A 230,686-nucleotide genomic window follows, 5' to 3' on the forward strand; every position below is an offset into this window, starting at 1 on the left:
CCTCAAACTAATGAGGCGTCTGTATTAACCATTTTATATGGTTCACAAACGGGCAATGCAAAAAGCGTAGCGAACCAACTTAAAGCACAAGCAGAAGCAAAAGGCTTAGCGGTTAAGTTAGTTAGTATGTCGGACTATAAAACCAACCAACTTAAGAAAGAAAAGTTCATAGCCGTTGCCGTATCAACTTACGGGGAAGGTGAGCCACCTGAAGATGCAGAAAATTTACATGCGTTTTTAGCATCTAAAAAAGCACCAAAATTAGACGGTGTAAAAATAGCCGTTATTGGTTTAGGCGATACTAGCTACGAATTTTTCTGCCAAACGGCGATTGATTTTGAAGACAGATTTAAAGCACTTGGTGCAGAAACCATTATTGACCGTGCAGAACTTGACGTTGATTATGACGACGAGGCAGCCGTGTGGATTTCTCATGCTGTTACTGCATTTGAACCAGAGTTAAATACGAATGAACAAGCTGGTGCACAACCAAGCGCAATGAATGGTTTTTCTGCTCCTGCAACGCAAGCAAGCCAGTACAATAAGCAAAATCCATTTAATGCTGAGTTATCACTGGTACAAAAAATTACGGGTCGTGACTCAACTAAAGACGTACGCCATGTGGAAATCTCATTAGAAGACTCAGGTATTACTTACCAAGCTGGCGACGCTTTAGGTGTTTACTTCTTAAATGACGAAAGCCTTGTTGATGCAGCATTAAACCAAGTTGGTTTAAAAGGTGATGAATCAGTCACCCTTGGACAAGAGTCGTTGACGGTTCGCCAAGCGTTAATTGAGAAATTAGAACTTACTCAGTCTTACCCAGGTTTTGTTGAAAAGTATGCGCAAGCAACCAACAACGCTGACTTATTAAAAATAACGGAAGATAAAGCAGCATTACGTGAGTACATAGAAGCCCGCCAAATCTTTGATGTGATTGCTCAAAACCCAGCAAAACTTGAAGCTCAAGCTTTCGTAGATTGTGCTCGTAAACTGCAAGCTCGTTTATATTCAATTGCCTCAAGCCAAACAGAAGTGGAAGAAGAAGTTCACTTAACCGTTGGTTTAGTTGAGTTTAATGCTTTTGACAGCGAGCACTTAGGTGGTTGTTCAGGTTATTTAGCACGTCGTGCTGAAGATGGCGCATCGGTTAAAGTGTTTGTTGAACACAACGATAATTTCCGTTTACCAAATGACGATAATGCCCCAGTGATCATGGTTGGCCCAGGCACTGGTATTGCACCGTTTAGAGCATTTTTACAAGAACGTGATGCACGTGGCGCAGAAGGTAAAAACTGGCTATTTTTTGGTAATCCAAACTTTACTCAAGACTTTTTATATCAGGTTGAAGTTCAAGGTTATGTGAAGTCAGGTTTGTTAACAAATGTCGACTTAGCCTTTAGCCGTGACCAGGCTGAGAAAATTTACGTTCAAGACCGTCTACGTGAACAAGGTGCTGAAGTATTTGCATGGTTGGAACAAGGCGCTCACTTTTATATTTGTGGCGATGCCAATCGTATGGCAAAAGACGTACATCAAGTGCTGTTAGACATTGTTAAAACCCACGGCGGTAAAAACGATGAACAAGCAGAGCAATACTTAAAAGAATTGCGCAGCACCCATCGTTATCAAAAAGATGTTTATTAAATCGTTTTGCCTGTAGCTAAAACGCCAAAGACAACAGAATTTAGGAAAGAACGTGAGTAATAAAATAGACAACACCGAATTTAAGAAAAACAGCAAACACGATCCAGATGCAAAATTTGCTGATAACGAACGCTTAAAAGGTCAAAGTAACTTTTTGCGCGGGACTATTGAACCTGATCTTGGCGATCAATTAACGGGGGGCTTTACTGCTGATAACTTCCAGTTAATTCGTTTTCATGGCATGTATCAACAAGATGACCGTGATATTCGACCAGAACGTGCTAAGCAAAAATTAGAACCTTTGCATAACGTTATGTTACGCGCACGTATGCCTGGTGGCATCATCAAACCAGAACAATGGTTAGCGATAGACAAATTTGCTGATGATAAAACCTCATACGGCAGTATTCGTTTAACCACGCGTCAAACATTCCAGTTCCACGGTGTATTAAAGCCACATATTAAAGGCATGCACCAAATGCTAGATGGCGTTGGTATTGACTCAATTGCAACGGCTGGAGATGTTAACCGTAATGTACTTTGTACTGCTAACCCAGTGCAATCTGAGTTACATCAAGAAGCGTACGAGTGGGCTAAGAAAATATCTGAACATTTGTTACCAAAAACCAAAGCGTATGCTGAAATTTGGTTAGACGGTGAAAAGTCTGAAACAACAGAAGAACCAATTTTAGGTTCTACTTATTTACCTCGTAAGTTTAAAACCACAGTCACTATCCCACCGGATAACGAAGTGGACATTCATGCGAATGACTTAAACTTTGTGGCAATTGCGCAAGACGGTAAGTTAGTTGGCTTTAACGTATTAGTCGGTGGCGGTTTGGCCATGACTCATGGCGACGTAAACACTTACCCACGTAGAGCTGATGACTTTGGTTTCATCCCTGCTGAGCATACATTAGCGATTGCTGAACATGTTGTATCTGTACAGCGTGATTGGGGTAACCGTTCTAATCGTAAAAATGCGAAAACCAAATATACATTAGATAACTACGGCGTTGCGGCATTTAAAGCTGAAGTTGAAAAACGCTCTGGTGTTAAATTTGAAGACAGTCGTCCATTTGAATTCACTCATCGCGGCGATCGTATTGGTTGGGTTGACGGCATTGACGGCAAACATCATTTAACTTTGTTTATTCAAAGTGGTCGTATTTTAGATTACCCAGAAAAAACACTGAAAACCGGTTGTCGTAAAATTGCTGAAATTCACCAAGGTGATTTCCGCATGACAGCAAACCAAAATTTAATTATTGCTGGTGTACCTGCAGATCAAAAAGACATCATAGAAAAAATTGCTCGTGAACATGGCTTAATTGATGATAGCCACACTGAGCAACGTAAAAATTCTATGGCTTGTGTATCTTTTCCAACTTGCCCATTAGCAATGGCAGAAGCCGAACGTTACTTGCCAACTTTAGTTGAGCAAACAGAAAGCTTGCTTGCTAAACATGACATTGCTAACGACAACATAATTTTACGTGTTGTTGGTTGTCCAAATGGTTGTGGCCGTGCAATGTTGGCTGAAATTGGTTTAGTTGGTAAAGGTCCAGGTAAATACAATGTGTATCTAGGCGGTAACCGTCAAGGTACTCGTGTACCAAAACTGTACTTAGAAAACGTATCTGAAGATGTATATCTAGCTGCATTCGACGAGCTTATTGGTACTTGGGCAAAAGAACGTTTAACGCTTGAGAACAACGAGCATGAATGTTTTGGTGACTTTGTGATCCGTACTGGAATTGTTGCCGAAGTGAAAGTCTCAAAAACTGACTTCCACGCCTAACAAATTAGGGCTGTTAACAGCCCTTTTAGGAAATAAATTATGACTACAGCCATTGATAAGAATACTGATGCTTCGACACAAAAGGCTAAGTTGCTAAAAAAACTTGAGGAAATTAATGCAGTATTAACTCCGCTTACTGCCGAGCAACGTGTTGCTTGGTGTGTAGATAATTTACCCGAGCAGATTACATTATCATCCAGCTTTGGTATTCAAGCTGCGGTTATGTTGCACATGGTCACGCAAATTAAACCTGATATCCCTGTAATTTTAACCGACACGGGTTATTTGTTTGACGAGACGTACCAGTTTATTGATCAATTAACTGAACGTTTAAACCTTAATTTAAAGGTATACCGCAGTCCACTAACACCTGCGTGGCAAGAAGCACGTTTTGGCAAGCTTTGGGAAAAGGATGAAGCTGGTTTAAAACAGTACAACCAAATGAACAAAGTTGAGCCTATGAATCGTGCACTTGAAGAGCTAGATGTTGGTGTTTGGTTTAGTGGTATTCGTGCTGGACAATCAAGCAGCCGCGCTAATAAAAATCTAGCTGAATACAGCTTTATTCGTGGTAACGATAAGCCAGTACTTAAAGTACACCCAATTTTGGAATGGACTAATAAAGACATTTACCAATACTTACAAAAGCATGATTTACCTTATCATCCGTTATGGGAAGAAGGTTATGTGTCTGTTGGCGACAAACAAACAACACGTAAACTTGAGCCTGGCATGACCGAAGAAGAAACGCGCTTTTTTGGTTTAACTCGTGAATGTGGTTTACATGAAAATGTAGAGGGTGATGGAATTTAATATGCAGAACCAACCAAGGTCTATTCAGTTTAAAAGTAAAAATCTTACTCAGCCAGGTAGCATATCAAGCATAGCTAAAGGTCAGGTGTTTTTAGTAGGAGGTGGCCCAGGCGATCCTGATCTACTAACAATTAAAGCATTAAAAATAATGCAAGCCGCTGACGTTATTGTGTATGACTACTTAATTACTGATGAGATTTTATCTTTATGTCGAGAAGACGCTGAATACGTATCGGTTGGTAAAAAAGCAGGTAACCACACATTACCGCAAGAGCAAATCAATCAACTCCTTGTTGATTTAGCCCACAAAGGCAAAATGGTTTGTCGTTTAAAAGGCGGCGACCCTTATATTTATGGCCGTGGTGGTGAAGAAGCTCAATTGCTAGCAAAACATAATATTCCATATCAAGTGATACCCGGTATTACCGCAGCCGCAGCGTGTTCTGCCGCAGTTGGTATTCCATTAACGCATAGAGATTATGCTCAATCATTGCAGTTTGTAACGGGCCATCTTAAGAAAGCGACGGACACAAGCTCGGATACAAATTGGCAATCTCTGGCAAGTGCAAATCAAACCTTAGTTATCTATATGGGTATTATTCAAAGCCCTGAAATTAAGAGCCAGTTAATCAAACATGGCCGCGCAGCTGATACACCAGTAGCCATTATTGAAAAAGGCACAAGACCGGATCAAAGAGTGGTGATTGGCACATTAAATACCTTGGATGAATTAGTGCAAACTCATCAAATAGGCTCGCCAGCGCTGATCATTGTGGGTGAAGTTGTGAATTTATATGGACAATTGAATAATGGACTGGCGGATCAGCAAGCCGAACAAGAGCTCGCGCGATTAGCTATTGAAGCTCAAATAAACGCAACCCAAATTACAACAGCCCAAAAAAAAGCTAAGCAAGAGCAGGCTGCATAAACTAATAGAGTAATATTAGGCTGTTAAAAGTACTTTTTCACCTGACTATTTAGTTACTCTAGCTCGGTATATTGCAAACGGCTATAGAGTGCATACGCTAAGGCTAACAATAAACAAATTGCTGCAGGCACAGACAAAGCGTAAAATTGCATAGCACCAAATAAATAAGCGCCACAAACCCCACCTAAGATAAAACCTAAAATAATTAACAAGAACAGCAATGCTTTGCGGCTATCAAAGTCTTCGCCCTTTAACTTTAAGCCAAGCATAATGCCTAAGTCAGTGAAGATTCCGGTGACATGTGTCGTGCGCACAACAGCGCCACTGTAACGAGTTGCTAATGCGTTTTGTAAACCACAAGCTGCCGATGCTAAATAATGACCAAGTAAGGAATCATTGGTTAAAAAGTAAATAGTGCCCAATAACAGCGCTGCTTCTAACAATAATAAACTAGAATAATTCCGCCCTAGCTTTAATGCCCCGCCATGTAAAAAATAGCCAGACACAGCAGAGCCAATTAAGAAACTAAGCAAGACAATAACTAAGTGGAGAACATCAAATATGGATGAATTAACAATTCCAGTACCAACAAGCGTGGTGATACCAGACAGGTGAGAAATTGCCTGATGTTTAAAACCTAACAAACCAATAGAGTTCACTAATCCAGCGACTAAAGCCAGTAAAAATGAACCGTATTCTACCCAACGGGGTAACTTTGATATCACAATTTTCCTCGAACGCTAAATCATAAAATAAACATGCAGCGATTAATTACTAAAACTCACTTATGAAGTAGAACTACAACAAACTAATTTTGCAATAAAGGCTTTATATACATCAACCGCCAGTTGCTTTGTCATTGTTTGACCGTGCTCAGTTTCAGGTAGTATCTTCATTATCTTAATTTTACTAGTCGATGCTTTATATAAATCATGAGAGAACTCGACAGGTGTTGTAGTGTCTTCATTACCAACTAAAAGTAGTAGTGGGTTTGTATATTGAGCGACTAATTCGACATTATTTATTTCAGTTAATTCAGGTGATATTGTTACGGTAGATAATGCCTTTGACCAAGCCGGCACTAAATTATCAACAAGTTGAGGTACGCTAGTAATTCCACCATCTAACACTAAACCATCAATTGGTCGTTCAGAACTAATATAACCCGCTATTAATGAGCCCATTGATAAACCGTGGATAACAATGGGTAATTGTTCGGGAAATGTTTCTTGGGCAAAGTCGAAGACATTTAACGCATCGGACTTTAGGCCGTCAATTGATAACGTTTCGTTTTTTTCACTAACGCCTGTTCCTTGATAATCAAACCAAATGACATTGGCGGGGATCAATGAAAACTGCTTTAGAATACCTGGTGAACGGCTTATCTTCATGCCGTTGCCAGCAAACAAAATTACATTGGCAGTGGCATCTTGGTTGATCAACTTAACGCCATTAAGTGTTAAGCCATGCTCTGTCACTAAGCTAATGTTAGAAACAACTGCCGTTTCGCTGCTAGTTGCTAACTTAGTTTCAATTTCTTGTAAATTCAGCAGAATTTCAACTTCTTCATCCTGATAAATGAACGAGTCTGGTGTGATATTCACTGCACAGCCACTTAGGCTCATACTTAAGAGTAATGTGACAATAATTAGTACTTTTTTCATTTAATATTCCATCATACAATTGCATAAATTCTAATTTAAAACAGCTACCTATATTTTAATCTCGGCTCCAATATCTCTGCATTTCTAGATATAAGAATGAAGCCGTCCATGTAATTAAAATAAGCCCAGTTAACGACTCAATACCAGTTAAGTATCGTAAAGGCCCATGAGGTTCAATATCGCCAAAACCAACCGTTGTATAAACAGTGAATGAAAAATAAACACAGTCCATAAGTCGGCCTGAGACATTCCCGACCAAACTTCCCCAACCTTCGGCAAGATCCATATAATAAAATGCGATGCCAAAAATCCAAATTTCTATTATATGCGCTATTAATGCACCAAAAACGCCGAATACAATTCTGAGATTGTGTTTCACTTTCATCTTTGGCATATATAAGACAATACGGTATAGAAACTGGTAATGAACCAGTACAACAAGCGCTACCACTAGACAGTTTATTACCAGTACTGAAAACATTATTGCCTACTTAAGTAAGATGAAGCTAATTGACATAAGCTAAGTGAAATTAAGTACAAGCAATGACGTTTACATCACCAATAATACGCTTGTGTATACTTCTCGTTTTTGCTAAAAAACAAAGATAACCTTGGTATTAATCTTTAGTTGGACGTTTCCAACCATCGATATTACGTTGTTTACCACGGGCAATAGCCAAACCGTTTTCAGCTACACCTTTGGTCACTGTTGAACCAGCGGCGACAAAACCATTTTCTTCAATACATATTGGTGCCACTAATGTTGAGTTAGTTCCAATAAACGCATTGTCTTTAATTTCTGTTTTAAACTTGTTCACGCCATCGTAATTAGCGGTGATAACGCCAGCACCAATATTAACGCCACGGCCGATAGTTGCATCGCCTAAATAAGAGAAATGATTCGCTTTAGAGCCTTCACCTAATGTTGATTTTTTCATTTCAACAAAGTTACCAACTTTGGCTTTATTGCCAACAATAGCCGCTGGACGTAAACGAGCAAATGGACCAATTTGAGCATACTCACCAACTTGTGCTTGGTCGATTAAGCAATTGGCTTCAATCACAGTGCCATCACCAACAGTACAATCTTTAAGTACATTGTTAGGGCCGATTTTTACATTGTTACCAATAACAACAGTGCCTTCAAATACAACGTTAACGTCTATTTCAACGTCTTGACCTACAGTTACGTCACCACGAACATCTACTCGTTGTGGATCGCGCATTGATGCACCAGCTAACATAAGTTTTTCAACTTCACGGCGTTGGTATTCACGTTCTAATGTGGCTAATTGAACACGGTTATTTGCGCCTTCAACTTCAATACCTGTATCAGGATGAGCCGTTTCGATGGCGTAACCTGCGTTATGCGCCATCGCGATAACGTCTGTTAAGTAATATTCACCTTGAGCATTGTCGCTGGATAAATTAGCTAACCAGTCTTTTAATAACTTTCCGTTAACTGCCATAATACCAGTGTTAACTTCATCAATTTCAAGCTGTTCTGGACTTGCGTCTTTTTGTTCAATAATACCAACCACTTTGCCATTTTCACGAACAATGCGGCCATAACCAGATGGGTTATCTAATTTAACCGTTAATAAAGCAATGCCTTGTTCTGGCTTAACGGCCAATAAGCGTTCTAATGTGGATGTTTGAATAAGTGGTACGTCACCGTACAAAATAAGGATAGTGTCTGAGTCCGGCATAAATTTGTCTGCAACTTTCACTGCATGACCTGTACCTAATTGCTCAGACTGTAATGCCCAATGCACATCATTATGATTTAATGCTTGTTGTAATTGCTCACCACCGTGACCGTATACAATACTGACATTTTCTGACTGTAGGGCGTTGGCCGCATCTATTACGTGCTGTACCATTGGTTTATGGGCAACTGGGTGTAATACTTTAGGTAAGCTAGATTTCATACGTGTGCCTTTGCCGGCAGCTAAAACTACAACAGATAAACTCATTTATTTTTCTCATATCCTTTTAAAATCAAAGGTATTATAAAGACTGTTGACTAAATGTTCAGTCCTTTTTCAATAAAAAGCGTAAAGAGTAAGTAATGTCAGAAAAAATATTGGTATCAGCGTGTTTATTGGGCCACCCAGTAAGGTACGACGGCAAGAGTGTGCCATTAAAAGAAATAGACTGGCTACAACAATTACAACAACAAAACCGTTTAGTCATTGTTTGCCCTGAACAGGCCGGTGGACTGCCAACACCAAGAGATCCTGCTGAGCGCCAACAAGATAAAATCATCACAGTGAATGGCCAAGACGTCACTCAAGAGTTTGACCAAGGCGCTCAACTTGCTCTTAAATTATGCCTACAGCATGATATTAAAATAGCTTTGTTAAAAGCTAAAAGTCCAAGCTGTGGTAATCAACAAATTTATAATGGACAGTTCAACAACACCTTAATAGCAGGACAAGGCATGACTGCGGAACTACTGACTAAACACGATATTAAAGTGTATTCAGAACTTGAAATAGAGCTGCTAAAGCAACCTATAAATAGAACTTAAATCAAACCCAATTTTCCGTAACATAAAGTAGCCAAGGCCAAAAATGTCATATCAATCAAAACTAGAAAAAGCCCAAGCAGAATTAGCACAAACTGACATGCGCGAGGCTAACTATAATCCGCCAATATTTGTTCTATTAAGAAAGTTAGGGCTTAAAATTAGACCGGTACATTACAATACATTTATTAAAAACTTTGCTTTTTTAGCAACTTTTTTTGGTTTAATCTGGGGCTTATTAATGTGGTTTACAACCTGGAGCACAGAACGCTTACCAATATTTAATGTAGTAGGCACTAGTATTTTTAGTGGCCTATTATTTGGTTTGATAATGTCTCTGTATTACAGAAAAAGTGCAGCTAAGCATAAGTTGAGTAAGTGGGAAGATTTGTAATATGTAAACGTATTTAACTGATATTTATAGTAAAAACTAATTTTATTGCACGGTATAAATGTAATAGCATCGTATAATAAAAATCTATAAACAGAATAAAATAAGGAGCTTAAATGCCATCCGATACCAAAACCTGCGTGTTTTGCATTGCCTCCCCAGAGTTGGCAACCGACATTCTGCAACAAACTGAGTATGAACATCCGAGTGTGAAAGAAGAAGGGTTTATGCATTTGTGTCAGCCTCACCAAGTCAGCGAAGTTGTAAATACCTTTTATCCAGGTGCTACTGATTTAAAATTATTGGTGATTGATGTCAGTTTGCTTAATGCTCAACTTATCTATGAAGGTGCCGCAGGTGACTTTAGTGATGATGATTTGGTTCGCGCCTTTTTCAGCACAGAATCATTTCCGCATTTATATGGCGCTTTAAATGTAGATGCCATTATCGATGTGGTAAATGTGAACAGATTTAACCAAAAGCCAATCCACCAAGATACTGTGGCTATGCTGCGTCATTACCGTTTTGAACGACTACCTGTTGAAGGCACTTTGTTTAAAAGTACCTGGCGTTCTAATCAAGAGAATACAAATGGTGATCCTGCTGGCACAGCTATGATTGGCCTTTATGCCAACGAACCGGATAGCTTATCCTGCTTCCATAAACTGGATTTTGATGAAGTATGGCATGCCTATAACGGCGACCCATTTACGCTGTATTTGTTATATCCAGACGGACGAACAGAAGAGATATTAATGGGCACCAATCCAACAGCAGGGCAACATGTACAATATGTTATTCCGGCTGGTGTATGGCAAGCTGGCTGCCTGAATGATGGTGGCAGATATGCCTTATTTGGTTGCACTATGGCACCAGGATTTACTGGAGCTTGTTTTGAAGCTGGATTAGCCGATGAGTTAATTAAGCAATATCCAGATAAAGCTCAGATAATCAAAAAGCTATCAGTAAATGGTCATGAAACTAACATGCCGCACGGCTTTGCAACTTAAGCTTTGTAAATTAGTAGTTAGCCATCCCTATATAATATCGGGCATCTAATGTCTGGCTCTTTTGAGTCAGACATTACGATGACAAGTACAAACAGCTACCCCAGTCTTAACTACTACAACTTATCGACAGCTCTTTGCCCCAATCTGGTGGTGTTGCTGCGTAGTTTTCAAACTCTGGCTGTTCGTCAAAAGGGTGTTTTAAAATTTCAAATAAGGTTTCCAACTCTGAATTATCACCCGCTTCTGCAGACTTAATTGCTTGTTGAGCTAAGTAATTTCTTAATATGAATTTTGGGTTTACTGCTTTCATTTTTTGCAGTCGAACTTGCGTGTCATCTTTTTCTAATAACAAACGATGTTTGTATTTTTCCAGCCACTTACTTGCAGCGTTTCTGTCGATGAAATGATCAATTATACTGTCATCATTACTACCGTCGTAATTTGACAGTAAACGCCAAGAGTTGGTGTAGTCGCGTTTATCTTTTTGTAATAACCCAAGCCACTGACCTAATAAAATCTGATCGCCTTTATCGCTTTTTGATAAGCCTAACTTCTGGCGCATTAGGCCTGAGTATTCGTTGACTAAAATAGGTTCATATTGCGCTAAACACTCCATCAGCTGATCTTTACTTAGTAATCCAGAGAATGCTTGGCCTAGTGCTTTTAAGTTCCACAAGCCAACGCCTGGTTGCTCATCAAAAGCATAACGTCCGGCATAGTCCGAGTGATTGCACACATGTTTAGAATCAAAATCATCTAAAAAACCATAAGGACCAAAATCAAACGTAATACCCAAAATAGACATATTGTCTGTATTCATAACCCCATGACAAAAACCAAACGCTTGCCACTTGGCAATTAACAAGGCGGTAGATTTAACCACTGCAGTGTAAACCGCTAGTGCTTTGTCCTGTATGGATAGCGCTTCTGCTGGAGCTAATTGCAAAACCTCTGTGAAGGTATAATCCACCAGCGATTCTGATAGCTCAGTATTGTTTTGATAGAACGCATATTCAAAGTGGCCAAAGCGAATATGGCTTTGGCAAATACGAATAAGAACCGCACCTTGTTCGAGCGTTTCTCTTTGAATGCCTTCTGATGTTTTAAACACGCCTAACGCTCGGCTAGTTGGAATACCCAAATAAAATAACGCTTCCGATGCCAAAAACTCACGAATACTACTGCGCAATACAGCTCGACCATCACCTGAACGTGAATAAGGCGTTTGCCCTGCACCTTTTAGGTGGATGTCCCAACGATTAGAGCTCGTTTGTAATTCAGCTAAAAGCAAACCGCGACCATCACCCAAATCTGGATTATAATGACCAAATTGATGTCCTGTGTATTTCTGCGCTAATGGCTTGGTGTTAGTTAAATTTGTATTACCACTAAACCAATTTAAGTATTCACTATTGGAGAATACGGAATCAGGCAACTCCAGTAGTTGAGCAACATGGTTACTTGTGATCACCCATTCAGGATTCGGTAACTTTGTTGGAGTAATAAAAGAAGCAAATTCGCTAAGTTGGTCGGCGTAAGTATGCTTAAGATTTAGCTGTATTTTGTTGTTGTCTGACATACTTTTTATCCAAGACCTTAACTTAATTAAATAAAAGATTGATCTAACTTAACGAATAGAACGTTTATTACTAAAGATGGTAATTCTCTATTCGACATTATCTTAATAGATGCTAGTTTATAGTGAATAACATCTTATAAATTTAAAACTTACATTTGGAGTTTTTATGAAAAACGTATTACTTATCACTTCAGCGTTAATCGCCTCTTTTGCATTCAATGCAAATGCCGCAGATATTGCAGCAGGAAAAGCGGCTTCTGCCGTTTGTGGAGCTTGTCATGGCGCAGCGGGTATCAGCGTGATCCCTATGTATCCAAATCTTGCTGGGCAAAAAGAAGCGTATTTAGTTAAACAGTTAAAGGCATTTAAATCTGGTACTCGAACTGACCCAGTTATGTCTGCGATGGCAATGCCGTTATCGGATGCTGATATCGCTAATGTTTCTGCTTATTTTGCTTCATTAAAATAACAAAGTTGTTATAACAAGCGACTGATTTTATAAATGCCAGTCGCTTATTTTCATCCCATTAATTCTTCTTTAGCTCTTATTTAGTTCTTTGTTTAGTTCTTCATTTAACCCGGTAAATACATCAATATCAGCTCAAAAGATAATAACAGCCAAAACTTAATTATCGCCTGCCAAATGCTGTTCTATCACTTGTAAAAATGCTGGACCATAACGTTGTAGCTTAGTTTCACCCACACCAGACACCGCCAAAAATGCTCTTGGATTAGTTGGTAGCTTGTTCGCCATGTCAACCAAGGCGGCATCCGAGAACACCACGAATGGTGGTACATCGTGTTCCTGGGCGATAGATTTTCTAAGACCTTTTAAGCGAGCAAACAAGTGTTTGTCGTAATTCACTTTAGCTGGTTTTTCATATAGATGCGTACGGCCAATTCTTGGCACCGCTAAATCTAATATTTTTTCACTTTTTAAATACGGTCGAGATTTTTCTGTTAATAATAAACGACTGCCCTGACTAATATCCTGCTCGACCAAACCTTGATGAATTAGCTGACGCATTATACTTAGCCAATATTCTTGGCTTTGGTCTTTTCCTATTCCATAAGTGCTTAATTTGTCGTGACCGTGATCTTTAATTCGGACATTTTGGCTACCACGTAAAATATCAATTACATGACCAACACCAAATTGTTGTCCACTCCGGTAAACACAAGACAAGGCTTGCTGTGCTAATAACGTTCCGTCAAATGACTTTGGCGGGTCCAAGCAAATATCGCAGTTACCACAAGTATGGTTGTTATATTCGTTAAAGTAATTCAGTAAGACTTGGCGACGACAGGTTTGTGCATCAGCTAATGCCACCATAGCGTTAAAACGCTGTAATTCTACTTTGGCACGATCTTCATTTGGATTATCGCTGATCATGCGTTTAACTCTTGGTACGTCGGCAGAATCAAAAAACAATAAACATTCGGCAGGTAAACCATCTCGACCAGCACGGCCAGTTTCTTGGTAATAATTTTCTATAGTTTTGGCTAAATCATAATGCACCACAAAACGAATATTAGGTTTGTTAATTCCCATACCAAAGGCGATAGTGGCTACTACAATTTCAATGTCATCACGTTGGAACTTATCTTGTACCGCTATTCTATGGGCGGTATCCCAACCTGCATGATACGCTTCGGCTTTAAAGCCTTTTGCTTGTAATTTTGCGGTAATATCGTCAACCCGTGCGCGGCTTGAACAATAAACAATTCCGCAATTGTCCGACTGAGTGCCCAAAAAAGTTAACAACTGATTTAACGGCTTAAACTTTTCTTCAATTGTGTATCTCAGATTTGGTCTATCAAAGCTGCCAACATGAATAAAAGGGTCTTGTAGCTGTAACTGATAACTTATGTCGTGACGAGTTGCTTTATCTGCGGTTGCCGTTAACGCCATAATTGGCGTGTTTGGAAAATTAGGCTTTATACAATGCAAACGTAAATAGTCTTGCCTAAAGTCATGGCCCCAATGGGATAAACAATGCGCTTCATCTATAGCAAATAAACTCACACCACAAAATTTAAGATGATCCATAAAGCTAGGCTGTAACAAACGCTCTGGCGATACGTAGATTATTTTGACTTCGCCATGCTGAACTTGGTTCAACACTTGAATTTGTTCTTGTCTGTCTTGCTGACTATTAATAAAAGCCGCTGCAATACCAAGCTCTAATAATTGGTCTACTTGATCTTTCATTAGCGACAGTAGAGGCGTAACCACCACAGTAATATGGCTTTGTAACAGAGCAGGGATTTGATAACACAGACTTTTACCGCCACCAGTAGGCATGAGCACCAAGGAATCTTGCCCAGCTAAGCAAGCATCAATAACTTCTTGTTGGCCGTCACGAAATGACTCATAACCAAAAGTTTTATTTAACAATGACAAAGGTGTGTTTGCAGGTAATGACAAAAGAATTTAACTATTAATGTGACACAAATGTGCAGGCATTGTACCATCCATCAGCTGTCTTCTGTGAAGGAAAATTCACGTTATCTACAAGTTTGATTAGTCTGTAATTCTCTCGGCCTCATTTCAAGCAAGCCATCAGATTTAACATCGCTGCTTTAGATAAAATAACAGATCAAATAAAGAGCTAATAAGACAGTCACTTTTCCATTAAATTTGCTCTCAGATTGAAAAACATCTCTCTATCAGTCGATGTAAGCAGTGCAAAATATGACAAATAAATAACCCCTAACTTAAAAGAAGAATGTTAATGAATACAAATGCTAAACAAGGTGTACTTTTAGCTATTGCTGCCTATTTAATGTGGGGAATTATTCCAGCTTACTTTAAGTTGTTAAATTCAATGGTGCCAACTGAAATATTAATGCATAGGATAATTTGGTCTTCGTTGTTGTTAATGATCATTATTTCGGTAAAAAAGAATTGGTCACAAATTTCAAGTATCCTTAAAAAACCTAAAACCCTGCTCATATTAATTGCCAGTGCCTCAATATTGGCCTTTAACTGGTGGTTGTTTATTTGGGCAATTAACAACAATCATTTACTCGACGCTAGCTTAGGATATTACATAAACCCTTTATTAAACGTAGCCTTAGGTATGTTCTTTTTGGGTGAACGGTTATCAAAATTACAGTACGCCGCTGTGGGTTTAGCCTTTGTTGGCGTTACTATTCAAGTGGTGACGTTTGGCTCATTTCCTGTGGTTGCCTTTGCCCTTGCCATCTCATTCTCAGTTTATGGCCTTATCCGTAAAACAGTATCTGTCGACTCTGTATCTGGCTTATTAATGGAGTCATTATTACTAACAATTCCCGCCGTTTTATATTGGTGGTTTATGGTGCCAACCGACGCTAGCAATATGGCCAATAACACCATAGGTTTTAACTTATTAATAATGGCCGCAGGTCTCATTACCACAGCACCACTTTTATGTTTTGTTGCCGCAGCTCGACGCCTAAATTATTCAACCATGGGGTTTTTCCAGTACATAGGCCCAAGCATCATGTTTATGTTTGCTGTGTTTATTTATGGTGAAAAAGTTGGGGAAGATCGTTGGGTTACATTCGGCTTTATTTGGACAGCGTTAATTATCTATTCCGTTGCAAGTATTTTGAAAATGAAAAAAGATAGAAAGAGTAACAAGGCGATTAGCTAACCTAGAATTAAGCCTTAAACGCCATTGCGCAGGACTGGCAAATACAGGTTTTGTTTTTTAGCTCGTCTGGCACTTGTTGTAAAAGCTCTGGAGGAAATTGAATGTTTGGGTCTTGGCACCAGCAGGTGAGTTTCTTTTCTGCATCGCAAGCAGGGCGACTGTTTTCAAGGTAATTACTTTTAAGCTTACTGTCTGTAAGGTGATTGCTTAAAAGATTGCCACAGGCATTATCTTTAGTGCATAAAGGGCATAGTTGTGGGTTAACTTTCTGTACTGAGTTAGTCGTCATTTCGGATTTACTCACTATGCCTCTTTATGCTCTAGCTGGCTTAAACGATTAAAGCGCCGCTAAAATTGTTTCCGCGTCGCTTACTTCAAACTCTTTAGGTTCTTCGACGTTTAACACTTGCACCATACCGTCTTCAACAACCATAGCGTAACGACGAGAACGAGTGCCACCGAAAATTCCGGTTTCAGCTTCTAATCCAATTTCTTTAGTAAAATCAGCGCCGCCGTCTGCAAGCATAATAATGTTTTCAGCGTTTTGGCTTTTACCCCAGGCATCCATAACAAATGCATCGTTTACTGATAAACAAATTATTGTGTCGACGCCTTTTTCAGCAAATTTTTCATAGTTAACAACATAACCTGGAAGGTGGCTGTTTGAACATGTAGGAGTAAATGCTCCTGGCACTGCAAACATAACCACTTTTTTACCAGCAAATAATTCTTCCGTAGTAGCGGTGATCATTTCACCATCAACAAAATATTGAAACTGCACACTCGGTAGCTTAGTGTTTACTTCTATCATCATAATTCCTGTATTTTTCTTATTTTCGCGGATTATTCTTAAGCGAATTTGGCTTCCTAAACCTACATAATAACCACAATATAAATTGCATTTATTTTATCGGTAAAGCCAAATATTTGCGGATTATAACCTATTTTGGTGTTAGATAGGATCTGATAAAGATAAATAACATTAACAACCCGTCTATGCCATGGCAGCATTGACGTACACATCAAATCGATTTTTCTTAGTCTTAATTTGTGTACTCGGTTGTTGGTTATTTAAAAACGGAGCGTAATCTGGGCGTTTAACCACTACACGTTTTTGAGCTAACTGAATTGCATTTGGTAACAGCTCGTCTGCATCATCGTCTGTTCCAACAAAAGTTTGGAACAGAGCCATATCTTTCTTAACCGCTGCCGATTTTTCACGATGTGGAAACATTGGATCTAAATACACAACATCAACCAACTGTTTTTCAGCAAGCGCATCCGTTAAGGCTTGTTGTGCTGGCGCATTAATTACCGTCATGCGTTCGTCAAACCAGGGTAAGTGAGACGAGGTTTTTGCTCGGCGAAAGCCGTCGATCAACAAGGCGTAAATCGGCTGCTGTCGCTCCACTAAAGTAACGTTACATCCTAAAGACGCTAATACAAAGGCGTCTTTCCCCATGCCAGCGGTTGCATCGAATACGTGTAATGATTTTTTGGCTAAATCTATTTTATTTAACCCAACAGCTTTAGCGATAGCTTGGTTTTTACCGCCACCAAACTTTTGCCTATGAGCGCTTGCGCCCTCAGCAAAATCAACAAAGATTTTGGTTTTACTGTCGCGAGTTAAAAACAATTTACCGTCATCAAAGGCGGCAAAAAGCTGATTATCTGTTGGCGCTTTGTTTGTCATGTTCCAACCGAACGACTCAGCTAATTCTATGATCTCAAGTGGAGCTGCACGCCAATTTACAAATTGTATGATGTCGGATTGTTCTGGGTTATTTAGCTCAGATGATTTATCTGCCATTGCGGATTTACCTACCATTGGTATCAACGCCAACAAAGTTATCGCCCACGGAATACGACAAAACTCGACTTAATGCTTGATACGAATAGCCTGTCTTCTGCTGCCAAACATCAAAGCAATCTTGTATGCTTTTTTGGCTTTTCTTACTGCTAACACCACCGTCGATATGTTTATACGCTCTAAAATACGCTTCATTGTCCTGACTAATTAAAAAGGTATCGACACCTAAACGACGCAAAGCATAAGGTCCGGTGTTTCCGCCTAACCGTGAACCATGTTTTTTAAGGTACGCCCATAATCCAATAACATCTTGAGCTGGCCAATTCGCGATAAACTGACCAAACGAGCCATGCTCTGCAGCAATTTCAAAGATCATTTGTGCGTTATCTTTAATGGTCATGACTTTTTTACCGTTGCGAATAATGCGTTCGTCTTTGCATTTAGCTTCCCACATTTCGTCCGGCATCATTAACATTTTTTCAATGTCGAAATTAAAAAACACCTCTTCAAAACCAGCCCATTTATTTTCAACCACGCGCCAAACAAAGCCACTTTGGAATATCTGTTTGGTAAAGGCAGCCAACCACATAGAGTCTGGTATTTGGGCAATTTCATCTTTGTTAAAAGTATGTCCTGCCATATCCAATACAAAATCTTCACTGCCTTTACGTTCAGAGGCGCGTTTGAGAATGTCGGTAAAAGGTTCTAGGTTTTTAATTTCAGTCATATTTTTTGATCAATTTAGTCGCGTGTGAAATGCAAAACTCCCACCTTGAGTGTGGGAGCTAATACACTACATAATTATATGAATAACTATCAAAGTCACTCTATAAATATTAAAGCGTTATTTTACAGGGCTATATTTAAGCAGCAATACCACAGTGACGTAACAATGCATCTATTTGCGGTTCACGGCCACGGAAGTTTTTAAACAATTCCATCGGCTCAGCGCTACCGCCTTTTTCCAAAATGCAATTTAAGAACTGTTTGCCGGTTTCTGGATTAAATATGCCATCTTCTTCAAACTTAGCAAATGCATCGGCAGATAATACTTCTGCCCATTTGTAGCTGTAATATCCCGCCGCGTACCCGCCACCAAATATATGGCCAAAACCATGTTGGAAACGATTAAACGCAGGTGGTTTAATCACAGCAACTTTGTCTCGTACATCATCCAATATTTGTTGAACGTTAGCGCCCGTTTCAGGATTAAACTCTGCATGGATGCGAAAATCAAATAAGCTAAATTCTATTTGGCGAACCATCATCATGGCCGACTGGAAGTTTTTAGCGGCAAGCATTTTATCTAGCATGTCTTTTGGTAATGGTTCATTTGTTTCAAAATGACCAGAAATAAACTGCAATGCTTCCTCTTCCCAACACCAGTTTTCTAAGAACTGACTTGGCAGCTCTACTGCATCCCAAGCAACACCATTGATACCTGAAACCGCAGCTTCATCAACTTGTGTCAGCATGTGATGAATACCGTGACCAAACTCATGGAATAAAGTAATTACTTCGTCGTGAGTAAATAGCGCCGCTTTGTCGCCAATTGGCTGACTAAAGTTACAGGTTAAGTAGGCAACTGGCGTTTGTAATGCACCGTCCGCTAAAATAGCGCGACCTTTACAGTCGTCCATCCAAGCGCCGCCACGTTTTTTATCACGAGCGTATAAATCTAAATAAAAGCTACCGCGGTAGTTGTCATCGGCATCTTTAATATCAAAAAATCGGACATCTTTATGCCATACATCTACTTTGTCTTTTTGTTCTGTAACGGTAATACCAAATAGTTTATTTACGGTAGTGAATAAACCTGACAACACTCTGTCTTCTGGAAAGTACGGGCGAAGTTCTTCATCTGATATTGCGTATTTTTGTTGTTTTAATTTCTCACTGTAAAACGCGTTATCCCAAGGATTTAAGCTAGTAACGTTATATTCAGTTTTGGCAAATTCCGTTAATTCAGCCAGGTCTTGTTTTGCTTGGGCGTGAGATTTTTCAGCTAGTTGGTCTAAAAACCCAATCACTTGCTGGGTGTTTTCCGCCATTTTGGTTGCTAATGATTTATCCGCATAAGTCTCAAAACCAAGTAAATTAGAGACTTCATGACGCAGTGCTAGCAACTGATCAATAATTTCTGAGTTATCAAACTCGCCAGCATTAGGGCCTTGATCAGACGCTCTAGTAGCAAATGCGGTGTACATTTCTTGGCGCAAGGCTGCGTTGTCAGAATATGTCATCACAGGTAAATAACTTGGCGCGTCCAACGTAAATAGCCAGCCGTCTAACTCTTTCATTTGTGCCATTTGTTTTGCTGCAGCAATGGCTGAATTTGGCAAGCCTTTTAATTCTGACTCGTCTGTGATCAGTTTTTGCCAAGCACTGGTTGCATCTAAAACATTGTTACTAAACGTTGAACTTAGCTCAGATAATTGCGCTTGGATTTCACCGTAACGTTTTTGTTTCTCTGCATCTAAGTCTATGCCCGATAATTTAAAGTCACGTAATGCGTTGTTGATCACTTTTTGTTGCGTGGTGTTAAAGGACTTAAATTCAGCAGACTCAGCTAAGGTTTTATATGCTTGATATAAGCCTTTGTGCTGGCCAACCCAAGTTGAATACTCAGTTAACAAAGGTAAACATGACTCATAAGCTTCACGATGTTCATCACTGCTAAGAACTGAATTTATATGGGAAACCGGTGACCATGCTTTACTCAGTTTGTCGTCAACTTCATCAATCGCTAACACTAAGTTTTCCCATGTTGGCGTAGTTTGCTCAACGGCAGTTTTAATCGCTGTCTTACACTCAGTTATTAACTGCTCTATTGCTGGCTTGATATGTTCTGGTTTAATTTTAGAAAATGCAGGTAAGTTCAGATTAGCTAATAACGGATTATTTTGTTCAGACATGAGTTCTCAATAATTTTTATGATTATTCGAATAATAGTAGATAAGTAGTATCTAGATCATAGTTTTACAAGGGGTAGGTGACTTATATGTAATAAAAGGGGTCAGTCATAACAACGAAAGTAGAAGTAGGACAGAAGTTAAATCCGCTCGTTGATTCTTTAATTAGCTGAATACAATAACTATTGGATTAAAGGAGATGATTTAATTTAACCCTGACCCCTTTTATTTATGACTCCTAATGAAATTACTAAATGTATCCGAGCGGTATCAGTAAATTTGGATAGATAGCACTTTTAAATACCTTCAATATTGGCCGCTTTGATGAAGCAGTTAGAGGCATGTAAAAAAACATGCCTCTATAAAAAATTAGTTAGGTGTTGAACGATAGTGCTCTCTAACTTTAGTTCCATCTTTTTTAGTATGCGACGGAACGTGTACTTTCTTTTTTCCTGATTTAGTCTTCATTATTATCCCCTTAACCTGTGTGGCAATCATTAGCACAATAAAAACAACCATCGAATTTACTGCTCGGGTATAAAACTTTTGCATATGCAATAGCTAGATAACAATTAATGTGAAAACCCAAATCTACTTGGTTTGAAGTATTTGGATAATTATGGCTCACACATGAATTTAAAGCATGAACTTCATGTAACCCTTTATTATCGGGATTTTTATTAACTATATATTGAGGCATTTAGCACTCCTTATGTAAATTTTAAATGAAAGAGAGCCAAGCTATAATTAATAAATCTTTAAACTATGCTAAATATCTATTAGTATTTGCTTTCCAATATTCGGGTTAGCTCTCTTGTTAATTTGAATAAGCCATAAAGAAGAAAGGTCAGATATTCTTCTTTATGGCACTCCTTTTCAAAACACTACATACTAGTAATTATTTTTTTCAATAACACTATATGATGTGCATAAATCAATTTATAGCTGAAATAATAAACAGTTGTTTTTCTTTATGCAAATGAAATATTGTTGTAAAAACGAGCGTTTATTAGGCTTGTCAGTGCAAACTTACCCTACATAACTTACTGTTTATATAAACAGGCTAAAGCCACTTGTTTTAAAAAAATTAAAAAAGTTTAAAAATATATAGTCGAGCCATGAATGTGCTGACTTAATTTGTATAGTGAACTGAAAACCAGCGAACAAGTGAAATGTTTTTTTGATTTAAAACTTATCCAAAAACCAACACTACAATAATATTTGCTTGAATTTCACTCGACAACAACTTCTAATGAAGAAGTCATATTTTTTATATAGGAAGTAAATATGAAATTAAAAGTCGTTATTTTGGGGCTACTTATACTAGTGAGTTATCTTAGTGTCGCTCCAGTTCAAGCCGATGAAACCGAGCAATTTATACTTGGTGAGCATTATATTGAAATAGATGGGACACAAACTAGCACACCTCAAGTTACAGAATTTTTCTCTTTTTATTGCCCACACTGCTACAAAGCAGAGTCTTTTATGGATAACGTTAAGACCTTGTTAGATCAGCCAAGTCAATTTGTTAAAACGCATGTGGATGGTATGCCTGGTAGAAGTATTGAAGTTGAGCATCTACTGACCAAAGCCTTAGCTACCGCAAGATTATTAAATATTGAAGATAAGATGGTAGCCGTTATTTTCTCTTACATCCACAAAGGCAAAGCTGACTTTTCCACCGCAAAAGAGGTTAAAAACCTGTTTTTGTTAAATGGAGTGGACAGTGTAAAACTTGATAAAATCTTTGGTAGCTTTAAAGTCAACATGGCGGCCAATACAATGCGTATAAAAACTAGCGCATTGCGCAAGCAAGGAATTGGCAGTGTGCCAACATTAATAATCAACGGTAAGTTCAAACCGAATCATAAAGCGTTAAAAACCCAAAGAGAGTACTTAGAGTTAATTACGTTTTTATTAACAAAAACTGCTTAGTTTGAATGTTTTTAATCAAATATAAGGTCTAATATTCACACTTGGTTAAATTAAACCGATTAACGTTATCGACTTTTTTGATTTGGTTTTCTATGGTTAACACCATATTCTTACTTCATTGTCCTTATTACTATAATTCAATATTGGAATTCTCACATGACACAACATTTTGATTACATCTCCATCGGTGGCGGAAGCGGCGGTATTGCCTCAGCAAACAGAGCGTCTATGCGCGGTGCAAAAGTCGCACTTATTGAAGCTAAACACATGGGCGGCACTTGCGTAAATGTGGGTTGTGTTCCTAAAAAAGCAATGTGGTTTGGTGCGCAAGTAGCAGAAGCTATTCATAAATACAGCGCTGATTATGGTTTTGATGTCACCGTTAATAAATTTGATTGGGGCAAATTAGTAGAAAGCCGCGAAGCTTATATTAAACGTATTCATGGTTCTTACGACCGCGTTTTAGCCAACAACAAAATTACGGTTATCAACGGTTTTGCTAAGTTTGTTAATGCTAATACCGTTGAAGTTGACGGCGTACAATACACAGCCGATCACATTACAATCGCAACGGGCGGCAGCCCAACTTGGCCAACAATTGAAGGTGCTGAACTTGGTATCGACTCAAATGGCTTTTTTGATTTAACAGAACAACCTAAACGCACAGTTGTTGTTGGTGCGGGTTATATAGCTGTTGAGCTTGCTGGTGTATTGCATAGCTTAGGCACAGAAACTAAATTAGCCGTACGTAAACACATGGCATTACGTAATTTTGATCCTATCTTGTCAGAAACCTTAGCGGAAATGATGACAGAGGAAGGCATTGAGATATTAACTCAAAGCACGCCATCTAAAGTTGTTAAACAAGCAGACGGTAGCTTGGTACTGCATTTTGAGAATGGCACGTCTGTGGAAACTGACTGTGTTATTTGGGCTATTGGTAGAACACCAGCTACGGATAATATTAATATTGAGTCTACTGGCGTTACACCTGATGCACGCGGTTATATTCCAGTAAATGAACATCATGAAACCAACGTGAAAGGCATTTATGCCCTTGGCGATATTATTGGCAAGATAGAGTTAACACCTGTTGCCGTTAAATCTGGTCGTATATTGGCAGAACGTTTATTTGGTGGCATTACTAATGTTGTTATGGATTACACTAACGTACCAACCGTGGTATTTAGCCATCCTGCTATTGGTACTATGGGCTTGTCTGAACCAGAAGCAATTGCTGAATATGGTGCAGAGAACGTAAAAGTATATACATCAAGCTTTGCGGCTATGTACACAGCGGTTACTTCACATCGTCAAATGACTAAAATGAAATTAGTTTGTGCTGGCGACAATGAAAAAGTAGTAGGTATTCACGGTATTGGTCTTGGTATGGATGAAATCCTACAAGGGTTTGGCGTTGCTATGAAAATGGGCGCAACCAAAGCAGACTTTGATTCTTGTGTGGCTATCCACCCAACATCTTCAGAAGAGTTTGTAACTTTAACCTAACCCGTTGAAGTAAATAGCTTTGAACATAAAGTAATATTTAACAGCCTAATAATGCGCAAACATTATTAGGCTTTTTTAATATTTGTAATGGTCACTCGTTGTTAACTGCTTGTGAATTTACACTAATAATTACATTAAATAATCTGACGACACCGGCTTACTTTATCAATCACACATTTCCGCGTTGTTGTCATAGCTCTGGGTATTTGAGTTTATTATCTGGTGAAGTCGGCCACTATTATCCGCCAGTAACGTTACCGGTGATCCTATTTCAAGCGTACTTATTTTCTCGTTTTGGTCTAATTGCTTTATCACATCTTGTGATAACTGCACCAACCCCAAATCACACACTTTGATCACCATCACATCGTCGTTAACGGTTATAAATCCATGTAACGATTTTCTATCGTTTAACTCAGATAATGCAGTTAAATATTGACGATATTGTGCGTCACCTGCTGACTTTTCATTATGGTTTACATCATTGTTTTGAAGGTGAACATCATGATAATAAACTACCTCTAAATCGCTACTGAAGCCTTGGCTAACGGTATAAGTGGATACCGGATCAGATATGTCACTGTTCTGTTGAATTCCAAATACGATCACTAACAAAAAAGCGGCTGAAATAGCGGGTCCATTTAACCAGCGCCATATCGGTGATTTGGTTTGTCGGGCATAGCTCAACACTTGATCATTAAGCTGCTTTGGCGCTTTTTTGTGGGCTTTTCTTTTAAGATAAAGCTCCTGTAAAACTTGTTCTGAATGTTTCTCGCTCATTTTACAGTCTCTCTATCTTCTAATGACAGTTTATCTTCTAACAACAGCTTTTGTTTTAAGGTTGATTTTGCGTATCTAAGTCGGCTTTTTACCGTTTCCATTTCAGTTTGGGTGATGTTGGAAATCTCACGTAAGCGCAACCCTTCTTGCTGTAATATGAACACTTCTCTTTGTAAAAATGGCAGCGAGTTTAATGCCTCGTCGAAGGATTGTTTGTCTTGTTCCATCATCAACACGTCAACAAGACTTGATTGTTGATCGGCTAATTCATCAAACTCTATACAATGCCAACGGCCGACTCGGCGATATTCGTCAACTAAGCTAAATCTGGCAATTTTAAATACCCAAGCTTTAAAACTGCCAGTATCACTGTACGACTTACGGCGTTTAATCACCTTTTCCCACGTTATCTGATAGATATCGTGGGCTAAGTCTGCAGCGGTTTGTGATAAAAGATAATGGAATAAGTCGTCCCCTATGCGTTTAATCAACTCATTCAGATATTTAACATCACTTGTATCAGCGTATTTGAGCATCAAATTCTCACTACTTTCTGCGATGTTTAACCAGTTTCTAACGGTTATTCCAAATCCCATTTTCATCCTTAATATTCCCTACTGGGTACTATTAATACTGCGACAAACGTTGCCAAGAATAGTCTTTAATGCAACTAAAGCGTGTTGCTATAAACAATAGGCTAGCCTTGCGTCATACCAAATTCAAGTAATATTGACTGGCCACTTTGTACCATAGCCTCGCCATTAACTAACTTAGGTTGGTATTTCCATTTTTTAAGCGCTTTGCGTGCCGCACGTTCAAAATAACGTTTTGGCTCAGCATCCATAACCTTTACATCGATTACACGTCCCAATTTATCTATAGAGAAGGATAAGCTAACCCAACCTTCAATCCCTTCAGTAGCAGCTTTAATTGGGTATTGAGGTTCCACTCGAAATATTGGTGTCGCACTTTTATTTTTTTGACCACCTAAACCAATTTTTGTTAATCCTATACTTGGTATTTCCACATCAATTCCTGGAGGCCCAAGTTCCAAATGATCGTTTTGAACTAGATCTTGTGGAACCTGTGGCGGCATAGGTTTCGGTTTTGGAGGCTCAGGTAATGGCTTTACTTTCTCCTTAGTGGCTTCCTCATTCTTTACACCATTGACATCAACCGTGATAACCGGAGCAGGATCAATAAATGACACTTCTGTTTCTGCCAATTTACTCATAATAACAAAGAGAACGAGTGCCATTACGGTGCCAGCAATGGTAAAACCTGAGACTTTTAGCACCATTTTTACTAAAGAAGGTGCAGCTAAGTATGTTGTTGAAGGCTGTATTATTGTGTTCATATTAATTCCTCAATTTATTGTTGGATAAGTTAAGGAAGTTAAGTGCGCGTAATTAACTTCAGTAGTAAAACGCTTGAGGTTTGAAAAAGGGGTTAAATTAAAATGTTTTTTTCAATTCTGAGATATTGTTACTTTAAATGAGGTTATTAATATGAGAAATGAGTGAAGCCGTTAAATGTCTTGTTGGTGTTGCTAGCGATATTAAAACGTCTTTGTTTCTTAATTTATCCTGAGCTAACCTATTCAATACATAATATTGGCGGCATTCTTTATATAATCGCTGGAGTATGTAGGCTGAAACGCTTAAAGCGTATCTAGGTTATTTAATAGATAATTTGCGTGCTCAGTTATTTCAATTTTTTGCGCTTCTGCCATTTTTCTCCAATTACCAACGGGGAAACTCATACGATGATTTGAAGATAACTTGTCATAATTCTCACCAATAAAGTTCCAGTACAGACTGTTTAATGGACATGCGTTCTCGCCTATTTTTTCTTTTACCTTGTACTTGCAACCTTTACAGTAATCACTCATTTTATTTACATAATTACCACTGGCAGCGTATGGTTTAGTCGCTATCCAACCCCCGTCAGCAAATAATGCCATGCTTCGTGTATTGGGTAATTCAACCCACTCAATCGCGTCGATATAAATTCCTAAATACCATTCATCCACTTGTTTTGGTGATATCCCAGCTAATAAAGCAAAGTTACCTGTGATCATAAGCCGTTGTATGTGATGTGCGTAAGCATGATCTAACGATTGTGTAATCGCACTGTTCAAACATTGCATATTGCTTTTACCGTGCCAAAAAAAGTCAGGTAAATCACGCTGCGCAGACAAAAAGTTTTGGTCTGCATACTCAGGCATGTTTATCCAATACATGCCGCGTACATACTCTCGCCAGCCTAGTATTTGCCTAATAAATCCCTCAATTTGAGGTAAGGTAATTTTGCCCTCAGATTCTTCATAAGCCAGCAACGCTGTTTGAATAACTTCCTGAGGGTTTAATATTTTACAGTTAATAGCAAAGCTTAATCGTGAGTGATACAAGCTCCATGCATAAGGTGAAGCCATGGTCATCGCATCTTGAAAATTACCAAAGTTTGGCAATTGGTGTTGGCAAAAATACCTTAGTAGCGTTAATGATTGCTCTTTATTAATTGGATAAGCGACCTCAGTTGACTCTTTCCCCATGGTTTTAATGCCGTGTTGTTTAATGCGTGCTAAATATTCACTGGCATCATTGTTAAACACTAACGGTTTGGGGATAACTTTAATGTCAGATTTGTTAAACGATTGCCTATTATTACTGTCAAAGTTCCAAGCGCCACCAGTGGGTTTATCACCTTCCATTAAAATATTAAAACGCTTACGCATAGACCGATAAAAGTTTTCCATTCTTACATGAGTGGCTTTAGTAAAATGGTTTGGTAATTCATCAAATGGTAATAAAAAGTGATCGGTGTCCGCTTCATACACAGGTATATTAATATGTGAAGTGATGTTCTTTAGCTGCTCTCGCAGGCGATATTCATCGGGCCTTTGATAGCTAAAGCTTTCGCTATCATATTTTTTTACTAAGCCAACGATCAGTGCAGTTAAGTCCTCAAATGCCTGAGTATCATCAAGTGTTAAGTAACATACACGGTGACCTTGCAACTCAAGTGTTTTGGCAAATTCGTGCATTGCAGAAAAAAACGCGGTGATTTTTTGAATGTGATGTTTGGTGTAATTAGCCTCCTGGTGAAGTTCTGCAATAACAAAAACAACATCGTCATCAACTACTCTAAACCAAGTGTGCTGCGCGTTTAATTGATCGCCCAAAATGAGTTTAAGGTGCTTAGCTTGCATTGTTATCTCTCATTGTTACTTTGGCCTTTTAATTATCGCTTGTGAAGTCTGTACCGACACAGGTTATTACTAACTCCTTCATACGCACTTGATAACAAGAGGGATCAATTTCGATAAAAATGATGTCTAACTTTTGGGACAGCTGCTGTGATGTTTAATGGACTTTGAAGCAATTTTGTTAATAACCTTTGTGCTAACTATTTTATTGATCATTAATCTATTAGTAATAACCACATTTAGTTACGGGAAATACCGAGTAGTGTAATTGGCATTTTTATTTCATACTGAGGAATAAAAATTACTGCTTTAAAATCAATGAGCTTGTTTACAGTTTTTATGACAATATTAATACACGGTTAGGATCATAAGTTCTCTAATATTCATTATCCGACATCTGAATCAAGACTCAGGTGTAAATTTATCGCAAATCAGCAGGTTTAATTAACCATGTTTCATCAAAAAAAAGTATGGCAATCTAAATATTTACACTCCGTTTTATTTTGCATCATTGGCACTCTTACCTTCTTTGCTGATGCCAATGAAGCGCTAACCTATGAGCAAGCTTTACTAAAGCTTCGTCAGCAGTCTGATGCCATTCAAGCGGCAAATTATAATGTAGGTAGTGAACGGGATCGTCGTGCATCACTTGATGATTTAAATTTACCCACACTGAACATTACCGCTGGAGTTCAAGCTTATAGCTTAGAACGTGACCTGAATATTGAGTCGTTCCAGCAAGCTGCGGGTCAAGTTATTCCTGGGGCTGATCAGTTATTACCAAGCTCTATAGCGCTTGATTTTAATTCCACTAACCCCAATGCGGCGATCAGCTCTAGTTGGTTGTTATATTCAGGTGGCACTACAAGCGCAGCGCAACGATTAGCCGATGCAAGTATCGCAGTAGCTGAAGCTGAACGTACTGGTACAATTGATCACCAAGAAAAAATACTCGCAACCGTTTATTTTGGTCATCTGTTAGCTGAAAATGTATTAGCAATTCGTGAAGATGTTTTAAAAGGTGTTGAGCATCACTTACATCAAGCAGTTCGCTTTGAAAGTGAGGGGATATTATCTAAAGTAGAGCGGCTGCATGCCCAGGTGGCCTACGATGAAGCGCGTCGAAATTTAGAACAAGCTCGTGCTGACTTTGGTATTGCCGATGTCACATTACGTCGGCTATTACGTAGTGAGCAATCGGTCAAGCCTGTTAACCAATTATTTGTCATAACCAAGCCACTTGCTCCATTAGATGATTTCCTTAAATCAGGGTCTTCCAATCACAGCCAATTAGCCAAAGTTCGTGCAAAGCGCCAACAAGCAATACAAAGTAAGAAAATTGAAGAAGCCCGTTGGAAACCAACTGTCGTGGCTTATGGTAGTTATAATTTAGTCCAAGAGGACACTGACTTGTCTAATCCATTGCCTTTATTAGAGCCTGATTGGGTGGTTGGTATTAAAGTAAGTTATCCCTTGTTTGACCGATACGACCGAAGCCGACGTGTGAGTTCCGCTAAAGCGCAAGTCAACAGAGTGAATGCACTTGAACGAGAACTTGAGTCCAATATAAATACTTACATAGAAAGGAGTTACCGTAGCGTTAACCGGTCACGCGAACAATTTATGCTATTGGAATCAAATATCGAACTTGCCCAAGAAACACTAAAGCTGAGAGAACGTTTATTTTCAGAAGGCATGGGAACATCACTTGATGTGGTTGATGCTCGACTGGCTGCAGCCAGAGCTGAAACCGAACGAGCTAAAGCGGCGTATGGGTTTGTTGTATCACTGGTTGATTTGTTAGATGCAAGCGGCCAACTAAAAAACTTTACCGATTACGTGAGTCAGGCTGATGTCAGACTGTCAATTAAGGAAACTAAATAATGAAAAACAAAGCCTTTTTAATCGCAGTGGTTCTGGCCATTCTTGCCATAATAGGGTTTGCGTTATTCACAATATCATCGCCTACACCTTTGGCGTTTCAAGGACAAGTTGAAGCCCGAGAAGTTGATGTAGCTGCAAAAATAGCAGGTAGAATTAATAAAGTATTGGTTCGTGAAGGCGACAATGTATTAGCTGGTGATCTTCTTTTTGAATTAGATAGCCCTGAAATAAATGCAAAAATGTCACAAGCTAGTGCAGGACGCGATGCCGCACAGGCAATGAGTAATAAAGCAGATACTGGAGTCAGAGAAGAAGAAGTAAGAATGGCTCAATTTGCATGGGCTAGAGCGCAATCAGCCGCGGATCTTGCACAAAAAACCTTTGAACGATTTGATGCCTTGTATAAAGAGGGTCTGATCTCTGAGCAAAAGCATGACGAAGCACAAACAAATTACCAAGCGGCAAGTGATGCAGAAAAAGCAGCTAGAGCACAATATGACATGACACTTAACGGTGCCAGAAAAGAAGATAAAGCGGCTGCGACTGCCATGGTAAATCAAGCTGAAGGTGTCATTGCTGAAGTCTCGGCGTATTCTGCCGAAACGCACCTTAGCGCACCTATTTCAGGTCAAATAACTCAAGTGCTCGTTGATGCTGGAGAACTTGCTCCAACTGGGTTTCCGGTCATAACCATTGTTGATCTGTCTGACTCCTGGGTAGTGCTTAATGTACGTGAAGATCATTTAAATAATTTTCGGATGAATACAAATGTTATCGGCACAGTGCCAGCGTTAGGGAACCAAAAAATATCATTGTCGGTGTATTACATTGCTCCTCAAGCTGAGTTTGCAACTTGGCGAGCGACACGTTACTCATCTGGCTATGACATCAAAACTTTTGAAGTACGTATGCGACCTGACAAACCGGTAGATGGATTACGACCTGGTATGAGTGTGTTAATTAAATAACAGCAAAGGATCCGTTACGTGCAAAGCCAATTTCAACATAAAGTGAGTTTCATCACAGCACTTAAACGTGAGCTGAAATACTATCGATATAATGGCCGAGAGTGTCTTATTGCGGTTGCCATTTTACTGGCAAGTATGACTTCAGTGGCATGGATTTTTTCCTCGGGTACTTTAACTGACTTACCAATAGCAGTAATTGACAACGACAAGTCTGCACTTTCTCGTAGTTATATAAGAATGCTAGAAGCCGCGCCTGAAATGCATATTGTTAAGCAGCTTAATTCAACCGAGCAAGCACGTGAACTTTTAGAGCAAGCCTCTATTTATGCTTTTGTCCTAATCCCTAACGATTTCGCAAAAGACATCAAAACCGGTCGGCAAACAAGTATCGTCAGTTGGAGTAGCGGTCAATATTTGACAATTTCATCCACTATTTCAAAGAGTTTACGCCAAGTAACAGGAACTATCTCTGCGGGTATTGAAATAACCTCATTAACAAAACGCGCTGAGAGTCGTTTGGCCGCTCATGTGAATTATTCGCCGATACAATCTGAACTTAGAACGTTATTTAATCCTTATCAAAATTATCAATTTTTTATTGTCTCAAGTCTGTTGCCAGCTATGTTACAAATGTTTGTGATGATTTGGACGGCTTTTGTTGTTGGCCGAGAGCTTCAAGCTAATACTTGGGCAAAAAACCTTAACGCTGGAACTAGTATTTACGCCCTTATAACGGCCAAAGTATTGCCCGTATTTATTATCGCTTCGGTCATTGCATTTGCCTGTTTAATCTGGCTTTTTGCTATATCAGCCTGGCCGGTAAACGGCAGTTTAAGCTTGCTTATCTTAGGTTGGGAATTAATGATTTTGGCTTATATTGTATTGGGGATTCTGTTCACAAGTATTGCATCCAACTTAGCCACGGGACTGTCGTTTACCGTTTTTTTTACCGCTCCAGCTTTTGCTTATGTCGGGATCACATTCCCACAACATGCAATGCCTTTAATAGCACAAGTATGGACTTATATGTTACCGGTTCGATCTTTACTGCGTCTACAAATAGAGCAAGTTGAATTGGGTGCACCTGTAGTTAATTCGATACCCGAATTATTAATATTACTCGGTTTTATTTTGTTACCGCTTCCTTTTGTTATTGCTCAAATACGACGTCGTTGTAGAACAGAGAATGTAGGTTGCCAGTTATGAGAGAATTTTGGTTAGCTTATTGGCGCTCATTATTAGCTATTGTGAAAGATATTAATATTTTACTGTTAGTTATTATTGGACCAATAATATATTCAATTTATTACCCTTTTCCTTATAGCACCGAAGTTGTTCGACAAATCCCGGTAGCTATAGCAGATTTAGACCGTAGTAGTTTGAGTCGCCAATTAATCCGTTTAGCTGATGCAAGTCCTGATATTGAAGTGATTAATGTTGTCACTCATCCCGATGAAATAAAGCAGGCGTTATGGGATGGTGACATTGAAGGTGGATTAATTATTCCTAAAGGTTTTCGCAAGCATGTTATGCGCGGTGAAACCGCGAAAGCCATCGTTCTCGGTAATGGCGCTTATTTTATGTTTAACCGTGGAGAACTGCTAGGTTTTAGCGGAGCAGTGCAAGCTTTGTCGAGTCAATTTAAAATTGAGCATGAACTTAAGAAATCAGTATCTACTGCGCAAGCTCAAGAACGAAGTGAACCTGTACGATTAGAGTTTAGAGCTGCATCAAACCCAACGGGAGGTTACTCCACTTATGTTGTGCCAGCCGTCGCCGTAGTCGTACTACAGCAAACACTGTTATTGGGGATTTGTATGTTACTTGGCACTTGGCGAGAGTCTCGTTCTGCTCCTTTTAATATGCAGCATTCGAGAAATCGATTAGCCTTGGTTTTTGCCGCTGCTACTATTTGCATTATCAACACCTTATATTACCTAGGTATTGTTTATTGGCGTGAAGATTATCCTCACCTAGGGCTGTTACGAAATTTATTACCCCTTATCGTTATTTTTTCTTTAACGGCTGCGGCTTGGGCCGTCGTGATTGGTTCCTACATTCGTCATCGTGTACAGGCTGTAATTTACTTAGTACCTACATCAATCCCAATAATATTTCTTGCTGGTTTTGCATGGCCTGTAGAATCGATTCCATCACCTTTAGTTGCATTGAGTTTACTGATACCGAGTACTGCAAGTGTTCAGGCATTTTTAAATGTTGATCAAATGGGAGCTTCATTTGTACAAGTTTTATCTGAAGTTTTAAATCTAGGCTTATTGTTTCTTGGATTGTTACTTATGATTATTTTAAGAAAAAACTGGCCATCATCAGACAATGCTAACTAGCTAAACTATTCTGCAGTACAAAAACTAAATAAACCAAGCCTAATATTGAGCGATCATTATTAGGCTTTTTTTATATTTATTGCTAAGTTAGCGCTTTATATTAAACGCATTAAACCAAATTCTAGGAACAAACCATGTCCACTTTATCTATTATTCTTGTGTCATTAGTCGCTGTTGAGCATATTTATATACTCATCATGGAAATGTTTATGTGGACCAAACCACGTACATTAAAAGTATTTGGCTTAGAGAAATCATTCGCAGAACAAACCAAAGCAATGGCAGCCAATCAAGGTTTGTATAATGGATTTTTAGCAGCTGGGCTTATATTTGGCTTATTGCACAGTAATCCAGTGTTTGGATTTCAACTGCAGGTATTCTTTTTATCTTGTGTGATCATTGCGGCTGCTTTTGGATCAGCTACGGTTAAGAAGTCGATAATTTTTATTCAGGGGATTCCTGCTATTTTGGCTCTGTTAAGTGTATTGTTTTTATAACAAGCATTACATTGATAGCTAAATTAGCTTAAATAAAAAGGCTACCAAATATATTCATAATAGTTGGTAGCCCAATTCTTTATTGACGTCCGATCACATTAGATTCTGCTTTCTTGTCTTTCTTAGCTGCTTTCTTTTCTTTTGCAGTTAATAATGGTTTCTTTTTATTGTCTTTTTTACTGTCTTGCCCTTTGCTCATAATATTTACCTTAGTAATAAGTGCCTAAAACCTAAAGTCGACAATCGCCAACTCAAGGGCGGGGTACTAGAATAATCAAGGGCAGCATCAAAGCATATTGATGTGCCTCAAGCTCAGTATGACCCTAATCGGACACAACTGATAGATAATGTTTCCGTCGACTAATTGAAGATAAGTAGACAGTCTGCCAATATGTCTAAATAACAAACTATATTGAACCGTATTAACCTTATAAGAAGTAATTATGAGAAGTACATTTAGAAAAATATTCAGTCCAATCCTAAATTTTTTTGAGTCTGGTGAAGGTGAATTTAATCACGAAAAATCCCACAGAAAAATTACCATTGTGGTTGGTATTTTGTTCTTTGTTCTATCAGGTGTTTCAGCCATGTCAGCAATTACCTCAGAACAACTAGCTGGGTTTATTCCTTTCATTGTATTTTTCTTACTTGGCTTTGTATGCGAAATCGTTGGCCTGTTAGGTAATGATCGTGCGGTTTCAAAAATTTGGGGCAACAAATAGCAATAACACTCTGTTCATATTTTCACACAACAAATACTCAATATTGGAAATTTATATGAAAGCGATTACTCAATTAATGTTTATATTTACTGGCAGTTTAGCAGTTGCTGCTTGCTCGCCTCATAGTGATAACGAACATCATGCAACTGAACATGAAAAGGAACACCAAGTTCAACTTGCTAACATTGCCGAATTATTTAACAAGAGTTCAACAAAAGTAGCGCCGGAGCTTGTATCTTGTACATTATCTGGCGGCACAAAAACTGAGTGTTTTAGCGTTACTGTGACATCTTTACAAACGGAACATAAAACAGGGCCTTGGTGCCCACGTAACATTAGTGACGGTCCTGAAAAGTCCGGTATTTGGCTAGATAAAGGTAAAGTCTACGATGCTGATGGCCAGTTTATTGAAAACTTAGCTGAATTTTATAAAGACAATGAATGGGAGTTATTCAATCCTGAAACTGGTGAAATAAAAGTAACTGATAGTAAAGAAGCTTGTATGGCTGCAGCTCGTCCAGATGTAGCTGAAGAATATCAAAATTACTGTGTTGAATGTCAGCCGTCGTACGCAGATGAAAACCAACAAATCACTTATTTAATTCCGGCTCATCCAGTTCCGCTAGATAAAGCACAACGAATGAACCCTCACTCTGGAATTGGTATCGCATTCAATGGTGTTAAATTTGATGCACCAGCGCCTGTTGAAGCCATTCTTGGTGCCCATACATTAGCACCGTTTGATGATTGCGGCGGTCATGTAAATACTCATGTTGGTTATCATTATCATGCAGTCACTGGCTGTACAAAAGAAGTTGAAACCTTAGTTGATCATGCCCCTGCCATTGGTTATGCAATGGATGGCTTTATGATCTACAGCCGACTAAACGCCAAGCTAATAGAGCCTAGTGATCTTGATTCTTGTCGAGGTCATATTACCGATGGGATTGGCTATCATTACCATGCTAATGATGCTGGTAAAAATCAAATAATTGGCTGTTTCCAAGCTGAGCAAGGTTGTGCTGTTGAAAGTGCAATTGAAGGGGATAATCAATCATGCGAAGCCAGTGGTCGACGTCCGCCACCGCCAAGAAGACAAGATTAATCCTTTTAGCGACACGTCGTTTATTGGCGTTATAGCTAAGTAGAGTTTATACAGGGTAATGTTTGTTGAGGTTATTAAGATTACGGAGTATGTAATTACCCCTCAACAAACGTTTCAATATCAATTACTTGTGGCAGGTAATATTTCTTATCTAACAATGTCCCTCGCCAATCATTTTTCCCATGTACGCTGGCTGTAACCTCGCGAATTAATTCAAATATAGCATCGACCGCACTATTACTTTCAATTTGTTCAGCCTTGATCAGATGCACTTTCTGTTGCAAACGCGGAGCTACAATTTTGATACCTCTTATGTGCTTGCTTTGTTCTAAATGAAAGGTTGATGATGATGGACACACAACTAAACCTAAACCCTGAGTGACAAAATGTAGGGTGGTCATCATTTGGCCAAATGCATCTTTAGTTTTCAGCTTTATTCCGGAATCGTCTGCTGTTTGCACTAATAACTTTGATAGGGCATCTTGTTTATCAGGCATAAATATTTCGTAGTTTTGTAAATCAACAAAAGGGATAGCTGAATATAATTTAAGTTCACTGTATGCTGGATTTTGAGGCTTTTCTGAAATATATAAAAACAGATCTTCACGGATTAATTCTATGACGTTCGCCTTAGAATCAAGGAACTCTGAGTCGTCGTAACATAAGGCTATATCAATCTTGTTTTCTGATAGCCAATTATCGACGATATAAGAGGGGCCAACCCGAAACGTTAGTTCAATATTCTCATAACGATGTTCAATTTCATTGAGCAATTCCATTGATAAAACATTACATACTGACTGACTAAGGCCGACAACCACTTTACCTAAACATTCGTTTTCACTTTGGGTTACATCAGATTTGGCTATCTGTATTTGCATTAATATTTTTTTTGCGTGTTTTTCAAACTTAATGCCAGTTTCCGTTAATGTCATTCCACGGAAGTCGCGCTCAAATAACTTAACTTTTAATTCATGCTCTAAATTGGCCAGCTGTAAGCTAATGGCGGGTTGGGCAATATCGAGTTTTTTGGCCGCGGCGGTTATGCTTCTTTGTTCGGCTGTTGCTAAAAAATATTGTAACTGCTTAGTATTCATATGATACCTAACCTAGTATCAAATTTTACTAATACTCTGACTTTTAACCACTGTACTAACATCACATCACAACCTTATTAGTAGTATTCAATTTTATAATATCTTTATAAGAACCTTATAATTTTCATAGACTTTTTTGTCATTTTCTTTTTAGACAATGCAACCTCAGTGCCAAAAGCTCCTGCCCCCTTCCTGTAACAAAATTTACATTAGATAATCGTTTTAAAGCCCTTTGTTTTCAGGGGGTATATAAATAATGTTGACCCCCTGCATATTATTTTACGTTCAAGGCTGCATAAGCTTTATATAGGATAAATCCATGATTTCTTGAGTTTTAATCATTGATTTTTAAGGTTCCCCTATAATATGAAAAATATCAGCAGAAGACAGTTTCTTACTTACGTTGGTGCTGTTGGCGGCTCTTCAGCATTACTCAAAACCAGTCTGGCCATGGGTTTAGTCAATGAAGACCCTTATTCTGGCCCCGTTAAAGTTACACCTGCAACAGGAAAGAAAAAACCAACTGTGCTCATTTTAGGCTCCGGTATCGCTGGGCTATCAACGGCTTTTGAGTTGGAAAAAGCAGGTTACGAATGTACAATTTTAGAAGCATCATTTCGTGCTGGAGGCCGTAATTTAACGGTACGTAATGGCGATAAGATTGATGAGATGGGTAATCCTCAAATCTGTCAGTTTGATAAACAAGAAAATTTATTCTTCAATTGCGGTCCCGCACGAATTCCTGGTCATCACCGTCGCTTGTTGCACTATTGTAAGGCACTAAATGTACCATTACAGGTCAAAGCTAACAGTAGCAAAATGGCTTACTTCCAGGATGATCAGTTTTTAGGTGGTAAACCTAAACGTATTATTGAATACCACACAGATGCTCGTGGCTTAATGTCTGAGTTGTTATGGAAATCTGCAGACTCAAGTACTTTTGATCAAATGCTCGGCAAAGAAGATGTTGAAAAGCTCATGTCTTTTTCCAAAGCATTTGGTGATTTAACCGAAAACGGAAAATACATAGGCAGCGAAAGAGCTGGTTCAACAACCGATAGAATGTTGGAGTTTCCAACCCCTCACGCTCCATTAGAATTAAAAGCGATGTTAGATAGCCGATTTTGGTATGGCGGTCTACTAGGTGCTGAATTATACGACTGGTGTGAACCTTTAATGGAACCACTTGGTGGTATGGATGCGGTAGTTAAAGGCTTCCTTAGAAATCTTAAAAAGCAGCCTACTTTAAATGCCCAGGTTAAGAAAATATATAACCGCGATAATGGTGTAGAAGTTACTTACGAAAAAGGCGGTAAGTTTCATACCGTACAAGCCGATTATTGTTTCAATAATATTCCAGCGTATTTTATGGCCGGAATTGAAAACAACTTCACAACTAAATATCAAACCGCACTAAACAGTATTAAACGCGGACATTTATTCAAAATTGCTTACCAGATGAAAGAAAGATTTTGGGAGAAAGATGGAATTTATGGCGGCATTAGTTACTCAGCAGATCCAATCAGCCAAATCTGGTATCCATCACACGACATTAATGCACAAAAAGGTGTGTTGCTAGGTGCTTATACATGGGATCCCAAAATAAGCGCAATGTTTGAAGCGCTATCCCCTGCAGAACGTCTTAAAGTTGGTGCCATTTCTGGCGAAAAAATTCACCCAGGTTACAGCAAGAATATTGAAAACGGCATCAGTATTCCTTGGGGGCGCATGAATCATCAAATGGGCTGTGGCATGCGGATGAGTGAAGAAGACTTTGAAAAGTACTTCCACTTTTTACAAAAACCAGAAGGCCGTCACTTTATGATTGGCGACCAAATAAGTCATCACAGTGGCTGGCAAGAAGGTGCTTTAGCATCAAGCGAACAAGCTCTACAACAACTCAACAAATTACTGAGTGCCAGTGTTGATCAAGGGAGTAAAATTCATGTTAGTTAAATCTGTTTTATTATTTGGCTTATTACTTACTATTTCAAAACCATTATCCGCACAAGAGACTGCAACACCACAAGGTCTTGAATATTGTACGGTTTGTCATGGTAGCCAATTAAAAGGCAATAGTAATATTGGCGCACCTAGACTCACTCAATTATCTCCTTGGTATGTTAACCGTCAATTGAAAAACTTTAGAGACGGCATTCGCGGTAACCACCCAGAAGATAAAACGGGTGGTGAAATGATGGTTATGGTTTCACAGTTATCTGAACAAGAAATTGAAAATATTGTTGAATGGATAGCAAGTACAGAATCGTCAAAACCAACTCCTAGCATTACAGCAAATCCTCATGATGGTGAAAAACTATTTCAAACTTGCGCTGCATGTCATGGCGCTGATGCTCATGGTAACAAAGCATTAGGTGCACCTAATTTAAATGGATTAAATGACTGGTACATATTGACGCAACTTAATCATTTCCGTTCAGGTATTCGAGGCTCTGAAGAAGACGATACCTACGGACAACAAATGAAAGCAGCAAGTGCTGTTATCACTTCAGATCAAGATGCAGCAGACCTTGCAGCTTATATAACTCAACTTAAATAAACTTTTAGGAATATTTCTTATGAAAAAGCACATTTTACTTACCGCTATGACACTACTTTCAGCGAGCGCAATGGCGGATGTAACTCGTCACGCTCTACCAAATAACAGTACATTTCCAATTTCTAGAGCGGTAGAAGTGACAGCAGACACCGCATTAATTTTTCACAGCGGTATGGTGCCAGGTCCGGTAAACGCTGAAGCGAAAAAAGGTAGCCGTGAATACTACGGTGATACAGAAACTCAAGCACTAAACATATTTAAACGTTATGAAGTGTCTTTAAAAGAACTTGGTGTTGATTTTTCTGACGTGATCAAAATGCAAGTATTCATCGTTGGCGACCCAGCTATGGATGGAAAAATGGACTTTTCAGGCTTTATGAAAGCTTATACAAAATACTTTGGTACTAAAGAACAACCTAATAAACCTGCACGCTCAGCATTTCAAATTGCTGGTTTAGCTGGCGGTCCAAATATGCTTATCGAGATAGAAATGGTTCTCGCTAAGCCTTAAAAACGATTAACACGGTAGTTACCTAAATGCCGTGCGCTTAACATTCTAATAATAATAAAAAATATATAACTTTAATAAAAATAATAACTTTTATCCTGCTAAGGGGAACATTATGCTAACGCAAACTAAGTTAAGCAAAGCTATAAGAACGGCCTTAATAACATGCTCAATAGGCTCCGTTGCTGTCTCAACCGCCTACGCTGCAGAGGCAGAAGATGCCGTAGCTACCGACAATGCAGTTGAAAAGATTGTTATTACCGGCTCCCGTGGCGCGCCAAGATCGGTTGCCGATTCACCAGTACCTGTTGACGTATTTAGTGAAGATGACCTAGCCGCGGTTCCTTTTTCAGACACCAATGATATTTTAAAAACATTAGTCCCATCTTACTCTTTAGAAAGACAACCTATTTCTGATGGTGCTTCATTTATTCGTCCTGCCTCATTACGTGGTATGCCAACAGATAAAACCTTAGTGTTAGTTAATGGTAAACGTCGTCACCGTTCTGCTTTAGTTCAAATTGGTGGTTCTGGTACTCAAGGTCCAGATATTGCGACCATTCCATCGTCAGCGCTTAAAGGTGTTGAGGTGTTACGTGATGGTGCTGCAGCACAATATGGTAGTGATGCTATCGCTGGTGTTATTAACTTTGCGTTAAAAGATAATAGTGAAGGTGGTTCGGTTTCAGTAACTACTGGTCAATATTATGAAGGCGACGGTGGACAAGTTAGCATTACTGGTAATTTAGGTTTTGCTCTTGGTGAGAAAGGGTTTATTAGTGTTTCTGGTGAATATTCAGATTCAGCAGCGACTTCGCGTTCAGAGCAATATTGTGAAGACTGGGCATGTGTTGATGTTGATGATCCTAACTTTCTAACTGGCCTTAATACTGGCGTATCAGGTTTTACCGAGGAAGGCTTTATTGCTGGTTTAGACTCTGCCAATATTAATGGAGATGACGTTGTACAACCATGGGGACAACCAAATACTTCAGCTGCTCGTTTGTTCTTTAATTCAGGTTATGAAATTTCAGATACGATGAACTTCTATGCTTTTGGTAATTATTCTAAAAGTGAGGGCGATGGTGGCTTTTATTATCGTTACCCAGGTAATGGCACAATTGAAGACATACGCCAAGAAGATGGTTCTCTTTACTCGCCATTAGAAAAATTCCCAGGTGGTTTCACGCCTAGATTTTTTGGTGATATTACTGACCTGTCATTTGTCGGTGGTTTAGAAGGTGAATTTGCCAACGAAATGACTTACGACGTAAGTGGTCGCTTTGGTTCAAACAAAATTGAATATACATTAAAAAATACAGTTAACCCGTCAATGGGCGCAGCTTCTCCAACAGAGTTCACGCCAGGCGCTTTGATTAATGAAGAGTTACAATTCTCTGCAGACTTCACTAAATATCTAGAGCTAGGTTTATATTCAGATGTATTAGTTGCCTTTGGTCTTACCTACATGGAAGAAAGCTATGAACTAGAAGCTGGCGATGAAGCGTCTTATTCTGCAGGTGCTTATGCACTACCAGATCCTCATAATTTCTGTAATGATGACGGTACCACAACAGCTAATGGCTTAGCGGTTATTGCAAACGGCTCTACACTTGATTGCTCTGATAGCTCTGATGCCGTTTTCCAAGTTGTAGGTGTAGGTTCAAATGGTTTCCCTGGCTATTCACCTGATTACTCAGGTCTTTATGAAAGAGACATGGTTGGTGCGTACATTGATCTAAGTACCGACCTTACTGATGAGTTATTTGTGCAAACTGCATTCCGCTACGAAGACTATTCCGACTTTGGTGATGAGTTAGTAGGTAAAGTTGCCTTTAAGTACAACTTAACAGAAGACTTTAATTTACGTGGTTCTGTCGGCACTGGTTTCCGTGCGCCAACACCTGGCCAACAAGGTACAACAAATGTTTCAACTCGTTTACCTGATGGTTTGCCAGTAGCAACGGGGTTATTTCCAGCCTCAAGTCCTGTAGGCCAAGCACTTGGTGCTGACCCTTTAACACCTGAAAAATCAGTGAACTACTCATTAGGCTTTACCGGTAATATTGATAAATTGAATCTTACTTTCGACTTATACAGTATTGCGTTAGAAGATCGTTTTTACGCGGTTTCAACTAAAGATGTATCAACAGATACTACAAGTGGAGAAGCGTATGATAATTATATAGCGCTTGAAGCTGCTGGTGTTGACGGTGCAAATACAATTGGTGGAGTAAATTACTTCCAAAATGCATTTGATACTACTACTTCAGGTTTTGATTTTGTTGCTACTTACCAGTTAGATAATACGTTACTAACGGGTTCTGTAAACTATAACTCAACCGTAATAGATACAGACGTTAATGAAGTTTCAGCCTATTTAAATGCTGAAAATCAATATGACTTAGAAAACTCTATTCCAAAATGGCGTACAGTTTTATCAGCTAAACATAACTTTGATGCGTTAACAGTTTTAGTACGCGGAAACTTTTATGGTTCGTATGATAATGCAATCGATTCTGATGCAACGGTAATTCAAACCTATGACCCAAGTGTGCTGTTCGATCTTGAGTTGTCTTACACTATCAGTGATAGTTTAAGTGTTTCTGGCGGAGCTCGTAATATTCTAGATACTTATCCGGATGAAGATGAAGGCGATGACTGTTGTGGTAATGTTTACTGGTCAAGCAATATTGTTGATTGGCAAGGTGGTTACTACTACGCTCGTTTGAACTATACATTCTAACAGCTAAAAATAGCGCTTACCTTATACGTCACGGTCAGAAATAATAAGTGACTAAATTGATAAAGCCGAGTGATAAATCACTCGGCTTTTTTGTTATCTAAAAGTACTTATAAGTTACAAAAGCGATTCTAAAAACCACAATACAAGAACGGAACGCTAAATCATTTTCTAAACTAATCGCTAGTCTAAATAACCTTGATAAGGTTTTTCCATTCATCTCTGAATTTTTGCACCAGTTGCTTTTCACCAGTTAACTTATATTTTTCAATTAATTTTTTATCACTATATCCATCAATTACTTTATCTAAAATCATCTGTGGGTAAGTTAATTCTGGCCGTGCTTTTATAAAAAATGACATAGCTAACAAGCAAGTATCTAACGATCGATAAAAATGGCTAAAACACACTAAGTCACTTTTATCATGCTCAGCATCGGTTGTGTCTAATGAAATATCATCTGTTAATAGCCTCAAGATTGTTTTAGTGCGCATATTCAATTGTTGTTCAAGTTTTAAGGTTTGTTGAAATCTAGATGTTAGTTGTTGCTGAAAAACAATCGCCGGCGGATTCAAAGCTTGAGCCATTAATAAAGAATATTCGCCAGTGGATGCTTGTGCTTTTAAACCTAAGCGTACCGATGTTAAATTGTTTTTTTGCCAAAACTTAACCAGGTTTTCAGCCATACCAAAACTGGTGGCTAAGAAATCAAAATCTTGTTTTATAAGAGCATCTTTCACTTTGCCTAATAATAAACTGCCTAATCCTTGCCCTTGTAATTCTGGGTGAATAGCGATCCGAATGATACGGCCGTATTTATATTTTCCAGCCTGTTTAAAACCAGAATGAGCCAATAAAGACTGAGGGAGTAAATGGCCTTTTGGTCGTCGAGTGCCTTGCCAAATCTTTTCAGCGAGTTCGGGATCAAGATTTCCTTCTTCTGCTAATAATACCGCGCCTAATATTTTACTGTCGTGTTCCAAACAAAATATTTTAATGTTTGGACCATCTAATAAATTACGTAAATCGTTCGGTGTGGTTTTATAGTGAGCATTTACTAACAAAGTGAATAATTGTTCTAACTGACTACCTTGATTAGATGCATCTTTTATTAGTTGTTCAGGTGTTACTGTTTTAAATAATATATTTTCAGATTTTGATAAAATATTTTGCTTCAATAGTTTTGGTAATTGCCCATTGATCATTAACAAACGATTTATGTCTGACTCTAAAAAGTCATCTTCATTCCAACGAATCGGTTGGTTCATTGTTAACTGTTTTACGTCATCAAATGTTCTATTTAACAGTGGCTTAAATTTATATTCAAAACCACGCCCGGTTCCTTCATAACCATGAATGGTTGTAGCAAAAACCACAGCGTTACACTTTTCAATTAGCGGTAATAACATTTGAGTGGGGATAGCAGCCGCTTCATCCACTAATACTAAGTCGGCATCCGCTAGTTTTTTTTCTAATTCATCTGGTGCAACAAATGTAAGTGAACCATAGTCAGTTACTATTTTATTGCTGTCAAAACTGTATTTAACACCGTATTTCTCAAGACTTATCTTGCACAACTCAAACACCCCAACAATTGATTCTACGTGGGGTGCAGTTAATAAAACATGAAATTCACTTGATGTTTTTTCGGCGTTAATTAACAAACATCCCGCAAACAAACCTAGTGCGGATGATTTTCCTCGGCCACGGTCGGATTGTAAAACAACGGCCGTAGAATTAACAAATTCACCACTAAGGCACTGATTATTAATAATTTTATCATCAAATGACCATCCGTCAATTAGTGATTCACATAACGTATTTACAACATCTTTTTGATCTTGGGTCTTACACAAATCATCACAAAACCCTTTAATATCAATAACATTAGGCATAACCATGTGTTTTTTGTCATTCATTATCGGGTACTTAACAATCCAATTATTTAGTTTTTCCAACTGGCATGTGCTTTGTTCATCATCAAAATCTCTTTTATTTAACCTTGTTGATTTACCATTTAAAGGTAAAAAACCATCACTTTGACTAATGGTCAATATTGATTTTGACTGATTTAATTGATTGATGAAATATTCAATATAGTGATGACTAATCTGCTCTGGAGTAAAAGGTTCTACGCATAATCGATTATATTCAGGGTCTGTATAATCTATCCAGTCTGGTTGTTCCGGTGAAATAATAATACATACGCCACCGAGTTTAATTGTGCCGACAAGTGCCCCTAATGCATCTGGATTTAACCCTGCGTAACTGTCGTAAATCAGCACGTCAGATTCTTGTCCCAACATTTTTTTGTATTGTTTTATCCGTATGTCGGTAATTTTATTGTGTATTTGTTTTTCAGTCTCGTTGAGAGGCTGTGTTGAATTTTCTGTCGGAGTAAGTGTTGGAGTAATTGTAGTTTGCTGATCGCCAAACCAAATTGTTTGTACTGGTTTATCCATTTGAGATAACCAAGTTTGAACTTGGTTACGCGCCCAACTTTGTTCACCTTTAACCCATAACAAACATCTCTGTTCTATTTGGGTTAAATGATGAATAAGTTGGTTCAACATAAAGTTAGATGCCGGTTAATTTTGCGTAAGTCGTTACCAACCATTTAGCGCCAAAATCATCAAAATTAACTTGAATGCGAGAGTTGTCACCGTCGCCTTCACAGTTTAATACCGTACCTTCACCAAACTTAGCGTGGCTGACTCTTTGACCTAAAGAAAACAGACTTTCGCTAAACTTTAAATGACTTGAAGCTTGGTCAAATCCACCGCCAAAGTTTTTCGATGATTTGGCTTTATTTCTGTCACCTTGATATCCACCATGTCCGGTAGAACTACCGTGGTTTGAACTTGAGCTATAACCAGAATTTTGGCTGTAAGTAGATGCTTCACCATAACCGCTGCTATAACCTGATTGCGGTCTCGACATTTGCGTCGACAATTTAACTTCATAAATACAGTCTTGTGGAATTTCTGCAATAAAGCGAGACGGACGATGATACAACTCTTGGCCGTACATGCGTCTTGTTTCTGCATGAGTAATAAACAGTCTTTGTTTTGCTCGTGTCATACCAACATAAGCAAGACGACGCTCTTCTTCTAAGCGTTCTGGTGAGTCGCCACTTTGTTGGCTTGGGAACATGCCTTCTTCTACACCAGCCATAAATACCATAGGGAATTCTAATCCCTTAGCGCTGTGTAATGTCATTAACTGCACGGCGTCTTCATAAGCATCGGCTTGAGATTCGCCAGACTCCAATGACGCGTGCGATAAAAATGCCGCTAACAATGGCATTTCTTGCATATTTTCGTCAGGTTCATAATCTTTACAAGCAGAAACCAATTCCTCTAAGTTTTCTACTCGTGTTTGACCTTTCTCGCCTTTTTCTGCCTGATACATCGCTTTCAAACCAGAGCTTTGTATAACGTGATCCGCTTGCTCATGCAGAGGCAAAGGTTGCACTGTACTTTCAAGTTGAACAATTAAATCCATAAAGCTTTGAACGGCGTTACTAGCTCGGCCTGATAAATGTTTTTCATCCAGTAAACGTCCTGCCGCTTGCCACATGGTCATGTTTTGACTACGAGCAGCATCACGTAACATTTGTAATGTTTTTTCACCTATACCACGCGCTGGTGTATTAATAACACGTTCAAACGCGGCATCATCGTCACGGTTGGAAACCATGCGTAAATACGCCAATGCGTCTTTAATTTCTTGGCGGTCAAAGAATCGTAAACCACCGTAAATACGATAGCTCAATCCTGCTTCATTTAATGCCGACTCTAAAACACGAGACTGGGCATTGTTACGATACAAGATGGCAGACTCAGATAACGATCCGCCTTCTTCCTGCCACTTCTTAATATTACCAACAATAAAGCGCGCTTCGTCTATTTCATTAAACGCAGCGTATAATGCTATTGGGTCGCCTTCGGCACCTTCAGTCCAAAGCTCTTTACCTAATCTGTCGGTATTATTAGCAATAACGGCATTAGAGGCTTTTAAGATAGTGGCGGTAGAACGATAATTTTGTTCTAAACGAATGACTTCTACGTTAGTAAAATCTTTTTGGAAACTGTGAATATTTTCAACTTGTGCACCACGCCAACCGTATATTGATTGGTCGTCATCGCCTACTATCATCACATGTGATGGTGGGATTTTCTCAGCAACATTACCGCCATGGGCTCCTGCTAATAATCTAATCCAGGCATATTGGATTTTATTAGTATCTTGAAACTCGTCCACTAAGATATGACGAAAACGTTTACGGTAATGGCTTAATACTTCTGCATTCGTGGCTAATACTTCGTGGCTACGTAATAATATTTCAGCAAAGTCGACTAAACCTGCGCGGTCACACGCTTCTTGATACGCGGTATAAACTTGTAAAAATACTTGTTCCGTTGGATCAAAGCTTTCTATATGTTTTGGTCTTAATCCGTCGTCTTTTTTACCATTGATGTACCACATGGCTTGTTTTGCTGGATAACGCTTGTCATCCAAATTAAGACTTTTCATGATACGGCGAATAAGACGATGTTGATCGTCCGAGTCTAATACTTGGAAGCTCTCTGGTAATTTTGCTTCACGAAAATGAGTGCGTAAAAAACGGTGGGCTAAACCATGGAAAGTGCCAATCCACATACCGCTTGCGCCATATTGTGAACCAACCGTACCTTGGCCTAATAACGACTCTAAACGATGACGCATTTCTGCAGCCGCTTTATTAGTAAAGGTGACCGCTAATATTGAAAATGCTGATGTTTGGTGTGCTTGAATTAAATAACCGATACGGCTAATTAGCACTTTAGTTTTGCCAGAACCTGCGCCTGCTAATACCAACATATTTTGTGGTGGTGCAGTAACTGCTTCATATTGACGTTCATTTAGCTCATTCAGCTTTAACATAGCTGTGGATGAGCCTGGAATATCTTGCGAGGGAATATAAACGTCCATAGAGACAAAACCTATAAAATTAATGAAGCGAGTAACTTCAGCGCTATTATATTGCTACTAAATTAAGGCAAATAATAACGCTGTATATATAAACAGGAAATGATTATAACAGGGTTAACAAATCATCCAAGTGCGAATATTCACCATTTGCCAAAGTAAAACCACTTGGGTAGTGATTATTGTTCGGATTAAACCATAAAGACGGACAATTTGCGTTTAACGCTGCTTGAATATCTGACATGGCGCTGTCGCCAATATGTAAAATATTCTGACAAGGAATATTTAAATCTTTAGAAGCGTCATTTAGCATATCTGGGTACGGCTTCATTCTTGTTCCGTTTTCGCCTGCTCGGTAATAACCAACAAAATAAGGCGCTAAACCGATACGTTCATAATCGGCGTTACCATTGGTTACCGCCACCAGCGGATACTTGTCACTTAATTGCTCAAGTACATCAAAGGTTTGTTGTGGCACGGTAAAGTCAGAACGAGCTTCACAAAACGCATCATAAATTTGTTTATTCATAACTGATTTTTGCGGCTCTTTGATACCAAACGAGGTTAAACCTAAATCTAATACGTGATGGCGCCATACATTAACATCATGGCAATACTCAGGATTCTTTTTGGCCACTTGCCATTTTAATGTGTCCCAATAAGCTATGCCTTTTTGTTTTGCACTTGGAACTAGTTCACAGACTTTATCAAACTGAACTTGAATGGCGTTACGGATCACCTCTTCATTAAAATAAAGGGTATCGTCTAAATCAAAACTGATTGCTTTGATAGGGTTAGCAAAAGGGCGGTTAAATCTAATAGACACAGGGCTTCCTACAAAATGGCGAGAGCATTAATTTAAGAGACGTAAGCTTAACATAGACTAAAAAGGATATTGCTTAAAACTATAAAGAATCAAGCTGTTCGATTTCTGCAAACACATCTTCAATTTTAGCAGTGAGTAAACTCTGAGCATCGTATAATGCTTGATTATATATAGAGGAGCCTACTTCTTTCATAATAAACTCCAATAAAAACTCAGCTTCAAACTGGCCTAAATCTCGGTCTAACTCTTGTTGAAAATATTCCTGTAACTTGACGATTGCAGCATCTTGCTGTTGTTTTGATAATTTCACTTCTGACATTGTTTAACTCCGTAAAACATTTGCACACATTGTATAAAGGTTTGCACTAATCTGCGATAAATACTTCCTCTGGCACATTAGTTGTTATCTATACTCTACATATATAAAAAAATTGATGAAAAATCAGCTAATAAATATGACTACAGACCAGCTAATACAAGCCTTTAAAGCACAGCATAAGCTAACAAGTTCAATTGAAAGTTACGCACCAAATTGGTTCATACCTATTGCTGAATTAATAAACACTCACCAAAAACGGGAGTCTAAATGCATCTTTGTAGGTCTTAATGGTAGCCAAGGTTCTGGAAAATCTACTTTAGCTGACTTTATAAAAATGTATCTTGAAAGCCAACATCAATTGTCTGTGGCAGTTATCTCGTTAGATGATTTTTATTTAAGCCAACAAAAACGTAATCACTTAGCCGACACAGTTCATCCTCTTTTAAAATCTCGTGGCGTACCAGGTACACACAACACTCAATTAATGTCATCGACCCTACACGCATTAAAATCAGACAAACCCAATTGTCGTTTACCAAGATTTAATAAGGCGATAGACGACCCAGAACCAGAAGAAAATTGGCCTTTAGTCACAGAAAAAGTTGACGTGGTGGTTATGGAAGGTTGGTGTTGGGGCACGCCAGAACAAACCGAACAAGAATTAGTTAAACCAATAAATACGTTAGAAAGTGAAGAAGACAAAAACGGAACGTGGCGTAAATATGTTAACGACGCACTTAAGTCTGACTATTTAGCTTTATATCAACAAATGGACTTTTGGTTAATGCTTAAAGCGCCGTCGTTTGACTGCATCTCTAATTGGCGTAAAGAACAAGAGCACAAGTTACGACAAGCTCATGCATTATCAGCGGATAAAAATGCACCTTCAGCGATTATGTCAGATGAGCAAGTTGAACGTTTTATTCAACACTTCCAACGGTTAACTGAACATGGTTTAAAACAAGTACCAGAGGTCTGTAATTTAGTACTGCAATTAGATGCACAACGACAACCTATGTTAGTCAGCGGTAGCTCAGTTGCTGAATTTGATAGCATCAAAGCGACTATAAAAAATAAAGCCATTTAACAATATTATAATAAGAGGCAATTATTAAGATGGAAAATCAGTATTTAATCTTTACCGACTTAGATGGCACCTTGTTAGATCATCACACCTATAGTTTTCAACCTGCAGTGGAAATGCTAGGCAAGTTAAAAGATGCCAACATTCCTGTTATCCCCAATACCAGTAAGACTTTCGCCGAGCTTATTTTCTTTAGACAACAAACGAAGTTAGATACCCCTTTTATTGTCGAAAACGGTGCGGCTGTTTTTATCCCTATTGGCTTTGTTAAAGAACAACCAGCTGGAACGGAACGGTTTGAGCGTTATTGGGTTAAAAGCTTTTCAAAATCGAGAGAGCACTGGTTGAGTTTATTAAACACTTTACCGATTGAATTACAAAACTGTTATATCGGCTTTTCTGCCATGAATAACGAACAACTATGTAATGAAACTGGCCTTAATGCCCCAGCAGCGTTAAATGCTAACAGTCGTTTATACAGCGAACCGTTAAAATGGAATGGAACCGATGAACAAAAACAACAAATTAAAACCCTGTTAACTGATGCCGGAGCCAATGTATTACAAGGTGGTCGCTTTTTACACGTAAGTGGCCACAGTGATAAAGGTAAAGCCATGCTTTGGTTAACCGAATTTTTATCTAGCCTAGTTTCTGCAACAACTAAAAATACCACTTACACCACTGTCGCATTAGGTGACAGTTATAACGATAACGAAATGTTAGAAGTCGCTGACATTGCAGTTCAAATCAAATCACACAAGCATGACTTTCCTACACTAACTCGCACTGCCAACGTGGTTCAAAGTACACAATTTGGACCAACAGGTTGGACTGAATGTTTAGCAAAAATTATTAAATTTCCTAAGGAGCTACATCATGGCTGATTTTTATCAAAATGGCGTTGTAACAACGTTACATAATTTAACTAATCGCAGCACAGAAGATCTTGAAGCTGAATTATTATCTTTTTCCAAAACTCGTCCACTGGGCTTAATTTTGCCTTCGTTATATTCAGAACTAGAAGGCAAAGCGCTACCGGATATCATAGATAAAATAGCTAAAGTGCCTTATTTATCAGAGATTGTTATTGGTTTAGACCGCGCAGACTTAGATCAATATAAACACGCCCTCGACTTCTTTAGCACCTTACCTCAACATCACAGAATCTTATGGAATGACGGCCCACGTTTACAAGCTTTGGACGCTAAGTTACAAGCACTAGGTTTAGCACCAACAGAGTTAGGTAAAGGTCGTAACGTTTGGTATTGCATGGGTTACATTTTAGCGTCTGGTAAAGCGGAGTCTGTTGCTTTACACGACTGCGATATTTTAACTTACGATAGAAACTTATTAGCTCGTTTAATCTATCCTGTAGCCAACCCGCAATTTAACTACGAGTTTGGTAAAGGTTATTACGCACGTGTGGCAAACGGTAAGTTAAATGGCCGGGTTGCACGTTTATTAGTAACGCCATTATTAAAAGCACTTAAGCGGGTTCTAGGTACCAATGAATATTTGGAATACATGGACAGCTTCCGCTATTCATTATCTGGTGAATTCTCTTTTCGCCGTGACGTATTAACCGACTTAAGAATTCCAAGTGACTGGGGTTTAGAGATAGGTGTATTGTCAGAAATGCACAGAAACTTTGCCTCAAACCGAATTTGTCAGGTAGATATCGCCAACAACTACGATCATAAACACCAAGATTTATCACTAGAGTCAACCGACGGTGGTTTATCTAAAATGTCGATTGATATTACCAAAGCCTTATTCCGTAAATTGGCGACTCAAGGTTATATTATTAACGCTGAAAACATGCGTACGATTAAAGCCACCTATTTCAGAATCGCATTAGACTACGTAGAAACGTACCGTAATGACGCCATGATCAATGGTTTAGAATTGGATATTCATACTGAAGAGAAATCGGTAGAAATGTTTGCCAAAAATATCATTGAAGCCGGTGAAAACTTTTTATCGAACCCGATGGAAACGCCATTTATACCATCTTGGCACCGAGTCACTAGCGCCATGCCTAATGTACTAGAAGAATTGAAACAGGCTGTGGAATTAGATTATGAAGAATTTGCCAGCAAAGCTAAAGCTGATGCCACCAAATAGGAGTATGCATCTATGCCTGCCACTTTAGATGAACTAACACACAAGGTTGAACAACAACTGAATGTGATTTATGAAAATATTGATTTGCCTATGCCAATCACTGAGCTGTCTCGGTTATTGATAGATGAAATGAATATCCCGAACAATTTTGTTGAGCCTGTCCCTTACACCAACCATTGGTCGGAAAAGGATATGATGTTAATCACTTACGGTGACAGCATTGTGGAGCCAGAACAAAAACCATTAAAGACCTTAGAGTCTTTTATGGATACCTACTTAAATGACAAAATAAACTCAGTGCATATATTGCCTTTTTTTCCTTATAGCTCTGACGATGGCTTTTCAGTCATAGATTATTCTAGTGTTAACGAGTCTTTAGGTGACTGGCAAGATATTGAAGATATCGCTGGTAAATATAAGCTAATGTCAGACTTAGTGATTAATCACTGTTCAAGTCGTAGTGCCTGGTTTCAAAACTTTATTAAAGGTTCAGGCGTAGGGAAAGATTACTTTTTCACTGCAGATCCGTCCGACGATTTATCACAGGTCGTTCGCCCAAGAACCAGTCCTTTGTTACGTGAAACTGAAACCGCTGAGGGCACAAAATACGTTTGGTGTACCTTTAGTCATGATCAGGTAGATTTAGATTTTAGAAATCCACATGTGCTGCTGTCATTCGTTTCTATTATTCGTCAGTATCTTGATTCTGGTGTGAAGGTATTTAGATTAGATGCCGTTGCATTTTTATGGAAAATTGTCGGTGGTCCTTCGATTAACTTACCTTATACCCATGAAGTGATCCGTCTATTACGCACGTTAATAGAACACACTGAACCTGAAACTGTGATCATCACAGAAACCAATATACCTAACACACAAAACCTTACGTATTTTGGTAACGCGAACGAAGCACATTGTATTTATAACTTCTCATTACCACCTTTACTGGTCAACTCGTTAATAACTGGCGATTGTACTTATTTAAAACGTTGGTTAATGAGCATGCCTCCTGCACAAAACGGCACATGTTATTTTAACTTTATTGCCTCGCATGATGGTATTGGTCTTAGACCTGCTGAGGGTTTATTGTCAGATCTTGAGTTAAATACTTTAGTCAATACCATGCAAAACTTTGGTGGTCGAGTCTCTTGGAGAACGGCGGATACAGGCGAACAAAAAGCGTATGAAATCAACATTGCCTTGTTTGATGCACTAAAAGGAACCATTGGCGGTGAAGATAAATGGGGCTTAGAACGCTTTATTTGTGCTCACGCCATTATGTTTGGTTTAGAAGGTATTCCGGGTATTTATATTCACAGTATATTGGGTACGCCAAACGATTACGAAAAATTAAAGAATACTCACCACAACCGTTCAATCAATCGCCATCGCTGGGATTATAAATTATTAAAAGAACAACTAGACTCGGATTATTCGAGTCACAGTAAAGTACTTACACGTATGTTGGCGTTAATTGACATTAGGACTAAACAGCCGGCATTTCATCCAAATGCCACACAATATGTGTTACATCTAGGTTTACAATTATTTGGTTTTTGGCGTCAAAGCTTAGATAGAAAACAAAGTATATTTTGTATTAGCAATGTCAGCGATGAAAAAGTAGAGTTAAGGCTGAATGAATTGAACCTAATCGTTACAGATGACTGGGTTGAACTAATATCTAATAAAAACATCGAAGATACCGCCACAGAACTTGAATTAATGCCGTATCAAACGGTGTGGCTGACAAACCTTAAAAACGAGTAGAAAAGGAAATATACATGACCCAGAAAGTAACCAAAGCTGTTATCCCGGTAGCGGGCCTTGGAACTCGTATGTTGCCAGCAACAAAGGCAATACCGAAAGAAATGCTGACTTTAGTCGACCGACCATTAATCCAATATGTTGTGGAAGAAGCTGCTGCCGCGGGTATTCGCGAAATTATTTTAGTTACACATGCGAGTAAAAACTCGATAGAAGATCACTTTGATTCAAGTTTTGAATTAGAAGCGCAATTAGAGTCTCGTGTTAAGCGCTCTTTATTAGAAGAAGTACGCTCTATTAATCCAAAAGACGTAACTATGATCTCGGTACGCCAAGCTGAGGCAAAAGGCTTAGGCCACGCAATTAACTGCGCAAGATCGGCAATTGGAGATAGTCCATTTGTCGTTATGTTGCCTGATGTGATCATAGATAAATATCATTCAGACCTTGGTGTTGAAAACTTGGCTGGGATGCTAAAACAATACGAATTAACCGGTGACAACCAAATAATGGTAAATCCAGTCCCTGAAAAGGACGTTGGTAGTTATGGGGTAGTAGACATTAACGGAGATACACTAACCCCAGGTGGCTCAGCACCAATAAAAACTATGGTAGAAAAACCAGAAGATGGAACCGCGCCATCAAACCTAGCAATCACTGGTCGTTATGTTGTCTCACCTAAAATATGGGATTTATTAGACAAAACTGCACCGGGTGCCGGTGGTGAAATTCAATTGACGGATGCATTGCATCAGTTAAATGAAATTGAAAATATGTCGGCTTACCATATTGTTGGTAAAACTCACGATTGCGGTAACAAGCTTGGTTTTATTAAAGCGAACTTGGAATATTCATTACAACGTACTGAGTTTAGGGAAGATTTAAAACAGGCTATCAACGAGCTTGTCGCTGACCCAACGCTTGAGTTCTAAACTCTAAAGAGCCCGATATCTAATCATGGGTTTTATAAGTACGCCCCAACTGTAAAGAAATGTAAAACTGCTTTTACATTTCTTTACTTGCCTATCTAACATTTTTGTTCAACTATTACTTTATTAACAATGACTATCCAAAACGCTTACAGTTTATCGCTTAAGTGTATGGATAAAATTCGCCTTAAAATGTTTACAACAAGGAATTTGTTCATGAAAAAGTTTCTACTTTTTTTACTTTCAGTTTCATTAATATCTGGATGTACATCGCCAACGCCCGAAATATTAAATGCACCAATAAATACAGCGAATCAACAGATATCTGAAATTGATACTGAACAATTTAAAGGATTAAAACGCCTTGTTGCTATTGGTCGTTTTTCTGATGAAACAAAACGAGGCAATAGCTTCCTAGTTGACAATAACAACAACCGACTGGGAAAACAGGCAACTGATATTTTAAGCTCAAGGTTAACTGCTAGTGGTAAATTCATCATGCTAGAGAGGCCTGATGTCCAATTACTTAGCTCTGAGGCAAAAAACTTTGAGACATCTAAAATAGGCGCTGACTATTTAATCGTTGGTTCAATATCTGAATTTGGCCGACGCGCAGAAAGCGACGTTGCTATTTTTTCACGTAATAAAATTCAAATTGCTAACGCGACTGTAAATGTTCGCTTAATTGACGTTAAAACAAGTCGTATTGTCTACTCTGAAGAAGCATCTGGTGAAGCGCGAACTGAAGCTAACCAAGTATTTGGGGTTGGTAAAACAGCCGCTTACGATACATCTTTAGATGACAAAGCTGTGTCTGCAGCTATCTCTAAAGTTGTATCTAACATAATGAATAACCTTTTAGATTCCCCGTGGCAAGCATACTTAATTGATAGTGGTGAAGTGGAATCACTATTTATGACAGGCGGTGAATCACAAGGTATCAAGTTAGGTCATAACTTCGCTGTAATTGAAGCTGGTAAAAAGGTGAAAAATCCACAAACCGGTATTCTAATATCGTTACCAGGTAAAGAAGTAGCAACATTGGAAGTTATTGGTTTTGTTGGTGAGGGTGATAACGAGTTGAGCCTAGTAACAACGAAATCAGGCAAGTTAGATAAAACAAAAATTTCGCAATATGTAGTACAAGAAATGAAGGGAAATAACCATGAATAAGTTTATCTTAGCAATCATACTTTCTGTCTTTATCATCCCGTTATCTGGATGTACAACTAACTATTCAAGCGTTACTCAAGTAGAAGACTCTGGCTTTATACTACTGAAAGGCAATTTCAATAACACAACGTTATATGTAGATGATAATGAAATCACAATAGATTTAAGTGTCTCACAATATATGTTAGATGAACAAATGGTCTCAAAGTTTCCAATAAGCGTTGGAGTTCATTCGATTAAAGTTATGAGGGACGAGACTACGTTAGTCCGTAAGAAAATTTTACTATCTAACGGCCAAACAGTTGAGATATTTGTTCCATGAATACCTTTACTGTAGATACCGGTTCTGTGAATTCTTTTTTTGTGAATAGCTTAGTAATTATTAAAAAACTAACTATTGTTTTAACATTAATTTTTGTCACTGCGTGTGTACAAAACAAGAACATTTACTACTGGGGTGATTACTCAGATACGCTTTATGCTACGAAAAAAGAACCGTCAGCTGAGAGTAAGGAGCGTCATTATCGTGAGTTACTTAACATAATTAATAATGCCCAGTCCTATGAAAAGAAAATACCACCTGGCATTTATTTTGAGCTCAGTATGTATGAAAGTGAAAAAGGCAATCACGACAAAGCAAACATATTATTAAACCAAGAATATTCACTTTATCCTGAAGCAAAAACATATATAGAAAATTTAAGAGTAGGAGATAAAAATGAATAAATTTTTAATACTACTCACTTTTTTTATATTGTTATCTGGCTGTGTAACAACAGAGCCTGTAGGTAAAATGGAAGCATTTCCAAAAATGTATAATGAAAGGCCGTTAAGTATTGCTGTCGTACCTGCAATTAATAATACAACCGCTGCTGACGCTACTGATTTATTATCTACAACCATTGCTCAACCACTGTCTGAAGCTGGTTTTTACGTAGTACCTGTGCCTTATATAAACCATGTTTTAACGTTAGAAGGAATAACCGACGGAGCACAATTAAAATCTGTGCCTTTGGAAAAGTTTAACCAGATATTTGGTGCCGATGCCGTATTGTTTGTGACTATTGATCAGTGGGATACCTCTTACCTTGTTACTTCAGCTAATGTCACTGTAGGTCTAAAATTTGAGCTTATTTCAACTAAAACTAACGAATATTTATGGCAACATGAAAGTGTTATCGTTAAAGATACAACAGGTAAAAATTCGAACGGCCTCCTATTACAAATAATAGCTACAGCAATATCAACGGTAATGACTGACTATGTACCTATTGCTAGGGAAGTTAACCAACGCATACTTTACACAATACCATTAGGTAAATATCACCCTCGTCATGGAATGGATGGCAATGATAAATCTGGTAGGTTTAAAGAAGTAGAACGCTAAAGTGACTAGGTTTTATGCCTAAATGGTTAGTAGCTTCTACTTACCTTGCGTAAAATAAAAAGAAACTAGCTCTCGTGTGTTGTGCGTGTCATCGCACAACACAGCATATATAAATTAAAAAAGTACGTTTATAATACGGTGAGTTCTTACACGAATGGCAATCACATGCTAATAATAAAAAACAAAGCTAAGTTCTCTTTCGATGAACTACCGCAACTGCAACCTCAACTAATCAAAACTAAAAACTTAACTTGGTGGCAGCACATACTTAACGCCAGAACACCTAGAAAGTACCATTTAGTTCAAGATTGGAGCATTAGTGTTTCTGGTATTTCGGCTAAATTAGATGGCACCATAGTGGTCCCAAAGAATACTGAAATAGATGGGGCATCTATTCCCTTTCCTTGGTTTGTTGCTTTTATTACCTTTGGTATTTTACGACCTATGGGCATTTTACTTACCGCCTCAATTCCCCATGACTATGCATTTATACATGGAAAGTTAAACTATAAGCAAGAAGGCTCAGAGCAGTTACAACAACGTGTGGTACAAAGGCATGAAGTTGACTATTTGTTTTACCAGATAGTTAAGGATGTAAACCAGGCCCCTGTATCTGCCGCTATTTCTTGGTTAGCGGTAAGGCTAGGTTGGTATTGGATTAAGTATAATGGCAAATACAGAAATGGACGTTTTCCACTGTTAATAACGTCATTACTGGTACTTGCCTTAACGGGTTTACTTTGTTTTTAAGCTAACCCGTTAAACACGTTTGTTATTTTATTCTGCTGATTTATTGCAATGACTTACTGCACAGGTTTATTACATTGACTTACGGCATTGAGAGAACTGATTCATCACCAAGCTCAGCAGCCAGTTGAGCTAAAAAACCTTGCATAAATTCAACACGCTTTTGTGCTTCTTGTAAGCCTGCTTTGGTTGTCATAGTTTTTGCTGTTTTAAATAGCTTCTCATAAAAATGATCAACCGCTGCAACTTTGCTGTTCGGTGTTCTTACCTGACAAAACGGATCTTCAGGATTATATAACTTACTGCCTAATTTACCTGCCACTAACATACAACGACTCACACCAATTGCGCCTAGTCCGTCTAATCTGTCGGCGTCTTGAACGATTTTAGCTTCAAGTGTTTCTGGCGTTATATTCGCACTATAACTGTGCGTTTTAATTGCATGAGCAATCGCGTCTAAATACTCAGACGGATAACCAATAGAGGTTAGAAACTCAACCGATTTTTCACCGGCTAATGTTGATGCGCGTTTATTATCAGGATGATTTTTAGGAAAGGAAACACAGTCATGTAACCAGGCAGCGGGCAGTACAATATGAATGTCTGCATTTTCCTGCTTGCATAATTTTTTTGCGGTAGCGACAACACGCTTAATATGATTTATATCATGAGCAGCATCGTGAATTTGTTGTTGCAGAATAAAGTCCGCACAGTGGTTTTCTAATTTTTCTAGGTTCATGTATTCGTCTTATTTGGCTATGTATATTACTTTGGACAAACAGTTGACCAATTCTATCAATATAATAAAAAGGCGCCCATATTAGGCGCCTATTAGTTTAATCAAAACTTAAATTACTTATTAATACCAACCAAATCCATAAAGAATGCATATTCTAGTGCAAGTTCTTTATAGCGACGGAAACGGCCAGATGCACCGCCGTGTCCTGCATCCATATTAGTTTGGAAGTACAGCTTGTTTGAGTCAGTCTTCATATCACGTAATTTAGCGACCCACTTCATTGGTTCAAAGTATTGAACTTGTGAGTCATGTAAACCAGTAGTAACTAAGACATTTGGGTAATCTTGCGCCTTAACTTGATCATAAGGTGAATACGACAACATGTATTCGTATGAGTCTTTATTGGCTGGATTGCCCCATTCGTCATATTCGTTAGTGGTTAAAGGAATACTTGGATCAGACATAGTGGTAACCACATCAACAAATGGTACATGTGCGCCAATACCAAGATATAACTCAGGTGCCATATTCATAATACCACCCATTAACAAACCACCAGCACTGCCACCAATGGCAAACACTTTGTCTTTGGCTGCGTATTTTTGTTCCGTTAATGACTTAGTCACATCAATAAAATCAGTAAAGGTATTCATTTTGTTAAACATTTTGCCGTCTTCATACCAAGTACGACCTAACATTTGTCCGCCACGAATATGCGCTAATGCATAAACAAAACCACGGTCTAATAAAGATAATCTAGACGCTGAAAAATACGGGTCAATCGTTGCCCCATAAGAACCATACGCATATTGATAAAGAGGATTAGTACCGTCTTTTTTAAATTTATCTTTACGGTATACCAAAGAAACAGGGACTTTTTTACCATCACGAGCAGTAACAAATATACGTTCGCTTTGATACCAGTTGGGATCAAAGTCACCTAGTACTTCATCTTGTTTTAATGTTGTGCTTTCAAAGGTATTTAAATCGACTTCTATAACTGAACCAGGTGTAGTTAACGAACTGTAGTAATAACGTAACTTATCGCTATCTGCCGTTGGGTTAGTATCGAACGTGGCAACATAAGCTGCATCATTAAATGGTAATGACGTTTCTTTATTAGTTTTTAAATTAATAACACGAATGTTGGTATTACCGTTTTCACTCTCTTCCACCACTAAGTGATTGTTGAAAACAATAAAGTCTTCAAAATACACATTTGCTCTGTGTGGGATCACGTCTTGCCATTTACTGGTGTCTGAACTTTCAGAACGGCTTACTTTGACTAACTTAAAGTTTTTAGCGTCTAAGTTTGTACGTATGTAATACCAGTCGTTATGTTGGTCAAAATCATATTCATGACCAGACGTTATCGGAGCTAAAGGAGTAAAGTCAGCATTTGGCGTTTCTGCCGATATAACAGATGCACCGGCGGCTAACGTAGAGTCGTGGTAAATATAAATAGTTTGGCTATCGCGGGTTTTACCAATACCAGTATAAAACGTCGTATCATCTTCTTGGTAAACTAACTTGTCGTTGTCTTGGCTGGACCCTAAAGTATGACGATATACTTGATAACCTAGTAACGTTTGTACATCTTTTTTAATGTAGAACACAGTTTTGTTATCGTTTGCCCACACTATGCTGCCAGATGTATTAACTAACTTGTCGTCATACATTTTGCCTGTGGCTAAATCTTTAAACTCAATAACATATAAACGACGGCTTTCTGTATCCGTTGAATACGCTAATATATTATTGTTGGTGCTTACTGACACGCCACCTAAACTAAAGTATTCATGTTCTTTAGCTAATACATTGGCATCTAAAAATACATCTTCTTTGTTGTCTAATGTGGTTTTTTTACGTGCATATATAGCGTATTCATTGTCGCCTTCATAGCGTGTATACCACCAATAACCGCGTCTTTGGTATGGCACGCTGGCATCATCTTTTTTAAGACGACCTGTCATTTCTTCAAATAACGTATCTTGTAATGCTTGAGTATGCGCCATTTGCGCATCAACAAATTTATTCTCGGCGGCTAAGTGCGCCAAGATCTCTTTATCTTCACGGCTATCGTCACGCATCCAGTAATAGTCATCAATACGTTTATGCCCATGTTGCTCCATTTCAAATGGAACTTTTTTTGCTACTGGTGCTAGTGCTGCTTTTACTGTTTCTGATGTCATATTATCTGCCGTTTGATTAGATGGGGAACAGCCTGAAATAAATAATGAGACGATTGAAGCAATCATCCCAACTTTTAATGAATGTTTAGTGCTAGCCATTACACGAGGCATAGTTTATTTCCTTTTACTTACAAATATTATTCGCTGTTATATTCAATTACTAAATACGTATATTACGATAAAGCTTACGCATGTAGAGCTTATCGGTATAAATTACTCTATTTTTGCAGTTTTGAATAACAAATAACGAAAAGAATAGCTAATTTAATAATTAGAGCTTGCACTCCATTTGCTAGAGTGATAAAAATTACAACAATCAATTTAGAATAATTATTTAAAAAAATGACAAATTTATTCACCACTACAATTATCTTACTGCTAAACCTGCTGCTTTTATCTGCACGCGGGCTTGTTTTGGTTGATTAAATTTAAATAGTATCAATAAAAACCCCGCTCAATTAGCGGGGTTTTTTTTACCCTGTTAGTTAGTGATTGGGCTACAGGAGAAAGGAATATGCACAACATGAATCAAGACAAAGTCATTATTTTTGACACCACATTACGCGATGGCGAACAGGCGTTACGAGCCAGTTTAAGTAAACGTGAAAAACTGCAAATTGCCCACGCTATTGCCAAATTGGGTGTAGATGTAATGGAAGTTGGTTTTCCAGTTTCGTCCCCTGGTGACTTTGACGCAGTAAATAGCATAGCCGAACAAGTAAAAGGGCCAATTATATGTGGCTTAGCTCGAGCAATGGAAAAAGACATTATTGCTTGCGGTGAAGCGTTAGCGCCTGCTGAAAAGCGTCGTATCCATACCTTTATTGCTACCTCGCCAATTCATTTGGAACACAAGCTACAAAAAACCTTAGAGCAAGCCACTGAAATGGCCGTTAACGCGATTAAATTAGCCAAAACGTATACCGATGATGTTGAGTTCTCTTGTGAAGATGCTGGTCGTACTCCAGTTGCAGACTTAGCGTATGTAATAGAACGTGCAATTGACGCTGGTGCAACCACCATTAATATCCCAGACACAGTAGGTTATACAGAGCCAACTGAATTTGCTGAGATCATCTCTGGTATTAAAAATACAGTGCCAAATATCGATAAAGCGATTATTTCGGTGCATTGCCATAACGACTTAGGTTTAGCCGTCGCCAACAGTATTGCTGCAGTGCAAGCTGGCGCACGCCAAATAGAATGTACAGTAAATGGTATTGGCGAACGCGCTGGTAACTGTGCATTGGAAGAAGTGGCAATGATATTACAAACCCGCAAAGAACGTTTTGGCGTGGATACTAATATTAAGTCTGAAGAAATTTTCCGAACATCAAAATTAGTTAGCCAGCTTTGTAATATGCCAGTACAACAAAACAAAGCTATTGTGGGAGCTAACGCATTTGCTCACTCTTCTGGTATTCATCAGGACGGTATTTTAAAAGCACAAAATACTTACGAGATCATGAAACCTGAACACATAGGCATGCAAAGTAATGAATTAAACTTAACGTCTCGTTCTGGCCGCCATGTTATTCAGCATCGTATGACTGAAATGGGTTATTCCGATAACGACTACAATTTGGATGATATTTACAGTGACTTCCTATTACTTGCCGATAAAAAAGGCCAAGTTCACGACTATGATTTAGAAGCTATTTTGTTTGATCAGCAATTAAAAGATGACTCTGATTATTACAAATTAACCTCGTTACAAGGTTTGTCTAGCAACTCAGCAGTGAATACCACAACGGTTGGAGTTTCTATTGGTGGAGAAGATGCCATTTATAAAGCAGAAACAGGTAATGGTCCAATTGAAGCGGCTTACAATGCTTTAAAACAAATGACCCACATTGACTTAAACATCATTGATTTTAAATTAAATTCAAAAGGTGAAGGTGGTGATGCAATTGGTCAAGTCGACATTATTGCGCAGTCTATGGGACGCAACTTCCATGGTACAGGCCTAGCTACCGACATTATTCACGCAGGCGTGAAAGCATATATTCACGTATTAAACTTAGTCCACCGCGCACAGCAAGTGGAAGAAATTAAAGAAAAACACCAAAGCATCTAAAAAGATGCGGTAAAAAACATTGGGAAATGAATAACAATGAGTAACGAATACAAAATTGCCGTTTTATCCGGTGACGGAATTGGCCCAGAAGTAATGGCCGCCGCAATAGCTGTGTTAGACGTGGTACAGAAAAAATACAATTTCAAATTAAATTACACCCATGCTGATGCAGGCGGTATTGCGATAGATAATCACGGTTGTCCACTGCCAAACAGCACATTAAAAGTATGTGAGCAGTCAGATGCTATTTTGTTTGGTTCTGTAGGCGGCCCTAAATGGGAAAACCTAGCGCCAAACGATCAACCAGAACGCGGTGCATTATTACCGTTACGTAAACACTTTTCTCTGTTTTGTAATATGCGACCTGCGGCTTTGGTTCCAGCACTTTCTGCTATGTGTCCGTTACGTGCAGATATTAGCGCAAAAGGTTTTGACGTATTAGTGATGCGCGAGTTAACTGGCGGAATTTACTTTGGTGAAAAAGGTCGCGAAGGCGACTCAGCATTTGATACCCAACGTTATTCTAAAAGTGAAATTACTCGTATTGCCAAACTTGGTTTTGAAGCTGCGCAAAAGCGCCGTCACAAAGTTACCTCAGTAGATAAGGCCAATGTATTACAAACCTCTATTTTATGGCGTGAAACCGTTATAGAAGTGGCTAAAGACTACCCTGATGTAGAGCTTGAACATATCTATATTGATAACGCGACCATGCAGCTAATTAAAGACCCAAGTCAGTTTGATGTGTTGTTATGCGATAACTTGTTTGGCGATATATTGTCAGATGAATGCGCCATGATCACAGGTTCTATGGGCTTGTTACCTTCAGCCAGTTTGAATGCACAAGGTTTTGGTATGTACGAACCCGCTGGCGGTTCAGCGCCAGATATCGCAGGTCAAGGTATCGCTAACCCAATAGCACAAATATTGAGTGCAGCATTAATGCTACGTTATAGCTTAAATCAGCTAGATGCCGCCAATGCCATTGATGCAGCGATTGCCGATGTCATTGCTCAAGGCAAAGTAACGGGCGATATAGCGCAAGGTGCAACAAGTTATAGCACTGAGCAAGTAGCAGAAGCCATTGCGCAAGCAATTAAATAAATGAGTGTGGGAAAGAAAATGGCACAAACATTATACGAAAAAATCTGGGACGCACATTTTGTCGCAGAATTATCCGGCGATACTAATTTAATTTATATCGACCGACATTTAGTTCATGAAGTAACCTCACCGCAAGCGTTTGCGGGTTTGCGTGAAAAAAATCGCCCAGTGCATCGTTTAGATAAAACCTTTGCCACTATGGATCACAACGTGTCTACCCAAGTGCGTTCATTTGAAGCGGCGGGTGAAACATCACGTAAACAGTTAGAAGCATTGGCTAAAAACTGTAAAGAATTTGGCGTTACCTTATTTGACTTAAACCATGAAAACCAAGGTATTGTTCACGTTATTGGTCCAGAGTTAGGCATTACGTTACCGGGTCATACTATTGTTTGTGGTGACTCACATACTGCAACACATGGTGCTTTTGGTGCGTTAGCCTTTGGTATTGGAACATCTGAAGTGGAACATGTATTAGCCACTCAAACCCTACAACAGAAAAAAGCCAAGTCATTAAAGATTGAAGTTAACGGTCCATTACGTGCCGACATTACTGCTAAAGATGTAATTTTAGCGGTTATAGAAATTTTAGGTACGGCAGGCGGTACAGGTTATGTTGCAGAGTTTTGTGGACAAGCCATTGAAGAATTATCAATGGAAGGCCGCATGACCTTATGCAACATGGCGATTGAAATGGGCGCTAAAGCCGGATTAGTGGCACCAGATCAAGTCACCTTTGATTATGTTGAAGGTAAAGTCTATTCACCTAAAAACACTGCAGAACGTAATGATTTTGATGATGCCGTAGCGTATTGGAAAACATTAAAAACCGACGACGGTGCAGTGTTCGACCACACAATTACCTTACACACAGACAACATCATTCCAAAAGTAACTTGGGGCACAAGCCCAGAACAAGTAGTGAGTGTTGATGCTAAAGTGCCAAACCCAGATAAAGAACCAGACTTAGTAAAAGCAGATGCGATTCGTCGTGCCATTGCTTACATGGGCTTAGAAGCTGATCAGGCGATTACTGACATTAAAATAAACACTGTGTTTATCGGTTCTTGTACTAACTCTCGTATTGAAGATATACGTGCAGCGGCTGAAATTACTAAAGGTAAAAATGTAGCAGCAGGTGTCAGAGCGTTAGTAGTACCGGGTTCTATGCGAGTAAAAGCGCAAGCGGAACAAGAAGGGTTAGATCAAGTATTTAAACAGGCTGGTTTTGAATGGCGCGAGCCAGGTTGTTCAATGTGTTTAGCCATGAACGACGATAGGTTAGAACCGGGTGAGAGATGTGCATCAACATCCAACCGTAACTTTGAAGGTCGTCAAGGTAAAGGCAGTCGTACACATTTAGTCAGCCCTGCAATGGCCGCCGCGGCTGCGATTGCTGGTCACTTTGTTGATATTAGAAAAGGGTAAGGGGAACATAATGTCAGATGCTATTTTAAATCAGGACGTGTTTCATAAGGGTTTAGTCTGCCCATTAGATAAAAACAACGTAGATACCGATCAGATCATTCCAAAGCAGTTTTTAACCTCGGTTGAACGCAGCGGTTTTGATAAAGCATTATTTTATGATTGGCGCTATTTAAGTGACGACACACCAAACCCAGAGTTTGTTTTAAACTTCCCACAATACAAAGGCGCGAGCATTTTATTAACTCGTGAGAACTTTGGCTGTGGTTCAAGCCGCGAACATGCGCCTTGGGCATTAAAACAATATGGTTTCCAAATTGTGATTGCTCCTAGCTTTGCTGATATTTTTTATAACAACTGTATCAACAACCAAATTTTACCCGCCAAGTTACCTGAAGCCTCTATAGATAAGCTATTCAGCTTGTGCCAGACACAAGAGCAAGTGGATATGGTTGTCGACCTAAAAGGCCAACAACTACTTATAGAGGGTGAATCGCCTATAGCATTTGAAATTGCAGCCGATGTAAAAGATAGACTGCTAAAAAACTTAGACTTTATAGGTGTAACTGAAGAATTCTCTGAACAGATAAAAACGTTTGAAGACAAACTATCAGCCTCCCGCCCTTGGCAGTAACCGCTTAATTATTATTAGGTTTTGATAAACCTGAAAATAACACCCAGTTTGTTTCCTTGGTATTCGCCGCTACAATTTGTAGCGGCTTTTTTTTGCCTACAGGATGTAGGCATGCCCGATGCACATGGATGTGCAAAGAGGGTATCGGGACAGTAAGTACAACTCGAGCAGTCCATAATCCCCTGATGTATCAGCTTCGTGTGCAAGTTTTGACTGATCTCAAATGAACTCAAGATGGACGTAGAATAGCGGTATAATGTTTACTGTACATATTCGACAATGCTGTTTAAAAAAGGCGATCTTATTTTCATTTACCTTACCTATAAAGCTGTGATTATATCCAGAACTTGTCGATTTCCTACCAAGTCAAGAAAACAGGAATAATGCCTAACTTTGGGGAAACACAAAAACACGAATTGTTACGCAACAAAGGTGTAGTAAATGATGTAGAGATTTGTTACTAATAATAAATAAGAGGAAACGCGTTGTCAGAAACTTAGGCAATCGTCCTCTGATTAAATTGTTATGCTGACTTAGCTCGGAGTATAAATGAACCTATTGAGTCATTTCATTTTGATGGCAGATTATAATCACAGAATGAACATTCAGTTTTCTAATGTTATAGATAATTTGAGTGAAGAAATTACTAACGAAGATTTAGGAGCATATTTCACCTCTATAATGGGAACTCTTAATCATATATTAGTTGGTGATATCATTTGGCTATCAAGATTTTCTACACATTCAAAAAATTATCTAGCTCTAAAAAGTATACTTGAACTACCTAAACCAAATGGACTAAACGATATGATTTTTCCAGAGTTTAGCTCATTCAAAATAGCACGTGAAAAAGTAGATTTATCATTATCTAATTGGCTTATGAGTGAAGCTGATGCAAATGACTTCACTAAAAACTTAGAATATTCCAATACAAAAGGTATTATCAGTATTCGTAATTTTGGTGAGTTACTTAGTCATTTATTTAATCACCAAACACATCATCGAGGTCAATTATCTACTTTGTTAAATCAACAAGGACTTGATGTGGGAGTTACTGATTTCTTAATAGAGATCCCCGAAATGTCAGCATAAAAAACTATAACAAGGCCACCCACCTTAATTTGTTATATCATTACACTAGCGGAGTTCTATTTTCTTCGAAAGAAGACATGGAAGCACTACTTTATAGAGGAAGCTGAAGGCTCTAAGTAGTGTAGTTATAAAAAGCTGTTCAAGAGAGATAAACAACAGTTGTCTATTTCGCTCACATTATAGCCAACTACAATTTGCCCGTTTACAGGGCGTTAGGCATCAACCAAGAGTCAACATCGGATATTCAAATTATTATGTCAGCCATAGAAAGATATAAGGTTGAGAAATTGAATGATCAATTTACTCAAACCACACGAACTGTTAGACGAAATTTGTTAATTGCATCATCAATTGCTATAGCACTATCTGTAGAAGGAATGAAATTTAAGAGTTTTTTCGGGATTGACTTTACTGACCAGGCAACAGCGGTACTTGCAATAGGCGCCATATCATTAATTGCATTCTATGAGTTTTTTTCGTTCTTAACATACGGTGTAATTGATCATCGCTCTTGGGTTTTAAAAGCGAATTCTATCTTCTATAGTCACTCTGATTATAATCATATTGATATCAGAAAGAAGTTACAGTCTATAGATGATCAACTTGGGTACATCAGAGGAAAAATGTCTTCCGATGATGACTCTGTTGTCAACGCAATTAAGAGTCAAGCTGGAGTAATTGATCGTGTAGTTATCGATGTTGAATCCAATATAACAACGTTCCTAAAAGATCTAGCTAAATTTAGAAGTCAAATGAATGCTTTAAACTACATGCAACTTGGGCGTATTTATCTTCTCGACTGGGGTGTTCCTTTATTCATGGGTTTTTTTAGTTTTTATGTAAACTTAGAATCAATGAAAATATTCACCCGCACTGTATTTGGGGCTGCTGCCTAATAATAGCGACTTAAAAGGCCATATATAATTCTTTTAAACACTTAACATGGCCACCCACCTTAATTTGACAGTTATTTACACTTATTGACACTTAACATGGCCACCCACTTTAATTTCGCTATATTTAGCTTCTTTAAAATAGAGTATAGACTTAAAAGGCCACCCACCTTAATTTGACAGTTATTTAAACTGCACTAAACTCAAATGTACCTATATTGGCACATTGAGTTTACTTATGCCCAGACCAAGAAAGGGAAATTTAAAAGGCCACCCACCTTAATTTGACAGTTATGTAATCTGCACTAAACTCATTTGTACCTATATTGATACATTTGAATTTACTTATGCCCAGACCAAGAAAGAGTCAAATCAGTTTAACTGATACACCTTACTACCACTGCATCTCACGTTGTGTCCGTAGAGCCTTTTTGTGCGGAAAAGACAAACAAACGCACCAATCTTATGAGCATAGAAGACAATGGGTAGAAGATAAGCTGTTATTTCTCCCCCAAGTATTTGCCATTGAAGTCTGTGCTTATGCAGTAATGAGTAACCATACTCACCTTGTATTGCATGTAAATGAACAACAAACACTAAGCTGGGATACAACTCAAGTGTTAACGCGTTGGCATAAAGTATTTAAAGGAACGCTACTTACAAAAAAGTACCTATCTTTACCAGAAAATGAACTTGATACACTAAGCCAATCAGAGTTATTAACCATAGAGCAAACAGCCCAAGTGTATAAACAACGCTTAATGGACATAAGTTGGTTTATGCGTGTATTAAATGAAAGTATCGCTAGGGAGGCTAATAAAGAAGATAACTGCACTGGCCGATTCTGGGAGGGGCGTTTTAAATGCCAAGCTCTACTAGATGAAGCGGCATTAATATCTTGCATGGCTTATGTGGATTTAAACCCAGTAAGAGCCAAAATGGCAAGCACACCAGAAACATCAGACTATACAAGCATAAAACAACGTATTCATCACACTCTTAGCCAAACACAATCAACTCAAAATAATACACAAACCCAACAACCAAGTACATTACAGTCATTTGTAGGCAACCCAAGAAAAGACATGCCTAATGGTATTCCATTTGACCTAAAAGAATACATTGAATTAGTAGATATAACTGGCAAATGTATAAGAGAAGACAAAGCAGGTCATATAAGCGTACTTAACATGGCCACCCACCTTAATTTGACAGTTATTTAAACTGCACTAAACTCATTTGTACCTATATTGATACATTTGAATTTACTTATGCCCAGACCAAGAAAGAGTCAAATCAGTTTAACTGATACACCTTACTACCACTGCATCTCACGCTGTGTCCGTAGAGCCTTTTTGTGCGGGGAAGATAAACAAACTCACCAATCTTATGAGCACAGAAGAAAATGGGTAGAAGATAAACTGTTATTTCTCCCCCAAGTCTTTGCCATTGAAGTATGTGCGTATTCGGTAATGAGCAACCACACTCACGTTGTTCTACACATCAATGAACAACAAGCGCTTAACTGGGATACAACAGAAGTGTTAATACGCTGGCATAAAGTATTTAAAGGCACATTACTCACACAAAAATATTTATCATTACCAGAAAATGAACTTGATACATTAAGTCAGTCAGAATTACTAACCATAGAGCAAACAGCCCAAGTGTATAAGCAACGCTTAATGAACATAAGTTGGTTTATGCGTGTATTAAATGAAAGTATCGCTAGGGAGGCTAATAAAGAAGATAACTGCACTGGCCGATTCTGGGAAGGGCGTTTTAAATGCCAAGCTCTACTAGATGAAGCGGCATTAATATCTTGCATGGCTTATGTGGATTTAAACCCAGTAAGAGCCAAAATGGCAAGCACACCAGAAACATCAGACTATACAAGCATAAAACAACGTATTCATCACACTCTTAGCCAAACACAATCAACTCAAAATAATACACAAACCCAACAACCAAGTACATTACAGTCATTTGTAGGCAACCCAAGAAAAGACATGCCTAATGGTATTCCATTTGACCTAAAAGAATACATTGAATTAGTAGATATAACTGGCAAATGTATAAGAGAAGACAAAGCAGGTCATATAAGCGAAAACTTACCCAATATACTCACGCGCTTAAATATCAGCGAAGATAATTGGCTTACTATTACAAAACAATTCAGCAAAGTATTTCACGGTGCTGTAGGACACGAACATGTGTTACAAAACTTCAGTAATAACCAACAACTAAAACGACGGCCAAATCTATCAAGTTGCAAAAGGTTATTCGCTTAGCATTAGCTTAAATTCCAACGATATCAAAGTAAAAAGCACAAATCAGAACCTCTGAGATAACCGCATATCTAACTTTTATTCAAAACGCTAAAAAAACAAAAATCGTCTGTATAAACATAACCTCAAGTATAAAACCCAACTCTAAATCATAAAAAAAGATAATAACTAACACACCATTTACAAAGTTAAATAGTTTCATTTAAAGTGGGTGGCTTAGTTAAAAAACCTGCAGTAACCCACCTTCCTGCTTTTTTGTTTTTACCCACCTCATTCTCATTTAAAGTGGGTGGCATAATTAAAAAAATCTGTTGAGTTAATGCGCTCGAATTTCCTAGCTTACAAATTCCGTCGGTTTAATTTAAAGTAGATGGTGAGTTTGATTTGATTAAATCCCCCTAAAAGGACACTTGGTTCAAATCATATAATGTACAACGAAATGCATAGGCCGTACTAAGGTCAATAATAAGGGCAATAATGAAAACATTTTTACACGGCGTAGTTTTGGGAGCATTTACATTCTTCTCTTCCGCATCTTTTTCCTTAGCTGAACAAGTTACATCAAAGTCTAAAGAAGATGTTAAGTTTGAAGTGTTAGCTGATGATATTTGGCAGTTTTCATTAGAACGTAATCCGCTAAGAGCAGCATCTTATTCAGAAACCAGCCCAAGTAAACTGGCGGATATTTCACCTGAGGCATTGGAGTTTAATAACAAGAAACAGCAACAACAGCTTTCTTTATTGCAAGATATTCAAGTTGCTAAACTTAGCGAACAAAATCAAATTAATTTATCCATACTGCGACATAAGTTAAATAACTCAATAGATAATTACCGTTTTAAGGCCTTTCAAATTCCAATTACAGCGGAAGGTGGATTTCATACTAGTTTGGCTTTCTTACCAAGATCTATAAGTTTTAAAACAGAAACCGATGTTGAAAATTACTTATCTTTACTGAGTCAAATTCCTGATTATTTTGATCAACAAATTGCTTATATGTCAGACGGGCTTAAGTCAGGTAACAGCCAGCCTAAAGTGGTTTTGCAAGGGTTTGAACATAGTATTGATGGCTTTATCGTTGAAGATGCCAGTGAGAGTTTGTTCTACCAACCATTTAAGTCAGGTTTTGCTTTTTTAACCCCAGAGAAAAATATCCAACTCCAAGCTAGAGCTAAAAAGGTAATTGAGCAGCAAGTTATTAACTCATATCAAACCTTTAAAGACTTTATAACCGACACTTATACCCCAAATGCACGAACGTCTATTGGCGTGCAATACACACCTGACGGCAAAGATTATTATCAAAACAGAGCTGTACACTATACAACAACGGACTTATCAGCTGAGGAGATACATAGGCTAGGGTTAAGCGAGGTAAAACGGATTAAGTCGGAAATGGAAGAGATTATTGCCCAACTGAATTTTAAAGGTTCATTTGCTGAGTTTTTACATTTTCTACGTACTGATCCTCAATTTTATGCCACTACTGCAGAGCAATTATTGAAAGAAGCGTCGTTTATTGCAAAAAAAATGGATGCTCAATTACCTAAGTTTTTTAAACTATTACCTAGAACACCATATGGCGTAGCGCCTGTACCTGCTCATATAGCACCTAAATACACAACCGGTCGATATGTTGGTTCCTCTAAACCTACAGATCCGGGTTATTACTGGGTAAACACTTATGCCCTTGATCGCCGTCCGTTGTATGAATTAGAAGCGCTAACTTTACATGAGTCAGTTCCTGGTCATCACCTACAAATATCCCTTACTAAAGAAATGGAAAATACACCGGTTTACCGTTCATCTTACTATATGTCTGCGTTTGGTGAAGGCTGGGGTTTATATTCAGAATGGCTAGGTTTGGAAGCGGGCTTTTATCAAGATCCATACTCTAATTTTGGCCGTTTAACTTATGAAATGTGGCGTGCGACTCGACTGGTTGTAGATACTGGAATGCATACAATGAATTGGACTCGACAGCAGTCAATTGACTATATGAAACAAAACTCAGCCTTGTCTGAACATAATATTACTACTGAAGTTGATCGTTATATCTCTTGGCCTGCACAGGCTTTATCGTACAAAATCGGAGAATTAACTATTAAAAATTTACGTCAGAAGGCTGAGCAGTCTTTAGGCAATAAATTTGATATCAGAGAGTTTCATTATCATGTATTAAAAAATGGCTCCGTGCCTTTATCTTTATTGGAGCAACAAATAGATGCCTATATTCAAGCTGAACTAGGCAAAGTTAAATTAACCAGTTAGGGCTAAGTTTACATTTTAAAACAAACGACTAGTAAATCCTGTAGAGGTTTGCTATCAATGGATTAATTATAAAAGGTCACAGAGATACTATTTCAGACTTTGTTGTTACGTTTAGATTAAATACTAACAACCTACTCAACCTTATCTTTGCAATTCACAGGAATGAATATGAACAAAAAAATATTATTAAGCTTGGCTTTATCTTTAGTGATTTCTGGCTGTGTAACCACAACGTCAACTCTTGTTGATTCAAATATTACGTCATATAACTATAATGGCAGAATGAAGTTAACTAATTCATATAATGTAAGCGCCTTGAAATCGATAACTTCTGATAGTGAAACAAATATAGAGACTGTAGGACTTAAATTAACGTACACAGACTCAGATAAAGTAAAACAAGAATTACAAATACCCGCTGATAAAATTGGCGCTTTCAAATTCATTTTACTGCAAAAGTCACAAGTTGCTGAAGGTGCTAGAGATGGTATTGCTCAACTAGAGATTGGCCTATACAAACAACTTAATGTATCGGCAGATTTTGTAGATGGTGAACGAATTGTTTCTATTGCTTCACTTGATGGCGTTTTTGCCCTTAAACACGAAGGTGTTAAGGATCTATTTCGTCTGTTAGATGAAATTCAAAAAGGCGTCATTAAATAAAGCATAAACGTATAACATTAAGAAACTAAGATACAAACCAGCAGTAACCCACCTTACTGCTTTTTTGTTTTTACCTAACCCGTTCTAATTATATTGAAATAAGTTATCCCAATGCTCGTCCAGTATGACTTTGGCTTGATCTAAACTTACTACGGTATACACCTGATTTTCACTGGTAACTAAGCGCATGCGGATGAGCTTTTCAAGGGCGTCGTTAATTTCAAAGTCTAGGGTGCATTGGTATTTGGTTTTAAACCAAAGCTCGATTTCGTCATCAAGCTGTTGTGCGGTTAAGCCGTTTTTTGCTTTAAGTAAAAACGTATAAGCCAATAATGCTTCTTTGATGTCTTCTTCTTCAGCGGCGTCTATTAACGTATGGAAAACACCGGCGTTGTTGTCGAGGTTTTTAAAATACAGGTTGTCGCTTAGTGCTTTCATAAATTTAATTTTACGGTTTTTAAATTTACTCCACTCTTTAAAAATGAAACCGCCAAACACGCCCATGCCAATAGCGAAAGTGATCCAATGTTGTTGGCTCATTTCTACCGCTTCACTTCTAAAGCCGCCCCAATAAGCAAAGAGAGCAAACAATAAGACCAATGACGCTCCTAACTTAGTAATAAGCACAACCGCGCCACCAGCTATAGCAGAAGTCCCAATTATGGCTTTGTCGATAGAACGCATACGTACTTCACTGTTTGGAAATAACATTTCAAGATCGGCTTTAGGTACGTTTTGAAATAACTTCACTATGGTGGAGTTTGGTTCAAAGCCCATTGGCACTTTGTTTTTAGACTCAAAATACGCACGGTCTTTAAAGCGGATAAATACGGCAACACGATCGTAATTAGTAAAGTGCAGTAGCTTTTTACGTAATCCCCAAAAGCTAGTAATAGTCTCGGTCAGTTGTGACTCGCCACGCCGATAAAAGACAACTTCTTCAAAGTCATCAAACTCAACTTCTAAGCGCACTTTAAAAAGTGATTCTTCGTTTAGTGCATCTTGCAAATCTTGGTGCGTGATCACTTCAAAGTTTGCTGCGTTAAGGACTTTAGCAAAGTCTTTGGCAAAGTCACTCTGGCATTGTGCTTTTTGTTCGGTAGTGACGGTATTAAGCACTCGGGTATCACTGTTGGGATCAAACGGGGCGTAATTATTTTTAAGAGACTCAAGTTCAAAGTGGTATTCAAAATGAATAAGGCTAGCGAGTAAGTCACAAAACTGATTAAACGAGGTTTTGGATTGGTCGCTAGAGAGCTCTTGGCTACACATGGTAACAATGTCTTGTTTTCTAAAGGGTATATAACGGGCACTTTGCATAAATTTATAACTGCTATGTTGGTGAGTAGCTTAGTTGGGAAGCTAATTGCGTTGCTAAAGAATAGCAATTGTTCTTGGTATTGCTATTTTGTTAACGTAAAAATTCATAACCACCTCTGACTAAGTTTATGAATTAGTTGATAGTAAATAGTTGGGTGTGTAACTTATGCCAACTAGATGCGTAAAAGGAAAATCCAATGCCAAAGCAAGATCAGACTATTAGTGCCAAAATGGCAGCACCATTTTGCATATTATTAATAGTAATATTACTAACACAAGTGATTGGCGTGTACGTTAGTAACAGTTTTTTGGCTTCAGGAGGTTTTAAAGGTTATTGGATTTTAAGCCGACTGGTGTTGCCTTTCCTGGTCGTATTTTTATTGGCGATTCCATTAAAGCACCTGTATTTTTCTAAACCTGTTATTACACGGGAAAATCTCATAATGATGGCGGTTTTTACCGGTCTTCTGCTTTGTTTATTTATTTATCTACAATTTTTTGCTGCCGACTATTTATCTCACTATCGCCACGGCCGTTCTGTGGAAGCATTAAGAGAAGCCGGTAAGTTTGATCGCTTTTTAATTTTTACCGCATCCACTATTATTGGTTGGGAAATCCTACATAGAGGTTTCTTATTAGGTGGTGGTCAATACTGTTTGACCAAACATTACAAACTTAATCCAACAGCCGCAGCTATTATAATGACCGTTATCGTCTGTATATTTGAAGTGTTATTCCACATCAAAAAACCTATTTATGAAGCGATAGGTATGATCGTCGCCTCACCTTTATTGTCTTATTTAACCATAAAAACTCGCAGCTTATGGCCTGCGTTAACCTTCCATTTGTTGATTGAATTGGCCTTTGGCTTTTCTGCCTTTTATTATTCTTTTTATTAAGGGGTTTTATTAAAGACGTTTTATCAGTCCTTAATTTAATTGTTGAGGCTCTCTTCCAGCAGAGACGATATAGAGTTTAGGCACCCAATTTATCTCTGCGTAATCAATATTTAATGCGTTAATTTGATTGGTTTATCATGACAGGAGATTTTATTTTAAGTGGGTCTGGCAGCAATTTCTGCTATTCTCAAAAAGCACTTTAATTCAAATCCATGGCGTCTTTTTACATGCAGTATAAATTTATTTTAATTATCAGCTCCATTTTGTTATTGAGCGCTTGCACCAATCCTGACCAGAATAATGAACCTATGGATGAACTTGCCGCTGCACGCTTGTTACATCAGGCGACTATGGGACCAACCTTGAGTGAAATTAGAGATGCTCAAGAGTTAAGTCCAAAACAATGGTTAGATGAACAAATAGCACTAGAGCCTAATTACCATATTAGTTATTTAGTCAAAAGCCCAGATGCTGAGAACTTTTCGTATATCAATCGTATTGACGCTTGGTGGAAAGCTACTCTACGCAGTGATGATCAACTGCGTCAGCGAGTGGCATTTGCTCTGAGTCAAATATTGGTAGTGTCTGACTCAAATAGCAGTTTAAGTTCTAAACCAGAGGGTATGATCACTTATTACGACTTACTGTTAAAGCACGCATTTGGTAATTATAGGGACTTGTTAGAAGACGTTACTCTCTCACCTATAATGGGAACTTACTTAAGTCATTTAGGTAATGAAAAAGCCGATGAAGACTTAAATATACGACCTGACGAAAACTACGCCCGCGAAGTAATGCAGTTATTTACTATTGGTCTGGAAGAACTCAACCTAGATGGTTCGTCTAAGCTTGATGAACAGGGCAACACCATTGCCACTTATGATCAAACACAAATTGAAGGTTTTGCTAAAGTGTTCACCGGTTGGACATTTGCCGGTAGTGAAACCTTTAAACGCAAAAGCTACGACTATATACAACCGATGGAAGCGTTTGAAGACTATCACTCAGAAGAAGAGAAAATCTTACTTAACGATGAAGTGATACCTACCCGTTATGGACCAGAAGAGTCATTAGAAATAGCATTAGATAACTTATTTAATCACGCAAACGTTGCCCCTTTTATTAGTAAACAGCTTATTCAGCGTTTAATCACCTCAAATCCAACCAATTCTTATGTGGAACGTGTTGCTAGCGTATTTAATGATAATGGCCAAGGTATACGTGGTGATTTAGCTGCTGTGGTTAAAGCCATTTATTTAGATGATGAAGCACGTAATACCAGCAGTGTTTTAGTTTATCAGGGTAAAATTAAAGAACCCTTATTAAAGAAGGTTCATTTTTGGCGCAGCTTAAGTGCTAGGTCGATTGACGATTATTATAAAACTTGGAGTGTCTATAATAACTATGGGCAAGGTCCAATGTTGTCTAGCTCAGTATTTAACTTCTATAGACCTGATTATCAACCGTCTCAATTACGCGACGACGACTTAGTTGCCCCTGAACTACAAATCGCCAACGATGCAACGCTAATATCGACAATTAACGATCTCTTTTATTATTTAGTGTGGAGTACCGCTGAGGGTAATAACTCAATAAGCTCAAGTAGAATATATGTGCACATCCAAACTGACATTGATTACTTAAATAGTAATGGCATTGATGCCTTAATAGATTTGTACAACGTCTTGTATTTTGCCGGTAATTTAAGTGAAGAGACTCGTGAGGCATTACTGGACTTAGATGATTATTTTGATAGCGATCAGGACAGACTTAGAGTCTCGTATTTGTTATATATGATTGCGATTTCACCTGAATTTAATTTGCAGTATTAGGAGAAAGATAATGAGCATTAATAGAAGAGATTTTTTGTCATTATGTTTAAAAGGCGGTGTATCAGCTGCCGCATTAACCAATTTACAACTTCAAGCGCTTACCGGTTCAGCTACGGCGATTGAGCTTGGCGATTACAAAGCATTAGTCTGTATATACTTATTTGGCGGTAACGACTCTCTTAATATGTTGATGCCAATTGAAGGCGACCCACGTACTTTATATGAAGAAAGTAGACAAAATCTAGCGGTAGCATCACCCATTAAACTTGTCACCAAAAGCTCGTTTGATGGCCTTGCCGGAATGCACCCGTCACTTTCGCCAATCCAAAGCGTGTTTGACTCTGCAAACTTAGCATTTGTTGGTGGTGTAGGGACGTTACTTGCTCCAACCACTTTAGATGATTATAAAAGCAAAGCCGTGTCTTTACCTCAGCATTTGTTTTCTCATAATGATCAGCAATCCTCATGGATGTACGGAAGCGAAAAACAAACCTTGAATACAGGTTGGGGGGCTCGACTATTAGAGCGTCTGGAACAGCAAGATAAGTTTGCCGCTAACATATCATTAAGTGGAACAAACTTATGGCAAACCGGCACCAATAGCCAAGCATTTGCACTAAACAAAAGTGGTATAAGTAAAATCAATGCATTGTCAGATTATGAACCTAGAGCTGAACATGTCACTAATATCATGAATCGATTACTAAGCAGTGCCAGTCATCCGCTTAGCAGTGCTTATGCCAGCAGTTTAACAAGTGCGATTAATAACACTGAATTAATGAATAACGCGCTAGAAAACGCACCAGAATTGGCAACAGAATTTAGTGAAACAAATTTGTCTGAACAATTAGCAACGGTAGCAAAAACCATTAGCATACAATCAGCGCTAAGCTCTGAGCGTCAGGTCTTTTTTGTTTCACTTGGCGGCTTTGATACCCACGATGATCAATTGGAGAAACATCCAATACTTCTTGAAACATTAGCCCAAGGATTAAGTGAATTTAATAGCGCAATGGAAGAGCTAGGAATGTCCGAGAAAGTAACCACATTCACTATGTCTGAATTTGGCCGAACGCTTACATCTAATGGCGATGGAACCGACCATGGTTGGGCTGGTAATCAAATTATTATGGGCGGCGCGGTAAGTGGAGGCGATATTTATGGCGAGTTTTTATCGCAAGAGCTTAATGGGCCACTAGACCTTGGTGGCGGACGCTTAATTCCACAAGTAGCTAATGAACAATACTTTGCGACATTAGCTCAGTGGTTTGGTGTACCAAACTCTGAACTTGGCGATATTTTCCCCAACTTACAATATTTTGATAACTCAACATTAGATTTCTTTGTATAAACAATCAGTTTAATTGTATATTTATTCAATATTAATAGTAACTTAGGTGGGATTTAGTTTATTATCATTGGTGCGATGTCATCATATTTTTTGACCACAGATCGACACATGTAAAGGTAGCTACAATGAAACAATGGGTTTTAAAGGTATTGTCTGCTTGCCTTTTATTAAGTGCAGCTAATGCATTTGCAGCTAAAGAACAAACCGTAGTACTTATCTCCATCGACGGCCTACGTTGGGATTATGTCGACAAACATGGAGCGCCTAATTTAAAAAAAATGGCAACAAACGGGGTAACAGCAAAAAAGCTGATCCCCGTTTATCCTACCAAAACCTTCCCTAATCATATCTCTATTATTACAGGCTTACTGCCCGTTAATCACGGCATAGTGGATAATAACTTTTGTGACAAAGCGCGTAAAAATGCATGTTATAGCATGGGTAAAGCTCAGTCAGACAGTACCTGGGTAAAAGGTATTCCGTTATGGAATTTAGCAAAAATGCAGGGGGTTAAGTCAGCCACTTATTTTTGGCCTGAGTCTGACGCACTGTTTAACGGCATGCTACCTGACTATTATTTTCATTATTCTAAATACAGTGATTACCAAGACCGTGTTGACCAAATAATTCAATGGTTAAGCTTACCTGAAGCACAACGTCCTCGTTTTGTGGCTGGTTACTTCTCTTTGGTTGATAGCATGGGACACGAATTTGGCCCAGACGCGATACAAACTCGTGATGCAGTAAAACAAATAGATACCTTAATAGGTCAGTTACAACAACGTCTAAGCCAATTAGAGCAAGATATAAACCTGGTAATAGTGTCAGATCATGGAATGGCAGATGTCGACCCACAACAAAGTATTTTGATAAGTGAATTGCCTAAAGATGAAAATTTCTTAGTCAAAAACAGTGGCTCTCGTTTACTTATTTACACTAAACCTGATGCAAAAAATCCGAATATTGCAGAGTATAAAAACCGTTTACAAAAAGCCGCTAAAGGCCGTTATACCGTATTAACTGATACCCAGCTTGCCGATTATCATTACGATAAAGGCACTAGGATAGGCGATATAGTGGTGCAAACGACAGCACCTGCGGTATTTACCAAAAATAAACCCGCCATGTATTTAGGTACTCATGGTTATGCTTATACCGATGATATGGCCGCTACATTTATTGCATCGGGCCCGGCTTTTAAACAAGGTATGACCCTTGATAATGTAAATAATTTAGATATTTACCCAGTGCTAGCCAAAGTACTGGGGCTTAAGCTTTTAAATAAAGTGGATGGCGATGGAAAAACGCTAATGCCAGCTATTAAGTAACTCAGTTGTGCATTAAAACTATTCTGCATAACCGGTTAAAGGTTATGCAGATGAATTATAAAAAATAGGACGGAAGTACTTTGAATATTTTTCTAAAAGCCAGCGTGATCTTGGTTGTAGGCTTTGTCACTACTGTTAATGCGGCTAAACCAGCGACTAACCTGTCAGCTGAATTATCCAGTAAAATTATTGAAACGGTTAGTGTGCAAAAAACAGATAAGTTCGATGATTTTCTAGCTAGCCTGCTTTCCTGCAAATTAAGTGCAGATGAAAAACCATTAATAGCTACCATCAAAAAATTCCGCAAAAAACAAACGTTAGAAGGCGCTGAGTTACATCAACTACAACGTTTATTAGGTTTATATACCAGAATAAAATATGGCCAAGAGGCTATGGATACGTTAGCCAAATTAGTGGCTATACAAACCTTTAGAGCCAAAGACATTGAGCAACACGATAACCCTGAATTCCACAAAATGGCAGATGCCATTGAACATTTAGCAAAAGACTTCAACTTAGCATTTCGTAATATTGATAACCGAGTATTTGAAGTCTCTTTAAAAGGTAGCTCAGATGAAGTAGTTGGTATTCATGCTCATGCTGACGTCGTTCAAGTTAATCCGTCTTTATGGGTATTGGAAGATGGTACTAAACTTAATCCTTTTAAACTGACGCTCATTGGCGATCGCATGTATGGCCGTGGTACAGAAGATGATAAAAATGGCATTGTTGTGTCTATGTACGCCATGAAAGTTATCCAAGAAGAAAACCTGCCTTTATTACGTAACTTCAATTTATTAATTGATACCACTGAAGAAACAAGCTCAACGGCAATACCTTATTATTTTGAACGTAACCCAACACCAAATTATAACTTAGCGTTAGACGGCGGTTATCCTGTGGTTATTGCTGAAAAAGGTTTCGGCATTATCATGGCTGATTTTCCTGTGCGTGAAAGCGCAACCACACAAACGACTGACGCTGAAATTGTAGACGTTTCCGGTGGTTTAGCGATTAATCAAATTCCAGCAGCCAGTGTTGCAACCATTAAAACCGCAAACCCTAGCGACTTAGCAAACAAGTTAAATACGTTAGGTGCGGCGTTTGTAGCAAAAAACAAAGCTAACTTCTCAATTAACGCCCTTGTTAATGCACAAGATGTAATGCTTACCGTTAAAGGTGTTTCTGCTCATTCATCAGAGCCTGAGTCTGGTGTAAATCCAGTATCTAGAATGTTTAGCTTTATTAATTATGTTCAACAACAAAAAGTAGCTAGCTTCAAACAAAATCATATTACCGATGCCGCTAGTTACATTGCTGCTAATTGGGGTTTAGGTTACCTTGGCGAAATATTAGATATTGGTTTTACTCACGACTTTATGGGGCCGTTAACTAATGCCGTTACGTCAGTAACGCTTGATGATAAAAGCTTACAGGTTGGCGTTAATTTACGTATCCCAGTGGGGCGTGAGCTAGATAAATACCAACAAGAAATATTAGCTAAGCTAACTAAATGGCAACAAGCTAATAAAGTTGATGTTGGTTATAAAGTCTATATGAAAGAACCTATGTACCGTAATCCAAAAGGCCAATGGGTAAATGCCTTATTAGATGTAGCAAGCGAGAACCTATCGATGCCACGTGAATTTGGTTCATCTAGTGGCGGTACATCTGTGCATAACTTACCTAATGGTGTGCAATTTGGACTGGCGATGCCGAATCAAAAATACACAGGCCATAACGCCAATGAGTTTAAGCGTGTAGATCAGTTTTTGCTCGACCTGCAAATCATTACTGAAATGATCGCACGTATTGGTCAAATGCCTTCTTTAAAATAGTATCGATTGTATGGTTTGAGCCTTTTACTATTGCTAACAATAGTTTGGGCTCATTATTTACTAATATATGTATAACCAAAAAATCAGCGGAGTTAGCTAGTAACTAATATTTTTGTCTATTTGATGGGACAAGACCCTGTAACAATCTAACTCTTCGCTTATAACGCTTCAATCTTAGTTTGAAGCTCATCTATTTGAATCTCACCTTTCGTTAAAAAATCTTTAACAAAATTAAACGACGATGCTCTGGCTTTATCTTCCGGAAGATCCGATGATGAATACATCATAATCACACATGATTTTAATTCTAATGTTTTACGCAGTTCCGCGAATTTTTCCAAAAACTCAAAACCGCCTATATTTGGCATATTAATATCTAAAAATATAACGATTGGTGGAAATTTGTCTTTATAAATTTTGAGATTTTCTTCATAGTTTTTTAAAAATTGCAGAGCTGATAAACCATCATCCTTTTCAAATACATTCATCACACCTATTTTATTGAGATGACGTTTAAGAATATAACGGTCAACCTCACAGTCATCTATAATCAATACATTTATTTGCTTCACTTAACACTCTCCTTTACAAATACTATTGTAAAAATAGTACCGGTTCCTGATGATTTCATTTCAATCGTACCTCCCATGTAATCAACGTGCTTTTTAACAATAGCCATCCCCAATCCTGAGCCAAAACTCACGTTCGGGTGGAAACGTTTAAACATTTGAAATACTTCGCCCTGCCTTGACTTTGGTATACCTAAACCATTATCTCCAACCTGGATAACATAACTATTCGATTCCTCTACCACGCTTATTTTTACGAACGATTGCTCATGGTTTTGATAACTATATTTAATGGCATTGGACACTAAATTTTCTAAAATTTGGACAATCCTTACCTTTTCATTTTTCATCGGCTTCTGTACATTTATATCAACTATAAATATACAGTCATTGTCTTTTTGAAGTTCACTTGTGGTAGATTTCAGCTCCAATAGTATGGATTCAAAATCAATTTCAACTAGCTCTTTCTCACTAGAGTCAGCCTCTGTTAATGCCAAAATTCCCATAACAAGTTGTTCTAGTTTGATCATCTGAGCGATGATTTTGTCCGTATCATTTAATGCTGTGTTTAACTCACCGTCCTTGATATCTTCCTTAATAAATTGCGCCAGTCGTTTTGTGGATGTTAAAGGTGCCTTTAAATCGTGTGACGCACGGTAAGCAAATTGCGCTAATTCTTCATTTGCTCGAGTTAAATTCAATGTCCTTTTCTCTACCAAAGATTCTAATTTTTGATTAATTTCTTTGACCATTAATTCCTTTATCACGCGCTTTTTAGCCACATCTAATAACGTTTTTAATTCACCTGTGACATTTTTATCTATCTCTGTATCTAAACTTTCTTTACTATTTGGATTACTGAGCAAGTTTATTACACTGTTGATTGAACTCTTTATATTGCGCGACATGTAAGTAATAAATAGTATGTTAAAAAAAGAAACAATAATAACGAGGGGGATCATAGTCCGCATAATAAATGCGACTGTTTCTACTATAGGTTTTTCAAATAAAATTGAGTTTTCATTGAATGCATCGGAAGCTACTTTTAGCTCTTGAACTAAACTATCCCTATCACCAGTCCCTTCAGAGAATTTATCTAAATAAGCCAATACCCGATCTGCAGACTGAATATCCTTCTCACATATATCTAAAGCATCGTCGGTTCCAATCTGTTCCATCATAAATCTATCAAGTGCATTAACTTGATCTAAACAGTCAATCGGTTGCTGTCTAATATTATTAATATCAAATTTCAGCTGGGCTATAGAAAAAGAAGAAGAACCATTTTCTATCTTGGTTATTTCATTAGAGAAGATAGAACTATATTTTAAATGGAGAAAATTGAGTTGGTGAAATGTTGCGCCTTTTGCTACTTCAAAAACAGACCATAACGTTAAGTTGATTTCAAAGAATGTCAAAGCAACGATGACCATCAACTTGCTAGATATTTTCATTTATAGCCTATATTAAGAATCTTGATAGCTAAGCGGAAATCGCTTATTTGTATAGTATAAAAGATAGTCGAACACTCGTTTTCTGTCTAATTTATACTCTACTGAGTCACAGTAATAATAGTGATATTCTATGTTTTTTTACTCTGTTTGGACTACTAAACATAATTATGGATTTATAATTAATAAAGCAGATCTATGTACTTCGTCAGCCATAGTTAAAAAATGTTATTTTCTGCAAAACAGAAATCGACAAAGATTAAAAATGCGATATCATTTAACGCATTAATCTCTCAGGAAAAAACCTCATGTCTGAATTTAAACGTATTAGTGTTGCAGAAGCTCATAAATTAATAGAAGCGGGGCATGTTGTCATTGCTGATATTCGCGACGATCAATCATTTGCTACTGGTCATGTAGAAAATGCATTCCATTTAAGTAACGCTAGCATGTCTTCGTTTTCACAAAAATACGATTACGAAACGCCAGTTTTAGTATTTTGTTACCACGGTAATAGTAGCCAAGGCGCTGCGCAATACCTTGCTCAAGAAGGCTTTGATGAAGTTTACAGTGTAGATGGCGGGTTTGAGATGTGGAAACTTAACTACCCGTTTGTCACTTTGCCACAATGAGCACCCTATGATGATAGTAATTGGTGAGCTTGGTAATAAACGCGCTTGCCAAGCTTTTGTAGACTACCTAAGTGTTAATAACATTGAGCACAAGGTAGAAAAGCTAGATAACCGTTATGTTATCTCCGTTGCCTCTGAGCAACATCAAGTAAGCGAGCAGATGTTTACTGATTTTTTACATAATCCAAGCCAAGCTAAATTTTTAGATGCATCCTGGCAAGTAAACCAACCACAAAATGACTCTGCTTTTGTTGACAGTAATTCAAAAACAGATTTAGGTTTGGCCCGAATTTGGAATAGTACGGGCTGGTTCACAAAACTTATTACCTTAATTTGTATCGTTATTTATATCGCCTTTTACTCTGGCTATTCTCAAGTGATTTTCAATGCGCTTAGTTTTAAGTTGGACTTAACACAGCCGTATCGTTTATTTACCCCTATATTAATGCACCTGGATACATTGCACTTAGTATTTAATATAACTTGGTGGTGGTACTTAGGTGGTAAAATAGAGAAGTCGTTATCCGCTTTTTGGTTAATCAATTTAACCTTATTAAGTGCGTTATTATCCAATACAGCACAAGCGGTTTTAGTCAGTGCCAACTTTGCAGGCATATCTGGCGTTGTTTATGCGTTAACTGGATTTACCTGGTTATATGGACGAAATCGGCCAAATAGCGATATTCAATTACCTAATAATATTTTTGTATTTTTATTAATTTGGATGGGACTTGGATTTATTGATTTATTACCAATAAACATGGCTAATTGGGCACATTTATTTGGTTTAATCGCGGGATTGATCAGCGCACAAATACTGACGACAAATAAACGTTAGTTTTGCTTTTTAATCTAAGTTAATAACAATTAGGTTATACGCATAAAAAAACACGATATTTATATCGTGTTTTTTTATGCTCAATACTAAGTACGTACTGGTTTATTAATGGTACAGATATTTAGTAAACAAGATGTCTTGTATTAAAGCGTTACCTGTCTCTTCTTCCATTACTACTTTTAGTCTATCTAAGATCAATACTCGAATTTCTTCTCGGCCCGTCATAGATTTAACTTTTTGCTCTGGCTGACGCATTAACACATCAATAATCGCATCTCTTAGTAACGGACTATGATGTTCAATTGTGGCAACGTAGCTAACATCTTCAAGCATTAATTCTACGGTAATGCGGACAAATCCAACTTTTTTGGCATTAGAACTTACATAATTGGTAATAATATCTGGCTCAAAGCCATAATAACCAACGTTATACTTTTTAACCGCAACATTTGCGTGAGCTTGAGTACTTGCTAAAAAACCTATTAATACCAATGCGTTAAAAAAACGTTTTATCATTTCCTAATCCTATAAAAGTCTAATCCAATATATTGTTAATTCTAGAGGTTTATTGATTAACTACCACTGTTAATTTAAAACTAACAAGATCTTTTTTATTGAGCTTGTTAACATACGCGCTGTTTAATAATGTGGTAATTAAATTGTTTCCAATTAACCTTCCAAACCTTTGGTACTCTAGCGACCAAAAAGAGCAGAACATTAATGATATCAACGTAGAAAGTTGGATTTGTTCTGATACTTCATTAACCGTTAAAATCAAAGAATTGGGTACCGCTTTTTCTGTTGAGTTGTTGAGCCAAGTTAATCAGGTTATTTCAACCGATATAAAAACCTTGTTGTCTATTAATGATGATAATGGGCTATTCCGTGAAGTATTGTTAAAGCAAGGAACTAAGCCGTTAGTTTATGCTCAAACTATCATGCCCAACTCTACCATTACAGGCACTGAATCTATGTTAAGTGCATTGGGTGATCAGTCGTTAGGACAAGTTTTATTTCAGTCACCACAAGCTATTCGCAGTAACATTGAGTTCTCTCTAGTCGAGCCCAATAGCCAACTTGGCCAGTATATAGAACAACAATTACAGCAACCTATACAAGATACTTGTTATATACGTCGCTCTGTTTTCCATTTAAATGGTAAACCATTATTAGTCTGTGAATGTTTTTTACCTGAGCTTTTTAAATAAAGCTGTTTTATTAATAATCTTTTCAAATAAGAGAACTTAAATCCATGCGCTTCTTGCTAAAACCATCTAATTACGCTGCTTACATTCAACTTATGCGTATAGATAAACCTATCGGCATTTATTTACTTATGTGGCCAACATTATGGGCACTATGGATAGCATCTGATGGATTTCCACAGTGGTATTATTTAGCTGTATTTTTAGCGGGTACCGTAATAATGCGATCGGCAGGTTGTGTTATTAATGACTATGCCGATAGAAACATAGATGGTGACATAGCAAGAACCAAACACAGACCTATTCCCTCAGGTAAAGTCTCGCCGAATGAAGCATTACAATTATTTGTATTATTAATACTCATCGCTTTTTTATTAGTATTAACGTTAGATTTACAAACCATAATCTTATCCGTCATTGGTTTAATACTGGCTTTTAGTTATCCCTTTATGAAACGTTATACCCATTATCCACAAGTGATATTGGGCGCAGCATTTAGTTGGTCTATGCCTATGGTGTTTATGGCGATAAATGCCGACTTACCTGATGAGTTATGGTTATTATATTTTGCCAACCTTGCATGGACGGTTTCTTATGACACGTTATATGCCATGGTCGACAGAGAAGATGACTTAAAAATTGGCGTGAAGTCCACCGCCATTGCCTTTGGTAAAAATGATTTGTTTAATGTGGGTATGTTACAGCTGATCACTTTACTACTTATCGGGAAAATGGCTATTGTATTAAATTGGCATTGGCCTGTACTTGCCAGCTTAGTCATTTGCGCTTTATTGTTTATGAAACAGTTATGGCAATGCAGACATAGAGAAAGAATGGCATGTTTTAAAGCATTTCTAGAAAACCATTTCATTGGTATGGTGATCTTCATTGGTCTTGTTGTTGAGTACTGGTTGTATTGAAAACCTGTGGGGCATTAATGACGAAAGGCTTCGTTAAATGAATACATTAACCATCATATTACCGTTAGCTATCATCTGTTTTTTAGGATATTTAACGGTAAGGGTTAAATTGTTCAATAAAGTACAAATGGATAGCTTGTCGGCCATTAGCTTTAACTTTTTGGTGCCTATTTTCTTATTTAAGTCGACCTATCAAACTGACTTAAACATTGCGCTTTCTCCCCAATGGTTTCTGTCTCTTTATATTCCTCTGGTTGTTAGCTTTATTGTTATTTTTGCGATTAATCGATATGGGTTTAAACAAAAGAACAATCACAGCGCATTAAGTGCACTTGCTGCAACTTATTCCAATACCGTTTTAGTCGCTATTCCGATTATAGCCAGCATACTGTCAACCGCGGCAGCAGGTAGTGCATTTGTATTAATCGCATTTCACAGCGCGGTATTATTCACATTAACGGAAGTGTTTGTTAACAATTCTGGATTTAAAACATTAATAAAAGCAGGTAAGAACCCAATCGTTTTGAGTATTTTAGGTGGTTTTAGTTTTAATTTATTGGGGATTAATATTCCTGACTTACTATTAACCCCATTAGCTACTTTGTCAGCCTCCGCTATCCCACTGGCATTATTTGGCTTAGGTGCATCAATGTATTATTTGCCGTTTAAAGGCAATAGACGTATTGCTTTTATTAACTCATTTCACAAATTAATGATTTTACCGGCGTTAGTTTATGTAACTGGCCACTTTGTTTTTGACTTAACTGCAGAGCAATTATTTGTAGCTGTAATTCTCACGGCCAGTCCAACAGGAGTGGGCGCTTACATTATGGCAACCAAACATCAAGCCGCTAGCGAGATATCCGCATCGACTGTGGTGTTATCCACAATATTCTGCACCTTAGGTTATCTATTTTGGATAGAGTTTCTTCAGTAAATATTACATAAATGTTAGAACTCAAATCCTTGCTGTTCCTTCGTATTTTCAAACCTCAGCAACCATTGTTTTTTGTCTAAGCCGCCCGCGTAGCCAGTTAATGTTCCGTTAGCGCCGATCACTCGATGACAAGGCACCACAATGGCTAATGGATTTTTACCATTAGCCGCGCCAACTGCACGTACTGCTTTTGGGTTATTAATCTTTGTCGCCAAGTCTAAATAAGAGCAAGTTTCACCATAAGCTATATTGGTTAAGCCTTGCCAAACTTGCCTTTGAAAGTCTGTTCCGTAACTACTTTGATGTTTAAGTAATTCACTAAACTCATTGCGCGTACCGTTAAAGTATTCTTGTAACTGCTTTTCAGCCAAATCTAGTAGTAGATGTTTATCTTGGTTTTGCTGACAGGTTATCTCTGCTTCCAGTTTGAACTCTATATACCAATACTTAGCGCCATTTTTACTAGCTAAGTTAACGGCTATTTCCAAGGGCCCTAATGGTGATTGCATCCATCTAGTGACTAAGCTTTGTTCTTGATTTGTTTTTTTCTTAGCTTTTATCGTAGTTTTTATCATAGCTTTTCAATGTAATTACAACATTCCCCACATATTAAATGTTAAATATGAACGCCAAGGTTTTGCTTGTTCGGCATCTATTTCAGGGAATATATCTAGTGCTTTTTGAATGCCTAAATCAGACTCTAACCAAATATCGGTATTTGCTTCACCACGCATTTGCGCATATTCAACAGTCCAAGGACCAATTCCTTTTAGCTCCAACCATAATTCAACAGGATCATTTGGATGGGTATCACACCATGTTGCTAATGCGATTAGTGTGTCTTTTCTAGCTTGAGGTATTTTTAAGAAGGCTAATGTAGAACCTTTAATTTGTTTAGGTGTGGGGAACCAATAGCGCGTTTTATTTTCGTTTTCTGAGCTTTGTGGTTCATGATCACCTAAATGCTGGATTAACGTATTTAACAAGTTGGTTGCGGCTTTGACCGATACCTGCTGACCTAATATTGCTCTAATACCTGCTTCAAACGGACTCCAACAACCAGGAATACGAATACCTTGTTTTAAGTTATTCTCTGGGAAGCCAGATTTTATTATTTGAGATTGAATCAGTCCGATGTTGGCGTTTAAGTCAAAAACCTGTCTGATTTTTTGGCTGATCGGGTATAAATATTTAGCGTCGTCTATGTTTATACTAACGTTAAAACCTTGCTTATCCGGTCTATGGACTGCATTAAACCAACCTTTTATGTAATTGCCTTGTTCCGTTAGCCAACTAAAGGTTCTACCGTAAGAACTTGTTCCGAGCGACTCAATGCCTTGCATTAACCTGAATTCAGAAAAGTCATGCCAGTGCTGCCAATTAAACGGGGGTTGGTAATTCATTTGCAGTCGTATTGGCGCATCGGATACTTGTAACTTCTTAATATCAGAGGGTGTTTTTGTTGTTATGCGTTTAAACGCATCGTTAAAACGTCTAACGTTATTAAAACCACATGCATAAGCGATTTGATTTATAGGTAAGTGAGTTTGATGTAATAACGACTTAGCGAATAATATCTGCTGGTGCTGCACATAAGACTTGGGAGATACACCGAGTTGCTGCTCAAATAGCTTTCTTAAATACCTATCTGTAATTCCTAACTTTTCAGCAAGCTCTGATAATTTGAGACCGTTAAATCCATTTTGATGAATAATGGATAGCGCACGTTTCACTGTGGTCTCTGTACCGCTCCATGCAGGTGAAAACGGTGCTGATTCAGGCCGACACCTTAAACAAGGTCTATAACCTGATACTAACGCTTCTGAGGCTGTTTCAAAGTATTCTACATTTTGTTCTTTCGGTGGTGTTGCAGGGCAAACAGGTCGACAAAAAATACCTGTGGTTTTTACCGCAGTGAAAAATATACCATCGAAACGAGGGTCTCTAGATAAACGAGCTTGTTGATAATCTTCAATATTCATTTTCACTCTGCATCTGTTTATTAACTGGACGATGTTCAGAGTTTAGCGCAACGGTTAAATAAAACTAGATGAAAACGGAAGTGAATGTTTTTTATTCTTTGTTTTTAATAGTAGGTTTTTAATTGTTCACTTCTTAATTATCTAATAAGAAAAGTATCTCGCCCAGATCAGGCTTCCAACCATATTGCTTAATGGACACGCTTTTGCCTTTAACAAAAATACCATCATCCATTAATAATGAGCGTTGACGCTCGAATGAATCTGAGCCTAAAGGAAATGCCAGTTGCCCAGATGAACGCAATACTCTGAACCAAGGTACAGGTTTACCATTAATGCCATCTTTTGGCACATAACCTAAACACTTTCCCGCTAATCTAGCACGTCCGGGTAGGCCAGCTAAATCTGCAACTTGCCCATAACTGGCGACTTTTCCCTGGGGAATAAGTTGAACTACTTTCCAAATTTTTTCGTACTGAGGATTATTAGACATGCCGTTTATGTGGGTTCCATGTGGAACTAAGTTATTAAATTATATGGTTTTAATTACTAACTATTATTTTTAGTTCAAACTAACGATTGAACTACTGAGTTTTGTAATACTCGTATCGTTGAATAAGATGATCTTGTAACGCAGAGTCTGAAAAGTGCTGATGTATATATTTAAATATTTCAGGTTTACTCATCAATCCACGTCTTTCTTTGTATGCCCAATATGAAGACATTAAATCGTATTGAATTGTTTCTTGTTCTTGCTTGCTTTTTGTCGCTATGTTGTAAGACACGATATATAAATACTTAACAATAAATAGATGCTGCCATCATAACTTTAAGGTGCATTTGCAACAAGTAACAATAATAGTATTTTGGTGAATAGGTGTTATTGGTAATTTACACAATTAAACTTTGAAGAAAAAAAGGGGAGTTCCACCTCTCGTACCCTGCCTGTAAGAGAGCAAGAGAGGGGAACCAAGTGCTTCAACATCCTTGTAAGGCGATGCCTCGCCCTGAGTCATCCTAAGACAACTCTTCCAGTTACAACAAAACAACAACAAGTTGACCATCAACTTGCTAACTACAATATAGCAACACCATTAACAATGCAAATGATAATCATTACTATTTATAAATATATTTAATATTATTTAATTCACATAATAAACACTAAATTTTAGACATAAAAAAACCCAACATAAGTTGGGTTTTAGCATCTGGATTATGTGATGTAAAAGATGCATAAATGCCGCTCTGTCTATTCACATACCCAATTTCGGAAGCTTAATTAGCCTTTACGAATTTGTTGGATAATACGTAATTGAGCAATTGCTTCAGCAAGCTGTATAGCTGCTGCTGCATATTCAAAGTCAGCGCCTGGATCAGCAATAGCGTCTTCAGCAGCTTTTTTGGCTGCTAATGCTTGTGCTTCTTCAAGGTCTTCTGCTCTTACAGCGGTATCAGCTAAAACCGATACTGCCCCAGGTTGTACTTCTAACATACCACCTGCAACGTAGAAAAGTTCTTCTACGCCAAATTGCTTAACTACGCGTACCATGCCAGGTTTAATGGCAGTAAGTAAAGGCGCGTGACCTGGATATATACCCAAATCACCTTCACTACCTGTTACTTGTAATGTTTCAACAAGACCAGAAAATAATTTCTGTTCAGCGCTTACTACATCCAAGTGTACAGTCATTGCAGCCATTTTACGCTCCGTATTCTATTTGTTAGCTCTTTCTACCGCTTCGTCGATTGAACCTACCATGTAGAACATTTGTTCTGGAAGTTCATCGTAGTCACCATTAAGAATACCTTTAAATCCTGCAATAGTGTCTTTAAGCGATACGTATTTACCTGGAGAACCAGTGAATACTTCTGCTACGAAGAATGGTTGAGATAAGAAACGTTCAATCTTACGAGCTCGAGATACAGTCTGTTTATCTTCTTCAGATAATTCGTCCATACCCAAGATAGCGATGATGTCTTTTAACTCTTTATAACGTTGTAATACAGTTTGTACACCACGTGCAACGTCATAATGCTCTTGACCAATTACTAATGGATCAAGTTGACGTGAAGACGAGTCTAGTGGATCGATCGCTGGGTAAATACCTTTTGATGCGATATCACGAGAAAGTACAACAGTAGCGTCTAAGTGAGCAAACGTTGTTGCTGGTGATGGATCCGTCAAATCATCCGCAGGTACGTATACCGCTTGGATTGATGTGATTGAACCAGTCTTAGTAGACGCGATACGTTCCTGTAGAACACCCATTTCTTCAGCTAGAGTTGGTTGGTAACCAACAGCAGAAGGCATACGACCTAGTAGTGCAGAAACTTCTGTACCAGCTAGAGTATAACGATAGATGTTATCAACGAAGAATAAAACGTCACGACCTTCGTCACGGAATTTTTCAGCCATTGTCAAACCAGTCAAGGCAACACGTAAACGGTTTCCTGGAGGCTCGTTCATTTGGCCGTAAACTAGAGATACTTTATCTAGTACGTTTGATTCGTTCATTTCATGGTAGAAATCGTTACCCTCACGAGTACGCTCACCAACACCTGCGAATACTGAGTAGCCGCTGTGCTCGATTGCGATGTTACGGATAAGTTCCATCATGTTTACTGTTTTACCAACACCAGCACCACCGAATAAACCTACTTTACCACCTTTTGCAAATGGGCAAACTAAGTCGATTACTTTGATACCAGTCTCTAATAATTCAGTAGAGCTTGATTGTTCTTCGTAAGAAGGCGCTTCACGGTGAATCGTGTAACGCTCTTCTTCACCAATTGGGCCAGCTTCGTCTATTGGGTTACCCAATACGTCCATGATGCGACCTAACGTCTTAACACCAACTGGAACTTCAATACCTTTACCGGTACTTACGACTGCTGCACCACGTGACAACCCGTCAGTTGTACCCATCGCGATTGCGCGAATGATACCGCCACCAAGTTGTTGTTGTACTTCTAATGTTAACCCTTCAAGGTTACCATCAATAACTTGTATTGCGTCATATACCGCAGGTACTGCATCTTGTGGGAACTCAACGTCCACAACTGCGCCAATGATCTGTACGACCTTACCTTGACTCATGACATTTCCTCATAAATTTTTGTTAACCTAAACCGCAGCAGAACCAGCACATATCTCAGAAATTTCCTGAGTAATTGCTGCCTGACGTGACCTGTTGTAAACCAATTGTAAATCGTTGATGATATCGCCCGCATTATCTGTAGCGGCTTTCATTGCGATCATACGTGCAGCTTGTTCTGATGCTGCATTTTCAACGACACCTTGGTATACCTGTGATTCCACAAAACGAACCAATAAAGCGTCTAAAATTGCTTTAGGGTCTGGTTCGTAAATGTAATCCCAGTTACTTGACATGTCTTTGTCTTCTTCTAACTTTGGTACAGGTAATAACTGATCGATCGTTGGCACTTGTGTCATGGTATTTACAAACTTGTTGTAAACCACAAACAAGCGGTCAATTTTGCCTTCGTTGTACGCTTCTAACATCACGCGTACTGCACCTACTACATCTTGTACAGATGGTGCATCACCTAAGCCTGAATTTACTGCAACAACGTTACCGCCAAAGCGGTTGAAAAAACCTACTGCTTTTGAACCAATTAAAGCAAAATCTACTTCAACATCTGATTCAGCATATTTTTTCACGTCATTTGCAACAGCTTTAAACTCGTTAGAGTTTAAACCACCACACAGACCACGGTCAGACGAAATGACCACATAGCCTACACGTTTTACCTCACGCTCTTCCAAATATGGATGGCGATATTCAAGGCTACCACGTGCAATATGACCAATCACTTTACGCATCGTTTGTGCATATGGACGGCTTGACGCCATACGGTCTTGAGCTTTCTTCATTTTAGAAGCCGCAACCATTTCCATAGCACTGGTAATTTTTTGAGTGTTTTTAATACTCCCAATCTTACCTTTTATCTCTTTTGCGCCGGACATGTGATTCTCCGATTAACTTTCAACGAAGGTGAGTATCTCTTTTTTACAAGAGTGCTCACCAAACCTAATTACCAAGTTTGTGTCGCTTTGAATGTTTCAATAGCTTCTTTCAAACTTGCTTCGATTTCACCGTTGAAGTTACCAGTTGCATTAACATCTTTCATAAGGTCAGCATGAGTGCTGTTCATGTAAGATATTAGCGCCGCTTCAAAGTCTAAAACTTTAGAAACTGCGATGTCCTGTAAGTAACCTTTCTCAGCAGCAAACAAAGATACACCCATGTCACCAATTGACATTGGGTCATATTGTTTTTGCTTCATTAACTCAGTAACACGCTCACCATGCTCTAATTGAGCACGAGTCGCTTCATCTAAATCAGATGCGAACTGAGAGAAAGCTGCTAATTCACGGTATTGCGCAAGAGCTAGACGGATACCACCACCTAGTTTCTTGATAATTTTCGTTTGAGCTGCACCACCAACACGTGATACCGAGATACCTGCATTTACAGGAGGACGGATACCAGCATTAAACATGTCTGACTCAAGGAAGATCTGACCATCAGTAATCGAAATTACGTTAGTCGGTACGAACGCAGATACGTCGCCAGCTTGAGTTTCAATGATTGGAAGTGCTGTTAAAGAACCAGTTTTGCCTTTAACTTTACCTTCAGTGTAACGTTCAACATACACACTGTTTACACGAGCAGCACGCTCTAATAAACGAGAATGAAGATAGAAAACGTCACCTGGGTATGCTTCACGTCCTGGTGGACGTTTTAATAGCAATGAAATTTGACGGTAAGCAACTGCTTGCTTAGACAAATCATCATATACGATAAGTGCGTCTTGACCGTTATCACGGAAATATTCACCCATAGTACAACCAGAGAAAGGCGCTAAAAATTGTAGTGCAGCAGATTCAGAAGCAGTAGCAGCAACAACGATAGTGTTTGCTAACGCCCCATGCTCTTCTAACTTACGAACTACGTTTGCAATAGTAGAGGCTTTTTGGCCAATAGCTACGTACACACATTTAATGCCTGAATCTTTTTGATTGATGATTGCATCAATTGCCAAGGCAGTTTTACCTGTTTGACGGTCACCGATGATTAATTCACGTTGGCCACGGCCAACTGGAACCATGGCATCAACAGATTTATAACCAGTTTGAATTGGCTCATCTACTGATTGACGTTCAATTACGCCTGGTGCAATTTTTTCAACTGGTTCAAAACCAGCTGCGTCGATTGGACCTTTACCATCGATTGGCTCACCTAGTGTATTTACTACGCGGCCTAATAATGCTTCACCTACTGGAACTTCTAAAATACGACCAGTAGATTTTACTTTTGTTCCTTCACGTAGGTCCGTATATGGACCCATAACTACCGCACCTACAGAGTCACGCTCTAAGTTTAATGCGATAGCGAAACGGCTACCAGGAAGTTCGATCATCTCACCTTGCATACAAGCTGCAAGACCATGGATGCGAATAATACCATCAGTTACTGATACGATAGTACCTTCGTTACGATCTTCGCTGACAACGTCAAACTTCTCAATACGTTTCTTGATAAGTTCAGCGATTTCAGTTGAGTTAAGTTGCATGCTCAAATCCCCAATTACGATTGTAATACATTTGATAAACGTTCTAATTTGCCACGAATTGTTGCATCAATAACGGTATCGCCCGATCTGATTAACAAGCCGCCAACAACAGAACTATCAATATTACAATTCAGCTTAATTTTGCGTGCTAGACGTTTTTCTAAAGAAGCCACCAATGTTGTTAGGTGTGCTTCGCTAATTTCAGTTGCTGAAGTCACATCGACTTCGATCTCATTCTCGTACAGTGCTTTTTGTTCTTCGAACAAAACAGCAACCGCTGGAAGAGCAACTAAACGTCCATTCTCAGCCAAAACTTTAATAAAGTTTTGGCCTTGTTCGTTTAGTTGTTCACCGCATACTTTGACAAATAAGTCAGAAGTAACTTCTGGTGAATGAGAGCCTGCTAAATAGGCAATGATATCGTCATTTATTGCAACTTCAGCTGCAAAATTTAACATTTCATGCCATTGCGTAACGGCTCCGCTTTCAACAGCGAAATCAAACGCAGCTTTAGCGTAGGGACGAGCTACTGTAGTCAATTCAGACATTTGCTCTTCCTCTGCTTATAGTTCTGCAACTAGTTTATCTAGAATGTCGCTGTGGGCAGCAGCATCAATTTGACGCTCTAATATCTTTTCTGCACCAGCAATGGCTAAAACAGATACTTGTTGGCGAAGATCTTCTTTCGCACGGTTACGCTCAGCGACAACCTCAGCATGACCCTGTGAAATAATACTTTCACGTTCGTCATGACCTTTTTGCGTTTCTTCGTCAACAATCTGCATTGCACGCTTTTTCGCTTGTTCAATGATATCTGCGGCTTGAGCTTTAGCTTCTTTAAGCTGCTCTGACGCTTTCTCTTGAGCAAGTTCTAAGTCTTTCTCTGCACGTTCACCGGCAGCAAGACCATCTGCTATTTTATTTTGGCGTTCTTCAATCGCACCGTTTAATGGTGGCCACACAAATTTCATTGTGAACCAAACAAAAACGATAAATGCAATTGTTTCGCCTAATAGAGTGGCATTTAGATTCATTACCGCTCTCCTTACTTATTTAATACTATTGTTCGAATGAAAATGAGTTATTAAGCAAGTACGAATAACATGTATAACGCGATAGCTACACCGATCATCGCAATAGCGTCTATAAGACCCGCTACGATGAACATTTTTACTTGTAGCTGAGGTGCTAATTCAGGTTGACGTGCTGCAGATTCTAGGAATTTTCCACCTAGTAAACCGAAACCGATAGCAGTACCAAGTGCGCCTAGGCCGATCAGTAGAGCAACAGCAATAAATAACATATGTATCTCCAATTTTTATGGTTAATGTTTAAAGTTAAAAGTAAATCTGTAAATTGTTATTGGGCTTCCTGCCCATTATCCAGATGGATAAATTAAATCTTTGTAAAACTGTATTACTAATTAGTGGTCTTCGTGTGCCAAGCTTAAGTACACAATGGTTAACATCATGAATATAAACGCTTGCAAAGGAATTACTAACAAGTGGAATGCAGCCCATATAAAGTGAGCAGGTAACTGCCAAACACCCATAAGACCAGCAATCAATATAAAGATAAGCTCACCAGCGTATAAGTTACCGAATAAACGTAACGCTAATGACATAGGCTTAGCTATTAAGGCAATAACTTCCAAAATAAAGTTAAACCAGTACAACCAAGGTGTATTAAATGGGTGAGCGTAAAGTTCTTTTAAGAAACCGCCAACACCTTTAATTTTAATAGAGTAAAAAATCATAAGAATAAATACACCCAGTGCTAAAGCAGCTGTCATATTTAAGTCTGTAGTAGGAACAACTTTCATGTAGATATGTGATTGGCCTGAGGAAATAGTTTCCCAAGACTCACCACCAATTAAAGCAGCTAAGCTTGGTAACCAATCGACTGGGATAATATCCATAGTGTTCATTAACAATACCCATACAAATATGGTTAATGCTAACGGAGCAATTAATGGATTTTTGCCGTGGAACGTATCTTTAACGCTGTTCCCAACAAATTCCACTATCATTTCAACGAAACATTGAAATTTTCCTGGAACACCTACTGTTGCTTTTCTAGCGACAGCATAAAACGAAATGATAAATACCAAGCCTAGAAGTATTGACCATGCCAACGTATCAACGTGCCATGTCCAAAAACCTTCACCCACTGACGCATTGGTCAGATGGTGCTTGATGTAACCCTGAGTAGTGAGTTCACCAGCCATTGTTTAATTTCCCAAAAGTTTAAAGTTATTAAAAAAGTATCGATTGTAAAAACTGGCTTATTTTTGCCATTAAAAAACCTAAAAATAGCACCGGGAAAATAACCGGGATGGTTTTAATGACAAGGATAAACAAAGCGCCAGTTAACATTATTTTTACCGTTTCACCTCTATAAAAGGAGGCAGCTACCATTTGTAACTTACGAGCTCCAGTGAAGCGAAATGCATATAATGTAAAAACAAACGAAGGAACAACATCTAGCAAAACACCTATTAAAAATGATTTGCCAGTTAAGCTATCCCAAGTTATTCCTATAGAAACTGATATTAATAGTCCAATTAATAGCTGCAACATTAAAAACTTGAAGGCTTTTTGCCGATTTGTTTTTGTTATATGTTGAACCAAAAATCAATTTCCTAAATATTTTGTTCATGCCAAACACCATACGTACTAGTGTCTCGCTTTAATTAACATAAGTGACAAATTGTAACTTGTCGCTTTTTATACGTCAAAACTCGCGAAATTATACGTTGATGTCATCAATTTGCAACTATTAAGAGCCTTAAAAGTAAGGTATTCCCCTACGCTCGCTTATGGATTAATCAGCTTCATCTATAACAAAAAATAATTGTGACTGGTTATGCATCTAACTTGATATTTTATATACAAATACGCATAAATTTAGAAATGAGTTAAAACCAGTGGGGATAAAAAAAGCCAACAAATGTTGGCTTTAAATTTATTAATCGTCTTCTGGATTGAGGTGGGAAATAATGCCATCTAATTCATCTAACGATGAATAGGAGATCACCAACTTACCTTTACCTTTTCGATTGTAAGATATATCGACTTTAGCGCCGAGTCTTTCAATTAATTGTTGTTCCAACAATTTAACATCTGGGTCTTTATCGACAATCTCTTTATCTTTTACGCCTTCGGTAATTGAATTAACTAACTTTTCGGTATCTCTAACCGTTAGTTCTTTTGCTACTACCTTTCTAGCGGCAAAAATTTGTTCATCACCTGATAAACCTAATAGTACTTTCGCGTGACCAAATTCTAAATCACCATGTTCCATTAACGTTTTAACGTCTGGTTCTAGTTTATTAAGTCTAAGATAATTAGTAATTGAGGTTCTAGATTTACCAACCGCATCGGCCACTTCTTGATGGGTTAATTCAAACTCATCTTGTAAACGTTGTAATGCAATTGCTTCTTCCATTGCATTAAGATCTTCACGTTGGATATTTTCTATTAACGCGATTGCAACAGCCGCTTCATCTGGAACGTCTTTAATAATACAAGGAACTAAGTCTAACTCAGCTAACTGAGCCGCACGCCAACGACGTTCACCAGCAATGATTTCATAGGTGTCATCAGAAATAGGGCGAACAACTATCGGTTGGATAATACCTTGAGAACGAATTGATGATGCTAAGTCTTCTAATGCTTCCGGTGACATATCTTGACGCGGTTGATATTTACCAGGAATAAGTAGCTCAATTGGTATTTTCGATAAACCAGTTTTGGCTTCCAGCTCAGCTTTATCTATCGCTTTGTCAGAATTTGTATTGTGATTTGATTGGGTTGATAAAAGGGCATCTAAGCCCCTACCTAATCCACGTTTACGTGAAGACATATTGTTCCTTTGAATTTTTTATGCGGCTTTAGTTTTATTCGAACGTCGTAACATTTCACCAGCTAGGGCTAAATATGCTTTAGCACCGGATGAAGATTTGTCGTAATACATAACAGGTGCACCAAAACTCGGAGCTTCTGCCAATCTAACGTTTCTAGGAATGACAGTTCGATAAACTTTATCACCAAAATGATGTTTTAATTGTTCAGACACATCATTTGCTAAACGATTTCTAGGGTCGTACATGGTGCGTAAGATCCCTTCTATTTTTAAATCTGGATTTACTACTTTGGCTAATTGCGTAATGGTATCCATTAACGCGGTTAACCCTTCCAATGCATAATATTCACATTGCATTGGTACTATAACTGAGTCAGCTGCCGCCATTGCGTTAACGGTTAACATGTTCAACGAAGGTGGGCAGTCGATAAATATATAATCGTAGCTATCTTTTATTTTAGCCAATGCATTTTTAAGACGTAATTCTCGACCATACATTTCCATCATTTTGACTTCGGCAGCCGTTATATCACCATTGCCAGCTATCAGATGAAAACCACCTGCTGTTTCAGTAATTATTATTTTTTCAAGAGGTGTTTCTTCAACTAATAAGTCGTAGGTACTAAATTCTACATCATATTTATCAACACCAGATCCCATTGTAGCGTTACCTTGAGGATCTAAATCTACTAATAAAACCTTACGTTTAGTCGCTGCCATTGAAGCTGCAAGATTGACTGCCGATGTTGTTTTTCCAACACCGCCTTTTTGATTGGCAATTGCTATTATTTTGGCCACATTATCCTCAATTCTAACTAACGTTTTTTTAATAAAACGAGATGTCTTTCACCATCTAACTCAGGGACTTCTAATGTATAAGCTTGTTTTACTTCGACAAATTCTGGTAAGTCATCTATTTCTTGTTGATCTAGTTGGCCTTTTAATGCGTAAAATAATCCATTTTCAGCAACTAGGTGATGACTCCAATTTACCATATCAGAAATTGACGCAAATGCTCTACTTAAAACTCCAGCATATTGTCCTTGATGATCTTCAACTCGGCTTTGTAACGGAGTGACATTATCTAATTTTAGCTCGTGTTTTACCTGAGTGATAAATCGAATTCTTTTGCCAAGCGAGTCTAATAATGTGAATTCGTAATCAGGATTCACAATGGATAATGGAATACCAGGCAATCCAGGGCCAGTTCCTACATCGATGAATTTATTATTGATATCTGATACTTCAGATAAGTGAGGACTTACTACAAGACTATCGACAATATGTTTTACTAACATTTGCTCAGGCTGACGAACGGAAGTTAAGTTATAAGCCTTATTCCATTTATCAAGCAAACCTACATAAGCGACAAGTTTATCGATTTGTTCATCGCTAACTTGTAGGTCTGTTTTAGCAATTAATTTAGCAAGTCTAGCTTTCAACATATAATAATAGATTCAAAATTTATAAAATAGACGCAAAAGTATAACTAGCAAAATCTGTCATACCTAGTGTTAATTTCAAAATTTTGTATTTACTTTGAAAACAAAACCCTAAGCGGTTTTACGTAACGCGCCTTGTTTTTTTAGATAAATTAATAGCAATGATATTGCAGCAGGCGTAATACCTGAAATTCTAGATGCTTGTCCGATAGTTTCTGGACGTGCATCTTTTAATTTAGCCACAACTTCATTAGATAAACCACTTACTGTTGAATATTCAAAATCTGCTGGCAATATTGTTTTTTCATGACGTTGCAGTTTTTCAATTTCTAGTAATTGACGGTCTATATAACCTTGATATTTAATTTGTATCTCGGCTTGTTCAGCAGCTTGAACGTTATCGCAACCTGGACCGATACCTTCAATTTTCATCAAATCATCGTATCTAATTTCAGGTCTTCTTAGTAATTCTTCTAAACTCGCTTCTTTCGACATTGGCGATTTTAATAATGCATTCACTTGATCAATACTTGCATGATCTTTATGAACCCAAGTTGATTTTAAACGTTGTTTTTCAATGGCTACTTTTTCCATTTTTTCATTAAACAACTGCCAGCGTTTATCACATACTAAGCCTAGTTCACGGCCTTTTTCAGTAAGACGAATATCGGCATTATCTTCTCTAAGCATTAGTCTGTATTCAGCACGACTTGTGAACATCCTGTACGGTTCTTTAGTCCCTAGAGTTGCTAAGTCGTCGATTAAAACACCAATGTAAGCTTTGTCTCTTGTTGGGATCCATTGTTCAGCTTCTTTAGAACGTAATCCTGCATTTGTTCCTGCAATTAATCCTTGAGCACCGGCTTCTTCGTAACCGGTTGTGCCATTGATTTGGCCAGCAAAATACAATCCGTTAATAAATTTAGTTTCTAACGTTTGTTTTAAGTCTCTAGGATCAAAATAATCATATTCAATTGCATAACCAGGACGAGTGATGTGTGCGTTTTCAAATCCAGCAATTGACCGTACTAAGTCAACTTGAACATCAAAAGGTAAACTAGTTGAAATACCGTTTGGATAAACTTCGTGTGTTGTTAATCCTTCTGGCTCTACAAATATTTGATGTTGATCTTTATCAGCAAAACGAACAATTTTATCTTCAATTGAAGGGCAATAACGTGGGCCAATACCCTCTATTACGCCTGAATACATTGGAGATCTGTCTAATCCACCTCGAATAATATCGTGTGTCTTTTCATTGGTATAAGTTATGAAACAAGGCACTTGTTGAGGATGTGTGTCATTTTCGCTTATGTATGAAAAATAAGGTGTTGGTGTATCACCTGGTTGTTCTTGCATAACAGAGAAATCAATACTTCTAGCGTCTATTCTAGGTGGTGTTCCTGTTTTTAAACGGTCTACTCTAAATGGTAATTCTCTTAATCTATCAGCAAGTGCGATCGATGGAGGATCGCCTGCTCTGCCACCTGAGTGGTTTTCTAACCCAATATGTATCTTTCCACCAAGGAAGGTACCTACGGTCAGTACAACTGATTTGGCTTTGAATTTTAAGCCCATTTGAGTGACTACACCAACAACCGTTTCGTTCTCTACGATCAAATCATCGCAAGATTGTTGGAATATTTTTAAATTTGGTTGGTTTTCAAGAGTTTCTCTAATGAATGCTTTGTATAAAATACGATCTGCTTGAGCTCGTGTTGCTCTAACGGCAGGTCCTTTAGAGGAATTTAATGTTCTAAACTGAATACCAGAAGCATCTGCAGCTAATGCCATTGAGCCACCAAGAGCATCAATTTCTTTAACTAAATGACCTTTCCCAATCCCACCAATTGCAGGATTACATGACATTTGACCTAATGTATCAACGTTATGGGTTAACAAAAGAGTACTTTGTCCCATTCTTGCAGCCGCAAGTGCAGCTTCTGTTCCAGCATGGCCACCGCCAACTACGATTACATCAAATTGTTCAGCAAAAATCATTTGTACCTCAGGTTACTTTAATCCAGTTTTTAATAGATATCTAAAATAAAGATCCTCTAAAAAAGGGCGCGTATTCTATCTTTCTTTTTACTGGAATGAAACGGTTATTTATTATTCAGAATACCTTCGTTTTTCAAAGGTGTGTCCCTTTATATATATAAGATCTTTTTAAAGATCTTTTATTACTTTTACTATTAACTAACTTAATTTTGTTAGTAAGTCATTTTTTCCCTATAAATACATTACCTTAGTAACTTTATATGTTGTGATCATTCTTTGATCTACTTGGGTTTAACCTGCATATAAAAATAGGGGTTATCCACAAGTACTTTAGTCACAATAGTTATATTCTGGATATCTCCAGTTAGATCAGAGGATCTTAACGATCTTATACACAAGGATATATTTATTGGCTAACTTTGTGTTGATAATGTGGATAAGCTGAGTACTAGTTGTGAAAAGGTTATTTATTGCTCTGAATAGGGTGTGGGATGTTAATAACAATTAAGATCCAATTTTATTGTTTTTTATTATTGGATCCTAATTTATTTCGATCAAATGTTAGTTTAGGCTTGATATTAGGGGTAAAAGATCTGCTAACCATTCCATTACAAGGTCTTCGGGCATCTCTTCATTCATAGCGTCAACCTGAAAAATAGGGGTAATAAGCTCAATACCTAACGCTAAAAGCTGATCTTTTATCTTGGTTCCTGCTTGGCAATAAGTGTCATAACTGGAATCTCCTAAGGATATGATCATTGCTTTTTTACCGCATAAGTCCGTTTGGTTATCTGTGAGAGATTGGATGAAAGGTTGTAAGTTGTTAGGAATGTCTCCAGCGCCATGTGTGGATGTGATTATTATCCATAAGTTAGAAGTCGATAATAACTCTAACTCCGGCTCTAAGGTCGCTCTGGATTCAATTTCGTTAGCTTCTAATAACTCTAACACTTCATCTGCTACATATTCTGCAGTACCTGTTTCTGTTCCTACTATTAATTCGATCATAGTTTTCTTATTCAATTTATTTGATGTTTATTAGTATTATTTACCGATACAAAATGAGCTAAAGATTCGGCCTAATAAGTCATCCGAACTAAATTCACCGGTTATTTCATTTAAGTGTTGCTGGGCGATACGTAGCTCTTCCGCTAAAATTTCACCTGCAATGTAAGAAAGTAACTGTTCCTTACCCGTTATTAAATGGGAATAAGCAGCATCGAGAGCGTCTAAATGGCGGCGTCTTGCCATAAAGGTACCTTCTGTTGTGCCTTGAAAGCCCATGGATTTTTTAAGGTGTACTCTTAATTCTTCAATACCAATATTATGTTGAGCTGAAATAGATAAAACTGGGATGTCTCCATCTACATGAATCTCTTGTTGGTTTAATTCAACCAAATCTATTTTATTGCGAACAATCGTAATAGGCATATTTTCTGGTAATTTGGCCATAAATTCGGGCCATATTTCACCTGGCTGTAAACTCTCATTTTCGCTCGCATCAACTAAAAGCAATACTTTATCTGCGGATACTATTTCTTGCCAAGCGCGTTCAATACCAATTTGCTCTACTTTGTCTGGGCTTTCTCTAAGACCTGCTGTATCAATAATATGTAACGGCATACCGTCAATGTGAATATGCTCTTTTAATACGTCACGAGTCGTTCCAGCTATGTCTGTTACTATGGCTGAGTCTTTACCTGATAACGCGTTCAATAAAGATGATTTACCGGCGTTTGGTTTACCAGCAATAACTACTTTCATGCCTTCGCGTATTATTGAACCCTGTTTGGCTTGGTTTTGTACTGTGACTAGATAATCGATAATAGCGAGTAGGTCTTTTTCTACTTTACCGTCAGATAAGAAATCGATTTCTTCATCTGGAAAATCGATAGCTGCTTCAACATAAATACGTAGACGTATCATCTGCTCTACAAGCTGATTAATTTTGTTTGAGAATTCACCCTGTAATGATTGCATTGCAGACTTAGCTGCTTGTACAGAGTTACTTTCAATTAAATCTGCAATTGCTTCAGCTTGTGCCAAATCAATTTTGTCATTTAAAAAAGCTCGTTCGGAGAACTCACCAGCACGCGCTAGGCGAATTCCTTCAATTTGAGTAATTTGTTGTAATATCATATCAACAATAATTGGGCCGCCATGACCTTGTAGTTCTAGTACATCTTCGCCGGTGAATGAATTTGGCCCTTTAAAAAATAATGCTATGCCTTGGTCTAATAATTCCCCATCTAATGCTTTAAATGGTAAATAGTCTGCGTAACGTGTTTTAGGACACTTACCTAAAATCTTGTTAGCAACTAATTCTGCTTGTGGACCCGATACTCTGATTATGCCAACCCCTCCTTTTCCTGGGGCAGTTGCTTGTGCAGCTATGGTGTCATTTGAATAAGCTAGTACGGTCATTGGAGTATCTCTTTGAATTTAATGCAATAAAAAAGGTGACTAAATAGTCACCTTTGATTTTAACTCAATTTTAAAAAACAGTTCAGCACTTTTACTAAACCGTTTACATAGAGTTATTTTTTAGCTGCGTTTTTTTTATCTATGTTTCTATAAATGAACAGCATTTGTAGGATAGATATTACGTTTGATATAAACCAATACAATACCAATCCTGCTGGGAACATAATAAAGAATACAGAGAAAATAACTGGCATCCACAACATCATTTTTTGTTGCATAGGATCGGTAGTTGGTGTTGGTGATAACTTCTGCATTAAGAACATAGAAGCACCAAACAGCGCAGGTAAAATATAATATGGGTCAGAAGCTGAAAGGTCGGAAATCCATAAACCAAATGGTGCATGACGTAATTCAACACTTTCTAAGAATACCCAATATAACGCTAAGAAAATCGGCATCTGTAGAAGAAGAGGTAAACAACCACCCATTGGATTTACTTTTTCTTTCTTATATAACTCCATTGTCGCTTGACCAAATTTCTGACGGTCATCACCAAAGCGCTCTTTTAGCTTAGCCATTTTAGGCTGTAATGCACGCATCTTAGCCATAGACTCATATTGCTTCTTGGTTAATGGATACATCAACATTTTAACAAAGACGGTGATTAATATAATTGCGATACCCCAGTTGCCCACAAAACCATAAATAGTGATAAGCAAAGAGAATAATATTTGGCTGATAAACCATAACATACCGTAATCAACGGTTAAGTCTAAAGTGTCATGCAGTTCACTAAGTTCGGCTTGATTTTTAGGACCTGAGAATAATGTCGCTTTATCTTCTACTGTTTCACCAGGTTGAATAACAACTTCTGGAGATTTAACACCTATGATCCCATATCTGCCATTTCCGACTACTTTAGTGAAGATGATGTTGTTCTGTTCTTTGGCCGGAACCCAAGCGCTTACAAAATAATGTTGGATCATGCCAACCCAACCACCTAATGTATTTTCATCAAGTTTTGTGTCTAACATGTCATCAAGGTCATAATGCTCATAAGATTCTTCCGCTGTAGAATAAGCTCCACCGCGATACGTTGGCATCATCATACTGCCTTCATCACTTGAGAAATCTTGTTTTAATTGATAAAAAGGTAAAAATTGTAAAGATTTAGATGACGTGTTTTTAACTTTGAACGTAACATCAATAGAGTGTTTATTGCGTTGGAAGTAAAACGTTTTTGTTACTTCTAAACCATCTTTACTTGTATAAGTCATTGGAACAACAAGATCATCGCCTTCCATTACCCATTCGGTTTTTTCTATATGGTAGATAGGGCGACCTTCAGTTGAAGCATCAGGACCGTTGCGTCCAATTAATCCAGATTGAGCAACATAGACATTTGGCTCCTGAGATAACAACACAAACTTATCATCTGATTTATGTTCAGCATCATGTTTCAGCAATACGGTTTTAACAACATCACCACCTTTAGTGTCAATATTTACCTCAAATGTATCTGTGGTAATAGTCACTAAGTGCTGTTCTTGTTTTGGTGTTTCAACGATGTCTGAACTAGGCGCTAATGGTAAATCACTGTTTGCATCAACAGATGAAGGTAAAGCCGAGCCAACAATATTATTATTTGTTTGTTCGATTTGAGGTGTTACTTGTGGGGTTGGGGAATAGTCAACGAGCCATTGTTGATATAACAAAAAACTTACTAATCCTAAACCAATAATTAAAAATGAACGTTGCGATTCCATAGAGCTTAATTCTCTTTTTTTTCTATATTTGATTGAGTTGAATTTGGTACTGGATCAAATCCACCTTGACTAAATGGGTTACATCTTAAAATACGTTTTAAACTTAACCAACAGCCTTTTATCGAACCATGGTGATTAATTGCATCAATTGCATATTCTGAACAACTTGGATAAAAACGGCACTTTGCTGGAAACCAAGGACTTATCGCCTTTTGGTAAAACCTTATTATTGTTTTAAGGATTGCTCGCAACGCAGAGTTATTTTTTTCCATAATTTATTCAATTGCTTATGCAGATGTTTATTGTCTGCTTCACCTATTTGGTTTCTGGCGATGACTACTATATCAATATTGGGCAAATTATGTTGATTTAAACGAAAGCTATCGCGAATTATTCGTTTAATTCTATTTCTACCAACTGCTGTTTTTTCTTTTTTCTTAGCAATCGTTAATCCAATACGTGGATTTTCTAGATCATTAAATTTAGCTAATATTGTGATGTGATCAGAAACTGCTTTAACGGGGTGGTCAAAAACGCGGGAAAATTGAGAGGGAGTTACAAGGCGTAACTCCCTTGGAAAAGTATTACTTTTCACAATTATGCTGAAAGACGAGCACGTCCTTTAGCACGACGACGAGCTAAGACAGCACGGCCGTTTTTTGTTGCCATACGAGCACGGAAACCGTGACTACGTTTACGTTTAAGAACGCTAGGTTGAAATGTACGTTTCATATTAAATCCATCCGATCGGTTTAACTAATTAATGTAAATATTCCGCAGGTCGCGACCCCTGCAGGGTCCCAAAAAAGGACGCCGAATAATATAGATAGATGGAAATATAGTCAACACAATCATTCAAAAAAACTAAAATTAATAAGATATACACATTTTTATCTTAATTTATCTGTAATTTGTGTATAACTTTGCTGTTTTAGCTCTATTTTGTTAATAAATGACAATCAAATTTTAATCTATTATTTATTGGGTTTAACTCAAATATCACACGCCCTCTATCTATAAAATAAGGACTGATATTTTAATTGAAGTTTATTCATATTCTTTGTTGAGTTTGTGGATAAACCTAAGGCATAATAGAAAATGCTTAACGGCGATTATAATTTTATAACCGTACATCATATTAGGATAATCAGTGTATCAATCTCTTTGGCAAAGTTGCTTGCAAGTTCTCGAGCAAGAATTAACTTTGCAGCAGTTCAATATGTGGATACGACCACTGCAGTTACATAGCTCAGAAAAGCTAATTACTCTGTATGCGCCAAATAGATTTGTCTTGGACTGGGTTAGAGATAAATACATGGTTCGTATTTCTGAACTGTTAGGTCAGTTTGGTGATGCGGATAATATCCCTAGCGTTAACTTTGATGTTGGTTCAAAAATAGTTAATGCGCCTAGTAATCAGGCGCCAGTGACGCCAAGTCCATCTAGTAACACTGTGAATGCACCTTCACATACTCCATCTCGTGTCATGCCGATTAATAATCAGAGCTTACGCACAAACCATAAATCAAATATAAATGAATCTTATACCTTTGATAGCTTTGTTGAAGGTAACAGCAACCAATTAGCACGTGCTGCAGCAATGCAAGTGGCCGATAATCCTGGTAATGCTTATAACCCATTGTTTTTATATGGTGGTACAGGTTTAGGTAAAACTCACTTATTGCACGCTGTTGGTAATGGCATTATGGATAATAAGAAAGATGCCAAAGTGGTTTATATGCATTCTGAACGTTTTGTACAGGACATGGTTAAAGCATTGCAAAATAACGCCATTGAAGAATTTAAGCGTTACTACCGTGGATTAGATGCGCTGTTAATAGATGATATTCAGTTCTTTGCTAAAAAAGACCGTTCACAAGAAGAGTTTTTCCATACCTTTAATGCATTACTTGAAGGTAACAAACAAATAATTTTAACATCCGATCGATATCCAAAAGAAATCGATGGGGTTGAAGATAGACTAAAAAGCCGATTTGGTTGGGGCTTAAATGTGCCAATTGAGCCACCAGAGTTAGAAACTCGTGTGGCAATCTTAATGAAAAAAGCACATCAAAGTAAGGTTAAAATACCAGAAGAAGTTGCCTTTTTTATTGCTAAAAGATTACGTTCTAACGTTAGAGAGTTAGAAGGGGCACTTAATAGGGTGATAGCGAACGCTAACTTCACCGGTAGACCTATTACAATTGATTTTGTAAAAGACGCATTAAGAGACTTATTAGCCTTACAAGATAAATTAGTAACGATCGATAATATTCAAAAGACAGTTGCCGAGTACTTTAAAATACGAGTGGCTGATATTTTGTCTAAGCGCAGAAGTCGTTCGGTCGCTAGACCAAGACAAATTGCCATGTCGTTAGCAAAAGAATTAACTAACCATAGCTTGCCTGAAATTGGTGATGCATTTGGTGGCAGAGACCATACAACCGTTCTGCATGCGTGTAGAAAGATCAAAGAATTAAAAGAAGAAAGTCACGAAATTAAAGAAGATGTTCAAAACCTGAACAGAATCTTGTCTTCGTAGTGGGAATAGACAAATGCATATAATTATTAGTAAAGAAGCATTATTAAGACCGTTAACATTAGTATCTGGTGCTATTGAGCGTAAACATACGTTACCAATCCTATCAAATGTATTAATTGAAACTTCACTTGAAGAAGTCAAATTTACCGGCACAGATATGGAAGTTGAATTAGTCGCTTCTGCTGTACCAGGTAATGTAATTCAAGCTGGTGCGATAACCGTTCCGGCCAAGAAGTTATTTGATATATGTCGTTCATTACCAGACAACTCAGAAATCGAGTTTAAAGTTGATGGTCATTCAGCGGTTGTTAAATCAGGCAAAAGTAAATTTAGCCTTTCAACTTTACCTGCAAGCGATTATCCAAACCTTGAAGAATGGTCTAGTTCAGAAAAAATTGAATTAACTCGCCATGCATTAAGAGCACTTATTGAAAGTACTCATTTCTCTATGGCAAACCAAGACGTTCGTTATTACTTAAATGGTATGTCGTTTGAATTAGAGCCTAATTTAATTAGAACTGTATCTACAGACGGCCACAGACTTGCTCTAGCGCAACAACCTATCGTTAATGGGTTAACAGAGCAAAGACAAGTTATAGTGCCGCGTAAGGCTGTTCTAGAGATTATACGCTTACTAGAAGATGACGATGCCGTTATCCAATTGCATATTGGTAGTAATCATATTCGTATAGAAGAGCAAAACTTTATATTCACAACTAAGTTAGTGGATGGACGTTTTCCTGATTACCGTAGAGTACTTCCACAAGGCGGCGATAAAACAATTGTTGCTGACAAGTCTATGTTGAAAGAAGTATTCCAGCGCGTGTCTATTTTATCTAATGAGAAATTTAAAGGTGTTCGTTTAAATCTATCTAACGGTGAATTATTAGTTTCTGCTAATAACCCAGAGCAAGAGCAAGCTGAAGAATCTGCTATTGTTGATTACACGGGTGATTCATTGGAAATAGGCTTTAACGTGTCTTATATGATCGATGTGTTAAATAATATTAAAACAGACACAGTTAAAATTATGCTAGCGGACTCAAACAGTAGTGCGTTAATTGAAGGTTATGACGACGGATCTAGTTTATACGTTGTTATGCCGATGAAACTTTAGTTGGCTAGTTTATCTTTGGTTAATATCAATAAATGTTGATATCCCAATTAAAGATATTTGGGTTTCGGAATATAGAAACCGCAAGTATCACGACTGATAAAAGAGTAAATGTTTTTTACGGTAAAAACGGTAGCGGAAAAACAAGTATATTAGAATCTTTGTTTTTCCTTAGTCGGGCAAAATCGTTTAGAACAAGTAAAAAAGGTGAGTTGTTAAAAGATGGTTGTTCTTTATTGGCGGTAAGCGCTGACTTAGAGCAACAATCTAAAACGCATAAGTTAGGAATTGGTTTAGAAGGAAACGGAACATCTAAACTAAAGTTAGACGGTGAAGTAGTAACTAAGCTATCTCAGGCCTCTATTTTATTTCCTACTCAATTGATCACACCTGAGAGCTTTGATGTTTTTTGGAGCTCACCTAAAGCAAGAAGAAGCTTTTTTGATTTTGGTTTGTTCCACGTGGAACATGAATTTCAAAATGACTGGATTGCTTACAATAAAACATTAAAACAGACCAACGCTTTATTAAGACGTGGTGGTGTGAATCAAAGAGAGTTACTTTTTTGGTATCGCGGCCTGGTTGATTTAGCACAAAAAATTGATGATTTTCGAGAGTTGTTTTTAGATAAACATTTTTCGAAAGCAATCAGTGGATTAGCATTGGAACTTGAAAGTAACGAACGAACTGACTTATTAAAAAACTTAGTCATACGTTACAAAAAGAAAGCACTTGAACAAGAAGTATCTGATGAGATGCTGTTAAAGCAAATCGATAAAGACATCAGATATAAACAAGTGGGCTTTGGTCCTAATCGCGCTGATTATTTGTTTTTAAAAGATGGAGAAGATATGTCTAGTCGTCTTTCTAGAGGACAGGCAAAAATGCTTTTCTATTTATTAGTTGTTGCTATGGTGAACATCATCAAACAAACAACTAAGAAAAATATTTTGTTGTTGGTTGACGATTTACCGTCAGAGGTAGATCAACAAACAAGACAAACGATGCTGGAAATGCTTTTGCATTCCCAAGCTCAAATTTTCGTTACAGGGATAGAGAATAATATTGCAAGGGAATTTATGAATTACACAGATTCTGTCAATGTGTTCCACGTGGAACATGGCACCGTCAGACAAGAGAGTATGGAGCAGATATGTCCGTAGAAAATGATTATGATTCGGCAAGTATTAAGGTCTTAAAAGGCCTTGATGCAGTTCGTAAACGTCCGGGAATGTATATTGGTGACACTGACGATGGTTCAGGTTTACACCATATGGTTTTCGAAGTACTTGATAACTCTATAGATGAAGCCTTAGCGGGTCACTGTAGTGAAATCGTTGTAAAGATTCATTTAGATGGTTCTGTATCTGTTCGAGATAATGGACGTGGTATTCCAACAGAAATTCATCCTGAAGAAGGTGTTTCTGCTGCAGAAGTTATTATGACTGTTCTTCATGCCGGTGGTAAATTCGGTGGTGAAGACTCAGGTTATAAAGTATCTGGTGGTTTACACGGTGTTGGTATTTCTGTAGTAAATGCATTGAGCGATAAACTACTTCTTAATATTCGCCGTAATGGTAAATTGTACGAACAAGAGTATAAATTGGGTGAACCAGTTTCGCCATTAGCTGTTGTTGGTGATGCTACTGAAAATGGTACAGAAGTGCGTTTTTGGCCAAGCCCAACTACATTCTCAAACGTATTATTCCATTTTGATATTTTAGTTAAGAGAATTAGAGAGTTATCTTTCTTAAACTCTGGCGTATCTATTCGTATTATTGATGAGCGTGAAGAAGATAAAAGTGAACACTTTTACTTTGACGGTGGTATCAAAGCGTTTGTTGATTATTTAAATACCAACAAAACTCCAGTAAACCAAGAAATATTCTATTTCAATCTAGAAAAAGATGATGGAATAATGGTTGAAGTTGCCATGCAGTGGAATGACTCATTCCAAGAAAATATTCTTTGTTTTACTAATAATATACCTCAGCGTGATGGTGGAACTCACTTAAGTGGTTTTAGAGGTGCATTAACTCGTACACTAAATAACTACATTAGTTCTGAAGGCCTAAATAAAGGCAAAGGTAAAAAAGGTGCGTTAGAAGTTTCTGCTAGTGGTGATGATGCTCGTGAAGGTTTGACGGCGGTTGTTTCTGTTAAAGTACCAGATCCTAAATTCTCATCACAAACAAAAGATAAGTTAGTTTCTTCTGAAGTTAAAAGTGCAGTAGAACAAGCAATGGGTGAAAAATTACAAGATTATCTTGTAGAGAACCCAACTATTGCAAAACTAATTGTAATGAAGATTATAGACGCTGCTAGAGCGCGTGAAGCGGCTCGTAAAGCACGTGAAATGACTAGACGTAAAAGTGCATTAGATATTGCAGGCTTGCCTGGTAAGCTTGCTGACTGTCAGGAAAAAGATCCTGGTAAGTCAGAACTATATATAGTGGAAGGAGACTCTGCTGGCGGTTCAGCCAAGCAGGGACGAAATCGGAAAAACCAAGCAATCTTGCCTCTTAAAGGTAAGATCTTGAACGTTGAAAAAGCACGTTTTGATAAGATGATATCTTCTCAGGAAGTTGGTACGCTAATCACTGCATTAGGTTGTGGTATTGGACGTGACGAATACGACCCAGAGAAACTTCGTTATCATAATATTATTATCATGACCGATGCCGACGTGGATGGATCTCATATCCGTACCTTGTTGCTAACTTTTTTCTACCGTCAAATGCCTGAGCTTGTTGAACGTGGTTATATTTATATTGCACAACCACCACTATATAAAGTTAAGAAAGGTAAACAAGAACGTTATATTAAAGATGATGAAGTATTAACTGAATACTTAACCACATTGGCACTTGAAGGTAGTACGCTACATTTAAGTTTAGAAGCGCCTGCGGTACATGGTCTTGAATTAGAGAAATTATTAAGACAGTTCCACTTAGCAGAGTCTAGCCTTAATCGCTTAGCTAAGAAAATTAACCCTAAAATATTGTCAGGGTTAATGTTCCAAAAGTCTTTATTATCATCACAGTTGGACAACGAAACAAACGTTGTTAATTGGATTGAAAGTTTCACTAAATACTTAAATGATAATGAAACTGAAGGTGTAAATTACACGCCATTAACTGTTTTTGATGAAGAACGTAAACTAACACTACCTAAAATTAGAGTTAGACAACATGGTGTAGACCGTGATTATACGTTTACTAAAGACTTCATTGATTCAACTGAATACAAAAATGTAATCGAGATTGCTAACATCAATATGGACCTTCTTGAAGAAGGTGCTTATGTAAGCCGTGGCGAAAAACGTTTCCCAATTGAGCATTTTGCTCAGGCAGTAGAATGGTTAATGAAAGAGTCTAAACGTGGTCTATACATTCAACGTTATAAAGGATTGGGTGAAATGAACCCTGAGCAATTGTGGGAAACTACAATGGATCCAGAACAACGTCGTATGTTACAAGTAAGAATTGAAGATGCGATTGCATGTGATCAATTATTTACTACCTTAATGGGTGATCATGTAGAACCACGTCGTGACTTTATTGAAAAGAACGCGCTTAAAGTAGCTAACTTAGACGTATAAGTTAATTACATTTATTAATAAAGCCTACCAGCTTGTGCTGCTAGGCTTTATTACGTTTAAGTCATCACTAAAATTAACGAATAGATTAACTTATAAGGTTCAATAGAACAGAGTTATGAGCAAATATAATAGTAATACATTTCAAGGCCTGATCTTAGCGTTACAAGATTATTGGGCTAGACAAGGCTGTGTCATCATTCAACCACTAGATATGCAAGTTGGTGCTGGTACTTTTCATCCAATGACATTCTTACGTTCGTTAGGTCCTGAGCCTATGAGCAGTGCTTATGTGCAACCGTGTCGTCGTCCTACAGATGGTCGTTATGGTGAAAACCCAAATCGTCTACAACATTATTATCAATTCCAAGTAATGTTGAAGCCATCTCCAAAGAATATTCAAGAGCTATATTTAGGCTCTCTAGAAGAGCTAGGTTTGGATACATTGGTTAACGACATACGTTTTGTTGAAGACAACTGGGAATCTCCTACGTTGGGCGCATGGGGCTTAGGTTGGGAAGTTTGGTTAAACGGAATGGAAGTAACACAGTTTACTTATTTCCAACAGGTTGGTGGTATTGAATGCTCACCTGTAACCGGCGAAATCACTTACGGCCTTGAACGTTTAGCTATGTATTTGCAAGGTGTTGATAGTATTTATGACCTAGTGTGGACTGACGGTCCGTTAGGTAAAGTTACTTATGGTGATGTTTTCCACCAGAACGAAGTAGAGCAGTCGACGTATAACTTTGAACATGCAGACGTAGATGCGTTATTTGCTGAGTTTGACCAGGCTGAAAAAGAAAGCCAAAAGTTAATTGAAGCAAGTTTACCGCTACCAGCTTATGAGCAAGTTATGAAAGCATCTCATGCATTTAATATGTTAGATGCTCGTCACGCGATATCAGTGACAGAACGTCAGCGTTATATATTACGTGTTCGTAGTTTGTCGAAAGCATGTGCTCAAGCATATTACGATGCGAGAGAGCAGCTAGGATTTCCTCTTTGTAAAACTAATTCGGCTGAGGATTAAAAAATGATTAAACAGAATTTATTAATCGAACTTGGTACGGAAGAGTTACCGCCAAAATCGCTAAAGAAATTAGCCGTTTCATTTTGTGAAAACTTTGAAGCACAGCTTAATAGCGCAAACTTACAGTTTGATTCTATTGAATGGTTTGCAGCTCCTAGAAGACTCGCGCTAAAAATACATAACTTAGATGAACAACAAGCGGATAAGCAAGTTGAGAAACGTGGTCCGGCAGTATCTTCGGCATTTGATGCTGATGGTAATGCAACTAAAGCTGCTCAAGGTTGGGCTCGTGGCTGTGGAATTGATGTTACAGAAGCAACTCGCGTTAAAACCGATAAAGGTGAGTGGTTACTTCATGTTGCTACGGTAGCAGGAAAGAACATTAGCGAATTAGTAGAAGGTTTTATTGTTCAAGCACTAAAACAATTACCTATTAGTAAGCCAATGCGTTGGGGGGCAGGAAAAGAAGAGTTTATTCGTCCTGTACACACGCTAATAGCGTTATACGGCGATAAAGTGTTACCAGCTCAAGTTCTTGGTTTAACGTCTGGAAACCAGTCTCAAGGCCATCGTTTCCACCATAAAGACTTAGTAACAATTAGCCATGCTGATAATTACCAAAATGAGTTACTAGCGGCTTATGTGATGGTTGATTTCAACCAAAGACAACAAACTATCAGCCAACAAATGGCTGTAATTTGTAAAGAGAATAAAGCTAACACAATTGAAGATAACGACTTGCTCGATGAAGTTACTTCTTTAGTTGAATGGCCAGTTGCTCTGGTTGGTACTTTTGAAGAGCGATTCTTAGATGTACCACCTGAAGCTCTTATCTATACAATGAAAGATGACCAAAAGTATTTTCCTTTACTAGACACTAACGGAAAATTACTGCCTAAGTTTATCTTTATTACAAATATTGAAAGTAAAGACCCACAGCAAGTTATATCAGGTAATGAAAAAGTAGTAAGACCTAGATTAGCTGATGCTGAGTTTTTCTATAACACAGATAAAAAGCATACGCTGGAATCTAGACTAGCAAGCCTAGACACTGTTTTATTCCAAAAACAGCTAGGTACGTTAAAAGATAAATCAGAGCGTATCGCAAAACTAGCAGGGCATATTGCAAGCCAAATTAATGCGGATGTTACTTTGTCTGAACGTGCTGGTTTGTTATCTAAAACGGACTTAATGACAGAAGTTGTTATGGAATTTACCGACATCCAAGGTGTGATGGGTAAATACTATGCATTAAACGACGGCGAAGATAGCAAAGTAGCGGATGCTTTATATCAACAATACATGCCTAAGTTTGCTGGTGACGACTTACCGACATCAATGGAAGCATGCGCGGTAGCCCTTGCTGATAAGTTTGATAGCTTAGTGGGTATATTTGGTATTGGTCAACATCCAAAAGGCGACAAAGACCCATTTGCACTAAGACGTGCGGCTATCGGTATCATACGTATATTGATTGAAAAAGAGTTACCGTTAGACTTTAAACTTATTGCTGAATTTAGTGCTGAGTTGTTTGCTGATAAATTATCAAACGATAAAGTTATTGATGATGTCATCGACTTTATGTTGGGACGCTTCAGAGCGCATTATCAAGAGCAAAATATTAAAGTTGAGATGATCAGAGCGGTAGAAGTTAAACGTCCTACTTCTGCACTGGACTTTGAGCGTCGTTTAAAAGCGGTGGTTAACTTTGCCAAACTTGATACAGCGGTTGCACTTGCAGCAGCAAATAAGCGTGTAAACAACATATTAAGCAAAAATGGCCAAAGTGAGTTTGTTGAAATTGATGATGCCTTGTTAACTGACGCTGCAGAAATTAATTTAGTGAATAAACTTAAAGCCATTTCTGGCTCTGTTAATAAAAGCTTTGACGCTGGCGATTATCAAGCAGGATTAAATCAGCTTGCTGATCTTCGTGATGTAATCGATTCATTCTTTGATGATGTTATGGTGATGGCGGATGACAATGCGGTTAAAAATAATCGTTTAGCTATATTAGGTGAACTACAGCGTTTGTTTATGTTCACTGCTGATATTTCAGTTTTGTAATGCAAGCTCGATAAATTGATATAGTCATAAAAAAGCCAGTTTATCTGGCTTTTTTTATGCATAGAATATGTATGTTCGGGGGCATGTATTGTGTATGGTACCGAGATACAAACAAGTGTAAAAATGAATGGAGTAGTTTTAATGAAGATATTGAGTATTTTAGTATTGGTTATTTTATTAACCAGCTGCAAAAGTATGTATAAACAAGATAAGTCTTCGGACTTGTACTTACGATCGGAGTTTACTTGGTGGGAAGCTAAGCCAGAATTTAAGTTTGTGACAATTAAAGACTCAACTAATAAAGTCGTTAGAACAAAAATAGAAGCTGACGGAAGCGCTTATCACATTAAGGTTGCCGATAAGATATGGTCTAAGTATAAAAATTGTGGTTATAAAAATAATGCAGATAGAATTATTAAGCTAGATAAATGGCTAGAGTTAGAATGTACTTATGACTTTGATAAGTTAAATACGACCCCCATACAAAAGCCTTTTCAAATAAAGCCGACTAAAGACGCGTTTTATACTTTTACCCTCAAAATGACAACAACAGGGCCAAGCCATATTAAAATCAGTAAAGAATAGTGGTTGGTAATAAAAGCCGTTAATTAATAAATTTGTAGTGAGTGGGTACTAACTTTGTTTTTTTATTAGAAAGTAAAAAGGCTTGTTCTCTATAAACTGTTCAACTAACTCGTGACCCATAAATCGGCAGAACGATGGTATATCTCTTACTGTAGCCGGATCATCTGCTTTTATTAATAACGTTTGTCCAGGTTCCATATTCCTAACGGTTTTTCTTACCATCATAACGGGTTCTGGGCAGCGTAAACCAAGCGCGTCTAACGTTTCATTTGATTGTATATTTTCAGGATTGGAATTCATTGTTTAAGGCCGAATTGGTTAATAACGTGATTTTGATAAAAAAAGGTGTTTAAGTCGAGGACTAAAACACCTTTTTTATATTTGCTTAGCTAATTTGTACTAAAACAAAATTAACCGCTTCATTTGTAATCAGTCAGAACTAATTAACTCTTTCAAATATGGTGGCTATGCCTTGGCCAAAACCAATACACATGGTCGCTAAACCAAGTTCAGTATCGTTTCTTTCCATATTATTGATAAGCGTTGTCGATATTCTTGAACCAGAACAACCAAGTGGATGTCCTAGGGCAATAGCACCACCGTTAGGATTAATAGAGTCCATACGGTCTTCAATACCTAACCCCTTCATAACTGAAAGAGCTTGAGCTGCAAACGCTTCGTTTAATTCAAACTGTTGTATATCAGTTATCGCTAAACCAGCACGTTTAAGTGCAATAGCAGTTGCTGGAACTGGACCCCAACCCATTGTTGATGGCTCACAACCAGAAACACCCATAGATCTAACTCTAGCTCTAATAGTTAAACCTAATGCTTTAGCTTTCTCTTCGCTCATTACTAACATGCCAGATGCGCCGTTTGATAATGCAGAAGAAGTTGCTGCAGTAACAGTACCATTAACCGGATTAAACACTGGGCGTAACTTAGACAAAGATTCAACTGTTGACTCAGGACGAATTACTTCATCGTAATCACACATAGTTAATGCGCCATTAACATCATGGCCTTCAACTGGAATTATCTCGTTAGCAAAATGACCTTTAATGCTAGCTTCATAAGCAAGTTGATGTGAACGAGCTCCGAATTCGTCTTGCATTTGACGGCTAATATCATATTTACGTGCTAACGCTTCCGCTGTTAAACCCATAGAACCAGCTGCTTGTGCAGTCGAAAGGTTAAGAGCTGGGTGGAAGTCTAGTCCGTGCGTCATAGGAACGTGTTCCATGTGCTCAACACCACCAATGATGAACATGTCACCTTGGTTAGACATAATTTTAGCAGCTGCATCATGCAAGGCTTGCATAGATGAACCACATAAGCGGTTAACCGTTACAGCAGGCACTGATGTTGGAATGCCAGCTAGTAGTGCTGCTTGACGACCAACATTAAAACCTTGCTCAAGTGTTTGCATAACACAACCCCAAATAACGTCATCTAATTCAGATGCGTCAACTTGTGGGTTACGTGCTAACAACGATTTCATTACAGCGGCAGATAAATCTTCAGCTCTAACATGAGTAAACATACCACCACGAACTTTTGCCATAGCGGTGCGAACGCAATCTACAATAACTACATTTTTCATTTTTTAGCTCCTACTAGGCTGTATAAAAAGATTGGCCATTTTTAGCCATTTCACGAGTTTTATCGGTTACTTGATAAATCTCACCTAAATGAGCGTATTTATCTGCTTGAGCTACAAACTCAGCTAAGCCAAGGGTATCAACGTAACGGAATATACCGCCTCTGAAAGGAGGGAAACCTACGCCGTATAATAAAGCCATATCCGCTTCAGCTGGTGAAGCAACAATACCTTCTTCTAAACAGCGAATAGTTTCGTTGATCATAGGTATCATTAAACGGTCAATGGTTTCAGCTTTGTCGAACTCTTTATTTGCCGGTGCTATATCTGCAAGTAAAGCAACGGTTGATTCATCCACTGTTTTAGCCGGACGACCACGTTTGTCTAGGCTGTGAGTGTAGAAACCTTTACCATTCTTTTGACCGTACATCTTATTAGTGTAAAGCGTAGTAACTGGGTCTTTATCTAGTTTAGGCATACGAGTTGGGAAACCGTCTGACATTACATCAGTACAATGATCCGCCGTATCTATTCCGACAACGTCTAGTAAGAATGCCGGACCCATTGGCCAACCAAAGTCACGTTCCATAACTTTATCGACTTTAGTAAAGTCAGCGCCGTCATTTAGTAATAAGCTGAATCCAGCAAAGTAAGGGAACAATACACGGTTAACAAAGAAACCAGGGCAGTCATTAACAACAATTGGCGTTTTGCCCATTTTTGATGCGTAAGCAACGGTCGCTGCAATAGTTTCATCCGATGTTTTCTCACCACGGATGATCTCAACAAGCGGCATTAACGGTACTGGGTTAAAGAAATGCATACCACAGAAGTTTTCTGGGCGAGCAAGACTCTTAGCCAACATGTTAATAGAGATAGTTGATGTATTTGACGTAAGAATAGTGTCTGCAGAAACATGTTGTTCTGTTTCAGCTAAAACTGCCGCTTTAATTTTTGGGTTTTCAACAACAGCTTCAATAACAAAATTTGTTTCTTTTAACGAGTCATAGCTAAGTGAAGGAGTAATGTTAGTTAAGGTTTTTGCAAACGCTTTACCATCAATACGACCTTTAGCTAATTTTTTGTTAAGAATTTTTGATGCTTCAGAAAGGCCTAAATCAAGAGCCGCTTGATTAATGTCTTTCATGACAATTGGCGTACCTTTAGATGCTGATTGATACGCGATACCACCGCCCATAATTCCTGCACCCAATACAGCCGCTTGTTTCACAGTGATTTTTGCGCCTTTAGCTGCCTTTTTAGCAATGCCTTTTACATATTGGTCATTTAAGAATGTGCCAATCATAGCGGTTGCTGTATCGGTTTTTGCAAGTGATGCAAAAAGACGATTTTCAATTAACATAGCTTCAGCTCTTGGCAATAATGCACCAGAGTAAACTGACTCTACTGCTGCAATTGGAGCAGGGTAATGCTTACCAGCTTTTGCCATCACCATCGTTTTTGCTACAATCGAGCCATTTTCTAGCTCAGTTGCACTGTAACTGATCGGCATTAATTTTTGTTGACGACGTGACTGCCAATCTAACTTACCCTTGATAGCGTCTGTTAACATTGCAGTAGCAACATCAATCAACTTATCACCTTGGGTAACGGCATCAATTGCGCCATCGGCAATCGCTTTTTTAGGTTTTTGTGGTCTAGCACTTGTGATCCACTCTAATGCGTTATCTGGACCTATAATACGAGACAAGCGAACTGTGCCACCAAAACCAGGTATAAGACCTAAGTTATTTTCTGGTAGACCAACTTGTGCTGTTTCATCAGCAACTCGCATATCAGTTGCTAAACAGAACTCAAACCCACCGCCAAGTGCAAAACCAGAAATAGCAGTAATAGTCGGTACTTTAATGTCTTCAATGCCATCAAACATGTCTGTGCTATTTTTAATCCACTTAGTTAATTCAGCCTCTTCATTTTTGAAAAAGCCAAGAAACTCAGTGATGTCTGCGCCTACAATAAATGTAGATTTTGCAGAACGCACTAGAACACCTTTTACATCGGTGCTTTTGTTGATTGCGTCGGTTGCTAATTTACATTCTTGAATAGTTTGTTGATCAAACTTATTAACTGAACCTGGTGCGTCAAAAGTAAAATGGGCAATGCCATCACTTTGTAACTCTACGAAAAGGGTCTCACCTTTAAACAACATGTTTTATCTCCTAGCTTGGTATTTATACAGAGGTTAAATACAACTGGTCTAATTAGTTGATAGAGTGTTACTCGACTTCACTAAAAAAGCAATGTTTTTAAACGACTGTTTGAATTCAACTGTAAGTAAATATTTACTTGGTATAACGTTTGCTAACAATTATAGCCCTTGCTAAATAGGGAACTTACCTTAAGATTAGTTAAGTACAACTTATTGGTGTATTTAATTTTTATATCTATTTCTTCTAGCGAATCATTATTTCAAAGGTAATGTGTATTAAATGATAAATGCGTTAAAAAAAGTACTTGTATTGTGTATTGGCCTTGCTGGTTTCTCTAGCTATGCACAGGATATCGAAGATATCAGGGAGTTGTACTTAAAAGTTGAACATGAAGCTAGGTATGGCACAAAATCGTCTTATCTAGATATCGCTCAGGATATTAAAGACTACCCTTTAGCGCCTTATGCTGAGTCTATTTATCTTGCCCGTAATATGTCGCTGTCAAATAAGCGTCGTATCACAGGTATCATTGCTAGTTACCCAGAAGCCCCCTTTACTCAAAGATTACGAAAAAAATGGTTAAACTATTTAGCAGATAAACAGTTAAGGCAGGCTTTTTTAGAACAGTATGTTGATGTGGGTGATGTGGGTGATGTTAGATTAAATTGTTTGAATTTAACTTGGCAGCTACAAACTGGTGCTGCACTAACCAATATACTTCCTCAAATTGATAATATTTGGATGGCACCTGTATCTCAGCCAAAAGAGTGTAACTACTTATTTGAGAGATGGGAAAAGGCTGGATTCTTTACCTCAGATAAAGCTCTAGAGCGTTTAGTCTTATCAATTAAAAAGAGAAACAATGCACTGATCCCTTATTTAAAATCAAGATTAGCAAAATCCGATACTCACCTAGCAAGCCTGTGGAAATCTGTCGTCAAAAAACCAAGTAATGTTGGTAAAAAGAACTTCTTTTTCCTTTATAACAATAAAGAGAAAGACATCTTGTTATATGCACTGAATAAGATGGTGTTTGTGTCGCCAGAAAAAGTAGAGAGTATATGGTTAAAGTTATCACCTAAGTTTTCTGTTAGCACAACAGAGACCGAGTTTTTGTCGAAGCGCCTAGCTTTGGCTTATGCGGTAACCGCCCATGACTCAAGTTTAGAATGGTTATTAAAAGTCCCAGAAGAACTTGTCGACGAGTCAGTAAAACAATGGCGTTTAGCTTATAGTTTAGAGAGTGGAGATTGGCAGAACACAGTAAATATCCTGTCATCTTTACCTGATAAAATGCAAGCAGATGAGTCCGTGGTGTACTGGAAAGCAAGAGCATTAGAGCAGTTGGGAAATAAAGATTGGTCAAAGAAAGCCTTTGCTGAATTGTCTGAAGACCGAGGCTACTATGGTTTCCTATCAGCCAATAAAATGGGCGTGGAAGCAAACTTACGTCATGAACCTTTACAGATTAGTGACTTAGACTTCCTTAACATTGGACGCTCACAAGTTATGCAGCGTGCATTTGAGTTATTTAAAATAAATAGATTAAATGACGCTAGAAGAGAGTGGAATTTACTGATTAAAAACTCCACCACTAGAGAGAAATTAGCAGCAGCTCAATTAGCTTACAATTGGGGTTGGTACGACAGACCCATTTTCACACTGGCGGCAGTCGGTTACTTAAATGATGTGAACTTACGTTTTCCTTTAGCTTACAAAAGTCTTTTATCTAGTAACGCGAAAAAGAATGTTGTTGACCCAGCATTTGTATTTGCCATCGCCAGAAGAGAAAGCTCGTTTATGCGAGATGCTTACTCATCAGCTGGTGCTGCTGGGTTAATGCAGTTAAAACCAAGTACGGCAAGTTACGTTGCAAAGTCCAATGTAATTAAGTCTCAATTGTTTAAACCTGAAAAGAATGTGAAGTTAGCGACTAATTACTTATCTTATTTAATGAAGAAAAGTAACGGCAATCCGATAGTGGCAACCGCAGCTTACAATGCTGGTTTTTCAAGAGTAGTAACTTGGTTACCAAATAAAGATATGCCAGCAGATGCCTGGATAGAAACCATCCCGTACAAAGAAACAAGAAACTATGTTAAAGCCGTTATGGCTTATACAGAGGTGTACCAGAAGCTATTAAAACGTCCAGATAATGTGTTTGCCTCTATGCAGGGCACATTAATTAAACCAACTTTGTAACTACAAATGCCGCTGGTCCATGGTCAATTTTTTAATGAAATTGGCCTAATTAAATGGATCCGCTGTTATTTTTATCATTTATCGCTAACTTGTTTATTCTAAAAGGCTTTAGATGCTAAACTCCTTGTAAAAATACGGAGCCGAAATCATGTCTTTAACTTCTTCTTTAACAGCTACTTTTCCTGAACATATAACTCGTCTGCAAAAATTAACGTTAGAAGCACTTACTAACGAGCGTGTAGACGCACTGGTTATTCATAGCGGACAACCTATCCGTCAGTTTTTAGACGATATGGACTACCCATTTAAAGTAAACCCTCATTTTAAAGCTTGGTTACCTGTTGTGGATAATCCACATTGTTGGTTAGTGGTTGATGGCAAAACAAAGCCTAAGTTAATTTTTTATCGCCCAGTTGATTTTTGGCATAAAGTGCCTGACGAACCAACAGAGTATTGGACTGATGAAGTTGAAATCGTCTATTTAAAAAATCCATCTGACGTTGGTCAGTTATTACCGTATGACCGTTCAAATATTGCTTATGTAGGGCAAAATGTAGATGTCGCTCAAGCACTAAACTTTGGTCATATAAATCCAGATAGCTTAGTGAACTTCTTTCATTACCACAGAGCTTATAAATCGGATTATGAAAAACACTGTTTACGTGAAGCCAATCGCTTAGCCGTTTTAGGTCATAACGCAGCTGCAAAAGCGTTTTATGCAGGAGAGTCAGAGTTCGGTATTCAAATGGCTTATTTAGATGCATGTCAGCACCTTGAGTCAGAAACACCTTATGGCAATATCGTGGCGTTAAATGAAAATGCGTCAATATTGCACTACACGCATTTCTTACGTAGTAAGCCGCTTTCACCAAAAAGTTTCTTAATCGATGCTGGTGCTTCATTTAATGGTTACGCTGCGGATATCACACGTACCTATTCATTTGATAAAACTAATGAATTTGCTGAACTTATCTCGTCTGTCGATCAAATTGCAACAGACATGGGCAAAGCATTGAAACCAAATGGTTCTTATGTCGACCTACATATTCAAACACATATGTTAATCGCGAATGTGTTGGAACAGTTTAATATTATTAAAGTACCTGCTCAGCAAGCGTTAGAAGCTGGTTTAGTTCGTACCTTTTTCCCGCATGGGTTAGGTCATCAACTTGGTTTACAAGTGCATGATGTAGGTGGTTTTATGGCAGATGCTAGAGGCACACATATAGCGTCACCAGAAGAACACCCGTTTTTAAGAACCACTCGTTTAATTGAAGCTGATATGGTGTTTACTATTGAACCTGGTTTGTATTTTATCGACTCTCTATTGTCTGACTTAAAAGGCACAAAATTAGAAAGCATGGTGAATTGGGATAAAGTTGCAGAATTTAAACCATTTGGTGGTATTCGCATCGAAGACAATATTATTGTTCACACCGAGCGTAATGAAAATATGACTCGTGAGTTAGCACTAAAATAAGAGAAGCCAATGCAATACCGGACGATAGTTAGAATATTAGGATTGTTAATTGCCTTATTTAGCGTGGCCATGTTACCACCTGCTATTGTGTCAATTATTTATAACGATGGTGGTGGCGTGCCATTTATCATCGCTTTTTTCTTCAACTTAGTCGCCGGTATATTAATTTGGTATCCCAATAGGATGCAAAAAGCAGATTTAAGAGCAAGAGAAGGCTTTTTAATTGTTGTGTTCTTTTGGATTGTATTAGGCTCGTTTGGGGCTTTGCCCTTTATATTTTCTGCTACACCAGAGATGGGCTTAACCGATGCATTTTTCGAGTCTTTCTCTGGTTTAACGACAACAGGTGCAACCGTACTTACTGGGTTGGACTTCTTACCTAAAGCATTCCAGTTTTACCGCCAACAGTTACAATGGTTGGGCGGTATGGGTATTATTGTTCTCGCTGTCGCTATTTTACCTATTTTAGGGGTTGGGGGCATGCAGCTGTATCGCGCTGAAATACCTGGACCAATGAAAGATAGTAAAATGACGCCAAGGATTGCTGATACAGCTAAGCACCTTTGGTATATTTACGTAACATTAACCTTGTTATGTGCCGCTAGTTATTGGTTGGCTGGTATGAATGTGTTTGATGCCATAAGTCATTCATTTTCAACTGTCGCCATAGGTGGTTTTTCTACGCATGATGCCAGTATTGGATATTATGATAGCACTGCGGTTAACTTAGTTTGTGTGGTGTTCTTGTTAATCGCTGCCGCTAACTTTTCACTGCATTATGCGGCGATGACCAACCGTTCAATTAAGCAATACATACGTGACCCCGAGTTTCGAATCTTCTTATATATCCAGCTAGCCTTGGTTTTAGTGTGTTGGTATGTACTTGTAGACCAAGGTGAGTACAACTCTAACTTAGAGTCACTCGATCAAGCTTTGTTTCAGGCTGTATCGGTTTCCACCACAGCCGGTTTTGCAACTACCAACTTTTCTACCTGGCCTATTTTCTTACCTATCTTGTTAATTTTTAGTTCGTTTATTGGTGGTTGTGCGAGTTCCACTGGTGGCGGCTTAAAAGTGGTGCGAGTTATTCTATTATTCAAACAAGGCATTCGAGAATTGAATAGGCTAGTGCATCCTAAAGCTATATTTTCTATTAAGTTAGGTCGTAAAGCTTTACCAGATAGGGTTGTAGAAGCTGTTTGGGGATTCTTCTCTGCTTATACATTAGTGTTTGTCATTATAATGATATGTTTGATAGGCACTGGTATGGATAATATCACCGCATTTACCGCAACTGCTGCTTGTTTAAATAACTTGGGTCCAGGCTTAGGTGATGTAGCGGCAAACTACGCCAGTGTTACCGATAGTGGAAAATGGATATTAATGTTGGCTATGGTGTTTGGTCGATTGGAAGTGTTCACGTTATTGGTACTATTTACCCCTGCATTCTGGCGTAATTAAGTCGCTAACTAGTTATCTTGTTTCATATAGCTTAAGGAATTGGAGGGCGTTAAATCTTAAGGCAGGGCTGTTAAATCCAGAGACTTCAAACCTTAAGTTGTCCTATCAAAGATAAAACAACTTAAGGCTAAGACCTTTAATTAATTCAGATCACACTTATATTCAAACTCAACTTGTTTTGCTGCATTATCTATTTTGATTAAGGTAATGTTGCATAACCAGTTTGGTACAAATCGGAATCTTAATGTATGGCCTATTTGGAAAGACATTAATGAATTACCAACATATATTTGTGCCTTTTCATTTGTCAGTATTCGTTGCAAACTAACACGTGATGCAGGTTCAGCAGGCTCCGCCAATAGAGCGTATGTATCTTTAAGATTAAGTTTAAATGTTTTCACTTTGCCTTGGCTATAAGACATAGAAATTTCAGCTTCTGCTAGTTTAGCTTTTAGGACTTTAATTTCTCTTTTAAGACGAGCTACCTGATCTTTATAATTTACCGTGATATTGGAAATTTTATTTTTGCTTTGTTGTAATTCAACTTCGGTAAGTTGCAAACTGTTTTTATGAATAATCACCTGGTCTAACAATTCAGTTAGACGAGCACGTTCAATACCCGATAACTTAATATTACTGCCAATTACCTCAAATTGTGAAATAAGCTCATTTAAAGAGTCCATATCACTAAGTCGTTTAATCTCTTGAGTTAACTCATTTACCTTATGATTACTTTCGTTAGAACCTAAGTGATAAGCTAAATAAACTAAACCTGCAATAATGATAAGACTAATGCCAACCCAACGGACAAAATAGCCTAAGTTAAAATAATTATCCTGATAACTACTATTCTGGTGGTCAGAAATTTCAGGAGTATCGTTTTGTGTTTCTTGATTATTCATAGTTTTTATAAGAAAAATGCGTTCACTTGGAACAATTTCTCAACTTCCGTTATATGTTTTTTATCCACTAAAAAGAGAATAACATGGTCATTACTGTTAATAACAGTGTCATCATGCGCAATGAGAACATCATCACCTCTTACAATTGCGCCTACTGTCGTTTTAGGTGGCAATTTTAGTTCTTGTATCGATTTGCCAACCACTTTTGAGCTGTTTTCATCGCCATGAGCAATGGCTTCAATGGCTTCTGCAGCACCACGACGTAATGAATAAACATTTTCAATATCAGCACGTCTAACGTGTGTTAACAAAGCGGAAATCGTAGCTTGTTGAGGTGAGATGGCAATATCAATTTCGCCACCTTGTACTAAATCAACATAAGCACTACGTTGAATTAATACCATGGTTTTGTGCGCGCCCATACGTTTGGCTAACATAGCAGACATGATATTAGCTTCGTCATCATCAGTAACCGCAATGAACACATCTGTTTGGTCTATTTGTTCTTCAGCTAATAGCTCTTGATCTGATGCATCGCCTGTAAAAACAACTGTATGTTCAAGTAGTTGCGATAAATATTCTGCTCGTTTTTGATTCTTTTCAATTATTTTTACACGATATTCAGTTTCTAACAGTTTTGCTAAACCAGCACCAATGTTTCCGCCACCGACGATCATAATCCGTTTATAGCTATCTTCAAGTTTTTGTAACTCGTTCATCACTAAACGGATATGTATGGAGGCTGCAACAAAGAATACTTCATCATCAGCTTCAATCACTGTGGTACCAAGAGGCTTAATCGCTTGGCCTTTCCTGTATATTGCCGCAACTCGTGTTTCCACGGTTGGCATATGTTCTTTTAAGGCAGAAAGTGCATAACCTACCAATGAGCCACCGTAATAGGCTTTTACCGCAACCAAAGACACCTTGCCACCGGCAAATTCTAAAACCTGCAATGCTCCAGGGTATTCAATAAGACGACGAATATATTGAGTCACCAATTGCTCTGGAGCAATGTAGTGGTCAACCGGTAAGTCGTGATTATGAAATAGTTGTTCTTTGTATTTTAAATATTGCTGAGAGCGAATTCGGGCAATTTTAGTTGGGGTAGAGAAAATACTGTAGGCGACTTGGCAAGCCATCATATTAACTTCGTCACTTCTGGTAACGGCAATCAACATATCGGCATCTTCAGCACCGGCTTGTCTTAACACGTCGGGATGAGAGCAATGTCCGCAAACGACCTGTAAGTCTAATTTGTCTTGCAGTTCGTGCAGCTTTTCAGCGTTAATATCAACCACAGTGATTTCGTTTTCTTCACTTGTGAGGTTTTCCGCTAAAGTCGCGCCGACTTGTCCTGCACCTAATATAATTATCTTCATATTGAGATACTTATTAACCTATTGTTTTTATTATTAATCTGACGTCTTCATTAAGCGGCAGTAATAGAATCCATCCATATTAAGCTGACCAGGTAAAATTTGCCAACCTGGGGCTTCATTAGTTTCAGAATTATCAATTTTTATTAGTTTAGCGTTATCTGTTTTTTGTAAAAACTGCGCTATTTGCTGTTTGTTCTCTTCTGGCAATACAGAGCAAGTTGCATATAACATAATGCCCCCTGGTTTTAGTTTTTGCCATAAAGTCTCTAGAATTTTTTGCTGTAATTGCGCTAAAGCTTCAATGTCTTCATTACGTCTCAGCCATTTGATATCTGGGTGACGACGAATAACACCTGTAGCAGAACAAGGTGCATCTAATAGAATTCGGTCGAACTGAATACTTTCATCAATAACACTCGGGTCTGATAAGTCGCCACATATAATTTCAGCGTGCTCGTTTAGTCGAGTTAAGTTTTGTGAGACACGCTCGAGTCGAGTTTCATCTATATCCGCAGCAACAACATCACAAGTCGCTAAATCTAATATGTGACATGTTTTACCACCAGGTGCGGCACATGCATCTAAAATTAAGTCACCGTCTTTAGGCTCTAACAATAAGGCTGCATGTTGTGCTGCGCCATCTTGTACGGTAAACCAACCTTGTTCAAAACCTGGAATAGCTTCGACTGGACTAGGTTTGCTCAATAATATGCTGGTTTTATTTTCTAGTGGTTGCTCAAATTCAATATTGGTTTTATTTAACTCTAAGATGAAAGTTTCAAGCGACACATTATTAGTATGTACACGTAACCACATAGGAGAACGTTCAAGGTTTTGCTCTAACACTTCAGCCCAATTATCAGGGTAGGCGGCTTGAATACGTTTAATAAACCAACCTGGGTGACTGTATTGAGTAACTAGATTGTCGGTTTTATTTTCTAATGCTTCTTTGTTTCGGGTGAAATTACGTAAGCAGGCATTAACTAACCCTTTAAGTCCTGGGGCTTTAAGGACAACGGTTGCTTGAACCGTTTCTGCTACTGCAGCATGTTCAGGAATACGCATTTTATCAATTTGATATAAGCCAACGATGATCAAATGGTGAAATATACGTTGTTTACCTTTTAACTTTTTACTTAATAACAAGTTAGTTATCGCATCGTACTTTGGGAAGTAGCGCATTACGCCGAAGCATATCTCTTGTAATAAAGCGGCATCTTTTGGTGCGACATTAGCTTGTGCTTTTGGCAATACGTCAGATAAAGACAAACCTTTGTCTAATACGCCTACCAAACACTTTGCCGCTTCCGCTCTTACATTTTTTGTTTTATTCATAGAATTCTAATTTGCTTCCACTAACAAGTTATTACCTGGAGTTACCCAATCAGAACGACCATTTATAAAGTCAGTTACCGACATTGGTTTTTTACCTTGCGGTTGTAGTTGGGTAATTTTAATTGCGCCGTCAGCGGTCGCCACTGTGATACCAGATTTATCAGCACTAATGATCTCACCAGCAGGTTTGCTCGATGCACTCACTACTTCTGCTTGCCAAATTTTTACAATGTTGCCGTTTAATTCTGTGTAAGCAACAGGCCAAGGTTGATAACCTCTGATTTTACGTTCCACTTCAATGGCCGATAACGTCCAATCTATTAATGCTTCTTGTTTTGTTAATTTATGCGCATAAGTAGCTAATTCATTGTCTTGCTTGATTGGCGTAATACTAGCTTCTGCTATTTGGTCGACGGTTTTTAATAATGCTTTAGGACCAATGATCTGTAGTTTTTCGTAAATAGAACCACTGGTGTCTTTATTAGTAATGTCGCACTTTTCCACAAGGAGCATATCGCCAGTATCAAGGCCTATATCCATTTGCATTATGGTAACGCCGGTTTCTGTATCACCTGTTAATACTGAGCGTTGAATTGGTGCCGCACCACGCCATTTAGGTAATAAAGAACCATGAACATTAATACAGCCGTGCTTAGGTGCATCCAAAGCTGCTTGAGGAAGTAATAATCCGTAAGCGACCACTATCATTAAGTCTGCATTCCAACTAGATAGCTCAGTTAAAGCTTCTTCATTTTTTAATGATTGTGGTTGGCAAACAGGAATATTATGTTCTAGAGCTACTTGCTTTACCGCACTCGGCTGTAATTTTTTACCACGACCGGCTGGGCGATCGGGTTGAGTGTAACAAGCGATAACATTGTAGTTATTAGCGATAAGGTGTTCTAAATGCTTAGCTGCAAACTCTGGAGTGCCAGCAAAAATAATATCTAACTTTTTTGTGGTCACTCAGTTTATCCTTGCTGTTTAGCTAGGGCTTTAGCTTCTTTTTCCAATTTTTTCTTAATACGTTCGCGTTTTAATGGTGATAAGTAATCAACAAATAGCTTGCCATCTAAATGGTCTAGTTCATGTTGAATACAAACGGCCATTAGACCTTCAGCTGTTTTAGTAAATGCTTCGCCGTTTTTGTCTAGCGCTGTAACCGTTACGGTTTCAGCACGTTCTACTTTTGCGTAACAATGAGGAACGGATAAACAACCTTCTTCATTAATAACTAAACCGTCTTTGTGAGTGATCACAGGATTAATAAAAACAAGCGGTTCGTTTTGATCTTCTGAAACATCCAACACAAATAATCTGATGTGTTGATCTACTTGAGATGCAGCAAGACCGACACCTGTTTCTTCTTTCATCGTTTCAAACATATCTTCAATAAGCGTTTGAATCTCTGTAGTTACAGTTGTGATCTCTTTAGCTACAGTGCGTAGTCTTTCATCTGGGAATTGCAGTACATTTAAAACAGTCATGATAAATCGTTTACTCAAAATATTGGAAGTATAAGGCGTTTAACTAGTAGTTATTTATTACTACTATAAACACAGATAACTTAATTTTACCTTTATATGCCAAGTTTTAATAGGGATTGATGGTTATTATTCATTCATTTTATATTCGCAATTTTTAATATTGTTAACTATGTTTCTAATATTGGGAAATTGAGGTGTTTATGGATGAAATTAAGAGCTCAAAACTTCTGTCTAAATCAGAGTTACAATTATGGTTAGTCTTATTTATGTGTCCCAAGTTAGGGATAGTGGCATTAAAAAGGTTGGAGCTGTTATTACCTAATTTATTAGGAATATTTAAGTTGCCAGATTCTGAGTTACCTGTCTTTAAGCTAACCCCAATGCAAATATCTAAATTACGTAATCCAGACTGGCACTATATAGACAGGCTAATGGAATGGTTGGATAAACATAATGTTAGTGTTATTCCTTTTAACCATGAGTTTTACCCTACATTATTGCTGAATACATCCAGGCCGCCAGTGTTACTGTTTACACAAGGTAATATTGAACTGTTAAATCAAGTTCAGATGGCGTTTGTAGGCAGTCGAAATCCCACCGCTTATGGTTGTCAGGTAACTAAAAATCTTGTGGCAGAATTAGTACGGTTAAATTTAGTGATCACCAGTGGTTTAGCCATTGGTATTGATGGAATTGCGCATAAAGCCGCACTGTCAGCTAATGGCTCTACTATTGCCGTTCTTGGCTCCGGCTTAAATAACGTTTATCCAAAACGTCATTTATCTTTGGCTGAGCAGATAGTGGAACAAAATGGATTGTTAATTTCTGAATTTTTGCCAGACGTTCCACCGATACAATTTAACTTCCCAAAACGTAATCGAATAATTGCCGGATTATCCAATGGCACCGTAGTTGTGGAAGCCGCTATAAAAAGTGGGTCGTTAATTACAGCCCAAAGCGCAGTAGAGGAAGGTAGAGATGTTTTTGCCGTACCTGGAAGTATATACAACGCCTTGTCTGAGGGATGTCATCATTTAATTAAACAAGGCGCAAAATTAATTACCTGTGTTGATGATATAACGGAAGAGTATTCTGGACTGCCTCAACCTGTACATTATTCTATGAAAAAGGGCTTGGCAGGGGATAAATTGTTAGCTAGTGTAGGACATGACACAACGCCGGTAGATGTAATAGTTCAGCAGTCTAATATGCCTTTAGAACAGGTGCTTGAAAGATTGTTGAGTCTAGAAGTCGAAGGGCTAATTATGTCAGTTCCCGGAGGCTATTTAAAAGTCTGTACGTAAGCTTATTACAATTCTTTATATCAATTTAGGGCTTTGCCAGAGGTGTAATTATGTTTGATATCCTTCTGTATTTATTCGAAAACATTGTAAATGACAGTGCTGAAGTCTGGATAGACAACGATGAGCTATCCAGTGAATTACAAACAGCAGGTTTTCATGACGACGATATATACAAAGCGTTAATGTGGTTAGAAGACTTAGCGGAATTACAAAGCAACGACATCATTCCTTTTATTGCTGGGCAAACCTCAGTATCCACACGAGTTTACACATTAGAAGAGAGCATAAAGCTCGATACACAAAGCCAAGGATTTCTACTCTTCCTTGAACAAATTAATTTATTAGATGTTGCCACACGTGAAATGGTTATTGATAGGGTTATGGAGTTAGAGGAAAACGGTATTTTATTAGAGGATCTTAAATGGGTCGTATTAATGGTTCTGTTTAATGTACCTGGAAAAGAGTTGGCTTTTGAACAAATGGAAAACCTAGTGTTTGACGAGCCGGACGGCACGTTACATTAATAGCTGTGTTTTTGCTTTATTAGCGTGGTGCTATTTGGGTTTTTGTCTTTATATTTAACTAACTTTTGATTGCTTATATATTTGTAGTGGATAAGATCGGCTACAAATTACTTTATAGGCTAATAAATACATGACCCCGGACCAAGATAATCCGTTTGAAGCCACCAAAACTAAAGAGCTGTGTCCTAAGTGTAATTCAGACTTACAGATTAAGACTGGAAGCTCAGGTGCTTTTTGGACATGTGTTACTTATCCAACCTGTGATTATACTCGTGCTTTATCGCAACATTCTGAAGTACAAACGGTAAAAATCTTAGATGATGTTTGTTGTCCAGAGTGTGAAGGAGACTTAGCTGTCAAAGCGGGTAAGTTTGGTATGTTTATCGGCTGCTTAAACTATCCAGATTGTAACTTTACCGTTAAAGATGACGATGACGACGATTATGAACCTGTCGCTTGTCCGTTATGTAATAAAGGTGAGTTACATATGAGAGCGAATAAAAAAGGCAAAAGCTTTTATGCCTGTAATCGATATCCTAAATGTGACTATCTCGTTAACCATAAGCCGATACTCCACACATGTGAAGAATGTGACTGGAGCATAATGACCGAACATAACCAAGAGTTACAATGCCCCAATTGTAATCACCACCTTCAAGTAGAATCTCCAGCTGAACAGAATGAAGAATAATTTAAACAGACAAGCGGCAATCACTGCTTTAAAACAAAATCAAGTTATCGTGTACCCAACGGAAGCCGTTTGGGGAATGGGCTGTGATCCGCAAAGTGAAGTAGCCGTAGAGCATTTATTAACAATTAAACAAAGACCAGTAGAAAAAGGACTTATTTTAATTGCCGCTAACTTTGAACAAGTAGAAAAGTATGTCGATATAACAAAACTGTCTGCTGATATTAAACAGCAGGTTTTCGAATCTTGGCCTGGCCCTGTAACTTGGTTGTTACCATGTTCAGAGTTAACGCCATCTTGGATATCAGGCGGCAGTGAATTGGTAGCTGTTAGAGTTACTGAGCATCCAACGGTTGTTGCATTATGTAATGACTTTGGCAGTGCAATTGTTTCTACCAGTGCCAATTTGACTGGACAGCCAACGTGCCAAAATTTAGCGCAATTACAAACACTATTTAAAGAACAAGTTGCTGTTTATGTTGACGAGTTGTTAGGTGGTAACACGAACCCTTCAACCATTAAACATGCATTCACTGGAAAAGTAATAAGGAATTAAGTTGGAAAATACCATGTTAGAGCAAGTGAAACATTTCTTTCAATCTCTTCAAGAAGATATTTGTGCCACATTAACTGAGCTTGACGGTAATCCCTTTGAGCAAGATCAGTGGAAAAGAGAAGAAGGCGGTGGCGGCCGTTCTAGAGTGCTAAAAAATGGCAAACTGTTTGAGCAAGCCGGTGTTAATTATTCTCATGTGTATGGCGCCAATATGCCAGCTTCAGCAACTGCACACAGACCCGAATTAAAAGGTCGCAGCTTTAATGCTTGTGGCGTGTCTTTAGTTATTCATCCACATAACCCTCATATCCCAACAACGCATGCCAATGTTCGTTTCTTTATTGCAGAAAAAGAAGGGGAAGAGCCTGTTTGGTGGTTTGGTGGTGGTTTTGATTTAACTCCTTATTATCCAAAAGATGACGATGTAGTACATTGGCATCAAACGGCGTTAGATATATGTCAGCCTTTTGGCGATGACTTGTACGATAAATATAAAAAATGGTGCGACGAGTACTTCTATTTAAAACACAGAGATGAAACTCGTGGTGTTGGTGGTATTTTTTATGATGACTTAAATGAATGGGGATTTGAGAAATGTTTCGAATTCACTCAAGAAGTTGGTCGTGGTTTCTGCAAAGCATATGCTCCAATTGTGAATGCTAGAAAAGCAGACTTATATACTGAACAGCAGCGCCAATTCCAATTGTACCGACGTGGCCGTTACGTAGAATTTAACTTAGTGTTCGACCGTGGCACCTTATTTGGGTTACAAACTGGCGGTAGAACTGAATCTATCTTAATGTCATTACCACCTTTAGTACGTTGGGAGTATCAATACTCCCCAGATGAGAACAGCCCAGAAGCTAAACTTAGTGACTACTTAGTACCAAGAAACTGGCTAAATAGATAAATACCCCTAGCTATGTATAAGTTAAGCTACCAAATTCATTGGTGAGTTTAACTTATACATTAATATTATCGTTATACACTTGTTATCTCAGTACGATTTCGAGACTATCATCTTACTTCCAACTTCTGTGAAATCGATAAATGAAACAATTTGCAGTTATCGGCAATCCAATTGCTCACTCCAAATCACCTTTAATACATCAAACCTTTGCCAAGCAGCTTAATATTGAATTGAGTTACGAGCTTTTAGAGTCAGCCCCAGATAAATTTAAGCAAACCGTCGATAATTTTTTTGCTAATGGTGGAACCGGTTTAAACGTAACAACACCATTTAAAAATGACGCCTATTTATATGCTTCACAGGTATCAAGCCATTCTAAAATAGCAGAAGCCGCTAATACTCTTTATATAGACGGGGATACTTTTAAAGCCGATACCACAGATGGCGTTGGCCTAGTAACAGATCTTAAGTTCAATAATGTGGACTTAAAAGACAAACGTATTTTGGTATTGGGAGCCGGTGGCGCAGCTAAAGGTGCAATTTTGGCACTGGTAGAACAAAATCCTAAACAAATAGTTATAGCTAACAGGACCAAACAGAAAGCAGAGCAAATAGTCAGTGCAATAAACAGTAGTAAGTTATTGGCTAGCGGATTAGAGAAAATAGACGGAGTGTTTGATGTTGTCATTAACTCAACATCTTGTTCAATAACAGACGATGTACCGGAAATGGATGTATCTTGTTTTAACAAAATATCGGTTTGTTATGACATGAGCTATAAACCGTACCAAACTAGTTTTAATAAATTTGTATTAGACAATAGTCATCCAGATGTAAAAGCTATCGACGGTCTAGGTATGTTGGTAGAGCAAGCTGCAGAGTCATTCCTAATTTGGCATGGCATTCGCCCAGACACATCTCAAATTAGAACGTTATTGAGAAAAGGCGGTTAAGGACCACTTATATAAAGAAAGCATTATGAATAGAGCTAGATAACTAGCTCTAAGAGTTACCTTTCTATTATAGCTGTTCTAAGTATTCATTCTTTAAGCGTACATAGTTATCAGCAGATACAGATAAAAACTCCAACTCAGACGTCTTTAACGGTCTTATCTGTTTAGCTGGATTGCCAACATATAAATACCCATCTTCTAATGCCTTATGAGGAGGGACTAAAGAACCAGCTCCAACAATACAATCATTACCAACAACAGCACCATCCATAATAATAGCGCCCATACCCACTAATACTCGATCACCAATAGTACAACCATGCAACATCGCTTTATGACCAATAGTGACATCTTCGCCTATTAATAGCGGGTTACCTTCTGGATTAGAAGGTGACTTTCGCGTGACATGTAAGACACTGCCATCTTGAACATTAGATCTTGCACCTATAATAATAGTATTAACATCACCTCTAGCAGCAACCATTGGCCAAATACTAACGTCACTTTTTAGGGTTATATCACCATAAAGTACCGCAGTGCCCTCTACAAAAACACTACTGTCTAGTTTTGGTGCCATACCTTTATACATCTTTGTATTTTTTAGATTCATAATATGTCCTCTTATTTACCTATATAATACATTAAATTTTAAACGATTAAGTCAATAAATACACGTACTGCAGGAATATTAATCACTCAGTAATTAATTTGAAATAAAGGCTTGCGCTGAATCCGAAACTCCCTATAATGCGCCCCATGTTGTCAGGGAGACATCAAACGGCAGAAAGACAAAGTTAAGTAAGCAGTTTGAGATTGAAATTGATTAGGAAGTTTGCAAAAACTAAATAAAAAAGATTTCAAATAATCGTTGACAACGATAACGGGAAGTGTAAAATGCGCATCCCGGTTGAGACAAGCCTTGAGCGACTCAAATGAGAGTCAGTCTTAACCAGAACCTTCGGGGTTCGAAATGTTCTTTAACAACTTGTAATTAATTATCTGTGTGGGCACTTGTGAATGATAGTAACAAAAAGATTTACTATTTTTTAAGTGTCTGTGCAAACAAATTTATTTATTTGAACAGTATTTATTGAGTAGGATTAAATGAAACACTTTAAAGTGAAGAGTTTGATCATGGCTCAGATTGAACGCTGGCGGCAGGCCTAACACATGCAAGTCGAACGGTAACAGAACTAGCTTGCTAGTTGCTGACGAGTGGCGGACGGGTGAGTAATGCTTGGGAATTTGCCTTTAGGTGGGGGACAACAGTTGGAAACGACTGCTAATACCGCATAATAGCTACGGCTTAAAGGGGGCTTCGGCTCTCGCCTTTAGAGAAGCCCAAGTGGGATTAGATAGTTGGTGTGGTAATGGCGCACCAAGTCAACGATCCCTAGCTGGTCTGAGAGGATGATCAGCCACACTGGAACTGAGACACGGTCCAGACTCCTACGGGAGGCAGCAGTGGGGAATATTGCACAATGGGCGCAAGCCTGATGCAGCCATGCCGCGTGTGTGAAGAAGGCCTTCGGGTTGTAAAGCACTTTCAGCGAGGAGGAAAGCTTAGTAGTTAATACCTACTAGGTGTGACGTTACTCGCAGAAGAAGGACCGGCTAACTCCGTGCCAGCAGCCGCGGTAATACGGAGGGTCCGAGCGTTAATCGGAATTACTGGGCGTAAAGCGTACGCAGGCGGTCATTTAAGTCAGATGTGAAAGCCCCGGGCTCAACCTGGGAACTGCATTTGAAACTGGATGACTAGAGTGCGACAGAGGGTGGTAGAATTTCAGGTGTAGCGGTGAAATGCGTAGAGATCTGAAGGAATACCAATGGCGAAGGCAGCCACCTGGGTCGACACTGACGCTCATGTACGAAAGCGTGGGTAGCAAACAGGATTAGATACCCTGGTAGTCCACGCCGTAAACGATGTCTACTAGCAGCTTGGCGCTTAAGCGCTGTTTTGCGAAGCTAACGCGATAAGTAGACCGCCTGGGGAGTACGGCCGCAAGGTTAAAACTCAAATGAATTGACGGGGGCCCGCACAAGCGGTGGAGCATGTGGTTTAATTCGATGCAACGCGAAGAACCTTACCATCTCTTGACATCCAGAGAATTTTCTAGAGATAGATTAGTGCCTTCGGGAACTCTGAGACAGGTGCTGCATGGCTGTCGTCAGCTCGTGTTGTGAAATGTTGGGTTAAGTCCCGCAACGAGCGCAACCCTTATCCTTAGTTGCTAGCAGGTTATGCTGAGAACTCTAAGGAGACTGCCGGTGACAAACCGGAGGAAGGTGGGGACGACGTCAAGTCATCATGGCCCTTACGAGATGGGCTACACACGTGCTACAATGGCAAGTACAAAGGGTTGCAAACTCGCGAGAGTAAGCGGATCCCATAAAGCTTGTCGTAGTCCGGATTGGAGTCTGCAACTCGACTCCATGAAGTCGGAATCGCTAGTAATCGTGGATCAGAATGCCACGGTGAATACGTTCCCGGGCCTTGTACACACCGCCCGTCACACCATGGGAGTGGGCTGCAAAAGAAGTAGGTAGTTTAACCTTCGGGAGGACGCTTACCACTTTGTGGTTCATGACTGGGGTGAAGTCGTAACAAGGTAGCCCTAGGGGAACCTGGGGCTGGATCACCTCCTTATACATAAAGTTATGAGATTTACTCGTGTCCACACAGATAATTAATTACGAATTGTGAGCAAGAAGAAGTTACAGGTAGGTGGCATAAGTTAGCGCTTGTGGCATTTTATATAGGCCTGTAGCTCAGCTGGTTAGAGCGCACCCCTGATAAGGGTGAGGTCGGCAGTTCAAGTCTGCCCAGGCCTACCAAATTTAGCGATATGCTTCGTTATTTGACTCGTCGTGTGGAAACCACACGTCCTCATCAAATGCCTAGCCTAGCACTAAATTACCATTATCTAATTATTTAGGTAATGTACCATCAAATAGATGGGGCTATAGCTCAGCTGGGAGAGCGCTTCCCTTGCACGGAAGAGGTCTGCGGTTCGATCCCGCATAGCTCCACCACTTCTTCTTAAATGAACATAAGCTCAAATAAATACACATTAAGTGGTTAACTTTAGTGTCTATTTATTTGAGTTTTTTAAAACTCAATTGCTCTTTAACAAATTGGAAAGCTGAATAAAAAATAAAGGTATAAATCTTATTTTAGTTCTTAGGAATTAGAATGAGTAATTTGTATCACTGTAAGAGAAAACTCAAGCGTTATTTATGTCGATTGTGTTTTTAGCGAACGCAATCAAAATGGCATAACCTACGACTTAGTGCGAGAGCATTTAAGGTTGTATGGTTAAGTGAATAAGCGTATACGGTGGATGCCTTGGCAATTGGAGGCGATGAAAGACGTGTTAATCTGCGATAAGTCTGGTTAAGGTGATAAAAACCGTTATAGACCAGAATTTCTGAATGGGGAAACCCACTGCATTTTGTGCAGTATCGCATAGTGAATACATAGCTATGCGAAGCAAACCCGGAGAACTGAAACATCTAAGTACCCGGAGGAAAAGAAATCAACCGAGATTTCCTGAGTAGCGGCGAGCGAAAGGGAAACAGCCGATTCAGTATGATGTAGTGGAAGGTTCTGGAAAGTTCCGCAATAAAGGGTGATAGCCCCGTACACGAAGCAGCATATTGGACACATTAAGTAGGTCGGAGCACGAGAAACTTTGACTGAAGATAGGGGGACCATCCTCTAAGGCTAAATACTCCCAATTGACCGATAGTGAACCAGTACCGTGAGGGAAAGGCGAAAAGAACCCCTGTGAGGGGAGTGAAATAGAACCTGAAACCGTATACGTACAAGCAGTAGGAGCAGACTTGTTCTGTGACTGCGTACCTTTTGTATAATGGGTCAACGACTTATATTTTGTAGCAAGGTTAACCGAATAGGGGAGCCGTAGGGAAACCGAGTCTTAACTGGGCGAATGAGTTGCAAGGTATAGACCCGAAACCCGGTGATCTAGCCATGGGCAGGTTGAAGGTTGAGTAACATCAACTGGAGGACCGAACCCACTAACGTTGAAAAGTTAGGGGATGACCTGTGGCTAGGAGTGAAAGGCTAATCAAACCGGGAGATAGCTGGTTCTCCCCGAAATCTATTTAGGTAGAGCCTCGGACGAATACTTACGGGGGTAGAGCACTGTTTGGGCTAGGGGGCCATCCCGGCTTACCAACCCCATGCAAACTCCGAATACCGTAAAGTAATATCCGGGAGACACACGGCGGGTGCTAACGTTCGTCGTGGAGAGGGAAACAACCCAGACCGCCAGCTAAGGTCCCAAAGTTTATGTTAAGTGGGAAACGATGTGGGAAGGCTTAGACAGCTAGGAGGTTGGCTTAGAAGCAGCCACCCTTTAAAGAAAGCGTAATAGCTCACTAGTCGAGTCGGCCTGCGCGGAAGATGTAACGGGGCTAAACATAACACCGAAGCTGCGGATCTTTACTTTATTGTAAAGGTGGTAGGGGAGCGTTCTGTAAGTGGCTGAAGGTGAATCGAGAGGTTTGCTGGACATATCAGAAGTGCGAATGTTGACATGAGTAACGATAATGGGGGTGAAAAACCCCCACGCCGAAAGACCAAGGGTTCCTATCCCATGCTAATCAGGGTAGGGTAAGTCGGCCCCTAAGGCGAGGCAGAGATGCGTAGTCGATGGGAAACAGATTAATATTTCTGTACTTTTAATCATTGCGATGGGGGGACGGAGAAGGCTAGGTGAGCACGGCGTTGGTTGTCCGTGTGAAAGTATGTAGGTGGTTAGTTTAGGTAAATCCGGACTTTCATTCAACACTGAGATACGAGACGAGTCACTAAGGTGATGAAGTCATTGATGCCATACTTCCAGGAAAAGCCTCTAAGCTTCAGATGATTAAGAACCGTACCCTAAACCGACACAGGTGGTCAGGTAGAGAATACTAAGGCGCTTGAGAGAACTCGGGTGAAGGAACTAGGCAAAATGGTACCGTAACTTCGGGAGAAGGTACGCCAGCATTGGTGATGGGACTTGCTCCCTAAGCTGAAGCTGGTCGCAGTGACCTGGTGGCTGCAACTGTTTATTAAAAACACAGCACTGTGCTAAATCGAAAGATGACGTATACGGTGTGACACCTGCCCGGTGCCGGAAGGTTAATTGATTGGGTTATCTTCGGAGAAGCTCATGATCGAAGCCCCGGTAAACGGCGGCCGTAACTATAACGGTCCTAAGGTAGCGAAATTCCTTGTCGGGTAAGTTCCGACCTGCACGAATGGTGTAATGATGGCCACGCTGTCTCCACCCGAGACTCAGTGAAATTGAAATCGCAGTGAAGATGCTGTGTACCCGCGGCTAGACGGAAAGACCCCGTGAACCTTTACTACAGCTTGACACTGAACATTGAATCTACATGTGTAGGATAGGTGGGAGGCTTTGAAGCAATGACGCTAGTTGTTGTGGAGCCAATCTTGAAATACCACCCTTGTATATTTGATGTTCTAACATTGGTCCCTTATCGGGATTGTGGACAGTGTCTGGTGGGTAGTTTGACTGGGGCGGTCTCCTCCCAAAGAGTAACGGAGGAGCACGAAGGTTTGCTAAGTACGGTCGGACATCGTACGGTTAGTGTAATGGTAGAAGCAAGCTTAACTGCGAGACGGACATGTCGAGCAGGTACGAAAGTAGGTCATAGTGATCCGGTGGCTCTGTATGGAAGGGCCATCGCTCAACGGATAAAAGGTACTCCGGGGATAACAGGCTGATACCGCCCAAGAGTTCATATCGACGGCGGTGTTTGGCACCTCGATGTCGGCTCATCACATCCTGGGGCTGAAGTCGGTCCCAAGGGTATGGCTGTTCGCCATTTAAAGTGGTACGCGAGCTGGGTTTAGAACGTCGTGAGACAGTTCGGTCCCTATCTGCCGTGGGCGTTGGATGATTGAGAGGGGCTGCTCCTAGTACGAGAGGACCGGAGTGGACGAACCGCTGGTGTTCGGGTTGTCATGCCAATGGCATTGCCCGGTAGCTACGTTCGGAATCGATAACCGCTGAAAGCATCTAAGCGGGAAGCGAGCCTCGAGATGAGTCATCCCTGACAGTTTAACTGTCCTAAAGGGTTGTTGAAGACTACAACGTTGATAGGTAAGGTGTGGAAGTGCTGTGAGGCATTAAGCTAACTTATACTAATTGCCCGTGAGGCTTAACCATACAACGCTTAAGTGTTCTTGAACGTTGATACAAATAAACTTTATTTTTTACTTAACTGATTATTCGGTTAAGAAGCTTTCCATTGTTAAATACGCAATAACGCTTTTGTCTGGTGGCAATAGCGCTGTGGTCCCACCTGAATCCATTTCGAACTCAGAAGTGAAACGCAGTTGCGGCGATGGTAGTGTGGCAGTCGCCATGCGAGAGTAGCTCACCGCCAGACTCCTATTAGAGAAACCCGTTGATCGTAAGATTGACGGGTTTTTTGCATCTGCGCCTATAATATTGCGTAAAAATGACACATATACACTGAAACGATAGCTTAATCGATGACTTACTGATTAAATTCTGTTCAATTTATGCAGTTAAAATGCTAAATAATTCAGGGTGACTTGTCGAAATTTAAAATATTGACTCAAATAGCCCTAAGCACTAAATTTTGCTACATTCATTCCTCAACACTAAAATAGTGAATAGAACTCATGTTTAAATTAGACCCTCGTATAGAAAAAGATTCTATTTTCATTAAAGACTTACCTTTGTGCCAAATCCGTTTACAAAACGATAGTCGTTATCCATGGCTGGTCTTATTGCCGAGTAGGAATGATTTAACAGAGGTTTATGAGTTAACAGAAGAAGACCAAGAACTGTTAATTAAAGAAAGTTCCTTAGTATCTAAAGCTCTAGCACTTACAACGAATTGTAAGAAGGTAAATGTAGCTAACTTAGGTAACGTTGTTTCACAGTTGCATTGGCATGTTGTGGCTCGTTTTGAGCAAGATTTAACTTGGCCTGGGCCTATTTGGGGAATTGGAACATCTGTTCCTTGGGGCGATCAAAAAAGAGCCGAATTTATCGACTCTTTCATTAGAAATTTAGCTGAACTATTAAATTCAGACTAAATATTTTCTGTTAAAAACTCAGTTAACTGAGTTTTACTTAATGCGCCAACTTTTGTAGCGGCAACAGCACCATTTTTAAATAACAATAGTGTTGGTATGCCACGTACACCAAATTTTGGTGGCGTATTAGGGTTTTGATCTATATTTAACTTAGCAATGGTTACATTGTCAGCCATTTCTTCAGCAACTTCATTAAGAATTGGTGCGATCATTTTACAAGGTCCACACCATTCAGCCCAAAAATCGACTAAAACTGGCTTGTCACCGTTGATAACCGACTCAAAACTATCATCAGTTACTGCAATAATTTTATCACTCATTTAAAACTCCAACTATTTATTAAATTTATAACGCTATTTTGAATAAAATGTTTCATATTGCAAGGGTTAAGGTTATTCTTATCCGCTATGACTAAGACACATTTGACAGAAACTAAATTTTCAGACTTTTCGATACATGAAAATGTATTAAAAGCATTATCCTCTGCGGGTTATTCGCATTGTACCCCTATTCAAGCTATGTGTATGCCTCTTATCGAAAAAGGCGCAGACATCGCAGGACAGGCTCAAACAGGTACAGGCAAAACCATCGCCTTTTTAACTGCTACATTTAACAGATTATTAGCTAATCCGGATGCTAAAGGGCAACCGAGAGCAATAATATTAGCACCGACCCGTGAACTCGCTATTCAAATTCACAAAGACGCTATCGTGTTTGCTGAGCAAACAGGATTGTCTCTTGGATTGATTTATGGTGGCGAAGGTTATGAATCTCAACGCCAAGTACTAGAAAAAGGTGTAGATGTTCTAATTGGTACTACAGGTCGTGTTATTGATTACCATAAACAAGGTGTATTCAATCTAGATTCGATTGAAGCTGTTGTACTTGATGAAGCGGATCGTATGTTCGATTTAGGCTTTATCAATGACATTCGTTACTTGTTTAATAATATGCCTGACAGAACGTCACGCTTAAATCTTGTTTTCTCAGCTACGATGAGTTTCAAGGTAAAAGAATTGGCATATTCACACATGAATGAACCTACTCATTTGCAGTCTGAACCAGAACAAATGACGGGTATTCGTATACAAGAAGAGTTGTTTTACCCACAGTCCAATCAAAAAATTGAACTGTTGTTATCTTTGATTGAAGAAGATTGGCCGGAAAAAGCAATTGTATTTACCAATACAAAACATTCGTGTGAAAAAGTATATAACTGGTTAAAATCAGATAAACACAGAGTTGGCTTATTAACTGGTGATGTTAACCAACGTAAACGCTTAAGTATTTTAGAAGCGTTTGCCAAAGGTGATATCGACTTTTTAGTAGCGACTGACGTAGCTGCTCGTGGATTACATATTCCAGAAGTATCTCATGTTTATAACTTTGATTTACCAGATGATCGTGAAGATTACGTACATCGTATAGGTAGAACTGGACGTGCTGGAGCTAGCGGTAATGCCATTAGCTTTGCTTGTGAATCTTATGTATATAACTTGCCTGCAATTGAAGAATATATTGGCCATAACATTCCTGTTAGCCAATACGATGCAGATGCGTTATTAGATGATGTTCCACGCCCTAAATATCAAAAGCGTCGTAATAATCATCACGGCCAAAGACGTCGTAACTAATTGAGCGGGAAGTTCTTTAATGGAAAACAATAGTAGTTATGCCGTTATTGACTTAGGCTCAAACAGCTTCCACATGATGATAGTTCAGGTGGTTGCTGGCAGTGTTCAGGTAATAGGACGGGTTAAACGTAAAGTTCGATTAGCCGCAGGGTTAGACAAAGATATGAATTTGTCTAACGAAGCGATGCTAAGAGGATGGGAGTGTTTAAACTTATTCGCTGAACGTCTGCAAGATATTCCCTCGCAAAATCTGAGAATTGCTGGCACAGCAACTCTCAGATTAGCAAAAAACGTTGATGTGTTTCTAAAAAAAGCTGAACACATTCTCGGTCACAAAATTCGTGTTATTTCCGGTGATGAAGAAGCCAACACTATATACAAAGGTGTTGCTTATACTTCTAGTAGTAAACAAAAACGCCTTGTTATTGATATCGGTGGCGCCAGTACTGAACTGGTAGCTGGTGAAGGCGATATTCCACAAATCTCTAATAGCCTAAATGTAGGCTGTGTTACTTTCTTAGATAAATACTTCCCTAATGGCGAGCTGTCAGAGCAGAATTTTACTGACGCAATTGGCGCAGCAGAGCTTGAAATTGGCCAGGTTAGAGACTTGTACAAAGACTTTGACTGGCAAGAAGAAGTTGGCGCATCCGGGACGGTTCAAGCAATTCAAGAAATTCTTATACACCAAGGTCACGATGAACGAATTACACTTCCTAGACTCATTTCAATAATGCAGCAAGCCATTACATATGGCTCTATAAAGCGCTTGAATATTCCAGGTTTAGTACAAGAAAGACAGCAAGTTTTCCCAAGTGGCCTAGCAATTTTAATTGCCATATTTAGACAACTAAATTTAGTAGGTATGACATTGGCTGGCGGAGCATTACGTGAAGGCTTGTTGTATTCAATGTTACCGCATTTAACCAAGCAGAATGTCCGTGAACGTACTTTAAACAGTGTGATGACTCGTTACCATGTTGATGAAGAACACGCTAACCGTGTCGCTGAGCTTGCTATGAATTTAGCAAATCAAGTTAGTGATAAATGGGACATGGAACAATTTGGCGCATTGGAAATCTTACGCTCTGCAGCGCTTGTTCATGAAGTAGGTTTACAAGTTGCTTACAAAGATCAGCAAATTCACGCTAGTTACTTGTTAGCAAATACCAACTTACCTGGTTTTACCGAGGCACAAAAAAACTTATTAACCGCGTTAGTTCGAAATCATAAAGAAGACATAGACCAAAGTTCATTATCAAAACAAAGTTCTACATCAGTATTATTGGCTTGTCGTTTATCTAGATTATTACGCTTGGCAGTTATATTGTCGTTAAGACGTAAAGATGAAGCTATGCCGAAAGTAATAGTGACGGTTGAAAACGAAACGTTAAAATTGAGATTGCCAGAAAATTGGATAGGTAAAAACCCATTGACGGAAGCGGAACTCGGACAAGAAGCTAGCTATCAAGCTGCACAAGGTTGGCAGTTAGTAATAGAGTAGAGTTATTCTGGACAGGCTGTGATGAATAAAAAAAGGTGCAAATTATTGCACCTTTTTTTGTTAGCTAAGTTTATTAACTTATTCTAAAGCGTTAACTTAATATGCTTAAACTTGATTCTGTTGTAACAAAACAGCGGCTTTTTTTGCAAAGTAAGTCAAGATACCATCAGCACCAGCACGTTTAAATGCGATCAAAGATTCAATTATAATCGCGTCTTCAGCTAACCAACCATTTTCAATTGCAGCCATGTGCATAGCGTACTCACCACTTACTTGATAAGCATAAGTAGGTACTTTAAACGTTTGTTTTACACTGCTGACGATATCTAAATAAGGCATTCCTGGTTTAACCATAACCATATCAGCACCTTCTTCTAAGTCCAACGCGACTTCTCTTAATGCTTCATCTGCATTAGCTGGATCCATTTGATAGGTCTTTTTATCAGCGCCTTTTAAATTACCAGCAGAACCTACTGCATCTCTAAAAGGCCCATAATAGCTAGAAGCGTATTTAGCTGAATAGGCTAAGATTGATGTGTTAATGTAACCTTGTGATTCTAACCCGGCTCTTATTGCACCTATGCGACCATCCATCATGTCAGACGGTGCAACAACATCAGCACCAGCTTCAGCATGCGATAAAGCCTGCTTAACCAATATCTCAGTTGTTATGTCGTTAAGTACATATCCGTTTTCGTCTATTATTCCATCTTGACCATGAACGGTAAATGGGTCAAGTGCAACATCAGTGATGACACCTAATTGTGGAAAAGCGGCTTTAACTGCTCGCACTGCTTTTTGTGCTAGACCTTGAGGGTTGTAGGCTTCTTCGGCTAGCTCTGTTTTTAGCTCTTGCCCTGTGACTGGGAATATTGCGATAGCTGGGATGCCCAATTCAACAAGCTCTTTGGCTTCTTTTACTAACAAGTCGATAGACATTCTTTCTATGCCGGGCATAGAGCTAATGGTTTCTCTTCTATTTGTCCCTTCTAATATAAACATCGGGTATATAAGATCATTGGTGGTTAAGACATTTTCACGCATTAATCGTCTTGAGAAATCGTTCTTACGCATTCTGCGCATACGAGTATAAGGAAAACCACTTAAGCTTGTTTCTGTCACTTAATTACCCCTTTTGATATGTTTGTACTTGGTTACGGCCAGTTTGCTTGGCTTTATATAAAGCGCTATCCGCCATTTCAATAAATGAACTTGGCTCAATAGGTTCTTTTGAATTATGCGATGCGACACCTAAACTTATTTTACAAGATAAGGTTTGCTCATTGAGTGTTATTTTTAAGTTTTCAATTGCTGAGCGAATTTTCTCAGCTAATATTTTGGCACCGGCTAAGTCAGTATTTGGTAATAACACAGCAAACTCTTCACCACCGTATCTAAATATTTCATCAGTGGTTCGGTTTAACTGTTGTGAAGCCGTTAATGAAATACTGCGGATAACTTCATCACCAGTGGTATGGCCATAAGTATCATTCACTTTTTTGAAGTGATCTATATCGAATATGATCAGTGACAAAGTAGCTAGCTCTCGTCTTCCTCTTCGTAACTCAGCTAGCAAGCGTTTATCAAAGTAGCGACGATTATAAATACCAGAAAGGGCATCTAAGGTGTTTAGTTTTTCCAATTGCTGATTAGTCTCTTCCAATTCACGTAAGGCAAATTGCAGTTCCATCATTTGGTCACTGGCTAAAATATCTTGTTCAGTCGTTAGTCCATTACCACCGAGTGTTGATGAGCGAACGGCAGATATAATCAAAAACATCACGTGTGCTAATAATGAGAATTGTAATAAGTATAAATTAGAGATTGGCAATTCTAATGCAGAGAAGTTGTTTACTGTAATTAACACAAGCGAGATTAATAAAATGCCTAAGCCATAATTAAATTCCTGATGCTCATGCAATCCATGTTTCCATGTCATAGCGCCTGCATATAAGTGACAAGCGCAAATAATGATGGAAATCGCAATAACCAAATACAAGGCAGTTTGGTAACTCAGGTATAGAGTTGCAGGTGTTAACAGTAGAGCAAAAAAAGCTATCGACTTGAACCAAGCCATTAACTTGTGGTCTTGATAAAAGTGTTTAAGTGTATCTCTGGCTAATAGCGCAGAAAATATGATGGCGATACAAGCAAAAATATAAAAAGCATGTTGCTGTAATACTGGATAGTTTGGCCATATATAGTGGAAAGCAAAACCATTCAAAGTCAAAATAATCATTAACAGTGAAAACATAAATCCAGCATTTAATAGAGATGCTTTTTGACGTCTAGCAATGTAAGCAATTAAACACACTAATATCGCTGCGAAGATAAGCCCCATATAACTACCAGTTAATAACTGTTGGTAACTTTGTTTTTCTTGGAAGTATTCTTTTTGCCATAAATTAATTGGCAGTTGGGTACTGCCTGAGGTTTGTGTGGCAATATAAACTTCTAATGTTTCATCAATGCCCCAAACAATAGGAATAATAAATGAGTCATGCAATACAGGTCGTAGGGAAAATGCCTGATTGTCACCTAAATGTTGGACACTTCTCACTTGCCCATCAATTAATAGATAAAGCACTATATTGTCTAATAGCGGAGCGTCTAATTCTAAGTATTTTGTTTCAACTTGAGTCGATGTATTGCTTAGTTCAAAACGAAACCACTGAACTCTATGATCAAAACCTAATTTAATTTGTGCTTGATTGAATTCAGACCAGCCTTCAATTGGTGGCGACTCAAGCGGATCGTGACCGCCAATGTTATATTCTATGTAAGGTGTTAGATCAGTCTTTCCCTTAGAATTGGTTATGTCATAGGTAGCTGCATCAACTTGCAAAAGCAGTTGAATGACGATGAAGAAGAAAATAACCAATTTATTAAACAAGAATGAAACCTTTTTTGCTTATGCTGAAATTAAGGGTGAAACAATATCAGCAGTTTATTCAGTAATCTAGTGCTCTGAATTATAGCTGGATTAATTGAATTGCGACTAACTTTTACTCTGTTTGTTCACTATCTGTATTTTTAACTTTGATGACTCTGGATAGGATTAATCCTAACTCAAACAACAACCACATAGGAATGGCCAATAACGTTTGGCTTATTACATCCGGAGGCGTCAGTAACATACCTAAAACAAAGGCAGCTAACACAACATATGGTCTTTTTTGCTTTAAGTTATCTACAGTTGTTACACCAGATAAGCAAAGAATAAAGACCAGAACTGGTACTTCAAATGATAATCCAAATGCGATGAATAATTTTAAAGTGAAATCTAAATAGCTGGTTATGTCAGTGGCGATAACTATATTTTCTGGCGCGACACTAGTGAAAAAAGCGAAGACTAATGGGAATACAATAAAATAAGAAAAAGCGATACCACAGTAAAAAAGTAGAACCGAGGTAATTAATATTGGCGCTGCAAATTTTTTCTCATGGCTGTATAAGCCTGGCGCGATAAAGCCCCAGATTTGATGTAATAGGTATGGAAAAGCAAGCACAATAGATAACATAAATGCCAATTTAAAAGGCGCAAAAAATGGTGCAGCAACATCTGTTGCTATCATATTTGAACCTGCTGGCAGTACATCTAACAGAGGGGTTGATACTAAGGTATATAATTCATTAGCAAAGTAGGCAAGTCCAGCAAAACACAATAATATTGCAACCACAGATCGAATTAAGCGTTGTCTGAGCTCAACTAGGTGAGCTATAAAAGGGGGTTTATCATTTGTCATTTTTAGGTGTATCTACAGGCGATTCAGAAAGTGTTTTTTGTACACTTTTAGCGGCGTTTGTTAACTCGTCGACGGACTCTTGCAGATCAGGAGATAAGTTTTCCATCCCTAATTGCTCAGCTTTTTTTAGGTTTTCATGTAGTTCGTGTACACGAAGCTGTTCATTAACTTCAGCGGATAAGCCTTGAACCATTTGACTGAATTGTTGTTTCATTTTAGTAAAACGACGAATTGCAGATGGAAGTTTATCGGGACCAAGTACTATGGTGCCAACAACCGCAATAACAATAAACTCCCAAAATCCCATATCAATTAATCTTTTTTATTAACTTTGTCTGGGTTTTCTGATTTTTCGAAATCAGCATCAGCATCTGGTTTTGATTCAATATTGGTTTTTTCATCAGAAACTGAACTTTTGAAGCCTTTTATCGCTGAGCCTAAATCTGTTCCTAAGGTTTTTAATTTTTTTGTACCAAAAAGTAATACTACTATCACTAGTATAAGTATAAGTGAGCCTGGACCAATTCCACCAAATCCCATTATTAATATCCTCAATTGTATTTATTTTGAGTTAGTATAAAGTTTAATTAACTGAAATAATATATTTAGATATTCAATGATGAATAATAAATAAATAATTACAAAAAAACATGGAAGCTGTTTAATGCTAATTGACCAAACTAAGAGTTTGTTAATGTGTATCTGCGTATGCGGATCATGGTCTATTAGTGCGCAACAAGCCCCACCTCCTAGCTTCCAATCAAGTGAGCCAATAAGCTGTGAGTTATCAACTCAATTACAAAGTGTAGATGGACATAGAAATAAAAATACGATTATTTCCAGTAACCCACAAGAGTGCATTCTCACTGATATTTCCTATTTAGCCGTCAAAGAAGATGAGCAAGAGCCATTACAAAATGCGGAAACAGTAGACGTTAATCTAGAAGACATCGAGAAAGTCGTAGAAGAAGAAAGATTAAAAGTATTGTTTGTCGATGTGAATAGTGTTGTTGAAGGCGTTGGATACTCAATGGATTGGACGGCCAATCTACTTGATGGTTTGTTTGCCGAAAATGAAAGTGGAAAAAATAAAGCCAAAACATGGGGGCATTTTATTTTAGGTTGGGAGCCTAGAGAAGGTGAAGTATTTACCGGTGATAGCTTTCCAATCAAATTTAAAATAAAAGCAAAGCTGCCCAATTTAGAAAACTCCGTTGAACTAATACTTTCAGACGGTGAAGATGACGACTTTAAGACCTTACCGTATGAGTCCGTTAAAACAGAAGCATTTAAATTAAGCCAAAGTTCTCTAGGTGCAGCGGTTCGTTTTTTACATACTAAATCAGATAACTTAAGTACTTCAGTACGTATAGGTTGGGGAGAAGACCAGTTATATACCAGAGCCTCAGGTACTTACCGACAAAAGTTTTTTGACAGTAGAGTTATCGTTAATTTGCAACCAGCAATAGAATATTATGTAGCCGATGGTTGGGGTGCACGTTTTTTATTGGATACCGGACTCAAAATAAACAAAACATCTGAAGTTAGGTACAACTTATCATTACGCGATTTAGAATCGTATAACTCTTCAGAATGGCGTTCTGGTCTTTTCCAGATAACGGCGCTTACTGATAAATCGGCACTGATCACAGGTATATCGTCATTTGGTTATATAGAACCGAAAGTTGAACCAATATCCCATAAATTTAGTGTCAGATATCGATTTAACGCATTAAGGAGTTGGTTGTTTTTTGAGATAGAACCCTTTGTCGAATTAAACAAAGATGACCCTTATGAATCTGAGAGTTATGATCCACTATCGAATGATTTTGTACGTAACACGGGGATATCGTTTCGTATTGAAACCCACTATGGTTTCTTATAAAGCTTTTAATAAAGGCTTTTATAGATTGAAGCCGCTAATAGCCAAGTACTAGAATCTGATTTTAACAGAGCCTGACTTTAACAGAACTTAGCTCGGTACAACTAAGTGAATGTAGGTTAATTTAACAGCTGGAATCGTTAGCGAATTTTCAACCATACAAGTACCGCATTAAGCATAGTAATACTGCCTGCAACGCCCACCGCTAGCTGCCAAATCAAACTATCTAAATTACCAAACATCACAATTAATAAGGATGTGATAAAACCACAAGAAACTAACGTTAATTGCAATAAAAAGCGTCTGTGCTGTTTTTGGTGCTCTAGGTATTGTTCAATTAATTCTTGTTTCATTTGAGGCATGTTATTCAATGTGGTTAAACCTGAATGCAATATCTCTGGAATTTCGGGGGCCTTTTCTAGCCAATAAGGTAGATTTTCTTTGCTTGATTTAAAAAATGCTTTAAAACCCATTTGCTCTTTTACCCATTGTTCTAAAAACGGTTTGGCGGTTTGCCATAAATCTAATTGCGGATAAAGCTGACGTCCCAATCCTTCAACATACAAGAGTGTTTTTTGTAATAATACTAATTGCGGCTGAACTTCCATTTCAAACTGTCTCGCAGTATCGAACAAACCAATTAATACTTGAGCGAAGGATATCTCATCTAATGGCTTATTAAATATAGGGTCGCAGACTGCACGAATAGCAATTTCAAACTCCTCTACATTTATATGACTTGGCACCCAGCCAGATTGCACATGTAATTGCGCCACTCTTAAATAATTACGATTAAAAAAGGCGACAAAATTTTCAGCTAAATAACGTTTATCTTGTTCATTTAACGTGCCCATAATCCCAAAGTCGATTCCTATATATTTAGGGTTACTATATTCAGGATCATTAGGCTTTTGTTGCTCTATAAAAATATTACCTGGGTGCATATCGGCATGGAAAAAACTGTCTCTAAATACTTGAGTGAAAAATACTCGAACCCCACGTTCTGCCAGATTTTTTAGGTCTGAACCTTGTTGCAGAAGAGCCGCTGTATCAGAAACTGGAATGCCGTAAATACGTTCCATAACCAATATTTTTTGAGTAGACAAATCCGGATAAATCTTAGGGATGTATAAATCGTCAGAGTCCGCGAAATTATCTCGTAAACGAATACCATTACTGGCTTCTAATTTTAGATTCAGCTCATTTAAAATGGTTTTTTCATATTCTCTTACAACTTCTACCGCTCTAAATCTGTGTGCATCTTTGGTCTTAGATATAAATTTAGCAAATAGTAACATTAACGAGATATCAGACTTAATTTGGTGTTCTATATTAGGCCTGATCACCTTAATGATAACGCTAATAGGTTGTGATTCGTCTGGTAACTGTATTTGTGCACCATGTACTTGAGCCATAGACGCCGTTGCAATCGGTTGCTCATCAAATTTGAAAAAGACGTCAGATATTTGGGTGATATTTAATTCTTGGCAAATCGTATCCAAAACTAAAGAGGTAGCAAAAGGAGTCACTTGATCTTGTAATTTGGTCAGCTCAATACTTAATTGTTCAGATAACAAATCTTTTCGAGTGGATAGCATCTGACCTAATTTAATCCAAACTGGGCCTAAGTGTTCAAGGGCTATTCTGAGATTATGCGCACTATCGGTTTTCTTTGATGTTTTAGGATACCAAAAACATACAGCAATAAGCGCTTTTAGCAAAAAGGGTATCTTGTGTGATGGGATTAATTCATAAAGACGGTAATAAAGAAAAACATGAATTATTTTGAAAATACGAGATAGTTTATTCAATGTATTAGCGCTCTTAATTAATGTTTAGCAATTAGTGAGTTTATTGTAGCTGCTAGTTTGTCCGTTTTGGCAGATAGCACATCAACCTGATCAATAAAAAGGTTAACTTCATTAAAGTGTGGCGTTAATTTCAGCTCTTCAGTCATTGCTGTTGATAATGTGTAGTCCATATCTTTAGACTTTATTTTTATGTTACTTGCTAATGCTTTTATGCCCGTCGCTATTTTGTGGGCCATTGCATCGCCAAAATAGCTCGACAACAATTCTTGCCAATCAATGTCGTTGTTAATTAACAGCTCTGAAAAACTTTGTGCTATCGCTAAGTCACCGTCTAGTTCCAAATTATCTTGTTTTATTAACTTAGTTAATTGAGATGCATCCGATAAAGAACGTAAATATTGGCTACTGGTCGTAACAAGACAATCGTAACCATCGATATTTGACGATAGTAGGACTTTATTATTCAACACCTGTAATTTTATGTTGAGCGACAAGTCAGTTAAACAAACACTTAAGCTTTTGTTTTCTAATTTAGCTAGCTTTTGGCTTGCTTTATCATCAAACGATAATAATTTGTTGATGCTTGGCTCAATAAAACTATGAGCCAATTGTTGTAACAATATCAAAACTTGAAGCCTTTATGTAACGCGACTATACCGCCGGTCATGTTGGTATATGACACCTGGTCAAAACCTGCAGTTTCCATCATGGTTTTTAATGTCTCCTGGTCAGGATGCATTCGAATAGATTCAGATAGATATTGATAACTTTCTTTGTCGCCAGCGATTAATTGACCCATTTCTGGCAGTATTTTGAATGAATAAAAATCATACGCTTTATTAAGCCAAGCTTGTTCTGGTTTGGAAAATTCAAGAACTAATAATCTGCCACCGGGCTTTAGCACTCTATATATAGATCTAAGCGCTTCATCTTTATCCGTTACATTACGTAAGCCAAAAGCTATGGTAACTAAATCAAAGGTATTTTCAGCAAAAGGTAACGCCTGAGCGTTTGCTTGAATGTATTCAACATTGCCAACCACTCCTAAGTTATGCAGTTTTTCACGGCCAACTTTAATCATAGAGTCGTTAATGTCGGCAAGTACCACTTTGCCTGTAGGACCAACTGCTTCACTGAATTTACGAGTTAAATCACCAGTACCACCGGCTAAGTCTAATACCTTGTTACCTGGGCGAACATTACTCGCGTCTAGAGTGAAACGTTTCCAAAGTCTATGTACACCAAAAGACATTACATCATTCATTATGTCGTATTTAGCAGCAACCGAATGGAATACATCGGCGACCATAGCTTGTTTTTGTTCTGACTCAATAGTTTTGTAACCAAAGTGAGTAGTAGATTGTTGATTTTTTTCAGTAGTCATATTTTTATACAGGCAAGAGTAATTAGGACAAGTGTACTTAAATGTTGGCTTAAAACCAACAATACAGAAGGGATTAGATGATTAAATATTATAAGAAACACAAGATGTGTTTCTTAATAGCAGATTAACTTGAGTAAACACGGTTACGGCCAGTTGCTTTTGCCATGCGTAAAGCTGAGGTCGCTTTTTGAATGGTGCCGTTTAACCCTAGTGTATGGCAATACTCACTGACGCCAATTGATATGGTGATTTTCGGTAATCTTGCTTTATTTTTAGCATTAACAAATTGTAATTTTTCCACACCTAACCGGACTTTTTCTGCAATTTCGTTTGCGCTAGCTGGAGTGGCGTCAGGGATTAACACTAAAAACTCCTCACCTGCTAATCGCACAGGCAGTCCAGTTTCGGATACATAGCTTTTTATTTTTTGTGCAACTTTAGACAAAATTACGTTGCCAACTGTCATGCCGTAGCTGTCATTAAATTGCTTAAAGTGATCTAAATTAATCGCAAGTGCTGCAATATTTTGCGTATTGTTTTTTACCCAGATATCGACCGTTTGATTCATCACTGAACGATTATATAAACCCGTTAATGCGTCAAGTTGGCGGTGCTCATGCAAGTTTTCGATATGCTGTTGTAGTTCTTTTGATTTGGTTTGTGCTTGTTGTAACGCTTTAAATAAAATTTGTTGTGTGTTTTTTGTGTAAGACGTAGCTTTTATTAATTTATCCACCACTTGTTTAGAGGTTTGTGGATTTGGATCATCGAGCAATAACAAAGCTTCATCCAAAATGCTGGCGTAAGTCTTACTATCGCGTTGAGCTTTTTGGGAATGCTTTTGAGTAGTGTTGATGATTGAAGAAGTACGACGTAGTATTTTCTCACTGTTTTCGTCAGAACTAAGCATATATTGACGATACAGCTCTTCCATTAAAAAGGAGTCAATTATGCAGCTATCTTTAATATCGTTATTAATAGCGTCCACAATATCAGTGTTTTCTGCGCTAGCGTATTCGTAGGCGACGCTATAATTGATAGGGCTGGCCGCTAATCGGTGTTGCTTTAAAAACACTAGGGCTTTTTGCAATTTAGATTCAGCTTGCTCGATTGTATCCTGATACATCATTAAATTGGACTCCGGAGAAACAGCTCTTATATTGAATGTATATTCAAGTCGCTATTTTAACGGTCGCCATGTTAATGGCAATCAAAATACAGAGTTGAATACGCTAATTTTTATTATTGTTATTAGAGCGTATTTACCTGTGATTATTGTCACAATACCCAGTTAAAAGTGAGTAGGTAATACGGCCTATTGCGTATATATATTATGTAATTGTTTATAAACTAAAATTCTTTTATTTTAAGGTCAAGGAAATACTGTAATATTAAGTGCTAATGTAGTAAAAAATTCTTAAACAATTAGTTAGTAGATACTTATGGAAATTAAAAAAGCTAAAAATCAAAAACAAAAGTTGCAAAGAGTTAATGGCATTTTAACGGCTGCAGAAGCTTTATTTATTGAGTCTGGTAATGTTTTGCCATCAGCAATAGAGATAGCTAACAAAGCTGAAGTGGCAAAAGGAACGCTATATATATACTTCAGAACCAAGGAAGCTATATTTTTAGCATTACTTGAAAGGCACCTACAAAACTGGATTATCTCCGTTGAAACGGAAACTCGTAAGTATGAAGCAACGACAGTGGACGATATTTGTGGTTATTTAATTCAGTACTGGGTTGAGAATCCTCAGTTTGGACAGCTTTGTCGTATATCCGACGCTTTGTTGGAATCACATGTGGATGAAAAAGTGTATACCGCTTTCCATAATAAAACCGTTAATGGTTTAAAACGTATGGTTCCAGCGTTAAAGGATTTAAATCCAGAAGTCGACTCTAGAGAATGGTTGAACTTACTGCAACGTAGTTATCAAATGCTAACGTTAGCGTGGGTTGAAAGTCATCCTAAGTATCATATCTCCCTGACAAAAATACCTAAGTTTGAAACCTTAAGTTTCAATTTGTTAAGTCCATTTTGGCAAGAGTTAGTTCAATATAGTAAGCATCAACCTGTTGAGCAAAAAACGGGCTGGCGTAAGCTCTTAGGGAATTAAATTTGTTCATTAATAGATTAGCTATATTGTTACGGAAACACTTTATACATGTTTCTTGGATGTCCATTTTTTCTCTTTTGTGCTTTCACGCGATTCTAAGTTGGTTGTTATTATATTGGGCGCAAGAGTATGAATTAACTAACCTTAGTTCATATATTTATTATTATGTAGTGACGACAAGTACCGTGGGTTATGGGGACTTAAGTCCGTCATCCTTTGAAGGGAAGTTAGTAGTAGCATTGGTTCAAATTCCGTTAGGGCTCGCTATATTTGCGGCTTTACTTGGTAAGTTGGGACGTTCAGTTAGTAGAGTATTGAGACAGGTTATGACAGGCACAAAAGATTTTAGTGAAGAAGACTCACATATATTAATTTTTGGATGGCATGAAGGCCGTACAGAAAAAATGATTAAACACATACTCGGTGATCACAAACGTCAAAAACGTAAAATATTACTTTGTGTCACTAATGAATTAGAGCATCCATTTTTCCATAATCCGCTGGTGGAATTTGCAAAATTACAGTCGATGACTCAAGACGAAGAGTTAACTCGAGTTGCCGTTGCTAAAGCCGATAGAATTATTGTTGATTGTGATAATGATGATCAAACATTCACTTGTGCATTGAAGCTTAGCTCTTTAGTTAAAGATGGATGTCATATTAGTGCAAACTTCAGTGACGATACAAAAATTGAAATGTTAAATCGTTACACTAAAAACATCGAGAGTAACTCATCGAAAACGGCAGAGATTTTAGTACGTTCCATGCAAGACCCAGGAAGTAGCCGTTTACAAGAAGAGATGATGTCCACATTAACGGGGAACACTCAATTCTCTACTCAAATGCCTTTGGATATAGCGACACATAAATTTGGCGATTTGTTCTTCCATCTAAAGCAATATCATAATGCTATTTTATTGGCGGTTGCCGAAGACCGTATCGGCGTTAAAATGCATTTAAATCCGAGCAACGACTTTAGTGTTATGCCTGGCCAAGTTTTACATTACGTATCAAATGAAAGAATTATTGCCGATGAAATTGAGTGGGCAAAAATAGCAGTTAGAGAATTATTATGAGTCAACAAGCATTAGAAACACTCTTAAGTCATCTTAAGTTAGAAAAAATTGAAGAAGGTTTGTACCGAGGTCAAAGTCAGGCATTAGGTTTCGGTCGAGTGTTTGGTGGACAGGTTATTGGTCAAGCATTAAGTGCGGCTAAAGAAACCGTGGAAAATCGTTTTGTACATTCGTTCCATAGTTATTTCTTACGTGAAGGGAACGATCAAAGCCCAATAGTTTATGAAGTAGAAAGTATCCGTGATGGCGGTTCTTTTAGTACTCGTAGAGTAAGAGCGATTCAATTTGGTAAGACCATATTTTATATGACAGCTTCGTTTCAAACCGAAGGTGAAGGCTACGATCATCAGTCAGTTATGCCAGACGTTATCGGTCCTGAAAGTTTAATTTCCGAGTTAGATTTCTATAAGCAAAATTTAGATAAAATACCTGAACAGTTTCACGCTAAAGCATTGGCAGATAAGCCAATTGAAATGCGTCATGTTCAGCAATTCAATCCGTTTAATCCACATAAAATGGAACCAGCGTGCCAAACCTGGATTAAAGCTAGCGGTGTTTTACCTGAAGATCCTCGTGTTCACCGTTATTTATTATCTTATGCGTCAGATTTTACTTTTTTACCAACGGCGTTATTGCCGCATGGCGAAAGTTTTATGCAACCAAAAATGCAAGTGGCGACGTTAGATCATTCAATGTGGTTTCATCGACCATTTAAAATGGATGAATGGATTTTATTTAGTAAAGAAAGCACCAGTGCTAGTGGCGGTAGAGGCTTAGTGCGTGGGCAGTTTTTCAATCAAAAAGGCGAACTGATTGCATCGGCAATGCAAGAGGGTCTAATAAGAAATCACGAGAAGTTTCCTCGCAAATAGTATGTATGAATAGTTTCCACCAGTTAACTAAACTTGTTAGCTGGTGGAAATATAATTTATTAAGTCTGCCTAGTTATAAAAAGCTTAACCTAATGAATTTAACGACTGCAACAACTCTGCACTTAACAACGAATTAATCGTATCCGACGTTTCTTTACCTAACTCAGTCAGATGCATTAAACCTGCTTCATTAACGGTTACGTAATTCTGCTCGCGTAAGCATGAAACAAAATTTGATATCACTTTCTTATCAAAGTATTCCGGTGCTTTAACGTCATGTAATTTAAGTAAACGTTTTGCTAGCTTCTGACAATCAGCTTCTAATTCACTACGCTGAATACCATCTACTTGCTCAATTCTAATAAAGCCAAGTGCATAACGTTGCAAGGTGTCTTTCATTATTTTGGCTAATAAGTTTAGCTGTAAATAACCCATTGAATTTTTATCAGCTATGGTCAATGAGCCTTTTTTATCTTGCACCAATTTCTGTTGAACAAAAAAGTCGATAACTTGCTCAGCGTATTGTTCAACTTCAGTAATGGTAATGTACAATTCGTGTCTTAGTAGAGGTAATAAGTCGTTAACTTTCGTTAAAATCTGCTCTTTTGTGGTTACTGTCGAGTTTACAATAACACCCGCAATAATCGCTGGGATGGCAAATAAGTGCACAACATTGTTACGGTAATAACTCATCAAAATAGCGTTTTTATCATCTAGTTTAATGATAGTGCCGTATTCATCACTTTCCGCTTCTACTTTTTCAAGTTGAATTGCTTCTTCAATTATCTCGTCTGCCGTTTGTGATGGCACTTGGACATTTTTTGAATAAGGAACTTGTTGATTTAATTGAATGTAAAAGTTCAGTAATTGCTGCATTTCAGCGCGTGGTAGTGCATGACTATCAGACGTAAGTAGAGTTAACGCACAAAGGTTTACCGTATTTAATACCGCAGCGTCATTTATCGAACTCATAATAGTGTTTGCTGTGTAATTAACCACAGGTGTTAACCAGCTTGGTTTAACAACATCAACAGGGTCAATAAGGTCACGCCATTGTGGTGCTTTCTCATTAAGAATGTCATTTAAGCTAATTGGCTTACCAAAGTTCACGTCGCCATGACCGTAATTCTTTAGATTTTTAAGCGCTTTAAAGATACCAAAGATAGATTCACTTTCTTTGTTTTGACCTTTAAGTTCTTTTAAGTAAGTGTTTACTTCCATTACATGCTCGTAACCAATGTAAACCGGTACCAAAGTAATTGGTCGGTCAACGCCACGTAACATAGCTTGAATTGTCATCGCTAACATACCGGTTTTAGGACTTAACAAACGACCAGTTCGAGAACGTCCACCTTCTGTATAGTATTTTACTGGATAGCCTTTAATGAACAATTGGCCTAAGTATTCGCGAAAAACCGCAGAATATAACTTGTTGCCTTTAAAGCTTCGACGTAAGAAGAAAGCACCTGCTTTTCTGAAAATAGGCCCTGCAGGCCAGAAGTTTAAGTTTATTCCCGCTGCAATATGTGGCGGTACGAGACCTTCTTTATAGATAACATAGGTTAATAATAGATAATCCATGTGGCTTCTATGGCAAGGAACGTAAACAATTTCGTGGCCTTTTTGCGCTAAATCTCTTAACTCGTCAGCATTATGTACGCGAATACCATTATAAATTTTATTCCATAACCAAGTTAATATGCGTGAAGCGTAGCGAATATAAGACTCTCTATAGTCACCTGCAATTTCATTGAGCAGTTTAATCGCGTTCTTTTTAGCTTGAGCCATGGAAATATCTTTTGCGATCATTTCCTCTTGTAATGCTTTTTTAAGAGCAGGGCTAGCTAATAAGCTATTAAACATAGCGGAACGAGCCATGATTTTTGGCCCTGTCGCAACAATACGTTGACGTTCAAAGTGAATGCGAGCAACCCTAATTAACTTATGAGCAGATTCTTTTGATGTGCCATATCGATTTACCATTTCCATTAATGAAACTGGTTTTGAAATCCTAATGAAATTATCTCTACCAGAAAATAAAACGATAAAGAATTTGCGTAGACGACTGGCTTGTAGATTCTCTGCAATTAAGTCTTTAATTCCTATCTTTGTACTTTCTTTCGATTTTTCAACACCAGGCGCGCGGCCCCAACAGACCATTACTGGTACAAATTGCACATCTTGTTGGCTATCGGCAACTTTGGTTAGTAACTCTTGGCTGTGTTTAACGATTTGCGCTTCATGTTTTTTTTCTGAAGTGAAAAGAGACCTTCTATGCTTTACACCTGTGGCTCGTGAAAGTGAGTGTCCACCAAGCTTAAAGGACTTAAATGGACTAGGTAGACCTTGTTTTCGGCAAACTTGTTCAAGTGCTAATTTATCAGCAAATGAGTTTGTCACTAGTACGTATTTAATCGGTTTAGTGAGATCAAGTGATAGATCACTGTCGGACACTATGTTTACTTTGATAAATGGTCGTGTGAGCCAATAAAAAAGGTAAGAAATATAAGCCATTAAATCTAATCTCGAGAAGTTATAAAATTCAGACAGTGATATTAACAAAATGTTTTGCAAACTCTAACCAACATTTAACTTATATTTGCAGTTTTAATTTAGCTGTATATACTAACAGTTATTGTAACTGTATGGAAAACCAGACTATGCGTCCATTAACTGAAAGACAAGCTCAAATACTTGAGTTAATAAAACAAGCTATTGTATCGACAGGCATGCCTCCAACTAGAGCCGAAATAGCTAAACGTTTGGGTTTTCGTTCAGCTAATGCCGCTGAAGATCATCTAAAAGCATTGGCTAAAAAAGGCTATATCGAAATTTTAGCTGGTACATCAAGAGGAATCCGTTTAACTGAAGATATTTCTAACATGGAAGCTGGTATTCCCGTTGTTGGAAAAGTTGCTGCTGGTTCTCCAATATTAGCGATGGAACATGTAGATTCACGCGTTAATATAGACCCTGCTATGTTTACACCATCGGCAGATTTTTTGTTAATGGTTGAAGGCGAAAGTATGCGTGATATCGGTATTATGGATGGTGACTTATTAGCCGTACATAAAACACAAACAGCAAGAGATGGACAAGTTATTGTTGCCCGAGTTGGCGAAGACGTCACTGTAAAGCGATTAGAAAGAAACGGTAGTCAGGTTCTTTTGCATGCAGAAAATCAAGAATTTCCGCCAATTAAAGTCGACTTGAATTATCAAGATTTTGCCATCGAAGGCTTGGCTGTTGGTGTTATTAGAAATAGTTCACTAATGTAATTAGTTAATATATATAGATAAAACCCGCTCGGTGAAAATCACTTAGCGGGTTTTTTTATGTTTTTTACTTGGTGATTATTTGCACTATTTAAATAAAGGGTATAGGTTTGTTTTGTTGAATAAAAATTATACAAATAAAATATCAACAGCAAATCAGCGTTATAGACTGATTATAATAATAATATGAAACAAACATTTTTTGGGGATCGTACAAGTCTAGTTTACTAGATTTATACACTGATGTGGGTTGTACAGACATCTTCTTCTAATGTTTCAATGGGGAGGATGTTTAGTGGCTACTAAGCAAGTAAGTTGGTTGATTCCGGCTGCCGTATTGTCAGGTAATACTAGTGCAGAAGAAATGCGTCTTAATATGACTCAAGGCGTTACGGATATAAGTGCAAGTGTTTACAATTTGCATATGATCATATTCTATATTTGCTGTGTTATTGGCATTGTTGTTTTTGGGATCATGTTCTGGTCCATAATCCATCATAGAAAATCCAAGGGTGCTAAACCCGCTAATTTCCACGAAAGTACAAAAGTAGAAATACTTTGGACTGCTATTCCATTTGTTATTTTGATTGCGATGGCGTTTCCCGCCACTAAAACCTTAATTGAAATGGAAGATACCACAGACGCTGACTTGACCGTTCAAGTAACGGGTTCTCAGTGGAAATGGCATTACCGATACTTCGAACATGATTTAGATTATTACAGCCTACTGGCTACCCCGCAATCTGAAATTCATAACAAAATAGCAAAATCAGCAAACTATCTACTTGAAGTTGATAGACCGCTCGTGATCCCAACAGGCCAAAAGGTACGATTTTTAATTACATCGGATGACGTTATCCATTCTTGGTGGGTACCTGAATTTGCAATTAAAAAAGATGCCAACCCAGGTTTTATTAATGAGGCTTGGACTCGTGTCAATGAGCCCGGTATTTATCGTGGCCAGTGTGCTGAGTTATGCGGTAAAGACCACGGTTTTATGCCAATAGTGGTCATTGCTAAAGAACCTGCTGAGTTTAATAAGTGGATGGCTGAACAAACTGAAATTGCCAAAAATGCCAAAGCAGAAGAGCAAAAGCTACTATCGATGAATATGTCGATGGAAGAGCTAATGACCTTAGGTGAGAAAGTATACAACGCAAACTGTGCCGCTTGCCATCAACAAAATGGACAAGGTATTCCAGGTGTTTTTCCTGGATTGAAAGACAGTGCAATTGCATTGGGTGATGTAAAAGAACATATAAATATTGTGGTTAACGGTAAAGCGGGAACTGCAATGCAAGCATTTGGAAAACAACTAGCTCTGAAAGATTTAGCGGCAATTGTCACCTACGAGCGTAATGCTTGGGGTAACAATACGGGTGATGTGGTGCAAGCTGCAGCAATCAATGAATTTTTAGTCGATAAATAGGAGGAGCACGTTATGAGTACAACAAATTCAAACGCGGATAATCATGCTGAAGAACATCACGGTGCACCTTCGGGCATTATGCGTTGGTTATTAACAACTAACCACAAAGATATAGGAAGCTTATACCTTCTATTTTCACTGCTGATGTTTTTTATTGGTGGTGCAATGGCTATGGTCATTAGGGCTGAGTTATTTCAACCTGGGCTGCAAATAGTTGAACCAGATTTTTTTAATCAAATGACAACGGTACATGGTTTGATCATGGTGTTTGGTGCCGTTATGCCAGCGTTTGTTGGTTTAGCTAATTGGATGGTACCTATGATGATAGGTGCACCAGATATGGCTCTACCAAGAATGAATAACTGGAGTTTTTGGATCTTACCTTTTGCATTTTTAATCCTATTAATGTCTTTGTTTATGGAAGGTGGTGGGCCTAATTTTGGTTGGACTTTCTATGCACCGTTATCAACCACGTATAGTAATGACAGCACGGCGTTGTTTGTATTTTCAGTTCATATTATGGGGATATCTTCGATTATGGGAGCAATCAATGTGATTGTGACAATATTTAACTTACGAGCCCCAGGCATGACTTTTATGAAGATGCCCTTGTTTGTCTGGACTTGGCTGATCACTGCATTTTTATTGATAGCCGTAATGCCCGTTTTGGCTGGTGCTGTGACTATGGTATTAACCGATAAATACTTTGCTACGTCCTTTTTTGATGCTGCAGGTGGTGGCGACCCCGTGATGTTCCAACATATTTTTTGGTTCTTTGGTCATCCAGAAGTCTACATTATGATATTGCCTGCATTTGGCATTATCTCGCAAATTGTTCCTACTTTTAGTCGTAAAAAACTCTTTGGTTATTCGTCCATGGTTTATGCCACCGCATCCATAGCCTTATTGTCGTTTTTGGTTTGGGCACATCATATGTTTACCACAGGTATGCCGCTTGCTGGCGAACTTTTCTTTATGTACTGCACTATGCTGATCTCGGTGCCCACAGGGGTAAAAATCTTTAATTGGGTAGCAACTATGTGGCGAGGTTCATTAACTTTCGAAGTGCCTATGATGTTCTCAATTGCCTTTATCGTTCTATTTACCATAGGCGGATTTTCAGGATTGATGTTAGCCATTACGCCTGCCGACTTCCAATATCACGATACTTATTTTGTGGTCGCTCACTTTCATTATGTATTAGTTACTGGCGCTATATTTTCCATTATGGCAGGTGCTTATTATTGGCTGCCTAAGTGGACCGGTAATATGTTTGATGAAAAGTTAGCAAAAACCCATTTTTGGTTATCGTTAGTGTCAGTAAACGTGTTGTTTTTCCCAATGCATTTTGTAGGTCTCGCTGGAATGCCAAGACGGATCCCAGACTATGCTTTGCAGTTTGCTGATTTTAACGCAGTAATAAGTATTGGCGGCTTTGCCTTCGGCTTGTCTCAGTTGTTGTTTGTTGCTGTGGTTTATAAATGTATTAAAGGTGGTGAAAAAGCAACGGCCCAAGTTTGGGAAGGTGCTGAAGGTTTGGAGTGGGAAGTTCCTTCGCCAGCTCCGTATCATACATTCGAAACACCACCGACAATTAAATAGACACTGTTAATTCAACGACTAATTAGGTTGAGTTTTAATGAAAGATGAACTGAAAACACAACAGGCTACCAACAAACTCGTTAAGAAGTTAGTGGTAACTGTATTTCTAATGTTTGGTTTTGGCTTTGCTTTGATCCCTCTGTATGACGTTTTTTGCGACATCACTGGGCTTAATGGCAAAACTAGCGAAGTTGCGGCGGTACAGTCTTCTTCTATTGATAAAAGCAGAATAATCAGTGTTGAATTTATTGCCAGAACTCAAGGTAATTTACCTTGGATATTCAAACCAGAAGTAAAAAAAATGAATGTCCATCCTGGCGAAATGCATCAACTCAATTTTATAGTAAAAAATAACTCAGTAAGCAATATGGTTGTGCAGGCAGTTCCTTCAGTGAGTCCTGGTATTGCCGCTGCATACTTCAATAAAATTGAATGTTTTTGCTTTAATCAGCAACCTTTAAAACACGGGATGACAGCTGATTTAGGGTTACAGTTTTATATAGACAAAGATATTCCGGCTGAATATTCAACCGTTACTTTGGCTTATACCTTGTTTGATATCAGTGAAAATATTGAACAAGACGAATTTATGAAACTGTTCGCCGCAAACAAAAATTAATGCTCATTTGAGAGGGCAGCATATGAATAACAATGAATATGAAAAATATTATGTACCAGCACAAAGTCCATGGCCTATTGTAGGTGCGGTTGGTTTATTTTGTATCGCATTTGGTGCGGGTAATTATGTTAATGATATTAAAAATGAAGTAACCGGTTTTGGTGGTTATTTACTATTAGCAGGAATGGCAATTGTCATCTTTATGTTAGTCGGCTGGTTCCGTAACGTGATTGATGAGTCTATGTCTGGCAAATACAGTAAGCAACTGGATAGATCATTTCGTCAGGGAATGAGTTGGTTTATTTTTTCAGAAGTTATGTTCTTTGGGGCATTCTTTGGTGCGTTGTTATATGCCAGAGTCTTCTCTGTACCTTGGTTGGGCGGCGCTAGTAATAATGCAATGACCCATGAAGTTTTATGGCCAGCGTTTGAAGCTATTTGGCCATTAACAAAAACGCCAAGCGGTGTTGTTACGGAAGCTATGGGGTGGAACGGTCTACCACTTATCAATACGATTATATTATTAATATCTTCAATTACCTGTCACTTCGCGCATGTTGGTTTAGAGCAAAATAAACGTAAGCAACTTAAATGGGGCTTAGGGCTAACCGTGCTTTTAGGCTGTATTTTCTTATTCTTACAAGTAGAAGAATATACCCATGCATATCAAGAAATGGGCTTAATGCTGTCCAGCGGAATGTATGGAAATACTTTTTATCTACTCACCGGTTTTCATGGTTTGCATGTCACCTTGGGTACCATAATGTTGTTTATTATGTTTTTAAGAATTGTGATTAAAGACCATTTTACAGCAGAAAACAGTTTTGGTTTCCAAGCGGCTAGCTGGTATTGGCACTTTGTTGATGTGGTGTGGGTTTGTTTGTTTATCTTTGTTTATATCATTTAATTGGCACAACCCCAGTTGTCCGTGATGGTATGAAAATATTAAATCGGTCTGGGGTTTAATTGAATAACACCGGTGAATAAACAAATTAACAGTATCGAGATAAGTAACACGGTATAGATTAATCGTTTACCAATAAAGTACGACATAGGCTTTTGCTCTGGATGTTGTTTTAACATCGAAGTCATAGCTTTAAATAAGTTAAAGATAATGGAAATTAATATCAATCCGATAGCGATTTTGACTATGAATACCATACATTAATTTCCTTTATCTCAGTTTTTGGGTTGCAGTATATTGATAATTTTCCAACGCTTTTCAGTATCAACTTTACCCTTAGTGGTTACTTTGGCTGCTTTTGTTGTAATGTGCAAGTTAGGTTTTTGGCAACTTGACCGAGCCGAACAAAAGCGTCAGCAAATCGCTTTATTTACACAGCAAGGTGAAATCACAACTGAAGAATTATTGCCATACACTGAAGTAACGCTTGTTGAAATTAATGGACGTAAAGTCGCACTGCAGGGAAAGATAGTGACTGATAAAATTTGGTTATTGGACAATAAAACCCATAACGGAAAAGTTGGTTATAACGTGATCACGCCATTCCTATTAAAAGCTCTAGCTAAAAAAGGTGTAGCTGAGCAAGTTAAAGACAAGCAAATATTGGTCAACTGGGGATGGCTACAAGCTAGTAAATATCGCTCGGAATTACCAAGCGTAAAATTACCCGACAATATCGAATTAACCGGCGTTGTCAGAACCACAGATTTTAAACAATTTTCATTACAGCAAGATCACAAACAAGACGAAAGCGGTTGGCCAAAACGTGTCCAGTCGGTTTCTAACATCATTGCCAACTTAGATACCCGTACGATTTTACCTGTAATGGTTTATGCAGACACAAATGAAAATATAAATTATCCACAAACATACAAGCCTGTGGTTATGCCACCAGAGAAACATCAAGCCTATGCTGTGCAATGGTTTTTGTTGGCATTGTCTAGTCTACTAGTCTTTATGTTTGCCAGCTTGCATAAAGGTAAACAAACCCGAAAAACACCAACGTCGTCGTTAAAGGAAAACAATGAAAACTAAATCTTTTTTTACTATTTTTGTAGGTATGGCCGTTGCCTCATTTGTGCTCGCCTTTATGGTTTTAAAGCTTGGTTGGTTTACCCCAGGTGCTACAGCAAAAGGCCAGTTTGTTGATCATGAAATAACGTTAGGTTTAATTGAGTTATCTGACAGGCCTATGTGGCGATTGGTGTTTCAGCCAGATCAGAATAACTGTGATAAAAAATGTGAAGAGCAGTTATACGGTTTAAACCAAACCTATATTGCCTTAGGAAAATTACAAAAAAGGGTTGATGCTTTGGTGTTAAACGAGTCGCTCGATTTTTCCCAATATCCGTTACTCAAACGTCAGCAAGTAACTAACTCGGAGTTAGATAGGGAGCATATTTACCTTGTTGACCCTTATGGCAAGGTGATCATGCAATATGCGGGAAGTGTGTTACGTGAAGATACAATAAAAACCAGTAAAGACATTCTGGCGGATCTGAAGAAATTATTAAATTACGCCAGAGTCGGCTAACAGTAAGATTATCATGCTCAAAACAACAATAAAAAAGGAGCTGTCTATATGGTGCGAACTTTATATAAACTTAATCTAGTTGCCGTTTTTGTCGCGGCGGTTGTGGTTATTTTAGGGGCTTATACTCGGTTAACGGATGCTGGGTTAGGTTGTCCGGATTGGCCAGGTTGTTATAGTTTCATGTCTGTACCAACGCACGAAGCGGATATAGCTCATGCCGAAGGCATTTTCCCAGATAGGCCAGTTGAACATGCTAAAGCATGGAATGAAATGATACATCGTTATTTTGCTGGTTCGTTAGGTTTGTTAATTTTAGCTATGTTTTTATTAAGCATGAAAACCAAACAAAAAATGATACTCCCTACGACTTTGTTGCTGACGGTTTGTTTTCAAGCACTGCTAGGCATGTGGACAGTTACGTTAAATTTGATGCCATTAGTCGTTTTGGGGCATTTGCTTGGCGGCTTTACTACTTTCTGTTTACTTATTGTTTCGCTGTTAACGCTACGCAGGCAAACCAATACTAGCCATATTATGTCTTCACCATCCTCTTTATGTCACCGCTTATATCGACTATCTCAAGCTGCTTTATTGTTACTGGTTTTACAAATTGCTTTGGGCGGGTGGACAGCATCTAATTACGCAGCGGTAGCTTGTACTGAGTTACCGATTTGTGAGAGTGGTTGGACGGAGAAGTTTGATATTAAACAAGCGCTAATGGTGCCAACAGGACACGACGATTATGAGTATGGGGTTCTACCGTATGAAGCTCGAATGTCTATCCATGTTTTACATAGATTTGGAGCAGTCGTTGTTTTGTGTATTTTTGCTGTGTTGGCATTCAATCTAATGAAATCCAAAAGTACTCAATTGAAAAACCATGGGATCGTTTTGTTACTTTTAGTGTCTACTCAGTTTTTATTAGGTGTGAGTAATGTGCTATTTCAGTTGCCGTTATTCATTGCGGTAAGTCATAACTTTATAGCTTTATGTTTGTTGGCAAGCTTAGTGACTCTTATGTTTAATTTGAATTCACAAGGGCAGCACCAAGCATCCTTTAATACGTGGATAAAAGGGTAATGTATTATGAGTAATTCTAAATTATTGCAACTTCAGTTTATGCAGCCTTTAACGCAAGTATTGGCAGACCTTTATGAAATCACTAAACCAAAAGTAGTGGCTATGTTGGTCATTACGGCGATAGTCGGCATGGTGTTATCACAGGAAAGCTTACCTAGTTTATGGTTGATGGCCGTTGCCTCTATGGGCATTGGTTTACTTTCGGCGGCGGCTGCGGCACTTAATCATATTGTTGATCAGAACATAGATGCAAAAATGGCGCGGACCTATAATCGACCTTTGGCGAAAGGTCGCATTAATAATACTCAGGCAACACTATTTGCATTGCTGTTAGCCTGTAGCGGTTTTGTTTTACTGTATATAGAAGTTAATGCATTAACGGCATGGCTAACCTTATGCAGTTTATTTGGTTATGCCGTTGTGTACACATTAGTGTTAAAACGATTAACACCGCAAAATATTGTAATTGGTGGTTTAGCGGGTGCTATGCCGCCACTATTAGGTTGGACATCAATAACTGGAGAGTTACATCCCCACGCTTATTTCTTGGTGATGATTATCTTCACCTGGACGCCACCACATTTTTGGGCTTTGGCTATACACCGTAAAGAAGATTACGCTCGAGTTAACATTCCTATGTTGCCAGTAACTCACGGCTCTACATTTACTAAAACAACGATAGTCCTGTACACAGTATTATTGTTGTTAGTTTGTCTTTTACCTTATTTGGTTGGTATGACAGGACTTATCTACTTAGTGTCGTCTTTAGTGTTAAACTTGATGTTCTTACGATATGCATGGTTACTAAAAACCCGTGAAGATAAAGCATTAGCGATGGAAACGTTTCAATTTTCCATTAAGCATTTGTTATGGTTATTTGTAGCTCTGTTAGTTGATCACTTTTTTAAATTTTAGGTTGTTAAATGAAACTTCAAGAAAAACTCGGTTTATTGTTGGTTGCGGCTATCGCGTTATTTGCCGGACAATATTTTTATCAATTGAATCAACAAAAACAATATTCAGAAACCACACTGGTTTATCAACAACCTAGAGAAATTGCGTCATTTAAACTTTACGACCAAAATGAACAGTTAGTCGATAACCAAGCGATTGCTGGTAAATGGAACTTAGTATTTTTGGGTTATTTATCGTGCCCAGATATTTGCCCTATGACAATGTCGAAACTAAGCCGAATATTGCCTGAGCTAAATGAATCATCACAGATACCAGTACAGGTATTATTTGTTTCCGTTGATCCAAAACGAGATACAGCCGATAAGCGTAAGCAATATGTGGAGTACTTTAACCCTGCTATTTTAGGTTTAGGAGCAGAGCATAAAGATTTGTTTCCATTTGTTAGAAACTTAGGTTTGATGTATTCAGTTCCAGATATCGACGCAAAAGACTACTTTGTTGATCACAGTGCATCGGTTCTTCTTATTGATCCTAATGGTAATGCGGTTGCGATTTTCAAACCTGAAATAAAGGCAAACCAAGTCCCAACAATTAACCCTGATGTTATAGCTGAAGACTTTAAAACCTTGATTAAGTAGGTTTTTAACCAATACTGAATTAGAGTGTAGTGTTAAGTAAAATATAACAAATGACTAAGGGAACCACTTTGATTGGAAAATTAGCTGACAAAATCATTTTTGGTACTGCGTTAATTATTGCATTACAGGTTCCTCAGTTGGCGGATCATTACCAGCAGTTTTTATCTGGGTTATATGAATCAACCAAGTGGCAAGTTGATGGTTACGAGGCTACGGCTAAGGAACATGAATACCCTGATCTAAGAGCTATGATTGCTCATCACTTAGAAAATGATGATGCAAGTGTAAGGACGGATGCTGCACAAAAACTATATACACTTGAGTTATATGATCAGTTAACAAATGGTGTGATAATTTTTAACGAAGGAAACTTGTTAGACAAAGCTATATATATGTTCAATCCATCAAGGTATGGAAATCTAGAGAAAACCGTCAGCAACTTTAAGTTGGGTATACCTTTAACATTAAACGGAATAGCGTTTGGCGTTATAGTAGCCTTGTTATTAAATTACCTTATAACGCTACCATTTATTCTTTGGACTCGACGTAAAAATCACTTATAGATGATTAAAATAGCTAAGTGATTTCTAAGCATGTTCTATTCTCGTTGTACTCAGTGCTTCTGTAGTTTAATCAAGCTCTTTTGCTATTCAGGCATAAAGCTAAAAATTATAACCACAGAGGCAGTACACAGAAGAAAGATAGAAAGCTATCAATACATGCAATGAGTCTGTTTGGTTCATAATATAGAAAGATTTAAATAAGCTTTTTATTGCAGCTTAGTTTCTTCCCCTCTTAGACCATTATAAATTTATCCACAACTTAGACATCCAGTAAAAACGACCGCTATGACTTATAGATGGTGCTGTGCAGTTATATTTAACTCTGCCTTTTGGGATCTCATTGTTTGATGCAATGTTAAAATCTAACTTTGATGTCCACTCTGGTTTTTGCGGCTTACCTGAACCAGATATAAAACAAGCTAGCTGACTTTGGTAAAAGTCTTTGTTTAATAAGCTTACTTGCAACAATGGGTTTAAGCTTTCAGGTTTGGTATCACTCGGTGTAATAGACTTAATGTTAAATGGCAGGCTATTCAATTTTGCTTTTAGGGTTTTAGGGTTGGCGTAAATGCCATTGGCTGGGAATCGAGACAAAGCTAATATATCACTTGTTTCATTAACCGCACCTGAGTGCTGAGCAAAACCAACATAACCCAATTTTTTTAAGTCTTGTTTGATTTTATGATCATATTCACCGTACGGGTAAGCAAGTAACTTATGCGATTGGTTTAATTTTTCTGTAATAATTTTGTCAGCCAGTAGGATGTTGTCAATCATTTGCTCATCCGTTAAGCCATCTTGTACTAGGTTTTCATGCGCCATAGTATGATTAGCAATAATACCTTGGTGTTTAGCCAGTTCAGCTAATTGATCCCAATCTAAGTATAATTTACTTGGCCCAACCATTTTAGGATTTACAAATACAGTGAATGGAAACTTGTATTGAATTAACAAAGGTAAAGCATTGTCATATACACTGTGATATCCGTCATCAAATGTAATTGCAACCCAGTTATTGTCTACTGGTGTATTAGCTTTAATGGCATCTGTGATAGTCGTTAACGGAACAACGATTAATTTTAAGCTATTGATCAATTCTAAATGTTCTTTGAATTGCTCAGTAGAAACGCTGGTGGATTTTGGCGTTTTATCACTAACATGATGGTAAATTAAAATAGTTGCTGCGTTTACTTTAAAAAACAGACTCGCGGTAAGAACGAGAACAAATAATACTTTCTGGATAACTCTTTGGTTCATAATGATAATTTCTACTTTTCAAAAATTTAGTTTACATACTATTAGTGCAAGGAAAATCTGGCTGCTTGCGTGGCCGATGATTCTAGCAAATATTAGTGTGCCTCTGTTAGGTTTTGTTGATGTTGCGGTTATAGGCCATTTACCTTCTGCGTCATTTTTAGCTGGGACGACGTTAGGTAGTTTAGTTGTCATGGTGCTATTTTGGTTACTCGGTTTTCTGCGTATGTCTACTACTGGCTTAGTCGCTCAAGCATACGGCGACAAAAACCCGCAACAAGAAGCGGTAGTTGTCCTCCAAGGTGTATTAATTGCTACCCTGTTGAGTGTAGTAATTTTAGTTAATCATACAAATTTATTTAATTATTTCATTTCTTTATTAGCGTCAGACGTTGACTTAACCGATGCGATACAAGCAGCCAAAACGTATTTTGCTATTAGAATTTGGACTGCGCCAATTAGCTTAATTAACCTTGTTTTGACCGGCTATTTGATTGCCAAAGGGCAAACAAAAACCGTGTTGTATGCTTTGTTGATTTGTAATTTTGTAAACTTAATCGCCGATATCATTATGGTGCCTGTATTAGGGTTCGATGTTGCAGGTGTTGCCGTGGCAAGTGTGCTAGCCGAGTGCACTTTGTTTATATTCCTTGTGCGTAATGTATATCCTCAAATATCTGCTTATCTACGTTTTAACTTAACGATTATTCTTGGTTCAAGGCAGTTGCTGTCATTAAATGGGCTGTTGTTTATGCGCTCTATGCTATTGCAATTATGCTTGTCGTTTATCACTATTTACGCAACTAGGTACGGTGAAGTGGCGGTGGCAACCAACGCTATTGTGATGCAATTTTTTATGTTTATTTCATTTACTATGGATGGCATTGCGTTTTCTCTTGAGTCGTTAATTGGCCAATATTTTGGTAAAAAGCAAAAGTTAAAGTTAGCTCTGTTAATAAGAACTGGGATGAGGTTAGCCTTATTTGGCGCATTAATTTATTGTTTAGTCTATTGGCTGTTAGGTGAGTACATTGTCAATTTACTAACAAATATACCGAGCTTACGAACAGAATTAGAAAGTTATTATGCTTGGATTATTGTATTGCCAATAGTCAGTTACATGAGCTTTATATTAGATGGTGTATTTGTTGGATTAGCGTATAGCTTTAAAATGTTTAAAAGTATGCTAATTGCTGCGATAACCTTTTTTGTGGTTTTCTACTTAACCCAAGAGTTAGGTAATCATGGTCTTTGGTTAGCATTTTGTAGTTTTATGTTGGCGCGTGGATTATCGCAGTTATATATGGTGCAGAAGAAAAACTTTATTTAATATTTTTAAAGCGTTCTTTATTTAATTCAGCTTGATGACGAAAGAATGCAATCCTATTAGAAATAATGCCGATGTAACCTTTAACTGCAAAATAAAAGGCAATACAAATAACCGATAGGCCGAGTATTTGTACAAATGATGGCAAGTTAATTCCAAGGTACACTAGGACAACACCAATAACAAAAAGCACTAAACCTATGAAAAATTGCTTAACACTTAATTGTGGATTGGAGCCTTGCTTAACAAGAAAATTTTGTAGTTTGTCGGTTGGCATATTAATCTCAACGCTATTGATTATTAAACGTATAAAAAAGGCAAAACGTAGCGTTTTGCCTTTCTTGGTACAGAATTAGTAATATGAATGTTCGCCAGCTTCGTGCTCTGTTGTATCACGAACGCCAGTGATTTCACCTTCGAATTCAGCTAACATTTGTTTTTCGATGCCTTCTTTAAGTGTCACATCGACCATAGAGCAACCGTTACAACCGCCACCAAACATTAAGATAACTAAACCATCTTCAGTGATCTCTACAATTTGAACATTACCACCATGACTCGCTAAACCAGGATTTACTTCTGATTCAATAAAGTACTGAACGCGTTCACGTAATGGTGAATCATTAGAAACTTTACGTGCTTTGGCATTTGGTGCTTTCAACGTTAATTGTGAGCCCATCTGGTCAGTGACAAAGTCAATCTCTGCATCTTCTAAAAAAGGCGTGCTTTCAGCATCTAATACGGCTTCAAAGCCATTAAATGATAATATTTTATCGTCTTTTTCTACAGATTCTTCTGGGCAATAAGATACACCACATTCAGCGGTGCGAGTGCCAGGATTAACAACAAAGACACGAATACGTGTACTAGCTGCTTGTTTATCTAAAAGTTTAACAAAGTGCTCTTGAGCTGATTCTGAAATAGTGATCATAGAAATAACTGACTAAATTACTAGGGTATAGCTATGATACGTTTATTCGTCGCTTGAGCCAAGTCGATCAGCTAATTATTTGTTAATAGATTTGCGATTTAGCTCAGATAGTTGGTAGGGTTAGGCAACTATAAAAAGGTGCCTATGTTTATGCGACGTTTTACGACTAAGATTTTAATCTCTATTTCTTTAATACTCAGTGTTTTTTGTTCGGTTGCCGCCGAGCTTGATTTTTATTTACCAAAGGAAAAGTTTGATTCAAATATTCCGACTCCAGAATCGGTATTGGGTTATCAGGTCGGCGATTGGCATGTCAGACACGATCAATTAGTACTGTATTTTAAAACCTTAGCCAAAAACTCAGATAGAGTCTCAGTTAAAGTAATTGGTAAGTCCCACGAGCAAAGAGAGCTGCTTCAAGTCATTATTACATCGGCTGAACATCAGAAAAAATTGGATGTTATTCAGCAGCAACATATCGCTCGACTCTCTAAGTCGAGTAAACCAAGCGCAAAAAAATCACCGTTAATTGTTAATTTAAATTATAGCGTTCATGGCGATGAACCTTCTGGTAGTAATGCTTCATTATTAGTCGCTTATTATTTAGCGGCGTCAAATAATCCAGAAGTATTAAGTTATCTAGATAATATGGTTATTTTACTAGACCCTAGTTTAAATCCCGACGGACTAAGCCGTTTTGCACAATGGGCAAACCAGCATAAAGGGCAAAACTTAAATGCCGATCCAAATAACCGTGAACATGTTCAAGATTGGATTAGAGGTCGTGTTAATCATTACTGGTTCGATTTAAATCGAGATTGGTTACTGCTGCAACATCCAGAGTCACAAGCTCGTATCGAGCAGTATCATTTATGGCGACCAAATGTACTCACTGACCATCACGAAATGGGAACCAATAGCACCTTTTTCTTTCAACCTGGGATTAGTTCTAGGAAAAACCCATTTACCCCTGATAAAAATGTCGAGCTAACAAAACGTTTAGCTATGTTCCACGCCAAAGCATTTGATCAACAAAACCAATTATATTTTACCGAAGAAGCGTTTGATGATTTTTACGCAGGAAAGGGCTCTACGTATCCAGACTTACATGGCTCAATAGGGATCTTGTTCGAACAGGCATCTAGCCGTGGCCATTTGCAAGAATCGGTCAACGGATTGTTAGATTTTCCTACCACAATTAAGCATCAAATAATGGCGTCTTTCTCTACCTTAGAAGGTAGTTTAGTTAATAAAACTGACTTGCTAGATTTTCAATACGACTTTGCTCAGGAATATAAAAAGTTAGCTAAAAAAGCGGATCATGTAGGTTATGTTTTATCTGAAAAACAAGACAAAACTAGATTTAATAAATTGTTAACTTTACTACAAAAACACGATATCCAAGTTTATCCAATCACAAAAAATACAGAGGTAAACGGACATAAGTACAGTAAACAAGACTCGGTTTATGTACCGCTAGAACAGCCTCAGATGCGACTTATTCAGTCTATATTTTCTGACCGACAAAGCTTCAACGATAATACCTTTTATGATGTGTCTAGCTGGAATTTAGCGATGGCGTTTAACATAACCTATGACAAAGTTGATTCTAAAAGACTTGTCACTCTGGCTGATAAACAATGGCATAAACCAAATAAACAAATGATTAACTTAACTGACAGTTATAGCTATGCAATCGATTGGGCCGACTATCAAGCACCGGCATTAACTTATGCATTATTAAATGCAGATTTTAAGGTAAGAGCTGCATTAAAACCATTTACAGCAGTTACCCCCGCAGGAAGTAAAAAATTCGCTGCAGGTACTATGTTAATTAATGCTGGTTTACAAAACGATGATTGGTTAGTTTCGTTTAAACGTATCGTAAATGAATTTAATGTTCCGGTTTCATCTATATCTAGTGGCTTAACAACCAGTGGTATCGATTTAGGCAGTCGCAACATGATGGTGGTTAATAAACCGAACGTACTTATTGTCGGCGGCTTTGGAACTAACTCGTATGAAGTGGGTGAAACATGGTATTTACTTGACAAACAACTTGGCTTTTCACCAACCATTATAGAAAAACGTTGGTTAACCAATACGGACTTTGATAAGTACACTCACATCATCATGACGGATGGAAATTATAGTAAAGCCGATGAAAACCTATTATTGAAGTTAAAAATATGGACGCAAAATGGTGGCGTATTATGGTCACAAAAACGTGCGGCATTATGGTTAGCTAATAATGATGTGCTACAAACGACCACGTTATCGCAACGAGAAATGAATCAGCGATTTAACAAGTCAGAATTGAATTATGGTGACATGGAACGTATTGCAGGCAAGCAACGAATTGCCGGTGCATTTTTTAACATGGAGTTAGACTTATCTCACCCATTAGCTTTTGGTTTTAGTAAGCCGTTGCTGCCTGTATTTAAAAATCGTACCGATTTGTTAATGGATGGTACTAAACCTTTTTCTAACGTTGCCAAATACACCAAATCACCACTTCTGGCGGGATACGCTGATAAAACTAATGTGACTACAATTGGTCAAGCAACAGGCTTAGTTGCCCATAAATATGGTAAAGGTGTGGTTGTTGGAATGACTGATAATCCTAACTTTCGTTCAATTATGTATGGTACTAATAAGCTATTATTTAATGCGTTATTTTTAGGTAGTGCAGTTGAGGCAAAGTAAGCAATAACAAGGAAGTAAACTAGTTATATTTTCGGATCGCAACAGCTACTAAATATACAGCTGTTGCACCTGAATTTAGTAATTCTTGCGCTGCGGCATTAGCGGTATGACCTGTGGTGATAACATCGTCGACTAACAATACAGTTTTACCTTGTACTGTATTCTCACAAGCGAAGGCTTGCTTCATATTCTGCTTACGTTCAATCTTATTTAACTCTGTTTGTGGTTGGGTATATTTTGTCCTGGTTAAGCCATGAAATAATGTTGAGTGGCTTGAGTAATTAATGAACTTACATAATAACTCTGCCTGATTGTAACCCCTTTGCAGTAATCTTTGGCTGTGAATGGGCATCGGCGTTATAAGATCTATGGTAGGCCATAAGCTATTTGCTAAATGTTCATTTAACATTTGGCCCATTAATTTTGCACTATTAATATGATTGTGGAATTTCATCTGGGGTATCCATTGCTCAAATGGCCATTGATAATTACTCACCACGGCTATGCCTGTTATTGCATCGTGTATTATGTGTGAACTTATACTGGAATACGAATAGAGTAAATCGCTGCCTAATGGGTATAAGTCGAGATCTGACATGCATAAATCACAAAGTAATTTCGCATTATGTTCAGTACGACTGTCGCATAATAGGCAGTCGTTATTAAAATACTTGTTAATAAATTGCAAAAAAAAGTCCTTATTTTTTGAAGCAATAAAGTAAGCATCGTAGAATGCATACATTCATCTATTAGAGTAAAAATATGCGTACCGATATTAGTTATAATCTAAGCTCTGAAAAAACACCAATTGTTTTACTGCATGGTTGGGGTATGAATAAAACCATTTGGAGTGCGGTAGTTAAGCTCTTGCCACAAGATATTCAATCTAGAATACGTTGTTTAGATTTACCTGGTTACGGTGATAACAGACTTGAGTTAGCGGACTATAACCTACCAGCGCTAACACATTGGTTAGCAAGTGAAATTACTAGCCCTAGCATTGTAATTGGTTGGTCTTTAGGTGGTCTGTTAGCGCAAAATTTAGCATTTCATTCTCCTGAAAAAGTCACTAAGGTTGGACTTATTGCGAGTAGCCCTAAATTTATGCAAAGTGATACTTGGGCCGGAATTAAACCTGACGTGCTTACTTTATTTTTGAATCAGTTAAGTAAAGATCATGTAAAAACAGTCGAGCGATTTTTAGCGATTCAAGCCATGGGAAGTGAGTCGGCTCGTAAAGATATCACCGCGTTAAAAAATGTTGTTTTGAATGTCGAATTGCCGTCGCAAATTGCACTGCAAGAAGGGTTAAGAATATTGCAAGATGTGGATTTAAGAGAGCAATTGTCACAATTGACTTGTCCTGTGTTTGCTTTATTTGGCAAGTTAGATTCTTTAGTACCTATTGTTGTTGAACAAGAATTGAAAAACCTTAATGCAAACATACAAACAAGTTGCTTTAACAAGTCTTCACACGCGCCTTTTATCTCAGATACCGCTAAATTTAATACTTGGTTAATTAAAAATATCGAGTAATAACAAGCGCTAGGCTGTGAATATTGAAATTAATTGAATTAGAGCTTTATATATTAGCTGTATTGGTTAATAATTATACGTTAGTAGTAGTGGATAAAGTTAGGATTATTATATGCAAATTGATCAAGTGCCATCAGCGTTTAATTCTGGTTCAACTGGAATAAAAAAAGCCGAGCAAGGTGTCGACGAGGCCGCAGTACAAATCAATAGATTAAACATTGAACAGCAAAAAGTTCAGGATGTAAAAGCGGATAATAAAGAACAGATAGATGCTATTGAAGCTCGCCCACAAGCTGATTTAAGTGAAGAAGCTGTGAAGTTAGTTGTTAACGAACATCTAGCCAAAGCCAATACTAAAACAATTAAAACTGCCGATGAAATGATCGGTACATTAATCGATACTAAGGTTTAATTTACAATGTCGATGAACATTCCTCCTCATATCCCACAGGTTATTGTCAACTCGGCAATGCCTGCTACGGAGTCATTAGCAAAAGCTAATGCTATAAAAGAGGTGGTGCCACCAACAGTGCAAGCTGAGGCTATTGTTCCGCAAAAATCGAGAGAACAAGATGTTCGTCCACCTGTAAATAACCCATCCTCTTCAACTTATGAAGACATTCAATTAAAGCGTCCAGATGCTGAAATCATTCCAGAGAGTGATGAGCAGCAACAAGATGAATCTGCTGCAGATGAAGAAAGTAATTCAGCCGATACAAGTTCAGAACAAGCTAAGCAATCAGATACAGCAGATGGTGAATCAAAACCGTCGGAGTCCTCTGATGATAGCCAAGCTAAACAGCAAGAAAGCCAAGAGAAAGAACAAGAACAGGTAGAGCAACAACAAATTCAACAACTGCAACAAAGAGACGTTGAAGTTAAAGCGCATGAGCAAGCTCATGCTGCAATTGGTGGCAGTCATGCTGGCACACCTAATTATGAATATGAAACTGGCCCTAATGGCAAAAAATATGCGGTAGGTGGTGAAGTTTCAATTGATGTATCAAAAGAAGCAACGCCTGAAGCTACAATTCGTAAAATGCAAACAGTGCAAGCTGCGGCACTGGCGCCTGCTGAACCATCCTCTCAAGATCGTAAAGTAGCAGCGCAAGCCGCTAGTAATATAGCAGAAGCAAAAGTAGAGGCCGTTAAGCAAAACGCCGAAACCGCTGAATCAAAATCAGATACCACTAAGGCTGAAGACACTGAAACGGATGATCTTAAGGTAAATGCTTCTGAAACAGAAAAGGTAGCATCGGATAACGAGTCTGGCGTCACTACTGCATCATCTAGCAATGATGTCGAGCTACCGAATACAATGTCGTTAGCTAAAGATGTTGAACAAGAAAACAACTCACCTGTATTTGAAAGTAAAACAGCCCAAGTGATTTCAAGCAGATACGCAAATGCATCAACGCCTCACCAGCAAGGCTTTAGTGCTGTCGCCTAAGCGCGAACTCTTTTCAACATAATCCAATATCTACAGACCTGAGTCGACCAAATCAATTGGCATTAGTGCATTGATAATGCTTGGCTATGCTCAAATAACCATTTCTTACTTGAGTCACAATGGGGACAAAAGTCTTTATTAAGTTGCCAAAAATTAGCTGAATGGTTCATATGGGTTAAATGGCTCAATTCATGAATTAATACACAATCTATTACCCAATCAGGTGCCCCCATTATCATCGGATTTATTCTGATCAATCCCGACGCATAACAACAACCCCAGCGGCGTTTATACAATTTAAATTGTAATTCTTTTGCTGTTAATTGCATCTGTGTTTGCAACTCTTGAAACCTTGGCGTGATGTACTCTTGTGCCTGTTGGCTATAAAACAGGATTAATTTATTTCGTATATATTGCGCTGGATTTTTAATGTTTTTAGGTTGAGTAATAACTAACTGTTTGTCATCTGTATCGAGTTTTATATTAAATCGAGAGCCGCTAACAATAATTAAGGTTATCCATTGGCCAAGTAATAATATTTTGGAACCAGATTGATAGTTATTTTGATTTTGAGGACGCAACGTTTGTTGAGTTTGTTTTTCCACAATCCAACTTTGTTTTTTTATTAAAAACGCTTCAATGTAAGTAAGTTCAGTCCAATAGGGCGCTTTGACTAAAACTTCATTATGCTTGATTTCAACACTCAACGAGCGTCGGCGTTTACTCAATTTCAGCTGATATTTTAGAGTGGTATTTTCGGTATGGAGATAAAGCTCAAAATGTCCTTCAACGGCTTGTTGCAAAGCAGTTGAAGGAGACTTAAGAGTACGTTTAAGTAAGTCTAACAATCGTTAGTTTTTCTTAGTTAATTTTACAGCGGCATCTTCAAGTTGAGCGAATAATTCGCTATATGTTTTTGCTTTAAAGCCAGCTGTTAAAATTTTATATTTACCATTTACAATAAAGGTCGGCACACTTGTTAACACGCCGCGACGAGATAGTGATGTTTGTTCTTTTTTCATTTTACTAGCAGCCGCTTTAACTGCGAAGCTGTTAAATGCTTTATCAAATTTCTCACCATCAACATTATGTATTAGGAATATGTTACGAATGTCTTTTTCTTGAGTAAATACGCCACGTTGGTTATGGATATATTCAAAAATAGCTTTTGATACTTGAGGTACATTTAAAAGCTCTGATGTTACTAATGCTTTAGTTAGCATTAATTGGATCTCTGGGCCTGCCGCACGTAAAAAATCGACATGACTTTTTTCAAATTTGAAGTTATTAGCTTCACCTGCTTTTTTAAGGTTATCAGCTAGTGGTTCAAAATTGTGACAGTGTGGGCAATAGTATGAAAAAAATTCTTTTATTTCAGGTGTCGCTGTTGCTGTTGTACTAATAACTTCATAATGAACGCCTTCTTCCAGCTCTACTGCTGAAACTGAGGCTGCCATAAATACAGCCATGACCAATGTAATTAACTTTTTCATCTAATATAATTCCTATTTGAAAAGACTCACGTCATATTTTTTATTTTGAATAATTCACTAATTATTGCTTTTGTAATCACACATTACAACTACAGTTAAGTTATTCGATATTCCATTCATTAGACTATGGAAATAGCTTTAATGTCGACTCGTTCAACGCAGCGATCTGTTCTTTCATCGCTAATATCTGTTGTTCCCAGTATTTGTCGGTAGCAAACCAAGAAAAATTACGAGGAAATGCTGGATCTGACCAACGTTTTGAAATCCACGCCATGTAATTCACCATGCGTCTTGCTCGTAATGGTTCAATTAACGAAAATTCAGCATGATTAAAATTATGAAACTCTTCATAGGCGTTAATCATAACGTCGAGTTGCATTAATTTTTCTTGGCGGTCGCCATTTAACATCATCCAAATATCTTGAATTGCTGGGCCATTTAAACAATCATCGAAGTCGACAAGAATCGCGTCACTTTTTGCATCATGCGATTGCCATAAAATATTACCGGCATGGCAATCACCATGTAACTTTATTGTTTGATAATTCGTATTTGAGTGTTTTAACGTACGCTCAGTTAATAAAGCAAGGTCGCTAAAAAAGGTATTTTGTAAATACGGCGGAATAAAGTTTACTTGCTTAATAACCTCAGTGGATTCAAGTAATTCCTGCTCTATATTTATGGTTGCTCTAGAAGTAAACAAACTACTTGAACTGGCTTTATGTAATTTACCTAACAATCTACCTAGCCATTCCAGTTGGTCTAAATTGTCCAACTCAAACATACGGCCGCCGACACTTTTATATAAGCAGAACCGGTATCCGTTAAATTCAAATAGTGTTTTACCGTCAATAGTAATAGGCACAACTAATGGTACGTCATGCTCTAATAAGTCGTAACTATAAGTATGTTCTTCTAATATTTGTTCATCGGTCCATCTATTTGGACGATAGAATTTAACCACATAACGTAAGTTGTCATCTGCTTTAAATTGATAAACACGATTCTCGTAACTATTTAATGCGAGCAGCCCAGATTCTGGGTAGATACCAAGTGATTCAATAGCATCTAATATCAGATCTGGACCAAGGTTCGAGAAGTCAAAATTGCTCATTATCTTCCTTTGAAGAAGCGTGATTCTTCATATACTTTAACGTCACCATCTTTAGATGTAACAGTTATAGTGATATTGGTGACTGGCTTGCTCAAATCGTACGGATCAACAGCTAAACTAATCGGTAGGGTGAATGCTTCACCTGCTAATATGTTTACTTCTTTTTCACCGAAGTATTCAAAGCTTTTAAGCCCTTCGACGTTAACAACGTAAGTATTGTCATGCTGACTTTTATTTAAAATCAGTAGGGTATATGTATTCTCAATTAAGCCTTCACTGTTTTCCCTAAATAATGCCGTACGGTCTCGGTCTATATTTAATTCTAGAGGTAGACGAGAGGTAATCTGCCAAATAAAGGCAACCGTCATAACCAGAATAACCGCAAGATAACCAAATAGTTTTGGCCTAATGACATGCGTTTTCTTGCCTTCTAAACTATGTTCGGTGGTATAAGATATTAACCCTCTTTCATAATTCATCTTATCCATGGTCTCGTTACAAGCATCGATACAAGCCCCACAGTTTATGCATTCATACTGTAAACCATTACGAATATCTATGCCTGTTGGGCAAACTAATACACATAAGTTACAGTCGACACAATCGCCTAGACCAACATCTTTAGGCTCTACTTTTCTAGCTCGTGGACCACGATTTTCACCGCGTTCTGCGTCGTAAGTTACGGTAAAGGTATCTTTGTCGAACATAGATGATTGGAATCGAGCGTAAGGACAAATGTGTAAACACATGACTTCGCGCATCCAACCGGCATTTGCATAAGTACAACCAGCAAAAAATAAAGTCCAACCAACAACGGCACCTGAGCTTTCAAATGTGAAAAAGTTTACAAACAGATCATCAATAGGCACAAAGTATCCGACAAAACTCAAGGCGGTGAGTAATGAAACAATAACCCAGGAGGTATGTTTGAGCCCCTTCTTCCATACTTTTTCGAAACTTAGTGGTAATGAATCTAATCGTTTTCGTTTATTAGCCGTGCCTTCAATCTTCTCTTCAAACCAAATGAACATGAAGGTCCAGACGGTTTGTGGGCACATATAACCGCACCAAACTCGGCCATAAAAGGTAGTAACAAAAAACAATAAATATGCAGAAATAATTAACAAAGTAGCAAATAAAGTAAGGTCTTGAGGCCATAAGGTTAAGCCAAAAATATTAAATTCTTGATTGGCGATATCAAATAATATGGCTTGTTTCCCATCGTATTTTAACCAAGGTAATAGGGCGAAAACGGCAAGCGAAATAATTCCAATTTGTTTCCTAAGCATTTGGTGTAAACCTTTTACTGCTCGGACGTAAATTCGACTGCGGATATTGTACTGTGGCGTTTGACTCGGATCTGGTTTGTAAACTTTGACGTCACTAGGAATATTTTTTATGTCTATTTTATCGCTCATGGGATTATCCAGATTTTTTAAAATTAAATACAACTCAATTAATAAAGTGAGTTAATACGATTCTGTATATTATTTTAATCTAATTTACAGGAGTAAGTGTTGATCTAGCTCTAATTTAACGAATTAAAAATCGTCGTAAGCAGAAACACTTATCCCTTCCATAGTGTAACCAACTTGAGCTAATTCGCCTTTCCACTCTTTAGTACTTAATTTCCCTGTCACCCAAATTGGATCGTACATGGCATCGGCTGGCGCACCATTGGGTAATGTAACGTAGATTAATTGATTAGATGGTGGTGGTGGCACATGAACGCAAGCGCCAAAATACGGAACAAGTAGAAACTCAGTTACCTTGTTGTCGTCGCCTTCAAGAGGTACGACAAAACCAGGTATTTTAATTAGTTGCCCGTCTAATTCTTTTACAACTGGTGCATTGATTGTTTGTGGTCCAGCCATAGCTTGACCAATATGTGCAATGTCGGGGGTTCCAGCGTCAAAGTCTTTTGGTACTAAATCGGACCATTCTAATTCTTTGGGGATAGGATCTGCCATTGTAGTTGGAGATGAAAAAAAACAAATGGCTAAAAAGCAGTAAACAACTCTTAAAAACATAATATGTTATCGACTTATACAGGCTGAACTAGGCGCATAGAATAACGTGTGCACTGGTTAATGCCAAGTTATACGTTGGCTATTTGCGTTCAGTCGCGTTAAATTGTAGTCATAACTTATTAATAAATTCTCAATATGACTAAAAAATTAGACTGGCAGGTTAAACCATTTACTCAACTCACTACGGATGAGCTTTATGATTTGTTAAAGTTAAGAATCGATGTGTTTGTGGTTGAGCAAGAATGTTATTACCCAGATTTGGATAATATTGACCGCGAACCGAATACGTTACACATTTTTAACTATCAAGACGATAAAATAACTAGTTATTGCCGAGTTTTAGCTCCAGGTGTAGTGTATGAAAGTGAGTCGGCAATTGGTCGAGTAATAGTCTCGGATCAGTTTAGGGGGCAAAACTTAGGTTATGAATTGATGCAACAGGCAACAACACAAACCGACAAGCTTTGGCCTGACAATACCTGTCATATTTCAGCACAAGAGCATTTAGCAAAGTTTTATAATTCGTTAGGCTTTGAGCAAATTTCAGACATGTATTTAGAAGATGGCATTCCTCATATTGCAATGAGGCGTGCAGCGCACAAATAATCCTAGCAATTTACCGATTAGAAATTTACACTTGCAGCGAATACCAAGGAGTGTTCCTACTCAATGACGAGTAAGGACTGAGATGCATTAGCAAATCCTTAGAACCTGATCCGGCTTGTACCGGCGTAGGGATGGTGGCATAACCAATAACGATTTGCTTATGCATTATTACACACATCAACTTATCCTCGCTTACGACCGGCTCTTTTGTCTTTCAAATTAGAACAAACAAGAGAACCAAATGAAAACCAGAATTGGAATATACGCACCATCTTTAATCGCTATTGGCCTTGCATTGTCGTTGCCAGTAATTGCCGATGAGACTCCTGATAAAGAAATAGAAACCATTGTCGTTAAAGGTGAGTTATTACCAACTACCGCGCAAAACGCAGCCAATTCAATTGATGTTCTTAATAAAGAAGCATTAGAAAAATCAGGCGCGGCTCATATTCAAGACGTACTACAGCAAGTTGGCAATATTAACTATTCGTCAGGTAGCTCCAGAGCGCGTTTTTTCCAGATTCGTGGCATTGGGGAGCGTAGCCAGTTTGTTGATCCAGTTAACCCTTCAGTTGGCGTAGCGATTGACCGCATTGATTATTCTGAAATGGCGAATGCAGCTACTTTATTCGACATCGACCAGGTAGAAGTTTTTAAAGGCCCACAAGGCACTAATGTTGGCGCAAATGCGATGGCTGGATTCATTAATTTATCCAGTACAGAAACGGGGTCAGGCCAAGAAGGCAAAGTTAGAATGTCATTAGGTAATTATGGCTTTCAGCAATTCGCTGCGGCTTATGGTGGCGATTTAGGTAATAAGGCTCAATATCGTGTATCAGTAAATAAAGTTGATGGTGATGGTTATATAGAAAATACTTACCTTGACCGTAAAGACACTAACGGCTTCGATGAACTGTCTATCAGAGCTATGTTTGATGTAGAAGTAAACCGTGATTGGTTGCTAAAAGCGGTTGTGCATAAGTTTGATATCGACAATGGTTATGACGCGTTCTCCTTAGATTTAAACCGTACTACTTTATCTGATGAACCAGGGTTTGATAAGCAAGACACAACAGCTATTGCCTTGACCAATACATATCAAGGTTTTACATTTGCAGATGTAAAATTGTTTTTAAGTACCTCTGATTCAGACTTAGATTACGGTTTTGATGAAGATTGGAGTTATCAAGGCATAGCACCATACGATCCTATTAATGATCCAGATGGGGAGTATGCAGAGTACAGTTCCGTTGATCATTATTTTAGGAAACGTGAAGCAAACCAAATTGATTTACGTCTATCAAGTAAAGATAAAGATTGGGTGTTAGGGCTATATACAAATAATAAAAATGTTGAATTAACTCGACACTTTCTTGATTGGGATTTATGGGCTGACGCAACTTTTTCCAGTGATTATAAAGTTGTAAATACTGCATTGTACGGTGAAAAACGTTTTGCGTTATCAAGCTCAATTACAGTTGCAGCAGGTTTACGTGTCGAAAACTATAAAGGTGATTACTCCGATAATAATGGAATCGTAGAGTCTACTAACGACAATATGTGGGGCGGACACTTTACGGCAAGCAAACAATACGACGACGAATTTCTAGCTTATTTTAGACTCAGTCGGGGCTTTAAAGCGGGTGGTGTTAACGGTGAAGCGTTAAGCAAGCTTAACGACAGTAACTCACAACAGTTTTACTTTGAATTAAGAGAACACGCTAACTTTAAACCGGAAACGTTAACTAACATTGAGCTTGGTTTAAAATATAGCTCAGCAAAAAATAAATTAAATGCAGTCGCTACTTTGTTTTATTCAACTCGTGACGACATGCAAATTAAACAATCGCTAACTAATCCTCCAGCTACGGGGAGTAATGATGGACCAACATTTATTGGTTATCTATTGAACGTGCCTGCTGGTTCAAATTATGGTGTAGAAACCACAGTTAATTATCAATTAACCTCTGATGTGAAAGTATTTGCTGGTTTATCTTATCTTGAAACTGAAATTAGTAATATTGATCGCATTGAAAAACATCCAGATACAGGTGAAAAATATCGTGTAATTATTAGCGTAAGAGAACAAGCTCATGCTCCTAAATATCAATTTAATTTAGGCACTAATTGGCAAATTACCGATAGTGTTTCATTAGATGTTTCCGTTACTGGTAAAGATGAATTCTTTTATTCATACAGCCATGATGAAAAGGCTGACGCTGTAGTATTAGCAAACGCGAGCTTAACTTATAAAGGCGATATGTTCGACGTTACTTTGTGGGGACGTAATTTAACTGATGAAGAGTATGGCGTTAGAGGGTTCTACTTTGGTAACGACCCAAGAGACGGTTACACCCCAAAAAACTATGAACAGTTTGGCGAGCCGAGCGTTGTAGGAATAAAAGTCGATTACGTATTTTAATTAACCGCAAATATTAATATTTCTTTATAGCCCGAATATAAGTGCATTGGTGAATATTGACTAGTATCAATGCACTTTTAATAAACAAGGAAAGCAATAATGCAATTAAGCGTAGAAATAAGTAAATACCCTTTAGTGGAAGTTGATTTTGTAACCGCAATTCAAAATTTTATTGACCGTATTAATCAATACGACGATATAAGAGTCGTTACAAATGTAATGAGTACTCAGTTATTTGGTGATTACGATGTGGTTATGAATGCATTAACAACAGAATTAAAAACTAGCTTTGAAAAATATGGAACGACTGTCTTTGCCTGTAAATTTATACCAGGTAATTTATATGAAAAATATGCAGACTAATATTGAGTAATACCCTTAAGGGAAAATATGATTGAGCAAGTATTAACTGGCTTTCAGGCAATGTCAGCATGGGAATATGTGGCGGTGCTGCTTGGATTGTCTTATGTGATTTTAGTGATGAAAGAAAGCTTGTGGTGTTGGCCAGCCGCTTTTGTTTCTACCTTAATTTACACTATTTTATTCTGGCAAGGCGCCTTATTAATGGAGAGCTTTTTAAGTTTCTATTATTTACTAATGGCTATTTATGGCTGGTGGCAATGGAATAAACTAGATAAAATTAGTAATGCCAAACTAGAAAAATCGATAGTGAGCTGGTCTACATCAAAGCATACAAAATGGATTGGTGCGGCTACAGTTACTTTCCTAATATTAGGTTATGTTATGGATGAATACACCCATGCGAAAATTCCATATTTAGATGCATTTACCACGGTATTTGCCATTATGACAACCTATATGGTGACGCAAAAGGTATTGGAAAATTGGTTGTATTGGATAGTCATAGATATCGCCTCTATATTTCTATACTTAGAAATGGGCTATTACCCAACGGCAGTTTTATCTGTGTTGTACACAATTCTGGCGTGGCAAGGTTTTCAAGTGTGGCGTAAACAATTACCAAACAAGCAATTTCAGCCTAATTAACATGAAAAAGAATACGTCAGCTGACGACTTTTGGCTGCATAATTTACCAAGCTCTCATGCTGACTATTTATCCTATACCGAAATCGAGTTAGGCCGACATCCGTCGGCTTTTCTTACTTATCAAAACCATGAAAAATTTATAAAACAAGTTCCTGAGCATATTCAAAAGATCGAGTATTCGATACTGGCTTGGTTACATGAACTGCAATTAGCACCAAACGCAGTGAAAAATGATAAAGGCATAAAACCTGTAATATCAACAAAGGCACCATATGAACTGCAAATCCCCAAACCCGATGTATCAACGTCAAGAACTGACTTACTGATCACCAGCAAATTAGACGGCATTCCATTAACAAAATTAAGTCTGGCATCTCGTTTTTCTTTGATATGTAAATCATTGGCATATCTACATCAATTGATTGAAGTAACTCAATTACCGAGCATTATTGTACGCTCGCTAGATCATGAACTACCGATTAATAGTAATGATGTAGAGTCGTGTTATTTAGCGCAATTTAATCAAGCCAAAGCTAAAATAGATGAGAATCTATCTATATTGGGCTTGGTGCATGGAGATCTTTCCTCTGGGAATATTTTAGTCACAGATTCAACTATTGGTATTATTGATTGGGAATATGCCAATGTCAGAGATTGTCGATGGGATTTAGCAACTGTTGCAGTTGAGTTTGAACTGAATTCAGGTGAATTTAATAAGTTATGTGATCTTTATTTAAAGCAAAGGGGATTGCATGAGGATAGCTTTATTGATGTAGCAAAGAGTTGGGCTGTCGTTTATGCAGTAACCTGTTTATCGTGGGCTAAAAAAAATAACCAAAAAACAAACAGGTATCTGCAATTTTTAGGACAGTTTGAAAATTAAAGACCGCCTAAACGTAATGCGATTTCTTTATATTTTTCAACGTCAGCTTTATCAAATAAAGGCTTTCCATCAGGATCTTTATCTGCTGCATTTAACAAATGTTCGCGCTCTAAACGGTTAACTCGAACGTCTTTCACACCTAAAAATTCAGCAACTTCATCAACGGTCATTAGTGACATATATCTTCTCCAAAAAAAATTAGATAATAGGTAATTAAAGTAAAAACACAGAAATTACTAGTTTAAATTACTCTTATACTAAGCCATATATTGGGAATTTGAAAAGATAAAAGTAAATTTATTATAAAAACAGTGGGTAATTATTTATATAGTCGATGTACCTTACTATTTGGTATCGGGCTACAGCAGGCGGATATAATGATTCTATAGGAAAAAGTTATTTATTATGAGGTAGTAAATAATATTTTTATTGATTAGAATGCTCGCGCTTAAGTAATTGTTTAAAGCTATTTGCGCTCTCGTGGTGAAGTGGATCTCACGCGTCCCTCCGGAGGATGAGTCGCAGGTTCGATTCCTGCCGAGAGCGCCATATTAAATAGGCTGAATAATTAAAAAGGTCGAGTAAATGCGACGCCAAAAACTAAAGCTTCTTCTCCATCAACGAAATCTACCGCTACCGTTGGCGCGATACCAAAACGCTCAACATGAAAATCGTAACCTGCACTAACGCGATATAAGTTTTCAGTATGTGGGTGATAACCTCCAACTCTTTCTTGACCTAAGCCCAAGCCTAAACGAACGTTGTTATTAGGATGATAAAACGCTGAAATCAGAGATACGCTAACACCTTCACCGTGGTGAGCTTCGCTGGTTTTCTCGTAGACTGCACCAACACCCCATTGATGATCAATTTTATATTCGTACTCTAGACCAAAGGTGATTTCTGTTTCACTATCAAAATGGGTAGCTCCGATAAAAATACCTGGAATATGTTTCACTTCGTCGCTAGCTTGAACGTTAGCAGCTAGTGGCATAAGTAAAAGGGAAATGATGCCTAAGGTTTTATTTTTCATTTATTTACTCGTTAAAATAATGTTTAGTTAAGTACCCAATAAAATGTTTATTATTTATTTAAACTGAATAGTGAAATACTTTATTGCTCATATCCTTGTATAGAAGAGCTAGCGTTTATTGTCAAATGGTAAAATTGAAATTCAGCGCTATCTATAGATTATTTATTGTTCACACGTCCTCTGTTTAAAAGGGTGCTTGTGAATAAAATTACATGGCAAGATGCCTTTCTCAAAGCGGTTTGCACTTATAGATTCAATACTTATTACTAAAAAGAGAAGCGTAAATGAAAGCATTTATTACTGGCGGCACTGGTTTTTTAGGTTTAAATGTCATTAAGCAATTACTTGATAATGATTGGCAAGTTATCGTTATGCATAGGAAAAACTCTAATGTGGCAGATTTAGCAAAGTTAAATGTGACATTAGTTGAAGGTAGTTTGACAGATATACATGATCTGCACTCGATCGTACCGGATGACTTAGACGTAATTTTTCATATTGCAGGTGATACCAATTTGTGGCGTTGTCATGACGAAAGGCAGTTTCAGACGAATGTTGTCGGTACACAAAACTTGGTAGACGTTGCACTAGAGAAAAAAGTTAAACGCTTTATACATACATCGTCTATATCTGCTTATGGCTTTCACGACACAATTATCACCGAACAAGATGAAAGTACTGCTATGTATAGTGGCGTTAACTATTTAAAGACTAAATTCTTGGGTGAAAAAGTGGTAAAAGATGCCGTTAAGTTCCGAGGGTTAGATGCTGTTGTGTTAAACCCTTGTGCAATTATTGGTGCGTACGATAGACATAATTGGTCGCAATTATTCACTATGATTCAAAATGGTAGCTTGCCTGGCATACCTCCAGGAGAAGGTTCTTATTGTCATGTAAATGAGGTAGCTGCTGCACATATTAGTGCATTTGAAAAAGGCAAAAGTGGTGAAAATTATATATTGGCGGGAACGGACTGTGCATTTTTAGAAGTGGTGACAAAAATTGGTAAGTTATTGGACAAACCAACTGCAGATAAGACTATCCCAAAATGGATATTACAAATAGTGGGTTATATTTCATATTGGACGTCTTTATTAACAAAAAAAGAACCAAACATGACGCCAGAAAAAGCCACTATGGTGTCAAAACGAGTAGTAGCTTCAAGCAATAAAGCAGTCAATGAACTAGATTATGTCGATAACATCTCTATTGATGTCATGTTAGAAGATTGTTATGTGTGGATGAAGTCTGAACACCTGCTTTAAGTTTTGGTTATAAATCGTTAGCCGCCATAATGCCCCGGACAAAATGATGATTAGCTCATTGACTTAAGTGTGCTAACAGCCTGTCCATAGCTCGGTAGTTTAAGGCTTCCGTTAAATGACCTCGATTAATATCCGGGCATAGTTGTAAATCAGCTATCGTACGGGCGACTTTTAGTATCTTGTGATACGCCCGTATCGACATTTTTAATTGATGAATTGTGTGCTCTAGGAATATTTGATCTTCTTTAAGCAGTACACAATATTGTGCGACTTCTTTACTGGTTAATAGTGCGTTCGGTTTGCCAGCCCTAGATAGCATAATATCCCTAGCCTGATTTACTCTTTGTTTAACAACTGCAGACGTTTCTCTATTTGCCGTTGTATCTTGGGTTAATGCTCCTTTGGGTAATGCAGGGACATCAATTTGAATATCAATTCTGTCTAATAAAGGCCCCGATATTTTATTCAGATACTTTAAGACCTGATCCGATGTACATCTACCGTCATTGTGATGACCTGTTGGGCTTGGATTTAATGCTCCAACAAATTGAAAGCGTGCTGGAAAGTCAGCTTGCTGAGTGGCTCGGGAAATCGTGATTTCTCCAGTTTCCATCGGCTCGCGTAATACATCTAACACCTTACGGTCGAACTCTGGCAGTTCATCCAAAAACAATACTCCATTGTGCGATAAGGAAATTTCACCAGGTTTGGGTACGCTACCTCCTCCAACTAAAGCAACACCAGATGCAGTATGATGAGGGTTACGGAAAGGGCGGGTTCGCCATTGAGTAAAGTCGAACGGCTTACCGCTTATTGAATGTATCGCGGCGGTTTGTAAGGCCTCCTCTATGGACATCGCGGGAAGAATGCTAGCAAGTCTCGACGCCAACATCGATTTTCCTGTGCCTGGAGGACCTAAAAATAATAAATTATGTTGGCCTGCGGCAGCAATTTCTAATGCACGTTTTGCCATTACCTGACCAATAACATCGCTTAAGTCATTTTGACTGCTCACTTCTTCAGTAATGACATTATGGATTGGAGTGGTAAACGTTAGGCTCTGCTGGCCTGTTAAGTGGTGGAAAACTGACATTAAGGTTGTCGCTTCTAGCATTTCAGTGGTTTCAACTAAACCTGCTTGTATGATATTGGCTTTCGGTAAAATACATATACGATTAGCATTTCCACAAGCAATGGTGGTGGGGATCTCCCCGATAATGGCTCGAACGTCACCATTTAACCCCAGTTCGCCATAAAACTCATATTGAGCTAACTTATCAACAGGTACTTGTGCAGAGGCAGCCAAAATCCCTACCGCTATGGCTAAATCAAAGCGCGCGCCTTCTTTTGGTATGTCAGCGGGTGATAAGTTTACGGTTAATCTTGTTTGTGGAAATTGAAAGTCGCTATTTATTAATGCACTACGTACTCTATCTCTAGATTCGCGTACACTGGCATCAGGCAAACCGACAATTTGAAATGAAGGCAAGCCATTTGATATATGAACTTCTATTGTGACCAGAGGTGCATCAATACCAACTCTAGCCCGGCTGTAAACAGTAGCGAATGACATTAGCACTCCAATTTCCCTATTATAAGAACAAATATAGTTTCAATTTATAAATATTCAATATTGTTTAATACGGGAAGTTGAAAATAATTAGCGTAAGTTCTTTCATTTTTAATAAAAAGTTAATACACTCACTGGTAAGACATCAGACCAGTTAGTATTTTATATGTACTATATTTATCGGATCTGCTACCAAATGAATTCATTTGGTCAATTATAAAAACAGAATACAATAGGGGCAAGACATGAGCTTAAGAACGTCATTTAGAAAAATTCTACCTGAAATTTCTCGTACCGAGCAAGAAGCATTAGATGCTGGAGATACTTGGCTTGAAGCTTCAATTTATCAAGGTAAGCCAGATTTTAACGCTTTGTTACAGACTGCCCCTTCGAAATTAACGGAGCGTGAGCAAGCGTTCATCGACGGTCCATTAGAAGAATTATTAGAGATGTTGGATGATGTAGAAATACACAACAATATCCATATTCCACCACGTATTTTACAGCACTTAAAAGATCATAAGTTTTTCGCGTTTATCATTCCTCAGGAATTTGGCGGTTTAGAATTTAGTGCTTATGCAAGTTCTACTATTGTTGCGAGAATCTCAACAAAAAGTAACCCAATTGCAACAACGGTTATGGTTCCAAATTCATTAGGGCCAGGCGAGTTATTAGCGCACTTTGGTACTGATGAACAAAAACAACATTACTTACCGCGTTTATCTGACGGTTTAGAAATTCCATGTTTTGCACTAACTAGCCCAGAAGCTGGTTCAGATGCTGGTGGTATTCCAGATACAGCAATTGTTACTAAAGGCATGTATAACGGCGAAGAAGTTGTCGGCTTACGTTGTACTTGGGACAAACGTTATATTACGTTAGCGCCAATCGCGACTGTACTTGGTCTTGCTGTTAAAGCATTTGACCCAGACAACTTGTTAGGTGACGAAGTAGATTTAGGTATTACATGTTTATTATTACCTACAGATTATGAAGGTGTAGAAACTGGTAACCGTCATAACCCGTTAGGCGTTAAATTTTACAACGGTACTACACGTGGTACAGATGTATTCGTACCAATGGATTTTGTTATTGGTGGACAGAAAAACATCGGTAAAGGCTGGCAAATGCTAGTGGCTTGTTTAGGTGCTGGACGTGGTGTTTCATTACCTGCAAACGGTTGTGCTACAGGTCACGCAGCTCTTAAATCAACATCTGAATATGCTGCGATTCGTGAGCAATTTGGTATGCCGATTGGTAAGTTTGAAGGTATTCAAGAGCAACTAGCATTAATTGGTGGCTTAACATACAACTTAGAGTCAATGCGTCATCTAGTTCTTAATTCTTTAGATGCAGGTTTAAAACCATCAGTTATTACTGCAATGGCTAAATACCACATGACTGAAATGGGGCGTGATTGTCTTGAAGCTGGTATGGATGTGCAAGCTGGTAAAGGTATCCAAATGGGTCCTAACAATGTACTAGCAAGTGCTTACTTTGCAACGCCAATTGGTATTACAGTTGAAGGTGCAAACATCTTAACTCGTAACTTAATGATCTTTGGTCAAGGTGCAACTCGTTGTCACCCATATGTTCAAGACTTAATTTCTGTCATCCACTCTGAAGATAAAGCAGCGGATAAAGAATTTAACAAGTTAATGAGAAAGACGATTGGTTACAGTACTAAAAACTTCCTTCGTGGTTTTGCAACAGCTTACTTACCAGGTTTTGGCCGTGGTAAAAATGCAGAGCCTATGGTTAAGAAATTTGAAAAACAAATTAATCGTTTGTCTTCAGCATTAGCTGTTCAAGCTGACTTTGCATTATTAGTTCTTGGCGGCGATTTAAAACGTAAAGAAATGCTATCTGCTCGTTTAGGTGACGTAATGAGTTACTTATTCATGGCAATGGGTAACATTAAGTTTTACTTACAAAGTGATTGTCGTGAAGAGTTAAAACCATATTTCAATTACGGTACTTCTTTGGCATTAAAACAAGCTGAAGATGCATTGTTTGCGTACACAGATAACTTCCCTAATAGATTAGTTTCTGGTTTCTTAGGCGCAAGTTTAGCTATGCCGTTTATCAAACGTTCAAAAATATCTGACAAAATGATAACTGACCTTGCTGAAGCAACATTAAAAGATGATGCAGCTAAGAAAACATTAACATCTTTAGTTAGTATGGTTGGTCGTGATGGCTTTACTGTATTAGAAGATGCTTACAAGGCTAAGTTAGATGTATTGCCATTGTTAGATGCAATGAAAGCAGCAACTCGCTCAGGTAAAATTGATAAGCAGTTAAGATTTGCTCAATTAGTTGACGTAGCTCTAGAAGCTGGTGTGATCACTGCAGATGATAAAGAAAAATTAACGGCTTACGATACTAAACGTAAACTAGCTATCGCTGTTGATGAGTACACATTTGATATGGAATTACTGACTAACATTGATGCTAAATAATCAATATTAATTAAGTTAATTTGAAATAAAAAAAGACGCTTTTAAAGCGTCTTTTTTATTGCCTGAAATAAGTCGTGAGCCGTAAGTCGTAAGACGTAAGCTGTAAGCTGTAAGCTGTAAGTAGTAAGAATGATGTGACCTCGTAAAAGTAGACACGGGGTTAATTTAATTCTTCATATTGCATGGGACTCATATACCCTAGAGTGCCATGCCTTCTTACTGAGTTGTAATATTTTTCAATATAAAAACGACTTTGTACAGTCATTTCATTTCGACTCAATTGAGTTAAGTTATGCATCCATTCTTTTTTATATTGGGCAAAGAAGCTTTCTGAGCATGCATTATCCCAACAATTTCCTTTTCTAGACATGCTAATTGTCACGCCTCTCTTATTCAGCCAGCGGATTGTATCTTTTGCCCTGTACTGACATCCTTGGTCTGAATGAAACAATAAATTATCGCCATCTGGCTTACGAGCTTCCCATGCTTTCTTTAACGTCTTAATAACTAAAGAGGCATTGTTTATTCTACTCGTTGCCCAACCTACCACTTTACGTGAGTACAAGTCGAGAATGACACACAAGTACTGCCAGCCTTCATTACAACGAACTTGAGTGATGTCTGAAGCCCACACCTTGTTTGCTTCTTTCACATCAAACTGGCGTTGTAGTATATGAGTCGTCGGAATAAATGTTGACTCTTTAGCTGCCTTATTCATTCTGTGTTTTCCCGCGACTGAGCGATAACCCATACACTGTAGCAAGCGTTGTACTTTGCCTTGACTGCAATCAAAACCATGAGATACAGCTGCATCCCATAGTTTTCTATAACCTGGAATGCAATGCTCTTTATCACTAACGCGCTTTAGAAAGTCCCTCAGTAATGTGTTTTTATCTGCATGTTTACTGGGTGTTTGTTGGCACCATTTATAATATCCAGCTCTGGAAACACCCAGCCATTTACACATTTTATTAACGGGCTGTTTTGTATTCGCGTGTTTATTTATATACGCGAACCTTATTCTTTTAGCTTGTCGAAGTAGGCCTTCGCCTTTTTTAACACATCATTCTCCAATTGAGCCTCCTCAAGTTGCTTTTCGAGTTTACGTACTTGGCGCTCTAAATCAGTATAAGACTTATCTGGACCTGCATTCTTAATTGGCTTGTTTGTGTGTTTTTTAGAGGTCATTTGGTTTCTCCACCTTGATAGGGTTGCTGGATGTATTCCTAGCTTTAATGCCGTCATATTAACGGTATCTGGAGAGTCTAGCGATTGTTGAACGGCTTTTATTTTAAACTCTATGGAGTGCTTACGTCTGAATTCGATTTTCATGACACCTTATTCCTAAAAATAGGTGTCTACTTTTGTGGAGTCATATCAGAAGTTCGTAAAAGTAGACTCTAACTTAATTTCAGGCGCGTATATGATACGGTTAGTTGAGGGGCAATAACATATGCGTAATCCACTATGAGTCTGATAAAAAAGCAAAAAAAAACCGTAACATAAGTTACGGTTTAATTGTTTTACAAACCTAGCTCTTAACAAGCTCAGTTGTTTGTTAAATTGGATTATTTACCAGTTTGTCCAAACGTTTTACCAAAGAAGCTATCTTCTAACCAGTAAGGACGCTCGTCTTGATTTGCTATTGTTAAACCAATGCGGATATTAACGTCGGCGAATACTTTCGCTGCATCATAGTTAATTGGTAAATCTAGAGAGTCAGATGGTTTATGGTAATGTTTGGCAAAAAACTCACCCCAAACTTTACCGCCGTCTTCGCCTTCTGTTTTTGACGTGAAGCCCGTCATTAAGAATACAGCTGGAATGCCTTTCTTAACAAAATTGTAATGATCTGAACGAGTGAATATAGCCTGTTCTGGCATAGGATCTGGGCTTAAGCCAATACCTAATTCACCAGCTGCTTTTTCAACAACAGCACCTAAAGAGCTATGGTTCGCACCAAATGCAATTACGTCAGCAAAATCGTATAACAATACCGGCATATCTAAGTTTACGTTGGCGATCATTGACGTTAATGGAACGGTAGGGTTATTGGCAAAGTAACTTGCGCCTAATAAACCTTTTTCTTCACCGGTAACAACCGTGAATAAAATAGAACGACGTGGACGTTCAGAGTTTGCTAATACACGTGCAGTTTCTAGTAATACTGAAACACCAGAAGCATTATCCATAGCACCGTTATTAATACGGTCTTTTGTTGTAACGTCTTTTGCTAAACCTATGTGATCAAGGTGAGCTGTAAATACAACATACTCATCTTTTAATACAGGATCTGAACCCGGTAAAATTGCCACTACATTTGGCGATGTTATTTTTTCATGGCGAGATTTCGATGCAAGTTCAATACTTGTATTTAAGTCAAAACCTTTGATTTCTTTATCTTCATTATCTAAAACAAAAATATCTTCTAAAGCGGTTGGAGCGTTAGCAAATAGCTTTTTACCAGCGTCGATATTTAAATATGCGGCACCTTTAAATTGTTTTTGTACGCCAAATGGGGTGTCTTCTTCATCTAACCAGCGAAGACTTGGTGCGCCTAAGTAGTTAAGCGATGTTGTATATGAACGAACTTTTTCTCTTTTTGGTGTGTGTAATGTTACAAAGCCAATCGCGCCATGTTTAGCCGCATTTGCAGATTTAACTTTACCCGATCCTAAATGAGCACCTTCTTCAGATGGCCATGCTTTTGGACGACCCGTTAAAGCAACAACAATCTTGCCCTCAACATCTAAGCCGGCATAATCGTCATAGTTATAATCTTCAGCAATTAAGCCATAACCAACAAAAACCACTTCCGCTTTTACACTTGACTCAGTAGATGATGTATTTGCACCCATCATATAATCTTGTGGGTATTTTAATTCGATGGCTTTAGCACCAGAGCCAATTTTAACAACTGTGCTGTTTTGATTTAAAAATGCACGTCTAAATGGAACACGCTGCATGTATCCGTCTGTTCCTGCAGGCACTAAACCAATTTTTTTAAATTCTGAAGCGACATAATTCGCAGCTATTTCGTAACCTTGGCTGCCTGTATCTCGGCCTTCTAACTGATCGTCAGCAAGAAATTCTAAGTGAGCTTGTATGCGTGCTTTTTCAACGCTAGCCGTATTTGTTTGTTCAGAACATGCTGCGAGTACAGTTACAAATGATGCAACTAACGCAGTTAGACTAAATTGTTTAATTAATTTCATATTATTGTTTTAGTAACCTTATCTATTTGGACGTGTTTCGATTCTACATGAATTGGCTTTATAGGTGATAAAAATTTATATTGGAAGTCAAAGATAAACAGACCCTAGTTAAAATCAGTTATCGCAATTTAAAGGTTAGCCAATGAAATTATTACTTAATTTAATCTACAGTTTAATGTTGGGTTTGATAGTCAGTACACACTCAGTCGCATCTGAAAAAAAAGCCGTTGAGTTTGAATTACCTTATTTATTATCTGAGTCACAATCCGCTATAAAATTGGCGTTGAATGATTATAAGGGCAAGGTTGTTTATTTAGATTTTTGGGCAAGCTGGTGTAAACCCTGTAAAAAGTCTTTTCCTGTGCTGAATGACTTCCATAATAAATATCAAGCTCAAGATTTTGTCGTAATCGCAATTAATTTGGACGAAAATAAACACAATGCTTTAGCGTTTTTAAAGGCGCATTCTGTGGATTACGCTGTTTTGTATGATCAAGGTGCGATTGTGGCTGAAAAATATGATGTACAAGCTATGCCGTCCTCTTTCTTCATTGATAAGAAAGGTGTTATACGTTTTGCACATCAAGGTTATGTGGAGTCAGATAATGCAAAAATACAAAAAGTTATTGAGATGCTAGTTAATGAGGATTAGAACGTATGGAGAAAGGCCTGAGCGTTAATTATTTTAATGGGAAAGAAAAAGGTAACCATGGTCAAACTCAGGTTACCTTATTGCATGTAGTGCTATCTAGTTAATAAATTAGGCTTAACCAGTTAATTTATGGAGTCACTTTGCTCGGCAGAATCTTTAAACAAGGCTTCTACATCTACCGCATCAAAATGATAATCGGTTAAGCAGAACTGACATGTTATCTCTATATCACCACGTTCTTCGATTAATGCCATTGCATCATCAAAACTTAGTTTTAATATAGCACCAGATGTTTTCTCACGAGAACAGCCACATTCATAAGTGATCTCTTGAGGTTCAAATAACACTGGATTATCTTCATGGTACAACCTAGTTAATACTTCTTTTGCTGGAAGATTTAATAACTCTTCATTTTTAATCGTGTTAGTTAATGCTTCTAAGTGAGTAAAGTCGTCGTTGGCTTTTGCTTCAACAGGTAGAATTTGTAATAACATACCCGCCGATTTTCCATTGTGCTCAGACGTATCGGTTGCCAACCAAACTCGAGTTCGTAATTGCTCAGAGTTTTTAAAGTAATCTTCAATACATAAGGCTAACGAGTCTTTATCTAATGCCGCAACACCTTGATAACGTTCACCTTGATCTGGTGCAATTGTGATCACCATGTAACCAGAACCAATCAGCTCAGGAATAGTGCCTGGCTTAATATCGTCTTTGAATTTAGCGGTGGCACGCATTTGCTGTTTGTTATTACCATTCACCACCGCATAACTAAGTGGGCCATCACCTTGAAGTTGAATGTTAATATCACCTTCAAATTTAATGGTAGCAGTTAACAAACTCGTGATAGCTAGCAACTCACCTAAGATTTGTTTTACGATATCTGGGTATTGGTGGTTTTCTAACATAGCGTTATAGCTGTGACTCATTTGCACAATTTCGCCACGAACGTGACGTTGTTCAAAAATGTATCTGTGTAATAAGTCTGGTGTGTTTTTATCAGTCATATGGTGTTGTTACTCAAAGTTGTCGGTATTTTTAAAATTGATTAAGGTTCTGCGTTGTTTTTTATCTGGTTTTCTATCTGGTCTTGGTGAAAAAGCGATACTTTGCTCGCGGGCAAGTTGATCGCTTTGTCGTAATTTTAGGCTCTCTTCAGTTTCTTCGTATAACGTTTGGGCTATTTCAAACTTCTGTCGTTTGGACGATATTATCTTCACGATGACGGTTTTAGCATCGTAACCTTGGCGTAATTTTACGCTAGCGCCTACATCTACAAGTTTTGATGCTTTACATCTTTGACCATTATAATGAACTTTACCGCCATTGATCATGTCAGTAGCAGTGGAACGTGTTTTATAAAATCGAGCGGCCCATAGCCATTTATCTAAGCGTACTTTGGTTTCTGACATTGTAGTTATAAAGTATCCCAAGAATATGTGTTAAAAAGCGACGATAATTTAGCATTAATAGTGATTTTTAGCCACGTGTAGGGGTATACTAAACGGTCAAGCTCTTAATTTAAAATGGAATTAAGATTATTATCGTTAATGGCGCAATAAAACCTTAATAATAAACTGATATATTGGAGTACCTAAATTAATGGAGTCGTCTCGCTTGTTTGAGCAACTCAATACCTTTGCTGGTAAGTTACCGCATCAGCAATTGAGTAAAATAGTCACAGTCACTTTGTTGATTTATTGTGCATATTTATCTGCTGACTTAATTTGGAAACTTGCACCAACATCATCTGAGTATGGCAGAGTCACAATTAGCGCGTCATCTATGACTCAAGGTAGTAGCGCGACAAGTAATAAGGTAGATCTTAGTGATTTATTAAGTATTAACTTGTTTGGTGATTTAAAGAAAAAAGCCGTTATTAAACCTCAACAAAAAACAGACCAGCCAGCTCCAAGAACCCGCTTAAACGTCACCTTAACAGGCTTAGTCGCTGACAGTTCAGATACAACCTCAAAAACCAGCGTTGCAATTATAGAAAGCGCAGGAAAGCAAGATACTTACGGGATAGATGAAAAAATCCATGGCACTCCTGCATCGGTACATGAAATACGAATAGACCGAGTTATTTTGTTTGTTTCTGGTCGGTTTGAAACCTTAATGTTAGATGGTATTGAATATTCAACCTCTGTACCTGGCTCTGAAAATAAAGTAGACCGTGATGAGCAAACGGTTGATCAAGAGATTAATCCGGTAAAAGATGACAAGCCGTTAAAAAAAGAACGACTTGATAAACGCGAAAATCTCGAACTTTCTCGTTCTTTGCGAGCGCAAAGAGAAACGTTATTTGATGATCCTAAAAAGTTACTCGATGTAATTCGGATTAGACCATATAGAAAAAGTGGTGAGTTAAAAGGTTATAAACTTTCACCTGGTAAAGATGGAAAGCTATTCACCGAAGTTGGATTAAAACGTAATGATTTAGCTACAAGCATCAATGGTTACGACTTAACAGATATGCAACAAGCATTGAGTGTTATGAAAGAATTACGTTCAATGACAGAAGCAACAATAACTGTCGTTAGAAACGATACCTCAATCGATATTATTTTGGCACTTTAGTCCCTGGAGTTTGTTTTAATGGGTTTGTTTACAACATCAATAAATACATTAACGATTAAGTTTGTTAAATCAATTAGGGTAACAGCGTTATCGACATCGATAACTATGTTGGCTCTATCTACTTTGTGGGTATCTCAACCTGCTTACGCAACACAATATTCTCCTAATTTTAAAGGCACTGATATTAATGAATTCATTAATATTGTTGGCAAAATTTTAAAGAAAACTATCATTATTGACCCAACGGTTAGAGGTAAAGTAAACGTTCGTTCATATGATTTATTGTCAGAAAAGCAATACTATCAATTCTTCTTGAATGTATTAGAAGTCTACGGATATGCCGTTGTGGATATGGGCAACGGTATCCTTAAAGTAGTTAAAGCTAAAGATGCAAAGAACTCTGCAATTCCAGTAGTTGGTGATGATGCGCCAGGTGTTGGTGATGAAATGGTTACCCGCGTAGTTGAAGTTAAAAATGTATCTGTGCGTGAATTATCTCCGTTACTACGCCAATTTAGTAATCAGTCTGGCTCAGGTCATGTTGTGCATTATGACCCATCAAATGTGATCATGATGACAGGTTCTGCCGCAACGGTTAATCGTTTGGTTGATATTATTAATCGTGTTGATAGGGCTGGTGATTTAAAAGTCGAAATCGTTAAATTGCAATTTGCATCAGCCAGTGAAATCGTTCGTATTTTGGAAAGTATTTACAGTGCCAAAGGCAATAAAGACCAACCAGAATTTTTAATTCCTAAAATCGTATCTGACGATAGAACCAATAGCGTTATTGTTAGTGGTGAGCCTCAAGCCCGTAGTCGTGTTATTAAACTAATTGAGCGTTTGGATGCGGAGTTAGAAAGCGCAGGTAATACTCGAGTTCACTATTTGAAATACGCCAAAGCGGAAGAAATTGTTAAAGTCTTAACTGGCGTATCAGACTCCTTAGCCGCAGATGCTAAAGGTGGGACGTCAACTAAAACCTCATCGCGCAGCCAAAAACGTGATTATTCTATTCAAGCACACGCTGACTCTAACTCGTTAGTTATTAACGCAGAGCCTGACATGATGCGTTCTTTAGAGCAGATTATTCGCCAACTCGATATCCGCCGCCAACAGGTGCTAGTTGAAGCCATCATAGTAGAAGTTTATGAAAGCGAAGGTATTAATTTAGGTGTCCAGTGGGGCAGTGAAGACCTAGGTTTTACTCAGTTTAATAACGGTGCAGTTACTCCAGTATCCTCTATAGCAGGAGCTGCTTACAATGCAAGAGATACTACTACGCAAAGTATTGTTAATGGTTTTGATGATGATGGAAATACGACTCAAAATGTAGTTGAATCAACAACTGAAGGCGATTACACAACACTCGCATCGGTATTAAGTGGTATGAGTGGATTTGCTACTGGCATTATTAAAGACGGTTGGGGCGCAGTTATTCAAGCCGTGAGCAATGATACAAATTCTAATGTTTTAGCAACACCATCAATAACCACATTGGATAATGAAGAAGCTTCTATTTTAGTCGGTTCAGAAGTACCAATTCTTACAGGGTCTTCCGTTGGTAGTGATAATTCAAACCCATTTCAGACAGTTGAACGTACTGAAGTTGGTATTAAATTAAGCGTAACGCCACAAATAAACGAAGGCTCAGCGGTTCAGCTGCTTATCGAGCAAGAAGTTTCAAGTATCAGTGGCGCAACCGGTGTCGATTTAGGTATTAATAAACGTTCGATTAAAACCACAGTATTAGCTGAAGATGGTGCCACTATTGTTATCGGTGGTTTGATTGATGAAGACGTGCAAGAAAGTGTATCCAAAGTACCACTTCTTGGCGATATTCCTTACCTAGGCCATTTATTTAAATCAACCAGTACCACTAAACGTAAACGTAACTTAATGGTATTTATCCGAGCTGTGATCATTCGAGAAAATGACACTTTAGTTGGTGAAAGTCGTCGTAAATATAATTACATCCGTGCTGAGCAGTTAAAGAGTGATGATGACGGTATAGCATTAATGCCATTTACCAGTCAGCCTGTATTAAAAAAATGGGATGAGACAATAGCCTTACCGCCGTCGTTTGAAGAATATTTAAATGAAAAACAACCTGATACGTTACAGAAATTACAAGGAACAGAGGCAACAGATAAAAAGTCAGATGAACTAGATAATGAGAGCAAGGGTAATAACTAATGTCAGAATTAGTTGCAGAAAAACTAGCTGTTTTATCTCATGACGATGAAATGGACCCGTCTATCAAACGTCTGCCTTTTGGTTTTGCTCAGCGTTTTGGTATCTTAATATCTTATCAACAAGATAAACCACGAATGCTTATTAAGGCCTCTACTCCTATGTATGCCTTAATTGAAGTCCGTCGATTTCTTGGTTTTGTGTTACCAACATCAACAATTCCAGATAACGAGTTTGATACTGAACTTGAACAAAGTTATCAAAGAAACGCCTCTGAAACTCAACAGTTAATGGAAGACATAGGTAATGAAGTCGACTTGTTTTCTATTGCCGAAGAAATGCCTGGCACAGAAGACCTGTTAGAGAGCGAAGACGACGCACCCATTATAAAATTAATCAATGCAACATTGTCAGAAGCTATTAAAGAAGGCGCGTCAGATATTCATATCGAGACGTTTGAAAAACAGTTGGTTATTCGTTTCCGTGTTGACGGAGTATTGCGTGAAGTATTGTCGCCAAATCGTAAATTGTCGTCTTTATTAGTTTCCAGAATTAAAGTTATGGCAAAGTTAGACATAGCTGAGAAACGTATCCCTCAAGATGGTCGTATATCATTACGTATAGCAGGTCGTGCCATTGATGTACGTGTTTCAACTATGCCATCTTCTTATGGCGAGCGTGTGGTAATGCGTTTGTTGGATAAAAATAACGCTAAATTAGATTTAGTTGACTTAGGTATGACACCGTCTAATCAACAACAATTTGCTGAATTATTACGTAAGCCGCACGGTATTATTTTGGTTACCGGACCAACTGGTTCTGGTAAAAGTACCACCTTGTATGCCGGCTTAACTAATATTAATAGTAAAGACCGCAACATATTAACCGTTGAAGATCCGGTTGAGTATGAATTAGCGGGCGTTGGTCAAACTCAAGTTAATACCAAGGTTGATATGACGTTTGCTCGTGGATTAAGAGCAATATTACGTCAAGATCCAGATGTCGTCATGATAGGTGAAATCCGAGATTTAGAAACCGCAGAAATTGCAGTACAAGCTAGTTTAACGGGTCACTTAGTTATCTCAACTTTACATACAAATACTGCATCCGGTGCAATCACTCGTATGGAAGATATGGGCATTGAGCCGTTTTTATTATCATCAAGCTTGTTAGCGGTTATCTCACAACGATTAGTTCGAACGTTATGTACCCATTGTAAAATTGATTATTCACCAGATGCAGCCGAAAAAGAAATGCTTGGCTTAGCACCTGACGATACTCGTACCATTTATCACCCTAAAGGTTGTGATCAATGTAACTTCACCGGTTACCGTGGTCGTGTTGGAATTCACGAACTCTTAACGGTTGATGAAGCAATACGTGAAAATATTCATACCGGCAAAGGTGAACAAGCCATTGAGAAATATGTGCGTCAGCGTGCACCAGGTATTAGAGATGATGGTATAGGTAAAGTATTGGCTGGGATCACAACTCTGGAAGAAGTTTTGCGTGTTACCCGTGAGGACAGCTAATGGCTGCATTTGAATACAAAGCACTGGATAGCAAAGGCAAAACTAAAAAAGGCATGTTAGAGGCGGACAACGCGAAACAAGTCAGACAGCAACTCAGAGATAAAGGGTTAATCCCAATCGATGTGAGTCAGTCCAGTCAAAAAGAAAAACAAGCAGAAGCGGGCATATCACTTTTTCAAGCTAAGATATCCGCGTCAGATTTAGCGCTAGTTACGCGTCAATTAGCTACGCTAGTTGGTTCTGCATTAACGATAGAATCTGCACTACTAGCCGTAGCTGAACAATGCGATAAACCAAGATTAAAACGTACCGTGATGGCCATTCGCTCTAAAGTGGTTGAAGGTTATAGTCTTGCAGAAGGCATGCAGGAATTTCCGTATATATTTGATCACCTGTTCCGTTCTATGGTGGCCGCGGGTGAAAAGTCAGGGCATTTAGATGAAGTCCTAAACCGACTTGCTGATTACACAGAAAAACGCCAAGAGACTAAATCACAGTTAACCCAAGCCATGGTTTATCCAATTATGTTGACGGTATTTGCTATTGGCATAGTGACATTCTTGTTGGCATCGGTTGTACCGCAAATTGTTGGACAAGTATCAAAGTCCGGTCAGGAACTTCCTGGTAGTACTCAACTCTTACTAGCATTAAGTGACTTTATAATAAATTACGGTGTATTTTTAGCCATATTCATTTTGGCCGCTATTGTGGTGTTTCAACGAATGTTAAAACGACCAGATTTTCGACTGAAATTTGATAAAGTGTTATTAAAATTCCCTTTGATTGGTAAAGTGATTTTAGGGGTGAATACGGCTCGTTTTGCACGTACGTTAAGTATCTTAACGTCAAGTGCAGTACCCATTTTAGAAGGTATGAAAATATCTGGTGAAGTATTATCTAACGCGCATATTAAAAAAGCCGTATTGGAAGCGTCGGATAATGTGCGAGAAGGTGCCTCGTTAAAGAGCTCACTGGATCATTCAAAGACATTTCCACCTATGATGTTACATATGATAGGCAGTGGTGAGAAATCCGGAGAATTAGAGCAAATGTTAAAACGCTCTGCGGATAATCAGGACAACGAATTAGATGCAATAGTTAAGATAAGTTTGAGTCTATTAACCCCACTTATTGTTGCTGTTATGGCAGGTATGGTTATGTTTATTGTGATGGCCATTATGCAACCAATCATGCAGATGAATAATTTAGCGGGCATGTAAATCAATTTTAAATTTAGTAAAAATTACTAGAGTAACGGAGTAGAAAATGAGAAAAATTAGAACAGCTCAAAAAGGTTTTACCATATTAGAAGTAATGATCGTTATTGCTATTCTAGGCATGATGGCGTCATTAGTTGTTGGTAATTTAATGGATAGTGCGGACGAAGCTAAGGTTCAAAGTACAGCAATTGAAATTAAAAACTTAGAATCGATATTAGATTTATACAAATTAAAAGCCGGACAATACCCAACAACAGAGCAAGGTTTAGAAGCGCTTGTATCTGCACCAGAAATTGAACCTGTGCCACGTAATTATCCACAAAATGGTTTTCTAGATGAATTACCTCAAGACAAATGGGGCAACGATTACCAACTAATTAATCCAGGCGAAATGGGTAAATTTGATCTGTTCTCAGTTGGCCCAGATGGCGAAGCTGGAACAGAAGACGATATTGGTAACTGGAATGTAAAAGACTTTTTATAATAAGCCTTTATTACCGAACGTTTAAATACGCGATATAACGAGGTTTATTGGTTAAACCTCGTTTTTTTAGTATAGACATAGTCTCATCTGGTAAGGATTAACAAGTGAACAAACATAAAGGTTTTACTCTTTTTGAGTTGATGCTTGTGATCATGCTAATGGGGCTGTTGGTAAGTAGTGTTAAATTTCCAAGCTTAGGTCAAGAGCCGTTTGACCAAGTTGATCAGCAAAGTAAAAAGGTTGCTGCATTAATTAATCTAGCGTCCGAGTATGCAGTATTAAATAATGCCTTATTAGGTTTTTCTGTAACTGAATCAAGTTATATATTTCTGATGTTTGACGGTAAAAAGTGGAATCGAATAGAAGAAGCACCATTTACCGAAAACGAACTGGAACCAGACATTAAAATTGAATTAATGTTAGATGGTTTAGAATGGCAATCGCAAAACTTACTAAGTGCTGTGGAATGGATAGATGAAGAGGCATTAGAGCAATCTAGTGAGCAAACAGAAGAAGAGAAGAAATTGTCCTTTCCTCAAATCTTTATTTTATCGTCCGGCGAAGTTTCCCCATTCGATCTGAATATCAGTTATGACAATGGTTTTGATACACCTATTACCTTCAAAGTAAGAGGCGAGTTTGTTGCTCCTGTATTAGTTTTAGATCCTAAACAAATAGCTGAGCTATAACGTGAATGTAAACGTGAAAAAAAACATGCAAAACTCACCCCGCCTGCTTAAATCCAAAGGCTTTACGCTAATCGAGTTGTTATTGGCATTAGCTATTTTTGCTTACTCAGCCAGTTCAATTTTAGGTGTGGTAGGCACATCATCGCGTAATTTAGCTGAGATAGAACAAATCACATTTGCCTCTTGGGTCGCTAACGACAGATTAGTTGAATTACAAATAAGCGAGCAGTGGCCGCCAAAAGATAAAGCAAAAGGCGAACAAGAGCTCGCTGGAATGAAATGGTATTGGCAGCAGAAAGTTATAGCCACGGCCGACAAAGATTTAAGAGCCGTTACCGTTAACGTTTCTACAGAACAAAATGCAAAGTCTCCGTTATTTTCGTTAACCACCTATGTCACTTCAAATGCGCGTGAGAAATAATGATGACTTTATTGGCGCATAAATCTAAAAAGTCGGCTGGGTTTACACTCCTAGAAATGTTGGTGTCTCTGGCTATTTTTGCCATGTTAGGCGTAGCAATATATTCAGTAGTTAACACCACAGTGAATGGCCATGAGGCCGTGATAAATCAAAATAAACAATTAACTGATTTACAACGTGCTTTTATCATAATGGAAAATGATTTCACTCAATTAGCTCAACGTAAAGTAAGGCTCGGTGGAGAAAGCGCTGGTGAGTCATTTTTCCATGTTAGTGATTACTTATTTGACTCTGAAACCGTTGGCTTTGCTTTTGTCAGGGACGGCTGGACTAATCCAGCTATGGTGCTCGCAAGAAGTGAGTTACAACTGGTTGCTTACCGAGTAATAGAAAAAAGATTAGAGCGTTTATATTTTAACTTTGTTGATAATGAAGTCGGCACAGAGCCTAGAGTTCAAGTATTGATCAACGATATTGAGGCGCTAACGTTGTCGTATTTTATTGGCGATGATTGGAAAGACGAATTAAGCGAGAGTGAATTACCTTTAGCGATAAAACTAGAATTAGAGACTGACACCTTTGGCATTATTGAACGTAAATTTCTTATCATTCAAAAAACGATAACAGGTGGTTAGAATGATAATTAACCGTCGAAGATATAAACATTCGTTTAAAAGAAAACAACGCGGCGTTGCTTTAGTGTCAGTGTTATTAGCAATTGCCTTGTGCGTGATCTTAGCAACCGAAATATTAACGGAACAAAAATATCAGGTTCAGCGAGTACAAAATATATTGGAGCGTCAGCAAGCCTATTGGTATGCCATTAGTTCTGAAAATTTTGTAAAAGCATTATTAAAAAGAACCGCAACGGAAGACAAAGGTGTATTTAATTTAAATCAACCTTGGGCACTTGAAGGCATGAGTTTCCCGGTTGATAACGGTTTGATTGAAGGTGAAATAACCGACTTATCTTCATGTTTTAATTTAAACAGTTTGTATTATCCTGACATCCCAGATGACATAAAAAAACAACGCATTGATTTATTTGTTCGTTTTTTATCTGCTTTGGAAATTGAATCTGAGTCGAGTCATGAGGATTTAGCGGTAAACTTATATGACTGGTTAGACAAAGATGATTATCCATCCGGCGCAGTAGGTTACGACGGTGATATGTATACAGGGTTAACATTTCCATATTTGAGTGGCAATACCATGCTTGCCCATGAAAATGAATTAAGAGTGATTTACGGTTTTGATGTCGCCGTGATGACGCAGCTTATGGATAAAGTGTGCGTGATCCCAAACAGTGATCAATTAAAAGTTAATGTGAATACCGTGGATAGTGCAAATCCAGAATATTTGATGGCTATGTTAGATATCGAACGTGATAAAGTGGATGAAATATTATCAGCAAGACCAGAAGACGGCTTTGAAGATATAGATGCGTTTTTTGCCTTATCTCAGGTAAGTTCTTTAGCGAATTTAGCCAGCATAGATAAAAGCCAGTTTACCGTGAACAGTGACGTATTTAGATTGGTCACAAATGCCTATTTTAATGAGATTGAATTCAATTTAACGAGTGTGTTTCAATTAGACAACAAGTATAACGTGAACGTGATCACACGTCGTTTTGGAGGAAAAGTTGAGCGAGAAGCTAATACTGAGACTGAGTAGTCAGAACTCAAGCTCTATCCCTTGGTTGGTTTGGTCACAAGCCACAAAAGAAGTCATTGTATCTGGTGAGTTAGAGCATCAAGATAATTTATCTGTACTAACCGACTATGCTAAAGGCCGTCACGTAACTGTGTTGGTGGATAGCGCAGATGTTAGATTACACCGTCATATCATGCCAAGTAAGCCAACTCGTCAATTACTCAAAGCTTTGCCGTTTATGCTAGAAGATGAATTGGCAGAAGACATAGAAAAATTGCATTTTGCCATTGAACAAACCGGTTATGATAAAGAATTAGAAAAATACTGGGTTAATATCACGATAGTTAAACGAACATTATTGCAAAATTGGTTAGACCGATTAGCGCAAGCGAACATACAAATAAAAAGTATGTTGCCAGATGTTTTAACCTTACCAGATGTATCAGCGGAATCTGGTCAAAATAGTAAAACCATTTCAATACTTGGTTATGCCAATGGTTGGTTAATAAGAGAAGGCGCCTGGAGTGGTTGGTTTTTAACAGACTCTTGGTTGCCTTTGTATTTTCAAAAACTACTACCACAGAATAACAAAGCGGACGATGACAGTGCAGAAACTGCAATCACGCCAGATCAAATACAATTAAATTACTTTTCTCCACTTCCTGCGGAATTAACCGCTAATTTAATTGAGTCCGAACGCGTTAATTTAATTGCAGCTGAACCAGAACTACCTATGTTGTTATTGGCGCAACAAGCCGATAAATTAAAGTGGAGCTTGCTACAAGGTGATTTTGCACCGAAAAAAGCAATTAGTAAAAACTGGGCATTATGGCGTCCAGCAGCAGCTTTGTTATTAATAACCTTGTCTATCCAATTTGTGATGACCATAGCGAAATGGCAATCAGCGAGCAGTCAACTTGAAGTGGCTAAAGCGGAATTAGGCAATATGTATCAAGCCGCTTTTCCAAAAGAAAAATTAAGAATAAATATTCTGCGTACTCAGTTAAAACGTAAAGTGGCTGCCGTTGGTGGAACTGATAATAGAGAGCTTGGTGGCTTTACCGCATTTATGGCCAAACTTACGCCAACCTTTAAAAAACGACCAAACGTTAATGTCGACTCAATTCGATATGACGAAAAACGCGGTGAACTTAGGCTCAATGCAAGTGCTCCATCGTTTCAACAATTTGAACAGTTTAAAAATGATATTGAGAAGTTAGGTTTACAGGTCAAACAAGGTGCGGTTAATAACGAAGGCAATAAAGTTGAAGGCTCGTTAAGCATTCAGGAGGCCGAGTAAATATGGATAAGTTAAAACAAACATTAATCACTTGGTTTAGTGGTAAAACAGAAAGTGAACAAAGACTGATTAAAATTGCAGGTCCGGTATTTGTTCTATTTTTGTTGATCACTGTCGTCACTAAAATCAATACAGGCGTAACAAGTTCGCAGAAAAAACTTACTCAACAACTTGAGCTAAACCTATGGGCAAAGCAACAAATTGATATTATAAAGTCAGCGAATGCAAACGCAGGCACATCAGTTAATGAGCGTTCTATAACACAAATTATTAACTCAACGGCAAAACGCTTTGGGGTTGTGGTTGAACGAATTCAGCCACAAAAAACAGACATGGTGAAAGTTGGAATTAATGAAATTGGCTTTAATGACTTAATGCGTTGGTTAGTAGAATTACAAACTAAGCATAATATTAGTGCTCAAAATATTGATTTTTCTAAAGCCGATACTAACGGCATGGTGAAAGTTAGACGATTAGATTTAGGGCGCGAATAAATGAGTAAAGTTAAATTAATCGTTTTATTTATTATTAGTTTTATATTGTTTTTGGTGTCACTGACACCAATTAGCTTAGTTGTTGGTCAACTCACTTTACCAAAAAATGTGGCTTATCAAGGCCTGTCAGGAAATATCTGGCAAGGAGAGATAAAATCTCTGCAAGCCAATAAGATGTTGTTTGAAAATATCCATTGGCAATTTGAACCGAGCAGCTTATTACACGGTAATTTAGGTTTTGATGTTAAGTTTGGCGACCCTCGAAATAGCCAACAATTGAGTGGCCGAGGCACTGCATCAACAGGTTTAACTGGTCATCAATTACGAGATTTTGTTTTTAGAATGCCAGCTAGTGGTGTGAAACCATTTTTGCCAATCCCTGTTGGAGAAATTGCTGGTCGACTTATTACCACAATTGACGTTTTTCAAATCGGTAAGCCTGTTTGTGAACAATTATCTGGTGAATTTGTGTGGGTTAAATCAGGTGCAGATATTAATGGCCCGGTTTCATTTGGCACAATAACGTCTACATTGGTATGTGAAGATAATAAATTAGTCGCTAAATTTGATGGCAATAATCTTCTGGGAATAGAAGGTAATGCTGTAATAGAATCAGCTAGAAAATATAATTTTGATGGTTTTGTTAAACCAGATGCAAGTCTGCCGGGTATCGTACATCAAGGTGTTGGTATGCTAGGTAAAATGGATAATAAAGGTAAGTATAAAATTAAACTTTAATGCCAATATAAGTAAATCATGCCGTACAGCTAAATCGTTAGAAACGGCATGATATTGTAGTTTATGTTTGCAACTCGACGGATTTATTGAAGTAGATTAAAAGCATAAACACATGAAAAAAATAACTAACATTTCAAAATTGAAATTACTGGAATTTTTAAATCGGATCCCACTATTTAAAAACCTAGATGCCAATGACAGAAGAACTGTATCTAATATTCCAGATTTAGTGGTGATGATTGAAAAGGGTAATGCTTTTATAAAACAGAACCAACTCGATTCTGATTTCTACATTCTGCTAAATGGTGAAGCTGAAGTCACAGTGGATAAACAATTTATCGCAAAAACGACGCCTGGTAATTTCATTGGTGAAGTTGGCTTTATTTGCAACGAAGCAAGAAGTGCCACAGTAACGGCCAAAACCGATATCATCGCCCTTAGAGTTACCCGCGACTTGTTTGATATGCTGCCGTTAAAAGTAAGAGAGTCAATAAAACAAAAAATCATTAATGGCTTGGTTGACCGAGTGTCAAAACAAAATGTCAAAATCATCAAGTTGGTAGAGCAGGTAGATACACTTGAACTCAAATTAGATCCCGACCGCGATAAACAACCAGAGCCAGAAAATAAACAAGACAATGATGGTATTGCCCACGTATTAAATATAAAAAAGCGTTAACAACTAATCTATATCAGTTGTTTTAATAACGTACTTTACTAGCAAAAATTGTATAACTGTTAGGAAATCCTATTATGCCGCACACGCAATTACAGCAAGAACTTGAAGATGCTGTAGGTCAAACCCAAGTCATTATAAATAAACAAAAGTCTCGACGTTTTCGATTAGGTTGGCGCACTGGCGGCGGCGATGCTTTTGCCGTGCTTAAGCCTGAGAACTTGTTAGCCTTCTATCAAGCCCTGCAAGTATGCGTTAAACACAAAACTATCATCATCATGCAAGCAGCTAATACCGGCTTAACGGAAGGCTCTACACCAAGTGGTGATGATTACGACAGACCTATTGTTATCATTAATACCTTGGCGATGGATCAGGTGTATTTATTGGATCAAGGCAAGCAGGCATTAAGTTTCCCCGGCGCTACTTTATTTAGTTTAGAGAAGCTATTGAAACCAATTAAGCGCACTCCGCATTCAGTGATTGGTTCTTCTTGTTTGGGGGCATCGGTTGTTGGAGGTATAGCTAACAACTCCGGTGGTGCATTAATTAAACGTGGCCCGGCTTATACAGAAATGGCATTGTTTGCTCGTGTGGATGAGCAAGGAGAACTGCAATTAGTTAACCATTTAGGCATTGAGTTAGGCGACTCACCAGAGCAAATATTAACAAATTTAAGCAATGGTAACTTTGATAAAGATAACTTAGCGCCGAGTGATGCCCAGTGTTCAGATACCGAATACCAACAAAGAATCCGCCAGGTTGATGAAGCGACGCCAAGTCGATTTAATGCAGACCCAAGGCGCTTGTTTGAGGCCAGTGGTTGCGCTGGGAAATTAGCTGTGTTCGCCGTTAGATTAGACACTTTTGCGGTTGCTAAGCAGGAACAGACATTTTATATCGGCACCAACAACCCTCTAGTTTTAGGTAAGTTTAGACGAGATGTATTGCAAAAATACGAAAATCTACCAGAAGTTGGTGAGTACTTACATAAAGATATTTTTGATATTTCAGCCAAGTATGGCAAAGATACTTTTTTAAGTGTGAAACACCTGGGCACAGATCGTCTGCCTAAACTGTTTGCCTTAAAAGGCCGAGTGGATGCGTTATGTAAATCGTTACCTTTTGTCTCTTCACATTTAAGTGATTGGGTTATGCAAATCGCAGGTCGATTTTTCCCACAGCATTTACCACCTCGCATTTTACAATATAGAGCCAAATACGAGCATCATTTGATTTTGAAAATGAGCGAGCAGGGAATAGCAGAAGCTAAGGCGCATTTAGCTCATTTTTTTGCTGAGCAAGAAGGTGATTTTTTTGAATGTGATGCAAAAGAAACTGAAGCAGCGGTATTAAACCGTTTTGCCGCAGCCGGTGCAGCAATGCGTTATCACACGTTATATCAAAAAGAAGTTGGTGATTTATTGTCGTTAGACATAGCGCTCAGGCGAGATGATATTAACTGGTTGGAGCAACTGCCAACAGAAATAGAACAAGAGTTAGAAATGAAACTGTATTACGGTCATTTTTTCTGTCATGTTTTCCATCAGGATTATATTTTGAAAAAAGGAGCTGACGCTAAAAAAGTTAAAAACAGTATGTTGGAGTTACTTAATCAGCGTGGGGTTAAATACCCAGCAGAGCATAATGTGGGTCATTTATACGAAGCTGAACAAACACTTAAAGACTTTTATTTAACGTTAGATCCAACCAACACCTTTAATCCAGGGATTGGAAAAACAGATAAAAACCAGCGTAACTGCAGCTGTCAGCATTAGTTCAGTTACAAAAATGAAAGGCTAGGCATAACAGTCAACAAGACACGACTCATAAAATAATGCTGGTATCTTGTCTTGATGCTGCCTCCGTAGATACAAAAAAGTCCGCCAATGATATTGACGGACTTTTTTATTTATAAAGCTATAGGGCTATAGGGCTATAAAGCTATAAAGCTATAGGGCTATAAGGCTATAAGGCAATAAAGCTATAAAGCTGGGCAGTTACTCGATTGGCTGTTTTGCCTTAAACGCAAAAAAGACAGTTAACACAACGCCGATTAAAGATATTGCCGCTAAATAGATAAAAATACCTCGAGCCGTTCCATACTCAATGGCAAATAGCACAACCGCAATAACATTAAATATTAGAGAGATAATTTTATATCCAATATTGCCAGTATAAGAGCCGTTTTGATTTAACAAAACAGCGCCTATGATTGCCGCGATAAAGGCTAAAAATAACATATTAAGACTCCTTCTCTATTTGCTCGGATTGCTGATTTATATCCTCATCTATTGGTAAAGCCTCTGTAGGTAAAGAGAATAGTTTTTTATAACCAAATAACATTAACAAGCCTAAGACAAATAATACCAAGTCGACTGAAACAGACACATAGTGTTGGGTTTCTAATACATTAAATAAATGACTAGATGTTAAAATAGCATCCATAGGCATTACAATAATAAGTAGTCCAGCAATAAGCTTAAATATCAATTTAATCGCTGTTTTGTAATTGATAACAAAAGGTATGAGAAGCGATACAATCCACACACTAAAGAAAATAATAAATATACTCTTAGTGTGATCTAAACCGTGCATAACCGTGTTTAATATAAGCTGCGCGGGAAACAAAGCTGCGGTTGCTAGGACAATCCCACCACACGAGCCAATTAATAACTTATTAAAGTTTTGATAGGTGCGGCGACTATGATTTGGTTGCTGGCTGTTTAAGCCACGTTCAATCCACAGCATTAATCCAGTGATTGGTAATAAAGCCGTGATCATGCCTAATACTGACCACAGTATTTTTACTAATACACCGCCAAAGTTACCGTAATGCAGTGGAAACATAGCATCCAAAATTTTACCGGCTACACCGTCTAATCGTCCGAAGTTAGCTTGTGTTTTAATATACTCTGCGGTCGCGCCATTGTAGATCAGTGTCTCGCCACCAAGGTGCTCACCACCAGTACCATTAATGTAAACTAAAGCATTTTTATCGCCGTAGCCCATTATGGTTACATTTCTGAAATTTAAGTCCGGTCTACTTTCTAAACTCTGCTCTATAATATTAGAAAGTTGAGTTGGTTGCTGTACATGAGAAATGATTGCAGGTTTTACTGCGGTAAATGTTTCAAGTAACTTGTCTTGGTCGCCATTAAAGCCAACATAAGCTGCTGCGGGGACTAAAATTACGGTCGCTAAACCTAAGAATGCACCAGTGAAAGCAATCGTACTATGAAATAAAACTGCCCAAACACTCATTATTTTATGTCCGTCATTTAACATTAATGAAAATGTTTTACGGATCCTAAAGGTAAATAATTGAGCTAGTATTTTTCGGTGAACAAATAGCCCAGTTACAATTGAGACCATTAAGGTTAAGCCTAATAGCCCAGTTAATATTAATCCAACCGGGCGGCCCAAATGTAGATCTGCATGGAAGTGCGCAAGGAAGCTTGCCATGTCTAATTTGTCTTGGTTAAAAAACACTTCCATATCTGTTTCAGATAATTCTTTCAGCGTCTCAGGATGGAATTCATACACTATACCTTCGTGTTTTTCTTTTCCTTCAGGTGTTTGAATATGGCCTTCAAAAATGACACGTGATGTTTGTGATGTACGTGTAGCGGGTAATCTAATCTGAATTTCTTCAAGATAGACAGGGTCTACTTTTTGAGAGTATTCATTGATAAGTTGTTCAAACCCTTGAGGGTTATGTTTGATTGGTGCTCTAAGTTCTTCATTTGCCCATATCTTAAGCTCAGGGAGCGCAAACACCGCTACTGCACCACTAAAGGCAATGATGAATAATAGTATGCCAGTAACTAAGCCAACCCATGAGTGAAGCTGGTAAAGCTTCTTTATCGTAATACTTTTCACTTTTATCTCCTAGTTACCAAATAACGCAAAATAAATACATGTGATATGGATCACATTCAGCCCAATCATCAAGAACCAAACGTTTCTTACGGACGTCGCCATATAGCTATATATAAATAACGCGGTCCAAATAAAAGGAAACATTAAGACTGGAATGGCGATAGCATCATTTTGAACCAAAGGCAGGTAAGTAGACATGCCAGGGATCATGATTACTGAGGTAATTAGAGTCAGTATTAAAGCCAAAAATGTACGGCTTTTAAAAGCGTTGAATGTGCTTTTTTTAGAGTGTTTTTCCATTGTATTCCGATCATTAGACCTAGTGAAAAATTAGTGCTACAAAATACATTAAATTACCCACGTTTACAAATAGGAATGATTGTCATTTACAATGTATATTGTTAGGCCTTAACAACACTAGCTATGCAGATGATAAAATACACAAGCGTTTGGTTCCTTTGAGCTTTATACTGTGTTCTGATAATGAATCGGTTGCCCTTACGTGGGATTAAACCCTAATGAATTATTCGGTTGCCCTTACGTGGGATTAAACCCTAATGAATTATTCGGTCTGAATCAGATCAGGTAAACATTTTAATTTATATATTAGCTAGACAGGAACTTCGCTATGACATGGTTTTGTGCAAAACAGTTTTTTGATGGTGTCGACTTACATAATAATTATTGTTTTGAAGTGAATGATGGATTGGTGTCAGCACTCTTGAGTGGATCACTGGCCACTGAATCTACCAACTGCGATGTACAAATTAATGGTTTAGTGACGCCTGGTTTTATTGATACGCAAGTTAATGGTGGCGGTGGCGTTTTGCTTAATCAAGCCCCAACGTTTACCTCACTTAAAACCATATTTTCAGCGCATCAACAGTTTGGTACTACATCTATGATGCCCACGTTGATAACTGATAATTTAGCCGTGATGCAACAAGCAGGCGATGCAATTGCTGAGGCGATAGCGGAAAAAGCGCAAGGAATTGTTGGCGTTCATTTTGAGGGACCTCATTTAAGCATAGCTAAACGTGGTATTCATCCATCTGATCAAGTGCGGGCTATGAACGATGCTGAACTTAACTTGGTAACGCGCAATGACCTAGGCAAAGTGTTGTTAACTGTTGCACCTGAAAACGTCAGCCCCGATGTTATAAAAGATTTAGTCAGCCAAGGTGTAATCGTTGCGTTGGGGCATTCAAATGCCGACTTTGATACTGTTTTGGCTGCAATAGATGCAGGAGCCACTGGCGCAACGCATTTATTTAACGCTATGTCTGGTTTACAGGCTAGAACGCCGGGATTGATTGGTGCAGCGCTCGACGATGAACGTATTACCGCAGGTTTGATTGTAGACTTGTTACACGTGCACCGAACTAACTGTCGTTTGGCGTTTAAGACCAAATCAGCAAAAGGTATTATGTTGGTAACGGATGCAATGGCGCACGTTGGAAGTGACTTAATCACGTTGCCTTGGCTAGACAGCCACATCACTAGAGATGGCGATAAACTGACGACACCGGATGGGACTTTAGCTGGCTCTTGTCTTGATATGATAGGTGCAGTCAGAAAAGCACATCAAGTATTGGGTATCGAGTTAAAAGATGCTTTACACAGCGCCACACAAGTACCGGCTAAGTTTTTAGGATTAAATGATATTGGTCATTTACAAGTAGGCGCTAAAGCTGACTTTTTAGTAATTAATGATCAGCTACAGATTGAACAGGTTTATCAAGGTGGCATCTGTGTATAACAGGCTTATTTATAACTTATTTTATGTAAGCTAATAAGTGTCTAAAGTCGGTGGTGTTTGTATAACCTTCTATTATTTTAGCTTGCCTCTTACTGTCGGGATTAGCCACTGCGAGTAAATGTTGTATACCAAACTTTTTCGCTGACTCCAGTACAGGTTTTGAGTCATCTACAAATAAGGTATGTTTGTTATCAAACCCCACATCTTGTTGTAGCTGTTGCCACAAGCTTTGGCTTTCTTTGCTCACTCCATATTGATGGCATGAGATCAATTGGTCGATATGACTGTCTAGTTGTGTCATTTCCACTTTTAAACTCAATGAGTCAGGGTGAGCGTTGGTGACCAAAATCACTTCTTTGCCTGCAGCTTTTAACGCATCTAAAAACGGAATCGTGTCATCACGCAGTTGAATTAAATGACAGATCTCGCGCTTTAACTCCACAATAGGTAAATCTAATTCTTGCTGCCAATAATCTAGGCAATACCATTCTAATTGTCCATAAACAGCATCGTTTTGAATTTTGAGGTTTTCTTTCGCTTGCTGTAAAGAAATATCATGCTTTTTGGCTAACGCTTTTGGTGCATGTTCCATCCAAAAGTGGTTGTCAAAATGCAAATCGAGCAAAGTGCCATCCATATCAAGTAAAACAGTGTGTATATCAGACCAATTAAGCATAGATTTTTAATCTTTGTTCGTTATAGTAGTAGCCTAGTATCCGATCTTAGTAGAAGGCAATCAATGTCGGAGCAAACAAAAAACAAAAAAGATACATTACCGGTAATTCACAAATCTGAATTAGTCGCTCAAAGCCGTTTATTTAAAATTGAACAGCTAGAGTTAGAGTTTTCCAATGGTGAACAACGAACCTACGAACGCATGAAAAGTTCAGGTCGTGGTGCGGTTATGATCATCCCCATTGTTAACGAGCAAGAATTTTTACTGGTTAGCGAATACTGTGCTGGAACCCATAGTTATGAACTTGGTTTCCCTAAAGGGCTTATTGATCCAGGTGAGTCTCCAGAACATGCAGCAAACCGAGAGTTAAAAGAAGAAATTGGCTTTGGTGCAAAACGTTTAGTCCAACTAAAAAGCTTATCAAGTACGCCAAGTTATTTTAACTCAATCATGCATATTTTTATGGCGTTTGATCTTTACCCAGAGTCGCTTGAAGGGGACGAACCAGAACCGCTTACTGTGGTGAATTGGCAATGGGATAACCTAGAAGAATTGATGAGCCGAGAAGATTTTACCGAAGCGCGTAGTGTATCGGCCTTGTATATGGCGAAAGAAAAACTAACCTTATAGTATAAATATAAGCTAGGGAGTTAAGAGTGACATTATCACTAGAGCAGTTAGCAGCACATGCGGTGGAAATAGCCAATTCTGCAGGTGCCGCTATTTTAGAATTTTTTGAAGATGGTGACTTTGAGCAATTTAGTAAACTAGATGAATCTCCTGTAACCAGCGCAGATTACGCTTCTAATGGAATTATAATGGAGGAGTTAACTAAGTTAACGCCAGACATTCCCATTATGTCAGAAGAAATCGAAAATATTCCCCTAGCCGAGCGCAAGCTCTGGTCACGTTATTGGTTAATTGATCCATTAGACGGAACGCAAGAATTTGTAGCTGGTCGTTCAGACTTTGCGGTTAATATTGCGTTAGTTGAAAATGGAAAGCCGATACTTGGTATTATTCATGCACCTGTTACAAAAGTTACCTTTTGGGCGGCGCTGGGATTAGGTACTCATAAGATATGTGGTGGCAAAACGACAAAAGTGACGGCAAGTCCCGTCGATTTGGCAAACCCATATTTACGAGTTGCTATTAGCCGAGTGCAAAAATTAGAAACTATCACTAAGTTTATTAAACCGGATGTTGCATTAGAATTCGTTTCCATGGGAAGTGCGGCATTAAAGTCATGTTTAGTGGCAGAAGGTAATGCGGATATATATATTCGAGTTGGCATTACTGGTGAATGGGATACAGGCGCCCCACAAATAATAGTGGAAGAAGCGGGTGGTTGTATTCTAGATTCTGAGTATGGTGAACTAACCTATAACCAAAGAGAGTCGGTGTTAAATCCTAACTTTATGGTTGTCAGTGATAAGTCGTTTGATTGGTCAACAATTACAATCCCACATACATCAAGACGAGATTAAGGAATAAAAGTTATTATGATCACTGATATTAATAATTTGATTGGTTGTGCCATGTCACTACTAAGTGGCCGAGAAGCAGATTATGTAGACGGTAGAGTGCTAAGTCCGCAATCTGCCGATGATATGAAATGTATTGCGCATGACATCACCGAATATCTTAAAAATAGCTCAATGAAGTCAGAAGTTGAAATGCAAAAGCTAGAGCATTACAAACATACTTTATTGGCAATTTCGCCATTTGGTAGCCGTTATATTTCGAATCGACACGATCATTACTTTATTGTGCAGTGTGAGTTTGATTTTGATATTTTAGAAGATGCCCTTGAGCATGAAACACTAGACGATATGTACGACTCTATGTCTATTGCACATGACTTTAACCGCGAAGAATTTGAATCTACTGCGATTATAGTGCGTAACATTGATAACAATATTTTAGCTTGTGATTTACGTGGATGTTGGAGTCCGCTAACCGATAAGTTCGCCGTTAGGGTAGAAGACTGGGTTGATCACTACGCTATTTAAATGCTTAGTTAGCCAATAAAATGAAAGCCGTTAACCTTTGAAATCGTTAGCGGCCATCAAATTTACCGTTTCATGTAGCTCGGAATATACTAAAACAACATCACCATTGTTGAGTTGTCTTTGTACATCGAGTTTTTTTTCTTCAAATGAAATTTCAGCTTCGCCATAATCAGTTCCTTCTCTCATGACAAACTCTTCAATTATTCCACTTAATGCATCGGTACTTATTTGCTGCCACGGGATGATCATTTTTTCTCAGTTAATAAGCTTTTAATAAAGGCAATACTGCGTGTTTCTAGCCAAAATTCAGGTTTTAGAGGATTGTTACCAGCTAAAAATCCGACATGGCCACCTTTTTTACTCAACTCAAATCGAACGGAAGGAGACAGTTCAGACTCGTTTGGAATAACAGATTCATTCATAAAGGGATCGTCCTCGGAATGAATAACTAATGTTGGCGTGTTAATGCTCGACAAAAACTGTTTACCACTGGATTGTTGATAATAATCTTCAGCGTCAACAAAGCCATTTAACGGCGCGGTGACTAATCTATCGAAGTCGGTCATATTGGTTATGCTATCGAGCGTTTCTTTGTCTAATAGCCTAGGGTCGCTACCCTTTAAATGTTCTATTTTTTCAAGGGTGCTTCTTTTCAGTTTATCTAAAAGGTACTTTTGGTAAATCTTAGCAAAACCTTGGTTTACCGCTTTTGTACACTCAGATAAGTTAAATGGAGCGGATATAACAATCGCACCATCTAATTGTGAGTCTTCTCTTTCCCCGACATATTTCGACAGCACGTTTCCGCCTAATGAAAAGCCGATAGAGAATATTGGATTAGTAGGATGTCTTTGTCTTAGATAATCAATAAATTCACTTACATCTGAGGTTTGCCCAGAATGATAACTTTGTGTTTTACGATTAGTTTTAGCGCCACAGCCTCTAAAATGCATGAGAACCGCAACCCAACCTTGCTGATAAATAGCATTCATCATGCGCTTGGTATAAAAACTATCAAACGAACCTTCTAGTCCATGAAACAGCAATACAATTGGTTGGTCTGGTTTTATTTTATTGACTTGATGTGACCAAGTAACCTCGACAAAATCGTCATCACTTAGCTCAAAATCTTGAATTGCAGGCTTAAAAAGTGATTTTATCGGATATGTTCTAGGTATAATTGTCTGTAAATGACGATTAGTCATCCACCAAGCTGGTTTAAATTCTGATTTAACTAACATGTAACCCTCAATGTTTATCAAAGATAAATGGGGTCGAATTAGTTAAATTCAAATTTATTTATCCTTTTTAATCATGGAATTGTTGGTAATAAAAGCGATTTCATACTGATAACTAGAGATTGAAGTAATTACCAAGAATAATCAATATTATTGCCAGCCCATTTTCCATTTTGTTGGCTCTTTTAAATCACGCCAATTGATTGGGTATTGCTGGTTATTGATAACCGCTTCAATCACACACAAAGATACTTTTTGTTCTTCATCAAACTCAACGTCTATAACAATAAAGTGCTTTTCTTTATTGTTCACAAGCATTGCTGTCCATTTACTATTTAGTAGTGCTTTTGGATTTACTTTATTCATTACTGCTCGTTTTACTTAATAACTGGTTTAATTATTTTCTTAATTCTGTGTGCGCAGAACGCTGTTCTTGTATTAAGTCAAAGGCACGTTTAGCGGCCTTTTGGAATGCAAGCAACTCGGATTCTTGCTCGTATTCAAATGAAAAACGACTATGGAACATTAACGTTATCGTCACATCTTTAAACTTTAAGTAGCAAGTGTAACCGTCGATTTCGTTCCAAGCAGAAAACTCTTCAAAAACCGATTTTGAGTCTTGTTTAGTGCCATGTGTTATCACATGATTAAATAATTCTAAATAGTTTACGTATGTCATATGTCACCTATATTTATTGCTCAAGTTTTATAGTTGAGCATTCTACTTATAGTAATACGTTTAAAGTTTAAAATACGATTAACTTTGTTAATGGGCTACTGAGGAAATAATTTCCGTGACTCATTTAATAAATGCTGAACTGCAGGGTGTTTCACCTTTCGCTCCGGCGAGATCAGATAATAATGTTCCATGATCTGATTGGTTCTGCCAATCACGGATAAGTCGAACTGTTCTAATACATGACTTTCAATAATTGTAGGCGCACAGCACACGCCATAATTTGCCTGACAAAAGTAATTGGCCAAAACTGAATCATCAAACTCACCAATAATTTGAGGTTTTACCCCTATTTGTTCAAACCAAGATAAAACATTAATTTTCTGATTGGTACCTTCGCCAGCTAAGAAAAAAGGTACGCCATCAAGTGAATGTGGGAAGTTCTTCTCTAAATCATTGGCTTTATTCTGTGTGGCAAAAAAGCTCATTCCACTTTTGCCTACTACATGATTAAACGCTTTAACGGCGGAATGCACTGGTAATGAGGTATCGCTCAAAATAGCATCTAATTTATTAACGGCTAATTCGCCCAATAAGGTATCTAATTGGGTTTCTTTACAAATAAGTTTGATGGAGTTGTCCATGGTGTAAATATTTTTTAGGAAGTTAAAAGAGAACACCTTTGGAATGACATCTGTGACGCCAATAGAGAATTGGAAAGCAAATTTCTGTGAATGATTTTTTAATGAATTTTGTAACTCATCACCAAGATCAAATATTTCTTTGGCGTAGTTATAAGTCACGTTCCCCATTGCATTTAGCTGCATTTTTCTGCCAATACGATCAAATAGTTTATAACCCAATTGCTCTTCTAATTTTTGTAGTTGAGAGCTCAATGTTTGTGGAGTGATATGCAAAAAAGTAGATGCTTTAGCAATACTGCCATGAGTTGCAATGGCATAAAAATATTGAAGGTGATGATAGTTTAAGCGCATATTTTTTCATGTTTATAATCAACGTTATGTTTCAATATAGCATAAAATTATCAACTTATAACTGATGAGTGATCAGTTATAATCGACTGTTTAATGATTTTAAGGTTGGTATAACTAAGGGGACAAACATAGAGGTAAACACATGTCAGAAAATTCGCTTATTTTAAAATGGAAAGAATTTATAAAGGCAGATGCCAGTCCCGGTATCATTCTTGTTCTTGCTTCACTTATTGCGCTTATATTAGCAAACAGTCCACTTAGCCCAGCCTATAACTCGTTCTTAGAGTTCCCAGTCAGTATCGTACTTGGTTCATTTGAAATAAGTAAACCATTGGTTTTATGGATCAATGATGGCTTGATGGCGATATTCTTTTTTGTTGTGGGATTAGAAATAAAAAGAGAATTGTTATACGGACAATTAGCATCCAAAGACCAAGTTATTCTGCCATTTCTAGCTGCGGCTGCAGGGATCATATTCCCAGCACTTATATACGTAGCATTCAACTATGAAGATGCTATTGCAATGAATGGTTGGGCAATACCGTCGGCTACCGATATCGCATTTGCTTTGGGATTATTCATCTTATTTGGTAAGCATTTACCACCAAGTTTAAAACTGTTCTTACTGTCGGTTGCTATTATTGATGACATTGGTGCAGTTATTATTATTGCCCTGTTTTATTCAACTGATTTATCAACTAATTCATTGATTATTGCGTCTATCGGTTTAGTTGCCCTATTTGTGTTTAATCGTTTGCAGTTAGCCAGTAAAACACCATTTATTTTAGTCTCAATTATTGTTTGGGCCGCGGTATTAAAATCCGGCGTCCACGCGACGTTAGCTGGTTTTGCGGTTGCTTTGTTTATTCCGATTGCCAAAGAAAAATCCGAGTCTATGTCGTATCAGATTGAACATGGTTTACATCCATGGATTGCCTTTTTTGTTTTGCCTGTGTTTGCTTTTTCTAACGCGGGTGTTGAATTACTTGGAACATCGGTTTCTCAGTTCTTTACGCCTGTTACTTTTGGCATTATTGGCGGGTTATTTATTGGTAAACAGTTAGGTATTTTTGCTGCTTGTTATGCGGCTATCAAATTAAACCTTTGTAAGTTGCCGAAAGACGCAACTTGGAGTCAATTATATGGAGTGTGTTTGCTCTGTGGTGTTGGTTTTACCATGAGTTTATTTATCGGTTCTTTGGCATTTGAAGAGCAAGGGTTGGCGTATCAAACACAGGTTAAAGTTGGTGTGCTAGTTGGTTCAATATTGTCCGGAGTGTTGGGTGCAGTACTTATAAAACGCTCGTCTAATAAAATAAAAAAAATAGAAGGTTAATAAAGATGAATTATAAAAATGTACTTGTTGCCGTTGGTTTTATGTTAACTGCTTTTGTTGCTAAAGCTGATTTTAAATCAGAGATCATTGAATCCTGTTCTGAGTATCAAAAAAATGATGGAGGCAAATATGTTAACGCCTGTAAATTGTATATTGACGGGTTTATTGATGCCTCAATGCAATATCATGAAAGTGCCAGTAACGATGATAAAAGTGAATTTATTAAGCGGGTTTATCGTACACGTACTATGTCGGGCGAAATAGTCAGTAGTGACTTTGAAAGACCGTTTTGTATTCCTAAAAAAATGCAAAGACAAGAAGTCGCATCGTCAATTGCTAAAGCGATGGATTTATCTAACCTAGATATTACGGACTTTAGATTAGTCGTACATCACTCTTTAATTAAGCTTTACCCTTGTTAACATCGGGTATTAAAGCTTAGATATTATAAACCTTGTAGGTAAAGGAATATCTATAAGGGTTTTGTAAACTTCAAAACTAAAATTTGATAAACAACCGTTAAAATTAATCAGGAAAGTGTGATCGCTAAGTAATAAATCTGCGTATTGATAGTTAAATAAAATGCTTAAACTAAGCTGTTAACTTAACGAGTTTAGTTAATACGTAGAAGTGATACCTATGCAACATTTTAACAATGATGATTTAACTGAAATGGCTACACGTTACCGAGTGCAGTTAATCAATAGCTTATCTGGTTTCAAAAGTGCCAACCTTATCGGCACACGTGACAAGCAAGGTAACAATAACCTTGCGATATTCAGCTCTGTTTTCCATTTAGGTTCTTCACCTGCACTGGTTGGTTTTATAATGCGACCAGACAGTGTTTCTCGCCATACGTTAGATAATATTCAACAAACCAAACAATACACTATCAACCAAGTGAGTGATGATTTTTGGCGTAAAGCGCATCAGAGTTCTGCTCGTTATTTGAGTGAGCAAAGTGAATTTGAACATGTAGGGCTAACGCCAGAATTTGTAAATAATGTCACTGCTCCATTTGTTAAAGAAAGCCGCCTTAAATACGCATTAACGGTTAAAGAAATAACCCCGATTGAACTGAATAATACGCTGTTAATTATAGGCGAGATCACAGATGTAATTTGTGAAGAAACTGCGATTAAAGACGATGGATATATTGATATAGAGTCATTAAATACAGTGGCCATATCAGGATTAGACAGTTACCACACGACACAAAGATTATCGCGCATTAGCTATGCTAAACCCGATAAATCACCAATGGAAATTCCGCTGAATGGGGTTAACGAATGATGATAGTAGAGACGAAAGACTCAGAATTATTAACCATATTTTATGATGGACATTGTCCCTTATGCGTAGCGGAAATGAATCATCTAGCGCGCAAAGATAACAATAACGCAATTGAATTGGTTGATATCCACCAAGATGGATTTGCTCAGCTATACCCTGAAATAAAGCACTCTGATGCAATGAAAATCTTACATGGTAAATACCAAGGTAAAACGTTACTCGGGTTAGAAGTAACTCATAGGGCTTGGACTCTTGTAGGCAAAGGTTTTTGGGTGGCACCGCTAAATTGGCCAGTTATTAAAACATTAAGCCATTTTGTGTATTTGGGGCTAGCTAAATACAGACAACCAATATCATCTTTTTTAGCAAAGGTTTTTGGCTTAAAGGCCAATAACTGTAATTCGGGGATTTGTTATGATAACTCAACAAACACTGATAATAGGCGCAAATAGTGCCATTGCTCAAGCCATCGGAATAGAACATGGGCATTTGAATAACAGCGAAATAGTCCTTATTAGTCGAGGTTTTTCTGAAAGTGCTTTGTCTACCTACCAAAATTTACCGAATGCTAGACGGATCAGTGTAGAAGATTACAGCGCCAACTCCATAGAGTTAGCAATTACAAAAATACAGGCAGAATCAAGCTTGCCAATAACCAATGTTTTTGTGTGCAACGGTATATTACATAGTGAAACCATACAGCCGGAAAAACGCTTAGAAGATTTTGACCCAGAGTCGTTCAACCAGGT

216 protein-coding genes, 3 tRNA genes, 3 rRNA genes, 3 pseudogenes and 1 riboswitch (2 of these 226 cut by a window edge) are annotated in these 230,686 nt (G+C 38.1%); of the genes and pseudogenes, 129 read left to right on the top strand and 96 right to left on the bottom strand.

Features of this window, described 5'->3' with window-relative positions; genetic code table 11:
• The 4 genes and pseudogenes from BTO11_RS03105 to cobA all read left to right on the top strand — a co-directional run.
• On the top strand, positions 1-1,647 hold the 3' portion of the coding sequence (locus tag BTO11_RS03105) for an assimilatory sulfite reductase (NADPH) flavoprotein subunit (RefSeq protein WP_105051215.1). It extends 180 nt beyond the left edge of the window; only the last 1,647 of its 1,827 coding nucleotides appear in the window; its start codon lies off the left edge, out of view; it ends in the stop codon at positions 1,645-1,647.
• 64 nt (positions 1,648-1,711) lie between these two features.
• Complete coding sequence (cysI, locus tag BTO11_RS03110) at positions 1,712-3,448, top strand: assimilatory sulfite reductase (NADPH) hemoprotein subunit (RefSeq protein WP_105053645.1); 1,737 nt, start codon at positions 1,712-1,714, stop codon at positions 3,446-3,448.
• A 39-nt stretch (positions 3,449-3,487) separates the two neighbouring features.
• Positions 3,488-4,261: a phosphoadenylyl-sulfate reductase gene (locus BTO11_RS03115; RefSeq protein WP_105051216.1), complete on the top strand. Its 774-nt coding sequence runs from the start codon at positions 3,488-3,490 to the stop codon at positions 4,259-4,261.
• Positions 4,262-4,337: 76 nt separating this feature from the next.
• Positions 4,338-5,069 (top strand): annotated as a pseudogene (gene cobA, locus BTO11_RS03120) (uroporphyrinogen-III C-methyltransferase); the annotation flags it as partial.
• A 173-nt stretch (positions 5,070-5,242) separates the two neighbouring features.
• On the opposite strand, the gene BTO11_RS03125 reads toward cobA, so the two are convergent.
• From BTO11_RS03125 to glmU, 4 genes are all read right to left on the bottom strand, one after another.
• A complete protein-coding gene (locus BTO11_RS03125) occupies positions 5,243-5,914 on the bottom strand; it encodes a YoaK family protein (RefSeq protein ID WP_105051218.1) in 672 nt (223 codons plus the stop codon).
• A 60-nt stretch (positions 5,915-5,974) separates the two neighbouring features.
• Positions 5,975-6,853, bottom strand: a complete 879-nt coding sequence (locus BTO11_RS03130; RefSeq protein WP_105051219.1) for an alpha/beta hydrolase — start codon at positions 6,851-6,853, stop codon at positions 5,975-5,977.
• A 55-nt stretch (positions 6,854-6,908) separates the two neighbouring features.
• A complete protein-coding gene (locus BTO11_RS03135; protein WP_105051220.1) occupies positions 6,909-7,334 on the bottom strand; it encodes a potassium channel family protein in 426 nt (141 codons plus the stop codon).
• Positions 7,335-7,470: 136 nt separating this feature from the next.
• Positions 7,471-8,829: a bifunctional UDP-N-acetylglucosamine diphosphorylase/glucosamine-1-phosphate N-acetyltransferase GlmU gene (glmU, locus tag BTO11_RS03140; protein ID WP_105051221.1), complete on the bottom strand. Its 1,359-nt coding sequence runs from the start codon at positions 8,827-8,829 to the stop codon at positions 7,471-7,473.
• 95 nt (positions 8,830-8,924) lie between these two features.
• Between glmU and BTO11_RS03145 the strand changes: the two genes are divergently transcribed.
• The 3 genes from BTO11_RS03145 (at position 8,925) to BTO11_RS03155 (ending at position 10,784) form a co-directional block, all read left to right on the top strand.
• On the top strand, positions 8,925-9,386 hold the full coding sequence (locus BTO11_RS03145) for a 2-thiouracil desulfurase family protein (RefSeq protein ID WP_105051222.1): 462 nt from the start codon (positions 8,925-8,927) through the stop codon (positions 9,384-9,386).
• Between the two features lie 43 nt (positions 9,387-9,429).
• Complete coding sequence (locus BTO11_RS03150; RefSeq protein WP_105051223.1) at positions 9,430-9,777, top strand: DUF6404 family protein; 348 nt, start codon at positions 9,430-9,432, stop codon at positions 9,775-9,777.
• 113 nt (positions 9,778-9,890) lie between these two features.
• Positions 9,891-10,784 carry a cupin domain-containing protein gene (locus tag BTO11_RS03155; protein WP_105051224.1) on the top strand — a complete coding sequence of 298 codons (894 nt, stop codon included), beginning with the start codon at positions 9,891-9,893 and terminating at the stop codon, positions 10,782-10,784.
• A gap of 106 nt (positions 10,785-10,890) precedes the next feature.
• On the opposite strand, the gene BTO11_RS03160 is transcribed toward BTO11_RS03155, so the two are convergent.
• On the bottom strand, positions 10,891-12,363 hold the full coding sequence (locus BTO11_RS03160; protein WP_105051225.1) for a protein adenylyltransferase SelO: 1,473 nt from the start codon (positions 12,361-12,363) through the stop codon (positions 10,891-10,893).
• A 166-nt stretch (positions 12,364-12,529) separates the two neighbouring features.
• Here BTO11_RS03160 and BTO11_RS03165 point away from each other — a divergent pair, with 166 nt between their 5' ends.
• The gene (locus BTO11_RS03165; protein ID WP_105051226.1) at positions 12,530-12,832 is read left to right on the top strand and encodes a c-type cytochrome; all 303 of its coding nucleotides are present in this window, start codon (positions 12,530-12,532) and stop codon (positions 12,830-12,832) included.
• 156 nt (positions 12,833-12,988) lie between these two features.
• Here the strand turns inward: BTO11_RS03165 and recQ are convergent, their stop codons facing one another.
• Positions 12,989-14,791: a DNA helicase RecQ gene (recQ, locus tag BTO11_RS03170; RefSeq protein WP_229793366.1), complete on the bottom strand. Its 1,803-nt coding sequence runs from the start codon at positions 14,789-14,791 to the stop codon at positions 12,989-12,991.
• Positions 14,792-15,092: 301 nt separating this feature from the next.
• On the opposite strand from recQ, the gene rarD reads away from it, so the two are divergent.
• On the top strand, positions 15,093-16,004 hold the full coding sequence (rarD, locus tag BTO11_RS03175; protein ID WP_105051228.1) for an EamA family transporter RarD: 912 nt from the start codon (positions 15,093-15,095) through the stop codon (positions 16,002-16,004).
• Between the two features lie 7 nt (positions 16,005-16,011).
• Here the strand turns inward: rarD and BTO11_RS03180 are convergent, their stop codons facing one another.
• The 6 genes from BTO11_RS03180 to BTO11_RS03205 all read right to left on the bottom strand — a co-directional run bounded on the left by BTO11_RS03180 (position 16,012) and on the right by BTO11_RS03205 (position 21,426).
• Positions 16,012-16,308: a cysteine-rich CWC family protein gene (locus BTO11_RS03180; RefSeq protein WP_219846453.1), complete on the bottom strand. Its 297-nt coding sequence runs from the start codon at positions 16,306-16,308 to the stop codon at positions 16,012-16,014.
• Between the two features lie 33 nt (positions 16,309-16,341).
• The gene (locus tag BTO11_RS03185) at positions 16,342-16,815 is read right to left on the bottom strand and encodes a peroxiredoxin (RefSeq protein WP_105051229.1); all 474 of its coding nucleotides are present in this window, start codon (positions 16,813-16,815) and stop codon (positions 16,342-16,344) included.
• 183 nt (positions 16,816-16,998) lie between these two features.
• Complete coding sequence (locus BTO11_RS03190) at positions 16,999-17,697, bottom strand: class I SAM-dependent methyltransferase (RefSeq protein ID WP_105053647.1); 699 nt, start codon at positions 17,695-17,697, stop codon at positions 16,999-17,001.
• 124 nt (positions 17,698-17,821) lie between these two features.
• Positions 17,822-18,541, bottom strand: a complete 720-nt coding sequence (locus BTO11_RS03195; protein ID WP_105051230.1) for a DNA-3-methyladenine glycosylase I — start codon at positions 18,539-18,541, stop codon at positions 17,822-17,824.
• Positions 18,542-18,677: 136 nt separating this feature from the next.
• Positions 18,678-20,729, bottom strand: a complete 2,052-nt coding sequence (prlC, locus tag BTO11_RS03200; RefSeq protein WP_105051231.1) for an oligopeptidase A — start codon at positions 20,727-20,729, stop codon at positions 18,678-18,680.
• Between the two features lie 475 nt (positions 20,730-21,204).
• Positions 21,205-21,426 (bottom strand): hypothetical protein, encoded by a 222-nt coding sequence (locus tag BTO11_RS03205; protein WP_105051232.1) that lies wholly within the window; start codon positions 21,424-21,426, stop codon positions 21,205-21,207.
• A 587-nt stretch (positions 21,427-22,013) separates the two neighbouring features.
• On the opposite strand from BTO11_RS03205, the gene BTO11_RS03210 reads away from it, so the two are divergent.
• On the top strand, positions 22,014-22,661 hold the full coding sequence (locus BTO11_RS03210; protein ID WP_105051233.1) for a thiol:disulfide interchange protein DsbA/DsbL: 648 nt from the start codon (positions 22,014-22,016) through the stop codon (positions 22,659-22,661).
• Positions 22,662-22,817: 156 nt separating this feature from the next.
• Positions 22,818-24,170 (top strand): glutathione-disulfide reductase, encoded by a 1,353-nt coding sequence (gorA, locus tag BTO11_RS03215; protein WP_105051234.1) that lies wholly within the window; start codon positions 22,818-22,820, stop codon positions 24,168-24,170.
• A gap of 165 nt (positions 24,171-24,335) precedes the next feature.
• On the opposite strand, the gene BTO11_RS03220 is transcribed toward gorA, so the two are convergent.
• The 4 genes from BTO11_RS03220 to BTO11_RS03235 all read right to left on the bottom strand — a co-directional run bounded on the left by BTO11_RS03220 (position 24,336) and on the right by BTO11_RS03235 (position 28,161).
• The gene (locus tag BTO11_RS03220; RefSeq protein ID WP_105051235.1) at positions 24,336-24,950 is read right to left on the bottom strand and encodes a hypothetical protein; all 615 of its coding nucleotides are present in this window, start codon (positions 24,948-24,950) and stop codon (positions 24,336-24,338) included.
• The gene (locus tag BTO11_RS03225) at positions 24,947-25,552 is read right to left on the bottom strand and encodes a sigma-70 family RNA polymerase sigma factor (protein WP_229793368.1); all 606 of its coding nucleotides are present in this window, start codon (positions 25,550-25,552) and stop codon (positions 24,947-24,949) included. The genes BTO11_RS03220 and BTO11_RS03225 overlap by 4 nt, the downstream gene beginning before the upstream one ends.
• Positions 25,553-25,647: 95 nt before the next feature.
• The gene (locus tag BTO11_RS03230) at positions 25,648-26,307 is read right to left on the bottom strand and encodes an energy transducer TonB (protein WP_105051236.1); all 660 of its coding nucleotides are present in this window, start codon (positions 26,305-26,307) and stop codon (positions 25,648-25,650) included.
• 303 nt (positions 26,308-26,610) lie between these two features.
• Positions 26,611-28,161, bottom strand: a complete 1,551-nt coding sequence (locus BTO11_RS03235) for a cryptochrome/photolyase family protein (RefSeq protein ID WP_219846454.1) — start codon at positions 28,159-28,161, stop codon at positions 26,611-26,613.
• Positions 28,162-28,608: 447 nt separating this feature from the next.
• On the opposite strand from BTO11_RS03235, the gene BTO11_RS03240 reads away from it, so the two are divergent.
• The 7 genes from BTO11_RS03240 to BTO11_RS03270 all read left to right on the top strand — a co-directional run bounded on the left by BTO11_RS03240 (position 28,609) and on the right by BTO11_RS03270 (position 35,679).
• A complete protein-coding gene (locus BTO11_RS03240; RefSeq protein WP_105051238.1) occupies positions 28,609-30,042 on the top strand; it encodes a TolC family protein in 1,434 nt (477 codons plus the stop codon).
• A complete protein-coding gene (locus BTO11_RS03245; protein ID WP_105051239.1) occupies positions 30,042-31,010 on the top strand; it encodes an HlyD family secretion protein in 969 nt (322 codons plus the stop codon). The genes BTO11_RS03240 and BTO11_RS03245 overlap by 1 nt, the downstream gene beginning before the upstream one ends.
• Before the next feature lie 18 nt (positions 31,011-31,028).
• A complete protein-coding gene (locus BTO11_RS03250; protein ID WP_105051240.1) occupies positions 31,029-32,216 on the top strand; it encodes an ABC transporter permease in 1,188 nt (395 codons plus the stop codon).
• Positions 32,213-33,355, top strand: coding sequence for an ABC transporter permease (locus BTO11_RS03255; RefSeq protein ID WP_105051241.1), 1,143 nt, complete (start codon positions 32,213-32,215; stop codon positions 33,353-33,355). Before BTO11_RS03250 ends, BTO11_RS03255 begins: the two co-directional genes overlap by 4 nt.
• A gap of 134 nt (positions 33,356-33,489) precedes the next feature.
• On the top strand, positions 33,490-33,852 hold the full coding sequence (locus tag BTO11_RS03260; protein ID WP_105051242.1) for a DUF1304 domain-containing protein: 363 nt from the start codon (positions 33,490-33,492) through the stop codon (positions 33,850-33,852).
• Positions 33,853-34,295: 443 nt separating this feature from the next.
• A complete protein-coding gene (locus tag BTO11_RS03265; RefSeq protein ID WP_105051243.1) occupies positions 34,296-34,574 on the top strand; it encodes a hypothetical protein in 279 nt (92 codons plus the stop codon).
• Positions 34,575-34,629: 55 nt separating this feature from the next.
• Positions 34,630-35,679, top strand: coding sequence for a YHYH protein (locus tag BTO11_RS03270; RefSeq protein WP_181135825.1), 1,050 nt, complete (start codon positions 34,630-34,632; stop codon positions 35,677-35,679).
• A gap of 95 nt (positions 35,680-35,774) precedes the next feature.
• On the opposite strand, the gene BTO11_RS03275 is transcribed toward BTO11_RS03270, so the two are convergent.
• Positions 35,775-36,776, bottom strand: a complete 1,002-nt coding sequence (locus tag BTO11_RS03275) for a LysR family transcriptional regulator (protein WP_105051245.1) — start codon at positions 36,774-36,776, stop codon at positions 35,775-35,777.
• Positions 36,777-37,142: 366 nt separating this feature from the next.
• Between BTO11_RS03275 and BTO11_RS03280 the strand changes: the two genes are divergently transcribed.
• The 4 genes from BTO11_RS03280 to BTO11_RS03295 all read left to right on the top strand — a co-directional run bounded on the left by BTO11_RS03280 (position 37,143) and on the right by BTO11_RS03295 (position 42,590).
• Complete coding sequence (locus BTO11_RS03280; protein ID WP_105051246.1) at positions 37,143-38,732, top strand: flavin monoamine oxidase family protein; 1,590 nt, start codon at positions 37,143-37,145, stop codon at positions 38,730-38,732.
• Positions 38,722-39,336, top strand: coding sequence for a c-type cytochrome (locus BTO11_RS03285; protein WP_105051247.1), 615 nt, complete (start codon positions 38,722-38,724; stop codon positions 39,334-39,336). The genes BTO11_RS03280 and BTO11_RS03285 overlap by 11 nt, the downstream gene beginning before the upstream one ends.
• 19 nt (positions 39,337-39,355) lie before the next feature.
• Positions 39,356-39,847 (top strand): RidA family protein, encoded by a 492-nt coding sequence (locus BTO11_RS03290; RefSeq protein ID WP_105051248.1) that lies wholly within the window; start codon positions 39,356-39,358, stop codon positions 39,845-39,847.
• A gap of 112 nt (positions 39,848-39,959) precedes the next feature.
• Positions 39,960-42,590, top strand: coding sequence for a TonB-dependent receptor plug domain-containing protein (locus BTO11_RS03295; RefSeq protein WP_105051249.1), 2,631 nt, complete (start codon positions 39,960-39,962; stop codon positions 42,588-42,590).
• 185 nt (positions 42,591-42,775) lie between these two features.
• Here BTO11_RS03295 and BTO11_RS03300 read toward each other — a convergent pair whose 3' ends face one another.
• From BTO11_RS03300 to BTO11_RS03315, 4 genes are all read right to left on the bottom strand, one after another.
• Positions 42,776-45,160 carry a GNAT family N-acetyltransferase gene (locus BTO11_RS03300; protein WP_105051250.1) on the bottom strand — a complete coding sequence of 795 codons (2,385 nt, stop codon included), beginning with the start codon at positions 45,158-45,160 and terminating at the stop codon, positions 42,776-42,778.
• Between the two features lie 4 nt (positions 45,161-45,164).
• Positions 45,165-47,561: a DNA helicase II gene (gene uvrD, locus BTO11_RS03305; RefSeq protein WP_229793369.1), complete on the bottom strand. Its 2,397-nt coding sequence runs from the start codon at positions 47,559-47,561 to the stop codon at positions 45,165-45,167.
• A gap of 103 nt (positions 47,562-47,664) precedes the next feature.
• On the bottom strand, positions 47,665-48,384 hold the full coding sequence (locus BTO11_RS03310) for an HAD-IA family hydrolase (RefSeq protein WP_105051251.1): 720 nt from the start codon (positions 48,382-48,384) through the stop codon (positions 47,665-47,667).
• A gap of 79 nt (positions 48,385-48,463) precedes the next feature.
• Complete coding sequence (locus BTO11_RS03315) at positions 48,464-48,703, bottom strand: DUF2164 domain-containing protein (RefSeq protein WP_105051252.1); 240 nt, start codon at positions 48,701-48,703, stop codon at positions 48,464-48,466.
• Between the two features lie 136 nt (positions 48,704-48,839).
• On the opposite strand from BTO11_RS03315, the gene BTO11_RS03320 reads away from it, so the two are divergent.
• The 10 genes from BTO11_RS03320 to BTO11_RS03365 all read left to right on the top strand — a co-directional run bounded on the left by BTO11_RS03320 (position 48,840) and on the right by BTO11_RS03365 (position 57,914).
• The gene (locus BTO11_RS03320; RefSeq protein ID WP_181135826.1) at positions 48,840-49,790 is read left to right on the top strand and encodes a P-loop NTPase fold protein; all 951 of its coding nucleotides are present in this window, start codon (positions 48,840-48,842) and stop codon (positions 49,788-49,790) included.
• Between the two features lie 29 nt (positions 49,791-49,819).
• Positions 49,820-50,671, top strand: a complete 852-nt coding sequence (locus tag BTO11_RS03325; RefSeq protein WP_105051253.1) for an HAD-IIB family hydrolase — start codon at positions 49,820-49,822, stop codon at positions 50,669-50,671.
• Positions 50,664-51,911, top strand: coding sequence for a glycosyltransferase family protein (locus BTO11_RS03330; RefSeq protein WP_105051254.1), 1,248 nt, complete (start codon positions 50,664-50,666; stop codon positions 51,909-51,911). The genes BTO11_RS03325 and BTO11_RS03330 overlap by 8 nt, the downstream gene beginning before the upstream one ends.
• A gap of 12 nt (positions 51,912-51,923) precedes the next feature.
• On the top strand, positions 51,924-53,678 hold the full coding sequence (locus BTO11_RS03335) for a sugar phosphorylase (RefSeq protein WP_105051255.1): 1,755 nt from the start codon (positions 51,924-51,926) through the stop codon (positions 53,676-53,678).
• 14 nt (positions 53,679-53,692) lie between these two features.
• Positions 53,693-54,607, top strand: coding sequence for a UTP--glucose-1-phosphate uridylyltransferase GalU (gene galU / locus BTO11_RS03340; RefSeq protein ID WP_105051256.1), 915 nt, complete (start codon positions 53,693-53,695; stop codon positions 54,605-54,607).
• 213 nt (positions 54,608-54,820) lie between these two features.
• Positions 54,821-55,777, top strand: a complete 957-nt coding sequence (locus BTO11_RS03345; RefSeq protein WP_105051257.1) for a CsgG/HfaB family protein — start codon at positions 54,821-54,823, stop codon at positions 55,775-55,777.
• Positions 55,770-56,099 (top strand): hypothetical protein, encoded by a 330-nt coding sequence (locus BTO11_RS03350; RefSeq protein ID WP_105051258.1) that lies wholly within the window; start codon positions 55,770-55,772, stop codon positions 56,097-56,099. Before BTO11_RS03345 ends, BTO11_RS03350 begins: the two co-directional genes overlap by 8 nt.
• Positions 56,096-56,503: a DUF4810 domain-containing protein gene (locus tag BTO11_RS03355; protein WP_105051259.1), complete on the top strand. Its 408-nt coding sequence runs from the start codon at positions 56,096-56,098 to the stop codon at positions 56,501-56,503. Before BTO11_RS03350 ends, BTO11_RS03355 begins: the two co-directional genes overlap by 4 nt.
• Positions 56,496-57,164, top strand: a complete 669-nt coding sequence (locus BTO11_RS03360) for a GNA1162 family protein (RefSeq protein ID WP_105051260.1) — start codon at positions 56,496-56,498, stop codon at positions 57,162-57,164. The genes BTO11_RS03355 and BTO11_RS03360 overlap by 8 nt, the downstream gene beginning before the upstream one ends.
• Before the next feature lie 165 nt (positions 57,165-57,329).
• On the top strand, positions 57,330-57,914 hold the full coding sequence (locus BTO11_RS03365; protein WP_105051261.1) for a DUF1353 domain-containing protein: 585 nt from the start codon (positions 57,330-57,332) through the stop codon (positions 57,912-57,914).
• Between the two features lie 79 nt (positions 57,915-57,993).
• On the opposite strand, the gene BTO11_RS03370 is transcribed toward BTO11_RS03365, so the two are convergent.
• Complete coding sequence (locus BTO11_RS03370; RefSeq protein WP_105051262.1) at positions 57,994-58,650, bottom strand: HD domain-containing protein; 657 nt, start codon at positions 58,648-58,650, stop codon at positions 57,994-57,996.
• Between the two features lie 113 nt (positions 58,651-58,763).
• Entirely contained in the window at positions 58,764-60,953 is a 2,190-nt protein-coding gene (locus BTO11_RS03375) for a S9 family peptidase (protein WP_105051263.1), read from the bottom strand.
• A 412-nt stretch (positions 60,954-61,365) separates the two neighbouring features.
• On the opposite strand from BTO11_RS03375, the gene leuA reads away from it, so the two are divergent.
• From leuA to BTO11_RS03425, 10 genes and pseudogenes are all read left to right on the top strand, one after another.
• A complete protein-coding gene (gene leuA, locus BTO11_RS03380; protein WP_105053650.1) occupies positions 61,366-62,919 on the top strand; it encodes a 2-isopropylmalate synthase in 1,554 nt (517 codons plus the stop codon).
• Positions 62,920-62,955: 36 nt separating this feature from the next.
• On the top strand, positions 62,956-64,023 hold the full coding sequence (leuB, locus tag BTO11_RS03385; protein ID WP_105051264.1) for a 3-isopropylmalate dehydrogenase: 1,068 nt from the start codon (positions 62,956-62,958) through the stop codon (positions 64,021-64,023).
• 18 nt (positions 64,024-64,041) lie between these two features.
• Positions 64,042-65,451, top strand: coding sequence for a 3-isopropylmalate dehydratase large subunit (gene leuC, locus BTO11_RS03390; RefSeq protein WP_105051265.1), 1,410 nt, complete (start codon positions 64,042-64,044; stop codon positions 65,449-65,451).
• A 10-nt stretch (positions 65,452-65,461) separates the two neighbouring features.
• Complete coding sequence (gene leuD, locus BTO11_RS03395; protein ID WP_105051266.1) at positions 65,462-66,082, top strand: 3-isopropylmalate dehydratase small subunit; 621 nt, start codon at positions 65,462-65,464, stop codon at positions 66,080-66,082.
• A 549-nt stretch (positions 66,083-66,631) separates the two neighbouring features.
• On the top strand, positions 66,632-67,174 hold the full coding sequence (locus BTO11_RS03400) for a DinB family protein (RefSeq protein ID WP_105051267.1): 543 nt from the start codon (positions 66,632-66,634) through the stop codon (positions 67,172-67,174).
• Positions 67,175-67,428: 254 nt separating this feature from the next.
• A complete protein-coding gene (locus tag BTO11_RS03405; protein ID WP_105051268.1) occupies positions 67,429-68,070 on the top strand; it encodes a hypothetical protein in 642 nt (213 codons plus the stop codon).
• Positions 68,071-68,414: 344 nt separating this feature from the next.
• Positions 68,415-69,245: pseudogene (locus tag BTO11_RS03410) on the top strand (transposase); the annotation flags it as partial.
• A 93-nt stretch (positions 69,246-69,338) separates the two neighbouring features.
• Positions 69,339-70,358: a transposase gene (locus tag BTO11_RS03415; RefSeq protein ID WP_105051270.1), complete on the top strand. Its 1,020-nt coding sequence runs from the start codon at positions 69,339-69,341 to the stop codon at positions 70,356-70,358.
• 474 nt (positions 70,359-70,832) lie between these two features.
• Positions 70,833-72,626 (top strand): DUF885 domain-containing protein, encoded by a 1,794-nt coding sequence (locus tag BTO11_RS03420; RefSeq protein ID WP_105051271.1) that lies wholly within the window; start codon positions 70,833-70,835, stop codon positions 72,624-72,626.
• Positions 72,627-72,794: 168 nt separating this feature from the next.
• Positions 72,795-73,289, top strand: a complete 495-nt coding sequence (locus BTO11_RS03425) for a hypothetical protein (RefSeq protein WP_105051272.1) — start codon at positions 72,795-72,797, stop codon at positions 73,287-73,289.
• Between the two features lie 84 nt (positions 73,290-73,373).
• On the opposite strand, the gene BTO11_RS03430 is transcribed toward BTO11_RS03425, so the two are convergent.
• Complete coding sequence (locus BTO11_RS03430; protein WP_105051273.1) at positions 73,374-74,609, bottom strand: TMEM143 family protein; 1,236 nt, start codon at positions 74,607-74,609, stop codon at positions 73,374-73,376.
• A 197-nt stretch (positions 74,610-74,806) separates the two neighbouring features.
• On the opposite strand from BTO11_RS03430, the gene BTO11_RS03435 reads away from it, so the two are divergent.
• From BTO11_RS03435 to BTO11_RS03455, 5 genes are all read left to right on the top strand, one after another.
• Positions 74,807-75,508 (top strand): CPBP family glutamic-type intramembrane protease, encoded by a 702-nt coding sequence (locus BTO11_RS03435; protein ID WP_105051274.1) that lies wholly within the window; start codon positions 74,807-74,809, stop codon positions 75,506-75,508.
• A 227-nt stretch (positions 75,509-75,735) separates the two neighbouring features.
• Positions 75,736-77,340 (top strand): DUF1800 domain-containing protein, encoded by a 1,605-nt coding sequence (locus BTO11_RS03440; RefSeq protein ID WP_229793370.1) that lies wholly within the window; start codon positions 75,736-75,738, stop codon positions 77,338-77,340.
• Between the two features lie 10 nt (positions 77,341-77,350).
• Entirely contained in the window at positions 77,351-78,691 is a 1,341-nt protein-coding gene (locus BTO11_RS03445) for a DUF1501 domain-containing protein (RefSeq protein ID WP_105051276.1), read from the top strand.
• A gap of 125 nt (positions 78,692-78,816) precedes the next feature.
• A complete protein-coding gene (locus BTO11_RS03450) occupies positions 78,817-80,019 on the top strand; it encodes an alkaline phosphatase family protein (RefSeq protein WP_105051277.1) in 1,203 nt (400 codons plus the stop codon).
• Between the two features lie 80 nt (positions 80,020-80,099).
• On the top strand, positions 80,100-81,857 hold the full coding sequence (locus BTO11_RS03455) for a dipeptidase (RefSeq protein ID WP_105051278.1): 1,758 nt from the start codon (positions 80,100-80,102) through the stop codon (positions 81,855-81,857).
• 158 nt (positions 81,858-82,015) lie between these two features.
• Here BTO11_RS03455 and BTO11_RS03460 read toward each other — a convergent pair whose 3' ends face one another.
• Positions 82,016-82,429 carry a response regulator gene (locus BTO11_RS03460; protein WP_105051279.1) on the bottom strand — a complete coding sequence of 138 codons (414 nt, stop codon included), beginning with the start codon at positions 82,427-82,429 and terminating at the stop codon, positions 82,016-82,018.
• A complete protein-coding gene (locus BTO11_RS03465) occupies positions 82,426-83,880 on the bottom strand; it encodes a sensor histidine kinase (RefSeq protein ID WP_105051280.1) in 1,455 nt (484 codons plus the stop codon). Before BTO11_RS03465 ends, BTO11_RS03460 begins: the two co-directional genes overlap by 4 nt.
• 305 nt (positions 83,881-84,185) lie before the next feature.
• Here BTO11_RS03465 and glpE point away from each other — a divergent pair, with 305 nt between their 5' ends.
• Together glpE and glpG are read left to right on the top strand one after the other, a co-directional pair.
• Positions 84,186-84,509 carry a thiosulfate sulfurtransferase GlpE gene (glpE, locus tag BTO11_RS03470; protein ID WP_105051281.1) on the top strand — a complete coding sequence of 108 codons (324 nt, stop codon included), beginning with the start codon at positions 84,186-84,188 and terminating at the stop codon, positions 84,507-84,509.
• A 7-nt stretch (positions 84,510-84,516) separates the two neighbouring features.
• Positions 84,517-85,347: a rhomboid family intramembrane serine protease GlpG gene (gene glpG, locus BTO11_RS03475; protein ID WP_181135827.1), complete on the top strand. Its 831-nt coding sequence runs from the start codon at positions 84,517-84,519 to the stop codon at positions 85,345-85,347.
• A gap of 105 nt (positions 85,348-85,452) precedes the next feature.
• On the opposite strand, the gene BTO11_RS03480 is transcribed toward glpG, so the two are convergent.
• Positions 85,453-85,863 (bottom strand): flagellar basal body-associated protein FliL, encoded by a 411-nt coding sequence (locus tag BTO11_RS03480; RefSeq protein ID WP_105051283.1) that lies wholly within the window; start codon positions 85,861-85,863, stop codon positions 85,453-85,455.
• A gap of 143 nt (positions 85,864-86,006) precedes the next feature.
• Here BTO11_RS03480 and BTO11_RS03485 point away from each other — a divergent pair, with 143 nt between their 5' ends.
• From BTO11_RS03485 to BTO11_RS03495, 3 genes are read left to right on the top strand one after another with little or no spacing between them, the layout of a single operon-like run.
• Positions 86,007-86,555, top strand: coding sequence for a chorismate--pyruvate lyase family protein (locus BTO11_RS03485; RefSeq protein WP_181135828.1), 549 nt, complete (start codon positions 86,007-86,009; stop codon positions 86,553-86,555).
• Between the two features lie 44 nt (positions 86,556-86,599).
• The gene (gene ubiA / locus BTO11_RS03490) at positions 86,600-87,472 is read left to right on the top strand and encodes a 4-hydroxybenzoate octaprenyltransferase (RefSeq protein WP_105051285.1); all 873 of its coding nucleotides are present in this window, start codon (positions 86,600-86,602) and stop codon (positions 87,470-87,472) included.
• 37 nt (positions 87,473-87,509) lie between these two features.
• Entirely contained in the window at positions 87,510-88,409 is a 900-nt protein-coding gene (locus tag BTO11_RS03495) for an AEC family transporter (protein ID WP_105051286.1), read from the top strand.
• 14 nt (positions 88,410-88,423) lie between these two features.
• Here the strand turns inward: BTO11_RS03495 and BTO11_RS03500 are convergent, their stop codons facing one another.
• From BTO11_RS03500 to rpmH, 23 genes are all read right to left on the bottom strand, one after another.
• Complete coding sequence (locus BTO11_RS03500) at positions 88,424-88,984, bottom strand: methylated-DNA--[protein]-cysteine S-methyltransferase (protein ID WP_229793371.1); 561 nt, start codon at positions 88,982-88,984, stop codon at positions 88,424-88,426.
• Between the two features lie 15 nt (positions 88,985-88,999).
• Positions 89,000-90,391, bottom strand: a complete 1,392-nt coding sequence (locus BTO11_RS03505; protein ID WP_105051287.1) for a DNA-3-methyladenine glycosylase 2 family protein — start codon at positions 90,389-90,391, stop codon at positions 89,000-89,002.
• Positions 90,392-90,524: 133 nt separating this feature from the next.
• Positions 90,525-90,881, bottom strand: a complete 357-nt coding sequence (locus BTO11_RS03510; protein ID WP_105051288.1) for an MGMT family protein — start codon at positions 90,879-90,881, stop codon at positions 90,525-90,527.
• 91 nt (positions 90,882-90,972) lie between these two features.
• Positions 90,973-91,173 (bottom strand): hypothetical protein, encoded by a 201-nt coding sequence (locus tag BTO11_RS16405; protein ID WP_146105455.1) that lies wholly within the window; start codon positions 91,171-91,173, stop codon positions 90,973-90,975.
• A gap of 497 nt (positions 91,174-91,670) precedes the next feature.
• Complete coding sequence (locus tag BTO11_RS03515; RefSeq protein ID WP_105051289.1) at positions 91,671-92,090, bottom strand: F0F1 ATP synthase subunit epsilon; 420 nt, start codon at positions 92,088-92,090, stop codon at positions 91,671-91,673.
• 15 nt (positions 92,091-92,105) lie between these two features.
• Positions 92,106-93,488, bottom strand: coding sequence for a F0F1 ATP synthase subunit beta (gene atpD, locus BTO11_RS03520; protein WP_105051290.1), 1,383 nt, complete (start codon positions 93,486-93,488; stop codon positions 92,106-92,108).
• 27 nt (positions 93,489-93,515) lie between these two features.
• Positions 93,516-94,379, bottom strand: a complete 864-nt coding sequence (gene atpG / locus BTO11_RS03525; protein ID WP_105051291.1) for a F0F1 ATP synthase subunit gamma — start codon at positions 94,377-94,379, stop codon at positions 93,516-93,518.
• A 68-nt stretch (positions 94,380-94,447) separates the two neighbouring features.
• Positions 94,448-95,989, bottom strand: a complete 1,542-nt coding sequence (atpA, locus tag BTO11_RS03530; protein WP_105051292.1) for a F0F1 ATP synthase subunit alpha — start codon at positions 95,987-95,989, stop codon at positions 94,448-94,450.
• A 14-nt stretch (positions 95,990-96,003) separates the two neighbouring features.
• Positions 96,004-96,537, bottom strand: coding sequence for a F0F1 ATP synthase subunit delta (gene atpH, locus BTO11_RS03535; RefSeq protein ID WP_105051293.1), 534 nt, complete (start codon positions 96,535-96,537; stop codon positions 96,004-96,006).
• A gap of 15 nt (positions 96,538-96,552) precedes the next feature.
• A complete protein-coding gene (atpF, locus tag BTO11_RS03540; protein ID WP_105051294.1) occupies positions 96,553-97,023 on the bottom strand; it encodes a F0F1 ATP synthase subunit B in 471 nt (156 codons plus the stop codon).
• A 50-nt stretch (positions 97,024-97,073) separates the two neighbouring features.
• Entirely contained in the window at positions 97,074-97,292 is a 219-nt protein-coding gene (gene atpE / locus BTO11_RS03545) for a F0F1 ATP synthase subunit C (RefSeq protein WP_105051295.1), read from the bottom strand.
• Positions 97,293-97,412: 120 nt separating this feature from the next.
• Positions 97,413-98,216 (bottom strand): F0F1 ATP synthase subunit A, encoded by an 804-nt coding sequence (gene atpB, locus BTO11_RS03550; RefSeq protein WP_105051296.1) that lies wholly within the window; start codon positions 98,214-98,216, stop codon positions 97,413-97,415.
• Between the two features lie 28 nt (positions 98,217-98,244).
• Positions 98,245-98,619 (bottom strand): ATP synthase subunit I, encoded by a 375-nt coding sequence (locus BTO11_RS03555; RefSeq protein ID WP_105051297.1) that lies wholly within the window; start codon positions 98,617-98,619, stop codon positions 98,245-98,247.
• A 337-nt stretch (positions 98,620-98,956) separates the two neighbouring features.
• Positions 98,957-99,853 (bottom strand): ParB/RepB/Spo0J family partition protein, encoded by an 897-nt coding sequence (locus BTO11_RS03560; RefSeq protein WP_105051298.1) that lies wholly within the window; start codon positions 99,851-99,853, stop codon positions 98,957-98,959.
• An 18-nt stretch (positions 99,854-99,871) separates the two neighbouring features.
• The gene (locus BTO11_RS03565; RefSeq protein ID WP_105051299.1) at positions 99,872-100,651 is read right to left on the bottom strand and encodes a ParA family protein; all 780 of its coding nucleotides are present in this window, start codon (positions 100,649-100,651) and stop codon (positions 99,872-99,874) included.
• 17 nt (positions 100,652-100,668) lie between these two features.
• Positions 100,669-101,298 (bottom strand): 16S rRNA (guanine(527)-N(7))-methyltransferase RsmG, encoded by a 630-nt coding sequence (gene rsmG / locus BTO11_RS03570; RefSeq protein WP_105051300.1) that lies wholly within the window; start codon positions 101,296-101,298, stop codon positions 100,669-100,671.
• 108 nt (positions 101,299-101,406) lie between these two features.
• Positions 101,407-103,296: a tRNA uridine-5-carboxymethylaminomethyl(34) synthesis enzyme MnmG gene (mnmG, locus tag BTO11_RS03575; RefSeq protein WP_105051301.1), complete on the bottom strand. Its 1,890-nt coding sequence runs from the start codon at positions 103,294-103,296 to the stop codon at positions 101,407-101,409.
• 561 nt (positions 103,297-103,857) lie between these two features.
• A complete protein-coding gene (locus BTO11_RS03580) occupies positions 103,858-104,304 on the bottom strand; it encodes a flavodoxin domain-containing protein (RefSeq protein WP_105051302.1) in 447 nt (148 codons plus the stop codon).
• A 36-nt stretch (positions 104,305-104,340) separates the two neighbouring features.
• Entirely contained in the window at positions 104,341-105,720 is a 1,380-nt protein-coding gene (mnmE, locus tag BTO11_RS03585; protein WP_105051303.1) for a tRNA uridine-5-carboxymethylaminomethyl(34) synthesis GTPase MnmE, read from the bottom strand.
• A gap of 113 nt (positions 105,721-105,833) precedes the next feature.
• The gene (gene yidC / locus BTO11_RS03590; RefSeq protein ID WP_105051304.1) at positions 105,834-107,486 is read right to left on the bottom strand and encodes a membrane protein insertase YidC; all 1,653 of its coding nucleotides are present in this window, start codon (positions 107,484-107,486) and stop codon (positions 105,834-105,836) included.
• Between the two features lie 5 nt (positions 107,487-107,491).
• Complete coding sequence (gene yidD / locus BTO11_RS03595; RefSeq protein ID WP_219846455.1) at positions 107,492-107,758, bottom strand: membrane protein insertion efficiency factor YidD; 267 nt, start codon at positions 107,756-107,758, stop codon at positions 107,492-107,494.
• Positions 107,713-108,081: a ribonuclease P protein component gene (rnpA, locus tag BTO11_RS03600; protein WP_105051305.1), complete on the bottom strand. Its 369-nt coding sequence runs from the start codon at positions 108,079-108,081 to the stop codon at positions 107,713-107,715. Before rnpA ends, yidD begins: the two co-directional genes overlap by 46 nt.
• Before the next feature lie 2 nt (positions 108,082-108,083).
• Entirely contained in the window at positions 108,084-108,218 is a 135-nt protein-coding gene (gene rpmH / locus BTO11_RS03605) for a 50S ribosomal protein L34 (protein ID WP_105051306.1), read from the bottom strand.
• A 418-nt stretch (positions 108,219-108,636) separates the two neighbouring features.
• On the opposite strand from rpmH, the gene dnaA reads away from it, so the two are divergent.
• The 7 genes from dnaA to BTO11_RS03640 all read left to right on the top strand — a co-directional run bounded on the left by dnaA (position 108,637) and on the right by BTO11_RS03640 (position 118,425).
• On the top strand, positions 108,637-110,028 hold the full coding sequence (gene dnaA, locus BTO11_RS03610; RefSeq protein ID WP_105051307.1) for a chromosomal replication initiator protein DnaA: 1,392 nt from the start codon (positions 108,637-108,639) through the stop codon (positions 110,026-110,028).
• Positions 110,029-110,041: 13 nt separating this feature from the next.
• Positions 110,042-111,145 (top strand): DNA polymerase III subunit beta, encoded by a 1,104-nt coding sequence (dnaN, locus tag BTO11_RS03615; RefSeq protein WP_105051308.1) that lies wholly within the window; start codon positions 110,042-110,044, stop codon positions 111,143-111,145.
• A 32-nt stretch (positions 111,146-111,177) separates the two neighbouring features.
• A complete protein-coding gene (gene recF / locus BTO11_RS03620; RefSeq protein WP_105051309.1) occupies positions 111,178-112,305 on the top strand; it encodes a DNA replication/repair protein RecF in 1,128 nt (375 codons plus the stop codon).
• A complete protein-coding gene (gene gyrB / locus BTO11_RS03625) occupies positions 112,296-114,743 on the top strand; it encodes a DNA topoisomerase (ATP-hydrolyzing) subunit B (RefSeq protein WP_105051310.1) in 2,448 nt (815 codons plus the stop codon). The genes recF and gyrB overlap by 10 nt, the downstream gene beginning before the upstream one ends.
• Positions 114,744-114,858: 115 nt before the next feature.
• Entirely contained in the window at positions 114,859-115,773 is a 915-nt protein-coding gene (gene glyQ / locus BTO11_RS03630) for a glycine--tRNA ligase subunit alpha (protein WP_105051311.1), read from the top strand.
• Between the two features lie 3 nt (positions 115,774-115,776).
• Complete coding sequence (gene glyS, locus BTO11_RS03635; RefSeq protein WP_105051312.1) at positions 115,777-117,840, top strand: glycine--tRNA ligase subunit beta; 2,064 nt, start codon at positions 115,777-115,779, stop codon at positions 117,838-117,840.
• A gap of 123 nt (positions 117,841-117,963) precedes the next feature.
• Positions 117,964-118,425: a hypothetical protein gene (locus BTO11_RS03640; protein WP_181135829.1), complete on the top strand. Its 462-nt coding sequence runs from the start codon at positions 117,964-117,966 to the stop codon at positions 118,423-118,425.
• Positions 118,426-118,473: 48 nt separating this feature from the next.
• Here the strand turns inward: BTO11_RS03640 and tusA are convergent, their stop codons facing one another.
• The 3 genes from tusA to fadB all read right to left on the bottom strand — a co-directional run bounded on the left by tusA (position 118,474) and on the right by fadB (position 122,195).
• Positions 118,474-118,725 (bottom strand): sulfurtransferase TusA, encoded by a 252-nt coding sequence (tusA, locus tag BTO11_RS03645; RefSeq protein WP_105051314.1) that lies wholly within the window; start codon positions 118,723-118,725, stop codon positions 118,474-118,476.
• Between the two features lie 139 nt (positions 118,726-118,864).
• A complete protein-coding gene (gene fadA / locus BTO11_RS03650; protein WP_105051315.1) occupies positions 118,865-120,028 on the bottom strand; it encodes an acetyl-CoA C-acyltransferase FadA in 1,164 nt (387 codons plus the stop codon).
• Between the two features lie 13 nt (positions 120,029-120,041).
• On the bottom strand, positions 120,042-122,195 hold the full coding sequence (fadB, locus tag BTO11_RS03655) for a fatty acid oxidation complex subunit alpha FadB (protein WP_105051316.1): 2,154 nt from the start codon (positions 122,193-122,195) through the stop codon (positions 120,042-120,044).
• 280 nt (positions 122,196-122,475) lie between these two features.
• Here fadB and BTO11_RS03660 point away from each other — a divergent pair, with 280 nt between their 5' ends.
• The 3 genes from BTO11_RS03660 to BTO11_RS03670 all read left to right on the top strand — a co-directional run bounded on the left by BTO11_RS03660 (position 122,476) and on the right by BTO11_RS03670 (position 127,339).
• Complete coding sequence (locus tag BTO11_RS03660) at positions 122,476-124,398, top strand: transglycosylase SLT domain-containing protein (protein WP_105051317.1); 1,923 nt, start codon at positions 122,476-122,478, stop codon at positions 124,396-124,398.
• 148 nt (positions 124,399-124,546) lie between these two features.
• Complete coding sequence (gene pepQ, locus BTO11_RS03665; RefSeq protein WP_105051318.1) at positions 124,547-125,878, top strand: Xaa-Pro dipeptidase; 1,332 nt, start codon at positions 124,547-124,549, stop codon at positions 125,876-125,878.
• 9 nt (positions 125,879-125,887) lie between these two features.
• Positions 125,888-127,339 (top strand): TrkH family potassium uptake protein, encoded by a 1,452-nt coding sequence (locus tag BTO11_RS03670; RefSeq protein WP_105051319.1) that lies wholly within the window; start codon positions 125,888-125,890, stop codon positions 127,337-127,339.
• A gap of 140 nt (positions 127,340-127,479) precedes the next feature.
• Here BTO11_RS03670 and BTO11_RS03675 read toward each other — a convergent pair whose 3' ends face one another.
• Genes BTO11_RS03675 through def form a run of 5 tightly spaced genes read right to left on the bottom strand, consistent with a single transcriptional unit; the run spans position 127,480 to position 132,445 of the window.
• On the bottom strand, positions 127,480-128,241 hold the full coding sequence (locus BTO11_RS03675) for a hypothetical protein (protein WP_105051320.1): 762 nt from the start codon (positions 128,239-128,241) through the stop codon (positions 127,480-127,482).
• A 5-nt stretch (positions 128,242-128,246) separates the two neighbouring features.
• Entirely contained in the window at positions 128,247-129,623 is a 1,377-nt protein-coding gene (trkA, locus tag BTO11_RS03680) for a Trk system potassium transporter TrkA (RefSeq protein WP_105051321.1), read from the bottom strand.
• 33 nt (positions 129,624-129,656) lie between these two features.
• Positions 129,657-130,958, bottom strand: a complete 1,302-nt coding sequence (gene rsmB, locus BTO11_RS03685; protein WP_105051322.1) for a 16S rRNA (cytosine(967)-C(5))-methyltransferase RsmB — start codon at positions 130,956-130,958, stop codon at positions 129,657-129,659.
• 6 nt (positions 130,959-130,964) lie between these two features.
• Complete coding sequence (fmt, locus tag BTO11_RS03690; RefSeq protein ID WP_105051323.1) at positions 130,965-131,924, bottom strand: methionyl-tRNA formyltransferase; 960 nt, start codon at positions 131,922-131,924, stop codon at positions 130,965-130,967.
• Between the two features lie 5 nt (positions 131,925-131,929).
• Complete coding sequence (gene def, locus BTO11_RS03695; protein ID WP_105051324.1) at positions 131,930-132,445, bottom strand: peptide deformylase; 516 nt, start codon at positions 132,443-132,445, stop codon at positions 131,930-131,932.
• Positions 132,446-132,645: 200 nt separating this feature from the next.
• On the opposite strand from def, the gene dprA reads away from it, so the two are divergent.
• The 6 genes from dprA (at position 132,646) to aroE (ending at position 137,380) form a co-directional block, all read left to right on the top strand.
• On the top strand, positions 132,646-133,749 hold the full coding sequence (dprA, locus tag BTO11_RS03700) for a DNA-processing protein DprA (RefSeq protein ID WP_105051325.1): 1,104 nt from the start codon (positions 132,646-132,648) through the stop codon (positions 133,747-133,749).
• Between the two features lie 50 nt (positions 133,750-133,799).
• Positions 133,800-134,273 (top strand): DUF494 family protein, encoded by a 474-nt coding sequence (locus tag BTO11_RS03705; RefSeq protein WP_105051326.1) that lies wholly within the window; start codon positions 133,800-133,802, stop codon positions 134,271-134,273.
• Between the two features lie 130 nt (positions 134,274-134,403).
• Positions 134,404-134,964 carry a DNA topoisomerase family protein gene (locus BTO11_RS03710; protein ID WP_105051327.1) on the top strand — a complete coding sequence of 187 codons (561 nt, stop codon included), beginning with the start codon at positions 134,404-134,406 and terminating at the stop codon, positions 134,962-134,964.
• Complete coding sequence (gene tsaC / locus BTO11_RS03715) at positions 134,954-135,517, top strand: L-threonylcarbamoyladenylate synthase type 1 TsaC (RefSeq protein WP_105051328.1); 564 nt, start codon at positions 134,954-134,956, stop codon at positions 135,515-135,517. Before BTO11_RS03710 ends, tsaC begins: the two co-directional genes overlap by 11 nt.
• A 13-nt stretch (positions 135,518-135,530) precedes the next feature.
• The gene (gene hemF, locus BTO11_RS03720; protein WP_105053653.1) at positions 135,531-136,427 is read left to right on the top strand and encodes an oxygen-dependent coproporphyrinogen oxidase; all 897 of its coding nucleotides are present in this window, start codon (positions 135,531-135,533) and stop codon (positions 136,425-136,427) included.
• Between the two features lie 140 nt (positions 136,428-136,567).
• Positions 136,568-137,380, top strand: a complete 813-nt coding sequence (aroE, locus tag BTO11_RS03725) for a shikimate dehydrogenase (RefSeq protein ID WP_105051329.1) — start codon at positions 136,568-136,570, stop codon at positions 137,378-137,380.
• 67 nt (positions 137,381-137,447) lie between these two features.
• Here the strand turns inward: aroE and BTO11_RS03730 are convergent, their stop codons facing one another.
• Positions 137,448-137,969 (bottom strand): gamma carbonic anhydrase family protein, encoded by a 522-nt coding sequence (locus tag BTO11_RS03730; protein ID WP_373295203.1) that lies wholly within the window; start codon positions 137,967-137,969, stop codon positions 137,448-137,450.
• A 527-nt stretch (positions 137,970-138,496) separates the two neighbouring features.
• Between BTO11_RS03730 and BTO11_RS03735 the strand changes: the two genes are divergently transcribed.
• From BTO11_RS03735 to BTO11_RS03760, 6 genes are all read left to right on the top strand, one after another.
• Positions 138,497-140,030: ribosomal RNA gene (locus BTO11_RS03735) — 16S ribosomal RNA — on the top strand.
• A 111-nt stretch (positions 140,031-140,141) separates the two neighbouring features.
• Positions 140,142-140,218: transfer RNA gene (locus BTO11_RS03740), tRNA-Ile, on the top strand.
• A gap of 122 nt (positions 140,219-140,340) precedes the next feature.
• A tRNA-Ala gene (locus BTO11_RS03745) sits at positions 140,341-140,416 on the top strand.
• Between the two features lie 281 nt (positions 140,417-140,697).
• Positions 140,698-143,586: ribosomal RNA gene (locus tag BTO11_RS03750) — 23S ribosomal RNA — on the top strand.
• Between the two features lie 108 nt (positions 143,587-143,694).
• A 5S ribosomal RNA gene (gene rrf, locus BTO11_RS03755) occupies positions 143,695-143,809 on the top strand.
• The 16S, 23S and 5S rRNA genes sit together here with 2 tRNA genes alongside, the layout of an rRNA operon.
• A 259-nt stretch (positions 143,810-144,068) precedes the next feature.
• Positions 144,069-144,488 (top strand): HIT domain-containing protein, encoded by a 420-nt coding sequence (locus BTO11_RS03760; protein ID WP_105051331.1) that lies wholly within the window; start codon positions 144,069-144,071, stop codon positions 144,486-144,488.
• Here BTO11_RS03760 and trxA read toward each other — a convergent pair.
• The gene (gene trxA / locus BTO11_RS03765) at positions 144,485-144,808 is read right to left on the bottom strand and encodes a thioredoxin TrxA (RefSeq protein ID WP_105051332.1); all 324 of its coding nucleotides are present in this window, start codon (positions 144,806-144,808) and stop codon (positions 144,485-144,487) included. The genes BTO11_RS03760 and trxA overlap by 4 nt on opposite strands.
• An 87-nt stretch (positions 144,809-144,895) precedes the next feature.
• Here trxA and rhlB point away from each other — a divergent pair, with 87 nt between their 5' ends.
• Complete coding sequence (gene rhlB / locus BTO11_RS03770) at positions 144,896-146,122, top strand: ATP-dependent RNA helicase RhlB (protein WP_105051333.1); 1,227 nt, start codon at positions 144,896-144,898, stop codon at positions 146,120-146,122.
• A gap of 19 nt (positions 146,123-146,141) precedes the next feature.
• Positions 146,142-147,626 (top strand): guanosine-5'-triphosphate,3'-diphosphate diphosphatase, encoded by a 1,485-nt coding sequence (gppA, locus tag BTO11_RS03775; protein ID WP_105051334.1) that lies wholly within the window; start codon positions 146,142-146,144, stop codon positions 147,624-147,626.
• Between the two features lie 105 nt (positions 147,627-147,731).
• Here the strand turns inward: gppA and hemB are convergent, their stop codons facing one another.
• The 5 genes from hemB to tatA all read right to left on the bottom strand — a co-directional run bounded on the left by hemB (position 147,732) and on the right by tatA (position 151,912).
• Complete coding sequence (gene hemB / locus BTO11_RS03780; protein WP_105051335.1) at positions 147,732-148,748, bottom strand: porphobilinogen synthase; 1,017 nt, start codon at positions 148,746-148,748, stop codon at positions 147,732-147,734.
• Between the two features lie 4 nt (positions 148,749-148,752).
• A complete protein-coding gene (locus BTO11_RS03785; RefSeq protein ID WP_105051336.1) occupies positions 148,753-150,519 on the bottom strand; it encodes a sensor domain-containing diguanylate cyclase in 1,767 nt (588 codons plus the stop codon).
• 112 nt (positions 150,520-150,631) lie between these two features.
• Positions 150,632-151,372 (bottom strand): twin-arginine translocase subunit TatC, encoded by a 741-nt coding sequence (gene tatC, locus BTO11_RS03790; RefSeq protein WP_105051337.1) that lies wholly within the window; start codon positions 151,370-151,372, stop codon positions 150,632-150,634.
• The gene (gene tatB / locus BTO11_RS03795; RefSeq protein WP_105051338.1) at positions 151,362-151,679 is read right to left on the bottom strand and encodes a Sec-independent protein translocase protein TatB; all 318 of its coding nucleotides are present in this window, start codon (positions 151,677-151,679) and stop codon (positions 151,362-151,364) included. The genes tatC and tatB overlap by 11 nt, the downstream gene beginning before the upstream one ends.
• A 5-nt stretch (positions 151,680-151,684) precedes the next feature.
• Positions 151,685-151,912: a twin-arginine translocase TatA/TatE family subunit gene (tatA, locus tag BTO11_RS03800; protein WP_105051339.1), complete on the bottom strand. Its 228-nt coding sequence runs from the start codon at positions 151,910-151,912 to the stop codon at positions 151,685-151,687.
• 124 nt (positions 151,913-152,036) lie between these two features.
• On the opposite strand from tatA, the gene BTO11_RS03805 reads away from it, so the two are divergent.
• A complete protein-coding gene (locus BTO11_RS03805) occupies positions 152,037-153,257 on the top strand; it encodes a hypothetical protein (protein ID WP_105051340.1) in 1,221 nt (406 codons plus the stop codon).
• A gap of 137 nt (positions 153,258-153,394) precedes the next feature.
• Here BTO11_RS03805 and ubiB read toward each other — a convergent pair whose 3' ends face one another.
• The 4 genes from ubiB to BTO11_RS03825 form a co-directional block, all read right to left on the bottom strand.
• Positions 153,395-155,065: a ubiquinone biosynthesis regulatory protein kinase UbiB gene (gene ubiB / locus BTO11_RS03810; RefSeq protein WP_105051341.1), complete on the bottom strand. Its 1,671-nt coding sequence runs from the start codon at positions 155,063-155,065 to the stop codon at positions 153,395-153,397.
• Positions 155,066-155,082: 17 nt separating this feature from the next.
• Complete coding sequence (locus tag BTO11_RS03815; protein ID WP_105051342.1) at positions 155,083-155,691, bottom strand: ubiquinone biosynthesis accessory factor UbiJ; 609 nt, start codon at positions 155,689-155,691, stop codon at positions 155,083-155,085.
• Entirely contained in the window at positions 155,688-156,449 is a 762-nt protein-coding gene (ubiE, locus tag BTO11_RS03820; RefSeq protein WP_105051343.1) for a bifunctional demethylmenaquinone methyltransferase/2-methoxy-6-polyprenyl-1,4-benzoquinol methylase UbiE, read from the bottom strand. The genes BTO11_RS03815 and ubiE overlap by 4 nt, the downstream gene beginning before the upstream one ends.
• Positions 156,450-156,573: 124 nt before the next feature.
• A complete protein-coding gene (locus BTO11_RS03825) occupies positions 156,574-157,578 on the bottom strand; it encodes a GGDEF domain-containing protein (protein WP_105051344.1) in 1,005 nt (334 codons plus the stop codon).
• Positions 157,579-157,891: 313 nt separating this feature from the next.
• On the opposite strand from BTO11_RS03825, the gene BTO11_RS03830 reads away from it, so the two are divergent.
• Genes BTO11_RS03830 through tesB form a run of 3 tightly spaced genes read left to right on the top strand, consistent with a single transcriptional unit; the run spans position 157,892 to position 160,514 of the window.
• Positions 157,892-158,566 (top strand): TetR/AcrR family transcriptional regulator, encoded by a 675-nt coding sequence (locus BTO11_RS03830; RefSeq protein WP_105051345.1) that lies wholly within the window; start codon positions 157,892-157,894, stop codon positions 158,564-158,566.
• Positions 158,567-158,625: 59 nt separating this feature from the next.
• Positions 158,626-159,642: a potassium channel family protein gene (locus tag BTO11_RS03835; protein ID WP_105051346.1), complete on the top strand. Its 1,017-nt coding sequence runs from the start codon at positions 158,626-158,628 to the stop codon at positions 159,640-159,642.
• Entirely contained in the window at positions 159,639-160,514 is an 876-nt protein-coding gene (gene tesB / locus BTO11_RS03840; RefSeq protein ID WP_105051347.1) for an acyl-CoA thioesterase II, read from the top strand. The genes BTO11_RS03835 and tesB overlap by 4 nt, the downstream gene beginning before the upstream one ends.
• Before the next feature lie 84 nt (positions 160,515-160,598).
• Here tesB and plsB read toward each other — a convergent pair whose 3' ends face one another.
• Positions 160,599-163,028, bottom strand: coding sequence for a glycerol-3-phosphate 1-O-acyltransferase PlsB (plsB, locus tag BTO11_RS03845; RefSeq protein ID WP_268245092.1), 2,430 nt, complete (start codon positions 163,026-163,028; stop codon positions 160,599-160,601).
• Between the two features lie 146 nt (positions 163,029-163,174).
• Between plsB and lexA the strand changes: the two genes are divergently transcribed.
• The 6 genes and pseudogenes from lexA (at position 163,175) to BTO11_RS03870 (ending at position 168,346) form a co-directional block, all read left to right on the top strand.
• Positions 163,175-163,792 carry a transcriptional repressor LexA gene (gene lexA, locus BTO11_RS03850; protein WP_105051349.1) on the top strand — a complete coding sequence of 206 codons (618 nt, stop codon included), beginning with the start codon at positions 163,175-163,177 and terminating at the stop codon, positions 163,790-163,792.
• A 373-nt stretch (positions 163,793-164,165) separates the two neighbouring features.
• A pseudogene (gene coxB, locus BTO11_RS16740) lies at positions 164,166-164,777 on the top strand (cytochrome c oxidase subunit II); the annotation flags it as partial.
• A gap of 117 nt (positions 164,778-164,894) precedes the next feature.
• Positions 164,895-165,218: a c-type cytochrome gene (locus BTO11_RS16745; protein ID WP_229793407.1), complete on the top strand. Its 324-nt coding sequence runs from the start codon at positions 164,895-164,897 to the stop codon at positions 165,216-165,218.
• A 12-nt stretch (positions 165,219-165,230) separates the two neighbouring features.
• Positions 165,231-166,820: a cytochrome c oxidase subunit I gene (gene ctaD / locus BTO11_RS03860; RefSeq protein WP_105051350.1), complete on the top strand. Its 1,590-nt coding sequence runs from the start codon at positions 165,231-165,233 to the stop codon at positions 166,818-166,820.
• Between the two features lie 37 nt (positions 166,821-166,857).
• Positions 166,858-167,439: a cytochrome c oxidase assembly protein gene (locus tag BTO11_RS03865; RefSeq protein ID WP_105051351.1), complete on the top strand. Its 582-nt coding sequence runs from the start codon at positions 166,858-166,860 to the stop codon at positions 167,437-167,439.
• 22 nt (positions 167,440-167,461) lie between these two features.
• Positions 167,462-168,346 (top strand): cytochrome c oxidase subunit 3, encoded by an 885-nt coding sequence (locus tag BTO11_RS03870; RefSeq protein WP_105051352.1) that lies wholly within the window; start codon positions 167,462-167,464, stop codon positions 168,344-168,346.
• 38 nt (positions 168,347-168,384) lie between these two features.
• On the opposite strand, the gene BTO11_RS03875 is transcribed toward BTO11_RS03870, so the two are convergent.
• Entirely contained in the window at positions 168,385-168,600 is a 216-nt protein-coding gene (locus BTO11_RS03875; RefSeq protein ID WP_105051353.1) for a DUF2909 family protein, read from the bottom strand.
• Between the two features lie 40 nt (positions 168,601-168,640).
• Between BTO11_RS03875 and BTO11_RS03880 the strand changes: the two genes are divergently transcribed.
• The 6 genes from BTO11_RS03880 (at position 168,641) to BTO11_RS03905 (ending at position 173,133) form a co-directional block, all read left to right on the top strand.
• Positions 168,641-169,438: an SURF1 family protein gene (locus BTO11_RS03880; protein ID WP_146105456.1), complete on the top strand. Its 798-nt coding sequence runs from the start codon at positions 168,641-168,643 to the stop codon at positions 169,436-169,438.
• Complete coding sequence (locus BTO11_RS03885) at positions 169,428-169,937, top strand: hypothetical protein (protein WP_105051355.1); 510 nt, start codon at positions 169,428-169,430, stop codon at positions 169,935-169,937. Before BTO11_RS03880 ends, BTO11_RS03885 begins: the two co-directional genes overlap by 11 nt.
• A 48-nt stretch (positions 169,938-169,985) precedes the next feature.
• A complete protein-coding gene (locus tag BTO11_RS03890; RefSeq protein ID WP_105051356.1) occupies positions 169,986-171,017 on the top strand; it encodes a COX15/CtaA family protein in 1,032 nt (343 codons plus the stop codon).
• A 6-nt stretch (positions 171,018-171,023) separates the two neighbouring features.
• Positions 171,024-171,932 carry a heme o synthase gene (cyoE, locus tag BTO11_RS03895; protein ID WP_373295217.1) on the top strand — a complete coding sequence of 303 codons (909 nt, stop codon included), beginning with the start codon at positions 171,024-171,026 and terminating at the stop codon, positions 171,930-171,932.
• An 8-nt stretch (positions 171,933-171,940) separates the two neighbouring features.
• Positions 171,941-172,570, top strand: a complete 630-nt coding sequence (locus BTO11_RS03900; RefSeq protein WP_105051357.1) for an SCO family protein — start codon at positions 171,941-171,943, stop codon at positions 172,568-172,570.
• A 68-nt stretch (positions 172,571-172,638) separates the two neighbouring features.
• Positions 172,639-173,133: a DUF2937 family protein gene (locus tag BTO11_RS03905; RefSeq protein WP_105051358.1), complete on the top strand. Its 495-nt coding sequence runs from the start codon at positions 172,639-172,641 to the stop codon at positions 173,131-173,133.
• Positions 173,134-173,373: 240 nt separating this feature from the next.
• Here BTO11_RS03905 and BTO11_RS03910 read toward each other — a convergent pair whose 3' ends face one another.
• Positions 173,374-174,390, bottom strand: coding sequence for a polysaccharide deacetylase family protein (locus tag BTO11_RS03910; RefSeq protein WP_105051359.1), 1,017 nt, complete (start codon positions 174,388-174,390; stop codon positions 173,374-173,376).
• A 76-nt stretch (positions 174,391-174,466) separates the two neighbouring features.
• On the opposite strand from BTO11_RS03910, the gene BTO11_RS03915 reads away from it, so the two are divergent.
• Positions 174,467-175,717 carry an MATE family efflux transporter gene (locus BTO11_RS03915; RefSeq protein WP_181135832.1) on the top strand — a complete coding sequence of 417 codons (1,251 nt, stop codon included), beginning with the start codon at positions 174,467-174,469 and terminating at the stop codon, positions 175,715-175,717.
• Here the strand turns inward: BTO11_RS03915 and BTO11_RS03920 are convergent.
• Positions 175,710-175,991: a hypothetical protein gene (locus tag BTO11_RS03920; protein WP_105051361.1), complete on the bottom strand. Its 282-nt coding sequence runs from the start codon at positions 175,989-175,991 to the stop codon at positions 175,710-175,712. The two genes, BTO11_RS03915 and BTO11_RS03920, sit on opposite strands and share 8 nt — an antisense overlap.
• Before the next feature lie 75 nt (positions 175,992-176,066).
• On the bottom strand, positions 176,067-176,645 hold the full coding sequence (gene nfuA, locus BTO11_RS03925) for a Fe-S biogenesis protein NfuA (protein WP_105051362.1): 579 nt from the start codon (positions 176,643-176,645) through the stop codon (positions 176,067-176,069).
• 150 nt (positions 176,646-176,795) lie between these two features.
• Between nfuA and BTO11_RS03930 the strand changes: the two genes are divergently transcribed.
• Complete coding sequence (locus BTO11_RS03930) at positions 176,796-179,351, top strand: M14 metallopeptidase family protein (protein ID WP_229793406.1); 2,556 nt, start codon at positions 176,796-176,798, stop codon at positions 179,349-179,351.
• A gap of 19 nt (positions 179,352-179,370) precedes the next feature.
• Here the strand turns inward: BTO11_RS03930 and BTO11_RS03935 are convergent, their stop codons facing one another.
• Complete coding sequence (locus BTO11_RS03935) at positions 179,371-180,039, bottom strand: ComF family protein (protein ID WP_181135833.1); 669 nt, start codon at positions 180,037-180,039, stop codon at positions 179,371-179,373.
• A 74-nt stretch (positions 180,040-180,113) separates the two neighbouring features.
• Here BTO11_RS03935 and bioH point away from each other — a divergent pair, with 74 nt between their 5' ends.
• The 3 genes from bioH to BTO11_RS03950 all read left to right on the top strand — a co-directional run bounded on the left by bioH (position 180,114) and on the right by BTO11_RS03950 (position 182,337).
• The gene (gene bioH, locus BTO11_RS03940) at positions 180,114-180,887 is read left to right on the top strand and encodes a pimeloyl-ACP methyl ester esterase BioH (protein WP_105051365.1); all 774 of its coding nucleotides are present in this window, start codon (positions 180,114-180,116) and stop codon (positions 180,885-180,887) included.
• Positions 180,888-180,999: 112 nt separating this feature from the next.
• Positions 181,000-181,299 (top strand): hypothetical protein, encoded by a 300-nt coding sequence (locus tag BTO11_RS03945; RefSeq protein WP_105051366.1) that lies wholly within the window; start codon positions 181,000-181,002, stop codon positions 181,297-181,299.
• 6 nt (positions 181,300-181,305) lie between these two features.
• Positions 181,306-182,337, top strand: a complete 1,032-nt coding sequence (locus tag BTO11_RS03950) for a putative metalloprotease CJM1_0395 family protein (RefSeq protein WP_105051367.1) — start codon at positions 181,306-181,308, stop codon at positions 182,335-182,337.
• A 62-nt stretch (positions 182,338-182,399) separates the two neighbouring features.
• On the opposite strand, the gene BTO11_RS03955 is transcribed toward BTO11_RS03950, so the two are convergent.
• The 5 genes from BTO11_RS03955 to BTO11_RS03975 form a co-directional block, all read right to left on the bottom strand.
• Complete coding sequence (locus tag BTO11_RS03955) at positions 182,400-183,185, bottom strand: M48 family metallopeptidase (protein WP_105051368.1); 786 nt, start codon at positions 183,183-183,185, stop codon at positions 182,400-182,402.
• 3 nt (positions 183,186-183,188) lie between these two features.
• The gene (locus BTO11_RS03960; protein WP_105051369.1) at positions 183,189-183,830 is read right to left on the bottom strand and encodes a thiol:disulfide interchange protein DsbA/DsbL; all 642 of its coding nucleotides are present in this window, start codon (positions 183,828-183,830) and stop codon (positions 183,189-183,191) included.
• Between the two features lie 124 nt (positions 183,831-183,954).
• A complete protein-coding gene (locus tag BTO11_RS03965; RefSeq protein WP_105051370.1) occupies positions 183,955-184,944 on the bottom strand; it encodes a serine/threonine protein kinase in 990 nt (329 codons plus the stop codon).
• Positions 184,944-186,362: a cytochrome c oxidase accessory protein CcoG gene (gene ccoG / locus BTO11_RS03970; protein WP_105051371.1), complete on the bottom strand. Its 1,419-nt coding sequence runs from the start codon at positions 186,360-186,362 to the stop codon at positions 184,944-184,946. Before ccoG ends, BTO11_RS03965 begins: the two co-directional genes overlap by 1 nt.
• A 123-nt stretch (positions 186,363-186,485) precedes the next feature.
• Positions 186,486-186,974: a DUF3299 domain-containing protein gene (locus BTO11_RS03975; protein ID WP_181135834.1), complete on the bottom strand. Its 489-nt coding sequence runs from the start codon at positions 186,972-186,974 to the stop codon at positions 186,486-186,488.
• Positions 186,975-187,109: 135 nt separating this feature from the next.
• On the opposite strand from BTO11_RS03975, the gene BTO11_RS03980 reads away from it, so the two are divergent.
• From BTO11_RS03980 to BTO11_RS04000, 5 genes are all read left to right on the top strand, one after another.
• Positions 187,110-187,580, top strand: coding sequence for a GNAT family N-acetyltransferase (locus BTO11_RS03980; protein ID WP_105051372.1), 471 nt, complete (start codon positions 187,110-187,112; stop codon positions 187,578-187,580).
• A gap of 36 nt (positions 187,581-187,616) precedes the next feature.
• Positions 187,617-187,729, top strand: a riboswitch (TPP riboswitch).
• Between the two features lie 92 nt (positions 187,730-187,821).
• Positions 187,822-190,002 (top strand): TonB-dependent receptor, encoded by a 2,181-nt coding sequence (locus BTO11_RS03985; RefSeq protein ID WP_105051373.1) that lies wholly within the window; start codon positions 187,822-187,824, stop codon positions 190,000-190,002.
• Between the two features lie 99 nt (positions 190,003-190,101).
• The gene (locus tag BTO11_RS03990; protein ID WP_105051374.1) at positions 190,102-190,365 is read left to right on the top strand and encodes a hypothetical protein; all 264 of its coding nucleotides are present in this window, start codon (positions 190,102-190,104) and stop codon (positions 190,363-190,365) included.
• Positions 190,366-190,392: 27 nt separating this feature from the next.
• Positions 190,393-191,010 carry a nicotinamide riboside transporter PnuC gene (gene pnuC / locus BTO11_RS03995; RefSeq protein ID WP_105051375.1) on the top strand — a complete coding sequence of 206 codons (618 nt, stop codon included), beginning with the start codon at positions 190,393-190,395 and terminating at the stop codon, positions 191,008-191,010.
• 1 nt (position 191,011) lies between these two features.
• Complete coding sequence (locus BTO11_RS04000; RefSeq protein WP_105051376.1) at positions 191,012-191,893, top strand: phosphotransferase; 882 nt, start codon at positions 191,012-191,014, stop codon at positions 191,891-191,893.
• Here the strand turns inward: BTO11_RS04000 and BTO11_RS04005 are convergent.
• A complete protein-coding gene (locus BTO11_RS04005) occupies positions 191,890-192,072 on the bottom strand; it encodes a helix-turn-helix domain-containing protein (protein WP_105051377.1) in 183 nt (60 codons plus the stop codon). The two genes, BTO11_RS04000 and BTO11_RS04005, sit on opposite strands and share 4 nt — an antisense overlap.
• 295 nt (positions 192,073-192,367) lie before the next feature.
• Here BTO11_RS04005 and BTO11_RS04010 point away from each other — a divergent pair.
• Positions 192,368-192,442: transfer RNA gene (locus tag BTO11_RS04010), tRNA-Arg, on the top strand.
• Between the two features lie 19 nt (positions 192,443-192,461).
• On the opposite strand, the gene BTO11_RS04015 is transcribed toward BTO11_RS04010, so the two are convergent.
• Entirely contained in the window at positions 192,462-192,926 is a 465-nt protein-coding gene (locus BTO11_RS04015) for a hypothetical protein (RefSeq protein WP_105051378.1), read from the bottom strand.
• A 284-nt stretch (positions 192,927-193,210) separates the two neighbouring features.
• On the opposite strand from BTO11_RS04015, the gene BTO11_RS04020 reads away from it, so the two are divergent.
• Positions 193,211-194,191: an NAD-dependent epimerase/dehydratase family protein gene (locus BTO11_RS04020; protein WP_105051379.1), complete on the top strand. Its 981-nt coding sequence runs from the start codon at positions 193,211-193,213 to the stop codon at positions 194,189-194,191.
• Positions 194,192-194,246: 55 nt separating this feature from the next.
• On the opposite strand, the gene BTO11_RS04025 is transcribed toward BTO11_RS04020, so the two are convergent.
• On the bottom strand, positions 194,247-195,764 hold the full coding sequence (locus BTO11_RS04025) for a YifB family Mg chelatase-like AAA ATPase (protein WP_105051380.1): 1,518 nt from the start codon (positions 195,762-195,764) through the stop codon (positions 194,247-194,249).
• 242 nt (positions 195,765-196,006) lie between these two features.
• Here BTO11_RS04025 and BTO11_RS04030 point away from each other — a divergent pair, with 242 nt between their 5' ends.
• A complete protein-coding gene (locus BTO11_RS04030) occupies positions 196,007-198,223 on the top strand; it encodes an acyl-CoA dehydrogenase (protein ID WP_105051381.1) in 2,217 nt (738 codons plus the stop codon).
• Positions 198,224-198,383: 160 nt separating this feature from the next.
• On the opposite strand, the gene BTO11_RS04035 is transcribed toward BTO11_RS04030, so the two are convergent.
• Positions 198,384-199,555, bottom strand: a protein-coding gene (locus BTO11_RS04035; protein WP_105051382.1) for an IS3 family transposase whose coding sequence is annotated in 2 segments (ribosomal slippage) — positions 198,384-199,282 and positions 199,282-199,555 — 1,173 coding nt in all. Because the reading frame shifts where the segments join, the coding sequence is not laid out codon by codon here.
• A 236-nt stretch (positions 199,556-199,791) separates the two neighbouring features.
• Positions 199,792-201,438 (bottom strand): M28 family metallopeptidase, encoded by a 1,647-nt coding sequence (locus BTO11_RS04040; protein WP_105051383.1) that lies wholly within the window; start codon positions 201,436-201,438, stop codon positions 199,792-199,794.
• 142 nt (positions 201,439-201,580) lie between these two features.
• Between BTO11_RS04040 and BTO11_RS04045 the strand changes: the two genes are divergently transcribed.
• A complete protein-coding gene (locus BTO11_RS04045; RefSeq protein ID WP_105051384.1) occupies positions 201,581-202,090 on the top strand; it encodes a TlpA family protein disulfide reductase in 510 nt (169 codons plus the stop codon).
• Between the two features lie 122 nt (positions 202,091-202,212).
• Here BTO11_RS04045 and hslO read toward each other — a convergent pair whose 3' ends face one another.
• Entirely contained in the window at positions 202,213-203,097 is an 885-nt protein-coding gene (gene hslO, locus BTO11_RS04050; protein WP_105051385.1) for an Hsp33 family molecular chaperone HslO, read from the bottom strand.
• Positions 203,098-203,106: 9 nt separating this feature from the next.
• Complete coding sequence (gene hslR / locus BTO11_RS04055; RefSeq protein ID WP_105051386.1) at positions 203,107-203,502, bottom strand: ribosome-associated heat shock protein Hsp15; 396 nt, start codon at positions 203,500-203,502, stop codon at positions 203,107-203,109.
• A gap of 190 nt (positions 203,503-203,692) precedes the next feature.
• On the opposite strand from hslR, the gene gspC reads away from it, so the two are divergent.
• The 14 genes from gspC (at position 203,693) to dld (ending at position 217,848) form a co-directional block, all read left to right on the top strand.
• Positions 203,693-204,670: a type II secretion system protein GspC gene (gspC, locus tag BTO11_RS04060; RefSeq protein ID WP_105051387.1), complete on the top strand. Its 978-nt coding sequence runs from the start codon at positions 203,693-203,695 to the stop codon at positions 204,668-204,670.
• 105 nt (positions 204,671-204,775) lie between these two features.
• Positions 204,776-206,866, top strand: a complete 2,091-nt coding sequence (gspD, locus tag BTO11_RS04065; RefSeq protein ID WP_105053657.1) for a type II secretion system secretin GspD — start codon at positions 204,776-204,778, stop codon at positions 206,864-206,866.
• Positions 206,866-208,395, top strand: coding sequence for a type II secretion system ATPase GspE (gene gspE, locus BTO11_RS04070; protein WP_105051388.1), 1,530 nt, complete (start codon positions 206,866-206,868; stop codon positions 208,393-208,395). The genes gspD and gspE overlap by 1 nt, the downstream gene beginning before the upstream one ends.
• On the top strand, positions 208,395-209,615 hold the full coding sequence (gspF, locus tag BTO11_RS04075) for a type II secretion system inner membrane protein GspF (protein ID WP_105051389.1): 1,221 nt from the start codon (positions 208,395-208,397) through the stop codon (positions 209,613-209,615). Before gspE ends, gspF begins: the two co-directional genes overlap by 1 nt.
• Before the next feature lie 46 nt (positions 209,616-209,661).
• Positions 209,662-210,099 carry a type II secretion system major pseudopilin GspG gene (gene gspG / locus BTO11_RS04080; RefSeq protein WP_105051390.1) on the top strand — a complete coding sequence of 146 codons (438 nt, stop codon included), beginning with the start codon at positions 209,662-209,664 and terminating at the stop codon, positions 210,097-210,099.
• Between the two features lie 104 nt (positions 210,100-210,203).
• Complete coding sequence (locus tag BTO11_RS04085) at positions 210,204-210,788, top strand: prepilin-type N-terminal cleavage/methylation domain-containing protein (RefSeq protein WP_105051391.1); 585 nt, start codon at positions 210,204-210,206, stop codon at positions 210,786-210,788.
• A gap of 25 nt (positions 210,789-210,813) precedes the next feature.
• Positions 210,814-211,209 (top strand): type II secretion system minor pseudopilin GspI, encoded by a 396-nt coding sequence (gspI, locus tag BTO11_RS04090; protein WP_105053658.1) that lies wholly within the window; start codon positions 210,814-210,816, stop codon positions 211,207-211,209.
• Positions 211,209-211,844, top strand: coding sequence for a type II secretion system minor pseudopilin GspJ (gene gspJ, locus BTO11_RS04095; protein ID WP_105051392.1), 636 nt, complete (start codon positions 211,209-211,211; stop codon positions 211,842-211,844). Before gspI ends, gspJ begins: the two co-directional genes overlap by 1 nt.
• 1 nt (position 211,845) lies before the next feature.
• Positions 211,846-212,883, top strand: a complete 1,038-nt coding sequence (gene gspK, locus BTO11_RS04100; RefSeq protein ID WP_105051393.1) for a type II secretion system minor pseudopilin GspK — start codon at positions 211,846-211,848, stop codon at positions 212,881-212,883.
• Positions 212,852-214,162, top strand: a complete 1,311-nt coding sequence (gene gspL, locus BTO11_RS04105; protein ID WP_181135835.1) for a type II secretion system protein GspL — start codon at positions 212,852-212,854, stop codon at positions 214,160-214,162. Before gspK ends, gspL begins: the two co-directional genes overlap by 32 nt.
• 2 nt (positions 214,163-214,164) lie before the next feature.
• On the top strand, positions 214,165-214,656 hold the full coding sequence (gene gspM / locus BTO11_RS04110) for a type II secretion system protein GspM (RefSeq protein WP_105051395.1): 492 nt from the start codon (positions 214,165-214,167) through the stop codon (positions 214,654-214,656).
• Positions 214,657-215,394, top strand: coding sequence for a type II secretion system protein N (locus BTO11_RS04115; RefSeq protein WP_105051396.1), 738 nt, complete (start codon positions 214,657-214,659; stop codon positions 215,392-215,394).
• Between the two features lie 112 nt (positions 215,395-215,506).
• Positions 215,507-216,073, top strand: coding sequence for a cyclic nucleotide-binding domain-containing protein (locus tag BTO11_RS04120; RefSeq protein ID WP_105051397.1), 567 nt, complete (start codon positions 215,507-215,509; stop codon positions 216,071-216,073).
• Positions 216,074-216,147: 74 nt separating this feature from the next.
• Positions 216,148-217,848, top strand: a complete 1,701-nt coding sequence (gene dld, locus BTO11_RS04125) for a D-lactate dehydrogenase (RefSeq protein ID WP_105051398.1) — start codon at positions 216,148-216,150, stop codon at positions 217,846-217,848.
• A gap of 222 nt (positions 217,849-218,070) precedes the next feature.
• On the opposite strand, the gene BTO11_RS04130 is transcribed toward dld, so the two are convergent.
• Genes BTO11_RS04130 through BTO11_RS04140 form a run of 3 tightly spaced genes read right to left on the bottom strand, consistent with a single transcriptional unit; the run spans position 218,071 to position 220,252 of the window.
• Positions 218,071-218,313, bottom strand: a complete 243-nt coding sequence (locus tag BTO11_RS04130; RefSeq protein ID WP_105051399.1) for a hypothetical protein — start codon at positions 218,311-218,313, stop codon at positions 218,071-218,073.
• A 1-nt stretch (position 218,314) separates the two neighbouring features.
• Positions 218,315-219,952 carry a PepSY-associated TM helix domain-containing protein gene (locus BTO11_RS04135; RefSeq protein WP_181135836.1) on the bottom strand — a complete coding sequence of 546 codons (1,638 nt, stop codon included), beginning with the start codon at positions 219,950-219,952 and terminating at the stop codon, positions 218,315-218,317.
• A gap of 9 nt (positions 219,953-219,961) precedes the next feature.
• A complete protein-coding gene (locus BTO11_RS04140) occupies positions 219,962-220,252 on the bottom strand; it encodes a hypothetical protein (RefSeq protein WP_229793401.1) in 291 nt (96 codons plus the stop codon).
• Positions 220,253-220,580: 328 nt separating this feature from the next.
• On the opposite strand from BTO11_RS04140, the gene nagA reads away from it, so the two are divergent.
• Positions 220,581-221,711: an N-acetylglucosamine-6-phosphate deacetylase gene (gene nagA / locus BTO11_RS04145; RefSeq protein ID WP_105051401.1), complete on the top strand. Its 1,131-nt coding sequence runs from the start codon at positions 220,581-220,583 to the stop codon at positions 221,709-221,711.
• Between the two features lie 16 nt (positions 221,712-221,727).
• Here nagA and yrfG read toward each other — a convergent pair whose 3' ends face one another.
• Positions 221,728-222,387 carry a GMP/IMP nucleotidase gene (gene yrfG / locus BTO11_RS04150; protein WP_105051402.1) on the bottom strand — a complete coding sequence of 220 codons (660 nt, stop codon included), beginning with the start codon at positions 222,385-222,387 and terminating at the stop codon, positions 221,728-221,730.
• A 63-nt stretch (positions 222,388-222,450) separates the two neighbouring features.
• Between yrfG and nudE the strand changes: the two genes are divergently transcribed.
• The 3 genes from nudE to BTO11_RS04165 are packed head-to-tail and all read left to right on the top strand — an operon-like array spanning position 222,451 to position 224,399.
• Positions 222,451-223,017, top strand: a complete 567-nt coding sequence (nudE, locus tag BTO11_RS04155; RefSeq protein WP_105051403.1) for an ADP compounds hydrolase NudE — start codon at positions 222,451-222,453, stop codon at positions 223,015-223,017.
• Between the two features lie 26 nt (positions 223,018-223,043).
• Positions 223,044-223,874 carry a 3'(2'),5'-bisphosphate nucleotidase CysQ gene (cysQ, locus tag BTO11_RS04160; RefSeq protein WP_105051404.1) on the top strand — a complete coding sequence of 277 codons (831 nt, stop codon included), beginning with the start codon at positions 223,044-223,046 and terminating at the stop codon, positions 223,872-223,874.
• A 15-nt stretch (positions 223,875-223,889) separates the two neighbouring features.
• On the top strand, positions 223,890-224,399 hold the full coding sequence (locus tag BTO11_RS04165; protein ID WP_105051405.1) for a hypothetical protein: 510 nt from the start codon (positions 223,890-223,892) through the stop codon (positions 224,397-224,399).
• Between the two features lie 30 nt (positions 224,400-224,429).
• Here BTO11_RS04165 and BTO11_RS04170 read toward each other — a convergent pair whose 3' ends face one another.
• From BTO11_RS04170 to BTO11_RS04190, 5 genes are all read right to left on the bottom strand, one after another.
• Positions 224,430-224,648, bottom strand: a complete 219-nt coding sequence (locus BTO11_RS04170) for a YheU family protein (RefSeq protein ID WP_105051406.1) — start codon at positions 224,646-224,648, stop codon at positions 224,430-224,432.
• Entirely contained in the window at positions 224,645-225,640 is a 996-nt protein-coding gene (locus BTO11_RS04175) for a hydrolase (protein WP_105051407.1), read from the bottom strand. The genes BTO11_RS04170 and BTO11_RS04175 overlap by 4 nt, the downstream gene beginning before the upstream one ends.
• 147 nt (positions 225,641-225,787) lie before the next feature.
• Positions 225,788-226,003 carry a TIGR02450 family Trp-rich protein gene (locus tag BTO11_RS04180; protein WP_105051408.1) on the bottom strand — a complete coding sequence of 72 codons (216 nt, stop codon included), beginning with the start codon at positions 226,001-226,003 and terminating at the stop codon, positions 225,788-225,790.
• A gap of 31 nt (positions 226,004-226,034) precedes the next feature.
• Positions 226,035-226,316, bottom strand: a complete 282-nt coding sequence (locus BTO11_RS04185) for a DUF3081 family protein (protein ID WP_105051409.1) — start codon at positions 226,314-226,316, stop codon at positions 226,035-226,037.
• 95 nt (positions 226,317-226,411) lie between these two features.
• Positions 226,412-227,308, bottom strand: coding sequence for a LysR family transcriptional regulator (locus tag BTO11_RS04190; RefSeq protein ID WP_105051410.1), 897 nt, complete (start codon positions 227,306-227,308; stop codon positions 226,412-226,414).
• Positions 227,309-227,450: 142 nt separating this feature from the next.
• Between BTO11_RS04190 and nhaA the strand changes: the two genes are divergently transcribed.
• From nhaA to BTO11_RS04215, 5 genes are all read left to right on the top strand, one after another.
• Positions 227,451-228,644, top strand: a complete 1,194-nt coding sequence (gene nhaA, locus BTO11_RS04195) for a Na+/H+ antiporter NhaA (RefSeq protein WP_105051411.1) — start codon at positions 227,451-227,453, stop codon at positions 228,642-228,644.
• 5 nt (positions 228,645-228,649) lie between these two features.
• On the top strand, positions 228,650-229,066 hold the full coding sequence (locus BTO11_RS04200) for a Rap1a family protein (RefSeq protein WP_105051412.1): 417 nt from the start codon (positions 228,650-228,652) through the stop codon (positions 229,064-229,066).
• 217 nt (positions 229,067-229,283) lie between these two features.
• The gene (locus BTO11_RS04205; RefSeq protein ID WP_105051413.1) at positions 229,284-229,937 is read left to right on the top strand and encodes a flavin reductase family protein; all 654 of its coding nucleotides are present in this window, start codon (positions 229,284-229,286) and stop codon (positions 229,935-229,937) included.
• A complete protein-coding gene (locus BTO11_RS04210; RefSeq protein ID WP_229793400.1) occupies positions 229,934-230,389 on the top strand; it encodes a thiol-disulfide oxidoreductase DCC family protein in 456 nt (151 codons plus the stop codon). Before BTO11_RS04205 ends, BTO11_RS04210 begins: the two co-directional genes overlap by 4 nt.
• On the top strand, positions 230,352-230,686 hold the 5' end (the start) of the coding sequence (locus tag BTO11_RS04215) for an SDR family NAD(P)-dependent oxidoreductase (protein ID WP_105051414.1). The gene runs 409 nt beyond the window's last position; 335 of the gene's 744 nt are visible here — the first part of the coding sequence; it begins with the start codon at positions 230,352-230,354; the stop codon falls past the right edge of the window. Before BTO11_RS04210 ends, BTO11_RS04215 begins: the two co-directional genes overlap by 38 nt.

Origin of the sequence: Psychrosphaera saromensis (assembly GCF_002954545.1) — a bacterium.
Lineage (GTDB): Bacteria > Pseudomonadota > Gammaproteobacteria > Enterobacterales > Alteromonadaceae > Psychrosphaera > Psychrosphaera saromensis.

What these genes read in the sequence shown, in the direction of transcription:
- BTO11_RS03115 (WP_105051216.1), top strand. Translation starts at nt 3,488, where the DNA reads ATGACTACAGCCATTGATAAGAATACTGATGCTTCGACACAAAAGGCT.
- BTO11_RS03130 (WP_105051219.1), bottom strand. Translation starts at nt 6,853, where the DNA reads ATGAAAAAAGTACTAATTATTGTCACATTACTCTTAAGTATGAGCCTA.
- BTO11_RS03135 (WP_105051220.1), bottom strand. Translation starts at nt 7,334, where the DNA reads ATGTTTTCAGTACTGGTAATAAACTGTCTAGTGGTAGCGCTTGTTGTA.
- glmU (WP_105051221.1), bottom strand. Translation starts at nt 8,829, where the DNA reads ATGAGTTTATCTGTTGTAGTTTTAGCTGCCGGCAAAGGCACACGTATG.
- BTO11_RS03145 (WP_105051222.1), top strand. Translation starts at nt 8,925, where the DNA reads ATGTCAGAAAAAATATTGGTATCAGCGTGTTTATTGGGCCACCCAGTA.
- BTO11_RS03150 (WP_105051223.1), top strand. Translation starts at nt 9,430, where the DNA reads ATGTCATATCAATCAAAACTAGAAAAAGCCCAAGCAGAATTAGCACAA.
- BTO11_RS03155 (WP_105051224.1), top strand. Translation starts at nt 9,891, where the DNA reads ATGCCATCCGATACCAAAACCTGCGTGTTTTGCATTGCCTCCCCAGAG.
- BTO11_RS03160 (WP_105051225.1), bottom strand. Translation starts at nt 12,363, where the DNA reads ATGTCAGACAACAACAAAATACAGCTAAATCTTAAGCATACTTACGCC.
- BTO11_RS03165 (WP_105051226.1), top strand. Translation starts at nt 12,530, where the DNA reads ATGAAAAACGTATTACTTATCACTTCAGCGTTAATCGCCTCTTTTGCA.
- rarD (WP_105051228.1), top strand. Translation starts at nt 15,093, where the DNA reads ATGTTAATGAATACAAATGCTAAACAAGGTGTACTTTTAGCTATTGCT.
- BTO11_RS03185 (WP_105051229.1), bottom strand. Translation starts at nt 16,815, where the DNA reads ATGATAGAAGTAAACACTAAGCTACCGAGTGTGCAGTTTCAATATTTT.
- BTO11_RS03190 (WP_105053647.1), bottom strand. Translation starts at nt 17,697, where the DNA reads ATGACAAACAAAGCGCCAACAGATAATCAGCTTTTTGCCGCCTTTGAT.
- BTO11_RS03195 (WP_105051230.1), bottom strand. Translation starts at nt 18,541, where the DNA reads ATGACTGAAATTAAAAACCTAGAACCTTTTACCGACATTCTCAAACGC.
- prlC (WP_105051231.1), bottom strand. Translation starts at nt 20,729, where the DNA reads ATGTCTGAACAAAATAATCCGTTATTAGCTAATCTGAACTTACCTGCA.
- BTO11_RS03205 (WP_105051232.1), bottom strand. Translation starts at nt 21,426, where the DNA reads ATGCCTCAATATATAGTTAATAAAAATCCCGATAATAAAGGGTTACAT.
- BTO11_RS03210 (WP_105051233.1), top strand. Translation starts at nt 22,014, where the DNA reads ATGAAATTAAAAGTCGTTATTTTGGGGCTACTTATACTAGTGAGTTAT.
- gorA (WP_105051234.1), top strand. Translation starts at nt 22,818, where the DNA reads ATGACACAACATTTTGATTACATCTCCATCGGTGGCGGAAGCGGCGGT.
- BTO11_RS03220 (WP_105051235.1), bottom strand. Translation starts at nt 24,950, where the DNA reads ATGAGCGAGAAACATTCAGAACAAGTTTTACAGGAGCTTTATCTTAAA.
- BTO11_RS03225 (WP_229793368.1), bottom strand. Translation starts at nt 25,552, where the DNA reads ATGAAAATGGGATTTGGAATAACCGTTAGAAACTGGTTAAACATCGCA.
- BTO11_RS03230 (WP_105051236.1), bottom strand. Translation starts at nt 26,307, where the DNA reads ATGAACACAATAATACAGCCTTCAACAACATACTTAGCTGCACCTTCT.
- BTO11_RS03235 (WP_219846454.1), bottom strand. Translation starts at nt 28,161, where the DNA reads ATGCAAGCTAAGCACCTTAAACTCATTTTGGGCGATCAATTAAACGCG.
- BTO11_RS03240 (WP_105051238.1), top strand. Translation starts at nt 28,609, where the DNA reads ATGTTTCATCAAAAAAAAGTATGGCAATCTAAATATTTACACTCCGTT.
- BTO11_RS03245 (WP_105051239.1), top strand. Translation starts at nt 30,042, where the DNA reads ATGAAAAACAAAGCCTTTTTAATCGCAGTGGTTCTGGCCATTCTTGCC.
- BTO11_RS03255 (WP_105051241.1), top strand. Translation starts at nt 32,213, where the DNA reads ATGAGAGAATTTTGGTTAGCTTATTGGCGCTCATTATTAGCTATTGTG.
- BTO11_RS03260 (WP_105051242.1), top strand. Translation starts at nt 33,490, where the DNA reads ATGTCCACTTTATCTATTATTCTTGTGTCATTAGTCGCTGTTGAGCAT.
- BTO11_RS03265 (WP_105051243.1), top strand. Translation starts at nt 34,296, where the DNA reads ATGAGAAGTACATTTAGAAAAATATTCAGTCCAATCCTAAATTTTTTT.
- BTO11_RS03270 (WP_181135825.1), top strand. Translation starts at nt 34,630, where the DNA reads ATGAAAGCGATTACTCAATTAATGTTTATATTTACTGGCAGTTTAGCA.
- BTO11_RS03275 (WP_105051245.1), bottom strand. Translation starts at nt 36,776, where the DNA reads ATGAATACTAAGCAGTTACAATATTTTTTAGCAACAGCCGAACAAAGA.
- BTO11_RS03280 (WP_105051246.1), top strand. Translation starts at nt 37,143, where the DNA reads ATGAAAAATATCAGCAGAAGACAGTTTCTTACTTACGTTGGTGCTGTT.
- BTO11_RS03285 (WP_105051247.1), top strand. Translation starts at nt 38,722, where the DNA reads ATGTTAGTTAAATCTGTTTTATTATTTGGCTTATTACTTACTATTTCA.
- BTO11_RS03290 (WP_105051248.1), top strand. Translation starts at nt 39,356, where the DNA reads ATGAAAAAGCACATTTTACTTACCGCTATGACACTACTTTCAGCGAGC.
- BTO11_RS03295 (WP_105051249.1), top strand. Translation starts at nt 39,960, where the DNA reads ATGCTAACGCAAACTAAGTTAAGCAAAGCTATAAGAACGGCCTTAATA.
- BTO11_RS03300 (WP_105051250.1), bottom strand. Translation starts at nt 45,160, where the DNA reads ATGTTGAACCAACTTATTCATCATTTAACCCAAATAGAACAGAGATGT.
- uvrD (WP_229793369.1), bottom strand. Translation starts at nt 47,561, where the DNA reads ATGGACGTTTATATTCCCTCGCAAGATATTCCAGGCTCATCCACAGCT.
- BTO11_RS03315 (WP_105051252.1), bottom strand. Translation starts at nt 48,703, where the DNA reads ATGTCAGAAGTGAAATTATCAAAACAACAGCAAGATGCTGCAATCGTC.
- BTO11_RS03320 (WP_181135826.1), top strand. Translation starts at nt 48,840, where the DNA reads ATGACTACAGACCAGCTAATACAAGCCTTTAAAGCACAGCATAAGCTA.
- BTO11_RS03325 (WP_105051253.1), top strand. Translation starts at nt 49,820, where the DNA reads ATGGAAAATCAGTATTTAATCTTTACCGACTTAGATGGCACCTTGTTA.
- BTO11_RS03330 (WP_105051254.1), top strand. Translation starts at nt 50,664, where the DNA reads ATGGCTGATTTTTATCAAAATGGCGTTGTAACAACGTTACATAATTTA.
- BTO11_RS03335 (WP_105051255.1), top strand. Translation starts at nt 51,924, where the DNA reads ATGCCTGCCACTTTAGATGAACTAACACACAAGGTTGAACAACAACTG.
- galU (WP_105051256.1), top strand. Translation starts at nt 53,693, where the DNA reads ATGACCCAGAAAGTAACCAAAGCTGTTATCCCGGTAGCGGGCCTTGGA.
- BTO11_RS03345 (WP_105051257.1), top strand. Translation starts at nt 54,821, where the DNA reads ATGAAAAAGTTTCTACTTTTTTTACTTTCAGTTTCATTAATATCTGGA.
- BTO11_RS03350 (WP_105051258.1), top strand. Translation starts at nt 55,770, where the DNA reads ATGAATAAGTTTATCTTAGCAATCATACTTTCTGTCTTTATCATCCCG.
- BTO11_RS03355 (WP_105051259.1), top strand. Translation starts at nt 56,096, where the DNA reads ATGAATACCTTTACTGTAGATACCGGTTCTGTGAATTCTTTTTTTGTG.
- BTO11_RS03360 (WP_105051260.1), top strand. Translation starts at nt 56,496, where the DNA reads ATGAATAAATTTTTAATACTACTCACTTTTTTTATATTGTTATCTGGC.
- BTO11_RS03365 (WP_105051261.1), top strand. Translation starts at nt 57,330, where the DNA reads ATGCTAATAATAAAAAACAAAGCTAAGTTCTCTTTCGATGAACTACCG.
- BTO11_RS03370 (WP_105051262.1), bottom strand. Translation starts at nt 58,650, where the DNA reads ATGAACCTAGAAAAATTAGAAAACCACTGTGCGGACTTTATTCTGCAA.
- BTO11_RS03375 (WP_105051263.1), bottom strand. Translation starts at nt 60,953, where the DNA reads ATGCCTCGTGTAATGGCTAGCACTAAACATTCATTAAAAGTTGGGATG.
- leuA (WP_105053650.1), top strand. Translation starts at nt 61,366, where the DNA reads ATGAATCAAGACAAAGTCATTATTTTTGACACCACATTACGCGATGGC.
- leuB (WP_105051264.1), top strand. Translation starts at nt 62,956, where the DNA reads ATGAGTAACGAATACAAAATTGCCGTTTTATCCGGTGACGGAATTGGC.
- leuC (WP_105051265.1), top strand. Translation starts at nt 64,042, where the DNA reads ATGGCACAAACATTATACGAAAAAATCTGGGACGCACATTTTGTCGCA.
- leuD (WP_105051266.1), top strand. Translation starts at nt 65,462, where the DNA reads ATGTCAGATGCTATTTTAAATCAGGACGTGTTTCATAAGGGTTTAGTC.
- BTO11_RS03400 (WP_105051267.1), top strand. Translation starts at nt 66,632, where the DNA reads ATGAACCTATTGAGTCATTTCATTTTGATGGCAGATTATAATCACAGA.
- BTO11_RS03405 (WP_105051268.1), top strand. Translation starts at nt 67,429, where the DNA reads ATGTCAGCCATAGAAAGATATAAGGTTGAGAAATTGAATGATCAATTT.
- BTO11_RS03415 (WP_105051270.1), top strand. Translation starts at nt 69,339, where the DNA reads ATGCCCAGACCAAGAAAGAGTCAAATCAGTTTAACTGATACACCTTAC.
- BTO11_RS03420 (WP_105051271.1), top strand. Translation starts at nt 70,833, where the DNA reads ATGAAAACATTTTTACACGGCGTAGTTTTGGGAGCATTTACATTCTTC.
- BTO11_RS03425 (WP_105051272.1), top strand. Translation starts at nt 72,795, where the DNA reads ATGAACAAAAAAATATTATTAAGCTTGGCTTTATCTTTAGTGATTTCT.
- BTO11_RS03430 (WP_105051273.1), bottom strand. Translation starts at nt 74,609, where the DNA reads ATGCAAAGTGCCCGTTATATACCCTTTAGAAAACAAGACATTGTTACC.
- BTO11_RS03435 (WP_105051274.1), top strand. Translation starts at nt 74,807, where the DNA reads ATGCCAAAGCAAGATCAGACTATTAGTGCCAAAATGGCAGCACCATTT.
- BTO11_RS03440 (WP_229793370.1), top strand. Translation starts at nt 75,736, where the DNA reads ATGCAGTATAAATTTATTTTAATTATCAGCTCCATTTTGTTATTGAGC.
- BTO11_RS03445 (WP_105051276.1), top strand. Translation starts at nt 77,351, where the DNA reads ATGAGCATTAATAGAAGAGATTTTTTGTCATTATGTTTAAAAGGCGGT.
- BTO11_RS03450 (WP_105051277.1), top strand. Translation starts at nt 78,817, where the DNA reads ATGAAACAATGGGTTTTAAAGGTATTGTCTGCTTGCCTTTTATTAAGT.
- BTO11_RS03465 (WP_105051280.1), bottom strand. Translation starts at nt 83,880, where the DNA reads ATGAAAATATCTAGCAAGTTGATGGTCATCGTTGCTTTGACATTCTTT.
- glpE (WP_105051281.1), top strand. Translation starts at nt 84,186, where the DNA reads ATGTCTGAATTTAAACGTATTAGTGTTGCAGAAGCTCATAAATTAATA.
- glpG (WP_181135827.1), top strand. Translation starts at nt 84,517, where the DNA reads ATGATGATAGTAATTGGTGAGCTTGGTAATAAACGCGCTTGCCAAGCT.
- BTO11_RS03480 (WP_105051283.1), bottom strand. Translation starts at nt 85,863, where the DNA reads ATGATAAAACGTTTTTTTAACGCATTGGTATTAATAGGTTTTTTAGCA.
- ubiA (WP_105051285.1), top strand. Translation starts at nt 86,600, where the DNA reads ATGCGCTTCTTGCTAAAACCATCTAATTACGCTGCTTACATTCAACTT.
- BTO11_RS03495 (WP_105051286.1), top strand. Translation starts at nt 87,510, where the DNA reads ATGAATACATTAACCATCATATTACCGTTAGCTATCATCTGTTTTTTA.
- BTO11_RS03500 (WP_229793371.1), bottom strand. Translation starts at nt 88,984, where the DNA reads ATGATAAAAACTACGATAAAAGCTAAGAAAAAAACAAATCAAGAACAA.
- BTO11_RS03505 (WP_105051287.1), bottom strand. Translation starts at nt 90,391, where the DNA reads ATGAATATTGAAGATTATCAACAAGCTCGTTTATCTAGAGACCCTCGT.
- BTO11_RS03510 (WP_105051288.1), bottom strand. Translation starts at nt 90,881, where the DNA reads ATGTCTAATAATCCTCAGTACGAAAAAATTTGGAAAGTAGTTCAACTT.
- BTO11_RS03515 (WP_105051289.1), bottom strand. Translation starts at nt 92,090, where the DNA reads ATGGCTGCAATGACTGTACACTTGGATGTAGTAAGCGCTGAACAGAAA.
- atpD (WP_105051290.1), bottom strand. Translation starts at nt 93,488, where the DNA reads ATGAGTCAAGGTAAGGTCGTACAGATCATTGGCGCAGTTGTGGACGTT.
- atpG (WP_105051291.1), bottom strand. Translation starts at nt 94,379, where the DNA reads ATGTCCGGCGCAAAAGAGATAAAAGGTAAGATTGGGAGTATTAAAAAC.
- atpA (WP_105051292.1), bottom strand. Translation starts at nt 95,989, where the DNA reads ATGCAACTTAACTCAACTGAAATCGCTGAACTTATCAAGAAACGTATT.
- atpH (WP_105051293.1), bottom strand. Translation starts at nt 96,537, where the DNA reads ATGTCTGAATTGACTACAGTAGCTCGTCCCTACGCTAAAGCTGCGTTT.
- atpF (WP_105051294.1), bottom strand. Translation starts at nt 97,023, where the DNA reads ATGAATCTAAATGCCACTCTATTAGGCGAAACAATTGCATTTATCGTT.
- atpE (WP_105051295.1), bottom strand. Translation starts at nt 97,292, where the DNA reads ATGTTATTTATTGCTGTTGCTCTACTGATCGGCCTAGGCGCACTTGGT.
- atpB (WP_105051296.1), bottom strand. Translation starts at nt 98,216, where the DNA reads ATGGCTGGTGAACTCACTACTCAGGGTTACATCAAGCACCATCTGACC.
- BTO11_RS03560 (WP_105051298.1), bottom strand. Translation starts at nt 99,853, where the DNA reads ATGTCTTCACGTAAACGTGGATTAGGTAGGGGCTTAGATGCCCTTTTA.
- rsmG (WP_105051300.1), bottom strand. Translation starts at nt 101,298, where the DNA reads ATGTTGAAAGCTAGACTTGCTAAATTAATTGCTAAAACAGACCTACAA.
- mnmG (WP_105051301.1), bottom strand. Translation starts at nt 103,296, where the DNA reads ATGATTTTTGCTGAACAATTTGATGTAATCGTAGTTGGCGGTGGCCAT.
- BTO11_RS03580 (WP_105051302.1), bottom strand. Translation starts at nt 104,304, where the DNA reads ATGATCGAATTAATAGTAGGAACAGAAACAGGTACTGCAGAATATGTA.
- mnmE (WP_105051303.1), bottom strand. Translation starts at nt 105,720, where the DNA reads ATGACCGTACTAGCTTATTCAAATGACACCATAGCTGCACAAGCAACT.
- yidC (WP_105051304.1), bottom strand. Translation starts at nt 107,486, where the DNA reads ATGGAATCGCAACGTTCATTTTTAATTATTGGTTTAGGATTAGTAAGT.
- yidD (WP_219846455.1), bottom strand. Translation starts at nt 107,758, where the DNA reads ATGGAAAAAAATAACTCTGCGTTGCGAGCAATCCTTAAAACAATAATA.
- rpmH (WP_105051306.1), bottom strand. Translation starts at nt 108,218, where the DNA reads ATGAAACGTACATTTCAACCTAGCGTTCTTAAACGTAAACGTAGTCAC.
- dnaN (WP_105051308.1), top strand. Translation starts at nt 110,042, where the DNA reads ATGCATATAATTATTAGTAAAGAAGCATTATTAAGACCGTTAACATTA.
- recF (WP_105051309.1), top strand. Translation starts at nt 111,178, where the DNA reads ATGTTGATATCCCAATTAAAGATATTTGGGTTTCGGAATATAGAAACC.
- gyrB (WP_105051310.1), top strand. Translation starts at nt 112,296, where the DNA reads ATGTCCGTAGAAAATGATTATGATTCGGCAAGTATTAAGGTCTTAAAA.
- glyQ (WP_105051311.1), top strand. Translation starts at nt 114,859, where the DNA reads ATGAGCAAATATAATAGTAATACATTTCAAGGCCTGATCTTAGCGTTA.
- glyS (WP_105051312.1), top strand. Translation starts at nt 115,777, where the DNA reads ATGATTAAACAGAATTTATTAATCGAACTTGGTACGGAAGAGTTACCG.
- BTO11_RS03640 (WP_181135829.1), top strand. Translation starts at nt 117,964, where the DNA reads ATGAATGGAGTAGTTTTAATGAAGATATTGAGTATTTTAGTATTGGTT.
- tusA (WP_105051314.1), bottom strand. Translation starts at nt 118,725, where the DNA reads ATGAATTCCAATCCTGAAAATATACAATCAAATGAAACGTTAGACGCG.
- fadA (WP_105051315.1), bottom strand. Translation starts at nt 120,028, where the DNA reads ATGAAAAATGTAGTTATTGTAGATTGCGTTCGCACCGCTATGGCAAAA.
- fadB (WP_105051316.1), bottom strand. Translation starts at nt 122,195, where the DNA reads ATGTTGTTTAAAGGTGAGACCCTTTTCGTAGAGTTACAAAGTGATGGC.
- BTO11_RS03660 (WP_105051317.1), top strand. Translation starts at nt 122,476, where the DNA reads ATGATAAATGCGTTAAAAAAAGTACTTGTATTGTGTATTGGCCTTGCT.
- pepQ (WP_105051318.1), top strand. Translation starts at nt 124,547, where the DNA reads ATGTCTTTAACTTCTTCTTTAACAGCTACTTTTCCTGAACATATAACT.
- BTO11_RS03670 (WP_105051319.1), top strand. Translation starts at nt 125,888, where the DNA reads ATGCAATACCGGACGATAGTTAGAATATTAGGATTGTTAATTGCCTTA.
- BTO11_RS03675 (WP_105051320.1), bottom strand. Translation starts at nt 128,241, where the DNA reads ATGAATAATCAAGAAACACAAAACGATACTCCTGAAATTTCTGACCAC.
- trkA (WP_105051321.1), bottom strand. Translation starts at nt 129,623, where the DNA reads ATGAAGATAATTATATTAGGTGCAGGACAAGTCGGCGCGACTTTAGCG.
- rsmB (WP_105051322.1), bottom strand. Translation starts at nt 130,958, where the DNA reads ATGAATAAAACAAAAAATGTAAGAGCGGAAGCGGCAAAGTGTTTGGTA.
- def (WP_105051324.1), bottom strand. Translation starts at nt 132,445, where the DNA reads ATGACTGTTTTAAATGTACTGCAATTCCCAGATGAAAGACTACGCACT.
- dprA (WP_105051325.1), top strand. Translation starts at nt 132,646, where the DNA reads ATGGATGAAATTAAGAGCTCAAAACTTCTGTCTAAATCAGAGTTACAA.
- BTO11_RS03705 (WP_105051326.1), top strand. Translation starts at nt 133,800, where the DNA reads ATGTTTGATATCCTTCTGTATTTATTCGAAAACATTGTAAATGACAGT.
- BTO11_RS03710 (WP_105051327.1), top strand. Translation starts at nt 134,404, where the DNA reads ATGACCCCGGACCAAGATAATCCGTTTGAAGCCACCAAAACTAAAGAG.
- tsaC (WP_105051328.1), top strand. Translation starts at nt 134,954, where the DNA reads ATGAAGAATAATTTAAACAGACAAGCGGCAATCACTGCTTTAAAACAA.
- hemF (WP_105053653.1), top strand. Translation starts at nt 135,531, where the DNA reads ATGTTAGAGCAAGTGAAACATTTCTTTCAATCTCTTCAAGAAGATATT.
- aroE (WP_105051329.1), top strand. Translation starts at nt 136,568, where the DNA reads ATGAAACAATTTGCAGTTATCGGCAATCCAATTGCTCACTCCAAATCA.
- BTO11_RS03730 (WP_373295203.1), bottom strand. Translation starts at nt 137,969, where the DNA reads ATGTATAAAGGTATGGCACCAAAACTAGACAGTAGTGTTTTTGTAGAG.
- BTO11_RS03760 (WP_105051331.1), top strand. Translation starts at nt 144,069, where the DNA reads ATGTTTAAATTAGACCCTCGTATAGAAAAAGATTCTATTTTCATTAAA.
- trxA (WP_105051332.1), bottom strand. Translation starts at nt 144,808, where the DNA reads ATGAGTGATAAAATTATTGCAGTAACTGATGATAGTTTTGAGTCGGTT.
- rhlB (WP_105051333.1), top strand. Translation starts at nt 144,896, where the DNA reads ATGACTAAGACACATTTGACAGAAACTAAATTTTCAGACTTTTCGATA.
- gppA (WP_105051334.1), top strand. Translation starts at nt 146,142, where the DNA reads ATGGAAAACAATAGTAGTTATGCCGTTATTGACTTAGGCTCAAACAGC.
- tatC (WP_105051337.1), bottom strand. Translation starts at nt 151,372, where the DNA reads ATGACAAATGATAAACCCCCTTTTATAGCTCACCTAGTTGAGCTCAGA.
- tatB (WP_105051338.1), bottom strand. Translation starts at nt 151,679, where the DNA reads ATGGGATTTTGGGAGTTTATTGTTATTGCGGTTGTTGGCACCATAGTA.
- tatA (WP_105051339.1), bottom strand. Translation starts at nt 151,912, where the DNA reads ATGGGATTTGGTGGAATTGGTCCAGGCTCACTTATACTTATACTAGTG.
- BTO11_RS03805 (WP_105051340.1), top strand. Translation starts at nt 152,037, where the DNA reads ATGCTAATTGACCAAACTAAGAGTTTGTTAATGTGTATCTGCGTATGC.
- ubiE (WP_105051343.1), bottom strand. Translation starts at nt 156,449, where the DNA reads ATGACTACTGAAAAAAATCAACAATCTACTACTCACTTTGGTTACAAA.
- BTO11_RS03825 (WP_105051344.1), bottom strand. Translation starts at nt 157,578, where the DNA reads ATGATGTATCAGGATACAATCGAGCAAGCTGAATCTAAATTGCAAAAA.
- BTO11_RS03830 (WP_105051345.1), top strand. Translation starts at nt 157,892, where the DNA reads ATGGAAATTAAAAAAGCTAAAAATCAAAAACAAAAGTTGCAAAGAGTT.
- BTO11_RS03835 (WP_105051346.1), top strand. Translation starts at nt 158,626, where the DNA reads ATGTCCATTTTTTCTCTTTTGTGCTTTCACGCGATTCTAAGTTGGTTG.
- tesB (WP_105051347.1), top strand. Translation starts at nt 159,639, where the DNA reads ATGAGTCAACAAGCATTAGAAACACTCTTAAGTCATCTTAAGTTAGAA.
- plsB (WP_268245092.1), bottom strand. Translation starts at nt 163,028, where the DNA reads ATGGCTTATATTTCTTACCTTTTTTATTGGCTCACACGACCATTTATC.
- lexA (WP_105051349.1), top strand. Translation starts at nt 163,175, where the DNA reads ATGCGTCCATTAACTGAAAGACAAGCTCAAATACTTGAGTTAATAAAA.
- BTO11_RS16745 (WP_229793407.1), top strand. Translation starts at nt 164,895, where the DNA reads ATGAATATGTCGATGGAAGAGCTAATGACCTTAGGTGAGAAAGTATAC.
- ctaD (WP_105051350.1), top strand. Translation starts at nt 165,231, where the DNA reads ATGAGTACAACAAATTCAAACGCGGATAATCATGCTGAAGAACATCAC.
- BTO11_RS03865 (WP_105051351.1), top strand. Translation starts at nt 166,858, where the DNA reads ATGAAAGATGAACTGAAAACACAACAGGCTACCAACAAACTCGTTAAG.
- BTO11_RS03870 (WP_105051352.1), top strand. Translation starts at nt 167,462, where the DNA reads ATGAATAACAATGAATATGAAAAATATTATGTACCAGCACAAAGTCCA.
- BTO11_RS03875 (WP_105051353.1), bottom strand. Translation starts at nt 168,600, where the DNA reads ATGGTATTCATAGTCAAAATCGCTATCGGATTGATATTAATTTCCATT.
- BTO11_RS03885 (WP_105051355.1), top strand. Translation starts at nt 169,428, where the DNA reads ATGAAAACTAAATCTTTTTTTACTATTTTTGTAGGTATGGCCGTTGCC.
- BTO11_RS03890 (WP_105051356.1), top strand. Translation starts at nt 169,986, where the DNA reads ATGGTGCGAACTTTATATAAACTTAATCTAGTTGCCGTTTTTGTCGCG.
- cyoE (WP_373295217.1), top strand. Translation starts at nt 171,024, where the DNA reads ATGAGTAATTCTAAATTATTGCAACTTCAGTTTATGCAGCCTTTAACG.
- BTO11_RS03900 (WP_105051357.1), top strand. Translation starts at nt 171,941, where the DNA reads ATGAAACTTCAAGAAAAACTCGGTTTATTGTTGGTTGCGGCTATCGCG.
- BTO11_RS03910 (WP_105051359.1), bottom strand. Translation starts at nt 174,390, where the DNA reads ATGAACCAAAGAGTTATCCAGAAAGTATTATTTGTTCTCGTTCTTACC.
- BTO11_RS03915 (WP_181135832.1), top strand. Translation starts at nt 174,467, where the DNA reads ATGATTCTAGCAAATATTAGTGTGCCTCTGTTAGGTTTTGTTGATGTT.
- BTO11_RS03920 (WP_105051361.1), bottom strand. Translation starts at nt 175,991, where the DNA reads ATGCCAACCGACAAACTACAAAATTTTCTTGTTAAGCAAGGCTCCAAT.
- nfuA (WP_105051362.1), bottom strand. Translation starts at nt 176,645, where the DNA reads ATGATCACTATTTCAGAATCAGCTCAAGAGCACTTTGTTAAACTTTTA.
- BTO11_RS03930 (WP_229793406.1), top strand. Translation starts at nt 176,796, where the DNA reads ATGCGACGTTTTACGACTAAGATTTTAATCTCTATTTCTTTAATACTC.
- bioH (WP_105051365.1), top strand. Translation starts at nt 180,114, where the DNA reads ATGCGTACCGATATTAGTTATAATCTAAGCTCTGAAAAAACACCAATT.
- BTO11_RS03945 (WP_105051366.1), top strand. Translation starts at nt 181,000, where the DNA reads ATGCAAATTGATCAAGTGCCATCAGCGTTTAATTCTGGTTCAACTGGA.
- BTO11_RS03950 (WP_105051367.1), top strand. Translation starts at nt 181,306, where the DNA reads ATGTCGATGAACATTCCTCCTCATATCCCACAGGTTATTGTCAACTCG.
- BTO11_RS03960 (WP_105051369.1), bottom strand. Translation starts at nt 183,830, where the DNA reads ATGAAAAAGTTAATTACATTGGTCATGGCTGTATTTATGGCAGCCTCA.
- BTO11_RS03965 (WP_105051370.1), bottom strand. Translation starts at nt 184,944, where the DNA reads ATGAGCAATTTTGACTTCTCGAACCTTGGTCCAGATCTGATATTAGAT.
- ccoG (WP_105051371.1), bottom strand. Translation starts at nt 186,362, where the DNA reads ATGAGCGATAAAATAGACATAAAAAATATTCCTAGTGACGTCAAAGTT.
- BTO11_RS03975 (WP_181135834.1), bottom strand. Translation starts at nt 186,974, where the DNA reads ATGTTTTTAAGAGTTGTTTACTGCTTTTTAGCCATTTGTTTTTTTTCA.
- BTO11_RS03980 (WP_105051372.1), top strand. Translation starts at nt 187,110, where the DNA reads ATGACTAAAAAATTAGACTGGCAGGTTAAACCATTTACTCAACTCACT.
- BTO11_RS03985 (WP_105051373.1), top strand. Translation starts at nt 187,822, where the DNA reads ATGAAAACCAGAATTGGAATATACGCACCATCTTTAATCGCTATTGGC.
- BTO11_RS03990 (WP_105051374.1), top strand. Translation starts at nt 190,102, where the DNA reads ATGCAATTAAGCGTAGAAATAAGTAAATACCCTTTAGTGGAAGTTGAT.
- pnuC (WP_105051375.1), top strand. Translation starts at nt 190,393, where the DNA reads ATGATTGAGCAAGTATTAACTGGCTTTCAGGCAATGTCAGCATGGGAA.
- BTO11_RS04000 (WP_105051376.1), top strand. Translation starts at nt 191,012, where the DNA reads ATGAAAAAGAATACGTCAGCTGACGACTTTTGGCTGCATAATTTACCA.
- BTO11_RS04005 (WP_105051377.1), bottom strand. Translation starts at nt 192,072, where the DNA reads ATGTCACTAATGACCGTTGATGAAGTTGCTGAATTTTTAGGTGTGAAA.
- BTO11_RS04015 (WP_105051378.1), bottom strand. Translation starts at nt 192,926, where the DNA reads ATGAAAAATAAAACCTTAGGCATCATTTCCCTTTTACTTATGCCACTA.
- BTO11_RS04020 (WP_105051379.1), top strand. Translation starts at nt 193,211, where the DNA reads ATGAAAGCATTTATTACTGGCGGCACTGGTTTTTTAGGTTTAAATGTC.
- BTO11_RS04025 (WP_105051380.1), bottom strand. Translation starts at nt 195,764, where the DNA reads ATGTCATTCGCTACTGTTTACAGCCGGGCTAGAGTTGGTATTGATGCA.
- BTO11_RS04030 (WP_105051381.1), top strand. Translation starts at nt 196,007, where the DNA reads ATGAGCTTAAGAACGTCATTTAGAAAAATTCTACCTGAAATTTCTCGT.
- BTO11_RS04040 (WP_105051383.1), bottom strand. Translation starts at nt 201,438, where the DNA reads ATGAAATTAATTAAACAATTTAGTCTAACTGCGTTAGTTGCATCATTT.
- BTO11_RS04045 (WP_105051384.1), top strand. Translation starts at nt 201,581, where the DNA reads ATGAAATTATTACTTAATTTAATCTACAGTTTAATGTTGGGTTTGATA.
- hslO (WP_105051385.1), bottom strand. Translation starts at nt 203,097, where the DNA reads ATGACTGATAAAAACACACCAGACTTATTACACAGATACATTTTTGAA.
- hslR (WP_105051386.1), bottom strand. Translation starts at nt 203,502, where the DNA reads ATGTCAGAAACCAAAGTACGCTTAGATAAATGGCTATGGGCCGCTCGA.
- gspC (WP_105051387.1), top strand. Translation starts at nt 203,693, where the DNA reads ATGGAGTCGTCTCGCTTGTTTGAGCAACTCAATACCTTTGCTGGTAAG.
- gspD (WP_105053657.1), top strand. Translation starts at nt 204,776, where the DNA reads ATGTTGGCTCTATCTACTTTGTGGGTATCTCAACCTGCTTACGCAACA.
- gspE (WP_105051388.1), top strand. Translation starts at nt 206,866, where the DNA reads ATGTCAGAATTAGTTGCAGAAAAACTAGCTGTTTTATCTCATGACGAT.
- gspF (WP_105051389.1), top strand. Translation starts at nt 208,395, where the DNA reads ATGGCTGCATTTGAATACAAAGCACTGGATAGCAAAGGCAAAACTAAA.
- gspG (WP_105051390.1), top strand. Translation starts at nt 209,662, where the DNA reads ATGAGAAAAATTAGAACAGCTCAAAAAGGTTTTACCATATTAGAAGTA.
- gspI (WP_105053658.1), top strand. Translation starts at nt 210,814, where the DNA reads ATGCAAAACTCACCCCGCCTGCTTAAATCCAAAGGCTTTACGCTAATC.
- gspJ (WP_105051392.1), top strand. Translation starts at nt 211,209, where the DNA reads ATGATGACTTTATTGGCGCATAAATCTAAAAAGTCGGCTGGGTTTACA.
- gspK (WP_105051393.1), top strand. Translation starts at nt 211,846, where the DNA reads ATGATAATTAACCGTCGAAGATATAAACATTCGTTTAAAAGAAAACAA.
- gspM (WP_105051395.1), top strand. Translation starts at nt 214,165, where the DNA reads ATGGATAAGTTAAAACAAACATTAATCACTTGGTTTAGTGGTAAAACA.
- BTO11_RS04115 (WP_105051396.1), top strand. Translation starts at nt 214,657, where the DNA reads ATGAGTAAAGTTAAATTAATCGTTTTATTTATTATTAGTTTTATATTG.
- BTO11_RS04120 (WP_105051397.1), top strand. Translation starts at nt 215,507, where the DNA reads ATGAAAAAAATAACTAACATTTCAAAATTGAAATTACTGGAATTTTTA.
- dld (WP_105051398.1), top strand. Translation starts at nt 216,148, where the DNA reads ATGCCGCACACGCAATTACAGCAAGAACTTGAAGATGCTGTAGGTCAA.
- BTO11_RS04130 (WP_105051399.1), bottom strand. Translation starts at nt 218,313, where the DNA reads ATGTTATTTTTAGCCTTTATCGCGGCAATCATAGGCGCTGTTTTGTTA.
- BTO11_RS04140 (WP_229793401.1), bottom strand. Translation starts at nt 220,252, where the DNA reads ATGGAAAAACACTCTAAAAAAAGCACATTCAACGCTTTTAAAAGCCGT.
- nagA (WP_105051401.1), top strand. Translation starts at nt 220,581, where the DNA reads ATGACATGGTTTTGTGCAAAACAGTTTTTTGATGGTGTCGACTTACAT.
- yrfG (WP_105051402.1), bottom strand. Translation starts at nt 222,387, where the DNA reads ATGCTTAATTGGTCTGATATACACACTGTTTTACTTGATATGGATGGC.
- nudE (WP_105051403.1), top strand. Translation starts at nt 222,451, where the DNA reads ATGTCGGAGCAAACAAAAAACAAAAAAGATACATTACCGGTAATTCAC.
- BTO11_RS04165 (WP_105051405.1), top strand. Translation starts at nt 223,890, where the DNA reads ATGATCACTGATATTAATAATTTGATTGGTTGTGCCATGTCACTACTA.
- BTO11_RS04170 (WP_105051406.1), bottom strand. Translation starts at nt 224,648, where the DNA reads ATGATCATCCCGTGGCAGCAAATAAGTACCGATGCATTAAGTGGAATA.
- BTO11_RS04175 (WP_105051407.1), bottom strand. Translation starts at nt 225,640, where the DNA reads ATGTTAGTTAAATCAGAATTTAAACCAGCTTGGTGGATGACTAATCGT.
- BTO11_RS04180 (WP_105051408.1), bottom strand. Translation starts at nt 226,003, where the DNA reads ATGAATAAAGTAAATCCAAAAGCACTACTAAATAGTAAATGGACAGCA.
- BTO11_RS04185 (WP_105051409.1), bottom strand. Translation starts at nt 226,316, where the DNA reads ATGACATACGTAAACTATTTAGAATTATTTAATCATGTGATAACACAT.
- BTO11_RS04190 (WP_105051410.1), bottom strand. Translation starts at nt 227,308, where the DNA reads ATGCGCTTAAACTATCATCACCTTCAATATTTTTATGCCATTGCAACT.
- nhaA (WP_105051411.1), top strand. Translation starts at nt 227,451, where the DNA reads ATGTCAGAAAATTCGCTTATTTTAAAATGGAAAGAATTTATAAAGGCA.
- BTO11_RS04200 (WP_105051412.1), top strand. Translation starts at nt 228,650, where the DNA reads ATGAATTATAAAAATGTACTTGTTGCCGTTGGTTTTATGTTAACTGCT.
- BTO11_RS04205 (WP_105051413.1), top strand. Translation starts at nt 229,284, where the DNA reads ATGCAACATTTTAACAATGATGATTTAACTGAAATGGCTACACGTTAC.
- BTO11_RS04210 (WP_229793400.1), top strand. Translation starts at nt 229,934, where the DNA reads ATGATGATAGTAGAGACGAAAGACTCAGAATTATTAACCATATTTTAT.